General features: G+C 44.7%; 107 protein-coding genes and 2 pseudogenes. 15 read left to right on the forward strand and 94 right to left on the reverse strand.

Translation table 11 applies throughout. From position 1 onward, the window contains the following. Positions 1-148 precede the first annotated feature (148 nt). The 24 genes from ASG93_RS06280 to ASG93_RS06395 all read right to left on the reverse strand — a co-directional run bounded on the left by ASG93_RS06280 (position 149) and on the right by ASG93_RS06395 (position 40,300). Positions 149-1,927, reverse strand: coding sequence for a sensor histidine kinase (locus ASG93_RS06280; RefSeq protein ID WP_056829986.1), 1,779 nt, complete (start codon positions 1,925-1,927; stop codon positions 149-151). A 12-nt stretch (positions 1,928-1,939) separates the two neighbouring features. Further along, positions 1,940-3,553, reverse strand: coding sequence for a response regulator (locus ASG93_RS06285; protein ID WP_056829988.1), 1,614 nt, complete (start codon positions 3,551-3,553; stop codon positions 1,940-1,942). Positions 3,554-3,567: 14 nt separating this feature from the next. Further along, entirely contained in the window at positions 3,568-4,575 is a 1,008-nt protein-coding gene (locus tag ASG93_RS06290; RefSeq protein ID WP_056829990.1) for a substrate-binding domain-containing protein, read from the reverse strand. 118 nt (positions 4,576-4,693) lie between these two features. Next, the gene (locus ASG93_RS06295) at positions 4,694-6,211 is read right to left on the reverse strand and encodes a glycoside hydrolase family 32 protein (protein ID WP_056829992.1); all 1,518 of its coding nucleotides are present in this window, start codon (positions 6,209-6,211) and stop codon (positions 4,694-4,696) included. Further along, positions 6,198-7,166 carry a carbohydrate kinase family protein gene (locus tag ASG93_RS06300; RefSeq protein WP_056829993.1) on the reverse strand — a complete coding sequence of 323 codons (969 nt, stop codon included), beginning with the start codon at positions 7,164-7,166 and terminating at the stop codon, positions 6,198-6,200. Before ASG93_RS06300 ends, ASG93_RS06295 begins: the two co-directional genes overlap by 14 nt. Before the next feature lie 36 nt (positions 7,167-7,202). Then, complete coding sequence (locus ASG93_RS06305) at positions 7,203-9,446, reverse strand: GH32 C-terminal domain-containing protein (protein WP_056829995.1); 2,244 nt, start codon at positions 9,444-9,446, stop codon at positions 7,203-7,205. A gap of 29 nt (positions 9,447-9,475) precedes the next feature. After that, entirely contained in the window at positions 9,476-11,134 is a 1,659-nt protein-coding gene (locus ASG93_RS06310) for an extracellular solute-binding protein (protein ID WP_056829998.1), read from the reverse strand. A gap of 106 nt (positions 11,135-11,240) precedes the next feature. Next, on the reverse strand, positions 11,241-12,137 hold the full coding sequence (locus tag ASG93_RS06315) for a carbohydrate ABC transporter permease (RefSeq protein ID WP_056830000.1): 897 nt from the start codon (positions 12,135-12,137) through the stop codon (positions 11,241-11,243). A 24-nt stretch (positions 12,138-12,161) separates the two neighbouring features. After that, a complete protein-coding gene (locus ASG93_RS06320) occupies positions 12,162-13,118 on the reverse strand; it encodes an ABC transporter permease (RefSeq protein WP_056830001.1) in 957 nt (318 codons plus the stop codon). A 71-nt stretch (positions 13,119-13,189) separates the two neighbouring features. Beyond that, a complete protein-coding gene (locus tag ASG93_RS06325) occupies positions 13,190-14,194 on the reverse strand; it encodes a LacI family DNA-binding transcriptional regulator (protein WP_056830004.1) in 1,005 nt (334 codons plus the stop codon). 188 nt (positions 14,195-14,382) lie between these two features. Next, on the reverse strand, positions 14,383-14,622 hold the full coding sequence (locus ASG93_RS06330; RefSeq protein ID WP_056830006.1) for an HPr family phosphocarrier protein: 240 nt from the start codon (positions 14,620-14,622) through the stop codon (positions 14,383-14,385). Between the two features lie 30 nt (positions 14,623-14,652). Beyond that, positions 14,653-15,636 (reverse strand): galactofuranose ABC transporter, permease protein YjfF, encoded by a 984-nt coding sequence (yjfF, locus tag ASG93_RS06335; protein ID WP_056830008.1) that lies wholly within the window; start codon positions 15,634-15,636, stop codon positions 14,653-14,655. Further along, positions 15,633-16,652, reverse strand: a complete 1,020-nt coding sequence (locus tag ASG93_RS06340; RefSeq protein WP_056830010.1) for an ABC transporter permease — start codon at positions 16,650-16,652, stop codon at positions 15,633-15,635. Before ASG93_RS06340 ends, yjfF begins: the two co-directional genes overlap by 4 nt. Continuing rightward, complete coding sequence (locus ASG93_RS06345; protein WP_321166672.1) at positions 16,652-18,169, reverse strand: sugar ABC transporter ATP-binding protein; 1,518 nt, start codon at positions 18,167-18,169, stop codon at positions 16,652-16,654. Before ASG93_RS06345 ends, ASG93_RS06340 begins: the two co-directional genes overlap by 1 nt. 134 nt (positions 18,170-18,303) lie before the next feature. Beyond that, positions 18,304-19,344 (reverse strand): ABC transporter substrate-binding protein, encoded by a 1,041-nt coding sequence (locus ASG93_RS06350; RefSeq protein ID WP_056830012.1) that lies wholly within the window; start codon positions 19,342-19,344, stop codon positions 18,304-18,306. Between the two features lie 175 nt (positions 19,345-19,519). After that, positions 19,520-24,418 carry a LamG-like jellyroll fold domain-containing protein gene (locus tag ASG93_RS06355; RefSeq protein WP_056830013.1) on the reverse strand — a complete coding sequence of 1,633 codons (4,899 nt, stop codon included), beginning with the start codon at positions 24,416-24,418 and terminating at the stop codon, positions 19,520-19,522. A gap of 357 nt (positions 24,419-24,775) precedes the next feature. Next, positions 24,776-25,804, reverse strand: coding sequence for an ABC transporter substrate-binding protein (locus ASG93_RS06360; RefSeq protein WP_235550758.1), 1,029 nt, complete (start codon positions 25,802-25,804; stop codon positions 24,776-24,778). A 36-nt stretch (positions 25,805-25,840) separates the two neighbouring features. Further along, positions 25,841-26,827, reverse strand: coding sequence for a sugar ABC transporter substrate-binding protein (locus tag ASG93_RS06365; RefSeq protein WP_056830015.1), 987 nt, complete (start codon positions 26,825-26,827; stop codon positions 25,841-25,843). A 22-nt stretch (positions 26,828-26,849) separates the two neighbouring features. Continuing rightward, a complete protein-coding gene (locus ASG93_RS06370; protein WP_056830017.1) occupies positions 26,850-28,382 on the reverse strand; it encodes a response regulator in 1,533 nt (510 codons plus the stop codon). Further along, a complete protein-coding gene (locus ASG93_RS06375) occupies positions 28,357-30,174 on the reverse strand; it encodes a sensor histidine kinase (protein ID WP_056830019.1) in 1,818 nt (605 codons plus the stop codon). Before ASG93_RS06375 ends, ASG93_RS06370 begins: the two co-directional genes overlap by 26 nt. 201 nt (positions 30,175-30,375) lie before the next feature. Beyond that, positions 30,376-36,402, reverse strand: a complete 6,027-nt coding sequence (locus ASG93_RS06380; RefSeq protein ID WP_056830022.1) for a family 43 glycosylhydrolase — start codon at positions 36,400-36,402, stop codon at positions 30,376-30,378. 247 nt (positions 36,403-36,649) lie between these two features. Further along, positions 36,650-37,621, reverse strand: coding sequence for a formylglycine-generating enzyme family protein (locus ASG93_RS06385; protein ID WP_056830024.1), 972 nt, complete (start codon positions 37,619-37,621; stop codon positions 36,650-36,652). Positions 37,622-37,708: 87 nt separating this feature from the next. Beyond that, on the reverse strand, positions 37,709-38,833 hold the full coding sequence (locus tag ASG93_RS06390) for a M20 family metallopeptidase (protein WP_056830025.1): 1,125 nt from the start codon (positions 38,831-38,833) through the stop codon (positions 37,709-37,711). A gap of 27 nt (positions 38,834-38,860) precedes the next feature. Continuing rightward, positions 38,861-40,300 (reverse strand): Na+/H+ antiporter NhaC family protein, encoded by a 1,440-nt coding sequence (locus ASG93_RS06395; RefSeq protein WP_156410819.1) that lies wholly within the window; start codon positions 40,298-40,300, stop codon positions 38,861-38,863. A gap of 342 nt (positions 40,301-40,642) precedes the next feature. Between ASG93_RS06395 and ASG93_RS06400 the strand changes: the two genes are divergently transcribed. Then, positions 40,643-41,401 (forward strand): IclR family transcriptional regulator, encoded by a 759-nt coding sequence (locus ASG93_RS06400; protein WP_056830027.1) that lies wholly within the window; start codon positions 40,643-40,645, stop codon positions 41,399-41,401. A 341-nt stretch (positions 41,402-41,742) separates the two neighbouring features. Here the strand turns inward: ASG93_RS06400 and ASG93_RS34855 are convergent, their stop codons facing one another. From ASG93_RS34855 to ASG93_RS06465, 14 genes are all read right to left on the reverse strand, one after another. After that, positions 41,743-41,907, reverse strand: coding sequence for a hypothetical protein (locus tag ASG93_RS34855; protein WP_156410820.1), 165 nt, complete (start codon positions 41,905-41,907; stop codon positions 41,743-41,745). 119 nt (positions 41,908-42,026) lie between these two features. Next, complete coding sequence (locus ASG93_RS06405; protein ID WP_056830029.1) at positions 42,027-42,980, reverse strand: sugar phosphate isomerase/epimerase family protein; 954 nt, start codon at positions 42,978-42,980, stop codon at positions 42,027-42,029. 34 nt (positions 42,981-43,014) lie between these two features. Further along, complete coding sequence (locus ASG93_RS06410; protein ID WP_056830031.1) at positions 43,015-43,746, reverse strand: MgtC/SapB family protein; 732 nt, start codon at positions 43,744-43,746, stop codon at positions 43,015-43,017. A gap of 20 nt (positions 43,747-43,766) precedes the next feature. After that, positions 43,767-44,540, reverse strand: coding sequence for an HAD family hydrolase (locus ASG93_RS06415; protein WP_235550759.1), 774 nt, complete (start codon positions 44,538-44,540; stop codon positions 43,767-43,769). A 41-nt stretch (positions 44,541-44,581) separates the two neighbouring features. Then, positions 44,582-45,367: a DeoR/GlpR family DNA-binding transcription regulator gene (locus ASG93_RS06420; RefSeq protein WP_056830032.1), complete on the reverse strand. Its 786-nt coding sequence runs from the start codon at positions 45,365-45,367 to the stop codon at positions 44,582-44,584. A gap of 10 nt (positions 45,368-45,377) precedes the next feature. Further along, the gene (locus tag ASG93_RS06425) at positions 45,378-46,397 is read right to left on the reverse strand and encodes an ABC transporter ATP-binding protein (protein ID WP_056830034.1); all 1,020 of its coding nucleotides are present in this window, start codon (positions 46,395-46,397) and stop codon (positions 45,378-45,380) included. After that, positions 46,394-47,203 carry an ABC transporter permease gene (locus tag ASG93_RS06430; protein WP_056830036.1) on the reverse strand — a complete coding sequence of 270 codons (810 nt, stop codon included), beginning with the start codon at positions 47,201-47,203 and terminating at the stop codon, positions 46,394-46,396. Before ASG93_RS06430 ends, ASG93_RS06425 begins: the two co-directional genes overlap by 4 nt. Further along, entirely contained in the window at positions 47,200-48,048 is an 849-nt protein-coding gene (locus tag ASG93_RS06435) for an ABC transporter permease (RefSeq protein WP_056830038.1), read from the reverse strand. Before ASG93_RS06435 ends, ASG93_RS06430 begins: the two co-directional genes overlap by 4 nt. Before the next feature lie 96 nt (positions 48,049-48,144). Continuing rightward, on the reverse strand, positions 48,145-49,254 hold the full coding sequence (locus tag ASG93_RS06440) for an ABC transporter substrate-binding protein (protein ID WP_056830041.1): 1,110 nt from the start codon (positions 49,252-49,254) through the stop codon (positions 48,145-48,147). 897 nt (positions 49,255-50,151) lie between these two features. Beyond that, on the reverse strand, positions 50,152-50,304 hold the full coding sequence (locus ASG93_RS34860) for a hypothetical protein (protein ID WP_156410821.1): 153 nt from the start codon (positions 50,302-50,304) through the stop codon (positions 50,152-50,154). A gap of 54 nt (positions 50,305-50,358) precedes the next feature. Next, positions 50,359-51,636, reverse strand: a complete 1,278-nt coding sequence (locus tag ASG93_RS06445; protein WP_056830344.1) for a Gfo/Idh/MocA family protein — start codon at positions 51,634-51,636, stop codon at positions 50,359-50,361. 67 nt (positions 51,637-51,703) lie between these two features. Continuing rightward, positions 51,704-53,476 (reverse strand): glycoside hydrolase family 35 protein, encoded by a 1,773-nt coding sequence (locus tag ASG93_RS06450; protein ID WP_056830044.1) that lies wholly within the window; start codon positions 53,474-53,476, stop codon positions 51,704-51,706. Between the two features lie 537 nt (positions 53,477-54,013). Next, positions 54,014-60,115: an OmpL47-type beta-barrel domain-containing protein gene (locus tag ASG93_RS06455; protein WP_056830046.1), complete on the reverse strand. Its 6,102-nt coding sequence runs from the start codon at positions 60,113-60,115 to the stop codon at positions 54,014-54,016. A gap of 290 nt (positions 60,116-60,405) precedes the next feature. Beyond that, positions 60,406-61,989, reverse strand: coding sequence for an ABC transporter substrate-binding protein (locus tag ASG93_RS06465; protein ID WP_056830049.1), 1,584 nt, complete (start codon positions 61,987-61,989; stop codon positions 60,406-60,408). 413 nt (positions 61,990-62,402) lie between these two features. Here ASG93_RS06465 and ASG93_RS06470 point away from each other — a divergent pair, with 413 nt between their 5' ends. From ASG93_RS06470 to ASG93_RS06480, 3 genes are all read left to right on the forward strand, one after another. Then, positions 62,403-63,392, forward strand: a complete 990-nt coding sequence (locus tag ASG93_RS06470; RefSeq protein WP_082614741.1) for an ABC transporter permease — start codon at positions 62,403-62,405, stop codon at positions 63,390-63,392. Positions 63,393-63,424: 32 nt separating this feature from the next. Then, a complete protein-coding gene (locus ASG93_RS06475) occupies positions 63,425-64,318 on the forward strand; it encodes a carbohydrate ABC transporter permease (protein WP_056830349.1) in 894 nt (297 codons plus the stop codon). A gap of 1,216 nt (positions 64,319-65,534) precedes the next feature. After that, the gene (locus ASG93_RS06480) at positions 65,535-67,889 is read left to right on the forward strand and encodes a helix-turn-helix domain-containing protein (protein ID WP_056830051.1); all 2,355 of its coding nucleotides are present in this window, start codon (positions 65,535-65,537) and stop codon (positions 67,887-67,889) included. Positions 67,890-68,060: 171 nt separating this feature from the next. Here the strand turns inward: ASG93_RS06480 and ASG93_RS06485 are convergent, their stop codons facing one another. From ASG93_RS06485 to ASG93_RS06505, 5 genes are all read right to left on the reverse strand, one after another. Beyond that, on the reverse strand, positions 68,061-69,164 hold the full coding sequence (locus ASG93_RS06485; protein ID WP_056830052.1) for a low temperature requirement protein A: 1,104 nt from the start codon (positions 69,162-69,164) through the stop codon (positions 68,061-68,063). 25 nt (positions 69,165-69,189) lie between these two features. Continuing rightward, on the reverse strand, positions 69,190-70,188 hold the full coding sequence (locus tag ASG93_RS06490) for a type I glyceraldehyde-3-phosphate dehydrogenase (RefSeq protein WP_056830054.1): 999 nt from the start codon (positions 70,186-70,188) through the stop codon (positions 69,190-69,192). 70 nt (positions 70,189-70,258) lie between these two features. Then, positions 70,259-70,534 (reverse strand): GNAT family N-acetyltransferase, encoded by a 276-nt coding sequence (locus ASG93_RS35850; RefSeq protein WP_082614742.1) that lies wholly within the window; start codon positions 70,532-70,534, stop codon positions 70,259-70,261. A gap of 4 nt (positions 70,535-70,538) precedes the next feature. Further along, positions 70,539-70,766 (reverse strand): (4Fe-4S)-binding protein, encoded by a 228-nt coding sequence (locus ASG93_RS35855; protein WP_056830056.1) that lies wholly within the window; start codon positions 70,764-70,766, stop codon positions 70,539-70,541. Continuing rightward, on the reverse strand, positions 70,766-71,710 hold the full coding sequence (locus tag ASG93_RS06505) for a ring-cleaving dioxygenase (protein WP_056830058.1): 945 nt from the start codon (positions 71,708-71,710) through the stop codon (positions 70,766-70,768). The genes ASG93_RS35855 and ASG93_RS06505 overlap by 1 nt, the downstream gene beginning before the upstream one ends. Positions 71,711-71,977: 267 nt before the next feature. Between ASG93_RS06505 and ASG93_RS06510 the strand changes: the two genes are divergently transcribed. Continuing rightward, entirely contained in the window at positions 71,978-72,370 is a 393-nt protein-coding gene (locus ASG93_RS06510) for a hypothetical protein (RefSeq protein ID WP_056830060.1), read from the forward strand. 35 nt (positions 72,371-72,405) lie between these two features. Further along, entirely contained in the window at positions 72,406-73,611 is a 1,206-nt protein-coding gene (locus tag ASG93_RS06515) for an MFS transporter (protein ID WP_056830062.1), read from the forward strand. A gap of 297 nt (positions 73,612-73,908) precedes the next feature. Here ASG93_RS06515 and ASG93_RS33890 read toward each other — a convergent pair whose 3' ends face one another. Next, positions 73,909-74,082 carry a XapX domain-containing protein gene (locus tag ASG93_RS33890; protein ID WP_082614743.1) on the reverse strand — a complete coding sequence of 58 codons (174 nt, stop codon included), beginning with the start codon at positions 74,080-74,082 and terminating at the stop codon, positions 73,909-73,911. Positions 74,083-74,350: 268 nt separating this feature from the next. On the opposite strand from ASG93_RS33890, the gene ASG93_RS06520 reads away from it, so the two are divergent. Both ASG93_RS06520 and ASG93_RS06525 read left to right on the forward strand, forming a co-directional pair. Then, positions 74,351-74,989, forward strand: coding sequence for a hydrolase (locus ASG93_RS06520; protein WP_056830064.1), 639 nt, complete (start codon positions 74,351-74,353; stop codon positions 74,987-74,989). A gap of 103 nt (positions 74,990-75,092) precedes the next feature. Next, the gene (locus ASG93_RS06525; RefSeq protein ID WP_056830066.1) at positions 75,093-75,929 is read left to right on the forward strand and encodes an alpha/beta fold hydrolase; all 837 of its coding nucleotides are present in this window, start codon (positions 75,093-75,095) and stop codon (positions 75,927-75,929) included. A 202-nt stretch (positions 75,930-76,131) separates the two neighbouring features. On the opposite strand, the gene ASG93_RS06530 is transcribed toward ASG93_RS06525, so the two are convergent. The 21 genes from ASG93_RS06530 to ASG93_RS06630 form a co-directional block, all read right to left on the reverse strand. Then, positions 76,132-79,326 (reverse strand): hypothetical protein, encoded by a 3,195-nt coding sequence (locus ASG93_RS06530; RefSeq protein ID WP_056830068.1) that lies wholly within the window; start codon positions 79,324-79,326, stop codon positions 76,132-76,134. 70 nt (positions 79,327-79,396) lie between these two features. Beyond that, the gene (locus ASG93_RS06535) at positions 79,397-81,004 is read right to left on the reverse strand and encodes an extracellular solute-binding protein (protein WP_056830070.1); all 1,608 of its coding nucleotides are present in this window, start codon (positions 81,002-81,004) and stop codon (positions 79,397-79,399) included. A 32-nt stretch (positions 81,005-81,036) separates the two neighbouring features. Further along, complete coding sequence (locus tag ASG93_RS06540; protein WP_056830353.1) at positions 81,037-81,930, reverse strand: carbohydrate ABC transporter permease; 894 nt, start codon at positions 81,928-81,930, stop codon at positions 81,037-81,039. Positions 81,931-81,934: 4 nt separating this feature from the next. Further along, a complete protein-coding gene (locus tag ASG93_RS06545; RefSeq protein WP_056830071.1) occupies positions 81,935-82,876 on the reverse strand; it encodes an ABC transporter permease in 942 nt (313 codons plus the stop codon). 510 nt (positions 82,877-83,386) lie between these two features. Next, positions 83,387-84,982, reverse strand: a complete 1,596-nt coding sequence (locus ASG93_RS06550) for an extracellular solute-binding protein (protein WP_056830074.1) — start codon at positions 84,980-84,982, stop codon at positions 83,387-83,389. A 60-nt stretch (positions 84,983-85,042) separates the two neighbouring features. Continuing rightward, positions 85,043-87,379: a helix-turn-helix transcriptional regulator gene (locus ASG93_RS06555; RefSeq protein ID WP_056830076.1), complete on the reverse strand. Its 2,337-nt coding sequence runs from the start codon at positions 87,377-87,379 to the stop codon at positions 85,043-85,045. 291 nt (positions 87,380-87,670) lie between these two features. Beyond that, positions 87,671-88,597: a dihydrodipicolinate synthase family protein gene (locus tag ASG93_RS06560; protein ID WP_056830078.1), complete on the reverse strand. Its 927-nt coding sequence runs from the start codon at positions 88,595-88,597 to the stop codon at positions 87,671-87,673. Next, positions 88,587-91,115, reverse strand: coding sequence for an alpha-mannosidase (locus ASG93_RS06565; RefSeq protein ID WP_056830080.1), 2,529 nt, complete (start codon positions 91,113-91,115; stop codon positions 88,587-88,589). The genes ASG93_RS06560 and ASG93_RS06565 overlap by 11 nt, the downstream gene beginning before the upstream one ends. A gap of 44 nt (positions 91,116-91,159) precedes the next feature. Next, positions 91,160-92,035, reverse strand: a complete 876-nt coding sequence (locus ASG93_RS06570) for a carbohydrate ABC transporter permease (RefSeq protein ID WP_056830082.1) — start codon at positions 92,033-92,035, stop codon at positions 91,160-91,162. 14 nt (positions 92,036-92,049) lie between these two features. Then, on the reverse strand, positions 92,050-92,961 hold the full coding sequence (locus ASG93_RS06575; protein ID WP_056830084.1) for an ABC transporter permease: 912 nt from the start codon (positions 92,959-92,961) through the stop codon (positions 92,050-92,052). An 89-nt stretch (positions 92,962-93,050) separates the two neighbouring features. After that, positions 93,051-94,670 (reverse strand): extracellular solute-binding protein, encoded by a 1,620-nt coding sequence (locus ASG93_RS06580; protein ID WP_056830085.1) that lies wholly within the window; start codon positions 94,668-94,670, stop codon positions 93,051-93,053. Between the two features lie 355 nt (positions 94,671-95,025). Continuing rightward, a complete protein-coding gene (locus ASG93_RS06585; protein ID WP_056830087.1) occupies positions 95,026-97,218 on the reverse strand; it encodes an exo-alpha-sialidase in 2,193 nt (730 codons plus the stop codon). Between the two features lie 14 nt (positions 97,219-97,232). Next, entirely contained in the window at positions 97,233-99,089 is a 1,857-nt protein-coding gene (locus ASG93_RS06590; protein WP_235550770.1) for an exo-alpha-sialidase, read from the reverse strand. Positions 99,090-99,327: 238 nt separating this feature from the next. Continuing rightward, positions 99,328-100,479 (reverse strand): homogentisate 1,2-dioxygenase, encoded by a 1,152-nt coding sequence (locus ASG93_RS06595; RefSeq protein ID WP_056830091.1) that lies wholly within the window; start codon positions 100,477-100,479, stop codon positions 99,328-99,330. 48 nt (positions 100,480-100,527) lie between these two features. Further along, the gene (gene fahA / locus ASG93_RS06600) at positions 100,528-101,793 is read right to left on the reverse strand and encodes a fumarylacetoacetase (RefSeq protein ID WP_056830093.1); all 1,266 of its coding nucleotides are present in this window, start codon (positions 101,791-101,793) and stop codon (positions 100,528-100,530) included. 3 nt (positions 101,794-101,796) lie between these two features. After that, the gene (locus tag ASG93_RS06605; protein ID WP_056830095.1) at positions 101,797-102,750 is read right to left on the reverse strand and encodes a hypothetical protein; all 954 of its coding nucleotides are present in this window, start codon (positions 102,748-102,750) and stop codon (positions 101,797-101,799) included. A gap of 88 nt (positions 102,751-102,838) precedes the next feature. Next, positions 102,839-103,954 (reverse strand): 4-hydroxyphenylpyruvate dioxygenase, encoded by a 1,116-nt coding sequence (gene hppD, locus ASG93_RS06610; RefSeq protein WP_056830097.1) that lies wholly within the window; start codon positions 103,952-103,954, stop codon positions 102,839-102,841. A 469-nt stretch (positions 103,955-104,423) separates the two neighbouring features. Continuing rightward, positions 104,424-105,515 (reverse strand): GerAB/ArcD/ProY family transporter, encoded by a 1,092-nt coding sequence (locus ASG93_RS06615; RefSeq protein WP_056830098.1) that lies wholly within the window; start codon positions 105,513-105,515, stop codon positions 104,424-104,426. A gap of 13 nt (positions 105,516-105,528) precedes the next feature. Next, positions 105,529-106,674, reverse strand: a complete 1,146-nt coding sequence (locus tag ASG93_RS06620) for a Ger(x)C family spore germination protein (RefSeq protein ID WP_056830100.1) — start codon at positions 106,672-106,674, stop codon at positions 105,529-105,531. A 36-nt stretch (positions 106,675-106,710) separates the two neighbouring features. After that, positions 106,711-108,159 (reverse strand): spore germination protein, encoded by a 1,449-nt coding sequence (locus ASG93_RS06625; protein ID WP_056830102.1) that lies wholly within the window; start codon positions 108,157-108,159, stop codon positions 106,711-106,713. A 745-nt stretch (positions 108,160-108,904) separates the two neighbouring features. Next, complete coding sequence (locus ASG93_RS06630) at positions 108,905-109,783, reverse strand: LysR family transcriptional regulator (RefSeq protein WP_056830104.1); 879 nt, start codon at positions 109,781-109,783, stop codon at positions 108,905-108,907. A 117-nt stretch (positions 109,784-109,900) separates the two neighbouring features. On the opposite strand from ASG93_RS06630, the gene ASG93_RS06635 reads away from it, so the two are divergent. Next, on the forward strand, positions 109,901-110,692 hold the full coding sequence (locus ASG93_RS06635) for a transposase (protein WP_082614746.1): 792 nt from the start codon (positions 109,901-109,903) through the stop codon (positions 110,690-110,692). A gap of 302 nt (positions 110,693-110,994) precedes the next feature. Continuing rightward, positions 110,995-111,879: a LysR family transcriptional regulator gene (locus tag ASG93_RS06640; RefSeq protein WP_056830106.1), complete on the forward strand. Its 885-nt coding sequence runs from the start codon at positions 110,995-110,997 to the stop codon at positions 111,877-111,879. Positions 111,880-112,078: 199 nt separating this feature from the next. Here the strand turns inward: ASG93_RS06640 and ASG93_RS06645 are convergent, their stop codons facing one another. From ASG93_RS06645 to ASG93_RS33895, 3 genes are read right to left on the reverse strand one after another with little or no spacing between them, the layout of a single operon-like run. Further along, complete coding sequence (locus ASG93_RS06645) at positions 112,079-112,282, reverse strand: CDGSH iron-sulfur domain-containing protein (RefSeq protein WP_056830108.1); 204 nt, start codon at positions 112,280-112,282, stop codon at positions 112,079-112,081. 51 nt (positions 112,283-112,333) lie between these two features. Then, a complete protein-coding gene (locus ASG93_RS06650; protein WP_056830110.1) occupies positions 112,334-114,166 on the reverse strand; it encodes an amidohydrolase in 1,833 nt (610 codons plus the stop codon). A gap of 56 nt (positions 114,167-114,222) precedes the next feature. Then, the gene (locus tag ASG93_RS33895; protein ID WP_082614747.1) at positions 114,223-114,393 is read right to left on the reverse strand and encodes a DUF1427 family protein; all 171 of its coding nucleotides are present in this window, start codon (positions 114,391-114,393) and stop codon (positions 114,223-114,225) included. A gap of 264 nt (positions 114,394-114,657) precedes the next feature. Between ASG93_RS33895 and ASG93_RS06655 the strand changes: the two genes are divergently transcribed. From ASG93_RS06655 to ASG93_RS36190, 3 genes and pseudogenes are all read left to right on the forward strand, one after another. Beyond that, the gene (locus tag ASG93_RS06655; RefSeq protein ID WP_056830112.1) at positions 114,658-115,299 is read left to right on the forward strand and encodes a hydrolase; all 642 of its coding nucleotides are present in this window, start codon (positions 114,658-114,660) and stop codon (positions 115,297-115,299) included. A gap of 267 nt (positions 115,300-115,566) precedes the next feature. Then, the gene (locus ASG93_RS06660; protein ID WP_235550771.1) at positions 115,567-116,157 is read left to right on the forward strand and encodes a hydrolase; all 591 of its coding nucleotides are present in this window, start codon (positions 115,567-115,569) and stop codon (positions 116,155-116,157) included. 163 nt (positions 116,158-116,320) lie between these two features. Then, positions 116,321-116,422 (forward strand): annotated as a pseudogene (locus tag ASG93_RS36190) (ring-cleaving dioxygenase); the annotation flags it as partial. Between the two features lie 5 nt (positions 116,423-116,427). Here ASG93_RS36190 and ASG93_RS06665 read toward each other — a convergent pair. The 6 genes from ASG93_RS06665 to ASG93_RS06690 all read right to left on the reverse strand — a co-directional run bounded on the left by ASG93_RS06665 (position 116,428) and on the right by ASG93_RS06690 (position 130,085). After that, on the reverse strand, positions 116,428-117,351 hold the full coding sequence (locus ASG93_RS06665; protein WP_063891788.1) for a LysR family transcriptional regulator: 924 nt from the start codon (positions 117,349-117,351) through the stop codon (positions 116,428-116,430). A gap of 378 nt (positions 117,352-117,729) precedes the next feature. Further along, positions 117,730-125,811, reverse strand: a complete 8,082-nt coding sequence (locus tag ASG93_RS06670; RefSeq protein ID WP_056830114.1) for an OmpL47-type beta-barrel domain-containing protein — start codon at positions 125,809-125,811, stop codon at positions 117,730-117,732. 283 nt (positions 125,812-126,094) lie between these two features. Further along, positions 126,095-126,370: a hypothetical protein gene (locus tag ASG93_RS06675; RefSeq protein ID WP_056830117.1), complete on the reverse strand. Its 276-nt coding sequence runs from the start codon at positions 126,368-126,370 to the stop codon at positions 126,095-126,097. Between the two features lie 140 nt (positions 126,371-126,510). Next, positions 126,511-128,055: an extracellular solute-binding protein gene (locus tag ASG93_RS06680; protein ID WP_056830119.1), complete on the reverse strand. Its 1,545-nt coding sequence runs from the start codon at positions 128,053-128,055 to the stop codon at positions 126,511-126,513. A 74-nt stretch (positions 128,056-128,129) separates the two neighbouring features. Further along, positions 128,130-129,023, reverse strand: a complete 894-nt coding sequence (locus tag ASG93_RS06685; RefSeq protein ID WP_235550760.1) for a carbohydrate ABC transporter permease — start codon at positions 129,021-129,023, stop codon at positions 128,130-128,132. 150 nt (positions 129,024-129,173) lie between these two features. Then, positions 129,174-130,085: an ABC transporter permease gene (locus ASG93_RS06690; RefSeq protein ID WP_056830121.1), complete on the reverse strand. Its 912-nt coding sequence runs from the start codon at positions 130,083-130,085 to the stop codon at positions 129,174-129,176. Between the two features lie 227 nt (positions 130,086-130,312). Here ASG93_RS06690 and ASG93_RS06695 point away from each other — a divergent pair, with 227 nt between their 5' ends. After that, the gene (locus ASG93_RS06695) at positions 130,313-132,562 is read left to right on the forward strand and encodes a helix-turn-helix domain-containing protein (RefSeq protein WP_056830123.1); all 2,250 of its coding nucleotides are present in this window, start codon (positions 130,313-130,315) and stop codon (positions 132,560-132,562) included. A gap of 1,107 nt (positions 132,563-133,669) precedes the next feature. Here ASG93_RS06695 and ASG93_RS35860 read toward each other — a convergent pair. The 4 genes and pseudogenes from ASG93_RS35860 to ASG93_RS06715 all read right to left on the reverse strand — a co-directional run bounded on the left by ASG93_RS35860 (position 133,670) and on the right by ASG93_RS06715 (position 135,958). Next, a complete protein-coding gene (locus tag ASG93_RS35860) occupies positions 133,670-133,936 on the reverse strand; it encodes a hypothetical protein (RefSeq protein WP_056830127.1) in 267 nt (88 codons plus the stop codon). A gap of 42 nt (positions 133,937-133,978) precedes the next feature. After that, positions 133,979-134,032 (reverse strand): annotated as a pseudogene (locus ASG93_RS37075) (hypothetical protein); the annotation flags it as partial. After that, positions 134,008-134,541 (reverse strand): hypothetical protein, encoded by a 534-nt coding sequence (locus ASG93_RS35865; protein WP_056830129.1) that lies wholly within the window; start codon positions 134,539-134,541, stop codon positions 134,008-134,010. The pseudogene ASG93_RS37075 and the gene ASG93_RS35865, both read right to left, overlap by 25 nt. A gap of 262 nt (positions 134,542-134,803) precedes the next feature. Beyond that, entirely contained in the window at positions 134,804-135,958 is a 1,155-nt protein-coding gene (locus ASG93_RS06715; RefSeq protein WP_056830131.1) for a family 43 glycosylhydrolase, read from the reverse strand. Positions 135,959-136,136: 178 nt separating this feature from the next. Here ASG93_RS06715 and ASG93_RS06720 point away from each other — a divergent pair, with 178 nt between their 5' ends. After that, positions 136,137-136,937 (forward strand): AraC family transcriptional regulator, encoded by an 801-nt coding sequence (locus ASG93_RS06720; protein ID WP_056830134.1) that lies wholly within the window; start codon positions 136,137-136,139, stop codon positions 136,935-136,937. Between the two features lie 6 nt (positions 136,938-136,943). On the opposite strand, the gene ASG93_RS06725 is transcribed toward ASG93_RS06720, so the two are convergent. The 16 genes from ASG93_RS06725 to ASG93_RS06800 form a co-directional block, all read right to left on the reverse strand. Continuing rightward, the gene (locus ASG93_RS06725) at positions 136,944-137,888 is read right to left on the reverse strand and encodes a glycoside hydrolase family 43 protein (protein WP_056830137.1); all 945 of its coding nucleotides are present in this window, start codon (positions 137,886-137,888) and stop codon (positions 136,944-136,946) included. 261 nt (positions 137,889-138,149) lie between these two features. Next, complete coding sequence (locus ASG93_RS06730) at positions 138,150-144,059, reverse strand: LamG-like jellyroll fold domain-containing protein (RefSeq protein WP_056830139.1); 5,910 nt, start codon at positions 144,057-144,059, stop codon at positions 138,150-138,152. 365 nt (positions 144,060-144,424) lie between these two features. Continuing rightward, on the reverse strand, positions 144,425-145,342 hold the full coding sequence (locus ASG93_RS06735; RefSeq protein ID WP_056830141.1) for a glycosyl hydrolase: 918 nt from the start codon (positions 145,340-145,342) through the stop codon (positions 144,425-144,427). A gap of 39 nt (positions 145,343-145,381) precedes the next feature. Beyond that, on the reverse strand, positions 145,382-146,794 hold the full coding sequence (locus ASG93_RS06740) for a family 43 glycosylhydrolase (RefSeq protein WP_056830143.1): 1,413 nt from the start codon (positions 146,792-146,794) through the stop codon (positions 145,382-145,384). Positions 146,795-147,153: 359 nt separating this feature from the next. Beyond that, positions 147,154-148,788, reverse strand: coding sequence for an extracellular solute-binding protein (locus ASG93_RS06745; RefSeq protein ID WP_056830145.1), 1,635 nt, complete (start codon positions 148,786-148,788; stop codon positions 147,154-147,156). Positions 148,789-148,857: 69 nt separating this feature from the next. Continuing rightward, entirely contained in the window at positions 148,858-149,742 is an 885-nt protein-coding gene (locus ASG93_RS06750; RefSeq protein WP_056830147.1) for a carbohydrate ABC transporter permease, read from the reverse strand. A gap of 29 nt (positions 149,743-149,771) precedes the next feature. After that, entirely contained in the window at positions 149,772-150,740 is a 969-nt protein-coding gene (locus tag ASG93_RS06755; RefSeq protein ID WP_235550761.1) for an ABC transporter permease, read from the reverse strand. A gap of 266 nt (positions 150,741-151,006) precedes the next feature. Beyond that, complete coding sequence (locus ASG93_RS34870) at positions 151,007-151,183, reverse strand: hypothetical protein (protein ID WP_156410823.1); 177 nt, start codon at positions 151,181-151,183, stop codon at positions 151,007-151,009. Positions 151,184-151,581: 398 nt separating this feature from the next. Then, the gene (locus ASG93_RS06760) at positions 151,582-154,692 is read right to left on the reverse strand and encodes a glycoside hydrolase family 2 TIM barrel-domain containing protein (protein WP_056830149.1); all 3,111 of its coding nucleotides are present in this window, start codon (positions 154,690-154,692) and stop codon (positions 151,582-151,584) included. 442 nt (positions 154,693-155,134) lie between these two features. Next, positions 155,135-156,766 carry an ABC transporter substrate-binding protein gene (locus tag ASG93_RS06765; protein WP_056830151.1) on the reverse strand — a complete coding sequence of 544 codons (1,632 nt, stop codon included), beginning with the start codon at positions 156,764-156,766 and terminating at the stop codon, positions 155,135-155,137. Between the two features lie 51 nt (positions 156,767-156,817). After that, positions 156,818-159,157 (reverse strand): AraC family transcriptional regulator, encoded by a 2,340-nt coding sequence (locus tag ASG93_RS06770; RefSeq protein WP_056830153.1) that lies wholly within the window; start codon positions 159,155-159,157, stop codon positions 156,818-156,820. Between the two features lie 261 nt (positions 159,158-159,418). Next, positions 159,419-160,261: a LamG domain-containing protein gene (locus ASG93_RS06775; RefSeq protein WP_162262829.1), complete on the reverse strand. Its 843-nt coding sequence runs from the start codon at positions 160,259-160,261 to the stop codon at positions 159,419-159,421. Further along, on the reverse strand, positions 160,209-160,487 hold the full coding sequence (locus tag ASG93_RS35700; RefSeq protein ID WP_056830157.1) for a hypothetical protein: 279 nt from the start codon (positions 160,485-160,487) through the stop codon (positions 160,209-160,211). The genes ASG93_RS06775 and ASG93_RS35700 overlap by 53 nt, the downstream gene beginning before the upstream one ends. A 242-nt stretch (positions 160,488-160,729) precedes the next feature. Further along, the gene (locus ASG93_RS06785; protein WP_056830159.1) at positions 160,730-166,156 is read right to left on the reverse strand and encodes a LamG domain-containing protein; all 5,427 of its coding nucleotides are present in this window, start codon (positions 166,154-166,156) and stop codon (positions 160,730-160,732) included. Positions 166,157-166,517: 361 nt separating this feature from the next. Beyond that, positions 166,518-167,447 carry a glycoside hydrolase family 43 protein gene (locus tag ASG93_RS06795; protein WP_056830162.1) on the reverse strand — a complete coding sequence of 310 codons (930 nt, stop codon included), beginning with the start codon at positions 167,445-167,447 and terminating at the stop codon, positions 166,518-166,520. 11 nt (positions 167,448-167,458) lie between these two features. Beyond that, the gene (locus tag ASG93_RS06800; RefSeq protein ID WP_056830164.1) at positions 167,459-169,879 is read right to left on the reverse strand and encodes an alpha-L-arabinofuranosidase C-terminal domain-containing protein; all 2,421 of its coding nucleotides are present in this window, start codon (positions 169,877-169,879) and stop codon (positions 167,459-167,461) included. Positions 169,880-170,035 lie beyond the last annotated feature (156 nt).

A 170,035-nucleotide genomic window follows, 5' to 3' on the forward strand; every position in this document is an offset into this window, starting at 1 on the left:
GCCATTATCCAGTATTGGATGGAATTCGTCTTTGAAAACATCTTTTCATTTTCATACATGGCGGTGACCGGTTCGGTCATGATGGTTTTGTGCGCTAGATCAGTGGTTGGCGCTTAGAACGGGACCTTGCTAACTAGATTGTTTACTTCTATTCTATGACTGGCAGCCAAATATTAACGGTAGTTCCTTTCCCTAATTCACTCTCGAAATGCAGCCCAAACGGATCTCCAAAATGCAGCTTAATTCTTTGATTCACATTTTGCACACCAATACCACTCCCATGCTTAGATATGCGTGTTTTTCGGTATATGTCATCGATCTCCTCTGAAGACATTCCAATTCCATTATCAATGATCTGAAGAAGAATACGGTTCCCCTTACGTATCCCAGTTATTTGAACACTACCAACACCCGCATTATTTTTTATTCCGTGGTAAATCGCATTTTCTACTAGAGGCTGCAAAACAATTTTGATCACCTTGTAGGAAAGGATGCTCTTATCAACATTGATTTCAAAATCCAATTTAGTTTTATAGCGCATTTTTTGGATCGTTAAATAGCTTTTAATATGCTCGATTTCGTTGAAAATAGAAGTAAATTCTTGTCCTTTACTAATGCTTAAACGGAATAACTTGGCTAAGGAAGCTGTCATAAGGACGACTTCCTTCGACTTTTTAAGCTCTGCCATCCATATAATCGAATCCAAGGTATTGTATAGGAAATGCGGGTTTATCTGAGCTTGCAGAGCCTGCAACTCACTCTTTCTTTTTAATTCCTGTTCTTTCATATTTTGCAGCATCAGTTCTTTGATCTCTGTCGTCATTCGATTAAATCGATTACTTAAATGCCCGATTTCATTGGAGCTTTGAATATCAACCTGAATGTCGAAATTGCCCTTCTCTACCTCTTTCATCGAACTTTCAAGATGTTTAATGGGTCTTGAAATACGTAAGGATAGAATGAAAGAGAGTAACACTGCGATAATAAGAAATGCTATACCTCCAAAAAAAGTATACGTTTGCAGCTCATTCTTATTGGAGACTAACTCGTCCACATAAGTGACCCCGACAATTTTCCATCCGGTGCTTTGCGATGTTTTAATTGTGTACATCCGGCTATTTTTACCTTCTGAAGTCACAAAGTTACTGCCAGGAGTATGCATAACCTCAGAGATCAATTCAATTTTCTGATTGTTGTTAATCATTTGCTGCTCTGGGTGATAAACAATGTTTCCGTTTGCATCCACAATGAAAACATATCCCCGATTCCCAAGTTTAATCTTGTTGCAAATATCGCTGATGACACTATAGTTCAAGTCTACAAGCAGAACGCCAAGCTTTTCATCCCCGACATCACTTCTGAGCTCACGGCTTAAGGATATCACTGAATTATAGTCGTTAAGAATCATATTTTGTACATGTGAAGAAGAGATAACGACTTTCCCCTTTGCTTCAATGGCCTTCTTATACCAGCTTTGTTCCGCCAAATCCACTTGTGGATTTAGTTTAATCTTCTCATTGTAAGGAATAATTTTTCCGTTCGTACCAAATATAAGGACAGACGATATATCCTTTCTTGTATTCAACACGGTATTCAGCTGGAACGATATTTTCTGCTTCAAGTCTTCCTTACCGATTTCACCAAGGTACACCTGCTTTAAGAGGTACTCTTTGATATCGTAATTGGAAAGAACCATTTGAGATATATTTTCCATATAATTGATGTAGCTATCTATATTGGAGCTCACCTGTCCCATGAGCTGATAGGTATAGTCGCGTGAATTATTTTTTACTGCAACTGTTGAAAGATGATAAGACATCCATGCAATAACAGTAATCGTAACCACAATTAAGCATGAAAAAGCAACTGCAATGGTTGACTGAATACTTTTGAAATGAAAAAAGCGAATGAATCGTTGCCTTGCCATATTTACGCCCCTTTACATCATTCTGCGATATTCAGTCGGAGTCATACCCATCGCTTTTTTGAAAATTAAGTTAAAATAATGCGGGTCCGTATACCCTACACGATCTGCGATTTCGTAAGTCTTTAAATCCGTACATTTAAGTAGTTCCTTCGACTTTTCCACGCGAATCCGAGTAAGATAACTTATGAAGGTTTCTCCCGTGTGATTTTTAAAAATAAGGCTAAAATAACTTGTACTTAGAACAAGATATTTACAAACCGCATCCATGGATATTTTCGTATCCGCATAATTCTCTTTTATATATTCTTCCGCTTTCATAGCTTGCATCTTACAAAAGTTGTTTCTTGTTTCAAGGATGATATTCGTAGTACGTGAGCAATAACTTTTTAACCAAACTTCCACTTCATCAAGTGTTTTTAAGCCATAAATGACGGTCAGTGGGCTGAGAGCAGCGCTGTTATGTAGCGCTTCACGAATATCAAGCTCTTCCAAAGCATCCATAATCGAGACGATTATTTGCTGTATGTGAATATAACAGCGATCCATTGGCAGATAGGATTCCTTCAGATTTTTAATGATATTCTCGACGATCACTTCAATCTCATGCTGTGTTCCAGACTTCAAGCCAAGGACGAGCTTTCTTTCCCAGAGTTTATCGTAGGGAATGCTCTCATCCAATTCCCCTTCAATATCGCTGATATGAATGATCCGATTCTTTCCCAGAAAAAAACGATATTCAAGAGCAGTCGAAGCCCTTTTATGAGAAAGATGAATTTTATTTAGAGAAGTGCATATATCTCCTACACCAATGGACACCGTAAACCTCAGATACTCTTTTACCGATAAGTTGATCTCTTCTAGAATTCGCAATGCCTCTTCACGCAGCGTTTCCACATTCTCGCCATAGAGAATTACGATTGTTTTTTCACTATTGTTTTGGAACACGATTCCGTTCTTCTCTCTCGCAATAATTTCTAAACTGATATTACATACTGCAAAATAAAGCAGCTCACTCTCACTTTCAGGATAAAACCTTTGCAATTCTCCATGATCATCTACATCAATCACAGCCACAACATAGTGACTTCTCGATAACGATAAATCAATATCTAAATAAGCAAGCTTATCCTCAAGCTTGCCTCCGCGTATATTCCCTGTAACCAGCTGGTTCAAGAAGCGCTCTCTTACTAGAGGCAAACTTTCTCTAAGCTGTTGCTTTAGCTTACTTAAATCCTCCACTTTGCGATTCTCATCATCTAAATCTGCTTTTACTTTGGAGAGAATTTCATGTAATTCATCAGCTGTATTCGGCTTTAGGATATAATCGTGTACCTTCAACTTTAAAGCTTCCTGAGCGTATTCAAATTCATCATAACCCGTAAGAATAATTATTTTGGTGTGAGGATAATGTTCAAAAAGATAGCGTGATACTTCTAAACCATCCATAAAAGGCATGTTGATATCTGTTAAAACCACATCGGGTTGAAGCTGTTCCATGGCCTGGATCACCTCACGGCCATTTTCAAAGACGCCAACCACCCCAAATCCCAATTCATCCCAGTTGAGACTTTCCCGAATTCCCTCTCTTACGTTGTCTTCATCATCCGCAATTACAATCTTATACATAGAGTCCTCCACTATTACCAGCCTTTGTAGCTATCTACATTATCTTGAGTGATCAGGTCAACAGGAATTTTGATTAATGACTCTACCTTTTCACCTTTAAGAACTTTAAAACCTACATCCATTGCCAATTTAATCATTTCAAATGGATACTGCGCTGAGCTTGCGGCAAAGCTTTTCTTTTCTTTTAGCGCATTAACGGCATCTGGCGCTCCGTCTACACCAACGATAAACATTTCATTGTCGCGACCTGCTTGTTCTGAAGCAATTTTGGCACCAACGCCAGAAGGATCATTCGTTGCAAATACAGCATCAATTTTTCCTTTTCTATTAGCTTGAAGAATGGTCTCCATCGTTGTAATCGATGTTTCACGGTTGCCATACCCATTTTGTTTAGCAACTACTCTTATTCCCGGAGCAGCTTTAATTGCTTCTTCAAATCCAGCGATACGATCCGTTACAGCAGATACAGATGGACCATCAATGACAGCAACATTTCCTTTACCATTCAATCGCTTAACGATGTATTCCCCAGCTAATTTTCCGGCAATAAAATTATCTGATGTTATAACCGTGTTCACACCTCCATCTGCGCCTACGTCAACTGCAATGACGGGGATGCCCGCCATTTTAGCTTGACTAACAGCACCAGCTATACCTTTGGAATCTACAGCATTTAGAAGAATCACACTTACTTTTTTTATAATAAAATCCTCAATTTGCGCAGTTTGCTTAGCCAAATCACCTTCTGCACTTACTGTGATTACGTCAGCACCATGCAGCATAGCACCTGCAGTAGCGCCTTTGGACATCGCTACAAAGAATGGATTATTTAAATTTTGCAAAGTAAATCCTATCACTACTTCTTTCTCTTTTTTTGTCGGTTCAACTCTTTCTGTTGCCAAAGGCACAACCGTTAATTCAGATGTTTTTGAAGGCTCGGTTATTTTACTTGAAGAACATGCGGTAAGTGCAACCAAAGCAAATGCAGCAAATACAAATGATAATGCTTTTATGCTTTTCATTTAAACTATCCCCTAATACTTTATGATTGTTCCTCATTTTTACATGTATAGAAACAAGAATTAGCGGCCGTTATGATCCAAGATCTAATTAACAGCCGCTGATGCATTTCTATGATTTTTATGATTGGCTGATAGGTGCAAGTTTACTTGCATATATGGATTCCAGTGTATAAAAGGTTAATGATTTTACACTTATACTGCCTTCTTTAGCATAAAGCTTCAGTTCCTTACGGGATGAGCTCGGAAAAACCAGATCGGTCATGACGAGCTTGCCGTCGTACGAAAACACTTCAACAGAGGACCAATCGACAAAAATAGTTAGTTTGATCGTTCCGTCCATTGGCTTCAGCGGAGCGTTGTGCTTGCAGGCGAAGTCATCATGAAAATTCACAGTTCCTGACTTCGTACGATCGATAAACAGATTCTGTTCACTAGTCGCATAGCCGATTATCGTTTCTTCATTGTCGGCAGTACTAAGCCTTAATCCGAACTCGGTAGCATCCCCTATTTCAAGTTCAACTATAATTTCAAGCAACTCACCTTGAGGCATAGCGAAAATATTTTCCTCTTGTTCATATTCGGAGCTTACAATAAACGATTCCCATCTCTCTTCATCCCGTCTTTGAGAACTTAATTCCCGAACGGGACGCTGCATGACTCGGATGCCTTCCGTTTCAGTAGAAAGCGAGAGCTCTCTAGGCAACGTCATGGCTCCTCTCCATGCGGATGTTGGTATCTTATTCGCGTATTTCCAGTTATTCATCCAGCCTATCAAAACCCGTCTTCCATCCTCTTCCGGAAAATCCGACCAAGTAACTCCTGCGTAATTGTCTCTGCCATAGTCAAGCCAAAGTGTAGGTGCGGGAGACTCTTCAGGTATAAACGTATGGCCATCAAAATCGCCGATGAAATATTGCGTCCTCGACCCTTCCTTATTGTCGGGATGATCCCCAATACTCACAATCAGTACCCACTTCGTGGCGAACGCATCCCCATCAACAGGCAGGGCAAATAAATCAGGACACTCCCAAACACCTGCATGCGAGCCATGACCCGCGCCAAATTCGCTGACATACGTCCAGTCCTTCAAATTAGGGGACGTATAGATTCGGACATGATCACCTGCAGCGATGATCATCACCCACTTTTGCTGAGGAGCATGCCAAAATACTTTGGGATCCCGGAAATCCGTCAATCGTTCCTCAATCAACACGGGATTGTTCGCATATAGAGTCCAGGTTCTGCCTTTATCTTTGCTGAAAGCAATACTCTGCGTCTGTCTCGTAATATCTGTCTCAAGAGCTTTATCGTGCTGAGTGAAAATAGCCACAAGCCCTGATTCTCCTGCGAAGAAGCCGCTCGTATCCTGCTTATCCACTACAGCGCTTCCTGAAAAAATAGTGCCGTTCCCATCCGGCGCGAGTGCAATCGGAAGATGCTCCCAGTGAACCAGATCCTTACTAACAGCGTGTCCCCAATGCATAGGTCCCCATACCGTACTCTCGGGGTGGTATTGATAGAAAAGGTGATACTCTTCTTCATAAAATACCAGGCCGTTAGGGTCATTCAACCACATCTCCGCCGGCGTGAAATGAAGCTGCGGACGGAATTGTTCTTGGTAGTCAGCTGTTGTCATTATCCTTCGTCACCTTTCGTATCTCTTCTATGCTGGGCATGGCCGGAATGGCCCCTCTGCGGGTCGTTGCTAATGCCCCAGCTGCATTGGCGAACCTGATCATACTGCGGAGTTCATTTTCACCCAGTACGTCGAACGTCATCTTCATTTCTATCCAAGTATTCAGAAATCCGCCGAAAAAGGCATCCCCTGCGCCTGTCGAATCGATCGCATTCACTTCAAATCCCGCCACGATTCCAGTTGTATAACCGAATCGATAGAAGGCTCCTTTTTCCGCTAAGGTTATCAAAATCAGAGAAGGGCCGAAAGAATCGCAGATCATTCGAGAGCCTTCTTCGAGATCATTTACCCCTGTTAGAAACAGGAGTTCCTCTTCTGATAATTTGACAATATCAGCTCTTGCTAATCCATATTCAATCTGCTTTCTGGCGTACCCCAAATCTGTCCAGAGAGCGATTCTCAAATTAGGATCGAAGGAAATGATGCAGCCCTTATCTTTTGCGAAAAGGAGTGCCTTCTTTGTCGCGGAAGCTGCTGGTTCATTTGTCAACGATAAAGAACCAAAATGGAATAGCTTAGACTGTTCAATCAATTCGAGAAGTACTTCATTTTCGCCCAGCATGGTATCCGCGCCTGGATTACGGTAGAAGCTGAAAGAACGGTCTCCTCGGGAATCCAAATGAACAAAAGCCAAGGTGGTATTCGTATCTGTGGACGTTACAACTCCACGCGTATCGATGCCGCACTGCTGCAGCGTTTCAATTAAATATTGTCCATGTTGATCTAATCCGACTTTACTGATTAAAGCTGTCTGCTTCCCCCATTTGGCTAGGGCAGCCAGCACATTGGCCGGCGCCCCGCCCGGATTACGCTCGAATAACGCGTAATCAAGCTCCGATTTCCCAGCTGGTGTAAAGTCGATCAAGACTTCACCTAATGCAACTACATCATACATCGTTCTCTCCTACCTCCACTATGTGAAAAATTCTCTTTAATCTGAAACTATAAAAGCCGGTTTCATCTCCCAAATCTTGATGGATCTAATGCGTAATTCGCCATTTGCATGAAGATGCAAACCAAGTGCATCCATTCTTGAAGGATAGGTTCGAGTGGTTAAACTCTTCAAACCGTTAGCGTAAGCTTCAATTAACGATCTATCTACATAAACACGGAGCTGTAAGTCTTCCCCTTGAAGTTCAAGGCTTCCCTCTTGGATGCCTCTGATTCGTTCATCAGGATCCCTCGTCGACTTCTCTCGGTTTACACCGAGTTGCTCCCGGTCCTGATCGTAATAAAGCACGGTTTCTTCTTCTCCGTCCGGTGTTCGCCTCACAGAAAGACCGTACCGACTGGCAGCCCCCCTGCTGAAGGCAAGCTGGATTTCGAGTGCATCGCCTTGAATGTGATACAAGCGCTCGTTGACTTCTTCCAGATCTGCATCCTCTAAATCCAGAAGCTGTCTGCCTCGCAGCTGTTGAATCTCCTCAATAGGTTCAATGCCCAGTTGTCCATCTTCCCGCAAGCTTAAGGCGATTGGCATGCCTGCACCGTGTGACCATCCGCAATCATAATCGATTTGCGGCGTACGTTCGCCTTGGGCAATCGTAAATAGCAGTGATCTGCCCGTTACAGGATCGACCATCCCGCTTGGACCTGTAAAATGAAAATCTCCCACATCGATGAGCCGTGGCTCTTCATGATCGGGAATGAACCGAAAATTGGCTCTGTCCCAAGTCCCTATCCAATAATTGACTTCGACTTTAGCATCTTTGCCCCATGGGCTAATCAGCAATATATGCTTTCCCGTATCATCTCCGTTATGTTTCAACGGCAGTAAAACAGGCAGCTCCCAAACGACACCTAAAAACGGATATCGCTCATAATTGCTTATGATTAGAGGCCCTTTGCAGGTCCACTCCGTCATATTCGAAGAAACATACACCATTGCCGTACCGCCTTGACTGCTAACACCAGTACCCACCAGCATGATCCATACATCCCCCTCCTTCCACACGAAAGGATCGCGGAATTCTCCTAAATATAGGGTGTCAGGCTCCTGTACGACAATTGGATGGGGATGCTTCACCCATTGCTTCAAGTCGAGATCTCCATCCTGCGGATACGTAGTGCGGGCTAAACCAACCGATTGATTCGGAGTCAAGCTATGGTTTCCCGCTGTATAGAATAAAGCTGGAAATCCGGACTCATCGTACGCTGCGCTTCCCGACCAAATGCCATCTGGATCTATCCCTGGTTCAGGAGTTAGAGCAGCCGGCAAATCGCGCCAATGAACCAAGTCTTCGCTCACCCAATGTCCCCAATGAATATAATGCCAGAAAGGACCATTCGGATTGAATTGATAAAACAAATGATATTGACCGTTAAAATAAATCGGCGCATGCGGTTCATTCATCCAGTGCCCTGGAGAGGTTAGATGATACTGCGGACGATGACGGTCCCGGGCAAAATAAGCTCTTGGAATGGCCAAATCTTCATACGGAATGGTTGGGATATCACCGTCATGTGCCTCTAAGTAATGTCGATAGGAGCTCGCGATGTCTTCCTCAGACATTGCTGCATGATACACACACAGCTCATCCATTAACCCGTCAAACATATTCATCGTGAATGCTTCTGCTAAAATGACTCCCTTATTGTTGCGTCCTATCAGCAAATCTTCATTGCTGGGCGTAATGGAAATATGAATTTGCGAGTGCTCTCTTACAGCTACCTCGCTGCCGTTGAGATACAGTTTGAGCTGTCCCGACTTCGCTTCGTAGGTAGCAGCAACGAAGGACCACTCCCCTTTCGGAAGTGGATGCCCACTCGCCCAGACATCGACCCACTGATCGCCCAGCGCGAGCTGGAGCGACCAGGAACCGTGGCGGGATAAGCCTAAAATGTAACCTTCGCAGCGTTCTCTGTCATGCTGATTGACGATCGCAGCAAGGCGCTCTTCATCACCGAAATCATAGCTGCGAGGCGCTATCCATGCTGTAATCGTTAATTCCTCGGATAAACTGGGGCTTAAGGAAGCGGATCTTTCTAACCAAGTTGAATAACCATCGAATAAGAGCGCACTGCCAGAGACGCCTTTGCGCCATATCGGATCTTGCGACTGCTGGTAACGGCCTTTCAGCAGCGCAAACCGAATCTGATCGCAAGAGCCCGAGGCCAGATCTTTGGCTATTCTGCCCTGCCCTTCGTCAAAGGGCCAATAGGCAATAGGTTCCATCTTTTGATTCCTCCTGTTGTTCTAACTTCTTATTTTTTTGCAGCTTTGTTATAACGATCGAGACCGTCCTGGTAGATTTTCATCAGGTCGTCAAGTCCCATTTTCTTCAAAGTGGACAGGTAAGCATCCCAATCTTTTTCTACTCCACCGTCCATCAACCATTTCGTACGTTTTTGATCTACGAATTTTTGCAGATCCGGTTTGATTTTAGCGATTTTATCAAGCTCTTCCGGAGTGAAGAAGATGAGCGGATAATTCTCTTTTTCCATTTGCGGAACAAAGAATTTTTTAATGCGATCCATTCTTTCTTGAGCCCGAGGCTCAGGAGCTACAATGGTTTTGAAGTCCTCTGCCGTAACTACACCAGATTGGTTCGGTGCTACTTTTTGGCGGAATTCACCAGCAGATTCACCCTGAGGCAATTCTTTTTGAACCAGTTTACCGTCTTTTTCTTCAAAGGCCACACCAATTGGACCCCAATGCATTTGTGCTGTGATTTTAGGTTCAAACTGATAGTCCAGCCATCTTGCGATGATTTCAGGATTTTTAGCCGCTTTGGTGATCACTTCAGAAGCACGAGCCCATTGAGATCCGTTATTATATTTAACCACCATATTTTTGAATGGAGGTATGAGCACATAATCTTTAACGCGGTCTTTGCCTACAATTTCAGTTTCTTCCCACCAGAGATAAGAGCCCAACGTTACGTCTTTCGTTTTGCCTTTTGCGAAATAAGGAGTCGGGTTGTTATTGTAAGTAAAGGATTCTTTGTCGATAAGTCCCTCTTCAACCCATTTATGGAAATAAGCTACAGCTTCTTTATATTTCGGGTCAACGGCCGAGAAGCTCACCTTGCCATTTTTTACATTCAAATGTTCGGCGTAAGTATTATCGGCTGGCTGGTATGTTTTATCAGGCACACCAAATGCTCCAAATAAATAACCGATATCCCCGGTCCAGAACGTGTTCATGAAGGACATAGGAACTTCATCGGCTTTGCCGTTTCCGTTCGGATCCTTTGTTTTAAACGCTGCTAACACATCATGTAGTTCATCAATCGTTGTAGGAATTTGCATGTTCAATTTATCCAACCATGCTTTGTTAAGGAACATGAAATCAGGGTTGGATCCGATGCCTTCTTGTCCGAAACCTAATTCTTCACCGGATGGCAATGCATAGATATGTCCATCAGGAGATGTGACGAACGCTTTCAATGCCGGGTTTTTCTCGAACAATTTTTTCAAATTCGGCATATATTTATTAATCAGATCATCGAGCGGAATAATGGTGCCATCCTTGCTGTAGTTCACAATATCCGTATCTGTGAAATCTGCCCCATAGAACAGCTCAGGCAAATTACCGGTCGACATAAGAAGGTTTTTCTTCTGCTGGTAATCAGCTTTTGGGATGTTTGACCACTCAACTTTGACGTTAGTCGTTTGTTCAAGACGTTTGAAGATTTCCATTTCTCCATAAGCAGGAGCCAGTTCCGCACTTTGAGCGACAGCTTTGATCGTTACTTTGTCTTTAACAATCGGTAAACCGCTCTCATTCAGGTTGCTGTTTGCAGGCGCACTGCTAGCACCGGCGGAAGGAGATGGACTTGCTTCGTTTTTAGCGGTACATCCACCGAGCACCAGGGACAAGCTTAGTACCGAAGTTGTAATCATGAATAAATTTCTTTTCATTTGTTAACCTCCCTTTTATTTGCAATGATTGAAAAGTATAAAACATGGAATCATACCCGGACTTAGAAGAAGCACCACCTCCTTCAATGCGATCATTGCTAATCGATTAACCTTTGACGGAACCAACCATGACACCCTTGACAAAATAACGCTGCAAAAACGGATACAGGATGAGGAGGGGAGCAGCGGCAATGATAATGACACCGTATTTGATCAATTCGGCAATTCTTTCTTTCGCGACCAGTGTATCAATGTTCGATACCAAGTCACCGGTCGGTTGGCTTTGGATGAGAATATTCCGCAAAACAAGCTGTAATGGGAATAAATTTTTGTTATCCAAATAAATTAATGCATCAAAGAATCCATTCCATTGCCGTACCACTGCAAAAAGCAAGAGAACTGCAAGGATCGGTTTCGAAAGAGGGAGCACAATGCTCCAAAAGAATCTCATATTCGTACATCCGTCAATGGAAGCAGCCTCCCTCAACTCATCAGGGATCGTAGCTTCAAAGAACGTTCTCGCGATAAGAATACCGAAAGCATCGACAGCAGAAGGGAGGATAACCGACCAAACCGTATTGACCATGCCCAATTGCTTCACCATCAAGTATGTAGGGATAAGTCCTCCCGAAAAGAACAAAGTGAAGACAAAAAACAGCATCAACATTTTTTTTCCATAGAAATCTTTCCTAGATAAAGGGTAGGCTGCAGCGACTGTAATCGAGACACTGATGATGGCGCCCAACCCGGCATACATAATGGAATTGCGATATCCAAGCCAAATTTGAACGTCTCCTAATATCCGTATATATCCTTCAAACGTAATTCCTTGTGGGATAAACCAGACGTCTCCTGCATATATCCTGTTAGGATCGCTAAAAGACGCAATAAGCACGAAATAAAGTGGATACAAGATAAGAATTGCGAATCCAGTCAAGATCGTTAGATTTAATAGATCGAACCAAATATCTGCATTGCTTTTGCCGGATTTAAGTTTAATCATCGAATTCCCCTCCTTTCTTATCTACTAAAATAAGCCGTTGCCTTTTAATTTTTTAACAATTTGGTTTACAGTAATAAGCAAAGTAAAATTAATGACAGCATTAAATAAACCGATTGCTGCAGAATAGCTATATTCAGCCCTTAGCAAACCTACTCTATAAACGTAGGTAGCAATAATCTCAGACGAATCCAAATTCAGATCGTTCTGCATCAGGAAGGCCTTTTCGAAACCGACGTTCATCAGGTTGCCTATGGCTAATGTAAACAAGACCAAAATCGTCGGCGCAATCCCAGGAATATCAATATGCCGGATCCTCTGCCATTTATTCGCTCCATCCATAACCGCCGCTTCATGCAGATGGGGGTCGATACCGGCTAAAGCTGCCAAGTAAATAACAGATGCGAACCCTGTTTCCTGCCAAACTCCAGATAATACATACAGCGTTTTAAACCACCCTGCTTGGGATATAAAAAAGATGGGCTCGCCGCCAAAAAGTTGAATAATATGATTGACAATGCCGCTTGTAGGAGATAAGAAAACGTTGAGCATGCCGACCAGAACTATGGTTGAAATAAAGTAAGGAGCATAAATGACCGTTTGGATGAACCGTTTAAAACGCTCATTGGCCAATTGGTTTAGCAATAGAGCGATGAAAATGGCAACCGGGAATCCAACGACTAAAGAATACAGGCTTAAACCGACAGTATTTTTTACAATGGTCCAGAAATTATAAGAATGGAAGAATCGTTCGAAGTGTTCAAATCCAACCCAAGGGCTACCCCAAAACCCCTTAGCTGCTACATACTTCTTAAATGCGATCTGAACCCCGTACATCGGCCAGTACTTAAAGATGCTAAAATAAATGACAGCGGGCAATATTAATAAATAAAGTTCATAATTCCTTCTGATTTGCTTTAGAAAATTTGTCTTTTGTCTCACCTGCAAATATGCTGCCTCTTTTCGTATCGAGGTATTCACCATGCTTCCCCCTTAACGTATTCGTTTACGTAAACGTTTTTCTGAGTTTCAAAAAAATGGTTCGTACTTCACTGCTAGCACGAACCCCTCATGACAAGTGTGGTAGGTAAACGATATTCTTTGTAATTTGTGTCAGTCTTTTCTATCCTATTGATCATAATTTCAGCTGCTTTTTCTCCGATCTCAAAGGATGGCTGTCTGATTACTGTTAATGGCGGCGTAGTTAATTGCGTCCAATCGTAGTCATCAAACCCAATGACGGCAAGCTCATCCGGTATTTTCATTTGCCGCTCTTGCAAATATCTCATTACCCCCATTGTCAATACATTATTGGCAACAAACAAGGCTGAGATTGAATGCTCTGAAAGCAACGATTTGGCACTTTCGTATCCGCTTTCAAAGTTGGATTCAGATACTTTTATTAACGAAGAATCGAACGGAATCCCATTATCCTGCAAAGCTTTTTTGTAACCTTCTAAACGCTCATTGCTTGTCGAAATGCCAAGCCCTCCTGTTATTAGACCTATTCTTCGGTGACCTTTTTCAATAAAAGTATGAACAGCTTCATACGAGCCGCCATATCCGTCAGCAAGTACATAATCTCCGCTAAAACCACTAGGTTTTCGATCAATAAAAACGATAGGATAATCAGACGCTACGATGTCATTCAGATAACTAACATCTTCAGCAATGGAAGCAATAATCAGACCATCAATCAATTTTGAATTAAATAATTTGATCTGCTCTTTCTCGTCTTCAATTTCTTCCGTCGTATTGTTGCTTAATAGCAAATGGTACCCATGTCGTTTCAACGTGCTTTGGATTCCCTGAGCCACCATCATAAAGAAGAAATTGGAGGTGTCAGAAGGAAGAACGGGAACAATCAGTCCAATGGTATTAGATTTTTGACTGCGTAAACTCCGTGCTGCTGAATTCGGACGATAATCAAGCTCCTTCATAACATGAAAAACTTTGATCTTCGTTTCTTCTGAAACAAAGCGGGTATTATTAATAACATGAGAAACCGTAGCTATAGAGACACCCGCTTTTTCAGCTACTTGTTTGATTCCCGATCGCATATTGTCGATCCTCTCTTCTCAAGTAAAACGTTTACGTAACCGTTTTCTTGAATTATACGATCACACATAATATTCTGTCAATTATTTTCTTACTGTTATTTTGGAAAAAAAAAAAAAGCAAACCGCTTCAACAGTCTGCTCCATTTTAATTCTCTCGACATTGATCGTTTCATCGGTCAACCGCCTGATTATTTTATGACATAAGACAAATCATAACGCGCGAACAAATCCGACATCGCTCTTTTTGCTTCCTCAGCGTCCGGCCCGATCACATAGAGCTCATACTGTTGCTGGTCGGCCAAGGTGACGAACACGCTAAGAATGCTTTTGGCATCCACCGCGACAGTGCCGAACTTTAATACACATGAGGATTTGAACTGATTCGCCGTTTTCGATATCTCCCAGCCGATTTGCGTCGTTCTTTGCAATTGGGTTCCCTCCTCAAGCACCTGTCAAATTTATACGGTCAGTTCACCGGCTTTTTTTCTTGCCCCCAGCAGTTTTTGCAGAAGAATAAACAGGAACAGCAGCATGCCAATCGCAATTTTCGTCCACCATGAGCTTAACGTGCCCTCGAACATAATCAGCGTCTGAATGATGCCCTGGATCAGCACGCCCACCAAGGTGCCGGCTACATACCCGGTACCTCCCGTCAATAGCGTGCCTCCGATCACAACGGCAGCAATCGTATCCAATTCCGTTCCTAATGCGTGCAAGCCGTATCCGGAGAGCATGTAGAACGTAAACACCACACCGGCTAAGGAGGAACAAAAACCGCTTAAGGTATATACGAGAATTTTGGTCCGCTTGACCGGCAGTCCCATTAGGATGGAAGATTGCTCATTCCCGCCCAAGGCATAAATATTGCGACCAAGCTTCGTATAATGCGCCAAGAAAATTCCTGCCGCAACCACACATAATGCGATGATCACGCTGATCGATATATAGGATTTGCCAAATACGTATACTTTGGTTTGAGAAACCGCTTTGTACCATTCATTATCGATCGTTATGCTTTCGATGCTGATGACATAGCACAAGCCCCTCGCTAAGAACATCCCTGCTAGCGTTACGATAAAGGGCTGCAGGTTGAAATGATGAATCAGACTGCCCATGCCCCAACCTATCAAGCTGCCGAGCGCTAGCACGAGAGGGATGACGAGGAGCGGCGCCCAATGATGATTTTGAACCAGACTCGCCGAAATCATTGTTGTCAAGGCAATCACGGAGCCGACGGACAGGTCAATGCCTCCCGATAGAATGACGAAGGTCATTCCGATCGCCGCGATCAGCAAGAAAGAATTGTCAATCAGCAAGTTAAAAAAGACTTGCAGTGAAAAAAATCCGGTATATTCGACAGACCCTGCGGCGAACATGAACATAAATAATCCGATCGTGACAAGAAGCGGCAGGTATCGTTTATCCACACTGCGGAGTCTCATAGGGCAACCTCCTCTTGCTTTACTGCTTTATGATTTTTTTTCCGTTTGGATGCCAGCGTTTTGCGGAAATTGTCCGATTGAATCAGGCATACGACCAGAACGACGATTGCTTTCACGACAAGTGTGATTTCCGGAGGCACCCCGATCGAATAAATCGATGTGGTCAATGTCTGGATAATAAGCGCGCCCAGGATCGTGCCTGTCAAATAAAATCTCCCGCCGTTCAGCGAATTGCCGCCGATAACGACAGCCAGTATCGCATCCAGCTCATACCATAGTCCCGCGTTATTACCGTCCGCACTGGATACATTGGAGCTTAATAGGATGCCGGCAAGTCCGCTTAAGAATGCACAGAGCACGTAAACGATAAAAATAATTCGGCCCGAGTTAATCCCTGCCAGCCTGCTGGCCACCCTATTAGAGCCGACGGATTCGATAAACAAGCCGATCGCCGTCTTCCGGGTTAACACGGAAGCGATCATGAATATCAGGGCAATAATGAAGATCGAGAACGGCAGACCAAGTAAGTAGCCTCCGCCGATAAACGAATAATGCGGCGAGGATATCGTGATGATCTGACCGCTCGTGATCAATTGAGCCACGCCTCTCCCGGCAACCATCAGAATGAGCGTCGCCACGATAGGCTGGATGCCGAGCGTACTGACCAGCAGACCGTTCCAGGCGCCTGCTGCCAGCGAAAGCAGCAGTGCTAAGCCAACAGCGATGAAAAGCGTGCCCATGCTGCTGCCATCCTGCTTGCTGATCAGCAAGCAGGACATCGCTCCCGCGATGGAAACGATCGATCCGACCGAGAGATCGATGCCTTTGGTCGCGATCACGAACGTCATCCCGATCGAGATCAGCACGAGCGGCGCAGCGCGGTTAAGAATATCGATCAGGCTGCCGAACAAGTGCCCGTCCTTCATCGTAATTGCGAAAAAATCTTGATTGTGTATCACGTTGACAATTAACAAGAAAGCCAGCGTTATCAACGGCCAAAGCAATCGATTGTTCATCAGGCTTCCCCTCCTGCGATGGCTTGCATAATATCCTGCTGGCTAACTCCGTCATTGTCGATCTCGGCAATCTTGCGCCGATCGCGGAGAACGGCGATTCTCGTACTCGATCTGACAACCTCCTCCAGCTCGGAAGAAATGAACAGAATCGACATCCCTTTTTCGCAGAGCAGCGCCATCTGCTTCTGAATCTCGCTCTTCGCTCCAACATCAATCCCTCTTGTCGGCTCATCGAGTATGAGCAGCTTCGGATTGGTCAAGAGAGAGCGCCCCAGAATCACCTTCTGCTGATTGCCGCCGCTCAAGTTTTTGATCAAGGTCTCCGGACTCGGTGTCTTGATATTCAAAAGCTTGATATACGTATCCGCAAGCTCGGTCTGCTTCTTTCTCGGCAAATAACGGAACGTTCCGATCGTCGCCTGCATCGCGAGAATGATATTTTCTCTGACGGTCAAATCTTCGATAATCGCCTCCGTCTTCCTATTTTCCGGACAGTAGGCAATTCCCGCATCAATCGCTTGACGCGGAGAATAAAGATTGACAACTTTCCCGTTAATTTTCAATTCTCCTTGATCCGCACGGTCAACGCCACAAAGAATGCGGGCCATTTCTGTCCGCCCCGAACCTAATAAACCCGCTAGACTTAGAATTTCCCCGGGATAGAGATTTAAATCGAATGGCTCGACAGAACCTTTACGCCCCACCTGATGAGCCTGCAAAAAGGCTTCCCTCGGCTGACTGCCTTTATGTGTTGCCCTGACAACCGGCAGTTGTTCCAATTCGCTTATTTCCTTGCCAATCATCCGCGATACCAGATCCATTCGTGTTAGCCGATCGGTCAAATACTCGCCTTCGAACTGGCCGTTGCGTAAAATAGTGATGCGATCTGACATTTCAAACACTTGATCGAGAAAATGCGTGACGAATAATATCGCCAGTCCTTCGGACTTCAGCTTGCGCATCACTTTAAACAGCTCTTGGACTTCATTCGTATCCAGGCTTGACGTCGGTTCATCCAGAATCAACACTTTAGCGGATACGTTTAGCGCTCTGGCAATCGCAACCATTTGTTGAATGGCTACCGAGTAAGAGCCGAGAAGCCTGGATGGGTCAATCTCTATATTCAGCCGTTTCAGCAATTCATGCGAACGGCGGTTCATTTCCTTCCAATCGATAAACCCTCTGCGCATCGGCTCTCGTCCGATGAAAATATTTTCCGATACGGTCAGGTTCGTACAAAGGTTCACTTCTTGATAGACAGTGCTGATGCCAAGCTCCTGCGCCTCCAGCGGACTTTCGGCACGTATCTCCTTATCGTCAAGCCAAATCCGTCCTTCGTCAATGGCATGCACGCCGGTCAACACCTTGATTAAAGTTGACTTGCCCGCGCCATTTTGTCCCATTAACGCGTGAATTTCGCCTTGAAACAGGCGAAAACTGACATCGCTCAGCGCTTTAACGCCGGGAAAATGCTTATGGATATGCTCCATGAGTAATCGAGGTTTTTTCTCTGTCACCTTCTTCGGCCTCCTATCCTGTGTAACAATAAAAACCAGGCAAATTATCAGCAAGCTGCGCATGAACGGAGTTAAAGCTCAGATGTACAGCTTGCGGGAGTTTGCCTGGCAGTTAGCGCTTTCTTTTTACCAAATTAGTATTGACGGTTAGGCAATTCTTTCTCCGCGGTTTCTTGAGGGAATACGCCTTCTTTGGTCAAGATGCGCTTCGGAACTTCTTTCCCCGCAACTACGTCCTTCACGATTTGCATGACTTGGGGTCCCATGAGCGGATTGCATTCAACGATGACGTTGATTTTGCCGTCTTTCATCGCTGTGAACGCATCCTTCGTGCCGTCCAAGGAAATGACAAGAATATCTTTACCCGGTTTGATGCCGGCTTCTTCAAGAGCCTGAATGGCGCCGAGGGCCATATCGTCGTTATGCGCGTAAAGTACGTCCATTTTGGTGTTCTCAGCTTTCGCGGATTTGATGAACGCCTCCATTACCTCTTTGCCTTTGGCGCGCGTAAAGTCACCTGTTTGCGATTTCACAATTTTCAGGTTCGGGTTTGATTTGATCACTTCCTCGAAACCTTTTTTACGGTCGATCGCCGGCGCCGAACCTGTTGTTCCTTGCAGCTCGACAATGTTGATCGGCCCTTTTTGGTCTTTCACTTTTTCCACCAGCCACTTGCCTGCGTTACGTCCTTCTTCGACAAAGTCGGAGCCGAGGAACGTCTTGTACAGCGAAGTATCTTTGGAATCGACCGCACGATCTGTTAGTACAACCGGTATGCCAGCGTCCTTAGCCTCCTTCAAGACCGTATCCCAACCGGATTCTACGACCGGCGAGAAGGCGATTGCATCCACTTTTTGCGCAATATAGCTGCGGATCGCTTTAATTTGGTTTTCCTGCTTTTGTTGAGCATCCGAAAATTTCAAGTCGATGCCGGCTTCTTTAGCCGAATCCTGAATCGATTTGGTATTGGCTGTTCGCCAGCCGCTCTCCGCGCCGACCTGTGCGAAGCCCAATACGATTTTTTTATCCGCAGGCTTGGCCGCCTCTGCCGCTTTGGTCGCTGCCGGGGATGCTGACCCGGAGGTAGATGCCGGGCTGCTGCTGCCGCACGCGCTTGTCAAAAACATCGTTGCCGCAACCAGCAGGAATGCGCTGGATTTCCATACTTTTTTCATTGAGTTAACCCTCCCTTTTGTTCACCGCTTCACGGGTGTAATTTTATTTTAAAGCGCTTCCTTAGACTGATGAATAGAATCCATTACGAATAAATTGGACTATTTTTCGATCATTTTTCGGGTCATAGGGCAAAAATGTTGTTTTTTTATGCTGCAATTTCAATTTTTTCTTCACCTAATTTGGCAATAAAGACCTTGCATCGCGCAATAGATACTTCGCAGCCTCGCTTGATATATGTTTCCCGCTTTGCGCCTGTACTTCATTAAGAAAACTTCCCATGTTCCCTTGTGTCAATTTCGCTTGAAGGCTATTGGCAATTCCTGCATTGTCAATCCAATTATTTTGGGTAAACCGCGTGACCAATGACTTTAGGGAATCTAAACTTGCTTCCGTCTTGATTGTCACCGCTTCGCTTCCCTGATTTCCTGCAAGGTCGCTTGACGTTACGATGAATGTATGCGAACCAAGCGATAGCGTGTAGAGCGGAATGGCGATCCCTGATTTAAAGCTATAAGTATCCAGCGTCACTGTAGTCTTGCTGATGTCAACTCCTGATAAGTCATCAGTTACCACAAACTGCGGCGTTAAGTCATCGGAGTCACTATAACTGCTGCCTGCGGCTAATCCGGATACTGCAATAGCCGGTGCAGTTGCGTCTAGATTAAAGCTGATCGATTTCGCTGCCTCTGTATTTCCCACATTGTCCGTCGAACGATAACTGAAGGCATACTTGGAATCTTTATTAAATGTCACCGGCGCCGTATACAACTGCCAAGCAGCTCCTTCATCAAGACTGTATTCCGTTTTTGCCGCGCCGGACAAATGATCCGAGGCGCTTAAGGTCACCGTTGCCGGATGTGCATACCAGCCGTTAAGACCATCCGGAAGAGAAGGGTTCACTGCAGCTGTCGTGACAGGAGGCGTACCGTCAACCATGATCGCTGCCGCAGCGGATTCCACTGTTTTCCCGTTTAGCGATACGAGCGCCTTCACTTCGGCAGTTCCGTCCTTTATAGCTGAGAGGTTTCCTTTTAGGTCCACGGAAACCACCGAACCATTGCTCGTGCTGTATGTGACGGAAGCTTTACTCATATCGGCCGGTGTTCCGTCGCTTAAGGTTCCGCTAAGGTGGAGCGCTACGTTTTCGCCCGGTTTTAACTGCGATTTGTCAGCCTTGAGCGTAACCTGACTCAAGGTCGGAGTTGCCCCGGTATCCTTGCCAAAACGGAATACCGTCAGCGAGTTCGCTGCAAACGTATACGTAAGCGAAGTTCCTTGTACCGATAGATTTGACGTAACCGGCGCGACTGTCATCGGTGAAGCAATACTGTTCGTATCAGTGCCGTTTGCGGATGTCAGCACGGTTGCCGTTCCATCCGGCAGCGAAGCAATTCCGCTAAAGTTTACGGTAGTCTTCCTGGCTCCGTTTGACGGATTAACCACTTTCACATACATGGTTCCAGATTTGCTATCCTTGCTGGAGACGACATACAAGCCTCCATTGCCGTTCGCAGCGTCAACCGTCGTCGGCATGACGACATCACCGTGATTTTCGCCGAAAAGCTTCTGCACGTAATAAGATGGCGCGCCGTAACTGGTAACCGCATCGTATCCGATCGCGTCCGGTTTCCAATTCACAGCGTTGACGTTCATGAGCAGCGGCGCATACGACGCCAATACAACGAGATCGGAATTCCGTTCCAGCCCCGTCATAAATGCAGCCTCGCCGATGGCCGCATCCAAATTTGGCGGTGCAGTGGCAAGCGCTCCTTGTTGAGCGGCATACTCGCCGATGAATACCTTTGTCCCTGTTCCGTGCCGGGAATCGTTATCGTATCTCGTTGCATTAGATACAAACCATGACTTCGACTCGTAATAGTGCTCGTCAATGACATCCATCGTACGGCTTTTCACTGGGGTAGTGGCGATCAATTGAATACTTGGGTACTTAGCCTTAATTGCATCATAGAATGCTGCGTAACGCTGCTCATAGCTGCCAGATCTATCAAACCAATCCTCATTACCGATCTCCACATAAGGCAGTGCGAAAGGCTCCGGATGTCCATCGGCAGCGCGCCGAGCGCCCCACACCGTATCTTGAGCACCGGTCACATATTCGATTTCATCGAGAGCGTCCTGTACGTAGGGTCCGAGCTGTTCGGCCGGTACGTAAGAACCATTCAATGAATAACCCGCATAGACGCCAAGAACGGGGACCACATTCAAATCTTTACACCACTCCAAATACTCCAGCAATCCTAATCCGTCGGTCGACCGATATCCCCATGCACTGTTCTGGTGTCCAGGGCGAAGGTCGGGATTGCCGATCGTATTTTTCCATTGGAAGCGATCCGGAATCGTATTCCCCTCCAGATAGTTGCCTCCGGGAAAGCGCAAGAAGCTGGGCTTCATATCCTGAAGTTTCTGCATCAAATCAACTCTCATCCCGTTAGAACGGTTGTTCCAGGTCGGAGGAAACAGGGAAACCATATCCAACCAGATCGTTCCTGTATTCGAAGCAGAAATGACAAAGCGGTTCGTAGATGAAGGTGTAATGCCGCTGCCGGTCGTTAAATCGACAGTGAACTTTGTCCAATTATTCGAAACTCCCGTCACTGTCGCTTGTGCAAAGACGGTAGAGCCGTCATTGCTCTCGATACCCACAGTCAATGGTCCGTTGTAGCTTCCGTCGGTTTTCGCATAGAAGGATGCTTTGTACGTCGTGTCCGGTTTTACCGGAATGCCCCAGAACCCGCTGTTCGTAGTACCCACCCGCTGGCCGCCCGCAACTTGAGTAACATTCAGTTTCAAGCTGGTCGGTTGAGCTGCATTCAAGGGCATGGATGGATCAAGCGCGATCGAGCCATTCGAGCTGCCTCCACTTACAAGAGACCAATTCACCGGAGACGTGGCGCTGTCCAAGAAGCTGCGGTTGCGGATTAACTCGGCATATAGTCCCCCGTCTCCGGAATGATTGATATCCTCGAACATTAAACCATAAAGCGTTGGGCTTATATGCACTCCTGTCTGATCGGCATGGATCGTGATGGCAGCTGAATCGGCCAATTGTTGAATAACGCTAGCACTTATTGCCGTATGGAAAACATGCATTTCGTCCAGGCTGCCTTTGGTAAATTCATTGTTGCCGTTATACGAGCCTGCCGTGAAAGGATCGGATGAGCTGGCATCGGCATTCCTGCAGCCCGAAATATCGACAACGGTTCCAGTCACGACGCCGCAGGTGCCTGCCATAACACTAACGTTCTGAGCCGTTCCATCAATATATAATTGCGCCGTCCCTGTCTTTCGATCAAAGACAGCTGCCGCATGATGCCAATTTCCGTCATTAAAGGCTTGATTGGAGTAAAATAAAATACTGTCCTTCTGACTGCCGTTCGCCCCAATTCCGGCGCCAACGTGACCATCCGCTACCCCAACGCTGTTCTGCAGCAGGTAACCGTTCGTAAAGCCGAAATTCCCCTTACTCAGCATACGCTGCCAGCCGGTGCCTGCCGATTTGAACCAGCCTGCCAGAGTAAAGTTGTCTTTGCCGAAGTTAAGAGCGCCGGCAGTTCCCATTCCAACGGAATTGGCGCTGCCATTAAAGCTCAAACCGTTATTGAATCTGCCTACACTCCATGAAGCGCCGCTCACATTGCCGATCGCCGCATTCGGCGATTGATCCTCAGCGATCGTGCCGGTGCTTTCGTCAAAGCTCCAGGATCCCGCACTGGACAAGGCGATAATTCGCGCAGGATCCAACGCAAATGGGAAGATCTGTACATCGTCAATCGCGCCGGACCAATAGTCGACGGAAGCAGCTCCATATTTCCCTCGCCCTATTGCCGTATTTCCTGCCGCCTTCCATGCCAGTGTATAGGGAACTGTCTGCTGAAGAGCGCCGTTCATGTACAGGGACAACGTTTTGGCAGCAGCGTCGTAAACGCCTGTCAGGTGGTACCAGGTGTTGGCTGCAGGAACGCTGTCTGCTGAAGCGAACGTGCCTGCAGCTTGAGCCTGGTCGGCATTAAGGCCAGTAAATGCAAACTTCCCGGTATCGCCTCGGAGCTGCAAATAAAATGCGCTGCCTTGCGTACCGTCTATGCTTACTGCCGTTCGGTAATTGGCAATATTGTCCGGCTTCACCCATGCAGACACGGAGTAGCTCTGGGTCGTGTCAACAACCGGACCAGAAATATTCACACTCTGGTTGGAACCGTTCAGTTGAACGGCTGAAGCTCCGATTTGCCCCGCCGTCCATGCAGCGCCATTCAGCAGAGTACCGTCATGGCCGAAGCCGGTCGCGTCATTGGTAACGGAACCGCTTCCCTCATCCAATTTCCAATAAGCCGATTTGGCCGCCGATTGAACCGTAGAAACGTCAATGACTCCGTTATAAAGACGCACGTCATCAATTTGACCCCCGAAATAATCGACCAGTCCGGCGTTAAACTTAGCGCGCCCGATCTCGGTATTACCGGCTGCCTTCCAGGCGGTTGTATAGGATGTTACCTCCTGCAGCGTCCCGTTTACATATAGCGATACCGTTTTGGCCGCAGCGTCATAAACGCCGGCAAGATGATACCAAGTGCCTGCAGTCGGAGCTGTGACCGATGAAGCAAATGTTCCCGGCGCCCCATTCGAATCGGAATTAAGTCCCGTGAAAGCGAATTTGCCGGTATCCCCCCTTAATTGAAGGTAGAATGCGCTCCCTATGCTGCCGTCCATACTGACTGCGGTTTGAAATCCGCTTACTTTGTTCAATTTTACCCAAGCTGTTACCGAATAACTTTGGGTTGTATCGACAACAGACGCCGCAATATCGACATATTGATTCGTTCCGTTCAAGCCGATCCCGTGGCTGCCCACCACTCCCGATGACCAACCTGCGCTATTTTTCAGCGTTCCTGCATGACCCTGCCCCGATAAATCGCCCGCTGCCGCACCGTTGCCTTCATCCAAATTCCAGTATCCGGCCAATGCACTTGCCGCATGCACCGAAATGGGTACCGGTATTGCACCCATGCACAGCATGAACGCAATTAATAGAACCGAAAGCGTCTTTTTTCTCATGTTTACTTTCTCCTTCCATGTTTTAAAGTACCTTTCAAACATTTTTTATTGGAACGCGGATGCTTCCAGCTGCATTCACCTCCTACTAAGCCAATTATAGAACGCTTACATTTTAGGAAAAATGGAATTTCTTTCGAATTAATCATTATTATTTGGGATTTTTTAACATGAATCTACCAAGGATAAACGACTTCGTCGTCCTTAAGGGACGAACGCGTTTGTCAAGGTAGATGCGAAGCAAAAGTATAAAACTTATACTTTCTTAGCTACGAAAAAAACAGAGGCCTTGGTTTAATACCAAGTACCTCTGTGATTGAAGTCAACACCGGACTAAGCCCCAAGCTTTTATCCGGTCTCTTAATATTTCCGCTTGCCAATCTCTCGGGCGGCAACCCCCTGGGTAAACACGCCTTCTCTTACGACGATCCGTTTGGGTAAATTCCTGCCGGATACCAGTTCCTTTACGGCCTGCATCAGCATAGGACCGAGCAGCGGATTGCATTCAACGGTACAATTCAGCTTGCCGTCCAACATCGCTTGAAAGGCCTCCTTGCCTCCATCTACAGAGACAATGATGATGTCCTTTCCGGGCTTAAGGCCAACCTCTTCCATCGCTTCCATGGCGCCAAAGGCCATATCATCGTTATGTGCGAATAACACCTGTATATCGTAACCATGCTGCTTGAATATACGCTGCATCACCATCTTTCCTTCTTCACGGGTGAAATTGCCGGATTCCGATGCGACAATTTTTATATTGGCGTTCTCCTTGATCATCTCTTCGAAGCCTTTTTTCCGATCCAATGCAGGAGCTGAATTCGTCGTTCCCTGCAATTCCGCTACATGAATCGGTCCTTTTACGTTCTTCATTTTGTCAAGCACGTACTTCGCCGCTTTCCGCCCCTCTTCAACGAAATTGGAACCCAAGAGCGTCACGTACAGGGATGTATCCGATACATCAACGGAACGGTCTGTAACGATAACGGGAATGCCAGCTTCCTTCGCTTCCAGCAGCACACGATCCCAGCCTGACTCTACAACAGGAGAGAAAGCAATCACATCCACCTTGTCCGCGATAAAATCTCGTATGGCCTGAATCTGGTTTTCTTGCTTCTGCTGCGCATCCGAGAATAGAAGCTCAATCCCTGCTTGCCTGGCGGCATTCTGAATGGAACTCGTATTGGCTTCTCTCCACTGGCTTTCAGACCCTAATTGTGAGAACCCCAAGCGAATCGTCCGCTCTTTCCCGTCTGGTACAGGGACGAACCGGGTATCGGGACGTTGACTCCCTTCCGGCGCTTGAGCCGTTTCCACGCTGGAAGCGGACTTGCATCCGCTGAGTATGGTGAGACAAATGAGCAGCATCACTAACCGTTTGGCAAACAACAAGATCCCCCCGATCTATCGTGTAAAGCGAGCAGCCTATTGCTTCACTTGGTAGCTGCCCAAGTTCTCTTTCGTAATCATTATCGGTTCTATGAGACTGGGCTGTTGAGCCTCTTTGCCTTCATAAGCGTCATTGAGCGTGTTAATGATACGGTCCCCCCATACCCCCTCCTGCAGCGACAAGATCGCGGTAAGCTGTTCATTCTTGACGCCATCGAGCATTTCAGGCAAGTCATTCGTCGTTAATGCGATCTGGCTGAGCCCCTTCGCCTTCCATACAAGAATCGCAGATGAACCCGCCAGCGTATCCATCCCGACAAAGGCGTCAAAATGAGGATGGGCGTCGATCATCGTCTCCAGATTATGGATCGCCCGATCTAAATTGTCCCCGTTCGTTTGGATATCCAGCAGCTGAATCTCCGGCATTCTGGATAAATAATCCTTGAATCCGGCCACACGCTGCTGAATGCTGGAGAACCCGTACTGTCCCGTCTCGGCAATCACCATCCCCTGCCCGCCCAAATCGTTCGCCAATTTCTCGGCCAGCCTGCTTCCGGCTTCATAATTGTCGATCCCGACATAGGCTAACCTCTTACTCTTAGGGGCGTCATTGTCAAAGCATACGACTCGGATTCCCGATTGAACCGCCTTATTAATATATGGCGTCAAAGCGTCAGCATCCACCGGACTGATCGCAATGCCGTCAACATGCTGTTTCACCAGATTCTCCATCATCCGGATTTGCTGCTCGGCGTTCGCTTCATCCGGCGCCTTGACGATCAATTGCACCCCTAACCTTTGGGATACTTTCTCCGCCTTTTTCGTAACTTCTTTATATAAAATATCAGATGTGGCATACACAATAGCAAACATACGTTTTGGTTTAATGACGCTTTCACTAACTTGCTCCTTCTCGAAAACCGAAGGCTCCGGACTCGCCTGTTCGATATTGCAGCCTGCGGTTAGTCCGGCTAGACAGCAGCAGATCAAGAGAAGAGGAAAGATTCGATTCATAGACCTCATGCCGCCTGCACCTCCTTCCCTACTAACCTTGTTGACGGAAGACTTTCGTCGTGACACCTGTAACTTTCTTAAATACGGCGTTAAAATAATGCGGATCGTTATAGCCTACCATTGCGGCGATTTCATAAGACCTGGCACTGGTCATTTTCAAAAGTTCTTTCGCCTTGTTAATCCTTGTCTTAATCAAATAATCAATAAAGGTTTGCCCCGCAGCCTGGGAGAAAATGCCGCTAAAATGGTTTGGACTCACGTTCACATAGGCTGCAACTACGTTTAATGAGATCTCCGCATTATCGTAATTCCGGTCGATATAATCCTTAGCTTTAATAAGCAGCTCCCCATATTTGTCTGTAATTTGCTCGCGGTATTTAAAGCCAAACGATAATATGGCAATGGCATAGGCCCGCAGCTCCTCCAGGCTGTTGCTAATCAGCACGGCCTCCTCCACCGATTCCAATTGCAGCAGAAAGGACTTTACATCTCCGCCAGACTCATGGATAAACTGGGTCACAGCTGCGATCATATCCAAAATCAGGTAGTGCCAATAATATTGCTGCGTACCGTCTAGCTCCCCGCCGTCTTGGATATATTCCCGCGCGAATCGTTCAATCTGCGAGCTATCCCCAACCTTTAGGAAGTTCGTCACCTTATTGCGATCATGGCCGCCTACTCCTGGTGTGTCCCTATAAATAGCCGGACGGTTTTTCAGAAAATGATGATAGCTTTTATTTTGTTCCGCTTCGGCGAAAGATACGGCTATTTCCTGTATGCGATCACGAACGCTTCCTATTCCCGCATATAGGGGGCAGGATAATTTGTCCTCCATGTGCTTAAAATTACGGGCAAGTTGCAAAGCTCTCTTTTCCAGAACACCGGCCTGATCGCCTTTCAAGATCCAGACATGCTCCTTCTTGTTGCGTTTGACACGCAGATGATCCCCTAGTTCACCTGTGAGATCGAGGAATAAGGGATGGTTCTCATCTTGGGGCGCAAGCTCCAGCACAATAACCATGTAATGATTGGCGATAATCGGAAACCCCAGGCCTTCTGCCGCCTGAATCGCTTCCGATGTCGAAATGGAACCGAAGATGAGATCAGTCACAAGCTGATCTTTGAGCACATCCAAATTCGCTTTTGCTTGCAGTCGAAGCAATTCATTCTCCTTGATACCATGCCGGTCCAGATCGATTTTGTCAGAAACCTTTTTCAGAATGTCCAGCAATTCCGTGGCATTGATCGGCTTCAGACAGTATTCTTCCACACCGATCCGCAAAGCTTCTCTGGCATAGCTGAATTCATCGTGCCCGCTGAGAATTACGATTCTAACCCCCGGCATCTTCTCCTTCACAATACGGCTTAATTGCAGTCCATCCATAAAAGGCATTTTAATATCTGTAATCAAAATATCGGGGGACAGCCGTTCGATAAGAGGCAAAGCCATTTCACCGTCAGGAGCATCCCCGCAATAATGAAATCCTTCTTTTTCCCACTGAATTCGGTCGCGTATTCCTTCTCTGACAAGTACTTCATCATCCACCAACAACACTTTTTTCATCGTACTCTCTCCTCACCGGTATGCTTACGATGACCGTGGTGCCGACACCCTGATCGCTTTCCAGCTTAAGTCCATAGGGCTCCCCATAATAAAGCCTAATCCGCTCATGCACATTCATAATGCCAAAACCGCCTGACTGCGGCTGCGCCTGATGGCTGTCCTGCTGAAGCATCGCAATGAGCTGCTCCTGTTTGTCCTTCGGTATTCCCGCTCCATTATCCGTAACGTGGAACTCGATATTCCCGCTCTTCCCATATCCGCCGTCAATCCTGATACGGCCCTTGCCCCGCTTATTCTTGATGCCGTGGTACAGCGCATTTTCAACCAAAGGCTGCAGCGTCATTTTCAATATATCACAGGCTAGTATCTCTTCTTGAATGTGAATCTCGTAATCCAATATATCCCGATATCGCATTTGCTGGATCGTCAAATAGTTTGAAATATGATCGATTTCTTCCCTAATCGTGATACAATCCTTCCCTTTGCTTAAGCTAATCCGGAAAAAGGTTGCGAGCGCATTCACAATGCCAATAACCTCTTCGCTTTTTTTGCTTTCCGCCAGCCATATGATTGAATCGAGCGTATTGTATAAAAAATGCGGATTAATTTGAGCCTGCAGCGTCCTAAGCTCTGCCATCTTGATTTGCTCCTGCTCTTTAATACTGTTCTCAATTAAAATTTTAATTTTATCGAGCATCGTATTAAAGCTGATGCCCAAATCCGCGATCTCGTCGTGACCCACGTTGCCGACTTTAGCTTCCAGGTATCCGGATGCAGCCTGACGCATTTTATTTTTGAGGAACCGGATCGGGCGAATCAGTCTCGAAGAAATAAAAGCATAAAGCGTAATCGTAAAAACGATCGTAAATACCACACTTACAAAAATCAGGGTCTCAATCTGCTTCGCATCTTTAACAACTTCGGATAGCGGAACCTCCCCCACGATCTTCCAGCCAGTCAAATCGGAGGTCGCATATACAACCAGTTGATCCCGGTTGTTGAAATGGCGAATGTCGTTGCCTGAAGGCGCAAAGAGCTGCTGCTTCGTCAGCCCTGCGGCACGGCCCGCCGATTTCAGCTTGTCCGGTACAATAATCGGCTGCCCGTAAGAATCCGTTACATAAAAGAAACCGTTATCCCCCATTTTCGTATTGTTGCAGAAATTCTCAATCACCGTGGCATCCAGATTGATCACCATGAAGCCGATGACTTCATCTGTAATTTCTTGTTTCACAGTCGCAACAATCGAGATGATAAAAGGGCTGTCCTGCACCGCGTGATCCAAGTTGTTGAATCCATCCGTTTCGGAGGGGGGCAGGATTAGAATTTCATCCGGATAATTTAACAGGTTTTTGAAGGTACCGTACTGGAAGGGATCCCCATCCATTTGAAATACCCCTTTTTTCTCGCTGATGCCTTTGCCGTATTGATTAAACAGCATAATGTTCGTGATCCCATTGCTGAACCTGTACGTATCCCTATATAAACTGAACGTTTTTAAAATATCTTTGGCTTCTTCATACGTCTCGTTCTGAATAAGCAGAAACCGCAGCACACTTGAATTTTTGCTGATATCCAGAAATTTACGGTTGTCAGAAAACAGCACATCCATTTCATTTTTCAGATGTTCAGCCACAAGTTCCGTCGTTGCGATGCTATGCTGGGAAACCGTATTATAAGATTTGGTATAGCTGATAATGCCGACGGCAATTAACGGGATGGCCGTCAGCATGACAAACATGATCAGCATTTTCGTCCGCAGGCTTGAGGTCACCCAACGGTTAAGCTTCATGTCGGATCCCTCGTTTCTTTACCAGTACGTTAAAGCGTTTACATAATTATATATTTTAATTCCTATTCGTTCTACAAAAAATAGAAAAGCTTCCGAAAAAATGTTGTTTTTTTCTGCACGGTATCCACGAACGATCGTGCAAGAATAATGACTGCCGAAGCGATTCGATCCCGCCCCGGCAGTCATTAAGTTACATAGTGATTATTTTACAGAAAGCGCTTGTGCATCCCGCAGCAGAATAGTTGCCGCCTCTTGCGAGATATGTTTGCCTTTCTGAGCTTGAACCTCGCCAATGAGGCTCTGGAGATTGTTTCCGCCAAGCTTCGCCTTCAAACTTTCGACGATGCCTTTGTTGTCAATGGCGTTGTCACCGGCAAATCTCGCGATCAGCGTTTGCAGAGCGTCAATGCTTGTCGCCGTTTGGAAGACGGCGCTCGTACTGACAGTGTTCCCTGCCATATCGCTCGCCGTTACCGTAATCGTATGGGCGCCCAAAGGCAGTTTGTAAAGCGCAATCGCCTGATCTTTCTGCACGATTTGACCGTCAAGCAAAATGACTGTCTTGGCGATGTCCACACCAGAAACATCATCGGAGACGTCCACTTGTGGTGTCCATGACGCGGAGTCACTGTAGCTTGGAGCTGTCAGCAACGAAATCAAAGGTGCCATCTGATCCATGCTGACAACAAGCGTATGTGATGCTTCTTCATTCCCCGTCATATCGAAAGATTTATAATTGATCGTGTTCTTCCCGTCGTTTTGGATTTGGATCATTCCGGTATACGTCATCCAGACGACTCCTCCATCCAGGCTGTACACGGTCTGCACGACCCCGGTCAAGGCATCCGCCGCCTGCAGACTGACGGTTGCATCGTGAACAAACCAACCGTTTGCTCCGTCCGGTGCGGTCGGATTTACGACTGCCGCAGTTACCGGAGGCGTGCCGTCGACCGTAATTATTACCGCATTTGACTCCACGGTTTTACCGTTCCAAGAAACGGCCGCCTTCACTTGTACGGTGCCCTCCTTTACAGCCGTGACGACGCCGTGTCCGTCTATAACTGCCACAGTTTCGTCAGAACTGATGTAGGTGACCGCAGTATTGCTCAGATCGGCCTGATGTCCGTCGCTTAAGTCTGCAGTCAGCCCAGTGGTTGCTGTATAGCCGGGCTTCAACATGTTCGTGTCGGCAGCTAACGATACCTGGCTCAAGTCGCTTGACAGATAAACCGGCACCGATATTCCTTCTAAAGTTGGTACGACAGGCTTGATCGACCCGTCCGTATTGAACTCCAGCTTGTCGATGTTTACCTCACGATGGTTGCCGTCACCGTTAGGAATTGCTAATCTGTGATACACCATGTAGTATTCATCCTTGCCCGGTATCTGGATAACAGAATTATGTCCGGTCCCTTTGATGCCAAGTGACAAATCCTTTTGGAGTATAATCCCTCTGCTTATAAATGGCCCGGTTGGCGAGGTGCTGGTTGCATATACGACCTGGTAATCCTCGCTGCCGGTATCATTTTTAGACCACATTAAATAATAAATACCGTTGCGCTTGAACACATATCCGCCCTCGTGGTAAGTGTCACCGCTTATCGTTAGTGGCTTAGCCGGACCTGCCAAGGAAATCATGTCGTCGTTTAGCTTAGCCACATAGCCAGGATACTGTCCGAAGTAAATATAGTATTGTCCATCATCATCTTTAAACACCGCAGGGTCAATCATTTGTCCGCTGTAGCTGCCTTTCGCGATCAAGGCTTTGCCTAATGCATCCTTGAATGGCCCCGCCGGCGAATTGGAAGTGGCAACACCAATATTCGAGCTCGCACAATAATAGAAATAATAGGTGCCGTTCTTTTCGGCAATCGCAGGCGCCCATGCGTATTGGTTAACGCCATCCCAGTTTTCGTCCTTCTGCAGATCGAAAATGATGCCTTCGTCCTTCCAATGGATGAGGTCTTCGGAGGAGAAGGCTTTAAAATAAGTGCTGGACCAGCCGGGATACCCGTCAGTAGTCGGGTAAATATAGTATTTGTTACCGAAAACAGCCGCTTCCGGGTCAGCATACAGTCCTGGAAGTACTGGATTATTGGCAATTACAGCCTTTATCGTCCACTGCTGCGTGCTTCCGTCCAGGCCGGTTACCGTATAAGTAACTGGATTCGTGAAATCCTGCGACGTACCCGATGCCGGGCTTATGGTCGTACCGCTTGGCAAATCGAAGACCGGAGCTATACTCATTATGTTGCTTCCAGGTTTTAACGCCAATGTAATCTTTGAATTCGCGTTGTCTATAGAGGCATTATATTTGAGTTCGGGCAGCGTTACTTTAAGAATACTGGTTGTAATCATTAACGGACCCGCCAGATCGGCCACTTCAGCACCGCTCAGTGCCCTATTGTATATGCGGAAGTCATCCACTTCTCCTGAGAAATAAGGGTCCCCCGGATAGAACGACTTTCCGATGTAACCGGAATAATCCTTGCTTGCGTCATATAAATCGGATGGTTTGACGGTCACATCTGTATTCGTAGCGACTGGAAGTCCATCTACATATACCGTTCCCGTATGATTATCCGAATCAATGACGAGCGCAACATGCTTCCACGTTCCTGGCAACGACGCTGTTCCCGGGAACTTTTGCTCGGTTGTATAACCGGAGTTCGAATTCGTTCCGGTATAATTGGTAATCGCGGCATATAGCGAGTTGGAACCGTTACGAGGTGTCATAAATATATATTTGTTTGAATTGATCCCAAGCGCGTAAAGCCATTGCCATGGATTGCTGTTTGCTGTATTGTCCCATTTTACAAAGGTAGAGATCGTAATACTATTCATACCATTCAAAAGACCACCAGGAATCTTGACATCAGGCGAAGAAACCCCTCCGCTCATTTTAAAAGAGCCGTTGCCCAAGCCCGTACCCCACGCCGGTGTATTTTCGTAAGTACCGTTATAGCCGTTTCCTGAAGAGTCGACTGCCGCTGTCCCGCTTGTTTCATCAAACTTATACCACAGTTTCAAACCATCTGTATGGGGACCGCTCACATAAACCGTGCAAACCGCCGTTTGGGCACCGTCTGCTGTCGTCGCTTTTATGATGGCACTTCCTTCGGAAGCTCCCGTTATTGTAACACTAGTCGTCCCTTTCTGCGGATCGTACATGCTGCTAGAAACAACGACGGAACCGTTGCTAGAAGTAAAAGTAACTCCTTTATTAGCAGCGCTGCCTGGCGTTATCATCGCGATCAGCGTGTCGGTTTGCCCGACCTCCAAATGAGCTAGCGACTTGTTCAATGATACTGCCGTTACGGAACTTCCGTTATCCCCAATTTCAGCCGGGGTAAGCGCCCGATTATAGACTTTTACATTGTCGAAATATCCTTTAAAATAAGCATCTCCCGAATAAAAGGATTTTCCCAAGTAGGCGAGTAAATCTTTGCCTAAATAGGACATCGGAACATGGACATTGTTGTTTTGTGCAAACAGCTTGTTATCTTTATAAATTGTCATTGTCGTAGGCGTAAGTACAAGTTTGATATTTATCCACTTGTTTGCTATTGAGCTTGTTGCCTGTTTAGCCTCTTCCTCACTCCAATAGGATCCCATGGTAATGGCATTACGAATTTGGGTATCCATCGTTTTCAAGAACATGTATTTCGTCGTGCTCTTGCCAATTCCGAAAGTAAAGAAATTGCCGGAAGCGTTCACCGGCTTCACGTCCATCGAGATGGACACCGTATCTCTGCCGTCAAAGAACCCTTTCGGCAAGGCTGCGAACGTGCCATTTGTTCCGTCCAAATACAACACTTGCGAATTCTTCTCTGAGTCAGTCACATATTTCGCATTACCGTTTAAAGTACCCGTATAATTGTTACCCGAAATATCTTTTATCGTACCGTTCGTGCTGGTTTCATCAAAGTTGTATGCCAGAATAGGATTTTGCTGCAGCTGTTCATTAGGCTTATTCGGCACATCTCCCCATTTTGCCATCACAGCATCGTATTCATCTTGGGTGACACTCATTACTTCGCCGTGTCTCTTCAAATTAACGCCAAACCAGTATTGAGAAGAATCCGGTATATGATACGTCGACGGGGCGGATAGATCATTCGTTAGTACGGGAAGATAACCTTTTCCTGTCGCATACTGGTCCGCAATGATGGCATATTCATTCCTGTCATTGAACTTAATGATTTGAGGCGCTTCCACATCGCTATTGGTCTTTCCTACAGATTGAAGCGTTCCAATTACATCCCACGTACTATGAAGTAATTGATTGCTTCCTTCAATCAAGATCTGACCATCTGAAACTGAAACGCGGTGATAGTTATATGTGCTATCTGTTTTAAGAATATCTGCATCTATTATTCCCTTGGTTCCCGTCCGATGAATATATAAGGTCGGTTGTGAGAAAGTTTGGAAATCCCTTGTCTTCACATAATAAACATTCGGCGTATCAAAAGTTCCACTTGCATTCATCGGGTTTGAAGCCCAATACAGCACATATTCACCAGTCTTATCGTCATAAATCGCCTCAGGGGCCCATGTAAATCCGGAATTAGGAAGTCCAATATTGATCAGTCTTGGACTGGACCAGTTGACTAAATCCGTTGATTCCCAAATAACGAGGTTCTTGCTCCCTGCCGTTGAGGCTGCACCCCAACCTGCTCCACTCGCAATTCTTAAATCTGTTGCTAGCATGTAGAATTTATCACCTTCAGCCGAACGGAAAATGTATTGGTCACGAACTCCCTTTGTCCCTACGTCTGAAGTCAATACAGGGTTTAAATCATTCAAGTCTTGCCAGTTCAAGCCGTCTTTGCTGGTTGCAAAATAAGTTTGTTCGCCTGTGGAACTTTCACCAGTAAAATAAGCGAACATATAGGCTTTCATATCCGAAGCAGTTAATGTCTTCGGTTTTGCTTTTACGGTAACAGGTATAGTCTTCTGATAAGTTTGGCCATTATAAGAGAGGGTTGCTGTTAAATTTACCGGTGTATCGGTAGTTTGTCTTGTTACAACACCCGGAGGTGTATTGTCATAATTAACATTGGTGATTTCATTTGTATTGATTACATCAGGTCTGTCACTTGTCCATGCAATTGTCACCCCGCTACTACTCGTCGTTGGTAAAGTAATATTACCGCGAACAGCCTTTGCATCAGGTATGGCTATTTTGGCTGCCTCATCTACTAGCAATTGGTTAGCAGCAGTTATATTGTTTTTCACGAGGACATTGAAGGTTTTAGTATCCGAAGCTGCTCCTTTCGTGATGGTTGCTGTAAGTATGGCCGTTTTGTCTACAGAGCCAGGAGTGATCACACCTGTATTCGTGATTACGCTAACGTCACTAGAACTCCATGTAAGGGTACTTCCATATGTGCCGGTTGAGGGCAATGTCAGATTACTGATTAGCCCACTAGTATCACCTAATGACAAAGCTGCCTTATCCTGGGCAACACTGCCCATGTCACTGCCGCTGGCCAAACCTTGGACTTCGGAGGCACTTAAAGCGCGGTTGTAGAGCCGAAAATCCGATATTTTCCCTTTGAAATATTTATCAAGTGTATAGGCCGGTTTGCCAATATAGTTTGCGATCGTGGACTCCATCTGAGCTGGCGTATAAGCTACATTGGAATTTTGAGCTACCTGAACCCCATCTACGTACAGAGTTCCTATTGTACCGGTTTGAGTATAGGCAACGTGCTTCCATGCCCCTTTAGGGAATGGCGCCGATACGCTTGTACTTTGTTCATTTACCCAATGAGTTGTTGTAAGCATCGTTCTGTAATTAGCTGAACCCAACAAGAAACCAAGATAGTGGGCATTCGCATCGCTGCCAGGATTTGTCGAAGAGCCGAAAGTGAAGATCCAAGATGGGTTGGCGTTCACATTGTCAACGTATACATTAGTTGCCACTGTAATACTTGTTAGCCCACTCAGAATTGAATTTGGCATTTGCACGAAGCCGCTGCTTCCATCCAAAGAAATTGCACCGGATCCATCCGGTCCGTTTGTCCAATTGTAGGTTCCGTTCAAAGTACCGCCGTGGCCGTTGCCCGATGAATCAGCTACTACTGAACCGCTTCCCTCACTAAATTTGTACCATAACAACAAACTTGCATCTATAGCAGCAGATGCCTTGGACACAAACATTCCATTCAACATCCCAGCTAACATGGCGACCAGCAGAACCCGAGAAAGAATCCGATTTCCCAATTTGTTATTCCTCCTTCTTAAGATGCTTGCAAACATTGGTGTCCATACAATAAATTATTGATATCAGGCACCGCTTCCGCTTAATTACAGTCCACTCTCCCTTGTAGAATTATCAGCAACACCAATAATTATAGCGCTTACATCCAGAAAAAAAATAGAATTTCATTTGCATTTATTATAGTTTTTTGGGTTGTTTGCAAGAAAAAAAAAGTATAACAAATACCCAATAAATTGTAATTTAACTATGCTAAGCATCAGCAGCACAACGAAAACCTATATTTCCCGCAGAACTGTCAGGTGTATTCTTACTCCGTGCCGCCACACGATATCGATTGCAATAGGAGGCATGGCACAAGTACGAACCTCCCCTTAGAACCCTGTTGTCTCCAGCTGGAGGGCCAGTGGGGTTATCCTTTGCGCCATTGATATGATAGGTAGGGCTAAACCAATCCGAGCACCATTCCCATACATTACCAGCTACATTGTAAAGACCGTATCCGTTTCGTTCAAAGGATCTGGCAGGCGCGGTGCCCGCATACCCATCACTAGCATGATTTTTCTCTGGGAACTTTCCTTGCCAAATATTACACATATGCCGTCCGCCTGGCTTCAATATATCACCCCAAGGGTATCTCTTCTGCACCAGTCCGCCGCGAGCAGCAAACTCCCATTCAGCCTCTGTTAATAGTCTTTTCCCAGCCCATCGGCAATACGCAAATGCATCATTCCAGGATACATGGATGACCGGATGGTCCATCCGATCTTGGATCCCTGAATCAGGACCTTCGGGATGAAGCCAGTCAGCACCATGAACCACCCACCACCATGGTGTTTGTTGTGCCGATTTTTTTACTTGCACTGCAGTTATTTCAGAAACAAAAAGATGAAAAACATAGGACCAACCAAAGGTTTCAGCTTCTGTTTGAAAGCCTGTATCATCAACAAATCTCTTGAATTCTTCATTCGTTATCGTCGTAACATCAATGTAAAAAGGGTTAACAGAAATTTCTCTGACAGGCCCCTCACCATCAGATGGGAATCCTTCTTGATCATCAGTCCCCATTAAAAACTTCCCACCTGGTATATAAATCATATTTTCATTTTGGCAATTTGACGTTGCTTGTGCCTGTGAAAGATCCACTAAACGCTTTGGACTTGCGTCAGTTTGATGAATAGCGCTACGACTTGCTGAGCAGCATGATGGTTTATTGGTATCTATTGGAGATCGCCCCTTTACTTTTATGTAAAATTAACTAACCCAAAAACAATGCAAGCACCCCACGGCACTTGCATTGTTATTGTATAATCATAGTTTGCGAAGAAGACCCGCCATCAGTGCAGCCCTAACAGGAAGTTGGTCGATTTCAACATGTTCGTTTTCAGCATGGATGCCTTCACCCACAGCGCCCAACCCGTCCAATGTCGGAATGCCTAAAGCGGTTGTGAAATTCCCATCACTCCCCCCACCCGCGGCTTCCTCTGTCAAGGAAAACCCTAATTCAGATGAGCATGCAGCGGCTAAACGGAACAACTTTTCATTCCCCACTGATCTTTCCATCGGCGGGCGGTTGACTCCCCCGGAAACGTGCAGGGTAATTCCTTCTGAATGCGGCTTCAACCCATAAATGATTTTCGAAATCCGTTCTCCCTCGCTAATTTGGCTTATTCGCAGATCCACACCCAGTTCCGCCTGTTCAGCTACCACATTTTCTGTGCTTCCTCCTCGTACCACGCCTACATTTAGTGTTGTCCCCAACTCATAGTCGGTGAGCGAATGCAGGAATAAAATGAGATGAGCCATTTCCTGTACCGCGCTGATTCCATCCTGATGATGATTCCCCGCATGCGCTGCCTTTCCCATGATCTTGATTCCAAATCGGCCAACCCCCTTGCGGGACGTTTTCAGTGCACCTGTCCGCGCCGCTGCCGGTTCCGGAACGAGCACAACCCGGCTCTGTGCAGCTTCCCGCTCGATCAGTTCCCGGGACGAACTGCTTCCTACCTCTTCATCACTGGTGCATAATAAAACAATTCTCTTATTTAAGGAAATCTCTAGCTCACGGCAAGCTTTAACCGCCCACAGAGCTTGGATGATTCCCGCCTTCATATCCAAGATGCCCGGTCCATACGCTCTGTTTCCTTCCACCCGGTAAGACAGTCTTCCCAGATCCCAAACCGTGTCAAAATGCCCTAGGATTAAGATTTGCTCATCGCCCGTTCCATAATGAAATCGCAGATGGTTCCCCGCATGCTCTTGAGGAATCACTTCCGAATCAAGGTGAAGGTGCTTCTTAAAAAGATTTTGAATTTCTACTCCACATTGATCTACGCGTTCTTTCGAACGAGTGGGAGATTCGGCCAGCACAAGCGTTTTTAGATCCTCCAGCATCTCTTCCTGGTGTTGTTTTAAATATTCTAATACTTTATCCATCTAGTAAAGTCCCCTTGTTGTGAGTAATTAGAAAGGTCCCCAGTTCATCATCACACCGACAATGATGAAAATAATTCCGAGAATAAACCAAACAGCCGTTAATGGAAGCATGAATTTCAGCCATTTTCCATAGGAGATGCCGCTCGTCGCGAGTACACCCATCATTACACCGGATGTCGGGTTGATCGTATTGACGAATCCTTCCCCAAACATGACAGCCTGGACAGCTACTTGGCGCGTAATATGCAACAAATCGGCCAAAGGAACAAGAATAGGCATTAATACTGTAGATTCCCCTGAACCGGAAGAGATCAAAAAGTGAAGAGCAGCACTTCCGAAAAACATTCCAATCGAAGCCGTCATAGGGGACAACGGAGCTAACACTGCCGCGAGCGCATTAATGATGGTATCCAAAATTTTGGCATCATCCAGGATGATGCCCACTGCTCTGGCCATGCCCACAATTAGAGCTCCATAGACCATTTGCTTACAGCCATGAATGAACGTGGTGGCGATTTCATTTGCACGCATTCTTGCGATCATACCGCAGCCGATGGCAATAAAAATAAAGAGACCGGCCATTTCGTTTTCTGTCCATTTAAATTTTTGGGAGAAAATCATAAAACCCAGAAGGGATAATCCCGCAAACGATAATATGAATTTTTGCTGTAGGGTAACGGTTGTTTTACTGTCTAATCCAGCATCATTGCCTTTGACCGTATCACTGAGCCAGTCTGTGCCCAGGATACTTTTCGTTGGATCTTTTCGAATTTTGCGCGCATACCAGTAAATATAGAGAAGCGTAACAACTAGAATCGTTACATATATCACTATCCGATAACCGATACCAGAGAAAAGCGGAAGTTCCGCTATACGCTGGGACAGCCCAAGCGTTTGAGGGGCAAACACTGGTACATTCCATCCGGCATAGGTTCCTAGATAGATAAGTGCAGCACCGAAAACGGGATCCAGCTTTAATCCTCGTGCAATGACTAATCCTAAAGGAATAAAGGCAATGACAGAATTGACAACAATCCCGGTCGTTCCTAAAACAGAAAATACCAAACCTACAGGGATGATTAAAAGCAGCAACCGATTACTGAATCGAGTAATCGTCGACTTCAGAAACGCATCGATCGCGCCTGATTTCTCAATTACAGCTAAAGCACCGCTGGTAAAAAGAATAAGGAAAATAAGTGGTGCGCCTTTAACCATTCCAGTTTGGATCGCGGTAAAGAAGTCTACGAAACTAGTATGATTTGCAGCAACGGCATGATAGCTTCCCGGAACCGTTACGGTGATATCTCCTTTTTTTACCGTCTTGAAGACTCCCGCTGGTAAAATGTAGGTAGCAATAGCGCAGATCAATGCAACAAAAAATAGTAGAACGTAAGCGTCAGGCTGAGCAAATCTCCTTTTTTTCGCTTTTTTCTCTTGAGTCGTCTCTTTCATAGTTGATTGTTCCATTACGTTGTGTCCTCCCGTACCTTGATTTTTTTCATTTATCCGTGTTGGAAGCGCATCCAGAAATCAACGCCCAGATAGTGCTGTGATGGAAATAAGTACGCCTAAATTCTTCATACGAATAAACCCTCCTCGTTAATCTTACATTGTTCTCTATATGTGAACACTGATTCCTATATGTGAACCTAAAAAAATACTAACATGATACTGCATTTACTTGCAACCATTTTTTTACCTATTTCTTCTCATTTTCATTCATCACACTGCGCTACAACTAGGAAAAAATAAAGGTTTATGGTAAACTATGCACCACAAACGTATGTCCAATAAGGAGCGATGAATGCGATGGACAATCACCTTTCTTCCGTTAAGAACAGCTGCAGGCTGCTTAAAACGTTTCTCGATTCGGAAAAAGAGCTGGGCGTCAGTGAATTAAGCCGGCAGCTCAAGCTTTCAAAGGGTGCTGTTCACAAGTTGCTCATGACGCTGGAAAGCGAAGGATTCATTAAGAGGAATCCTGTCAATAAACAATACTCGCTTGGCTACACGCTGCTTGAGCTTGGTAATAAAGTGCTTCGCAATCATAATATAACGGATTTCGCCAAGCCGTATCTGCACAACCTTGCGTCAACGACGCAAGAGCTTGTCAGTCTCTGCGTTCGAGAAGATCACGATGCAATTTATGTATATAAAATAGACTCGCCTCATCCGATCAGATTCAACGTCGAAACGTTCCAACGTTTCCCCCTTTACGCTTCATCGGCCTCCAGGGTCATTTTGGCTTTTCAAGATAATTCCCTGATCAAAAGCGTTCTTGGTGGTCATATCCAGATGTATACACCATATTCGATGAATAGCCCTTCGGAAATTGAAGAGCGTCTAGAAGCAATTCGTAAGAATGGTTATGAAACAAGTTCGAATCTCAAAAACGAAGGGGTTACCGGAGTTGCGGCGCCGATTTATGAATCGAACGGAGCCGTGAATGCGTCGATCAGTATCGTCGGTCCATCGGACCGGGTTCTCCCTATGCGCGACAAATTTATTGAAAATGTATTATCGACAACAAGAGATTTATCAGCTCAACTAGGCTATCGTGGACATTAAGTGATCATCATCAAAAAGGCATTCCGATTTTTTCGGAGCGCGCTTTTTTTTGTTTGTATATAAATTGATAGCTGCCTATTTGGAGCGATGATTCCGAGCTTACGGACTTCAGCGCCGTTATTTCAACAGCTGTATGTTGATTGGTCAGTCGTAGTTTTTTTTCTCTCGCGCATACTCATCCAAGTTTTATCCTCCAGACTGTTGTGAGGCGCACGCTAAAAAAGCCCGCGATTTACGCGGACTTGATTATAACAATGTTCGTTTCATCCGACATCCACCAACTAAACCCCGGTAGCTTTTTGGCTTTTTTATGCGGACTTCAGGGAATTCACCGAATTCTCTTATTCCTTTTCTTGCTCTTGCTCAGAAATAGTCGTAGAACCAGTAGTTTGAGCTTGTGTTGCTTCATTTTTAGCTGAGGTGGCTGCTTGATTGCTAGCTGGTTGAGACTGTGATACTGCATTACTAGCTTGATTGTTTGCTTGATTCGATTGTTGTGTAGTCATTTGGGACTCCTTTTTCAATATTTATTTGTACTGGAAAACAGCACATATTTAATATTCACAACAAGCTACTTTTTTAATATAATTCCTTTTTGAGGTAAACCTTTGCCCGCGGTTCAGAATTAATATCGGCAATATTTATCTCTTAATGCCAGTGTATACTTAACGGATTGTTCCACACCTTTTTCTTGATCTTCAATCATTTTATCCATAAGATGTGCCGGAGGATAATAATAATCCAGCGGTTTAATGATATCTAATTCATAAGGTGGCCTTTCAACTTTAAATGCTCCTTCGCCGACTTGAAATACGCCGCCAGTTCCCGGTTCTCTTTTGAAAAATATGGCGTAAGGAAAGCACATTTCCACATTGATTCGGGTTAAGGTTGATTCCTCGACAAGAATCTTGAAGCATTGTTCCAAATCGATATTCCCTGTTCCTGCCGGAACTCCGCATACTCTGTAATCTTCACCGTCATGAACGACGATATGATCTTTAAAATGAGTGGTGTTTGCGTAAGGTGCCAATTTGCGGACAGCCTCCACCGGATCTTCCCATGCCATCATCCCGTTTCCGATATCGCAATGCGCACCTACCCAAGGACTGCCCACTTCTTTAATGATTTGAATAATCTCATCCGTTATCTCTTCCTCATGGTTTTCTACGGCCAGCCTGATTCGATATTTTTTCAATAAAGGGACAAGCCGTTTAATATCTTCAGGCGCTCTTCTCAATCTTTCGGCGTCATATTTGCCAAAACAACAATAAGTCCGAATGACATCCGCCCCTATTTGATGAGCAGCTTCGATGACTTGAGTTAAATGCCCCGGGTCTGTCCCGTTCGTATCGATTTCGGCAAAAAATCCGTATTTCCGAATTTCATCTCTTACTCTCATTAAATATTCCGGTTCGAAAGATTCGAGAGTCCCCCACCCGGGTAATCCCGGCCACCGAACAATATTGATCATGACTCCGTCTAATCCCAATTCGGCTGTTTTGCGGATAAATTGAAAGATATCCATCCGACCGGAAATAAACTGCAAGTGAAAGCTTTCGGTTTCCAATCCGATTTTCATGACTTCTCCTCCAATGGCAGCATACCTGCCGCTTTCATAATGAATCTCCGCCGGTCTCAACGCCCAGAACACCATCAATCGTTGAGAGGGCGATCAACGCTTCTTCAAACCGTCCTGGTTTTCTTACAACCACCCTCATCCGCATAAAGAGATAACTGCAATTGTTGGGCGATTGCAGACCATCATTATTCTCGATCGTTAGCTTATGGATTTGGATGCTATATTTGTTTAATTTGGTAACGATATGATTTAAGTTGGACGAATCTTCCTGAATTTTGAGTAGAATGTGCCTATGGAGTTTAGCCTTGACAAATGTTTTTTCTAATTTATTCAGGAATAACAGGCTGATGAGCACAAGTACGGTCGTGAGTATCGCCCCGTAATAAAATCCGGCGCCGATCGCCAGGCCGATCGATGCAACGACCCAAAGCGATGCAGCCGTCGTCAAACCCGATATGCCCAAGCCAGTTCTCATAATGGTGCCTGCACCAAGAAATCCAATGCCGCTTATGACTTGAGCCGCCAAACGGGATGGGTCCATTCTTACGTTAGGCTCCTGGGCAAATTGGGAAAATCCATACATCGACAACAAAACGATAACCGCGGCCCCCAAGCAAACAAGGATATGCGTTCGAAGCCCTGCCGGGTGCCCACCAAACTCTCGCTCTAATCCAATCAATCCCCCCAGAATTAGGGCTAGAATCAACCGAATCGTTAATTCTAAGTAATCGATCTGCCAAACTTTCGGATCAAATGCAAGAGGCATAGTCCATCATTCCTTTGATTTCAATGTTTGTCGTCACGTTCCCAGACCAAACGACCGTTCTCCATAACGATGTCACCAACGGATGGCAACAAAATAGTAGACAACTCTTTCAGCTCGGATGATCCGCTTACGCCAGAGAGAACGCCGATTGCCAAGCCTGCAGAACCGTTTTTGGCAAATTGCAGATCCACGACGGTATCCCCTACAACGGCTACCTCTTCGACAAGGATACCACCCACCTCGCAAAATGCCTGAAGCATGCTTGGGCTCGGTTTTTTCTCATAGAAATCCGATGTGCCGATGAAATCAAAATAAGGGGCTATACCCATTTTTTTCAGAAAAAACAACGTCGACTCCTGATCGTCAGCCGTTGCCACGCCTATTTTTAAGCCGTGCCCGCGAAGCTGTTTCAGTAAACGGGGTAAATCCGCGGCAGGCTTTATATGCTCTCTATTGGACTTGGTCAACATATAAAGTTCCTCGACCATCCAATCTTTTAAACCTGCCAGCTTCTCCGGATCTGCTTGTTTGTCCTGCAGTACATGAACAAATGCATCAGACATGTCTTGGGTGGTACCGCTCGCAAGAATCCCCCTCGGGTCAACCGCGTTTCCGTGCAAACCGATAGCGTCTAGCAAGCTTTCCCGCGCTGCCGAATCTTCGCTTAAACCCAAGTCAACCAGAAGACGACCGATCATTTGTGTAGCTACCTGTACCCAACTGGAATGGAAGTCGACCAACGTTCCGTCCTTATCAAATAAAATGCCTTTGATCTGTTTCAGTGCTCTCACCATCCTAATTTCTCTTTGTTGCCAATAATGAATAACCGTATGGATTATTCCTCGCTTGCTGTGATCCAATCTATATTTTGCAGATTAGGTTTCCAAGACTGCGGAGCATTCTGATCACAAACGATAGCGTTAATTTGATCCATACCCGAAACTTTGCATAAAGTTTCCACGCCGATCTTGGAATGATCCACGAGAATGATCGTTTCTTTAGCTACCTGAATCATCTTCGCGGAAATCGAGGAATCATCCAGGGTATATTCCATAATACCTGAAAGCGAGATCCCCCCTGGTGAAATGAACGCTTTGCTCACGCGAAATGAATCTATCATTTTTTCGCATACGGTCCCGCTTGTCGAATAGTTTTCCGCATTCATTTCGCCCCCAAGCAAGATCACTTTGCCTTGGAACAAACCTTGGTTTAAGGAATCCATTAATGTATGGGCCGTCGGCACCGAATTCGTCAAAATGGTTACTTTATTTACGTTGCGAAGGGAACTCGCCATTTCAAGGATCGTGGTTCCTCCGCCCATGATGATTGTATCTCCGTCATTGACCAATTGGGAGGCTCTTTTAGCCACTCTCTTCTTTTCTTCAAGGTATACATTTCTTCGCTGGTAAAAAGGAAGTTCTTCCATCTGGGTTTGGATTTTAACGGCTCCGCCATGCAAACGCTTCAACAATCCATCCTTTTCCAGCATGTCAAAATCACGACGGATCGTTTCCATGGATACATCAAAAAGTTGGGCCAGATCGGCTGCATTCACCCTTCCGTGTGTCTGTAACCGCTCTAAAATAGCATTTTTACGTTCTTCCGCCAATATAGACGACAACTCTTTCACCTCACTTTAATAAAATACATTCTGTTTCCGGAATCCAAACGCGGATGAACTGTCCCTCGGCCAATACGGGTTTGTGAGGAACATTCAATTCATCAACGGTTAAGGTTATATCCTGCGCCTGAATCAAGTAACGGCGTACATTCCCGCGAATGGTCATACTCTGGACGGCACCTCCTGCAAGCCATAGTCCCGGTTCTTGCTTCTCGGCATCGTTCAAGTGCAGCTCGATAACTTCCGGACGGACTGCATAAGTTCCGGACTTTAACCAATGTCCCGATAATTTAACAATATCCTGATCCGTAAATACGTTATAGCTGCCGATAAACCGCGCAACAAAGTCATTTTCAGGCGAGGCATAAATCTCCTCTGGTTTACCTTGTTGAACAATCTTTCCGCCGTTCATAATAAAAATGCGATCTGAAATCGTCATAGCTTCTTCCTGGTCATGAGTGACGAAAATCATCGTCATCTTGAGCTGCCGCTGAATATTGCGTAATTCGGTTTGCAAGCTTTTCCTAATTTTCGCATCGAGCGCGCTAAGCGGTTCATCCAAGAGCAAAATATCAGGTTCCGTAACCAGCGCTCGGGCAAGAGCCACACGCTGCTGCTGGCCTCCGGAAAGTTGATGCGGATATGAGGCTGCTTTATCAGACATATGAACCAACCCGATCACATGATTCACCTTATCGGTAATCTCTTTACGCCCCATTTTTCGCATTTTCAGTCCGAATGCAACGTTTTCGAATACGGTCATATTGGGAAACAAAGCATAGGATTGAAAAACCATGCCCACATTTCTGCGCTGCGGCGACAACAAGGAAATGTTATTCCCGTTTACAAGGATCGTCCCCGCATCCAGCACTTCCAAGCCGGCTATGCTTCGCAAAAGCGTGCTTTTGCCGCAGCCGCTCGGGCCCAGCAAGGTAACCAGCTCTCCTTTTTCAATGGTGAGAGATACTTCCTGTAATACAGTAGAACCCGCATATTGCTTAAATGCTTGATCGATTTGAACATAGCTCATGTCACATTCTCCTTGATCTCTTCTTTCTTTTGGAACCGTCTTCCTAATTTCAGCGTCATCCAAGAAATCAACAACACCATCAGGAAGTACGATATGACAATGCTACTAGCCAGATGCCCGTTCTCATTCAAGCGTCGCAACAAATAAATTTGAATCGTTTCATAATATCCACCAATAAGAAAATTAGCCATAACGAACTCGCCGATTAAGATCGAGAACGATAATAGAGCGGAAACAAGAAGTCCGTTTACCATGTTGGGCAGTACGACAAACGCGAATCCCTTGATTTTACTCGCTCCAAGCACTTCAGCGGCTTCCATGAGCTTTCTGGCGTCAATCGTCCGCAAATTGTTTCGGATACCTTGGTACATATAGGGAAGAACCAGAACGTAATACGCTCCAATCAGGATCCAGATTGTCCCGGACAAAACAAGCGGACCGCTAGAGTATACTTTGATCAATCCTACGGCTGCGACAACACCCGGAACCGCGAAGGGAATCATCACAAGAGCTTGCAGCAAACGTTCCATTTTGGGCACATACATGAACACGACAAACACGGCGATCGATACGGTAACCACGCTTAACAGGATAGCAACTGAAGATACCAGGAGTGTTCGGCCGACTGCTTGTAAAAATCGGAAATCCGTAAACAGATCCACGTACCAATTCATCGTATAAGAAACCGGAATGATTGTATGGTGCCATTCTTTGGCGATTGAGTACAAAAACGTTGCCGCCAAGGGCAAGAAGAGATACAGAATAGTTGCAGAAATAATCAGTATATGAATCCACTTTTTCTTCATTGTAAATCTCTCCTAAACCGCCGCATCATGCGTTCATTGAGCCACATCGCCGCGATCATCATCAATCCTAGAATCACAGCCAAAGCGCTCCCCAATTGCGGTCGTGTGGCTACATCCCCTGCGACGAGGGACCCGATTCGAATCGGAAGCAAATTATAGCTGCCTCCTACTAAAGCATATGCCGTTGCATATGCACCCATGGCATTCGCTAACAGGATGCTGAATGTTCCAACTATGCTGGGAGTGATAACGGGTAATCCGATACGCAGCCAAAATTGCAGGGATGACGCCCCAAGCAAGGCGGAAGATTCACGCCAATTCTTATGAATACCGGAGTAAGCAGGATAAAGCAGCAGGATTGCTAAAGGGACTTGGAAATAAACATATACGGCCACTAACCCGCTCCAACTGTACAGTTCGAACGACTTCGCGAGGTCCCATCCCCAATCTTTAAATAGGAGTGTAAAAAGTCCGCTGTTACCGAGCAATATAATAAATGCGAACGCAAGCGGCACACCCGAAAAATTGGACGTTAAATTGGAGAACGTAATCAATCCGGACTGGATTTTCTTGGGCATTCGCGTGATGGAATACGAAGCGCAGAGCGCGATGACCATACCAATAAGACTGGAATATACAGAAATGATCAAGCTATTGCTCATTCCTCGCGTATAATAAGGATTGGTTAAAGCAAGTTTATACTGCATGAACGTAAACGTGATACCATCGTCAGCAAGAAAGCTGTCACGTACCATGGCTAACAATGGCAGCAACTCGAAACCAATAATCAGCAGCGCAAACGGCAGCAGCGCAGTGATGGCAAATAGCGTTATTCTAGACTTCATTCGGACAACCCTCACTTTTGCATGCAGCTTCGGAAATTCTTACCGAATCATCGACCTGGACCGGATGATCCAGCGCCAGGTCGCCATATTAGGTTTTTACTTGATATGAACCAGTACTTGTTCTTGCCACAATTGCGGAATTTTTTTGGATGTTTCATCCCATAATTTATAATCCGTGATCGGCTTCGCATTTCTATACTGTTCTTTTGGAATCATCTTCTTGGCGATTTCTTCCGGCAATTTGACGTTATCGCGAATTGGACGGGCAAAGCCTTTGGCCAGGTTGATCTGCCCTTCGTCACTCAAAATAAATTCGCGAGCAAGCTTTGCGGCATTCGGATGAGGCGCATACTTGTTAATTATAGTGGTATAACCGCCAATGACGCTTCCTTCTTGCATAATGTTCACTTCAAAGCGATTGGGATCGATCTGGTCTTTAAAGCCCAAAGCCACAAAATCCCAAAGTATCGCAATAGGTATCTCACCCTTTTCCAGAGCGGCTTTGGTCGGATCTTTGGCAACTAATCTGTTCTGCTTGGCCAATTTCGAAAAAAAGCTCAAACCTGGTTCAATGTTGCCCTCATTTCCTCCATGCGCAATGGCAGACGCCAATACACCCATCTGAGCTTGCGATGATTTGGTTACATCTGAGATCTGTACTTTATAATCTCCTTTTTCAATATCCTCCCATGTTTTAGGCGGATTTTTCACCTGTGATTTATCAATAAGCACCGCGATCGTACCTTGATAATCAACCAAATAGTGCCCGTCCTTATCCTTCGCCCATTCCGGAATATCATTCCAGTAGGAGGTTTTATACGGCATGGTCACTCCTTTTTCCTTTGCAATCTTTCCGAATGCTATGCCAACATCTCCGATATCCGCCGTAGGATTATTCTTTTCAGCGTCAAATTTGGCGATTTCCTCCGAACTAGTTAAATCGGTATCGGTATGGGATAAACCGTATTTGGTTTTAATATCGCCCCAAGTTTCTATCCAATTGGCCCAATCATCGGGCATCCCGACGCTGACGACCTTACCTTCTTGTTTGGCCAGATTTACTATCTCTTCCAGCGTCTGTTCTTTTGCCGGATCTGGACTATTCGTTGCGATAGGAGCGGAGCCTTGCCCGGAGCCGCATGCGGTAATCCCCAGAGCAATCGTGCTGATTAATAGAACTGCTTTCCATGAAAGATGTTTTTTCACGTTGAATTTCCCCCTAATTTGGTTATTCTGTGATCTTGAATCTGATCCTTGTATCAGCTATCGAATGCTCGCTTTTAAGCGCTTACATTTTTATCATCCTCTTTCTTTCTATATTTGAACATTTAGGGATCGATACCCATATCTCGGTACGGGTATCTCATCCAAGCGCTAGAGAAAACCTAATAATTTTGCGTTTTTGTTGTTTTATGTGTCTTTATGTGGGTATATACACACAATAAATTATTCCTTTAGAAATGTCAATACTACCTATTGCCAAAAATGCCGTCCCAAGGTCTGTGAAGAACTTAAACATTCTTATTGTTTAAAAAAACCGTCAGGAAGATTCCTGACGGTCCTTTTTCGTATAAACCCATACGTTTTGAGCATGGGGAGGGATGTGGGGCTCACCGCTGTTCTAAGAGGGGAGCGCTATTTTGGTGTTTTCACAGCTTTTACAGCACGAATGCAGGAAATAGCGGCCCCTAGTTCCGCGAAAACTGGAAATAAGCGGTTTTGAGCAAAATAGGGTCTCTACGTTCCGCGAGCATAGTGTAGTGCCGGGTAGAACAGATAATTACAATTGATACACCGAAATACTTCCCCCTCGCGACTATAACGATGAAAAATATCTTTGCAGCTTATACACTGGCTGTAGGTTATTGCACACTTAATATACACCATCGGCCCACTCTCTACATGCGCATGAACAATATCCTGTCTTCGTTGACTTTGATAAAAATAGTAAACGAATTTGGGCAGACGGAACGTATCGAAGGTCGCACACTCTGCCAACCGAGGATAACAACCGCGGTCATGGTCAATGCCGACCCATGAGGCATCTCCGCGCGACCACCTGATGCCATGGTTCCGATTCAGTGACCATTGATAGTTCCAGGCTTACAGCAGCAGCTTCTGTTCTCCCGCGTAGCGCGATACCCGGCTTGTACTCTTATGACCGCCGAACTCGTAATCCCCGTACTCTCTATCGAATCCTCCTTTGCCCGGTAGAACCTCCTCCAGCGGACGGGACAACGTTTCATCGCGTTTCATATCTAATTCCTCTATTCTTGTGTATACGACTGAATAGCCTCTTCCTCAGCTAAACTATTCCTTAAGCGGTTTTAATGATTCATAGAATTCATCCATTTGGACAACAGAATTCTCCAAACGGGACTTCTCAGCTGCAAAGGCCATAAGGTGGCTTTGGACAGACACATGAGCTGAAGTGAGTCCCGCCTCATTACCGTCTTGACGTAACAACCTTACGAAATCTTCCATAATGCCTTCGTCTCCCCCGCCATGCCCCTCTTGCGGAGACTCAAGGCGAATAAGCTCTTTTTCCCCTGTCAAAAATCTCGTGATTTCGATTTCGTTCCGTTCCATATCCGCTCTGATTTGTCCGTTAGATCCCATCAGCTTCAACGATCTCCCGCCTTCAAATGTAAATGCGCTCATCGTAAAAGCAACCGTTACCCCGTTATCAAATTCCATATTGACCACCTGATGGTCAACGACATCATTGTCGCAATGGTACACACATCTGCCGTACGGCCCCTCCTTCAAAGCATGGAGCACGCCTTCGTCGCTTGTATTGTTACTAACGACTGTGCGGAAAACTTTGTTAGTCCAATCATCCCGCTCCATGTAAATTTTAGGCGCATAATAGGGGCATTCACCTTGAACGGGACATCCGTCCAGACACATTTTAGGTGCACCCTTAGGGGCATTCTCTTTCTGAAAGTGTGTTAAAGAGCCGAAAGAAGCTATTTTTGTACAATTCGCATCGGCTAACCACAATATAATATCCATATCGTGGCAGCTTTTAGCTAAGATCATCGGGCTGGATTCCTTGGATTTTCTCCAGTTGCCTCTTACAAAGCTATGAGCGTAATGGGCATATTCAACATTCTCCGTATGCTGGATCGTAACTAATCTGCCGATGCGGTCTTGTTGTAACAGCTTTTTAATCGTCTTGAAAAAATCTGTAAATCTTAACACATGGCAGATCGAAAATATCCGCTGGTGCGACTCCGCGATTTCCCCTAAAATGATGCATTCTATTGGGTCGTTTGACATCGGTTTCTCAAGCAAAACGTGATAACCTTTTTGCAGTGCCTTGAATGCCGGTATAAAGTGCATCTGATCCTGAGTGCAAACAAGCATGGCATCAGCCAACTTAGGCTTGGCTAATAACTGTTCCCAACTTTCAAAGCCGCGTTCAGCGGGAATATTGTGTTCAAGCATAAATTGCTTTCTTCGTACTGGATCAATCTCCGCAACAGCGACAAATTGAATTTGATCCGGATATTTGAGCGCATAAGATGCGTATGCGCCAGCGCCTCTTTGGCCGGCACCTACAAGGACTGCGGTAATTTTTCTCAAGATAATCCCCCCAATAATGTTATAGGCGCTTCCGCTTGCGTTAGTCGCCGAAACAATTTCGAACAAACTAACCTAACTCAGCAAAGTCTTGAAGAATGGCAATCGGATCGTTGGTGCCATGCAGTTCGAACAGGATTAACTCATTTTCCCCCTCGCGCAGAAGCGGTCCTGGGATATATAACGTTTTCTGCGGACCAATGTCCCAATAACGTCCGAGATTATAGCCGTTAATGTAAGCCACCCCCTTCGTCCAACCTTCCAGTTTCAAGAACGTGTCCCCGACCTCGTCAACATGAAACTTGCCTTTATAAAAAGTAGGCGTAAATGAGACATTTTCTTGCATGTCCCCGAACGCGAGTTTCGATATATTGTTAAGAGGAAGCGAGTAAATTTTCCAATCGTGCAAAAACCCTCGCTCAAAACGAACCCCTTCTGTAATCCCTTTTGGATCTTTCAAACTATAACCGTAATTAATCCGACCCATATTTTCCACTAAAATACTTAATGTCGCGCCTTCGGGAGGTATTTCTACCAGAATATCATTCTCTTTGATTTCCACTGTCTGATCGTGTGTATTTCTTTCAACCGTCCCCTGATAAATCCCATCCAGGAAAATGAGCGCCCTGTCACGCACTTGTTGAAGGACGAGCTTATTCTTTGCCCTTGGACCCGATATCTGTGTCATATACAAAATAAAACCGTAATCCTGATCCAGTTGTTCCATCGTTATTGGACATTTACTTGCCACCCTAGAAGACAACTGATCAAACGAATCAAATAACCTCGTTTGTTCTGTAAGGCGGACAATGCCGTAATGTTTCTTTGGAATGGAAGAGGGAATTTCAAAATCCGCCAAATCCACATACTTGGAAAGCAATTCTCGAACTGCGATGTATTTGTCCGTAATATCTCCGGATTCATTCAACATCGCGTGATAATCATAACTGGTTGCGATCGGTTCATATTTACCTAAAAAACCGGCTCCATTATAAAAACCAAAATTCGTACCGCCGTGGAACATATAGAAATTAACGGAAGCGCCCAATTTCAACATCCGGTCCAGTACGTCCACCACATCGTCATTACCTCTCTGATGATGTTCATCTCCCCAATAATCGAACCAGCCATTCCAATATTCCATACATACGAGCGGATTGTCCGGCTGATATTCCTGCAATTTGGCAAATGCTTCTTCAGGCTGCGATCCGAAATTGACTGTTGCGAACACGTCCGGAATTAACGTACCTCCTTGAAGATTGGAATCGTCATAACCATCCGAAGTGAACAGAAGCACATCCATTCCACGGTTGATCATGGCTTGCCTTATATACGCCAGATATTCTTTATCTGTGCCATAACTTCCGTATTCATTTTCAATTTGCATGGCGATAATCGGTCCGCCATTCGTACATAGAAGGGGTTTAAGCCTTGCCAATAATTCGTCGTAATAGGCGTCTATTTTATCCAAATAAGGCTTATAGCAACACCGTAATTGCATGGAAGGGTCCTTAAGGAGCCAATAGGGCAACCCGCCAAATTCCCATTCCGCGCAAATATACGGACTCGGCCGAATAATGACGTGCAATCCCAATTCTCCGGCTAATTGAACAAAACGCTCAACATCAGCGATGCCTTGAAAGTTAAACTGCCTTTCTTGCGGTTCGTGGACATTCCAGGCTGCATAGGTTTCGACCGTGTTAAAACCGCAAGCTTTTAATTTCAACAACCTGTCTTTCCAATATTCAGGCACAATTCTGAAATAATGCATTGCTCCTGACAGGATTCGAATTGGTTCGCCGTTATAAATAAACTGTTTGCCTTCCATTGTGAACGAAGCCATTTTAACATCTCCTTAATTATCATTTCTCTGCGCAGTATTCAAGAGCAGTGTTTTTGCAGTAAGGTTAAATCTTTCATTAGGCATTCTCCCTCACAGTTGTTGTTCGCTGATCATACTATTCGAACCCTTACTTAAGAAACAACAAAAATCAAAGATTCCTTCAATTTCTTTAAAGGCACTTATTAAAAATAGTGATTTTTCAAAAAAATAGCTAAAAAAGCCTTCAAATCCAACAACTTAGTGGAATTTTTGACTTTTTTTCAAATTTTTCCAATCGCAACCTCCTTCAGAGGCGAGTCCGCGAAAAGTCTTGCTGATCGGATTTCTGCCTTCAAAGGATAGCTGTCAAACAGCATCAGCAGAGCAAAGAGATCGCACAGATTTTAAACATTCCGGAGGGGCGGTACTCACTATGGATACCGGCAAAGGAATTTAAAGCAGGGCTTACTCCACTTTCGCGGAGTAAACCCTACTTATATCGTTATTTACTGCTACTCTCCATGCATCCAGTTGTTTTGGAGTTTTCCGATTTCAAACTTATTTCTGAACACTGGATGTGTTGGTTAACAAAGCTTGTGCATCCCTGAGCAGATATTTCGCTGCTTCGGCATCAATGTGCTTCCCGCTTTGGGCGTTCACTTCATTCACAAAGCTGTTCAAGTTGTTTTTTTCCAATTTAGCCTGCAGGCTGTTGGCAATTCCGGCATTATCAATCCCATTATTGTTGGTAAACTGTGTTGCCAATGCCTTGAGGGAATTGATGCTGGCTACCGTCTGGAAATGAACAGTTATGCTCACCTGATTGCCGGCCAAGTCGCTGGAGGAGGCAACAAGGGTGTGTGTACCTAGCGACAAAGTATATAGCGGGATCGTCTTTCCTAACTGGAAAGAATACGTATCGAGCGTCACCGTCGTCTTGCTGCCGTCGATTCCCGACAAGTTGTCGGTCAAAGCAATCTGAGGCGTTAAATCCCCGGAATCCTCGTAAATTTCACCGTCCCCAGGCACGGTCACCGCGATTGCCGGAGCAGTCGAATCGTGGTTGAAGCTGATACTCTTTACAACTTCAACATTTCCTGCTTTGTCCGTCGAACGATAGCTGATGGCAACCGTCCCGTCTTGATCAAACGATAGCGGTGATGTGTAAGGCTGCCACGTGGTCCCGCCATCCAGACTATACATCGTACCGGCAACACCGGACAACTGGTCATAAACATTCAAAGTAACGGTTACCGGATGCACATACCATCCAGCGGAGCCATCCGAGACAGACGGCGTTAACGCTGCTTTAGTCTCTGGAGCCGTCTTGTCAATGCTAGTGGGTACCGTATGCGCTTGTTCCACATTGCCTGCCTTGTCTACACTCCAATAAACAAGCTTATGAAGTCCCTCTGTCGACAATACGGCAGAGGTTCCCGTTTGCTCAGCGCCATCGTCTACAATGTAATGGGTATCGGCAACTCCCGAGCCGATGTCGCTTGCGCTTAAGATAACCGTAATATCTTGATTGGCCCAGCCGCTTGGCGCATTGTCCGTAGTCAATGGCGGTTGTTTATCCGCTACTCTGTAGACGGCTTTTGCTTTTATTGCCGTTCCTTCGACTGTGCCGTTAACGGTAAAAACTCCCACATTCGCTACCATATCTACAGCAATAGGGGCCCATGCAACGTCAACTAATCCAGTTGTTCCATCGTTGTATACAGCCTCGATCTGTGCAGGCAGTGATGGTATTTCACCTATGCTCGTATCCATAGTAACCGACTTGTAATCCACGATTTCCTTTACAAATTCTTTCACTTCGAAGACATTAATCTCCGCAGCCGATGCATAACCGCCGACGCCCGCTGTTGCTTCGAGCTTGACATAGGATGCATTCGCAGGTGTAAAAGTTGCGAATTTCTCCGAACTGTCGTTTGCCCAAGTTCCGCTTGCAACCTTGGCAAAGTTCACTCCATTCGTACTTACATAAACGTTATAGCCCGTAATAATTCCGTTGCTGCCTCCTGATTGCCTTGGCAAATAGGCGATTTTATTGATATTGTAGGTTCCTCCAAGGTTTAAGGTAATCGATTGGGGGAGAACGTCGGATTTATTCCACTTTGTATGCCAGATCGTTCCTGGATTTCCGTCAATCGCCATTGAGGCTGCGTTGTTGTCGCCAGCCGTTTCCTGACTTGTCGCCGTTGCCGTCATTTGTGACTGAGGAACAGTATTAACAACTACATTTAATGTCATAGGACGGCTTATAACGGTCACTCCGTCTAAAGTAACCTTTGCAGCAACAGTTGCATTAAACCCAGTACCAAGTTCGCCTTTAGCAATAATCGTATTGCTGCCTTCAACAACAGATAACCTTGCATCGCTAAATTGATATTCTACAGCAGCCCTTGATAAATCAGCGCTTTCTCCTGTACTTAATAAGCCATTTATTGTGGCAACGATTGGATTGTTGAGTTTAATTGTATTTTTGTTCAGAGTTAAGTCAATTTTACTTAAATAGGGAGACGCAACTAATTTTCCTGACTGATCAACAAAAAGATAAGTAACCTCTTCAATAGAACGTCCGCCTATTGTTACTCTTATGTGGATCTTTGCCATACCTTTTGAAACAGCGGTCAGCAGGTTTGAATCGCCCACCGTAATCACGCCCTGGTTTTCACTTGTTACCGTGATCACCGCATCTTTCATATCAATCGGTGCACCCGCACCCGTAAAAGCCTTAACGTCATATTTACCTGTAGCAGCATCAACCGGCTTAAACTCATATTCGAAGCGATCAAATAAATTGGACGTATCCAATCCGTTTATTGCCACTTCAAGCAAATCCATCGTTGACCCGTTTGAACCGCCATCAAATAATAATTTAACGTATTGAGCTTCCGTGTTTAATGCGTATTGGTCATAGAATCCAAAATTAGCAGTACCCGTCGGCCCGTTAACGGTTTTGACATCAGTCCATGCCACGCCATCAGCGCTAGTTTGAATTTTTATTGTTTTAGGCGTATTGATATATTTTTGATCGAAAGAATTGAAGTTAAGATTGATATTGGCAATCTGAGTCTTTGTCGGCAGCTTAAACTGAATCCATGCCTTTTCATTTGCAGGTACCGACCATTTGGATTGATCAAAATGAATGCCGTCAATTGTTTTTCCATCAACTAAACGACTTACTGCTTCTTGATTATGACTAGTTGTAATTTCAGAGGTTCCTGCAAGATTTTGGTATGGCAACAGGTCCATGAATATTTTATTTGTTGTAAATGTTTTGCCGTCTAACGTTACGTCAGCCCAAACGACTCCCCTTGTAGGTTGTTCTACGAAAGGCGCTATAATTTCATTTTTGTTGAAAGTAAATCCATTTGTTTCTCTGATCGATACAGGCTTATAATTGTCACCCGCTTTTAAATCAACAACACCGCCGTGCCATTGAATTTGTGCCGCATCAAGCCCTATTGCTCCGCCTTTCGATGATCTGCCTTCGATTTGATAGCTGAGTTTTTCTAGTGTACCAACCTCGCCGTAAGCTTCTTTTCCATCCACGAGTAAAGTTGCGCCAATCATGTTTTCCCCAACATAAATTTTGCCGTCTCTAGCTGTTACTTTTAATGTATCCTGTTTCGTTACACCTTCATAAGTTCCGCTAACTGTGATCGATGTTGTTCCGTTTGATACCGAAGTTACGATTCCATTCGCATTAACTGCCGCTATTTCAGGATTCTCACTATTGTAGGTTAAATCTGAAAGCTTGGCTTTAAGCGCCGGAAATGTCATATATCCCTCAGTGTTTATTTGGAGTGATGAAGGTGTCAACTGCTCACCCGTTACTTTGACATTAGTAAGCTTATATTTGCGTTCAGAATTGTCCGTTACAATCTTGATGATTGTGTCAATCTGATCCTCCTGGACATTAGCAAGATTGACGGTCAGACTATCTCCATTTTGTACAAAAGAAGTGACAGGAATATCCTCGTTCAACCAGGTTACGGATGTCACCTTATCTTTAATCGGACGAATGGTTAAAGACTTTCCAGGAATAGAATCAAACCCTTTTTTGCTGTCAGGCCCTTTCATAATATGAAGATAAACATTGTTGTCTCTATACGTTGCGTATCCCCATTGCGGACCTGTAGTACTGTTAGCTAAAGCAAATTTCTCATAATTGCCTTTTCCATCATCTTCGTAGCCATAGCCTGAGAGGAAATATGGCATTGTACCCGTTGTAGACTCATGTCTTTCCGGTTTTCCTGCAGGTGCAAACCATTTCACAAAACTTTCTCTCACATCAATGTATTCCTGCTCTGCTTTAGGATATCTTGTCGCAATTTCCTCAGGGGAGTTCCAATTGGGCCCGCGACTATCTACAGGCGTCTGATCATTATTATCCACATAGCCTCTGCCGGCATTCATAATCATTTCTTTGGCAACTTGCCTGTAGTCATCTCGTTTACCGTAATATGGAGATAAGGCATTTTTGGTGTGTATCATTTTCCATGGTTCCATAATCGTACGTTTTAAAAGATGATTTGCAGTGCCATTAGCGTAAATTCCAGATGCTTCTTCGGTTCTTAAATCAGGGTCTCCATACTCTGCCCCCCATGCATTGGAGTTTACGATAATTTCATCGCTAAAATTGCGTATAACGCTGTATATAACATCAAAATTTTGATTTGGTATACCTTGCGGCCCATCAAAATAAATATACGCAGGCGCATACCGTTCAATCAAATCAGACACATTCTGCACAAAGAGGTCGGTTGTGTAAACTTGTACCCCGCCGCCATAATATAGCCCAAACTTCATTCCATGACGCTTTACTGCCAGTTCAAACTGTTTCAACCCATCTACTACCTTACCGTTAGCATCCTTCGGAAGATAGATATGCCTTTCATTTTTTGGATCCGCGAATTTAGACGGCCAGAAATAAGCTTGTTGTACCGATTCAATCGATACCAATGAATGCCCTTGAGCTTTTGCTCTTTCAGCCCATAAATCAGCAGAGAAATTCGGGTCTACAAAGTAACTGTAAATGGGGATCGCATGACTTAAAGCGCCCACTCGCCCTTCTTCAAACCATTTATTGGGACGTTCTTTTACTGTAATTGTCATATTCTTTCTAGCCGTATTCCCATTATTGTCAGTTACTTGCACAGTAAAGTTATAGTCTCCTGGTACGGCGTTAATACTGATTATACCTTTGCTGCTATTTAAATCGACATTTCCATTCACTAATCCGTCTGCGATTGTGCCATCAGCATTTAATGCCAAGCCATCAGGCAATTTGCCCTCTGCGATACTCCAAGTATAACCAGGTGCTCCCCCACTCGCCATAAATTGAAATGCCGATGCCGCAACACCGTATTTATTGCTGGCCTTCGATTTATTCCATACATACGGCCATTCCTTGTAGCCAACCGGCATATTTTGGGTTGGAAGCGGAGTTGTAATGGCATCCTCGGTTGATAGTCCTTGTGTTACAATTTCTAGAGCCGCAGCCTCGCCTTTAACCGAAGGAACAAGTCCACTTATTTTATTGCCATTTTGATCTGCGACTCTTCCATAGAAACCAAGGTAAGCAACATTTTGATCTAATGGTGTCGGGACATTGTTTGAATTAACATCTTCTGTAAACGTATGCTTGATTTGAATCATCAGTTTATTCCAGCCCTGTTTTAACAGAATCGCTTGTTTTGTCAAATCCTTTTGCACCTCAACAGGTGTGGACGGTGTCGTTACAGCCTTATCGTTAACATAAAGTCGATATGAACCGCTTGCGCCTACATTAAAATACGCTTGCTGTTCTACTGGGCTGTATATGTATGTGTGAGCGTATACATATTTGTTTTTAGTATCGATGCCTTTTTTCACAGCATAATAACCATATAGATCTTGATAATCATCGTAGTTTCTGTTATAAATGCGATCATCGAAATATTCCCATTTATGACTTTCGTTATTCAAGCTTAACGGATCGCCGATTGCGGGAGCGATCGTAGCAGCGCCAGAACTAGATCCGGTTGCCGGCTTGTTATTTACCTCTATTTCTGAGATTCCGGTGATGTTTGGATAAGGTGTTCGTCCTTTATCGATTTCAACCTTCACTTCAACTACATTCTTCAACTCGGATTGCATAGCATACACGGTTGGTGCGGATGGGCTGGAAGATGTACTATCAACCTTTCCGGATTCTATTTTGCTGCCGTCTACAAGAGTGAAAGTAAGATGGTACCAATTGTTTATGTGACGCGAATCGCCCCATTGCGCTATTTTGACTTCATTAATAGCAATAGGCTCCCTCCATTTCAGATTCACCCATGGTGCAAAATCATTTTCTGTCACCCACTGACTACTTGTGCTTCCATTAATTAAATTTGAAACAGGGTTTACTGCAAGAGTTGACGATGATGCTGTTATTTCTGATGCCAACGGCGCGTATTTTACGGTTTCCCCCACTTCAGTTCCATAAATTTTGTCCACTACCGGCGAATCAAATGGACCCGATACCAACCATGAGTTAATAAACGGGGCATTACCCGCCACTTGCTGCGCTGCTACTTTATTATTGGGAAAAGCAAACATCGATGTGACGATCATTGCTGTTGCTAAAGCCACTGAAGTTATTTTTTTGAATTTATTTACCATTCTTTTCTTTCCTCCTTTTATAAATTCCCAATCGATTCTCAATTCCTCTTTTCAACGTTTTACCATCAAAATGGCGGATCGCCAGCGATCCTCTAAAAAAAAGTAAGATCATAACACCGATGCCGAGTTTTTGGATGGATACGCTTTCAATTGGTTCCAGAATCGGAAACTTCACCATTACGCAAAGCAGAAGGGAAAGCGAGGATCATTCACATAACTGCTCTGAACCTGCTTTCCCTCCCTTAATAAATCCCGCTAAAAGCTAGCGCTTGTCATTCTTTGCTTTATGCTTACTTGCCATTCAGCTTTTTCCATTCGTTGATCTGTTTCTGCTTCTCGGCGATAATATCGTCGGCTCCGGCATTCTTCAATTTTTTTATGAAATCATCATAATATTTGTCAGGATCTGCCGTGCCCGAATCGAGCGCATATAGAAGTTCTTTCAAAGTCGCGTCAACGTTGGCCATTTGGGTTTTAACCGGCTCCGTGTTAAATACAAATCCCATCACAGGCGATACCATTGCTGTCTTATCAGCTTTATAAATGATGCCGAGAGACTTTTCACGCGATTCGACATCGGTGTTCTGATCCCACAGCATCCTGCCGTAAGACTGTCCGATTTCCCATTCAGACCAGTTAAAATTGTATTGGTCCTTAATCATGTCAATTTTCTTTTCGCCAATCTTTTTGTAATCTTTCCCATCTTGACCGAAAGCCAGGAGATGGAATAGCTCGTCATTCGTATTCAGCAATTCGATTAGTTGAACCGCCTTTTCTGGATGCTTCGAGTTGGCGCCTACAGCAACTAATGCAGTTGAAGGCGTATTGGCAGAGATAAACGGCTCAGTAAACCTCTTGTTGTAACTGTAAACCTTGTCATCCGGCGGCGCCATAGACATGAAAGTAGAGGAGCCAAGCTCTGGCATGTCAACTTGGTCAGGATACGGGTTGGCATATAACGCGGCAACTCGTTTGGCTTTTCTGTCCGGTACATAATCCTTCATTGTCGCGGCATCTTTCTTAATGTAGCCTTTTTGATACCAGCTTCTGAACAATTTAAGATAATCCTTATACTCCTGAGTTTCGTATTGATTAATTACCTTGATATCTTTATCGTTATACCGAACCCAGCCGGGAATTTTATTATCTCCCACAGAATCCATGCCATAAACGACGGACATATCCGCAAAATTGTCTTGCTGATTGCTGTATTCCCAAGGGATCATTTCAGGTTCGCCTTTTTTCACAGATTCCAGAAATGGCGTCAGATCCTCCCATTTCTTTGCCGATTTCCAATCGAACTGGTACTTATCGACCAAATCTTTTCGAAGCTGCACCCCTCTGGCTCCGGCCATCCCCCATACCTGGTAATTAATGGAGCCATATATTTTACCATTCACTTTAACGCCTTGCCAAATATTCTCGGGCACTCTCGACTTGGTCGTTGGCGCATACTTATCCAGAAGAGCGGTGATATCCTTGAAAGCTCCTTTAGAAGCATTCTGGAAATAGTTCAATTCTCCAAAACTTCCTGTAAAGGCGAGGTCAAACGGTTCACCCGAGGTAATCATCAGATTAACTTTTTGCGGATACGTGCTCCAGTCGGTAATAACAAGCTTTAAAGTTGCGTTAATTTTTTCTTTAATGATCTTATTTGCCGCTTCCATAATTCGATCCATGTCTTTAACAGGTGAATTAGCAATATAAAATGTCAACTCCACCGGCTGTTCATTCTGTTGTCCTTTAACCTGGGCTGTCTGGCTCGGTGACACTTCCGGTTTTTTACCCGTATCTGTTCCGCATCCGGCGAGCGCAAGGGGCACTATAAGGGATAAAGCTATTGTTGATGCAATTTTCTTTTTCTGTTTAAGCATGTTTGTCCTCCTTTTTTTCTGGTCCGCGAATTTGACTTTCTAACACAATCCATACAAAACAATTCGAGAAGTTAACGTTAGGCGCCTCATCTCCCCCTATATAGAAACGCACAGAACTATTGACTGCAATTTCACAATAATAGATTACGATGATCTTTAATACAGAAAAAAATATAGTTTCCTTTGATAATTTACAATTGTAATCCTCAAAAAAATATACATTTCATTAAAATGTAATTTTATTCGTTCTACCTTAAATCAAAATAGAAATTAAAGAAAACATTAATTTTTATAGAGTCTAATAGCGAATTATTAAAGGAAAATATGCTTTTTTCTGTTTTATGATTTTCTTTGATCGGCTATTGTGGAATTGTGTCCAAATATACAAGTTTTTAGTAAGGAGGAGTGGGTAAATGAATAATAATGTGCCAGCCGCAACTGCGGTAAAGAATGGTTTCAAAAAGGTCGGCACCGTGCATCGGCAAGGTTTTTTAAAGGAAATTTTCAGACGTTGGCCGTTTTACGTCATGGCGCTGCCAGGATTGCTTTATTTCATCATATTTAGCTACTTGCCAATGTTCGGGGCGGTGATCGCTTTCAAGGACTATAATCCGGTAAAGGGAGTATGGGGCAGCAAATGGATCGGGTTTAAAAATTTCGAGTTTTTTTTCAAGTCCGATGCGGTATGGAGGGTTACGTTTAATACAATTTTTTACAACTTGATTATCATGCTGATGGTAACCATGATATCCGTTGTTTTCGCCATTTTGTTGCAGGAAACCGGAAGCCGGTTACGGACAGCGCTTTATAAAAGCGTGATGTTGCTTCCGTTTTTCCTATCTTGGGTAGTAGGGGAGTATATTGTGTACGCCTTGCTTAGCCCTGATCAGGGGGTAATGAACGGGATTCGAAGAACACTAGGATTAGAAGAGATACAATGGTATGGTGAACCGCTATACTGGCGTTTTATAATGCCGTTGGCATTTATTTTAAAGTCAGTAGGCTATACTTCGGTTGTTTATGTTGCGGCTTTACTGGGAATATCGTCGGATTATTATGAAGCCGCTGAAATCGACGGGGCGAACAAGTGGCAGAAGGCAAGGTACATTACGATTCCATTATTATTACCCGTTGTAATAATCCTTTTACTCCTCTCGCTTGGGAAGATTTTCAATGGCGGGCTTGGCGATTGGGGCGCATTTTACAATCTGCCCCGGGAATCGGGAATTTTGTTTTCGACGACCGATGTTATCGATACTTACGTTTTCAGATCATTGCGCACTGTAAACGATATCGGTATGTCAGCTGCAGTTGGACTGTATCAAGCAGTTGTTGGATTTGTGTTGGTGCTATTTACTAACTTTCTGGTCAAAAAATATGATTCGGATAGCTCGCTATTCTAGCGTACTAATTTGAGGAGCGTGTAAAAGTGAAAATGATATCCTTCACAGGATGGAATGTAGTACCGAAGATTCTGATCAATTTAATGTTTGCCGTATATAGTGCTATGTGCCTTATACCTATTTTACTGGTGCTGTCCACTTCCTTTTCAGAAGAAAAATCACTCGTGACCGACGGATTTCACCTGATACCGAAACTATTCAGTCTTATAGGTTACCAGTATGTATTCTCCGGCACTTCAACCATTTTGAATGCTTACAAGGTTACAATCCTCGTCACAGTCGTTGGCACATGTCTTCATTTATTTGTGACCTCGCTGATGTCCTATGCTATTTCCAGGAATGAAGTCAAATACAGGAATCAGATAGCGTTCCTTGTGTTCTTTACAATTCTGTTCAACGGTGGATTGGCTCCATACTACATTCTGATAACCAGATATCTCCACTTGAAGGATACATTTTTTGTTCTAATCGTCGTGATGCTTGTATCTCCGGTACATGTGATGATCATGCGCAACTTTTTCAAAACGCTGCCTGACGCAATCATTGAATCGGCGAGGATTGACGGCTCGGGGGAATTCATGACTTATTTCCGGATTGTACTCCCTCTGTCTACGCCTGTTCTTGCGACTATCGGGTTGTTTATTTCTGTCGCTTATTGGAACGACTGGTTCACCTGCTCGTTGTTTATAGAGAACAATAAACTTTATAATCTTCAATATTTGCTTCAGTCCTTAATGACGAACATTCAAATGCTGCTAAGCAACCAAAACGCTTCTAGATCCATTGAACAATCGATTGGTATGCTTCCGGGAGAAAGTGCAAGAATGGCTACCTGTGTACTATCTATTGGACCGATCATATTAGCGTACCCCCTTTTGCAAAAATATTTTGTTAAAGGACTGACTCTTGGAGCGGTAAAATCATAGAAGGAAGTATCGTTATCTAAATAAAAAAAAACCGTCAGGGACGATTGAAAGTGCACCCTTTTATAATGGACATTGGAAACCCCCCTGGGTAAACCGATCACCCTGACGGTCCTTTTGCGTGTAAACCCATACTTTTGTGCACGGGGAGGGATGGATGCGGGGTCCACCGCAAAGCGCCTTTCCACCCCCCCCTCCTCTGTTCTACAAGATGGCTCCATTATTATTCGCCGGGGGTCATCTTTTTTAATGTCCATTGATAACGATTGCTACTTCGATAAAATGAGTTCAAAGTGCCCAAAGTAAGCTTTAACCACAGTTAACTTGGCAACTTCGATTTCGATGAGCTATCGTGATCACCAATGTTGTAGATTCTGCAACAATTCACATGCCAAAAGGCTATTTTGCTAGTAAAAGTTGTAGTTTGTACAACAATTCGAACCCATTTGTCGCAAAATCTCCTGTTTGGGGCTAAATTGTTGTACATTATGCAACATCGAAGGGATATGAGGTGGATTCTACAAAAAATACAGCAATTCTAACCAAAAGTAGCTCTACCTCCTCTAAAAAGGGGGAATTACTGCAAAATAAGGTATCTATGTTCGCGAGTATAGTGGATATAAGCTGCTAATCTAGGTTGACGAGGAACTAGGAGCCTCTATTTCTGTGATTATGCCGTTACAGGGCCGGTAAGCGGAACGTGAGTGCGCTATTTTGACGTTTTACCAGTTTTTACTTCAAAATGCGGGAAATAGAGGATCCTCGTTCCGCCAAAACGTGAAATACGAGTTTTTGAGCAATATAAGGCATGTACGTTCCGCGAGCATAGTGTAGTGCCGGGTAGAACAGATAACTACAATCGATACACCGAAATAAAGCCAGCAGCTACGTTTCCAAAAAAATAGAAAGGGTGTACCTCTAGCTCTACCTCGAAACTAATACTTTCTACGAACAAAGTCACCCTACGAGTGAATAAACATTTCTAGCCGACGGTTCATCCAACCCTCGGCTTTTCCTTTCTTACCATTGTTCCATTATCACGGTAACTCTTCTTTCTTCGCCGCCTGTAATTTACATTATTCAGTCCATCAAAAAATGCATTTTTCTACAAATTGTATAGTTATTTATATATCTTAAAAACTCTGTGAAGGATAAAACCAAGGTCTTGGAGAAGTGAGAAGTACAATAAACTATTATCTTTAAGGAGGTTAACTTCACCATGGCATTCCCTCTCAAATCTCCTCGCAAGACCTTATTTGCAAAAATGTTGTTAACTCTTACAGTAACGGTTACTTTATTGATTATAGGACTATCGTCGCTTCTCTATCGAAATTTCTTCACGGCTTCTTTGGATAATATCAACCGAATGAATACTTCTATCCTGTCTCAAACCAGCTTCAGCATGAAGTACATGGATACTTTGGTTAGCAAATTTACAAGTACCGTTATCATGAGTCCTTATACATCCGTTCTACTGCATGATCCGGATAACGATATGGTTAAGCTCGGAGCAGCTTTCCGCAACCTTAATAGCCTTTCAGTTCCGCACGATTATGTGCACTCCGTATATACGATCAATCTCGCTTTGAACCGTATCGTTTCCACAGAGACGGGCAATTTTTATACAAAAGAAGATTTCTACGATCAAGACATTATATCATTGTTGCAAACGGTGAACAAAGACTCACTTGCCGAAATGCCTATTGCCAGAAAAATTCCAAAACCCCAATCCGCAACAGTTTCGGAATTAGCTAATGTGTACACCTATATCGTGCTCGACAGTCTGGAAACGAATCCATCCTCTCGCAATGCGACGGTCATTAATATCAAAGCAAGTGTACTTCGGGATTTGATTGCTTCATTGAATGCCAAAATGTCAAGCTCCGGCAACGAAATTATCGTGATTGATTCCAAAGGAACGATTGTAAACCATACATCAGAAAGCATGTTTCTGCATAGCGCGAAACAAGAATCGTATATCCAGACTTTACTTGCAGCTGATCAAGAATCGGGGAGCTTTAAGACGAACCTGAACGGTCAAGATTATCAAGTTACCTTTGTTTCATCCGATAAACCAAAATGGAAATTTATTAGTTTGACTTCATACACAACATTTATTGGCGCAGTTGATTCAATCAAAACCTCTACGCTTTGGATATGCCTAACGATCCTAGGTCTCGGTTTATTTTTCTCGTTCATCATGTCAAGATCGCTTTATATTCCTGTCGGCAGACTTGTAGAGACTGTTAAAGAACATCTCACAAGCGCTCATCATAAGGATCATCCGACAAATGACATCTTTTTTCTGCAAAACGTTTTCAAAGAAATGATTACGAAAAATAATGAATGGGAAAACAAACAAAGAGAACATCTGGCTCCCTTAAAAAACAAGTGGCTGCAAGATATACTGTTTGGTATCCGGTACGTTGATCAAGAAGCGTTGCAGGTTTCTCAAAAAGAGCTTGGCATACATTTGAATCTAAATGGCCCACTCAGGTTGTTACTACTTCGCCTGGACAACTATCGCGATTTCCTCGACCTATATAATGAAAAAGACCGTTGGCTCTTAAAGTTCGGCATTGCTAACATCGTTAATGAAATCGTGTCAGAGGAATATAAACTAGAGACCATTTTTCTGGAAAACGATCAGCTTCTGTTGCTGTTGGAAATCAGCCCCTCAGAGAATGTTGAATCTACAGAATGTGCCTTAAAGGGGCTTATCGAATTAGCACAAAAAGCTGTAAACCAGTACCTGAAACTCTCGTTTTCCACAACTCTAAGCATCCCTGTCTATTCCTACTTGCAACTCAATGAGTCTTATTCCGATACATTGGCACTATCTTCGTATCGGATCATCGCAGGTCACGGCAGCTTCCTGATTCCAACTTTTCGAAGTTCGATCAAGGATACACTAATTTCCTTTCCTGAGAGTAAGGCCAAATTGCTGCTTGACTCCTTGAAATTGGGCCATTTGGATAAGGCCAAGGAAGCGTATTCCGACTTTATTAGCCAACTTTCCGGAACGACTTATGAAAACTTGCTTTCATCCATTATGCAGCTCAGCTTCATGTTGAGAACAACCTTTAACATCATTTTGGAAAGTCATGAATTTCGAAAATCAGAACTATTTCAGATTGTTTTCAGAAATATTGAGCAGTTTGAAACCATTGAAGAAATTCATGAAACCTTTTCATCCCTATTTTCCGAAATCATTCGCGTCATGGAACAAAATAAACATAATAAACACAATTCGATTATTTCAAGAATCATAAAGGTGATCGAGGAACAATACCGTGATAATAACTTAAATCTACGTATTATCTCCGACGAGTTTCAAATGTCAAACGTTTATTTAGGAAAATTATTCAAAGATGCGACAGGTAAGTCCGTTTCAGAGTATATTACCGACGTGCGAATGAATCATGTCAAACAACTGCTGGACAACAGCAATCTTTCAACCAAGCAAATTTTAGATCAATGCGGTTTGGAAGAGACAAACTATTTTTATACCATTTTCAAAAAACGTTTCGGCGTATCGTTGTCTCAATATAAGATTGATAAAAACAAACCGTGAGCTGGCCTACTCCAGAAGACAATATCCTAAACAACAAAAAGGTATACTCTCCTCGAAACAAGAGGAGGAATACCTTTTTTAAAGTCTGCTATACCGCAATCTGGACTTCATTAGTTTCGGGGTCCCCGCAAAGTAATCGGAACGAAGGCATACGTCATTTTGTGGGGTAAACTATAGATTCCCGCGGCAAGTCGTTAATTTTGCGTACACGATAAAAAACACCATCATCTCTCCGATGATTGCATAATTAGGTACATGAAAAACCAAGTCCAACGCCATAAAACATCCAATTATTCCTAATAATATCCCCAAATGATAGTGTTTCAGGCGTAGGTGTTTGTGTCTATATCGGTGAAAAACCAATGATGTAGAAACAAAATAAAGCAGTACGGATCCAAAAATAAAACCCAACATGAATGGATAATTAAGTTGTTCCTTAAATAACAATTGGATCGAGGCAGCTATCGTACTCATGGATAAATAAATGAAAAGATGGCCATAAATAATCGTTTGGCCGGCAGTTTGTATGTCTTTGCTCACTTTCCTTTCAATATTATCGAAATATTGCCACCACATGGCAATAACTAATATACATGTAAATGAGGCAAACAAAATGGATGGCAAGGTCCAATCACTTGACTGCAAAACAGCAAGTATACTGATCACGGATTCACCAAGAAGAATAAGTGTAAACAATGCGAAGCGTTCCAATAAATGAAGGGTGTGTATGGGGGTTTTCACCAGGTACCGCCGCCCGATTAGCGGCAGCAAAATATCTACAGCAATTCCCGCATACAGAATCGCGTAACGGATCCATGAATCAAAGAATAGTGAGCAAGTAGATATCAATATTCCAATCCAAAAGCGAGTCCCCAAGTATAGAGCAGTCTTTTGTTGATTTGTGCCTGTTGCTTTGTGTACCGTAAGATATTGAATAGCTGTCAGTGCTCTCGAACCAATATAGCCAACAAAGAAGTGAATATAGAAGTGATCAAAATTAACGGATAGGCTTGCAGTCATAATTAAAACAAAGAATAGTTGTAGGAACATGAAGATCCTATGAGTTACGATATCTTGGCCAAAACGATTATTAAAGAGAGTTTGTCCCACCCACGCCCACCAGATTGGAATAAAAATTAAAACAAATTTGGTTAAGTATTCAATGGAAATGGTCCCATGATCAGCATACAGTAAGACGTGGTTCGCTTTTGATACGGCTGCTACAAAAAGCAGATCGTAAAAAAGCTCCAACCAGGTTACCTTTTTCTCAACCATAACTTCAAAACTCCCTTTAGCAATTTCACTTATTTACTAGATAAGCCGCAACTTCAGCTAACCGTGAAGCATAACCCCATTCGTTATCGTACCATGTTGCAACGGATAGGAGTTCTCCCTGTACTTGTGTCAATGGAAGGTCAATAATGGAGGAATGGGAATCGCCGACGATACGAGAAGAGGCCCATTCGCCTTCTAAAACATTCAAGACTCCCTTCAACTGACCGTCTGTTGCGGCAAGGCGAAAAATATCGTTTACCTGTTGTACCGTACACGGCTTTTCCGTAACAAGGTTTAATTCAGCAATACTTCCCGTACGAGTTGGAATTCGGTATGCCTTACCTGTAATCTGTAGATCGTTCCATATGAATTTAAGGGCTCTTGCAGCCCCAGATGAAGAAGGAATGATATTTTCCGCAGCGGCCCATGAATCCCTTCGATCCTTCATAGGCTGATCCGTTAGCGATTGCGTGTTTGTATAGGAATGGACGGTCGAGAATAGACCATACTTGATCCCGAAGTTTTCTTTTACGATTTTGACAACTGGAGCCAATGCATTGGTCGTACAGCTCGCCATACTAATGATCTTGTGCTTTTCCGGATCGAAACTATCCAGATTTATCCCTTTAAGCAAAACAGCATCGCAATCTTCAAGGCTCTTGCTGGGTCCACTAACCAGTACTCTATTTGCACCGCGATCCAAATGGACTTGTGCAATAGCACGGGTAACAGCTCGGCCAGTACAGTCGATGACCAGTTCCACATCCAAGGCCTTCCAATCCGGAACTTCTTTGGACGAATTGATAAACTGAATTTCCCGTCCGCCGATTACCATAAGGCCATCCCGTCCTGAGACATCTTCGGACCAGCGTTTATAGTTGGTATCCACTTCGAAAAGAGCGGCAAGCGTCGCTTCATCCTTAATATCTGAAATTGAAACCGGAACGAAAAGTTGATCCTGCAAAGCGACTCTTAATAATTGCCTTCCAATGCGCCCAAATCCATATATCGCTATTCTGCCCATCTTTTACCTCCATTGAAAATGAATTATACTTTTCTCAGTCATCCATGCTCTATATGCCAAATTCAATATCTTATTTCAATAACACGTCATCATACTCTTTATGTTGGTCAAATTGACTTTTGGCGAAAGGACATAGCGGCATAATCTTTAACCTTTCCTTCCGGGCAAATTCGACTACTCGCCTAACTAATTCTTGTCCTACTCCTTGACCTCGTAAATGATCGGAAACAAACGTGTGATCTACGATGATGATTTCATTGCCGGATGGAACATAATGTAATTCTGCATCTCTTTTATCCTGTTCTCCTACATAAAAACTGTTCGCAGCTTTATTAATTTCAATCATATTGTTACTCCATATCTTTTCTTATATATTGCAAAGCACCGCTTGGGCATTTATCAATAAGATCTGCAATTTTGTCAGCCGTTTCTTCATCTGCATGAATCCATGGTTTCTTATTAACGTTGAACACTCCTGGTAACCCTCTCACACAATTTGCCGAATGGGCGCATCTTCCAGAGTGAAAAATAACATCAATATCTTTCCCTTTATAGATTTTGAATTCTTCACTTTTCATTACTCTGACTCCATCACACGTATTTGGATTGGTGATAAACCTTTTTCGATTTCTGCACGGTTAGCCTCAAACCATTCCGGAAGCATCAGTTTTTCACCTAATACATCGGATTGCTCATCCACTGCAAAACCTGGTGGATCCGTGGCGATTTCAAACAGTATGCCGCCTTCTTCACGAAAGTAAATCGCATTGAAATATTGTCGATCGATAATGTCTGTGATTTGAAGGCCATGTTGCTCTACATGAGTTCTCCATGAAGCATGATCTTCATCATCCTTTGCGCGCCATGCAATATGATGAACTGTACCGGCTCCACTTATGCCCCACTCCATCGCCGCAATGTTAACATCAATAATATTACCAATACTCCCCTTGGATTTATAGCGAATAAAGTCTCCTTCTTGTTCAACCTTTTGAAGACCTAAGACCTGCTCTAGGACATTCATCGTTTTTTCGGGAGCGGTACTATACAAGACAGCCCCACCAAAACCTTTGATAGCTTTATTTGTTGAAACACCACCGAACGACCACTGACTCAAATCTCCTTCCTCGCGCTCTACAATCTCTAGCTGTAAACCATCATGATCTGAAAATGTTAAGTAATTCTCCTCAAACCTCGTCTTTATAGAATAAGGAACCTTAAGGCTTTCTAGGCGCTCTTTCCAAAAATCGAGTGCACCTAAAGGAACGACATATGTTGTTATACCGACTTGTCCTCCACCAATACGGCCTTTACGACCCAATTCATATGGAAAGAACGTGATTATGGTGCCTGGATTACCTGCTTCATTACCGAAATACAAATGGTAAACTTCCGGAGCGTCAAAATTGATTGTTTTTTTTACAAGTCTTAGACCCAGGACCCCTGCATAAAAGTCCACATTTTTTTGCGCATTATTTACAAAAGCCGTTATATGGTGAATTCCTTCTGTTTGTTTTTCCACTTTGCATACACTCCTCGCATGATCTTTAACTGCTTATGTCCTATCATATTGGAATTATTGTTTATGAACAATTCTATTATTTCTATATCATGTATAGCCTTAAACTATATCTTCAGGGGCTGAACTCATATAAGCAATATCTATACGATATATAGACAGATTCATATTGATAGTTGCCTATCACAGCTTATAAGATGAATGATAAGTAATAGGATAATTCCCGGCCGGATGAATTGTTCTTTCTAACATTAATAAGGGGGAAATTCTATGGGAGTACGTTTTTTAAAAATGGCAGTCGTTTATATTTTGGTTGGTATTAGCATCGGTATTTACATGGGTACAACACTTAACTTTGCATTAACAAGCGTACACGCTCATGCAAATCTTTTCGGGTGGGCAACATTGGCTCTTTGCGGATTTACGTATCTTCGTTTTCCCAAAGCAGCAGAATCTCCTCTAGCTAAGTGGCACTTCTGGTTGCAAGGCATCGGCCTACCCATCATGCTTATTACCCTCACCTTAATGGCCAATGGCTACGCTCCGGATTGGATTACAACGTTAAAACGTATTGGAGAATCAGTAGCTGGAATAGGTATCTTGATTTTTGCGATCAATGTTTTTACTAACGTGAAAACAAATGACCTAGCAGAACATAAATAATCCCATGAAAAATCTAAAAAAAAGGGGGAAGTATTTTGATTAACGAACCATTGTCCAAATCGTCAAACTACTCACTCATGACTGGTATCCTTTTCTGGTGTTCATTAGTTGTAGTATCGTGTGTGTATTTAACGATTCCATTAATTACAATTATTGCAGACGCCTTCAAGGTATCTTCTTCTCAAGCTGCTTGGGCCGGCAGTGCCTTTTCGTTTGCTTTTGCAGGTGGAGGTCTGTTCTTTGGAGTTTTATCTGATCGTTTTGGACGAAAAAAAATGATGTTGTCAGGGTTGCTATTGCTCACTGTAATAACTCCCCTAATTGGGAGTGTCAGCAGCTTTTCTTGGCTTGTTGCCCTCAGGGCCATCCAAGGTTTAGCAGCGTCCATGTTCCCTCCGTCTGTCTTGGCCTACGCAATGGAAATGTTTCCGATTAAAAAAAGAGTAACCATAATTGGGTTCATCAGTACCGCGTTTTTAATGGCCACTATCGTTGGACAAATATATAGCAGCTTTATTGTTTTGAACTTTAGTTTCTCTTATGTTTTCTATCTTCTTTTTGCAGTTTATTTAATATCCTTTATCTTAATTACCTTTTTTATTCCAAACGACAAATCAAAACCGGATGGCAGCTTCTTTTCTCCCTTTTTGCGAATAGGCGATATTTTTAAACGGAAGGGCTTGCCTCTTTGCTACATCATTTCTGCTACACTTTTTGTTGCGCTTGTCGGATTTTTTACTACTCTTGGAAGTTATTTAAGCAGTTCGCTCTTTGGATTAAGTCATCAAGATATTCTATGGGTCCGTGCGGTTGGTATTATCGGAATGCTAGTAGCACCGTTTGATGGAAGATTGGTTGCGAAATTTGGAGTCAAAAACGTTTTATGGTGTGGATTGATCTTTGCTGGAATCGGCTTGGGCTTGTTAGTATCGATGAGCGTTGTGTTTATTACGGGAATTGCTATGGCTCTTCCCGCATTGATCTCACTAATTGGTCACATTGCGGGGGAGATCCGGGCGATCGCGGTTTCGTTCCACATGTTTATGGTGTTCATAGGTGCATCACTTGGGCCGATTCTATCAATTTATCTGATAAATCACGGAGGCTATTTACTCTCTTTTGAAGTATTAGCTGGATTGTTGTGTTTGAGCTTGATTGTCCCCTTTTTTATTCGTTTAGAAGAACCACGCAGTTATTCGGCATCATCCCAAAACGAGATCAACGCGAACTCAGAGAATTGATTTGGGTTCGTATGGCGGGATGTATACGATCCGTCAAAAAGAGCAGTTCCTCACAGCAAATGATAGCTGGGGAACTGCTCTTTTTTTGCTATTGACTCTTGGGCAACAAGCGCCGCTTCATCTTGCACAGGCCAGTTACATTTTTGACTCTCTCTCACATTTTAAGGAAAAGACCTGCAAGAAAAGCAGCTTTTTAAGGCCGCTCTCTTCAGGTCTTCCAGCTTAATGACTAGGCTTGCTTCAACAATCGTCGTTTTCTCAGACATGATTTTGTTCTCCTTTGAAATTTATTGGGTGTTATTTGCGGCTTAACCAAAGTTGTATCCAAGGTATCAACCGTTGTCCTAAAAACATACCAAAGAGACCCAGCAATCCCAAAAAAGGCGGCGCCGGAGAAGGGATCTTAAGCGATTGAAAAACAACGCCAATGGCAATACCAGCAGCTAAAGCGAGAAATATTGAACCCCACATACTTATTTTCCTCCTTCAATCATTCGCCTTCTATATCAGTCTATAATGTCAGGATTCTTTCGATCAATAAGGCTTTCTCTATAACAGCCATAGGAATCACTTATACATTATTGCAATAATATTTTTAAAGTATATAGTTTTTGTCTATGGGTAATATAGAAAAATGAAGATTGTTCGTCTGTTAGCATTTCAATAGACTTATTACATGCAGCAGGTTTTCAAATTTGTGGATCTGTTGTAATCATCTATAGAAAGTAGGGATTTTGGTATGTTTAACGGCAAGACTGATTTACTTACAGCTGACAACTCCGCTATTATTCTAGTAGACCATCAGCCTCAAATGCTTTTTGGCGTACAAAGCGCCGATCGCCAAACGATCATTAACAATACGGTTGGACTTGCTAAAGCAGCTAAAGTTTTCAATGCACCTATTATTCTTACAACGGTTGCTGCAGAATCGTTTTCTGGTCCTATTCATCCGCATATTCAAGCTGTATTCCCTGATCAAAAACCAATTGACCGAACAACAATGAACTCCTGGGAAGACGAAAACTTCGTGGAAGCTGTGAAGAAAACAGGTCGCAAGAAGCTGATTATGGCAGCTCTGTGGACAGAAGTTTGTCTTGCTTTCCCGGTAGTTTCAGCCATCAAAGATGGATATGAAGTATACATCGTAACGGATGCTTCAGGCGGGACAACGACGGAAGCGCATAACATGTCCGTTCAACGCATGATTCAAGCAGGAGCCATTCCTGTGACTTGGCTGGCTGTTCTTCTTGAGTATCAGCGCGATTGGGCACGTCAAGAAACGTATGATGCCGTTCTGGAGATTGCTTTGCAACACAGTGGCGCCTACGGTGCGGGTATTGTTTATGCTCAAACGATGTTTGGCGGTCATGGAGGGTAATCTATTCATCCCAAATAAGGCAGTCAATTAATTTTGACTGTCTTAGCTTGCGGAATATGCCTAATGTGAGTCTACAAAACCAATTCGAAAGGAAATATGCAACATGGCTAAATTAACAGTCGGAACAGAAAACGGGCAACCCATTGAATTATATTTTGAGGATCTTGGCGCAGGCAAACCTGTCGTTTTGATCCATGGCTGGCCGCTGAGCGGGCGCTCGTGGGAGAGTCAGGTTCCAGCGCTCATCGATGCAGGTTACCGTGTGATTACGTATGACCGCCGCGGATTCGGACAATCCTCCCAACCGTGGACCGGTTACGACTATGATACGTTTGCGACGGATCTCCATAAGCTGATCGAATATCTGGATCTTAAGGACGTGACACTGGTCGGATTTTCGATGGGTGGCGGAGAGGTTGCCCGTTACGTTGGCACATACGGAACAAGCCGTGTCAACAAAGCCGTGTTGGCTGCTGCAGTTCCGCCGTTCTTCTACAAATCCGCTGAGCATCCGGAAGGTGGTCTGGATGAAGGCACCATTCAGGGCTTCCAAGACGGTCTGAAAAAAGACCGCATCGCCTTCCTTGACGGCTTCACTCACAATTTCTTTAAAGCAGGGGATAGAACCGACCTTGTCAGCGAGTCCTTTCGTGTTTACAACCTTGATATTGCTACTTACGCTTCGCCAAAGGGGACACTGGATTGCGTTGATGCCTTCGGCCGGACGGATTTCCGCGGCGATTTGGCGAAATTTGATATTCCATTGCTTGTTATCCATGGCGATTCCGATGCGATTGTGCCGCTTGAGATAAGCGGTCAACTCTCCAATGAAGCTGTTCTAGGCAGTCAACTCGTCGTCATTGAAGGTGGGCCGCATGGTTTGAACGCGACTCACCCTGAACAATTCAATGCCGCTTTGATTAACTTCCTTAAAAGCTAAATGAATGAACAGACGCCGGGCATCACAAGAGTGTAGACTCTTGTGATGCCCGGCGTCTTTTTTGGTGTTCCGGAGCACGTTCTCCAAATGCCCCGCAAAACCCAGAACACTAAGGGTTTATCTCACTTTTACACGTGGATAAATGCATTTTCATGAGTCAGACTTTTTCAGTGGCCTCCCTGTGGTGGGGGTTACATGACGTTCACGTTTTTAGTTTCATTTCATAAAAGCCATCAATCTGAATTGTTTTTTCTTGTTTGTCTTTTGTCAGCACCTCTAAGGATGTAGTTCCATACCCTTGCAGGCGAATGGCAGCTTCACCCATGGATTCTTGGATGGAAATCACCTCTGTATCAAAATCCCGTGATAGGATACCAACTGATTCGGATAACGTTATGATATTGATCTTTTCACGCTCAACATTGATTTCAAATGTTTTGTTGTTCCATTTCAATGCAGCCTTGGCCATTTCTTTGTCACTCCACCAATCGATGTTTAGTAAGTAGATTACTCTTAGCCCATCTTCACGGTCAAACACGGTAAAGTTAACGGTATCATCACCAATAATATACCCTTTCTCGTACTCATCTTTGCAAGCTTCCTCTGCGGTTTGTTTTAAAACAAATTCGTATTCTTCTCGAATGGCTAGGTTGGCAGGATAGTGCAGTGAATTGATAAAGATAACTTTCCCTTTGCCTACAGCGTTTTGAATGATTAATGGTTTGCCTTGGTGTAATTTGACTACCGTTGCTGTATCTTGCAATGTAAGTTCCATGATTTTTTTAGGATTCTCAACATTTTCAGGAAAAGCATAATCTTTTATCCCCAATACCTTTTCCATTAAGCCCTTCTCGATGAAGCCGCTTGTTCCATTCAAAGCTTCTTCTCGATCTTTTGTGGTGAATAGATGAGCCCAAGTCAGAATGGCCGTGCCACCATTGTTGCAAAATTCAAGGAGCTTATGAAACTGTTGATCTGTAGCGGTATTAAAACCTAAGAATGCAAGCACTTTATATGTTTGAAAAACTTCTGGCTGAGCCTCTATGGGTAAAATATCAACCGTGCCATAGGGGGTTCTGGAATAAAATCCTTGTGGTTTGTTTTCGCATGGGTATCGATAAATAGCACCCAAAACAGAGTCCGGAAAGAAGACTTTTAGCAAATCCCAGCTTTCCTCCGCGTGGTTAAACTTCCATTCATCACCAATCGATCCCCATGCATTGGGTCTTGTAAAACATACCCAAGCATCATTATTGCCATGTAAAAAACCAAATGGGACAACCATTTTCGCGGGTCTTGTATGGGTGTTTGCAAAATGGGCAAAGTTTTTTTGCACTTGTAGATGCCCAAGGCAAGCCGGGGAAAATCGATCAAAAAATGCCAACTCACTTTCGATATGCCAAAGTCCTTCTTCTGTGTTGATGTGATTGATGTTATGTGTATAGCAAACAAATAAAGAAAGTTGATACCTTCTAAAACGTTCTTTTGTGTCATGAGGCAGTGTTGACCATTGAACGGCCAAATGCGCCAACAAATCTTTTTTGTTGTATGCAATTGCCGCTCCCCTCTGGGCAGCGATTATGATTTCGTGAGGGCCATACATCAATTCACTGCCTGCACTTTCTAAGCCGCCCTCGTAGAAATACTTGAATAGCGTGCTTGGACCCGAATGCCTTTTCACGCCGTTTAACGTATAACGAATGTTTTCAACCAATTGTTTGGCCCCCTCCTCCATGTCCGTTGGCTTCACAGGATTATAACCTGCAAAAACTCTATTTTGTGCATAAACAGGAGGTGTTACATATTTTCCATCTTCAATTTTATCTACAAACCGCTCAAAGAGCTCGTTAAAAAAAGCAAATTTTGCGCCCCGTCCTGTATTCCAATAATAGAAAGCACCGTCTCTTTCGTGTCCTTGATTTCCAATAAAATAGGGTCCTTTCAGCATTTCTTTCGTTGGGTTTGCATTCATACCTGGAAGCTCACGCCCATCAATTATGTGGCAATAATGATAGCGGTACTCCGTAAAGATTTTGACAAGGTACGCCCAAAAATCTTTGTTTAATTCCCTAGTTCCTGACCATCGATAAACGGGTCGTAAGGTTATAAAATTTCCCAAACGGTTGTTGATGTACCAACAAAAATACTCATCAAACTCTTCTATATTTTGACTAACATAAACGGCGTCTGAGGTTCCTATTAATACATTGTCGTCTTTTTTTTCTAATGTTCGTGTGATGGAAATGGTTTCTTCTTCCAATCCACAAGTTAATTTAATCTTGAAATTAGTTTGGTGGGCTGCAGCCATAAAATTGATTACGTTAAAACCCTTTTCACAAGAATGTTTCTTTTCAAAAATCAGGTTTTCATCGGCGCTAACGGTAACGGTAGATCGGTTTTTTAGGTAAACCAAAATCGGTATTTGTGTATGCAGCGGGATGCAATCATCGCAACCAACGATGGTTAAGTTTTTTGCCTCTTGATATAGCAAATATAAAGATTTAACACTGTAAGGGTGGGGCATAAAATAATCTGCTTGATTGGTAATGCTGATGGTGTTTTCACCTATTTTCAATAAATCCTTATCAATTTTAAATTCTTTTTCGGTAAACCGTAAACACCGTTGAAAAAATTCGCCGTCAAAGCAAATCTCATTGTTGATTCTAATTTTTAGGTTTGCCCATTCTTTTTGGGATAGATTCTCCCCAAACCAGTTCATTTCTTCATGATAGGGATCAGACATGGTAAATGGAGGCAAATAATTATAGTTGGGCTCACAGTAGAAATTGCCTTTAAAGCATGGGTCTTCTAGGTAAAGATCCCCAAGGCATCCTTTTACTTGGATATAAACCAAAATGGAGGCCACATTATCCTCTAAAACAAAATCTCTTTCAATCTTTTGCCAAGGGTAAGTTCCTTCTTCGATAGGAATGATAATCACTTCATCGGGGTCTAAACTGATGGAAGTCCTGTCTACCCCTTCCTTTATCAACCGCTTTTCAAAAACAATTTCCAAATCAGCTGTGTTACTCTTGTTTAAATGCTCTGCCTTTGCATAGATAGAGAAGGTAAATTGATTTCCAGCGTGTTCAGGTTTTACGATTTTATAGTAGGCACGCTTTCGATAGGTTTCACCTTTTCCTTTTAAATGCAAACAAAACTGACTATGATGGGTCTCATTTGGACTCAGACAGTCATCAACCATTCGATATAAATAGGGGTACCCTCCCTCTGTCATCCAAGAGGGGTGCATAGCATATTCACCTTTTAACATGATTTTGAAATCATTCTTGGCGATAAAATCCAAATCATCAAGTATAAAATCACAATGCAAGGAATCTCCAGGTTTAATATTGGGTGATTCCGGATAGTCTTGAATGGCCAGTTTGCTAAACATACTTTCCTCCCTATTCAATTTAAGGAGCGTGAAAACATCACGCTCCCTTGTTTAACTCAAGTTATATCCATTATTTCTTAAAAGTCTCGCTGTAGGCTTTATTGATTAGCTCCAGAGCTCGGTCAGAGCCAAGTTTTTTAACCTGTGGGATAACTTTTGAATCCCAGGTATCAATGCTTTGCTTACCGATAATTACATTTACCGAAGCTTCCTCTACATAGGTATCAATAGCAGTTTTGAGGTCGGTATATTCTTTTTTCTCATTAGCATTGCTAAATTTTGCATCAAAGGTTGCCTTGCCAAAGGCATGGTTTTCTTGCAAAAATGATACCGATTTTTTCATGGCAGCACCATTTAATTCAAAAGTATTAAGACCGGTTTGACTTGCAACACTGAAAATGTTTTGGTCGTTTAGCCCCGCATTCTTGATGGTACCATTTGGTGTAGCAGCAGTTTGAAAATCCTTTAAAAATTTCACAACACCATCGGAAGTCTTTTGATAAGATTCGCCTTCGAAACCAAATTGCAAGGCATTGATACCTTGTGGGCTGTACGTCCAGTTCAAAAAATTAACCAATTCATCTTTGTATTTAGATTGGTTTGAAATCACTTTATAACTTCCGTAATAGCCACTTAAAACAGTCGTACCAACTCTATTTTTGTTGTAAGCAGGTTGAAGCATAGCCGTAAATTCAAAGCCCGGTTGAATTTTGCTTCCCATTTTATTAATAATCTCGTCGCCAGCTTGTGGGTAGTCAATGGTCACAAGACCTTTGTTTGTAGCTAAGAGTTCATCCCATTCAGCATCTGTAATCGTAGCGAAGTTTGGATTTAATAAGCCTTCGGAATACAATTTATTCAAGTAAACCAACGTATCCTTGTAGGCTTGACTTTCTGGACCGTATATATATTTTTGTTGAGCTGGGTCAAGAAAGAAAGAGGTATTAGTTCCTCTAAAGTAAGCTTGGTTAGCAATTAAGTGAGACGCGCCCCATCTTACAAAAAATGGGTACGAATCTGGGTAAAGTTTCTTCAGTTGAACTAAGGTCTTGTATAGATCGTCGAAAGTTTCGAACTTCGTCGATAGGTTGTTTTTTGCGAAAATATCAGTTCTGCCCAACAAAACTTCGTCGACACGATATGGCACATCATAAATTCTTGGGGCCGCATAATATTTGCCGTTTGGCGAACGAGTTAGATCCATAGCAGGCGGATATTTTTCCAACAGTGCTTTGTAAGCATTAAGCTTTCCTGCATTCATATAAGACGTTAAATCTAAGAATGCTCCTTGTGGTCCATAAAGGTCCGCATATTTTTGTCCGCTTGTTAACGTCATCAAATCCGGTAGTGATCCAGATGCTAACATGGTATTCAATTTTTCTGTATAGTCTGCACGGGCTACGCTAATGGGTTTGATTTTAATATTTGTGTACTTTTGAATGGTCTTAAAAATTTCTTCGTCGCCAGTGTATGTGCCGATTAAATACCAAGAAACTTCAATTGGTTTTGCGCTAATTTTTTCTGGTGCGATGGCATTTGGGTCTGATGTCTGATCTTTAGTAGAATCTTTAGAGGTTGCTGATGGTTCTGTGGTTTTGGCAGGTTCGCTTGGATTGCTACTGCACCCTGAAACAAATAACATAATGGCAGCTACAAATAAGATCAAAAATCTTTTCATGATAAATCTCTCCTTTTAATTAATTTTATTGATCATCCTTTTATTGAGCCAACCATAAGACCCTTGACAAAGTACTTTTGTATAAAAGGATAAATACACATAATAGGAAGAGTAGTGATGACAATGGATGCCATTTTTAAAGATTCCGTTGCCGAGTGAGTTAATTCAGCATAAGCCCCTTTTTCGCTTGGATTGACGGTTGCAGCTACCAAAATACTTCTTAAAATCATCTGCAAAGGATATTTTTCGGTGTCATTTAAGTAAAGCAACGCAGAGAAATATCCATTCCAAATGCCAACAGCTGTAAATAAGCCGATAGTTGCCATTATTGGCTTGGAAAGTGGCAAAATGATTTTTACTAAAATTTGAGGATCAGTGGCCCCATCCATGTAAGCAGATTCACTTAGGCTTTCCGGTATAGTCCTAAAGAAAGATCTCATGAGAATAATGTTCCATGCGGACAACGCCCCCGGAAGAACCATAACCCAAATGGTGTTTATCAAATGTAGAGACTTATAAGCCAGATAGGTTGGAATTATACCGCCACCAAAAAACATGGTTATAATGTACACCTTGGAAATAAATGAACGCATTTGAAACTTATCTTTGGAAAGTGGATATGCTGTTATGGCTGTGAAAAACAAGGTAAAAAACGTTCCAAGCGCAGTATACACAATCGTGTTTTTATATGCCGCGAAAAAAACAGGTTGGTCTATCATGGTCTTGAATGCACCTAGGTCAAAACCTTTTGGGAAAATAGTAACTTTCCCCGCAAGTACTTCTGCGGGATCGCTAATAGACACAGACATAACGTAAGCAAAGGGATAAAGCATAACCAGTACAACAATAGCCAAAATGATGTACACAACGGAAAGAAGGACCTGATCTTCTATTGAATCTTTAATTTTGTTAGGATTCTTTTTCATGACATCACCATAAACTTTCATCTAGGTGTTTTCTGGAAAAATAGTTTGCTCCTAATAAAAAAACAACGGAAACCAAACTGTTAAACAACCCAATAGCACTTGAAAATCCATAATCTTGGTCGAAAATACCCTTACGGTAAACATAAGTAGAGATAACATCGGCAACGTCATATGTAGCAGGGCTATACATTAATAGAATTTTATCGAATCCAACGCTGATAATATGGCCAACTGCTAAAATTAACAAGGTAATGATGGTTGGGCGGATGCCGGGCAGGGTAATATGAAAAATCTGTTTAAACCTAGAACAGCCATCCATCTTAGCCGCATCATACATTTCTGTGTCAATCCCTGTAATAGCCGCCAAGTAGAGTATGCTGGAATAACCAACTCCCTGCCAAATACCTGAGCCAATATACAAGCTTCTAAAGAAATCGGATTCGTTAAAAAATTGGATAGGGGCAACACCGACTTGTGCTAACAATTCATTTACAATACCCCTACCACTAAACACGGATTTCATAATGCCCACAATGACAACAACAGAAATAAAATAAGGTAAATACGTAGCGGTTTGAACAAACCTCTTAACTTTTGGATGTACCATTTCGTTAATCAACAAAGCCAGAACAATGGGTGCGGGAAAAGACCACAGCAAGTTATAAAGACCTAGAACAAACGTGTTTTTTATAGTTCTAAAAAAGTTTGGATCATTAAAAAACCGCATAAAGTTGTCAAAGCCAATCCATTCAGAGCCTCTAATCCCTAAAAACAAACTGTAGTCTTGAAAAGCAGTTACGACACCAACCATGGGATAATAAGCAAACAAGGCAATCATGATTAACCCTGGAAGCGACATAAGCAAAATAAAGCGGTTACATTTCCAATCATACTTAAACTTTGAAATAAATGACACATTAGTTACTTTTTCAGTGGTCGTTGACATAAGCCCACCTCATTTCATTATTTGACTTCTTCGGAATTTATAATTCCGCATCGGCCTCGTACGACCGGGTGCGGGACCTTCTACGACTTTTTCTCGCGGCTTTGCGGGCATCCACTCCGCACCCCATTGCACGCCCACCATAAACTGATAAGGCATTGACATCATCCTCTCGTGTATTCCTATTCGGAATCTAAGTTAATTGTATTAAGAGAGGGGGCGTAGCGGTAGTCATCAAACCAACGAAAAGTGTACTATATCAACGATCTTTACAGGTTAGCTTCACCTCATAATCAATCACCACGCTTAATTACTCAACACCAATCACATAGCGCTTCACCCTGATTTCGTAATCATTACACACCATCTCCTAAACTTTATGTGCCTGATTTTGTAATATTAATACAACAAAATGCTGCCTTTCACCCCCTTAGTGATCCTAGAATAGCACCTAGTATAAAGTACTTTTTCACAAAGGGATAAATGGTTTATTCTGATAGAATAGCAACAGTCCTATTTATTTACTCTTGCGAGTGCCGTATTATAAATCGTTTCAATTTCAGTTGCGCCCTTTTCTTTGCATTGTTTAATAAAACTATCCCAATCATTCAATGCCCCATCATTGATAATGAATCTATCCATATTCAGAGTTAAATGCGCATCTAATTGTGTGCGGAGCTGTTTTAGCTTTTCACGTTCTTCTTTATTAAATGGAGGATCGTTGACTTCTCTGAAATTAATACCATCAGCAAGATCCTTGGTTGCCTTTTCAGACCACTTAATTAGTTCTGGTGCCGAAGTAGGAATAAGAGGATGGTCGTCAGAATTAAGTGCTAAGCCAAGGTAGCCGGTTCCAAGTGCAGATTGCATCGCCCGGAAAGGATCTTGTTTATCCTTAAACTTCGCTTTCGTCGCTTCAGAAATCTTATATTCGCCATCAGCAAGTGTATAATCAACGTTCTCTATACCAAAGCTTGTCAGATTTGTCCCCTCGTCTCCATACATCCAGTCAATAATCTTGATAACTTCTTCAGGATTCTTCACCTTGGAGCTGATTGCGTACATTTCACCAAGATGATCAAGTTGATATACGTTGTTGCGTTTAACCCCCTTAACACTAGCCATTACAGGTAACAATTCGAACTTGGCATCTGGCTCTTTAGCCTGAAGTGCTTTATTAAAGTTTACACCGAAACCATTGTTATCTTGATAAAAGAAAGATTTTCCAGTACTTAATTTTTCCACCCATGTTTGTGAGGTTGCTACGGAATAATCCGGATCAAGAAGTTTTTCTTTATAAAGCTTATGAAGATAGGTAATAGCATCTTTAAATTCAGGTGAATAAGGACCAAATTTATATTGCTTTGTAGCTTGCTCAAAATAAATCTTAGTACCTGTAATATTGGTATATCCACTGCCAAAACCGAAAGCAATTGGATTGATCAAATTTTCTGTTCCCGTTTTACCATTCGCTGCACGGCTAGTAAAAGGGTAAGAGGCTGGATAAGCATCTTTAAGCTTTTTGAGTACCTGATAGAGTTCATCATAGGTTGTTGGGGTTTTTAAGTTAAGCTTTGTCAACAGATCTGTACGAATCATCGGAAGCTGACCAGACTGCATGCTCCATTTGGTTACGAGAGGAAAGCCATATAACTTGCCATCGACTTTTGTCTTATTGATTTCAGGCTTCTGCCCAATAAGTTTTTGGAAATTCGGCATTTTATCCAGATAGGGTGTGAGGTCTAGGAAAATACTCGAATCAGCGTAGTTCGAAAGATCATTTTGATTAACCATAATCACATCGGGTATAGAGTTTGTAGCAATTAGGGTTTTCTTCTTATCCTCGTAATTACTTTGTGGAACACTCCGTAATTCAAGCTTCACATTTTTTCTTTTTTGAATTTCTTGAACAATTATCGAATTTACATCTAACGCTTGCGAAGAATGCTCATATCTCATCCATGAAAGCGTTATCCGTTTGGCAGGAACTGATGATACTTTTGGCGTCGAAATATTTGGCTTGACTAGGCTACTACAACCTGCCAATAAACTTCCCAATAAGGCCATTGAACAGCAGACGGTTAACATTCCTTTTTTTTTAATAACCATGTTGTTCCTCCTTAATAATCTGGATTTGTTTCTGGCAATTTTATTTTATAGGCAACAAGCCTATTTCTGCTTGATTCCATGGCTACTACGATATTCATTCGGCGAAATGCCTTCATACTTTTTGAACAGACGTAGAAAGGTTGTACGGCTGAATATGCCAATCTGATCTGCGATTTCACTAATTTTCAAATCTGTATGCGCTAACAATTCTCTCGCTTTGGCAATCCGAATTAGACTGATATAGTCCGAAATATTCGTCCCTGTCGATTCTTTAAACATTCTTGACACATACTTGGCCGACAGTCCTATTTCGTTTGCAATCACCTCGAGATATAAGTCCTTTTCATAATGATTCTCAATATAATCGGTTATGAATGATACAACCGCGCCCGATTTGCTTTCAGGCTTATATAATGTCTTTGTGATAATTTTATCGTAAAATTCAAAGATCAGTTTCAATCTTCCATCAAATTCACTCGGTAAGAGCTCCTTTTGACTCAAAAAAGCATGTTCATTTACATCAAGAAAATCATAAATACTAAGTCGCTTTTCCGTAATATAGCGATTACCCGTATTGTAGAACTCCACAAGCAAAGCCCCGAGATAGTGATAAGAAACACCCCTTGCTTTATTCAAGCCAATGATTCCTTCCAGCTCTACCTTCAACCCACCCATGTCACCTGATTTCAAAGCATTTACTATTTTGTTCTCATCGAGAAATGAATAATAATAATTCTGATCGATAACAAAATGAGCCGCATCTAAAATGACCATCTTGGATGAGTCCGTCCGTTTATCTATGACTGTAATAGCATCACTATAAGATTTCGAATAATCATCGATTTTATCGTATTTCTTCCCTAAACCAATAATTAATTCGCAATAAATCATGTCATAGGCAAAGGTCAGTTTAATCATCTCTAAAGCCTGGTCTAATTGCCCACGGTCTTCCTCACTCTTCAAATTGACCATGCAAACATATAAGTAGGGCTCATATTCCGTCAAATAACAATTCACATACTTTTTCATAATTCCCCAGAGCACATTCTTCATCTTTTCCAAAATCAATAAACGGTCTGCTTCCAAAATCTCACGATAAAATCTATCCCTAAACTGAATCATGAAGCAGCAGCATAAATAACCCCCTGTGTGAAAATCAATTTCATTTAAGATTTGGTTAACGGAATAAGGCTGTGGCCCTCGATATCCTTTAATTAAATTCGTGAAAAATTGCTCGAGAATTTCATCAGAAAATGTATTGATTTTAATATTGTCATCCTTATGCTGTTGTATCAATTGATTGACGCTATTTCCGATCCTTTGAAGTTCACTGCTGTGTTGTGTATCATTGTTCCATTCATCCACCTTTTCAGTTTTTTGTAAAATATCTCTGATATTTTTGATCGGATTATATAAGCGAACACTAAATATGAAGGAAAAAGCTACACCAATAATGAGTAAGCTAATGCATATCCAGATAATCAAACTAAAAATACTTGAAGACTCCTGGTTAAATGAGTTCACAGGGGTAATAGAAAAATATTTCCACCCATAATCGGAAGTGGTTTGAACTAGCCAGTTCTGCTCTTGGCCAATCTGAATCGCCCCGTTACTTCGCTCCTCCGAAGAAAATCCAGCTACGATTTCCTGTTTCGCTTTCTCATCTAACTCGCTGCTTTGTAAAATGATCTGATTATTTTTATCCAGTACAATATATTGGGTAGCCGAGAAAATCGAGTTATTTTGCAACGTAGCCACGATCGTAGGAATGGATATGGTTGTCACCATCGTTGCCAAATGCCCATTCACATATTGTGTCGTAATACTCGGGATAACCTCTCGGGAAGAATTCATATCAGAGTTGACCACTTTTGTAGGCTTCAGTAATTCGAATAAGCTGCTTTGGTGTAAGCGTTGACGCCAGAAATCTTTATTGTACTCATCAAATTTATAAAATTTGTCAAAAAAAATGTCAAAATTAACAATACCGTCACTTAAATAAACGCGTTGATCATCAACAAAAATAAAGATATTATCTACAAAATGGCTGATTGGATTGCGATTACCCGCAATTGATCTCACAATCGATGGCATTTTGATTTTCTCATCATCTGTAAGTAATGAATCTGGTCGTAAATATTGCTGTATCGTCTCACTGAGAAGCAAGCTGTTATTGGTTGCCTGAGCCATGCTTAAATAAATATCAATTGTTTTGGAAGATGCAATCAAATTATCAGTAAGCTTTTCAGAGGCATCCGTCTTAATTAATTGATCTGCGTTAAAATAGGAGATGATTCCAATAATGACAATTGGAATTAACAAAGAGATGAAATAAAGTAGAATCTTAAAAAATAGCCTGTTTTTATTCAAAGATTGCTTCAGATGCTTCCAATTCAAGTTTAATCCCCCCCACTTCCTCCTGTTTCCACAAATCCCAATTCATGTATTGGCTGAGGAACTTTTTCATAGTTATCTTCTATAATATTCGAATCATATTATATTAAATCCTCCTACTATAAAATTTCAATTTATATGGATACCCCATATGATCACATCTTGAATCTGCACCGTGCTTCTGTTGTCGTTGTTAAAGTCCTACTACACAGAATCAGGTAACAGGCTCAGCATGAACTAAGGCCACATCAAGTCGCCTACTTCGTAGAGCGACATATATGTGGCCTTAGTTTTTTAGACAACTGAGAATTGCTTAGATAACTCCTTGGAAAGACGGTATAGCTGATCGACTTCCATTTTATTCGTGGCTGTAAACTCATCATAATTTCTCGCACGCGAGCGATAATTCGAACTGATTCCTTCCTTCATCTGATAATATTTAGCGTTTATCGGATACAACTGCCGCTCAATAAATGAAGCTACACTTAGTAAATCACTTAACCGCTGCGCTTCTTCAGGCTGCTTTTCCCAATTATGCAAAAGCCAAGCATACAGGTCTGGATGAAAGTTAGCCATGACTCCACTGTAACCGTCAACTCCCAGCTTCAAGGTTTCCAAAATGGTAGCTGTATTGGCATTGTAAAGCTTTAAAGGGGATCCTTTAATCGCTTCCAGTTTTTCTTTGATCATCTCCACATCGCAAGAGGTATCCTTCAAGAAGAAAAATCTTCCTGTACCCGCACACCATTTCAATACTGATGGTGTTAATAGACGCTTATATGGAAATGGACATTCATAGATACCAAACGCAATATGGTCCGGCAGCTGTTCCATTAGTTTTTGAGCATTAGCCTTCCATATGTCATCGGACTCATCCGCTCCTGCCAATCGGTTCGAAATCAGGATTACGGCCTCTACTCCAGTTTCTGACATCGCTGTCAATTCTCTAGCCTGGTCTTCAAGCGAGTCGGAAATATGTCCCGAGGCGATGACGGGAACCCTTCCCGCTGCCTTCTCCACGACAAAAGCGGCAAGCTTCACACGCTCTTCCAAACTCAAAAAGAACATTTCGCTAGACTGGCATACAGCAAATAATCCGTCAACCTTGTTTTGAATAAACCATTCAACCATACGTCCCATCGCATCAAAATCAATTTCTCCAGACTCCTTGTATAAGGTAATCATGGTTGGCCATACGCCGTTAGGGTTATTAATCTTCATTTGACATCTCTCTCTCATTGATATTTTTCATTTCCAAAAAATTCACTTTCTTGATGGGCTCATGCTGTATTGCAGGTATAAAAAAAGTTTTTATTTCACATTTGCCAAAGGTACTTCGCCAACTTCGTTTCAAGGATGGAATGAATAGATCTGTCTCTACTTCTCTTCCGTTAGTTTCATTACAGCGTAGAATCCACCCATTCCCGTCTTCAGCCGGTTTAAAGGCCACAGCTACAACATTTTCGGCAGAAATCACAATTCCCTCGGAAACTTGCGGTAAATTGCCTTCGTGGTACGTTTCCCATACCTGCTGCAGCGGAGTATGTAATTCGTATGCCTTACGTACAACGCCGCTATCCTGCCACGAGCCGGCATGAGGCGAGAGTATGTATATAAACTCCTGTACGCCCTGATCCATATATTCCGATTGTTCATCTCGTTCGCCAAAATGATCAGCATAAATCGGACTTCTTACTACGGTCATCCTTAATTCATTGTTTAGAACATCATAAGCGTATTTTGTATCGTTGATCAGAGAAAGTCCGAATATTACTGACGGTTCAATTCCCGCAGCTGTACCAGGTTCATTACCCGATACATTCACCCACATTTGTCCAGGCACCTCGTTTCCATTGCCCGGACGTTCAATGAAGCCGTACGGAATTTCAAACATTGCACGAGGCTGCTCGACATTTACAGGAAAGGCAAGCTTAAGCATCCTATGCTGTTCTCTCCAATCAAGCCTTACCTTGACATGCAAGTCGGAACTGTCATGTAATAAGCTTATATCCTGACGAAGGACAGAATTTCCGAAATGACTAATTACCCTAATCGACGCCCGTAGAGGCCCCGTTTCAAGCACTTTCAACTCTGCGTTACAAAAACATCCCCATTCATCGCGATACTGTGTCAGACCGTGTCCCCATGTATCGCTGTGGCTCTCATCCAAGACGATTGGCACCGCTCCGTCTCCAGCCAATACTTCTCTAAAACCGTTAAGCTTGTCAATGACATGTCTGATATATCCAGTATCTGGATCGAGCTCAACGAATAGCTTATTATTCTCTAAGAAGCAACCCTCAGCCCGAGCGGAACCTTTCGGCTCCATCGGATCGCAAGCTTTATCGCGGTATACCCAATACACCTGATAGCCAAAAGCCGGAATTCGACCCGTGATTAAAGTATCCCATTTATCATTGGTATTTGTCCGGGATCCCCTGATGGTTTGAATAGGCAGGGGCCTCCCTGCTGCATCGGTCACTCCTGCAAGCTTCTTGTTAATTCCAATAGGTGCCTCCACTTCCCACGATAATGGGTTAAAAACCACAAGAGGTGAACCAAGATCATCTTGCTCCCAAAGCTGCCAGTCCTTCTCCTTGCTTAAGGATTTCACACCCGGTATCATCGTATTAATCGACCAAGAAATCTTTTGAGTAGCAGCGTTTATCGCTTTTGCTCCAATGCTTAACGCTTCACCATAAAATTCCTGAACATCGTCGTAAGCTTCCTTTATACTGCAGCCGCCCATAATATCATGAAAATGATTGAACATGACATTTTCCCAAGCCCGATTAAGTGCTTCTGACGGATACGGTAAACCAAGCGTCAAATTGGCAAGTGTAGCAAATTTCTCGGCTGTCAGCATCCGGTGCTCCACTCGGCGGTTAGTGGCCTTTGATTCCGAGTGTGTTGAGTAACAACCGACGGCATGCATCTGCATTTCATCCTTAATCACAGGGATATCCGGATCCATCTTCCTCATTTCTGAAAAATAATGATTAGGAGAGCTTAGCTGAATGTCGCCTAATCCAGGTCTCTTTTGGATCTCATGGATGAGCTTAAGGTTCTCAATTGTCGGCCCCCCGCCGTGATTACCAACGCCATAGAAAGACATGAAGGCATGACCGCTTGCTACTGCCATATTTCTGTGGCTCATTAGCTTATCTTCCATTCCATTGCTCGCCCAATTGCCGTAGCTGTCGGCGAGCCTAAATGTCATAATACGGCTGCCATCTTCCGATTCCCACCAAAACAAATCGTGCGGCAATGTCTTCTCATGTGCCCCAGGGCGCATGAAAACGTAGTAGTCCATTCCGCCTTGCTTCAACAACTGTGGCATCATGCCGTGGTGACCGAAAGAATCTACATTGTAGCCGACCTTCGCCATTACACCGAATTTCTCCATAAAATACCGTTGTCCATATAAGCTATGCCTAGCAAATGATTCGCCCGATGGCAAATTGCAGTCCGGTTGTATCCACCAACCGCCTGTAATGACCCAGCGTCCTTCGGCAACTCGCTGCTTAATTTCGGCAAACATCTCGGGAGCATTCTCTTCAACCCATTTGTAATAAGACGCGCAAGCACATGTAAATACAAAATCAGGGAACTCATTCAATCGATCCAAAGCAGAACGAAAAGTCGCTTTGATCTCCGCATACCCCTCCTGCCAGCGCCATAACCAAACCGGATCCAAATGAGCATTTCCGATTAAATGAAGCTTCGTTTCAATAGTCATGTTATCCCCCATCACGCATTATGATAATTTGAAACCTCTAACCTTTAACCTTTAACAGATCCCAGCATGGCTCCTTGCACAAAATATTTTTGCACAAACGGGTAAATGACAAGCACGGGCAAGATAGCAACGAAGACACAAGCATATTTAATATTTTCCGTCATGACGGCCAGCCCCGCTTCTGCTGCGCCAAGCTGCGCGGATTGTGTAGCCATATCTCCCGAAATGACGATATTGCGCAAAATGATTTGCATCGGGTATAGATTCTTCTCATTTAAGTAAATGAGTGCAGGAAAGAAGCTGTTCCAGTGAGCCACCGCGTAAAAAAGAAACATTGTGGCCATGACAGGCAAAGAAAGTGGCAGCACAATTTTTGTGAAAACTCGAAATTCTCCAGCGCCGTCCATGATCGCAGACTCATGCAGTGCTTCTGGAATATCCTCAAAAAATGTTCTCATCAAGATCATATTGAAAACATTGATCGCAGTCGGAATTAATATGGCCCAAATCGTATTGACCATTCCTAACGCATGAACCACCATATAGCGCGGGATGAGACCACCATCGAAGAACATGGTGAATACAACAAACAAAGCAAGAAATGAGCGCCCATACATATGCTTACGCGACAAAGGATATGCGCAAAGAGCCGTCATCGCCAAATTAATAAGCACACCAGCGGCCGTATAAAAAATGGTGTTTCCGTAGGAGCGCACAATGGCGGGATCATTAAAAATAACACTATATGCTTTAAAATTAATATCTATAGGTCGCCAAAACACTTCGCCGCTGCTAACCGATGACCCGGAGCTAATCGATATGATTCCCATATAATAAAGCGGATACAGGGTAACAAAGATCATAGCCAGCATAAAAATTATGTTAATCGTATCGAAATAAGAAAAGTTACGACTTCGCATCTCAATCCCCTCCGCTAGAACAATCTTGATCCATTTATTTTTTTGGCAATTTGATTCGCAGATATGACGAGCGCAAAGGCCAGTAAAGATTGGAAAATACCCACAGCCGCAGCGAAGCTAAAGTCGCTGTCAATCAACCCTCGACGATAAACAAATGTTTGGATAACATCTGCGGTTTCATAAGTGGGACCACTGTACAATAATAAAATTTTCTCAAATCCGACCGAAAGCATTTTACCCACAGTCAAAAGCAGCATGATCGTAACAACGGTTGAAATCCCAGGCAGTGTAATATGAAGCAATTTGCGCCATCGATTTGCCCCGTCCATCGTCGCCGCCTCATACAGTTGTGGATCGATAGAGGTCAATGCCGCCAAATAAATAATAGAGTTCCAACCAATACCTTGCCAAATTTCAGAGCCGACATAAATAGTTCGGAACCACTGCGGCATGGACATGAATGTCTTCGCTTCCCCGCCAAAAAGCTTAATCACTTCATTAATGAGACCATCGATGGAGAGAAAGTTAACCAGCATACCTACGACTACAACGGTAGACAGAAAGTGCGGAACATACGTGATGCTTTGAATAAATTTTTTGAAAATTTTTAATTGCAGCTCGTTTAACAATAAAGCGAACACGAGAGAAGATGGGAAATAAAAAATGAGTGAATACAGGTTGATGAGCACTGTATTGCGAACCACTTGCCAAAAATTCGGATCCGTCAGAAATTGGCGAAAATACTTCGTCCCTGCCCACGGGCTATGAAAGAAACCCTTGACGATCGAATAATCTTCAAATGCCATCAGATTCCCAACCATAGGTGCATAGTGAAAAATAACAAAATAGGCAAACGGCAATAAAAACATGAGATACAGTGGCATGCTCTTGCGGATATTCTTTTTAATCTCAACAGCTGGTGTCAAATATCTCCACTCCTTCCGGGAAAATAAAGGGACAAGCTGCCCGGTATGTCTAAGCAACCTGCCCCCTCTACTTGCATGAACTTCGACCTTTACTTCACGCGGGCTAAGGCATCGTTGTAGATTTTGATGATATCATCTGCACCTTTTGCTTTGAGTTGTTTTACGAAGTTATCCCAATCACCCAGTGCACCGTCTGTCACAATAAATTTATCCATGTTTTGAGTCAGGTAAGCGTCAAGCTGTGTACGGATTTGTTTCAGCTTCTCACGCTCTTCTTTTGTAAATGGAGGGTCGTTAACGAATTGAACATTTTCGCCTGCAGCCAAAGCTTTAGATGCTTTAGCGTTCCATTCTACCCATTCCTTGGAGTTAAAAGGCAATCCAGCATGATCGTCATTATCCACAGCAAGTCCCAGGTAGCCCGTACCATACTCAGATTGCAGCGCATAAATCGCGCTTGGCTGTCTGTCCTTATACTTATTGACAACTGTGTCAGTCAATTTGTAATCGCCATTTTCGCCAGTGAAATCTTCGCCTTTAATACCGAAGTTTGTAACCTCAATTCCCTCTTGGGAGTAGAACCAGTCCATGAATTGAACAACTTGTTCAGGATTCTTTACTTTCGCATTAATGACGTACGATTCCGACAAGTGGCCAAGTGCATAGATAAGGTTACGCTTTGCACCGCTCGGCGATGTCATTGTATCCAACATATCAAACTTAGCATTCGGATCCTTCTTCTGCAGGTTAATATTAAATGTGCTAGCGAAACCATTATTATCTTGGAAATAGAAGGATTTACCTGAGTTTAGCTTTTCTTGCCAAATTTGCGATGTAGCCGTAGCATAATCCGGATCAAGAAGCTTTTCTTTGTAGAGCTTATTCAACCATGTGATCGCATTTTTAAACTCTGGCATAGCCGGACCGAATTTGTATTGTTTATCTTTCGGCTCGTAGTATACTTTCGTTCCGTTGAAGGTTGTGTATCCGCTTCCAAATGCGAATGAAATTGGATTGATTAGATTTTCTGTTCCTGTAAGTCCATTTGCAGCACGAGCAGTAAAAGGATATGAGTCCGGATTCGCTTCTTTCATTTTCTTCATCACTTGATACAATTCATCATAAGTAGTCGGCTTTTTCAAACCTAGCTTATCAAGCACATCCATGCGAATCATCGAAAGCTGGCCGCCAACACCCTGCCAATTTGCTACAAGAGGGAATCCATAAAGCTTACCGTCAATTTTGTTTTTGTTGATCTCTGGCTGCTGGGAAATGACTTTCTTCAAATTTGGCATTTTGTCCAAATAGGGAGTCAAATCAAGGAATGCTCCCGTGTCCGCAAAGTTCTGAATATCATCCTGTTTGACAAGCATCACATCAGGCAGGGTATTCGTTGCGATCAACGTTTTCTTTTTATCATCGTAGTTGCTTTGAGGGACACTTTGAAGATTTAATTTTACATTTTTACGCTTTAAAATTTCCTGGACGGCTTTCGAATTGGCCACGATAGCTTGCGAAGCGTGTTCGTATCTCATCCAAGTCAGCGATAGAGGTTGGGCCGATATCGGTGTGCTTGCCGCACCAGCAGAAGTTGCCGGAGTCGCCGAATTATTCGTTGAAGTCGTTGAACTGCTTCCACAACCGCTAAGCACACTTGATAGCACTAGTAATGAACCAGTTACTGCCATAAACCCCTTTTTTGATTTCATCGAATAAATCCTCCCATATAATTGGATTGCCTTACACGAGGATCATAGCACACCATTTTTGTGCATTTGAATATCCAAATTGGCGTTTAAAGTACCGTTTTTCCGCTATTGGAGCCTTGATTCATTTCTCCGCTTTGATGCAAAAAGCCATAATGCACGATAAAAAATCACGGTAAGACGATTCACTTTCCCTCCATGCACCAAGGCAGGAGCACTTCTTCGCGTCAGTCACCAAGAATATCAGCCTGCAAGCTCGGAGTAGCCTTCGTGACACAAGAAGACCGCACCCAGCTAGGGAAGCGGTCTTCTTATCGAATATTATTTATATAACGGAGTTTACCACCTTCATGTTCGGCTACTTGCTGCTAGCATTACCTGGCACAACAACGACTCCCGTTGTTGCAACAAAGCCGCCGTCCAACGTTGTCGCAGTAATTTCCGCTTTCCCTTTACTTACACCTGTAACCAGACCTGTTAACTCATCTACCATGGCAATACTGGAATCACTGGAACCCCACAAAATTGTTTTATTGCTTGCATTGGCAGGAAATACGGTTGCAACAAGTCGTTCAGAGTTGCCTATGCCTATTGCAATATTTTTCTTTTCAAGCTCCACCGTTTGCGCAGCAATCGCTGCCGGATCAACGTAGAGATATACTCTCAATGGTGCTTTGAAGAAAGGCAGCATATCGCTTGTTACACCCTGCGGAAGCTTTGTCTCATCAACAGTGCCGGTAAGATTGCTAATTAAAGAATTAAGTTTATAATTCGCTTTAATAGCTGCAACATCCCAATTCACCGACAAATCAACTGAAGGAATCACACCGTTCGCTGCCCCCGGTTTATAGGAGGTATATGCTTTAATTGTAGATGGGAACAGGGCTTTAATCGCACTATCGGATGCAGTATTGATATTGAAAGATGCAGGAACCGCAATTTCACGATCGAAGCTTTCATATTCTCTGATAATGTTTACGGTATCACCCTGTTTAATCCAGTCCTCGGTAATTCTGGAGAAGGTAATATTTTTATAGCCGCTTAAGGATTGATTAGCAGAGTCCTTATCAAGCGACGAGAAGAACCGGCTGAAGCTGATCAGGATATCCCCATTATCTCCTTGAGTTATGGCAGGGTAATGGTAGCTTCCCATACTGCTTCTTGTATCCAAGGCAAGATGCCTTCTGTATTTCCACGTTCTTCCTTCATCGTCTGATAGGGCGACAGCCAACGTGTTCCGGTTCGATTCCGTATCTACGTGAACAAATGCCCAATTGCCGCTCTTAAGCTGCAGAAGGTCGTGACCTACACCAGGATCCTGCAGTTCAGTGACGTCCTTGACCGCCCCCCATGTCAATCCCTTGTCTTTAGACTCGGAAGCCACCACACGATAAGGTCTTGGGCCGTTGTCACGCATATAAGCTACAATCGTTCCGTCTTGTCTTTGAGCCATCGTGGCCTGAATGTTGGCGACACCAACAATAGGCTCACTCATCTCCCAACGAACCGAGTTATCCTCAAGAGGTTGGGAAGGATCATACTCTGTAAATGCCATAATGCTCATTTCTAGGACATCCGAATACAGGGGCAGAAGCAAACGAACTTTGCCGTTGCCAAGATCTACTGCAAACGGCTTATCTTTGGTTTGCCAGCCGATTCGGCGGGCGTACGGATAACCTGAACGAGGCTCAGTCATTGTGTCCGCTACTGTCGGAGCGTATAGATATTTAGTTGGATCGCCGCCAATCAACTGCATAGTCTGCGTGACTAGACCATCAAATTCAGCTTCATTTACTTTACGACTCATACCTGCTCCGCCATCTGCAACTGGTTTGAACAAATACTCTTTTTGCTCAGCAAGCTTGGCTTTTACCGTATTCACGAAACCTTTTGCCAACTCTGGGCGCGCAATAACAGGTGGTGTGGCCCAAGAAGGTCTTGATGTTGCTCCAGGTCTATCATCGAGCGACAGACTTATGTTATCGTCTGTGCTGTTCGGATTGACTACACCGCCAATATTTTTACCGAGTTTAATCCCAACATTTTCAGAAAATGTCCAATTAGGTACTTTGTTGCCAACCTCTTCAAGCTCATAGCTGCCTTTTTCGGCATAAGCATATCTAGGTTGGGAAGTTTGCCACCTGCCCGCCAATACGGGATACCAGAAAAACCAGAGACGGTCACCGGAATCAACGTATACGACAGGATTAATATCAGCAATATCTTGGGCATCGGTCATTACAAACGGTGTCAACCATGTTTTTCCGCCATCCGTTGATCGAGCTCCCATAATCCGTGTCGTAGTCGCATCTCGTTCGCCATTTCCCTGAAACCATACACATAACAACTGTCCGCTTGGCAATTCTACAATGCTGGAGCCGTGTATGTGGTCACCTATATCACCATTATCCTTGATAGGATTGAAAATATTTACAGCTTTATCGGAAATGTTGAATGTTCCCGTAGGAGAAGCCAAAGCAGGAACTATACTTGTAGCTGAGATCGCCATACAAACAGTCAGTGCAGTTAGGAACTTGAATTTCCTTTTCATCTACATTACTCCTTTCATTGGGTAACTTTAATGATGCATTTATAAATTGTTCCGTAATTGTTGCTTACAGCAGTTATCATTGCAGTTCCTGTTTTAATTGCAGTCACGACCCCGGTCGTGGTATTCGTTGCAGCTACATCAGGCAAATCTGAAGTCAAAGTAAGTGTATCGATTGTTGCATTAGACGATTGTCCGCCTATCGTTAGATTGTAGGTCAGTTGTGTAGCTTGTCCTACTTGCAGTTCAATTGTCGGTAACATTGTAACACTGTCAATAAACGGTGAACTTCCAGCACCGTAAGTTGCTGTCATAACAGAATCAAACAACGTCCCCATCTCACTGCTTGCGATTTTAGAGAAGCCAATCGTTCTGTCTTCACCACTACCTGTAGGAATTTTGTAAGTATAGTTCATCAAAGCGTTCCCGGCACTGTCAACGACAACCGCTGGATATTCATAGGTCTCTTTATTATTCATGCCATCCTTAATCATGATCGGCTTCCAAGTCAATCCTTCATCGGAAGAAAGCAATAAACTGAAAGAATTTCTATTTCCGTCTTGTTTAGGCTTGACTGCGCTGCGTGCGGTTTCTTGATTTGTAGCTATCAACCAGTCGCCATTTGGAAGCCTGGAAAGTTCAAAGCCGCCATCGTTTTTCAAATAAGGATCGACTTTCGGAACACTCCAAGTTACTCCGTAATCGGTTGACTCAGAGTATGTAGTGTGCCATGCCATGCGTCCGTTTCTGCCATCTAACTTACCGCTTCTAAAATAACCGCGAATCGTTCCATCTTTCTTTTGAATCAGCGAGCCTTGGATCGTACCTGATCCTACAATTGGGTCACTAAATTTCCAGGTGATGCCGTGATCATCAGTATACGCGCAAACTGAATTTGACAATGAATCTGAATATAACGGCAAAATTAATCTTTTGGTTACGCCATCTGCAAGTGTTACTTCAATCGGTTTATTTTTTGTTTGCCATCCAAGTCTGCGGTAAATGGGTCCCCATGTATTTACGTCATTGTCTGCACCAGAAGCACGCTCAATTGAATTTTTAATAATTGACGGCTCTTTTACGGAGACTCCTGTGGTAAGCATAGTGATAATTTCATCTGTTCTACCCGCATATACATCGTCGTAAGGCTTCGCGGAATTCAAATATGAAACGTACTGATCATATTTATTTCTCATCTGGACAACAAAGCTGTCTGTAATATAACGAGTACCGCCGCCAAACTTTGTAGTTACTGCTACATACTGTGACGGGTCCAGAGGACTTGTGGGAGTCACTTTACTTGGATTTACAAACTTAATATCAGCACCCTTGATGCGATAGTTCCATTTTCCATTTGAGTATGTGCCTTCGCCAAACATGCCATCCCCAACATTGGTGTAAATCGGCTGTGGATAGTGCCACTTCGCATTTTCGCCATTGCGAGCGGCATACTCATAGTTGCCCTTATCGGCATACATAAATTTAGTTTGAGTAGAGACCCATTGGCCATTGTAAATAACGCCGTAGAACAACCATAGTCTTTGTTGGCTATCTACAAAAAGAACCGGGTTATTATCTGGGAAATCCCATGTATCATAAACAACAAATGGTTCTGTCCAAGTTTTCCCGCCATCCTTCGAGCGAGAACCGATCAGTTTGGTTAAATTCCCATCTCTTTCTCCATTTCCGTTAAACCATACAGAGAAAAGCGTGCCATCTGGCAGTTCTACCATAGTGGAACCGTGATTGGCAATGTTGTCGACGGGCATCATTCTAGAATGACTAATGCCCAACGGAGCTGCTGCATCCGCAACTACAGAACTAAACATACTGAAAACTAACATTAGAGACAACAGGAGGCTTAAACGTTTCATCTTCTTCAAACTGGGTCACGTCCTTTCATAATGTTAATAAAAACTACCCACTTACACAACGGATCATAGCACACCATTTTTGAGCATTTGAATATCCAAATTGGCGTTTAAAGCACCGTTTTTCCACTATTCAGGCCTTGTTTCATTTCTCCGCTATGTTGCAAAAAGTCATATTGCATCCGTGTCAAACAAGAAGACCGCACCCAGCTAGGGAAGCGGTCTTCTTGTCGGATATTATTTATACCCAGCTGTATGGATAATTCGGATCCTCTAGCTGTGCAGCCCCTTTCACCACACTTAAGGGACGGAAAGTATCAATCATAACCGCTAACTCTAAAGTCTCTTTTTTTCCGATGCTGGCTTCAATTTTACCTGGATGCGGTCCATGAGGAATCCCTGACGGATGCAAGGTAATGGAGCCTTGCTTAACACCTTTGCGGCTCATAAAATTGCCTTCGACGTAGTAGAGCACTTCATCACTGTCCACATTGTTATGATAATACGGAGACGGAATGGAGTCCGGATGGTAATCAAACAATCTCGGAACAAACGAGCAAACGACAAAGTTATTCCCTGCGAAAGTTTCGTGAATGGGCGGCGGCATATGAATTCGACCTGTTATCGGTTCAAAATCTCCAATGTTGAAAATATAAGGGTACAAATAGCCATCCCAACCAACGACGTTCAATGGATGATAATTATAGATATGGGAGTGCAAATACCCTCTGGTTTTGGTTCTAACCTCATATTCGCCGAAATCCGTATGGCATTCCAATGTTTCAGGCAGCCGAATATCTCTTTCACAGAAAGGGCTATGCTCTAGAAGCTGTCCATGCTCATTCCGATAGCGCTTTGGCGTGCTAATCCAACTATTCGTTTCTACGTTCAAAAATTTAGAATCACCTGGCTCCGGAACGATCCGATAAATCGTGCCCACCGGAATCACGATGTAATCCCCTGGACGGTAGCTGAGTGTGCCAAAGATAGTCTCAACTTTTCCCGTCCCTCGATGAACAAACAACAATTCATCCCCGTCCCCGTTGCGATAATAATAATCCATGGTTTGGGTCGGATTGGAAACGGATATTAATATATCTTCATTCCCAAGCATGTAGTGCCTGCCGTTTACCGCATCTCCCGTATCTACGTACTGTCCAGCCAGGAAGTGCCTGTATGTCAAAGCTCCTTGTTCTTCAAACTCTATCTTAAAGGGTGCATAGATATCGGCCTTAACGATGTCCGTCGGAGCGGAATGATGATAAAGAATAGACTGTATGCCCGAAAAACCCTTTGTCCCCATGACTTGTTCCCGGTACAAAGAACCGTCTTGTTTCCTGAACTGCGTATGTCTTTTTTTGGGAATCTCGCCCATATGGTGATAAAAAGGCATATTAACTCCCTCCTAAGAGTTCTACTAACAAAACTTACTTCGTAAGCATCAGCTTAGAATTGCCGGCAGCACACGACCGGTTACCTCCCCGAAGCCGACTCTGAAGCCGTCTCCCTGACACCAGCCGGTGATCGTTAAACAGTCGCCATCCTCCAGCCAAACACGTTCATCGCCATTGTCCAAATGCAGCGGCTCAGTTCCACGCCATGTCAATTCCAACATGCTGCCTCGGGACTCCTTTACAGGGCCGCTAATTGTTCCGGAAGCCAACAAATCCCCGGGGCGCAAATTACAGCCGCTTATCGTATGATGAGCGATCTGTTGTGCCATCGTCCAATACAAATAGCGGTAGTTACTGACCGAAATACGGTTCGGTCGCTTCATGGCTTCACTCTGCAAATAAACCTCTAATTGGATATTAAAAGAACCCGTGCTGTTCTGCCGCAAATAGGGAAGTGGTTCCGGATCCTGCTTCGGAGCAGGAACGCGGAATGGCTCCAATGCTTCAAAAGGCACGACCCATGGCGATATGGAGGTTGCAAAATTTTTAGCCAGGAAGGGGCCAAGCGGCTGATATTCCCATGATTGGATATCCCGCGCGCTCCAATCGTTTACGAGTACAAGCCCAAAGATATAATCTTCCGCTTCTTCAACCGAGACAGGCACACCTTGTTTATTCCCTGTTCCTATCAGACAGCCCATTTCCAGTTCGAAGTCCAGCTGACGGCTTGAGCCGAAGATAGGTGCAGCCGAGTCTGGCGGCTTCATCTGACCTTGCGGGCGGCGAACATCCGATCCGCTGATAACTACAGAGCTGGCTCTCCCGTGATAACCCACAGGCAGATGCAGCCAATTCGGCATAAGCGCATTTTCCTTGCCGCGGAACATAATGCCAACATTAGTTGCATGGTCTTTTGAAGCATAGAAGTCCGTATAATCACCAATCTCTGCAGGCAGCAGCATCTCTACCTCGCATTGAACATAAAAGGCGGCGGCTCGCAGTTCTTCATTATCGCGTAAAGTCGGTTCTTCGGCATCTAACAGTCGCCCAATGGTTGCACGAAGCTCCTTCCAAACTGGACGGCTAAGAGACATTAGGGCATTCAATGACGGTTGATTAAATATGTTTTTACCGGACACTGCCGTCCGGTCAAAACAGCCGGCAGTGTCTAAAACGGCAAGGTCCAGCACATACTTTCCGATCGCAACGCCGATTCGCGGTAATCCGCCTTTCAAGGGGCGAAATACACCATATGGCAGGTTTTGTATAGGAAAATGCGAATCCGGCTCCACCTGAATAAAAGAACGGCCCATGGTTTAACTCCTCTGCTCCAGTAGTTGAAATTCTCGCATCTCGTCACGCGGTTCGTCGAAGCTGCAGCTCCCATAGGAGCATACTCCCTCATTACGATAAGCCTGGATGTCAGAAGAAGTCATAGAGAGATGCCTCCACTGCAAGCCGTCACTTGAAAATTTGAAGCTATCTGGAATTTCGTCTTCGATGATTTCCGCTATCTGTTGAATCTCCAGCTTGTGCGAATTCGCCAGTAATCCCGCAAAAAACACATTTAGAAATCCATGCATCTTCGTCTTAACTTCATTGCGGTACATGCGAAAAGGATGATGCAGCCCTGCTGTAAATTTCAAGGAGAGACCTCTGTCTTTGCACCCTGCCAATACAAGGGAGATCTGATTGGACGTAGGGAATGCTTCGGCTGTCATGCCTCCGGTTCTTAGTTTAATGCCTAAACGCAATCCACTTGTTTCATTATATGCAGCAACTTCATCCAAATTAGCAAGCATTCTTGATTCCCATTCCGCATTTAATGCATAGGTCAATTCGCAAAATGTCCGTAACCCAAGCTTAGATGTCCCTTTCCCGATCGCATCCAGAAGATGAGCCTGTAACCGAATCGGCGGCAGCGGCAAATCTAGCACATCAATCTGGACTTCATCTTGATATTGATCCCTAAACGCTTGAATCCTCTCGAGATTCTCCGCCAAAAGCTGCATACATGCATCAGCCTCGCTGCTTCGATCTCCAATGACTGACAGCATAAGTGGATGATCTCTCGAAAACAATTGCATATAAGGGACTAGTTCTTGCAACCGTGAGACAGGGATAATAAATTTGCCTATCATCCAGCTATCCTGATCGTGACTATAGGCTTGGTAATTCCGGATTGCTGCTTCAATCGGCAGCCCTGCCGGAGGAAAAAGTCCCGCATAATCAATTAGCTTCTCCATGAAAAGCCGAACACTCGGATACATCTCCGCGCCTCCTAGATTAAATAGTTTCGGTGTCCCCGCAAATTAATCGGAATAGACTCCGAAGGCATACGTCACTTTGTGGAGTAAATTAGAGATTCCCGCGGCGGGCCTGTTCTCTTTCAATCGATTCAAACAATGCTTTGAAATTGCCTTCTCCAAAACCTCTCGATCCTTTGCGCTGGATGATCTCAAAGAATAAAGTAGGACGGTCTACGATAGGCTTTGTAAAAATTTGCAATAAATATCCTTCATCATCACGATCAACCAGAATCTTATTTTCGTGAAGCTTTTGAATGTCTTCATCGATCGTACCTACCCGAGCGGAAAGCATTTCATAGTAGGCATCCGGAGTGTCGAGAAATTCTACGCCATTAGCGCGAAGCTGATGAACGGTATGCACGATATCGTTTGTCAAGATCGCTACATGCTGAACGCCCGCGCCATTATAAAATTCAAGAAACTCTTCAATCTGCGATTTGCGCTTTCCGGTTGCCGGTTCGTTCAGAGGGAATTTAATTCGTCCTCCGTTATGCATGACTTTCGACATGAGCGCCGAGTACTCCGTACTGATATCCTTATCATCAAAGTGAATCATTTGTGTAAATCCCATAACGTTCTCGTAATAGGAAACCCACTCTCCCATCTGTTCCACATTTCCAACAACATGATCGACACCAATCAGGCCTGCTTCCTCATAAGGAATCATGTGATCAATCTGATAATAACCAGGCATAAAAATCCCCTTGTAATTCTTTCTATCAACAAGCGTATGCACCGTATCGCCGTAAGTTCCTATAGTTGCTTTTATGACTGTTCCGTTTTCATCCGTAAAAACTTGCGGCTCCTGAATTGGGATAGCCCCCCTGGAGATAGCCTCCATGTAAGCCCTTTCGACGTCTTCTACACGAAGTGCAATGTCTTTTACTCCTTCGCCATGCTTTTTCACAAAATCGCTGATCGGATGATCATCTGAGAGCGAACCGGACACGATAAACCGAGTTTTATTCTGTTCCAACACATAAGAAACTCTATCTCGATGTCCTGTTTCCAACCCGGCATAAGCAACAGTCTTGAATCCGAAAGCTTTGCTCAAAAAGTAGCTTGTTTGCTTGGCATTCCCAACATAATATTCGACATAATCAAAGTCATGAATCGGGAAGAAGTCCTGCTGTTTATCGTTATTGCTCAAAACTTCCTTTTTCATAATTTTTCACAGCCTCCTAGGGAATAATATCCTTTTTCTTCATATTGAGTATAGTGCGCTTCAAGAAATCCTGCAAAAACGTACGATAGAGTATACACGTGTCGACGCACATCCGCTTTAACCTGTTAAAATGCTTGTAGCGTGCATCAAAATTCACACTTTAATTTCTCCATCATTTTTTCGTCCTCCTAAAGCATATGATTGTGCCGTTCAAGATGACAAACTTCTATGTTATTGGATCTTTAACAAAAAAAAGAAAAGCTGCCCCGAAAGTGAGCAATCTCACTTGTGAGTCAGCCTTTTTTATTGAGTCTGCTTATTCCCCAGAACGGATTTTGTATATATGAATGTAGTCCCCATTTTTTTGAAATAGTGTGCTCAAATAATTGGGAGTCACCTGTAACTCGTCCGCCAGTTGCAAAATGCTGATCTCATTCATATAGTTATTTTCGATAAAACTTTAAATTAGTTATTCACAACGAGTTTGAACGCGGCGAAAATGCCCAACAATCAACATGATAATAGGAAGCGCAATTATATTGATTGGAAATACATACTTAATCCACACACGATCTGCATATTCCATGACCGAAACTGCATTTGACGGGATAAGCGATATGATGAAAAGAAAAGCTGCCACAAACAAGACCAAGCTCTTTGAGTTTTTTACGTTTAGGAGCTGTGCCGTTCCATAGCTATTAATAAAGAGATATAAGGATAATTTCACAAACACACTGAAAATCCATATAAAAATAATCCAAACATCCATATTTTGTACAAAATCAAGAAACGAAATAAACCGAACCATCGTAAAATACGGGTAAAAAAGCTGTCCTCCCATCTTTGTACCGAATGTGGTTATAACCATTATTGTCGAAACGGTTACAAGAAGAGACGGAAACAGAATCGCCACCAATGCAGGTTTTAATGAACGTTCCGGCTTCAATAAAAAAGGAGTAATCATCATGATTATGATGGATTCACCGAGAAATGAGGCATTTCTCAAGGAACCCTTTAATATCGGCAGCAAACCGGTATCTGCATAAACAGGCAAAAGCAGCTTAAGCTTTAAATTGGTTATGTTCAATAGGAGGGTAAGTACAATTCCCAAAATGAACAATGGACCTGCAATTTCACTAAATCTGGCTATGCCCTCAATACCACCTTTGTAATTGATGTAGATCATGGCTGTAATCATAATAATGGAAATGACCCAAGACGGCGTATTGTGAAAAAGCATTTGTTGGAGAAATTCTGACATGACGCGCAAAATGACAGCCGCGACTGTATACCAACCGGCAAGGTAAAGGAGACAGACTGTTCTGCCAACCCATTTACCCAAAATACGTTGACTGAACTGTACAATCGTTAGAGATGGGAAAAGTGAGCTTAGTTTTGTAACTGAATAAGTGATCGCCATACCGACGATTCCGGCCATAATAAGAGAAATCCAAGCATCCTGGCTGGCTATATGAATGGTTGAAGAAATGGTCAACCAAATCGTCATACTAATTTCTACGGTTGCCATCAGCCAAAACAATTGCCAGTTGGATATCTTCATTTCGGTTCTCCTTTTATTCAATCAATTGTTTCCCTAGATTTCCGACCCGCATAATTCGAATATCTAAATGAACGGTTACTGGCATATTAGGAAAAATCTGATCCCAGTTGTCCTTTAATGATTTCCACTGATACGGGTGCTGTCTATGCAGCGCTTCCCCAAAACCGAAGATGTCTTGTCCGTACTTTTCCTGCACAATTTTTATCGTTTTCTCGATTTTTACTTTCTCTTTTTTATTCAACTTCCGGTTGATATCCATTAAAATTTCGGGTTTGGAAAGATCCGCATTCGATTGGCTCTCCAATATCCTCCCCTTGCCGGATAATTGGACTTCAGCAGTAATTTTATCTTGGTTAATGTGAGTGATGATTGTACTTTTCAAGTTAGATACATAGAGTGAATACCTTCCATTGTCTATCGAATGCGTTAAATACTCATCTTTCAATATCCCTTTAACCCATAACGATTGCATTGTTTCTTCGCGCTCCAAAAATCCAGCCATTTTTAAGTCTTTGTTGAATATGGCCAAGGAAGCGATAAGAAATATTTTTCCCATGTCTTGCTTTTGCGGTGATAGCTTAATGACCGGCATAATCGGTCTTATCCCTTGACTGGTAGCATCTAAGAAAAAGTCCCGAAGAGCAACATCCCCAATACGGCAAAACCTATCCTGGTCAACTGCCGCAATAGCTGAAAAATGGCTAAAAGGGCTGTTGATTTCCAACGCGTCTTTACCCTCAGCGTCCTGTACGACAAAAATATCAGTCCTTAACCGCGTATCAGAATTTCTTGAGAATTGATCTACAATATTCTTAATTCCTCGACGTGCAAGCTTCTCCCCGAAGAAAATGGCTCTGCGGTGTCCTATAAAAATCCTGCGCGGCAATTTCTCTTGTAAATTATTGATAAGGTCAACTAAACTTTTTCCAGTTGCCGATACGACAATATTGCTTCTGCCACTAGCACCACCTCCCCCTTTTTGTTTAATAAATTGGGATGGAATTGCAATTTGAGCGCTGGTTTGAATTTCTCCGTCTTTAGTCAGATCAAGTGCGCTTCCTATCCAGAATGCATAATCGTTAATCTCATTCCGATCCCAGCAGCCCGATAAAATGACGATTAAGAGGAATGCCGGAACGATCCGTTTGGTTGTTCGCATAAATATGATTCTCCGTGTTCTTAATAGATGGCATAGCTAACCTGGATTCTTCTTTACAAGCCGTTCATGCATCCGGACAAGTGTATCCTTGAATATATTTCCTGTAGCTGGTGCTACAGGCTTTAAATAAGGGACCCCGAACGATTTTAAGGTAACCAGGTGTATCAAAATCATGACAACCCCCATCGCAACGCCATAAAATCCAAACACTCCTCCCGCTACTAAAAGTGGAAAGCGTATAAGCCTGAACGGGAGCGCCAGGCTGTATCTTGGGAAAGAGAACGAAGCGATGCCTGTACCTGCCACAATCATTACAATCGGGGCGGATATAAATCCGGCTTGAACGGCAGCCTCACCGATGACCAGGGCGCCGACGATGCTAACTGCCGACCCGACGGCCTTGGGCATGCGGAGTCCTGCTTCGCGTAATCCCTCAAACATCAGCTCCATAAGAAACGTTTCCACTACTGTAGGGAAAGGAATCCCTTCTCTGGAAGCTGCAATACTCATCATCAGATTAAGAGGAATCATCTGCGGATGAAACGTTGTGAGCGCTACATATAAGGAAGGCAGCAACATGGCTATAATGACTAGCATCATGCGGACAATTCGGACAGCCATTACGTACAGGAAGCGTTCATAATGATCTTCCGCCGATTGAAAACCTGACCAGAAGGTCATAGGAACAACAAGCGCATTTGGAGAACCGTCCACGAGAATGGCCACTTTCCCTTCCATCAAGCTTGCAGCAACGGCATCAGGCCGCTCTGTATTTAGAACTTGCGGAAATATGGACAGGGGATAATCTTCGATATACTCTTCGATATAACTGGCATCAAATATGCGGTCTGTCTTGATGCGGCCGATCCGATTTTTAACCTCTTCAAGCACTTCGGTTCTTACGTTACCTTCAACATAAGCTAAGACGAGCTGTGTATTTGTCGTAGTACCTACCCGATACGGTTCAAACTTTAGACGTGGGCTTTTAATTTTCCTGCGAATCATACTGGTATTCGTTCGCAATACTTCCGTGAAGCCTTCCCGGGGCCCGCGGATCGAAGCCTCATTAGAAGGCTCGTCTATAGACCGCTGCTTATATTCATTTATATCTGCCAGCAGCGCATGTTCCCAGCCATTAACAAGAATGACCGTCTTCCCCTCCAGGATCGCTTCCGAAGCCTCGTTCAAACAGAATATTTGTTTAAAGCTCGATAACTCAGCCTGATTCGGAGAAATATATACAGATTCTTCCATATTTCCATACAAGCCAGCGGTTAGAGCAGCTAATGAGGGAACAATAGCTTGTTCCATAATGCTAGCATTGGTAAATCCATCCAAATATATGAGGAGATATTGAACACTTCCATTCACATGAAAAGGGCGGAATAAGATGTCGGAGCAATTATGGAACACAGCTTTGAGCGCTGTTTCGTTATCAGCAAGGCTTTTATGAACAGGAATGATTGGAGCTTCTGGTTTTATCATCGAATTATCACTCCATTTGTAATAATTCGCTTAGTATGAACCAGTTAGTAGAAAAGAATACCAATCATATGCATTTTCCTGTCTGAAACCCGACACGAAGCTAGTATAAGCCATATCTATACTACATATAGATAGATTCATATTGATAGATACTTATCATAGCTTATAAAATAAAGTTGGATAAACTTCCATTTGAAAGAAGTTTAAGTAATTAGAATAATTCCGGCCGGATGAATTGTTCTTTCTAACATTAACAACTGGGAAATTCTATGGGAGTTAAAGCAATGAAGGTAAAATATCTAGCTGTTATGATTTTCACCATATCTATGTTTATAGTATCTGCTTGCTCAAAACAAGAAACCCCTACTTCAAAAACCAAATTATTAATGGTCGCGGTGGTATGCCAGCCGGAATCCTTAAAGACGATGATGCTCAAAAAGTAGCGGTTTGGTTAGCAGAACATAAATAATCCAATGAGAAAATCTGAAAAAAAGGGGGAAGTATTTGGGTTAACGAACCGTTGTCCAAATCGTCAAAGTAGCACCGTTTGATGGAAGATTGGTTGCGAAATTTGGAGTCAAAAACGTTTTATGGTGTGGATTGATCTTTGCTGGAATCGGCTTGGGCTTGTTAGTTATTACGGGAACTTGGGCCGATCCTCTCAATTTATCTTATCAATCACGGAGGCCATTTACTCTCTAATATTGTTCAATAAACTCGCAGCAAAATCAGCAGGTTACGCTAATTATAAATCTTTGGTGAATTCTGGGAAATGATTAGTAAAGGTTCGGACTCTATGAGACATCAATTTATCTTTATGCATGTAAAGCTTAACCTCACGAATAGGTTTAGGATCAATTAATCGGATAATTTTTATATTTGGACAATTGTAGCTTTCAACAAGACGGAGGGACATAATTGTTACCCCGACTCCAAGATGTACCATATTAAGCAAGGTTGATGTTGACGTTGTTTCTACATTTAAGAAAAGAGAAATACCTGTTTTATTTATATAATCATCAAGTTTTTTCCGGAGTTTGGTATCTTTAACAAACATTACATTTGGTAACTTTTCGAGCTCTCGAAATGGAATCTCTACTTTTTCTGCCCAAGGATGGTCTTTAGAAACGACTAACGCTAGCTCCTCGTTGAATAAGTGGATGCAATCGATTTGTTTGTTCGGTTCCAAATCGGCAGATATTCCGATATTAATTTTATTTTGCTGTATCTGTCCCGATGTATCTTCCATATCTACAAATTTTATTGAAATATCTGGGTACTGTTCATTGAATTGAACAAATCTTGGCATTAAATAGGTCAAATCACTAGGAAAGATACCAATGATCATCTCGTTTTTCTGAGTATTTATTAATTCCGATGTTTCTTCTCGGGAATCTTCAATAAGCCTCATGACTGCAATCCCCTTCTCAAAAAGGATTTTTCCAGCATCATTAATCTCTATTCCTCTTCCAACTCGGTCAAATAAAGGAGTGCCAAAATCTTGCTCCAACAATCGAATTTGTTGACTTAATGTAGGTTGAGAAACCATCAACACTTCCGCAGCTTTAGTGAAGCTTCCTTCTTTGCAGATCTGAATAAAATATTCTAGTTGTCGAAATTCCATTTACTCACCCTATTCCATGAATATTTGATATATACAAACTACGAATGACCAATTAACTAACAAGTGTTTCCAGAGTCTCTGTCGAAGTATTCGATAGAACGTTGACGGAGGTTTTTTATGCCCTTACCTAAAAATCGAATCGTGCCTGATAAGAAAATATACTTCCGTACGGAACTGCAAAATTGTCCTCATTGCGGAGCAACCTTAAAGCGAAGTCATACCGCTTGGAAGAAAAATATCTCAACCTTAACCGGGGTTATTCAAGCCTGGAATATGGCCTATAAATGTACAAATCCACAATGTAATTATCCTAAAACGTACTACAAATCCGCCGAAGCAGACCTGCTCTGCATGAAGCATACCTCTTATGGATTTGACGTTCTTGCTTTGGTTGGACAATTACGATTTAAGCATCATATGACGATTGCTGAGATTACAGAGGAGCTAAATAGCCGCGGAATCACAACCTCGGAGCGAAATTCACAAAGGCTTTATGAACGTTATCTAATGTTACTCAAGTCTAGTGTTACGGAACATGTGAAAAACGTCCTTAATCAAACCTTTAATGATCACGGCGGAATCATAATCTCCATGGATGGTGTCCAACCGGAGAAGGGAAATGAAACCCTCTATGTCATCCGGGAGATTTTTAGTGGCACCATTCTTGTCGCGGAAAATTTGAAAAGCAGCTCCGCGGAAGAATTAAAGAAGCTGATTCAACCTGTCATTGATCTCGGTTTTCCGATCATCGGAATCGTAAGCGATGGCCAACAATCGATCCGAAATGCAATGCGATCCCTTTTACCCGAGATTCCCTACCAGTACTGCCAATACCACTATCTGAAGGACATCGCCAAGCCGGAAGCCGAAGTGGCCAAGGATTATATTGCGGAAGTCCGATCTTTATAGTTGAAAAACGTATTGTGAGTTAATTGGTCAGTCGTAGTATATAAATGATATAATATGACTTAAAGTTAATAAAATGAAAGTTAATCATAAGGGGCATACCAATTTAGGTATGTCAATGGACCATAAAAAAGATGACTCCCGACGAATTTAGGAGCCACCTTCTTGCAGTATAGCACTCGGTGTTAGTTGTTGAAATCCCACTTACTCACCCAGTTCCATGAATATTTGAGTATATAAATGATATAATATGACCTAATGTTTATAAAATGAAAGTTAATCATAAGGGGCGTACCCATTTAGTCATGACTAATTGCCAAATACAATTATTTGTAAGAATTGCTGAAACTGGCAGTTTCACAAAAGCCGGACAGGAGCTTAATATGACCCAACCTGCTGTTAGCCGCGCAGTATCTGCTCTTGAAGCAGAGTTGGATGTAACGCTTTTTATCCGTGATCGAAAAAAAGGGCTGGTGCTCACCGATATAGGAAAGCGAATCCTTATTTTGTTTCGGAACATATTGAAAGAATTCGAGAATGTTCAACAAGAGGTGGCCGCCGAGAAAGGGCTCGAAGTCGGAATTATCCGAATCGGAATATTTCCTACTGCTTCAGCCGTCATTTTGCCAAAAATTATTCGTGTAATTCAGGAAAGATATCCTAATTTGAAATTTATCCTTCATGAAGGAACAATCATCCAAATTAAAGAATGGTTGGTATCACGTATTATTGATCTCGGACTGATTATACCTCCGAACGATGGGCTGGATATAATCCCCTTATACAAAGAAGAAATGTTTGTAGTCTTTCGAGATGACCACCCTTTACATAGCCGTTCTACAATTCAGCTTCAAGACCTGGATAATGAACCGATGATTTTTTGCAAAGGAGGTTATGACACATTTATTTTTGAACTTTTTGAGAAAGCCAATATCACTCTTAATGTAAAATATGCGTTCCAAAACGTTGACATCGTACTTTACATGATACATGAAGGACTGGGTTTGGCTATCTTACCAAAGCTTTCATTATCAACGTTGCCGCCTAATGTTATAACTCGCAGCCTAGACCCTCTACTGTTTAGAGAAATTAACCTAGCAGCTTCTTCATTAAATGAATCTTCGATTGCGGTAAATTTGTTTATCAAAACCATAACAGATCTTTTTCCGCATACTAGAGAAATTCAGTAACATGCAGAAGGCGAGAAAGAATCAAGGATAAACGACTCCGTCGTCCTTCAGGGACGAGCGCGTTTGTCAAGGTAGATGCGAAGCAAAAGTATAAAATTTATACTTTCTTATCTACAAATAAAGCTTAGTCCGGTTAGAGTCAACCGGACTAAGCTTATTCTTTATTGAACATGATTAGCGGCTATCGGTTGACATTTCATTACGATTCCTTAGCACGAGGTGCACTTTCAAACTTGCCTTTATGCGTCAAATCGCAGAAAGGCTTTTGGCCTGATAATCCACAACGACAAAGAATGAAAGATTCTGTTGTCTCAAAGCGATTCCCTTCTGTATCAACCATTTCTACCTTACCCATTATTCGTAACGGACCGTTATCAATTACTTTAATCGTTACATCGGACATATATCCCAAACCCTTTCTATTTCGAATCTTTTTTTCTCTCCTACAGTTCCATCAAAAGACGAAGCAATCCAAGTCGCAGAAACCGGCTCCATGATGATGGTGATTGCAGCTATGATTATGATGTCCTTGTTGTGGCACATGTAGTCCAGTACCACCGCCTCCATGATTGTAGGCATTATAGTAACCGCCATAGTAATTGTGCGGCGCCCAGTCCGGACTGGCTTTAGGAGCTGGGGGCGATAGTTTTTGGAATTCAAGAGATCCATAGACAATCTTTCCGCCCACGACCGTAAGCACCGATTCGATGCGTTTGATTTCTTCATCCGAGACACGGAAGAAATCATCAGACAGGATCGATAAGTCCGCATATTGCCCTTCCTTAATCTGGCCCTTTACATCCTCTTCCTTTGAAAACCAAGCATTTCCAGTCGTATACATACGAAGCGCTTGGTGGCGATCAATCCGATTAGAAGCAGGGTACAAGCTTAGCCCGCCAAGCGTTTTTCCAGTCACTAGCCAATATAGAGCAACCCATGGGTTATAGCTGGCTACCCTTGTAGCGTCTGTACCCACGCCTACACGCAATCCGGCCGTAAGCATCTTTGTGATAGGTGGTGTGTTTTCGGCTGCTTCGGCTCCGTACCTGTCGACGAAATATTCCCCTTGAAAAGCCATACGGCTTTGGACTGCAATGGCACCGCCTAATGCGACAACACGTTCCAGATCCTTCTCTCGGATCGTTTCAGCATGGTCTAAAATCCAGCGCAAATCTTTGAATGGAACTTCCTTATTTACACGTTCAAATACATCGAGGAAGCGCGAGATGGACTCACCATACGTTGCGTGGAGCCGGAATGGCCAACGACTTTGTACCAAATGCCGGGTAACCCCAAATAAATCATTTTCCAATACAGCAGGTAATTCCGGACGGGGTTCGACAAAGTCTTCAAAATCAGCCGCGCTGTACACAAGCATTTCACCGGCGCCGTTGTGGCGATAGTAAGGGCTTCCTGTATATGGCTGCGACGTGGACGTCCATGATTTAAAATCGTCCAGTTCGTGATTGGGATGTTGGGTAAACAGATTGTACGCCGTGCGGACGGTAATCTCCCCACGTTTATCCAGTTCCTCATAAACTTGATAATCATCGGGGTAATTCTGGAAACCACCACCTGCATCAATTGCGCTCGTGAGTCCAAATCGATTCAATTCCCGCATGAATAGCCGCGTGGAGTTCAGCTGATCTTCATATGAAAGCTTTGGGCCTTTTGCTAAAGTAGCATACAATATCGTTGCATTTGGCCGCGCTATAAGCATCCCTGTTGGATTGCCATTGCTATCCCGCTGAATTTCTCCACCTGGCGGATTCGGAGTATCCTTCGTATACCCCACCACACGCAAAGCTGCTTTATTTAAAAAAGCTTGGCGGTATAAATTAAGTATGAATACAGGAGTATCTGGAGCTATTCGATTAATTTCATCCAATGTTGGCATCCGGCGTTCCTTAAATTGAAACTCTGTCCATCCGCCTACAACCCGAATCCAATGTGGTGCAGGCGTACGGTCCACTTGTTGTTTTAACATACGCAAGGCGTCAACCACCGATGGCACTCCATCCCAACGAAGCTCCAAGTTATAGTTCAATCCGCCACGTATAAGATGAATATGGGAATCATTCAATCCTGGAATCAACAGGCGCTTGTTCCCATCCACAACTCGAGTAGTTGGTCCTTTATAACGCATAACGTCTGAATCGTTACCTACGGCTACGAAACGGCCTCCTCTAATGGCAACTGCTGTTGCAACGGGATTCGATTCGTCCATCGTCACAATGTTTGCATTGCGAATCAATAAATCAGCCTCTACAATAGTCTCTTCCTGCATATTTTATCCTCCTTTAATGGTGATGGTATTAAGATTAATGATGATTAAACTATGATTTAACTATGATTTAACAGTAATTTAACCCACGGGATCAGCCGTTGTCCTAAAAACATACCGAATAGACCTATCAACCCCAGCATTGGTGGTGCGGGAGACGGTATGCGGAGGGTCTGAAAAACAATCCCGATAACGAGTCCAGCACCTAAAGCCAATAATACAGGCCACATAAATATGCCTCCTTTCTTGTAAGACCTTGGATTAATTCTATTAGCAAAACAAAGTATCTATCAATATGGTTTTCTCTATGTAACATATAGGGAGTACTTATGTTATGTAGACGAACGATACTATAACTTCAAGCTATAGAACGTATAGAAAAAATAGAATTGATTGATTTATCTCATTTCAATACTATAAATGCATGCAACGGACTTCATAACTAGTTATTTCGATACCGTCGTAAAAATAATAAAAGAAAGTTGGGATTCTATTTGTTTAATGACAAAACCGATTTACTGACTGCAGATAACTCTGCCATCATCCTTATCGACCATCAACCACAAATGCTATTCGGCGTGCAAAGTGCCGATAGACAGACCGTCATCAATAATACGGTGGGACTTGCTAAAACGGCAAAAGCGTTCAATGCACCCATCATATTAACTACCGTTGCGGCTAATTCATTCTCGGGTCCACTCCATCCGCAGATTCAAGAAGTATTTCCCGATCAAAAACCGATCGACCGGACAAATATGAATTCATGGGAAGACGAAAACTTTTTAGCTGCAGTCAAAAAGACTGGCCGCAAGAAGCTTGTCATTGCTGCATTGTGGACAGAAGTATGCCTTGCTTTCCCCACATTGTCGGCAATTAAAGACGGCTATGAAGTTTACATTGTAACAGACGCTTCAGCCGGAACCACTGTAGAGGCGCATAATATGTCCGTTCAACGTATGATTCAAGCTGGTGCGATTCCGGTTACTTGGGAATCTGTTCTTCTCGAATATCAACGCGACTGGGCCCGTTCAGAGACTTACAATGCCGTTATGGAAATTGCTATTCAACATGGCGGCGCTTACGGCGCGGGCGTAATTTATGCCCATACGATGTTTGGCGGGCACGAAGGGGCATAATGTTTGCCAAAATATAGACAAATTGATAAAGTATCTGCTATTTCCATATAAAAGGAGCTAAAAACAACCATGAAAAAATTACTTACAAGCCGCACAGTAACAACACTTGCACTTTTAACTGCTGTCGTATCGACAAGCGCATTCGGATCTATGCTCGTTGCTAAGGCGGAAACAGCCGATGCTGCTGCCGCTAGCAAAGACAAAGCCCTTCATGCAAAGGCGGTTCCGTCTCCAAGATTGCTGACGCCAACGAACCATACTTTGCTTATGATCGACCACCAGCCGCAAATGGCATTTGGCACATCGTCGATTAACATCCAGGAATTGCGTAATAACGTAACTGGTCTTGCCAAAGCAGCTAAAGCTTTCAACGTGCCAACCGTTCTAACTACTGTTGCTGCAAAGTCATTCAGCGGACCGATTTTCCCGGAAATCCAAGCGGTTTTCCCTGATCAGCAGCCAATCGACCGTACAACGATGGATGCTTGGGAAGATCAACGAGTTGTTGATAAAGTGAACAGCTATGGTAATAAAAAGCTCGTCGTTTCTGGTCTATGGACAGAGGTTTGCGACTTATCAGCTGTGCTGTCCGCGATCGATCAAGGATATGAAGTATACATCGTTACCGATACTTCAGGCGGTGTATCAAAAGAAGCGCACGACATGGCCATTCAGCGCATGATTCAAGCCGGTGCGACACCAATTACTTGGGAACAGTACCTGCTAGAATTACAACGTGATTGGGCACGTTCCGAAACTTACAAAGCGACAACAGATATTGCTAAAGAACACGGCGGCGCATATGGATTAGGTATTTTTTACTCACAAGAAATGTTCGGCGGTAAAGAGGGACATTAATCGATTAGCAAGCGAAAATTCACGAAGCAAGATGTTGCTTCGTGAATTTTTTCATCAATAAAATTGATAAGTTCAAAGGAGAGTTAAATTCAAGATACTAGGAGATTACTAACAATATGAAAAAGAGCCTATCACTGCTACTTTCTTCAATAGTGGCACTTTCGATGGCGAGTATGCGCGTTTTCAGGCAACCGGAGAGATCGGCAACATCATTGACGTTCCTCTAGCCAGCATGGATTGGGGAGTAGGCGGAGTTGGGACGGTTCAACGTCACTCTATTTTGGGGCTAGTATCGCCTCGGAAAAATTGAATTATCAAATTGAGTCTTGCTTGCATTAGCATTATTTCAATAAAAGTTCGAACCGTAAGTTTTTGAAATGTATTTTTACGATAGCTAAGCTTTATTTCTCTTGTAGGTGTAGGATCAGTTAATCGAATAATTTTTACTTTGGAATGGTCATAGCTTTCAACGAGGGGTAAGGATAATAATGCTGCTCCATACCCATGATGCACCATAGAAAGAAGGGATGACGATGAAACTGTTACAATCGTTGAGTTTAAGGTCATACCTAATTTCATAGCATAAGAATCAATAATTTCCCGGCACATGGTAGATTGAAAAAACAATACGGTATCTAAATTTTGCAGCTCTCGAAATGGAATTATCGCTCTTTCTGCCCAAGGATGGTTTTCTGAAACAATAAGTACCTGCTCTTCTTTGGTTAAGTGAATACTATCTATATGCTTGTTTTGTTCCGAACCCGTAGTTAATCCGATATCGATTTTATTTTGCAATAACTGTTCCGAAAAGTCTTCAGTTTCTACAAATTTCAGAGAAATATCTGGATACTGTTCACGAAATTGAGCAAAGTGTGGCATAAGATAGAAAAGATCACCTGGTAATACGCCGATTGTAATCTCGCCTCGCTGAATATTTTTTAACTCATAGATTTCTATTCGAGATTCTTCAATAAGTTGCTTCACTGAAAGTCCCTTATCAAGCAGAATTTGCCCTGCCTTTGTAATCTGAATCCCTCTTCCGACTCTATCAAATAAAGGAGTGCAATATTCATCCTCTAACACACGAATTTGTTGACTTAAAGTAGGTTGAGAAACCAACAATACTTCAGCAGCTTTAGTGAAGCTTCCTTCTTTACATATTTGTATAAAATAATCTAGTTGTCTTAATTCCATGTGATACCCCATTTATATGATTATGAAATTACCTGTTAATTGAAATGAAAGCATGCAAAAAGAACTTAACATTGGAATGCGTGAACCATTCCCTTAAACTTCAGTCCACATCATTCTATAAGTTAGCCTACTATCAATCAATATCAGTTTACCTATGTGACGTATAGGCATTGCTTATGTTTTCTATCTGTCTTTACACGGCTTGCCTTCGTCATGATCAGGAACTCCCCTTCCCTTAGGGAGAAGCAATCCGTGCCGCATGCACGGTAACCGGGCCATAATCCATTGTCCATATAAAAAATCCCTCTTGCGCGGTTAGCAAAGCGTATTTCTACGCTATCCGCTCAAGAGGGATTTTAAGACTACGTTCTTCTAAGACTATCGAATAGATAATAAGTATTGGGCATCCCGGAGCAAGTAATTAGCGGCTTCCGCAGAAATATGCTTTCCGCTTTGCGCCTTCACTTCGTTCACAAAGGCAACCAAATTGTTCTCATCCAGTTTGCTTTGCAAGCTGTTTACGATCCCCGTATTATCAATCCAATGCGAATTTGTAAAGCGTGCTACTAATCCCTTTAAGAAATCGACGCTTGTCGTCGTTTGGAACGATACGATTTTGCTGCCCACGTTCCCTGCCAGATCGCTTGACGTTACGATCAAAGTATGCGAACCGATCGGCAACATATACAGGGGAATGGTTATCCCTTGCTGAACCCCATTGGTATCCAGCGTTACCGTAGTTTTGCTGCTGTCAACCCCAGACAAGCTATCGCTCAGCGTAACGATCGGCGTCACATCCCCAGCATCGCTGAACGTACCGTACACCAATCCGGAAACGGTGATTGTTGGCGCTACCGCATCTAGATTGAAGCCGATGGTTTTTGTCGCTTCTACGTTCCCGGCATTGTCCGTCGATCGGTAGATCACCGTATATTTGCCGTCTTGATTAAACGTTACCGGTGCCGTATAGGTTTGCCAATTGCTGCCGCCGTCCAGACTATATTCCGTCATGGATACGCCGGATACAGTGTCTGCGGCGCCCAGGTTTATCGTTACTGGATGTACGTACCATCCACTCATTCCATCCGGCTGTGACGGTGCTATAATAGCCGTCGTTGCCGGTGCTGTTTTATCGAACTTAACCTCTAGAGACTTCGCCTCTTCCACATTCCCCTTCAAATCTGAGGAACGGTAAAGCAGCTGGTAATGGCCTTCCGTAACCAGTTCAACCGGACCTGTGTAGACGATCCAATTGTTCCCGCCATCCAGACTGTATTCCACCTGTTTTACGACGCCCGAACCACTGCCTGTAGCTGTCAAGGTCAGCGCCGGTGCTGCGGTAAACCAACCGTCGTTTACGCTTTGTCCTTGCAGGTCCGCGACGGTAACAGGCGGAGAAATCTTAAGCTCTAACGCATCGATGGCTTGTTGTAAAGCAGTAACCTCAGCATCAAGCGCAGCATAGGAAGTAATCGTACCAAGCGCCGCTTGAGCTTTCTCGAGCGCTTGCTGCAAGGCAGTAAAGGAGCTTGCCGTGTAGGATCCATCGGCATTGCTAATGGCTTTTGCAGCTGCGATTAAACTTTCCAACTCGCTTTTATTCACTTCGCTGCTGGCTTTTACTTTAAAAACAATGGTCATTGGCTTAGCCTCAGCTTCACCGTCACTCGCTGCAAATGTAACTTGATACGTACCCGCCCGTGGATTGCTCCAGGTAAACTTCCCGTCTTGCAGTCCATACTTGGCTCCAGAAGGCAAAGTCGTGTTCGAGATCATTACCGCAACCGGATCTTTATCCAAGTCAACGGTTTTGACCGGGAAGGAGACCGGAACGCCCTCCGTTACAGGCAAAGGATAATTCGGCAGCGAGAAGTTGTCAAACTGTGCCGACCAATTATTTTTTACCGGGCTTACCCCAGACACCTTGAGTCCCATCATAGCGACACCCGCGTATACCGCCGTATCGTTCTGGATGCCGTTAAAAGATATTGTGCGAAGCGGAGTGGCGTCGCCTTTTCCATTGCCCCACGAGCCGTCAGCGTTCTGAACGTATCCTTTGATTTGATCTCCGGTGCGTACAATCCGCGCCCAATAAGGCGGTGTTTTTCCTTTCAAGTAAGCCGCGTCTCCTGATCCGTCAAAGATCCCTTTGCTGGAGCTGGCGCCTTTCACGCTGCGGAACGGAGCTGCCACTTTATAAGTGCCCCAATCTGCATTAGCAGCGTCCGTCGTAAGGCCAGTCATCAAAAACCGTGGCGCGTCATCATAAACATCCTCCGTAACCGCCACACCTGCATATCGGGCATTGTCCGCACTTAGAATCCGCGAGATCATTTCGCCGCCGTCATATAAAGGGACGTAGTAGAAGAATGGATGCTGTTCATGCACCAGCGAAGCGCCGGAAAGATCCATGTTTAAGGTAATCGTTCCGGTTGCGTTGTCCAGATTCCCTTGCGATGCGATCGTTCCGCTTGCGCTGCTTCCCGACACGGTATACTGGATTTGTTTAAAATCCACGATCGGCAGGAAGAACGGCGACTTGTTCTGATAGGCTACATAAATATAAAGCGATTTGGTGACAGTGAACAACCCATTGCTCGCCGTCAGATCGATTCGATACGTATCGTTCGGAGTTCGGCTCATCTGACTTTTGGCCGGCGTCCATGTAAGTAGGCCGGTGCTGGCATCAAACGATGCGCCGTCCGGAAGATTGCCGATCGAATAGAGCAGATTAAGGCCGGCGGGATCGACAACATTGAATCGGTAAGTTGACCGGTCATTTGTTGTAAAGGTAATCGGTTGATCGGGAACGGTGATCATCGGCTTGCCTAAAACGCTAATTTTGATCGCTTGCGTATCCGCAGCGTTGTCGGTTTGCGCTTTGAAAGTAACCGTGTAAGTCCCGCCGCTATCAGCTGACGGCGTCCAGTTGAATACCCCGTTCTTCGCTAGGCTCATGCCAAGATCTGCCGCGCTCCATGCTGTGCCGTCCTTCACGATGCTATCGATGCTGTAGCTGATATTAGCCGTTCCGGTCGATGCGGCTCCAGTCGATATGCTCGCTACATTTTCCAGGTTTGCTCGGAGCCCGAAGGAAAGCGTGTTGCCGCCAACGACGGATTTGTTGCCGATCGGCTCGAGAATCGGAACATTCGTCGCATCGTTATACACCTTGACGTTGATGCCCAGGCTTCCCATAAAGCTGTTCGTGCCCGCTGCATCCTTCGTCGTAAATACAAGTGAATTGTTGCCGATATGGTCCGCGGTCGGCGAGAATACGACATTGCCCGTAACAGCGTCAAATGTCGCTCCTGCTTGCGCCCCAATCGCTTGAATACTGCTGCCGCCGAATGCGTCCGTCGCGGAAACATGGAAGCGTAAAGTATCCCCTACTGAAACGGTAAGATCAGTTTTGCCTGTCAAGGTTGCAGGTGTCCCCCCGTTTCTCGGCGCAATGGTGATGTCCGGTACCGCGAATATCGGTGACGTATACAAATAGTTGATGCTGTTATAGACGGTTCTATTGCCTAGTACGAGGCCAGCATAAATTTTGCTGCGTGTTTGTGTGGCTCCGTTTGCATCTTTGTAAGTAAGATCTAGAGCCTTGGTCGTACCGATTTGCGTCCAGTTCGTCGGATAGGCCGTTTCCTTTACTTTGGCCTCGCCTAACGATTCATTCGTGCTGGCAGTCGCTAATGAATAATAAGCGGAATAGTTGCCGCCGTTCAATACGATTTTCAACCAGACGTCTCCCGTCGCAATTTTCCCTGTCGTAGTTGTATCGAAGGAGAGACCGGTATCCGACTTGTTTAAGGTGCTCTGTATCCATGTGTCGCCGCTCGAAACCGCATTGATCGCATACTTCGAGTAATTATCCAGCGTGTTGCGAAGCATCAATCCGACTCGTGATCCGACTTTGAGCGAGCTGTTGTAGATGCTGGTCGGAACTTTGGAAATAAAGGTGTAATTCATCTTCGGATCGATTTCTTGATAAGTGAAATGGTATTTATTATATTCATCCGTCGGACCAATCAATATACCGTTGCCAAGCGACGATAACGTGACTTTGTTACCGTTAACGGTCGTCGCGCCGTATTGGAACTCGTTCCAGCCCGCTTCTTTCCATGGAGCAGCAATCGGGATAGCGCCGGATGTGTCTACCGGCGGAACGCCAACGCCGCCGCTGACTGTGACAGGATCGGAAAATTCACCGGTTACCCCGTTGCTATCGAAAGCGACCACTTTATAGTAAATGGTTTTGCTGGTTGAAAGGCCGCTATCCGAATATTTATTACCGGTCATATTTTGACCGATAAGGCTCCATTTCGAATCCGCTCCCGGGTTAGTAGCCGGGTCCGTCTTGCTGGCCGTCTCGTCAAACGTTCGGTAAACGTTGAATTTTACGGCCCCTCGAGGGAGTAACCAGGAAAGGTTGACAGTGCCGTTGGCAGCTGCATAGGACGGATAAACCTTGCCCGGTCCAACGAGTGCGCCTGCAGCCGTCAGCTGAATATCACTGAATTGTGCAGCCTTTGCTGAGGCGACCCCAACGTAAAGTGAATCCGCCGTCGGCACCCATGCTGCTTTCAGCTTTTCCCAAGTCAAACCGTCTGCCGAAATGGAAGGGTATACATATTGTCCATGGCGCTCGATTTTCAGGTAATAACTGCCGTCAGCACTTTTCGCCGAAGCGGCTCCGCGAATCGTCGGCGGCATGTAGCTGTCGTAAACGTTGTAGCCGTCAGCTAGGAAATCGTAAATCGGAATCACATTCGGATATTGTCTGAAGGTGATGTAATAATTCCCGTTATGATCGACCGTGAAGATCAAGCCGCGCGAATCGGTAACAGGCCGCCCATTCGATGCTTCCTTTACCATAATGCCCGTATTACCAAGCGCATTGCCGGAAGAAACTTTAGCCGATAACGCAAAGTCGCCGGTTACCCCGTCTGAGTCTTGCACGAAATTCGTTCGATATGCGAACGCGTAGTCCGGCAACGCCTCCAGGACGCTTTTGCTTGCGTCTTTTTTGTCGTAGGCGATTTGATCGACCATGTTAATGGTTTTGTTCGTGCCGTCTCCGGTCATTGTAATCGAACCGTCCACGCCGGCCGAAACGCCGATTCCTGTATCGACGCCGTCCATATTGGCAGCCGACCAGGTTCCATTAATGGCTCCGGATGCAACCTGAACCTTGGTATAGACGGAATCGTAACCGGTTATGCCCGAGTTGGACACACCGCGTACTTTATAATAGTATGTTTTCCCGTTCTCTACAGCCGGGTCCAAATAATGGTTCGTGTTCTTGTTCACCTCCGCGATTTTGGCGTAGGTTGCGCCGCTGTCGTCCGAACGAAGAACATCGTAATGTCCCGTTGTTCCGGCGGCGTGCAACCAGCTAAGCGCCGCCTTGCCGTTTGAGGCCGTTGCCGTAACGAATCTTGACGAGTCCGGCACATCGTTCACGACCTGCGAATTCAATCGCAGAACGACCGCAGTCCCCGGCCCAACCGCAACCTTGTTTCCGGGTTTTACGGGCAAAGATTGCCGGGATATCACATCATAAACGGTGCCAGGCGTATACGATGAAGGCAGGATCACATCGTAAACCTTCGCATCCTCAAACTGATCCGCCGTATGGTTCAAAGCGATCATGTAGTTCCCGTACTGCACGGAATAAAATTGTGCGAAGGCGGAATAGCCGCTTCCGGTACGGTCCGGATTAATGTTATACTTCAGATCCTTTTCGAATGCCTGCTGCGGAATCGGCACAATAGCGCCGGCAACGGCCAGCCTCGCTCCGTCGATCGGAGGGGTATTTTGGTCGTAAGCCGTATCGAATTGAGCCCAGTCCGGCTTCGTATTCCAATATCCCGACGGTTCATATTGGACGTTCGGGGCCAGGGATAGCATGACATCGTTGTCCGGCGTCACGACATGCATTCTGGCCAGACCGTTTAGTCCCGGATTTGAACGCCGGGTAAAGCTGACGAACATGACATTGTTGCCGTCTCTTGCCGCAACGAGGCCGTTCTCGTTGTCAACAAAGCCATGTTGCTGAATACTGTCGATATAGCTCTGCGAATACGTTCCTTGCAGCTTGCCGGTCCCTCTCTCGCCGGGCAGCAGCCAATCGGCGTTGCTCATCGGCAGCAAGACGCCTTTCCAGTTTACGGGATCGGATGCATACAAATAATCCAGCAGAACACTTTGGTCCCTTACGTTCGTGCTGCTCGCGGACGGATCATTGAGAAAGAAATGATCCAAGAACATCTGCTGTGCGTAGCCTACGGCATTGGTGGCATATTGCTTGTATTTGCTCCATTCCGTACCTCCATATCGGTCAGCATGCGCATTTAAATACCTATCAAATCCGACGTAAATCAGCTGCTTCTCTTCATCCAGGACACTTTGATAAGCAAGGCCGCCCGGATAGTCGGGACCCCTGGACTCGATGACCCCTTCGACTCTCATTGCCCGGGTCTTATTATCGTCCAGACCTTGGTATCTCATGTTAGCGCGGGCATTTGAGATTTCCAAAGCCTTTTTCAGCAACTTATCGTCGTATGTTTCGCGCCATTCCTCTTGAACAAGGTCCGTATGCTCGCCATAATGAGCGGCATACTGGGGTTCTCTCGACAAACCAGCTTCCGAAATATTCAAATAACGGTCACCCCATTGCATGGCCTTCTGGCCGATATAATTCCGGTTGCCGTCATATTGGGTTGCATCGTTGAACGCAGACAAATTATTCACAACAAGGTCTGATCCGGAATTGTTGTTGCTTGTTTCCACTAAGCCGTTCACGATATCATGGCCAAGCCATGGCGTAATGCCGGCGCCTTCATAAAGGAAACGCAGCGAGGAATTATAGTCCTCTGCCACTTTCGAGCCCAAGGATATTAAGCCTAGATTCGATTTGAACATGCCGTACTTTTGAAATTCGTTCTGATTCGTTAAATAGTTCCCTAAGGAACTGTGCGTTCTGGCGTAGCTTAGGTTCATGAAGAAAAGCTCCTGCCAACCGACAAAACGCGTCGACTTTTTCGTATGGGTAAGTACGTTCATATCCGAATTGACGCCTGTTTGTGCGAATTGAGCCGTATAGAAGACGGGGTCCGTATTCGTGAATGTGAAAGCACCGTTCTTTGCCGTTCCGCCTGCGTTTACGTTGCCGATTTTCACAGTTGTCCAATCCACTTCCGTATTGCCCTGGAGCCATTTTTGAAAGCTGGAGGTCATTCCGTTTGCCCTATCCGCATCGGTCAGCCGATATTTCGGTACGTAGCCCGTTGCGTCGCCAGCCAAATACGCGGGGCCGAACAGTCCTTGCCCGCCAACGCTATCCTCAGACAAGAAGAGGTTGTATACGGTCCAAAGTGCTTCGCCGCCGTATTTATAAAACCCGCCCCATTCCGCCTGATGAGGCTTTCTGATGGAAGCCGGATCATTCAAGTAGTAGGTAACATATTGGTCGATCCCTAGACGAACGCGGTCAAGCATCTTGTCTCGTACTTCGTTAGAGGTTTGCGGCGTGAAGCCGTAGCTAGAGTAAGCTCTGTATTCGTCTTTCAAATAATTAGAAAATGTTCGGATCTGCATCGTCTGCAAATCGTTGCCTGAAACATTGGAAAAAAATTTGGTATTATCATTCAAGTAACCGTTTACAAAGCTTTGTGAGGAAGCTATAAAATTGTTGGCAAAAGCAACCGCTTCGGATGATCGGCTATCCAAGTCGCTCCCTGCTCGAGGTGCGATTGAGGCCGTATCCAAGGTACCCTTCTCCAGCAAGCCATCAGGAAGACTGCTTGTTACGGTTGTATAACCCGCGTAGAAAGCTTTCGATTTTTTCCCTGCGAACGTCTGATTGTAGAAAGAGTTGAAACTTCCCATTCCGTACGTATAAAACTCCGCTGTCGTTCTGATGGTAAGATTGAGCTCCGTTTTCTCTTTCGTCAGTTCTAACGGAAGGTTGATCGTGGAGTAGCTGAAACGATCGGGAATAATCGGATGCAGGCCAAAGGCAGGGCTGTTCATCGTTTTGTAAAGCGGCTGCCAGTCACCTTCGTGCTGAATAGCCAGCCTTTCCCCGTTCACATACAGCATGGTGACGCCGTAGCCTAAATCGGACCCCCACGTTTTTAAGGTAAAATAGTTCTGCATGTCGGGATCTACCTTCATGTTAAAGGTCAAATCACCGCCTAAATAGGGATTATCCAGTGATGGCATGGCTACCCTTGCCGATTCGCCTTTAGCGCCGGTTATCTCCGATGTATATGTACCGGTAAATCCATGAGCTTGCTCCGAAGTTCCATCGCCGAATGCAATCGTATCGACGATTGGACTTGATCCCGCCTGGACAGTGCCCGCACTGTCTGCAAATGAAACCGCTGTCAAATTACTGAAAGAAAGTATGAATGTCAAGACTAGTGCCAGGCTCTTCTTCCATTTCAAACGCATAAACCCATTCCTCCTTGTTTAGATGATAATCAATTCATAATTAACTTATTATTGTTGCTGGATACGGTAAAGTCCGCAATTTAATTATCCGGTACCCAATTTGATTACTTCTGATTCCAATCAGAATGGATACTAAAAAGTTATATTGAGTACTCGAGATAATTCGAATCTACCTGTTTTTGGGATGTCCTTGATGTTTAGTTAAATGAAAAAAAGAGACGTCTGCAAATATCCATACGTCTCTTTCAACTGTAATGTTTTTTACCTGGATTTTACATCGCTTTTAAATAAAAAACGTAAATGGAAAAACCCCAGCTAGACTTGCAAAGGGGAACGCGAAGGGTCTGAAAGCAAACCCTGGAAAGAACCCTCCAAAAGCAAAAGGATTTATAAAGGCCCGATTTTCCGGCACCTCCCTGCCTTCCGGAATAGCCAAAATCACGTTATCAGAATCTACGTGGGCAATTACTCCTTCGTAAATTCTTCCATCGGTTGTCTGTATTTTTACGTAACGATGTAAATACTGCATGCACACATGATATGGATATTGATGAATCATAGGATGGCCTCCATGTCTTGATGTTCTTAAAGTCAACATTAGTCTATGGAGATTTGCCTAGAACGAACACGGCTAACGCCTAGTCGAGAAATTAGAGAAGAACTGTCGAAAGGGCATCCCTTACGACAGTTCTCTCGTTGTTACTTCTTCGAAGTCAGGAATGCGTCGATTTGTTTTTGCATCTCAGTTTGAATTTTCTTCACGGCGGAAGCCGCTTCAGATTTATACTTATCCCAGTAAGATTGGGGATCTGTAATACCGATATAGATTGGATCCATATATTTATCACGAATCGTATTCAGTTGAGCGACTTCATTGGAAACAGGTGCCGGATCAAACGTAAATCCGGCTAATTTGCTCGGTGTGAAGTTGTCGCCATTCGCTGTAAACTTGTTCAGCGCAATTGTATCTGCTCCAAGTCCTTGATCGTAACGATCTTGCGTCGGATTCCAGATCCACGCATAAGGGAACCAGGCGTAATCGTTATTCAGCTTTTTATATTGATCTTCGCCCACGGGCTCCCAATTCTTCCCTTTAATTCCGTAAGCAAGCAGGTCGTAGTTGTCCTTTTGCTGCGTCCAGTTCAAGAATTGGATGGCGCGTTCTTTGTTTTTGCTGACATGCGTCAAAGCAAGGAAGTTCCAGGCCTGGAAGTCGGAGATGTTCGCACCCTTTTCCTCTTTGAAGAACGTTACCGCTTCTACATCTCCGTTCACGCTTTTCTTCACTGCAGCGGCATCGTCTGCGACCACACCGAAGTCATTGGCATTTAAAATAGCTGCTTTACCGGCTTTGAATTCCGCTTTGTAATCCTTGACGGACAGCACATCTTGATACATCAGCTTATCCTGATAGAGCTTTCTTGCATCTGTAATCCAGCTCCAGACGGTCGGATCCATTTGATCGAACATGTTGTATACCTTGCCGTCATTGTTTTTCAAGAAAAGAACGCCGTTGGTTCCGATTTGCGTATCGCTGATGTGGGTATCGTAGTCGAATACTTTTCGGAAGTTCCCCCAATCCATTGCTCCTTTGTTCGTGATAATAGGGGCAATATTTGGTTCTTTCTCCTTAATCACTTTTGCAAAAGCAATCATATCATCGTACGTCTTGATCGGAGCGACGCCGTACTTCTCTCTCAAATCTTTACGGATGTAAAATACACGGCCTTGATAATAAGAATTGCTAAGCGGTATGGCCATAATTTTGCCGTTGTACTTATTGGCGTTCCACATTTGGTCCGATCTTGTTTTCAAGATGTCCGATCCGTATTGCTTGAGCAGATCATCCAATGGCTCGTAGTAATTCGCGGCAATCATTTGATTCAGGTGAACCCACGGCGCGTCGAAGACCAGATCCACATCCTCGCCTGATGCCAACGTCACCTGCGTTTTCTGTCCAATATCGGAGAAAGGAATGAACACGACATTTAATTTCACGTTCATTGTATCCGCCATCCGCTTCTCCGCTTCTGCAATCACGGCATCAAAGTCTTTCGGACGATCGCCTGGAATCATAATTTTGAGGGTTACCGGATCATTTTTCTTCGCAGCCGGAGTTTGCTGGGCGCCTGTCGATTGGGGCGAACTTGTCAGTGACTGAGCCGCTTTATCTCCAGTGCCGCAGCCAGCCAAAAGCGACATTACCGTAACCGCTGTAATTCCCATACTGTACCATTTTTTCATGTTATTATTTCCTCCCTCTTTTTGGTCATCCATAACTATATGCTCATCCGGCATTCGAATCCGGGGGAACAACTTTAGCCTTTAATAGCTCCAACTGTCAGGCCGCTGACAAAATATTTTTGTACAAAAGGGTACACAAGTACGATCGGTCCAATCGTCAAACAGACTGTCGCCAATTGCACGATATTGGTAGGAGCTGACACATTGTAGGATGTACTGCTTCCCGATACGTAAGAAGATACATTTAAGTTGGAGATCAGTTGACGGATCATCATTTGCAGCGGGTGCAGTTTGTAATTGTCGATGAAGAGTAATGACAACCACCAATCATTCCAATATTGCAGTGCGTAAAACAGCGTAATCGTAGCAATTGCCGGCGCAGTGACGGGTAAGATAATTTTGAAAAATATCCGAATTTCTCTTGCTCCATCAATCGTTGCGGATTCATTCATTTCATACGGTAATGTCCGGTAAAATGAAACAAGTATAAACGCATAAAACGGATTTAACAAATAGGGTAGTATGAGTGCCCAAACCGAATCCTTCAAATGCAGCCAATTCGCGATCAGCATATAGAATCCGACCAGACCGGCACCAAAGACCATCGTAAAGTACGTAAGGAATGAAAGGACATTGCGGTATTTGACTTTACGGTTCGCAAGCACATAAGCAAACATCGCGGTGACCATAACGGAAAGCGCGGTTCCTAGGGCAGTGACCAAAATCGAGATTCGGTAGCTGCGGAAAATTTGGTCTCCTTCTAATATGAATCGATATGCGTCTAAGGTAAGCGTGCTTGGCCACAACTGATATCCATGTGCCAGAAAGCTGGACTCCGAGGCAAAGGAATCAATGAATACCAACCAAAATGGAACCAGACAAAACAAAGTGAATAGTAAAATAATGACGTTCATGCTGAGTCCGAACATTTTTTCGTTAAGTGATCGGGTTTTCAGTAAAGTCTTCAAACGGGTCTACCTCCTAAAATAAACGGCTACACCGGCCTTTGGGACGAGTGCGTTTATCCAAAAATATAGCCCAAGTAAATTGTGAAACATATACTTTCTACTATTTCAAGGATAAACGACTTCGTCGTCCTTAAAGGACGATCGCGTTTGTCAAAACAAACTTGAATCTTTGTCAATTTTTCGAACCAACCCGTTAAATAGCAGAATACAAATCAGTCCCATGACAGATTGATAAAAGACGACTGCGGCAGACATGCTAAAGTTACCCAGTTGGCGGAGTGCGCGGAACGAATACGTATCAATAACATCCGTCGTCGGGAAGAGTACACCGTTGTCTCCGATAATACCGTAAATCATGCCGAAATCACCATAAAAAATTCTCCCTACCCCAAGCAGGGCAAGCATAATAATAACAGGCTGGAGCAGCGGGATTGTGATATAGATGATTTGCTGCTGTCGTGAAGCTCCATCGATTTCAGCAGCTTCATAATAATCGGATGAGATCCCGGTAATGGAAGCTAGGAAAATGACCGAATAGTAACCAGCGAATTTCCATACATAGATGATCGTTAAGATCGCCGGCCATACTTCGGACTTTTGGAACCATGGAATTTGCATAAGCCCTATGGATTCCAGGAACTTGTTAAGCAAGCCGTTATCCGTATTCAAAATAGCAAACACCATTAGACTGACAACCAGCCATGAGATAAAATACGGCAGAAAAATAATCGATTGTGCCAGTTTCTTGAACAGCTTGGTCCGAATCTCATTGAGAAGGATTGCGAGTCCAGCTGATATAATCAGACTGAATACGATGAACAATCCATTTAAAAAGAGTGTGTTGAATGTTACCAGAATCCAATCATGACCTTGAAAGAAGAATTTAAAATTATCAAATCCAACCCAAGGGCTTCCCCAAATTCCATTTGTTAATTGATACTTCTTAAAAGCAAGCAGATGACCTGACATCGGGATATAAGCGAAGATAATAAGAAATAAAAGTCCGGGTAAAGCCAATAAATAGAGATCTGCATTTTTCCTGATTTCTCGAAAGAAACCCATGTTTCATTTTCACCTCAAATCTTTCTGACTGTGTATTTACTTTGGTAGATGCGCTCATCATAAATCGATTTACTAGGGCCGGTAAAGTCAAAGTATTGACGATTCGGTCCTTCAAACGGCTATAATCCGCCAAAAAGCCGTAATGAATACTCTTTGGCAGAATAAGTACTTCCATGAGACAACTACCTTTTCTATAATAGAAAATAGATCATAGAGGGGGTTCACTTATGAAAATTTTGACTCAAAAAAAATTACCTCTGCTGTTCCCTATGTTCAGCCTTCTATTTATGATTTTGTTTGCGTTTACACTCTTCATGTCCTATGAATACTCCAAACAAGCTACTGCTGACGTCAATACGTTTACTTTGGCTAAAATGCGCCATTCCTACCAAAATACGATGTTCACATTTGATAATATCCGCTCTTTCGGAGTCAGCACCTATCAGGACCCTGCCATTAATTATTGGCTTATTACAGACCAACGCGATCCTATTGGTGATGCAGATGCTTTCAAAGCCGCCAGCCGTTTTGCTTCTTTACAGCCCTTCATCCATTCGATTTATTTAATCAATACGAAAACACGTAAAATTATTGATACTTCGAGAAGCCTGCAAGATTTTAGCGAGTTTCAAGACCAAGGTATTATCCGCAAAATTTTGGAAGAACATCCTTCGTACATCTCTTACTTCAACCATAATGTCGGGGCTGAGTCTTTCATGGCCATGATGATCCCGAGTACACAATCGACAACGATAAATGCCGGATACTTGGTCGTCCTTCTGGATAAAGCGGAACTGCAAAAGTTTTTACTGCAAAACGAAGACACAATCGGTCTGCAAATCAACATCACGAACAATCAAAAGCAACTGATCCTAGGAGAAAGCTTTTCTGATAATGAACTAAACGACCGTTATTATGCTGTGCCAAAAATTCCTTTCGAGACAATCGAATATGCATGGGGGAAGGAAAAAAAGAAAATTTCGTCAGCCGAACTGCCTAATGTGCAGTGGGTCATGCATTTTATCGTAGACGAAGCTTATTTGACACAAAATATTAGGCAATTTAAACAAAAAATGACGCTATGGTGTGTGATTCTCATGATCGCCATGTTCCTGCTCTTTATTTGGAGTTCACGCCGGGCCTTGAGTCCGTTCCGCAAAATTTCCAAGGAGCTTCAAAGTAAGTTAGGCACAAAAACGATGCAGGAAGCAAATGGAGTTGCCGATATCATTCGAAACGGATTTACGTATTTGATGGATTCACTTCAGAACATGAATCACTCGCTAAAGGATTATCGCAATATTGCAAAAGAAGAGTTATTGCGGCAATGGTTGTTACAGGGAACGATTCAGGAGTCGAAAGATAACAGTGAGGTTTCTCTCCTGCTCTCATCCGACTACTTACACTTAGCGATCATACGTATCGAAACTTATAAATATTTCGTAGATACGTATAATTACAATTCACGCAAGCTGCTTAAATATGCCATGGGGAATATTGCTCGGGAAATATTTCATGAAGCTGGTTACATTTCTGACAGTGTCGATATGGGGAGTGATCACATCGTTCTGCTGATTGGAGCAGGCCCCTATACAGACGCAACTTCCGATGTCTTCGCCTTGCTTGAAGATGTCGGAACGCAAATTGATAAATGGCTGAAGCTCCGCACCTCCATCGCCTCAAGTGCCAAGGTGCCCACTCAGGATAATTTGCGCCAGCTCAATAATGATGTGTACGAATTAACACTTCTCAAGTTTTTTAACGGCGAAACCAAGGTTTACAGCGATAAGGATTTGGAAGATAGCTTTCAAAGTGAACAAGTGTATCCCGATCAAAGCGTGTTGAACGAGCTCATTCAAGCCATTAAACAAAGTGATAAGAAGCGCTCAACTGAGCTTTTGGATCGCCTGCTGGGTCAACTAAAGGGCGTTTCCTATACGGAATGCTTATTCCAATTACAAATGATCGTCTATCAAATCTATAAATCATTCAACAAAGTAACGACGATGAAAGAGTCGGTTTTAGAGGAATTCCGCTCCGACCGTTTCTCCTCCTTAGTCGATGCACGTTCGTGGATTGAAGAGGAAATAAACCGTATTATGGAAAGCCTTAGCCATAATCAGGTTGGGGGGCGTAAGGGCGAGCTTGTTCAAGAAATTCTGGATTACGTGCATGACCATCTGCAGGATCCGATGCTTTCAGTGGATACAATTGCCGATCATCTTGGCTTCTCTTCCAGCTATTTAAGGCATCTTTTCAAAGAGTCAACACAGGCGACACTAACCGATTTTATTTTGATGCAGCGCATTGAACAAGTGAAATATTGGCTTACTGAGACCGACGAAACGATTACGATCATCGCATCCAAAACAGGTTTCCAAACAAAAAGCCACTTCTTCAGCGCCTTCAAGAAAGCAACTGGTTTCACGCCAAGTCAATACAGAAACCATGCAGGTGATTTTGATTCAATTTGTTGATGAATTCAATGAAAAAGACCGTCAAGGAAGATCAATCCTCTTGACGGTCCTATGACGAACCCCTTTATAACACTGACCAGCTTCGACCTGCAAAAAGTACATCTTATTTTAAAGGATTTGCCGTTTCAAGGTGCTTACCTGTAAAACCTGCATCTCATTTGCTCGAAAAGCGCCAACAGTGAGTAATGTGTTCGATTTAGATGTATCATTTGCAAGTCATCCTCAATAATTCTACTTTTTGTATGTTTTATCATGTATGAAATGCAGGTTGTTCATCCGCAAGGTAGTTACCTTACGGACAACTGTGGCTTCTTCTTTTTGTTTTTTCCTTTTTGGCTTCCCGGCGGCGTGTTAAAATATTTTGCAAACATTGTTTGTTTTTATTAAAATCTAAAGGCTAAAAAATAGCCGCTTGCTCCGGAAATGTGGCGACCGATCTGACGACCTTGCGCACAATTTTTGTGCGCTCGCACCCGGTTGCAACGGGTCTGACGACCTTGCGCACAATTTTTGTGCGCTCGCGCCCGGTGGCGACCGGTCTGACGACCTTGCGCACAATTTTTATGCGCTAGCGTCCGGTCGCGACCGATCTGACGACCTTGCGCACAATTTTTGTGCGCTAGCGCCCGGTCGCGACGAATCTGACGACCTTGCGCACAATTTTTGTGCGCTAGCGTCCGGTCGCGNATCTGACGACCTTGCGCACAATTTTTGTGCGCTAGCGCCCGGTCGCGACGAATCTGACGACCTTGCGCACAATTTTTGTGCGCTAGCGTCCGGTCGCGACCGATCTGACGACCTTGCGCACAATTTTTGTGCGCTAGTATTCCTTCTCTCCATACTACCAAATTTACCAAAAAAATTAGAAAGGGAGTATCCTCATGCTCTGCCTCGAAACTTATACTTTCTATAATGTTGAAAAAGCACCCCTTCTTGGGCAATGTCATTAAGTTAAGCTCAAAGACAAGACCGGGAATAAAAATGGAATCCGAAACGGCATGGAAAATAGCCCTGTGCCGTTTGTTTTTTGGCGTAAGCAAGGGAAAAAGCGTACAGCAAACAAAGCGGATGGACTATCCGCTTAAAAAAATGTTCATGTGAAACGAATTATGCTACTCTGTAGACGAAGCTAACAGCTGATTTCCAGCGGATTTTGCGCGTATTCTGCTGCCCTGGGCGAATGGGTCGAATCGGCAAAATGTTTTTGCGAATCAGCGCTTCAACATCGGGCAGTGGTCCATCGCCGCGTGAGCGCAGGAAATGTCTACAAACGTAAACGGCAACCGTGAAGTTGACTTGGTAGTGGTGCTGTTTATCCATTTGGGAAATGACGACGTGCGAGGTCATCATTTCAGCGAAATTGTACATGATCATTCTTGCGAAAATCTCTTGGGTGATGGACTCTTGTTTCTTTGCGTGAAAATTCGTCAGACCGACGGTGTATTTTAATGCCCTGAACGAGGTTTCAATACCCCATCGCATGTTATAAATGGACCAATGGCATCCACGTATAGTCTGTTGTATAAGTCATAGGCAGTGTTCAAATGCAGAAGGTTATAGCCTTTCGTGTTCGGTTGACTTTGAAAATAGGTGTCTGTGTCCTCAGGGTCAGTTGCAATATGCAAATCCGAACCGTCAACGGCAAGTAATCGATACCCTCGGTATTGCTTGATATTCGTATATGATTGCGTAAATTCGTGAAACAAGAATTCCACAGCAGAGGGCAAGATTTTATTCCTCTGCCCAACAAAAGCAGACGTGGTTGCGGTGTTTACGTCATAGCCCTGGGATTCCAGGAGTTCCTTATATAGGCTGTTGCCACCCATTGAGATCAGGAATTGCATAACCGTTTCAAAGGGCAGCTTTTTCTTTCGGATAAAATCTTTTTTAGGGTTTTTGACAAAAGGTGCTGGTGCTGCTGACATTTCTCGTATGAGGGATGTCAGCGTTTCTTTTAGCGAATTTGCGTATTCATTCATAGGCGTAACCTCCTCGTTTTTCAAGGGGCTTCGCCACATATTTCCAACTGCTTGTCAAGTCCTATTTCTCATTTTTGCGCAAAAAAAGAGCGGGTTATCTTTCGATAACCTGCTCTTTTTCTTAATTTTTAGCCCTGCGCCTTAACTTAATGACATTGCCTTCTTGGGGTGCTTTTTTTAAAAACGAATTATCCTTTAACCAAACCAAGCAAAACGCCTTTAACGAAAAACCGCTGTGCAAAGAGCCTCTTATATGTCTCTCCTACTGTATAGTCACCTTGACTCTTACTGTGCGCCCGGTTAAATCCAGCCTCATTCCCGGCTTGCCGAAGAACGGCATGCCGTCCGGCTTCCAGAACAATCGCTGCACGCGAGCATGGCGATTGGGATCGTAAAGAGGATCGCCGATGATCTCTTTATAGGGACGAGCATGATATACGAAAAGATCGGCGGAGCCATCCTCGGACACCGTGAAGCTATTATGCCCTGGACCGTACTCGGAAGCGGCCTCGTTGCTGACAAATACCGGCTCCTTCGATTTGGTCCATGAAGCAGGATCGAGCAAATCGCTCGTGTCGGCCGCCACTAACAAGCCCATACAATAACGGTCATCTGTACCGCTGGCGGAATAGGCCATATACAAGCGTCCGTTTCTCTTCAGCATGGCCGGGCCTTCATTAACGCGATGCCGCTGGATTTCCCAGTCGTATTCTGGGAACGAGAGCTTCACGGGTTGACCTGAAATCGACCATGGCTTGTCCATAAGAGCGATGTAGAGACAGGATTCCTCGAAAATCTGTGCCCATACCAAATACCTTCGTTCCTCATGCTCAAAGGTTGTCGCATCCAGAGAGAAGCTCTCGACCGGGAGCTCGATTTTACCCTTCTCCACCCAAGTTCCTGTAAGGGGATTCTCATCTGCACATTCAAGCACGTACGGACGGATGTCCCATTTGTTTTCCGCACTGCCGGCCGCGAAGTAGATGTACCATTTTCCGTCGATCCTGTGAAGCTCCGGCGCCCAGATATGGTTGCCCATCTCTCCCGCTTCGTGCTTGGTCCAGATGACAGTCTCCTCAGCAGTCGAAAGACCGTCGACGGTTCGGGACCTCCGCAGCACTAGCCGGTCATACTCCGGTACCGACCCGGTAAAATAATAATATCCGTCCGTATGCTTCAGCACATAGGGATCGGCACGGTTCGGAACCAGCGGGTTCGGATAATCGTCCCCCTCCAAGGTCCCCTCTACGATAAAGCTTCCCGGCTTCTCGAGAAGCGATGGGTCGACGAGTTCCCAGCTGACCGGAAATCTTTCGACCATTCCGCCCTCCAGTTCGACCTCGACTTGTCTCGGCAGGCTCAGAGATTCGCCGGCCGCCATGCTGATATTCGTTTCCTTTACGCCTACTATCTTCATGCCTTGATCTCGCCTTCTTTTCTCTAATGGAATTGTAACGGATTGCTTCGGAAATTCATAAGCGAAGCTGCTTGTCCATCTAATAGCTGGATGAAAAAAGTATAGATGGTTGTTCCTTCGCATTCAATGAACTATAATAGTCAAAAACTGACCTATCGTGCTTGTTGGGAGTGTTCGTATGCTTGAGTTGATTACTTGCGGGTATCATTTAGTTCACAACGACGGTATCATGATTAACCGACCGAATGGCTCGGGAGATTATGCCTTTGTATTCTTTAAAAGCAGTGCCGAGGTGAATCTGCACGGCACCTCTTTTACCGTCGATAAAAACTCGTTCATCTTGTTTCAGCCCGTGTCGTCCTATTATTACCGTGAACATGAAAACCCGTTTATCAATGACTGGTTTCATTGCAAGGGAGATGACATACAAGAATTTCTATTACAATTGAATCTCCCCTTGGACACACTGATTAAAGCTCCTGATCCGCTGCTGATCTCCAAATACATTATGGACCTGCAGAGTACCTTTCGTCTAGGCGGATCACTGCGCGACAGGATAATCGACTGCGATCTGCGATCCTTTTTTATGAAGCTGAGCGATCTGCGGGAACGAACCACCCATCCCGACAAACTGAACCGATATTACATCCAGTTCTCCGAGTTGCGCAACGAGTTGTACAGTTCTCCCAATAAGAACGTATCTGTGCCTGATCTGGCTTCCAACCTAAATATGAGCAAATCGTATTTCCAGCATATCTATAAGGACTTATTCGGATGCTCTGTGATTACTGACATCATTAATGCCAGACTTGATTACGCGAAGTACCTTTTGGATCATAGTGGATTAACGGTTACCGACATTTCCAAAATGTGCGGCTATGAGAACGACACCCATTTCATGCGTCAGTTCAAAAAATTCGTCGGCGTCTCGCCTAGACAATATAAATTCAGAAATCAAGCTAGAAATGATAACGACTGAACTCGATCAGCCGCCGGTATTTAAGAATCTCTTGATTCTATCAAATTCTTCCATTGTTATCGGCAGCACAGTCCCATGCTTGAAACCATAAGGGAAACTAAAGCTTTCATCCGAGCGAATGAATCGCCCGCTTTCCAGCGTATCGGAGATGAACGGCACATAGCCCTGCCCTTCACCTTCGACGCCGTAGAAGTCGAGCATCAGGCACCATTTGCCGTTGCTCAGTCTAAAAGCGGTCGGCGCTTCATAGACGCCCTGCTGCAGTTTGGCCATCTCCTCATCGAAAGCCGCAACTCTGGTGTAATCGTCTCCGGTGAGCGTACTCCCTTTTTCCAGAATAATGGTTGCGGGGTTAGCCTCACTCTTGAGGAAGCGGTAGAAGACACCGTTCTCCTCATAAATGGCGGAATCGATGATTCCGCTGTCTTTCTTCCGGCAAAGTAGTTTTGGCGTAGTAAAGTTCTCGAAATCCCGCGTCCGCGAATAGTAAATCCCCTTGGGACCGTAGTTGTTCGATATGTGGGAGGAGGACCAATGAAGCACGTAGTCATCATGATGAGGATCGTAAATCACATCCGGGGCCCACAGGCAGCCGAAATCTTCATCACCGAGCTTGATCAGCCGCTGCTTCGACCAGTTTACCAAATCCTCCGACTCCCACAGCGATAAATGCTTACTGCCGTCGGTCGAAATATTTTGCCAGCTGCCTTTGTATTTAGTGTGAAAGCAGTTCGCCAAACTGAGATCGGTAGCTAGAATATAGAATTTGCTGTTCTTGGCTCTTACGATGGTATGGTCGCGAACTCCTTTCTCCCCAAGATGGCTTTCAAGAACAGGGTTCCCGTTATTCACCTGCTCCCAATTGAACCCATCGGTGCTCAGGGCAAAATAGACCTGCTCGCCGTCAGGCGTCTTTTTTTCTTTAAAATGAACGAATACATAGGCTTCCAAACGAAACAGCCTCCTTCTTTCTTCTCTTCTTCATCCTTCATATCTAAACGGATCGTCATGTGAATATTCATTTTATTTTGACTACCATATTAAGTATAGTACTTTATCTATTCCGCGCAATAATCCAAGCTGGCGAAAAACTGACCTATTATGCACAATGGCTTTGCTTTCCGTTCCTCATATCCCCCCTCTCATTTATTAAAGGAGGAAGGCACCCAAGCCTTCCCCCCTGTAACTGAATTCTACTTACTTATTCATATTTCAAGATTGATCGTGAGGCACGGTGACAGTTGCAGTTACAACTGTTTTGTTGCCCGCTTTATCGGTTGCTGTATACGTGATGGTATAGATTCGATCTTTTTCCGCACGCAAGCTGAATGAAGTGTCGGCTGTTCCGAAATCGGCGTTCTGAATGTCGCCTTGACCGCTATCCGGTTTATTGCTCGTGATAGACGTTAACACCACAGATTCAATACCCGATGTAGCATCACTCGGATTCAGCGTGGCATTGATCGTCACCATTTTATGTTCCGCCGGCCAAATCGTCGTCTTATCCAACTGGACGGATAACGTTGGAGCCGTTTTGTCTACCTTAAACTCGACGGTTTTGAGATGTTCGACATTGCCTGCTTGATCCGTACTGCGGTAACCGAGCTTAAATGTTCCTTCACCGAAGGCAGGAATGGAACCGTTGTAAACAATCCACGAACCGTCATTCACCTGGTATTCCGTTGTTACGGCGCCTCCGTATACACTGGCGTATACGGACAAGCTTACGGTAACATCCATCGTGTACCAGCTGTTCTTGCCGTTAGGCGCAGCCGGATTCAACATTGCGGTGGTGACAGGGGCAATCTTATAGATGTTGTTTACGGTCATGCTGGTTACGTTCGATACGTTTCCTACAGCATCCGTTCCCCTTGCATACACGGTATCATTGCCTGCAACAACGACAGGGGCGGTGTATGCTGTCCATGCGCCGCTTTCGCCTACTTTGTATTCCTTCGCTGCAGCGTCGTCCGGATAGCTGATCGTTACGGTGACGCCTTGGTTGGTTGGTGTTGTGGTATCAACAGCCAATGTTGCATCGGCAGGCGCAATATGGTCGATATTGCTGACCACGTAGCTCGTTACATTTGAGACGTTGCCCGCTGTATCCGTTGCTCTTGCGTAAACCGTGCCGTTGTCGGAAACAACCACAGGAGCGCCATACGCTGTCCATGTACCGTTATCTCCTACTTTGTACTCCTTAACTGCAGCGTCATCCGGATAGTTGATCGTTACAGTGACATCACTGTTGGTTGGCGCTGTAATATCTGCCGACAACGCTGCGTCCGCCGGCGGCGTCTTGTCGAATTCTAACGCATCAAGCGCACTTAGCAGCTGTGCGGCCGAAGCGTCGATGGCAGCTTGATTGGCATTCGATGCCAATGCTTTTGCGTTCCGGGCGGCTGCCGCAACTGCTTGCCAGCTCGTTTCGGTGTAAAGCTTGGCGTCAAGCGCTGCAGCTTTATCCAGCAAGTACGCCAGTAAGGAATTGTCCCCCAGTGGCGCCGTATTGTTTGCTAACTGAAGGATCTCATCAGCGCTTAATACATGATCGTAAATACGGAATTCGTCCAGCATGCCGCTGAGCAGCGGGTCGGAGAACTGGCTTTTCCCGATATAATTTAGTGTCGGTTTGAAGTCGCTCGGCTTGATCGTGACGTTAGCGGATGCCTTTTCCACGCCGTTCACATACAGCTTCTCCGTACCGTTCCCGAGCGTCAACGCCACATGAACCCACTGACCCACTGCGAGCTGCGAGGTTTGTACGATTTGCTCGGCGCCGCCGTTCTTGATTGCAAACCGCATAAAATTACCCGTTTTCGGCGTCAGGAACATGTATTGGGTAGTGCCGTTACCGAAATCGAAGATTCGCTGCCAATCTTTGCCGCCATTCCAGTACACCCAAGTTGACACGGTCATCTGATTGTAACTGGACAGAGGATGCGTGGAGGGCAGCGTGACATAGCTATTGGTGCCGTTCAATTCGATCGCTTTCCCGACGTTCCCATCTTTGTACGCAGGGGTGCCGGAAACCGTTCCGTTGGCAGACCCGAATGCATTATTGGCGTTTCCTTCAAACGAATAGAGGGATAACGGGCTGCCGGCAAGCAAGCTCTTCGCATCGTAAAGCTCCTTGGCGATTTTCATAACAGAATAACCCGGAGTCATTTCCGCTTTGATGCGTTCAACTTCTTGGTTGAATAGATAATAGCTCAGTCTTGAATAATTTCCCGCTTCAAGCTTTGCCGCATTATCGAGTGCAATCTGCAGCGGGTCAATGACCGTTACCGACGAACTGTCCGTGGTACCTGTCACGACAGGTCCATTATCGTACAGAATCACAAATGAAATTTTGCCCGTTTGATAAGCAGTTCCAACCGTATACCGGGCTTTCCAATGAAGCTTGTCGTCGGAAGCGGTCTCCATCAATTTATCGTCGAAATAAACCTTGACATTCTCAAGAGCTTTACCGGCAGCAAAATCCAAGGTGACCGTATTCCCCGTCAAGGCTAAGGAAGAATCCTCCGGATTATCCGACTTCAGCGAAACCGTGTCCAGAAGGACCGGGCTTCCCGTATGGATGACGGTACCATAGAACTTGACTTCGGCAAGATTGCCGAACCATTGGGCCCCATTGTAAATCCGGATATAACGGTAGGCTTTCGGATTCTGGACCGTTAACGTTTGCCAATTCATCGTATTTACTGCTGGGGCAGTCAACGTCACCCACGGCTCATAATCGATGTGGTTGGTTCCCTGGATGACAGCACCTGCTAGCCGGGCGGCATTTATTGCAAGTAATTTTACTTGGGTTAATTGCACTTTATCCTGATCGCCGAGGTCAAATGCAACCCAAGAGCCCCAGCCTCCGCTAGTGGAGCGAAAATCGGAGCCGGTGGCTGCATTCCCGTCGAATAGAGAGGACACGATCTGTTTTGTCGTATCCATGCTTCGACCCGGTGTAGAATCAATCAAAGAAAGATTCTTGAATACATCGTTGATGAGCCCATCTTCATTAACGATAGTCACCGATGTGCCGCCCGTCGTACTTCTGACTGATTTCCCGAAATTCGCACCTTGATTGTAGTCGATGCGGAACTGGACTTTGCCAGGCGTATAGCTTTCTCCAAGCTTTTGCGTCACGGTAAAATGACGGGCATCTGTGGAAACGGTATCCATCTTCGTACTGCCGAAATAAACGGCAACACTGTCGATCGGTTCGCTAGCAGTAAACGATAAGGTCACGGTATCTCCCAGCGTTGCGATGGAAGGATTGCCCGGATGATCGGACACGATAGATACAGCTTGCAGCAGATCGACAAACGGGAGATCGGCATTGTCAAAACTGAAGTAATCAACTTCCACACTGCCATCGGCAGTTCCGCCGGTTGCTTGCAGCCTGAGATAAATCCCGCCTTCTCGCGCAGCAAAACCCGATTTCGCCAAATCATATGCGATCGTTACGAACTCGCCGTTCGTATTCGGAACAGCAAATTCAGCTACGGTATTGGTGGCTGCATTTCCATTGCCAAGATCGATGGCTTTCATGACAACAGGCTCGCTGCTCTTCACCCGCAAAACCATAAAGCGCCGGTCATCACCTTTGGATCCCATATTGGCATTACGATATGCGACTGCGGAGCTGTCTCCTTTTAATACGACATTATCCCCAACTTTCTCGGCGTTGCCGTACAGATCGGAAAGATAGCTTCCACCTTGCGTTTTTGACGACTGAACCGTTCCGGAAGAGGATGGCGTTACGTATTTAAAACTGTTAAAGGTCAGAGAGCCGGTCCCTCTGTAGACAAAATAAAGATCGTTGTTGCCTCCGTTATTGCCGTAAATAATCTCATCATTTTGATGGTCGAACGCGGCGGTCACCATGCTGCCTGCCGTATCCGCAATCGGATACGTCTTGACGAGCCGGCCCTGCGGGCCTCCAAGCCTCATTTCAAGCATGCCGCTACCTGCGGCTGTGTGATTCAACTGCATCTGAACGGTTCCGTTGTCAAAATTCATATTGCGATACCCGATATAACCGCCGTCTGTCAAGGTAACGTTATTCGCCGCCTCGTTTTTCACATAACCTGATCTGCTCGTATAAGGGGCTTCAATCGCCTTGTTATCGGTTTTGGCAAATCCGCCCGAAAATTGAAACCAGTGCGATTCGGCGGCAAGATTATAAACGTTGCTGGAACCCGTAATTTTGAAATACAGATTTTTCTTGCCTTTCAGTGTATCGCCGATGTTATCGAATTTTTGAACATAGGTGTTCTGTATGGTCCACCAGCCTGAATTGGGGACCTGGAAGATGGCCGTCGGCGTTGTTTGGGCCATGGTCTCGTCGGTCAGCTTCACGTCAGGATCGGTAACGTACATGCTGATGGTCGACCCGGCCGGCGAGCTCAAGGTATAGTTGTACGCCAACGTATCTGCGGGAACCGAACCGAAATCAAAGTTTTCGTAGCCGATCCAGTTGCCGTTCATCGTCCCTTCGGCTTTGTATTGGACAAAACCGTTTTCGTCCAGATAACTGGCGATTCCGGGTTTTACAAAGCCGTTCTTAAACCAAACTGCGTTGTTGGACGAAAAAGGTACAGCCGGGTACCGGTTATACAGACCATATAAATTTCCATTTTCCTGCAAAGGCTGAGGCGGGCCCTTCGGCTCCGTGGCCAAGGCACCGTTCAGAGGGGTAAAGAGCAGCTGACCAAAACCCGGCATATCGATGGACTGGCCTTCAGGATGGTCCATCATGAGCTCGGGATATTTGTACAATTCGTCGTAAATACCACCGGAATATCCTTTCTCATATTTATAATGATTATAGATGGAAACGATATCCGTTCCGCTTCCCCGTCCCCCCGGACTGACGGCGGACCATTCGGTCTTTTGCCCCAAGCCGTTGACATTGGGAATATAGTCCACATCGTACCCTGCATTGTATTTCGTATAATAAGTTAAGGCCTTTAGCAGCTTTTGATTCTGGAACTCGTAGGGGTCTACCCCGCCCTCGGCAACCGGAACCCCGGTTACAGGATCAAGCTTCGTCCCCTGCACATGGATGGTTCGGGCCGCTGCTCCGAGCGCCGCCACGTCACCGCCCGAATGAGGCTGGTCGCGTCCCATTTCGACGACCTCTCCATTATCCAATACCATCGCGGCAATCGAGAAATTGGTGCTGTTTGCTCCGGTTGTATTTGCGTCGTCTACCGCTTTTTTATTGTAGGCAAACCGCTCCACCGCTTCGTTATAACCGTTGATATCGTCCAGGAAGATGGAAATGGACATATACCCCATGTTCCCTACGGCCGCTTGATTAAAAAATCCGTACCACTTGTTCGATTCTTGCCAGATGAGTCTTAAGAAATTATCGAAGACCTTCTTTGTTTCATAATCGATATTGCCTTGGGCGTCCCGGCACCACCCGGAGCTTGGCGTATAGAGAAGAATTTCTGCAGCGGCAGCCATCTTCTGACCTCCTACACCGGAGCTGAGAACGCTGGATGCCCCCCACACCGATGCGATAGTGTCCCAATTGGCCGGCTCCGTCGTATTGAAAAATTGCTTGAGACCATTGCCCCACGCGTCCAATACCTTTTTGGCGTTGTTCAGGTAATCCTGATCCCCCGTGATGTACCACATGAGCGCTTGTTGATAAGCTGTCGTGGCATCTTGGCGCAATTGCTTGTCCCCATTGCTGTCGGAGATTTGGGAATAGACGAATTCCTTTTGCGTTCCTCCGTTCCCATAGATCACAACATTTTTCGAGGATTCAGGAGTCCTTCTGAATGAATCGAATGCAGATGCCCAAGGCTCTTTCCCCTGCCAAACCATATCCCTCATGGTGTTCAGATCCGTTCGTGATTGCAGAATACCCGGGTGGACGAGTCCTGTCGGACCTTTGACCACATACTTGTCATAGCTTCGGTCATAGTTCGGATTGATGATTGCGCTATTTTGCGGCGTCGGCACAGCGGAATCATAAGAGGTATAGGGTGCAATGGCTGAAGCTTCGGCAGCCTGTACGGTTACATGGCTAACCGGTGTGGCGCCGCCTAAAATTAGCAGAGATAATACGATAGTAAGAGAGCGTTTACATTTTGGCAGAAACCCCTTCATTTAAAGACCTCCTTTCATGATTGAGCCCATTGCGGGCAAAACGACCTGTTCGAATTTCGTTTTCATTTCTTCCCTCCTAATTTAGTCGTAAATCTATACTAAACCGCCGAAGCGAGTTCAGCCTATCTGGGGATCAGTCTTTCACTGCGCCGATCAACGCAGCTGCTGTCCTTCCTTACTACCAATATGCCTATCCACACGAAAATTGAAAAGCTTAACTAAAGGCACATTGAATAAAAATGTAGAAAACTATGTATTTAAAAAGCGGCAAATTGAATAAAGTTCGGCAATAAACATCCTAAACGATGAAAAGACCGCCAATTCCTAAAAGGGAACTAGCGGTCTTCAGTCATTCAGCGATTTGATTAGCTTTCATCATCCGGTGACAACTTAAGCTCAAAGCTCTCGTTCCGGTCACATGTCAGCAAGCCATCCAACACATCCAATCTGGCAACCTGAATCGAAGTACGGCGACATTGATAGGACCCGTCATCGAACCCGTCCACTCTGCCGGGATGAGTAAAATAAAAGATATAGGCTTGATCTCCTTGGACGACTACGTCTGCGTGATTGGCGATCGTTCCGTCTTCCTCTCGCAAACCTGGTTTTTCAAGAATTCGGCCTTGCCGCTCCCACTTCTCCAAATCATCGGAACGGTAAACGCCTTGTCCTTTCCATTCATCTATGATCATCCAATAATAGCCTTTAAAGTGAAACACATTCGGTCCTTCATGTAATTCATCGGTAATCACTGGTCCAATTGGCTGCCAATTATACAGATCTTTGCTATCCGCAGCGTAGGTATGATTCCACTGTTTAAACCACATCCGAAACATGCCGTTCGGCAGTTGATACACACAGGCATCGATCACGTTCTCCTCACTTATTCCAAGTGTAGACTGGAACTCCCAACGAATAAGGTCGGGGCTTGTATAATGCCTGATACGAGCCTTGCCCGACCAACTTATCGGTACGCCATGGACATAAGTGACATACATATGATATAGCCCATCATGCCAAATGATTTCGGGCGCCCAGAACGTGTTTCTGCCCCATTCTGTTTCAAGACCTTCCAGTGTTCCCCGGTATAACCAGGTTGATCCGCCATCCGAAGAAGAAGCGACACCGAGATTGGTGCCATGCACCCATCCGAATTTCGGACCTTCCTGTGTTGCCCGGCGATTCGTATAAATCATCCACCATTCCTTTGCCTCTCTGTTCCAAATTACAACTGGATCGGCAGCCCCGTCATACATTGGATCCCTAAATAAGGGTGCATTCATATTTATTCCTCCTTGTCATTTCCGAACTCTTTATTATCTTCAAAGAGATCTGTAGGTGAAATTACTGAACTTAACTCGGCCTTCGCCTGTTGCATGCAACGCGATTCGCAGACTTAGAAAGCCTCCCAATACATTGTGGTGGTAGCCGGACGTTTCGAAACCGTGATCCAGTTTGGTCCACTGTCCTTGCAAGTCACGGAAGTATAAGCTTACCTCATGATGATCATTGACGATTCGAAGCGTTACGGATTCTCCGGACACTGCATTGCGTTCATTCGTATTTAGATTTCGGAATACGAACGACCCCTTGCCATCAAAGCCGATACCAAAGTGGAAGCCTGGTTTATAGAACAAGCCCAGCGTGCCTTCTGCATCACCTTCCACCTCAACGGAAACCTCGGCCGTATAAGTATGGTGCACCGGAATGCATAAAAGCGGTTCTGAACGATTCTTGGGAACTGCCTTCAATACGAATTGGTTATCTTCGATTTGATAATCGTCAAGACGTTCTCCCCCGAAGAAATGCCAATGCAGTCCCAATCGTCCGGAATCCGCAAGCCGATATGCTTCAACCGAAGGCAATGCGGCTGCTGAAGCCTCATGAGCTGCTCCATCCTCGGCATTCACTGCGGTGAACCAGCCATCGGCTGTCCACCCAATCGGTTCGATCAGCGTCTGCCTGCCTAGGGTATAAAAGTCTTTTTCATAGGCATGATACACGACAAACCAATTCCCTTCGGGCGTATCAACCAACGTCCCGTGACCCTTGGACCACCAAGTTTCGCTGCGATGCTTCGTACGCACAATCGGATTGAACGGAGAATTCTCCCACGGACCCTCCAAGGAACTGGAACGTGCAGAGACGATCATGTGGCTGGTCGCAGGCCCGGCAGTCCCCCCTTGCGCGCTGGTCTTAAAGTAATATCCGTCCTTAAACGTAAGCTTTGGAGACTCCAGATAAAAGCCTTCCGTCAACCATTCCTTAGGATATCTCCAACCGTCGTATACCTTCGTTAAGTCTCCTAAGGTAGATAGGCCATCCTTGGATAGCTTGATCCTGTATCCTTCGGACAAGAACAGGTAACGATTCCCCTCTTGATCTGCTGCATGTCCCGGGTCGATATAACCGACCATCAAATCGATAGGTTTACTCCAAGGCCCTGCAGGGTTTTCTGCAGTAACGACCCAGTTAGTTCCGCCAGCCGGAAAATAGATATAAAAGAGTCCTTCATAGTAAATCAAATCCGGCGCCATAATCGATCCGCCGACATGCTCATGAATCGCGTGACCGACAGGCTCCCAATCGACTAAATTCCGGGAATGCCATATGAGAAGTCCCGGTGTATAGTGAAAGGAAGAGTGCGTCATATAGTAATCCTCGCTGACTCTAACAATAGATGGATCCGGATAGTCGCCTGCCAAAATAGTGGTAATACCTTGAATTTTAGACATTGTAGGCCCCCCAATGATTTGATAATAGTAGTTCTATATCATCCATTTCATTTATCCTCCTCGATCTTATGGAAGCTGACTCCCCTAGCATATTCATTCATGACAAACTTCCCTTGCTCCGGTCGTAAGATTAACTCTCCGTTAATACGACTCGATATAGTGCATACCCGGCGCAAAATATAACACCATCAATCCCAACTGCAACCTTGGGAGCATCATACAGAACTAAACGGCTCATTTTCTCATTCTCCTAGCGGTAAGGATCATCCTATTTGTCTTTTTTATAAAAAGATGCCCCCACGCCTCAGATGGGGAATGGGGGCATCTACATACAACTTTAATGAGTCTAGATTCTCTTATTACTTGCCGCCGCCATCAAGGTAAGCTTGGACTTGCTTGATAACTTCTGCGCGAACAGTTTCAAGACCCATATCGCGCCATTCCTTATTACTTTTCTGTGCGAGTTCTTTCCATTTCGGTTCCATGCCCGTCATCAAGAGATCCGCAGTTTGTTGCAATTTCGGTTTAATTTTTCCAAGTTCTGTAGCAACCGGCTTGGCATCAAAGATGAATCCGGAGAGTGCGACTTGATAGTAGCTGTTTTTATCCATTGCATATTTGATATATTTGAGGACTTCTGGATCCTGGTTGGTATTAATCCGGGACAAATTCGGATTCCAAGTCAACTCATAACCCTGGAACGAATAGTTGGCGGCTTTGTCAGTAGGTTTGAAACCGTTCTCTCCGTCCTTGGTCCAGTGTTCTCCTTCGATCCCTAATTCGAACAGGTCATGGTTGTCCTTGCTGCTGTACAACCAATCCAGGAACTTCATGGTACGGTCAGCATTCTTCGAGGTTGTAGGAATAACAACGCTGTTGTTTGCACGGAAATCTGTTCTAAGAGCAGCAGGCTTCATATTTTGAACATCCGGGCTGGTATAGAAGAAAGGTTCAAACGTAGCATTTGGAACTGCTTTCTTAGCAACAGCATTACCCGCAGTAAACCCTAAGAGGTTACCCTCCCCTGAAGCATTTTTAGCCGGATCAAGAGCCTGGTTAGCTGAGGCTGATAATGGATCTTTATTATTGTACTTTCTATATTCCACTCTCGTTCCAAAGTGGCCATAAATCGAATCATGCGTGTTAAAAGGTGCAGGGAATTTAGCGAATTCAGATTCCGGGTCACCGATAGTTGCGGCGCCGAGAACCTTCTTACCATCCGCCGACAAGGCGACACTGAACGGAATACCGCCTGTGAACGAATCTTGTACGACAGCAGCTAGGCGAATGTCTTTACGCCCGTTCTCTTGCGGGATACCCAAGCGATAAATACCGCGGCCTCCAATAGCTGCTGCTACATAGTCAGGATGCTTCGCTTGTACAGCATCCAGGTATTTCTTGTAATCATCCAAGGATTTTACTGGCGCTGCGCCCACTTCTTCTCGGATGTCTTTGCGGATACTAATAATGAAAGGATCGGTATACGACGTTAGAAACGGAATCGAATAGATATGGCCGTTAATTTTATTTGATTCAAGCATCTCCGGCGGGAACGCTTTCTTGAGTCCTGGGTATTGATCATTATTGAAGTACTTGTCTAACTGCTGATAGTACCCCAGACTGACGTTGTTATAAAGGAACATCCATGGCGCGTCAAACATCAGATCAACTGCTTCGCCAGTAGACATTTTCAACTGCATCTTTTGCTTGTGATCAGCAGAAGGGTTGTACTCAATATCAAGCTTAGTATTCAGTGTATCTTTGCTGACTTCCTCGAATTTGGCCAATACTTCCCCCAAATCAGCAGGCTTCTCACCGAAAAGCATGAATTTCAGTGTCGCTGGAGAAGGAGCTGTAGCCGTTGTTGCAGTTCCATTCGGAGATGCGCTGCTCGCGCTGTCGGAGCCTTTGTTCGAACAAGCTGACAAGATGGTGCCTAAACTAATTGTTACAACCAGTGCAGGTATTGCAGCCTTTTTGAAATAACGTTTCATTTTTTTATTTCCTCCCTTGTATAATTAAATATCTATTCTAAACCGCTTTAAGCGTGTTCAGCCCTGGTATCAACCTTTTACTGCACCAACAAGCAGACCTTTAACGAAATACTTCTGAAGGAACGGGTACAAGAAGATGATGGGACCTATCGTTACAATTGTTGTAGCCATCCGGGTTGTAAGTGTAGGGGCCACATAGCCTGGTACTGAGACTCCCGCGGCGAGCTGCTTGCTAAAATCGGCATTCTCCAAAATCCGTTTAATTAAATATTGCAACGGGAATAAATCTTCCTTCGAAATATATAGCAACGCCTCAAACCATTTGTTCCAAAAGCCCAAAGCATAAAATAGGCTGACTGTCGCCATGGCGGGCAATGATATGGGAATCATGATGCGGAACATGATATAGATCTCGTTAGCACCGTCCATCTTCGCTGATTCCGCCAGCGATTCATCGATGGACTGGAAGAAGTTACGCATTAAGAACATATTAAACGGATTTAATAATGACGGAATGATAAGTACCCAGATCGAGTCCTTCAAACCTAAATACTTCGTAATTAGAATGTAGCTGGTAACAAGTCCTCCATGAAACAGCAGCGTAAAGAATACATAGAACGCGATATGATTACGGTACTTTAGAGAACGGAGAGACAACGGATAAGCAAGGGCGCATGTTACCAGCATGGCCAGAACGGTTCCAACAACTGTGATAAAAATCGTAACACCGTATGACTTATAGATCGTACTATTTTTAAACAAGAGCTGGTAAGCCTCGAAAGACACCTCTTTAGGGAACAGACTGAAACCATTTCTCAATAGTGACCCTTCTGTTGATATCGATGAGCTGATCACGCTTACGAAGGGAAGCAAACACATGATTGCAAAAACCGCAATCGCCGCATACATAAGGGAAAGAAGAGCGCGGTCCCCTATGCTTTCTTTAATGTTCATAGCATTTTCACCTCAATCCAATTTTTAATTTAATACAAGGCCGAGTCATTTGATAATTTGCGTGTGATCTGATTAGCAGCAACAACCAACACGAACCCGACTACGGATTGGAAGAAGCCAACAGCTGCAGACATCGAAATATCGCCCAAATCTGTCAGAGCACGATATACGTAGGTGTCAATGACATCTGTAGTCGGATACAGGAGCGCATTCTTGCCAACAATGGCATAAATCATGCCAATATCACCGTAGAAGATGCCTCCAACAGCCAGTAACAACAACAGGATAACCGTAGGCTTGAGAAGAGGCAGAGTGATATGCCATATCTTGTCCCATCTGCTCGCTCCATCCATCCCAGCGGATTCATAGATTTCGGGGTTGATACCTGAGATTGCCGCCAAATACACAATCGATCCAAAGCCAGCCCCATGCCAAATCTTGATGCATACCAGGAAGAATGGCCAATATGCAGCTTCATTAAAGAAAGCAACGGACTCGAATCCGAACGTATTCAAGATCTTATTAAGAATCCCGCCTTGATACGTAAAAAATACGGAGATGATCATGGCAACTACAGTCCAGGACAAGAAATTAGGTAATGTCACCATGGTTTGTGTGATAACCTTAAATTTTTTGGACTTGAGCTCTGAAAACATAACTGCGATCGAAACGGAAACAATCGTTCCGCACATGATAAATAACAGATTTAGAAATACAGTGTTAAATAATACTTTGAAAATTTCATTGGATTCAAGAAAGAAACGAAAATTTTTAAAGCCTACAAAATCGCTTCCGAATATCCCTTTTATAGGATTATAGTCTTGGAAGGCAATGACAATCCCGAATATCGGCAAGTAGGCAAACACAAAAATTAACAGGATGGCTGGCAGGGTCAAAAGGTACAATAAGTGATTTTTTCGTATTTCTTGGATAAAGGACGATTTCTTTTTAATTGTCATACTTTTCGACAGATTCTTGATTGGAATAGTTTTCTCCACGGGATCCTCCTTGTTGTTTGTATTTGTTTGATCTGTACTCCCAATATGCCAGTGCCCCAAGGATTTGAATAGCGTAACTATCCGTAATTTGATCGAAAATGTGGAATATCACTAGTTTAAAAACCGTGAATTTGAATAAAAAGAGCGAATTGAGCGCCGGAAGATAGAAAAAATCGTCAGTTTCTCCTAGGAAACAGACGATTCTCGTTAATTATTTGACATGGATACCAGCTTATTTTCCCTTCGGAAATGATCGGGGATCATCCCTACATGTTTCTTAAATGATACAAAGAAGTAACTCGTGTTGTCGAATCTGACCCTTTCTCCGTTTTTTTGGCTGGATGATCGGTATTTAGCAAAAGCTCCTGCGCTTTATGGAATCGAAGCTCCGCCATAAACTCGGCGACAGATTTCCCCATCTCTTCTTTGAACAACTTTCGCACATGAATCTCCAGTTCAGCATCCTCCCGGTCATTTGGGGTTATCTTAACTGATAGATTTAAGTACGTACTATGGCCTCTGCAGGTATGTGCCCGTACCATTTAAATTGGAATGTCCGTGTAGTGTATTGGATTTTCCCTGTCATGCGAGCTCATCCCATTCCTTTCGCCTGATGATGTTTGTGTTCCTCGGGCCGGAAGTTTTCCTCCATCTTCCATCGCCATGCGTGGTGCACAAAAAACCCAAACCATCAAGGTTCGGGCTTACGAAATGCGTCTTCAAACTCAACGATATAGTATCTTCAGATCAGCAACATTTTTAATTACACCCACATTTAGGCGAAGGTTAAAAAATAAAGGCTCTTTTCGTAAAGATTGTTGTTATTCTCTGTTCGGTGCGATCAGCGTACTCCGCTCATCGTGTATCGGTACGAGTAGATACGGTTCGCATAAAGCGTAAATTCCGGATGCGTCTTGGCCGACCAGCTTTCGTCCCCGCCTACGCCCATCTGCTTGTGCAGAATGCGCACCACCGTCTTGTCAGCCGGCGGCAACTTGTAGGCATGGTCGCTCTCTTCCAGTTCCGTCGGCGTATAAGGCAGCACGCTGGCTTCCATCTCGTTCTCCGCCGTAAATAGCATGCCTTGGCCCGCCTCGTTATGCACCTTGATCCAGCGAACGCCTGTTTTGTTCCCACATTCCTGCGGCTTCAGGTAGGGCATGAATTCCTCCATCGCCCGTCCGGTGAATACCCCCAGCTTGGCGCCGACGGCACGGTCCCAATGGTTCTCATGGGGGCCGCGGCCGTACCATTCGATCCGGTCATATCCGGCGTCCATCACGAGCATCATGCCTATGGCCGGCAGTTCGGGCAGGTTTTCCCCCGGAGCTAGCGTCTCTTCCACGGCGACCATGCCATCTTCGAACACGGTATACCGCACCGTGCAGAAGGATATGGCCGTCGTTTCCAGTGTGAATTCGGCGGTGATCTCCCATGCGCCAGCTGAAGGACGCCTCGTCAACCGGCGGAGGGTAAGCTCTTGACCGGCTTCTCGCCATACCTCGGACCTATTCGGCAGATTGCTGCCCCGGTCATTATCCGTCATGGCCCGCCAGAAGGTAGGCTCCGGACCCATCTGCAGAAGCTCCGCTCCATCGAAACGGTAGGAGACAATAGTCCCGGTGGCAGTATCGAAGGCAGCTTCGAAGGCGCTGCCACGGACTAGCCACTGACCGGACGATTCCGTCAGCTCCGGCATTCCTGCCCCAGTTGCAGGGGTTGGCTTCCGGCCGGCGGGAATCATGTGCACGGGCAACTGTGCCCATGCCACCTCGTGGCCCGCTTCTGCCCAGAGCTCCGTCTTCTTTAGCCGCAGGCTGACCTCAAGCAAGAGCTCGGCATCCTCCGGTTCCGACGGGAATTCCGGCAAGCGGAGCACGATATCCGAGGTGGTCAGAGGTTCCACAGCAAAGCTGCCCCGCATGGCCTCCCCGACTGGACGGCCGCCTAGAAGCAACTGCCAGACCCATTCGAACTCGTCCAAGCGTGTGAACAGGAACTTGTTCGTCACCGTCAAGCCCCCGGTAACCGGGTTCCAGCCGCTGAATCCCACGTTCTGGTAGCAGGCCTTGACCTCCTCCAGCTTCGGAGACACCTTCCTGTCCGCGAACAACAGTCCGTTACCGCAGCCGTTGCCGTCATGAGGGGATTCTCCGAAATCACCGCCATAAGCCAAATATTCCGTACCATCCGGTGTCCGTGTGCGGATCGCTTGGTCTACCCAGTCCCAGATGAAGCCGCCTTGGAGCACCGGATACTTGTCGAACAGCTGGGTGTATTTGAACAGGTTGCCATTGGAGTTGCCCATGGCGTGGCTGTATTCACAAAGAATGAACGGCTTTTTCGGTTGTTTCAGCGCATATCTCTCCACATCGACAGGGAAGGTGTACATTTGGCTCTCCACATCCGATACGTCCTCGAATTGACGGTTTAAGAAGACGCCCTCGTATTGTACGAGACGGGTAGGATCATTCTCCTTCAAGAACCTGTACATATGCCGGAAGTTCTCTCCGCAGGAGGCTTCATTGCCCAAGGACCACATCAGGATAGAAGGATGGTTCTTATCCCTTTCCATCATAGAGCGAGCGCGGTCCACCACGTTATCCTTCCACTCGGGCTTGCTGGCCGGAACGATATCCTCCTCATTGTAGAATCGCCAGGTGCCGTGGCTCTCCAGATTGGTCTCGTCGATAACGTACAGACCGAATTCATCGCACAGATCGTACCAGGCTGGATGGTTCGGATAATGGGAGGTTCGCACGGCATTAATATTGTAAGCCTTCATCAAACGGACATCCTTGACCATATCCTCAAGGCTAAGCGCACGGCCCGTTTCGCAGGAGAATTCGTGGCGGTTGGTGCCCTTGAATACGATGCGCTTGCCGTTCAACAGCATGACATTGTCCTGGATTTCGAACTTGCGGAAGCCGACCTTGCAGCTGACAGCTTGAAGCAGCGTGCCGTCTTTCCCGCGCAGGGATAACACCAGCGTGTACAGGTTCGGGTGCTCGGCGCTCCACTTGTGCGGGTTGGCCACCGACGCCCGCAGCTGGGTTGTGGCGAACGAGCCGTCCTCCACCCGGACGGATGAGCGGAAGGCGGAGCCTGTCACCGGCTGACCGCATGCATCGAGCAGTACGCCATCCACTTGAAGCTCTCCGCCGCCCAAGCCGGCATACCGGAGCAGCTTCACCTGCACCTCCAGCTCCGCATCGTCATAAGACTCGTCCAATTCCGTGCGGACTCGGAAATCATAGATGTGCTCCGGCGGCGGAGAGATCAGAAGCACCTCCCGGAAAATGCCGGACAGACGCCAGAAGTCCTGGTCCTCCAACCAGCTGGCGTCGCACCAGCGGTAGACCTCGACGGCCAGCTTGTTCTCTCCGGGCTGCAGATAGGGGGTCAGATCGAACTCCGCAGGAGTGAAGGTGTCCTCGCTGTAGCCGACCAGATCCCCGTTCAGCCATACGTAGAATGCGGATTCCACACCGCGGAAGTGCAGATACACGGGGCTTCCCGCCCAATCCTCCGGAACCGAGAAGGTGCGCACGTAAGAACCGACTGGATTGTACTTTGTCGGTGCGAACGGGGGTTTGAGATCCTCCTGGTTGCTCCAGGGGTAATGGACGTTGGTGTATTGGGGGTAGTCATAGCCGTGGAACTGCCATTGGGAGGGGACGGGGATCTCATCCCACCCGGATACGTCATACCCTTCCCTTTCAAAATCCGTCGGCCTCCCCTCCGGATTCCCGGCCCAGTGGAACTTCCACATGCCGTTCAAGGATAGAATCCGGCGGGAAGCAGAGGGATCGTTCCTTACCGCTTCCTCGAAGGTGTCGTACGGAGTGAAGGTCGCACGGGCATCCATCCGGTTCAGCATGAAGATGTCCGGATTGTTGTTCCATTCCGGATAACCATTGGCGGGTGGTTGGTAATCTAATTTTTTAAACATTAGTGCAGCACCTTCCTTTGTCACTTTGGACTGATTCAGATAAAAATTGCAATATTATGGTAAATACAATCAACTGACATTCTTGATCTTATCCTTAATGCTGGTCGCCGTGAATGCTGGTCGCCGTGGGTTCCATATCGATATACAATCATCTGTTTCTGTACTCCCAAATATGCCAGCGCCCCAAGGATTTGAACAGCGTAACTATCCGTAATTTGTTTGAAAATGTGGAAAACGACTAGTTTAAAAACCGTGAATTTGAATAAAAAGAGCGAATTGAGCGCCCCACGATAAAAAACCGCCAGTTTCTCCTAGGAAACTGACGATTCTCATTAATAATTCGACACGGATACTAGCTTATTTTCCCTTCGGAAATGATCGGGGGTCATCCCCAAGCACCGAATGGGGAATGGGGGCATAAAATAAATTCAGGTTCTGATAATTACTTGCCGCCAGCATCAAGGTAAGCCTGGACTTGCTTGATCACTTCCGCACGCACGGTTTCTAGTCCCATATCACGCCATTCTTTATTGGATTTCTGGGCGTATTCTTTCCATTTCGGTTCCAAGCCCGTCATTAAGATATCCGCCGTTTGTTGCAATTTCGGTTTAATTTTGCCGATTTCAGTTGCTACCGGCTTGGTATCAAAGATAAATCCGGACAGCCCCACCTGATAGTAGCTCTTCTCATCCTTAATATAATTAATATATTTCAGAATTTCCGGATCCTGGTTGGTATCAATCCGGGACATGGTCGGATTCCAGGTCAACTCGTAGCCTTGCAACACATAGTCGGAGGCTTTGTCCGTAGGCTTGAAGCCGTTATCTCCATCCTTGGTCCAATGCACACCTTCGATCCCCAATTCAAACAGGTCATGATTGTCCTTGCTGCTGAACAACCAATCCAGGAACTTCATGGTACGGTCTGCATTCTTCGAACTTATAGGAATAACAACGCTGTTGTTTGCACGGAAATCTGTCCGGAGAGCGCCTGGCTTCATGCTTTGTACATCGGGGCTGGTATAGAAGAACGGCTCCCACGAAGCGTTTGGAAGGACTTTCTTAAGGTTGGTCGTTGCACCGGTAATCCCCAAGAGGGTAGCTCCCTCAGTAGAAGCTTGTTTGGCCGGATCGAGAGCCGCGTCAGCTTGGGCGGATAGCGGATCTTTATTATTGTACTTTCTATATTCCACTCTTGTTCCGAAGTGGCCGTAGATCGAATCATGGCTATTGAAAGGAGCAGGGAACTTCACGAATTCGGATTCCGGGTCGCCGATGGTTGCGGCGCCCAGCACTTTCTTGCCATCCGCCGACAAGGCGACACTGAACGGAATTCCACCTGTGAACGAATCTTGCACGGTAGGAGCTAGGCGAATGTCTTTACGCCCGTTCTCTTGCGGAACACCCAGGCGATAAACTCCGCGTCCTCCGACTGAAAGTGGAACATAGTCAGGATGCTTCGTCTGAACGGTATCCAAATATTTCTTGAATTCATCCATCGATTTAATCGGCTGCATGCCAAACTCTTCCCGAATGTCCTTACGGATACTAATCACGGAAGGATCGACATAAGAAGTAAGAAACGGAATCGTGTAGATATGTCCGTTAATTTTATTGGCTTCGAGCAGCTCCGGCGGGAACGCTTTCTTCAATCCCGGATATTGATCATTATTGAAGTACTTGTCCAGCTGCTGATAGTACCCCAGACTGACGTTGTTATAAAGGCTCATCCATGGCGCATCAAACATCAGATCAACTGGCTCGGCAGTCGACATTTTCAACTGCATTTTTTGCCTGTGATCGGAAGGAGGATTGTACTCAAATTCAAGCTTTGTATTCAGTGTATCTTTGCTGACTTCCTCAAACTTGGCCAATATTTTATCCAAATCAATAGACTTCGCGCCGAACAGCATGAACTTCAGTGTCACTGGAGAAAGAGCTGCTGCAGGTGTTGAAGTCCCTTTCGGAGATACGCTGCTCCCGCTTTCTTTACTCGTACATGCTGACAAGATGCCGCTTAAACTGAGTGTAACAACCATTGCAGGTATAGCTGCATTTTTGAAATAACGTTTCACTTCTGCTTGCCTCCCTTATATAAGTTTCTCACAGTAAAACGACGATTCTCATTAATCATTCGACATGGATACCAGCTTATTTTCCCTTCGGAAATGATCGGGGGTCATCCCCACATGTTTCTTAAATGATACATAGAAGTAACTCGTGTTGTCGAAGCCGACCATTTCTCCGACTTTTTTGGCTGGATGATCGGTCTTTAGCAAAAGCTCCTGCGCTTTATGGAATCGAAGCTCCGCCATATACTCTGCGACAGATTTCCCCATCTCGTCTTTGAACAACTTTCGCACATAACTGGCTGTAAGCCCGATCAAATTGGATAACATATCCACGGAAAGATTAGGGTCCGTGTAGTGCTCATTGATGTATTCCACCACTTTTTCTATGGTCTTGCTGTTTTTGGACCGGGATTCCTTATCTCTTATGGCAATGATCCTCTCGCATAACGAGAAGTACCAACTCTCAATTTGTTCCAGGGTATCCCATCTTGTTAGTTCCTGCTGGCAAGTATGAATCTCCAGATCAGCGTCCTCCCGGTCAAAGCTGGACATGCCCTTGGCCGTTCGTATGGTCATAACCAGCAGTTGGAGCAAAGAAAGAATGATTTCATCATATTTAAAGGGATGTATAGCCGCGATAAACTCTGATGACAGCTCCTGAAGACGCTCTACCTCACCTGCTTTCAAGCTAATCATGATTTGTTTCTCCAATTGGGCGGGATATTGATAGTCTTTCGTCTCAGCTGAAAGAATGTCGTCATAGGAGATCAGGCTGTTCGTCCCATAAACCAACCGGAAATGAACGGCTTGGTAAGCGCCCAATCTGGATATCTTCATATCCTCCAATTTCTCCGCAACAGGACCGATGGAAGCCGTAACGGTCATTTTGAGAAACTTCTCAACGTTAAGCTGTATCTCCGCCAATATATCTTCGATTCCGAGATCATTCTGTTCATCTTGGGGTCCAATATTAAAGATCAGATCCAAAGAATCATGGCCGTCCTCCAATATTTCCAACTTATATCGCCTGGACACGATCTCACGACTGATATTTTCAATCGCAAACTTCAACAATGAAATATCAACCATATCATATTTCTCGGACATTTTATAAAAGTTATCGATCTTTAGCACACATACCACATAACGGTCGGATTCTGTGCCTAGCTCATGTTTTTTCATTGCTTTATAAGTTTCCGTTTTATTGCCAATTGTTCCATGAAGAATGGAGCGAAGAAGGCTTTGTTTGCTCGCAGAGACCGATTGTTTGATATCGGTTTGAAGCGTATTGACCTTATTCTCCAGCAAAGAAAACGATTTGTTTAACAGATCGTATTCGTTCAGAATCGGCTTATCTTTCGTCTCGGCAGCTGTTATGGTTTTTTTGATCAATTGATAAATAGGTATATAAATGATCTTGGTGAAAAATGCTGAAGTAATCGCCATCGCTGCCAGACCTAGCAACGTTATTCCCAAGATGAAGCTTTGCATGGCTTTTACTTTGTCAAGCAATTCTTCATAATTGGATAATATAATGAAATTCCAGCCCAGCCGATCCGCCTTTACGTAAGAAACCATATAAGTCGTACCGCCAAGTGTTGATAACATGTGCCCCCGTTTGTCATTGGAATCTATAATCGTTTTCATGAAAATTCTATAAGAATCGTCTTCTTTCAAATTGATGCCGTCCGGACGTGAAATAATGAGCCCTTGATCATTAATGATCATCATTTTATGAGAGCCATCGCCGCTTCCTTTCATGATAAGTTCTTGCAGAACGGCTTGATCCAGATTAAGAACCATACTATCCAGCCGACCATCAGCACGCATATTGGAATAAATAACGGAGATTACATTTTGAGTTTCTATACTGCTGCTATTTGGGAACGCAAGTTTTGCAACACGTGGAATAAAAATACCCTGCTCATTCAAATTTTTCCGTCGAAGCATTTCTGTCATATCCTTATCAACAAAATCCTCGATGGTACTAAACGTCAAAGCTGACGAAAAAACAATTCCCGCGTTATGGTTATAAACATAAATCGAAGAAACAAGCGGATTTGTTTGTTTAAAATTGCTTAACTGAGTATTAATTGAATATATCTCGCCGGAACTGAAATCTTTTCCGTTCAAAGCGCTGGATATGAATTCATTCTTGAGGAACAGCTGCGAATAATAATTAAAAGTGGAAGTAAGCAAAATATCAGCCGTATTGTAGGATTGGTCGATCATCCTTGTAGACGTTTCATTAATCTCAGACTTCAAATTGCTTGAAACCCTTTGCAAAATCGCATATGAAAAAACCGTCATAAACAAAAAACCGATGAGTGCATAGGAAAGTATGATTTTAAAAAGCATATTCTTTTTTCGGATAAATGACATAATCGTTTTCATTGTGCACGCCACCTGTGTCTTAAATTTTGATGAAATACGATTTTATTATACACATAAAGACAGATTTCTTAATATAGCCTTTTCATTTCCAAAATACATTAAAAATAAGCAAACTAATTAAAAATGACGAATCCACTCACAATAAGTGTTATATATTCAATATCATGGGAGTTGGTCATAACATAAAAAGAGGCCGCCCTATGCTAACTGTATAGCTACATAAGGGACAGCCTCCACAATATGATTCTTCTTATTGGTTATCTATTGAGCAAGGGTAGCGATCTCGCTGGCCGTAAGAGCTCCGGTATAAATACGGAAGTCATCCACGCGTCCATTGAGATACGGATCGGCGAATTGGGAGCGGCCGATCCAATTTTGCGTCGTGGAGCCTATGTCGGACGGTTTCAGGGTCATGGCGGTATTTTGCCCTACTTGAATACCGTCAACGTAGAGGATACCCGTTGCGCCATTTAATGTGACTGCTACATGATGCCAGCCTCCCGTTGCCAGGGCCGATTGCCCGTCAATGATTTGTTCATTCGAGCCATTGTTCTTGATTGCAAAACGGATTTTTCCATTGGCTGCATTTTTCGGTGTGAGGAACATATAGGTAGCAGTTCCGGAACCAAAATCAAAAATACGCATCCAGTTGCTCACGGCATCCAGATTCACCCAAGCTGCGATGGTACTGGTGGTGCTACTTGTGACAACACCGGCAGGAAGAGAAACATAGTCGTTGGTTCCGTCAAGATCCACAGCGTTGCCGCTTTTGCCGACAACCCATAATGGGCCATTGACAAGTGTACCGTTCCAACCGCTTCCCGTGGCATCGGCTGCTGTTGTTCCGCTTGTCTCGTTAAATTTAAGCTGCGCCAAAGGCAATGTTGCGCTGGCTTCCGTAGAATTATTACTCTCATTGCCGGGGTTAACGGCGCTTACGACGTAATAATAGGCGGTACCGGCAGTTAAGCCTGTATCTGTATAGCTGGTTTCCATTACGCCTGTGGCAATGGTGGTATATGGGCCTCCGCTGGCAGCAGCGCGTTTGATGTTATAACCGGTCGCATTCGAGGCAGCCGTCCAAATCCGCCATGGACATGGCAATACCCGGATGGTGAATGGTTGCCGATATCGTGTTCCCATTAGAATCCGTGTAGGAAGCATTGACATCGGCATTTACGACCTGAGGTTTGTACGAAGTAATGAGCGGTGAAATAGCCGCTTCCGCTGTCTGGCTGCCAAAACCGATAAAGCTCGTCATGGCCAACATGAAACAAAGAATACTGGAAATAATATTTTGAAATCGCTTTCTATTCTTTGATAGATTCATTTCATTTTCCTCCTTTTTTTATTGAATACTCTTTGCCTGTTTTTCATCGCTGCTGATTTACCGGCGTTTAGATAATCCATCCCCCCTTGCAAAATATCACCTTAGTACGGCGATTCTATAAAAAATCCCCTCTCATGCATTAAGAATATTTCCATACTCTCTTCACAAGAGGGGGCTTAACAACAAAGACCTTAATCTAAGCTGCTCGATACGTCAGTTTACGGAAGAGGGTAAATCCCCTCTTACTGTTTGGACAACAAAAACTGAGCATCCCGAAGCAAGTAGCCTGCAGCTTGCGCAGAAATATGCTTGCCGCTCTGCGCCTGTACTTCGCCTACGAAATCGGCCAGATCGTTCGCAGCCAATTTGCTTTGCAAGCTGTTTGCGATGCCAGCGTTATCGATCCATTCGGCATTCTTAAAACGTGAGGTCAAGGCCTGCAGCGATTGGATACTGGCTGTAGTCTGGAACAATATGGTTTGACTGCCCATATTCCCAGCCATATCGCTTGCCGTTACAATCAGCGTGTGCCTCCCAAGCGGCAGCGTATACAGCGGAATAGCCGCTCCTTGCTGCACGGTTTGCTCTACGCCATACGTACTTACCGTGACCGTCATCTTGCTGCTGTCGACTCCGGACAAGTTATCGCCGAGCGTAAGGATCGGCGTAATATCTAAGGAATCGCTGTGCGTGCCGTACACCAGACCGGATACCGTTATCGTTGGTGCAGTTGTATCCAGATTGAAGCTAATGGTTTTTACAGCTTCCACATTGTCGGCGTTGTCAGCCGAACGGTAGCTGACGGTATATTTGCCGTCTTGGCCCAACGTGATCGCCGACACGTAAGTCTGCCATGTAGCCCCGTCGTCCAGGCTGTACTCGGTCTTCGCTACGCCCGAAAGTTCGTCGTACGTGTTTAAGGTGACTGACACCGGATGTGCGTACCAGCCGTTTGGTCCATCAGGCTCAGCAGGAGAAGCTGTAGCCGTCGTGACCGGAGCGGTCCAGTCTATTTTTTTGAAGACAGCCTTCAGATTCCAGTCTCTAACGACATTGTATGTCTTGGCTCCCCCCAAATAACCGCCTGCATAGGTTGTCAGGTTGAACACGGGGTATGCCGTCCATAAATAATCTGCCGTTATATCATAGCTTGTTGTTGGCTCTACCCATTTTACAAATTCATATCCTGGTGCCGGCTTTGCCACAACCACAACAGCCGTTTGATCACCTTGTACCGTGAGAGAGCTTCCCTCATTCCCTGTCGGCTCCGGAGCAGGCGGAAGGCCGGTCGGATTGACATAAACCAAGGTTGTTCCTGCTGCAGGATCACTCGCCGTTGTCGTGATCGTAAACGTAGGGTTGTAGCGCTTCAGATCCTCGCCAACTTTCCCGAACATACGCAGCTCCGATATATTCCCATACCAGTTTCCTCCATAAATACGGAAATATCGGAAGGCGTAATCCTTAAATTGATCCTTCACTTTAATCGGCTGCCAGATATCATAGTTATAGCCCTTCGATGTTTCGGAAATTACTTTCCAGTTCACTCCATCATCAGAAGCACTTAAACTCACAGCTCCAGCCCTGCCAGGTAAGCCGCTGCGGTCCAAAATCTCCATTCGGTCAAGCTGCATCAGCTTGTTGCTGTTGCTCGCTCCGAAATCGAGGTTGTAGTATCCATATCCGCCGCCACCAGATCTTACATCGGGAACGGTTGATATCTTGCCGTCGAACAAATAGGTGGTTTCAGTCGCGTCCAATGTATTGTCTGAGCCGCTTAATTGCGATTCAGCCGTCACATTGATCTCATTGGACGTATTGGAAACCAATACTTTCTGCGACACTTGTACTTTATTCGCATTGGTAATGAATGTCTCCGGATAGGTGTACACGGTATAGGCCGGTGTGCCGTCCGCAAAGTTGTAGTCAATGGAAATCTCAGCATAGCCTGACTTCGATCCGGCATGAACAACATACTCAGCGGTATAGGAACCGTCATTGTTATCTGTAACTCCCACAGTCTCACCTTGAATGGTGGCGCGAACATTGCTGATTGGTTGATCCGCTTTAAATGTGAGAATCACCTTATCCCCTATGGCAGCTCTAGGCGGAATATCAATAATATCCTGAACAGGCAAAGCGTTTTGCACTTTCAAGTTGATATCCTTCACCACATTACCCGTTTCAAAACGTTCGCCAAAAATGTGGAGATCAGCGATAGTGAACGGTTGGTCCTCCGTATAGTCATCCTTGTTTAATACACCGGAGGTAAGATCCTTCATACGGAAATAACGGAATCCGGTATTCTTGTACTCGTCATTTACCGTATACGTGGACCAATCTGTGCTAAATCCCGGTATTTCGTCGGAGATTCGTACCCAGTTCGTATAGTCATTGGATGCCAGGATGATGGCCCCCTCCGATCGTGCAGGGAAACCGCTGTCGGGCATCATCCGGAACTCGCTAGGCTTTACTTTGAAGCCTTCGCCGAAATCCATCGTAAATTGCTTTTGGTCAACAATCCATCTAATAGGAATACCAGAGGCATTGAGATCTACTAACGAACCCATATTAATGCCGCTGCTGTCCGGTGCCCCCACTGCGATCCCCGTTAAATCAAGGGCTCCATCCGAGATCAACGGATTTAACAGGCGCAACCCGCTCACAGCTGCCTTCAGATCAAGCAATGCCTGATTTTGGGCAACAGCGTCGCCGGATTCGGCAAGAGCCAGCGCAGCTTCATACTTCGTCCGGAATACGGTGTAGCTGGCTGTTTCATACTTTTTAGCAGGATCATAGGTTCGGATTACATTCTCGATAGCATCTCTATAGCTGCCTGTGACTGAGATGGTGACCGCCAGCAAATTTATGGCTGTACCATTAGTTGCCGTCACAAAGAATGAATAATCACCGCTTGGGGTGGATGCCGGAATGTTCCCCGATAGTACGCCGTTGCTATCTACGATCATATTTGCATTGCTAACAAATCCGGCGCTGTCTTCGACGATGCTATACGTTATGCTTTGTCCTGCATTGCTTGCGGAATTGGACAAATCAACCTGCAGCTGCGCCGACGTATAAGAGTCCAGATGCAACTCGTTCACGGCTCCATTGAAGAGAGGAGCTTTCACCGTTATGCTGTTGACCAACAGATGGTCAAACTCGACATATTCCCCCGTCTTGCCGGATACATTGAAATAGATCATGGAGTCTGCTTGGAAATCGGTGCCAGGCACACGTGCCAAGTTGACGATCACATACTTCCATTCCCCTCCGGTATCGGGCAGATGAACCGTGGCGAACGGCTCTTTGCCAATGTCACGTTGGAACTTCAACGTCGTAATCGCATTGCTCTTGATTCGAATCGCCAAGTCGCCATTACGCCAGATGCCCACACTAGGAACAGCAAATAGTGAGCCGGATTCTGCGGCCTCGATGCGGATCGAATCGTTTGTCCTCGTAATGCCGCTGTCTAACGCGGTAACATGTGTTTCAAATTGGTACGGAACAGTGCTCCCATTCTCTTGGGCAATAACAGCAGGTACGTGTGTGCCTAAAGCGCCATCAGGAATATAAAGCCACATATCACTGGTTCTCAAACCATAAATTTCCCAATACTTATTCATCGCTTCGGCTACATACTTAAAGTCGGGATTGTTATCCGTATAGCCCTTGCCATACTTATAGATGTAATAAAAGTCCTCTTGGGCGCCGAGGCGTCCTCGTCTGTCCGGGCTAACCGGATTATTCAAGCCGTCATTGAATGGCACATCATATCCCAGGTTGTATTTATAATAGGTATTGACTCCTTTGATAAGCCGGTCGTTCAAGAAGGAATAGACGTCCACACCGTTGCCGGCTGTAGTAGCTATTCCGCCCACCGGGTCGAGCAAAGTGCCTTGTGCCGAAATGATATCAGCCAGATGTGCCAAGCCCTCAATATTGTCAAAGGAATGCGGTTGATCCCTCACCATTTCCTTGACGGCCACAACAGGTTTATCCAGAACATTCCCATTGCTGTCCACGGAGAATTCAAACATGGCGTTGGCTATCGCACCGTTTTGGTATGCGAATTGAGGTGGAGTGCTGGCGTTTACTGTCGCCCACTCTAATACACGCTCATAATCCGCCTTGCTATCCATGAAAACATAGGAGGATAATGTTGCCATGACAGAAGTTTGATGTTGATTTAACCAATTTGTATTATTTTCCATCCAGAGACTGAGCGCCGGTTTTTGAAAGTTATCACTATATTTTTGGGAATACGCATCCTTCCATTTCAGATCTTCATGACCGGTACTCGTATAACGCAGCAATTCTGCGGCCGCATTCATGTAGTACATAGGCGGCCCCTGGTGAATATGCGCATCCGTCACATACTTCGCTTTGGACGGATCCAGGCTCCCCCACAGCAGGACGATTCGCATCGCTTTCGTCCGATAGGCGGGGTCCCCTGTCATAAAATACATGATCGCCTGATAGTACGCTGCGGTAGCATCCTGCGTCATCGGTCCGTTAAAGAGGCTGGTGCTATAGCTGTCGTAGCTGTAATTCGGTACAAGATGATCGAAGTCTGCAGACGGGTTATTATCATTTCGAATCGTATACGATTTGGAAGCAAAACCGTTGGCTGCAAAGTTTGTATAGTAGCCGTACCAAGGCTGATCTTTATTCAAGATATGCTGCCGCACGCGCAGCAACTCCTGGGGTGAGCTGCTAATCGCGGGATGGACAAGCTGCATACCCGTGTTATTGATGAACGTTGGCAAGGGCTCGGCAAGGCCTTGAATGGCAGCAAGCAGTTCTGCCGCCATTGCATCAATTGCCGCTTGAGTAGCTGAAGGATCCGCCCTCAATGCCTGCGCACGTCCATAGACTTCCAGCAGTTTATTCCATGTTTCGTCTGAATAGTATTGCTGTCCTTTGTCAATAATTTTTTGGGCTTGATTTAAAATGGAATCGAAACTGGATTTATTGTACACGGCTTTAATCTCGTCCGCACTTAAGGCGCGGTTGTAGATGCGGAATTCGTCGATCAAACCATTAAACAACGGATCGGAGAACTGGCTTTTGCCGATATAGTTTTTGCTCGGTTTAAAATCACTTGGCTTGATCGTAACGTTAGCGGTTGCCTTCAGCTCACCGTTCATGTACAGGTTCGCCTTACCGCTCCCGAGCGTCAAAGCTACATGAACCCACTGACCGATTGCAAGCGGCGTGGTTTGGACGATTTGCTCGGTTCCGCCGTTCTTGATTGCAAACCGCATATAATTACCCGTTTTCGGCGTCAGGAACATGTATTGGGTTGTGCCGGTACCGAAGTCGAAGATCCGTTGCCAATCCTTTCCCCCCTTCCAATTCACCCAGGTTGATAACGTAATTGAATCGTAAGTAGATAACGTATGATTGGACGGGAGTGTGACAAAGTTAGTGCTGCCATCCAGACTGATTGCTTGCCCGACTGTGCCGTCCTTGTAGACGGGGGTGCCAGACACAGTACCATTGGCTGAGCCGTCTGTGCTATCGGCATTCCCATCGAACGGGTAAACGGTCTCGAGTGTCGTATCTGTGCTGGCCGCTGCTTGGATAGGAAATGCCAGTGTTATCAACAAGACCAAGGAGATCACCAGCGCTACCAATCTGCGCATCTTATCATTTGGGACTCTCATATTTTCCTCCTAATATAGGGATCTTTGTACGGAGCGCAAAGTCTCTCCGCTTTCATTTTAAAAACATACTTTGACTTTCAACAAGAAAACGCTTCCAGATGATTGCTAAACGCCTTCTTAATCATGAAACTCTCCTCCCAACCGACAATTGTACATAAACTTGAGAATGGTTGCAGCAATTCGTCGACGAGCAGCGATGTGAAGCCGCGTGGTAAGCGGAGGATCCTTTTTGAACACTTGTGTCGGATCCTCCGCTTCAGCGCCACGCGTCAATGATAATGGCTCGTGTTTCGTAAAAGAGTATTTTGGGAAATCTTTTGTCATCGCTCAGAGATATCAATATTGATAAGATGGATACTTCTTAGGAAAAGTGGCGTTGAATGCGGTTGTACTCCTCCGTCGTAATAGCAAGCACCGTACCATGCTTAAAGCCGTAAGGAAAGCTGAACTGCTCATCCGAACGGGTAAAGCGACCGCTCTTCAAGTCGTCTGCGACAAACGGGACATACCCCTGTCCTTCACCTTGCACACCGTAATAGTCCAGCATCAGAACCCATCGCCCATCCTGGAGCTTGAATGCAGTGGGGCCCTCATACTGACCATACCCGAGTTTGACCATCTCTTCTTTGAAAGCTTGGTTTTCCTTATATTCGCCGGTTATCGACTCCCCCTGCTCAAGAATAATGTGAATGGGGTTCTCATACTTCACAAAGCGATAGTACGTACCATTCTCTTCATATATAGCCGAGTCTATAATGCCGCTTCCGTCTTTCCTACATAAGAGTTGCGGTTTATCGAAGTGTATAAAGTCCTTGGTTCGCGTATAAAATATCGCCTTATGTCCGTAGTTGTTCGAAGCATGGGACGATGACCAATGAATGACATAGTCGTCTCGGTCGCGATCATACAGTACGTCCGGTGCCCACAACATGCCGTAATCTTCATCGCCAAGTTCGATCATTCGCTGCTCCGACCAATTCACGAGATCGTCCGACTCCCAGAGTGTCAGACACTTGCTTCCGTGCCGCGCAATATTTGCCCAGGTACCTTCATACTTGGTATCGAAGCAGTTCGCCAGGCCAAGATCCGTAGACAAAATGTAAAATTTTCCGAACTTCGTACGGACGATGGTATGATCGCGTACTCCCTTGTCACCTTTATTGCTCCATAACACCGGCTCACCGCCATTGACCTGCTCCCAATTGAAGCCGTCCTTGCTCAAGCCAAAGTATACCTGCTCGCCGTCCGGTGTTTTTTTCTCTCGGAAATGAACGAATAAATAAGAACTCATCGAATTTCCCCCTATTCGGTTACTTTTACGTCTGTATCGTTAAGAGATCTTTTCACCCGCATGACAGTAAGTGAATGCCTCGGAATCTCGTATTCGAACGCACTGCCTTGCAGATGAAGCGTCTGGTTCGCTGGGACAATCCGTTCCGGTTGTTCGAAGCTGTTCTCGTCTTCAAGCGAATATCCGGACAATTTCGAAATTTCGATCATTACCGTTTCCTTCTCGCCCTGTCCCTCCAGCACAATCCCGGTACGGATCTGCGCATCCTGCACATTGACCACTTTCAGGATGATGTCGCCGGTCGCCTCTTCGATGCTCGAGGAATAGTAGAGCGGCTCGATGACAGGGATCAGATCCTCCGTATCGGCTACAAGGACCCCATTGATATAAGCCCGTATTTTTCTGCCGCAAACCTCCAGCAACAGATGATAGCCCACATCGTCTTCTACATCGAACAGGCAATGGGTAAGAACGCAGCTTGTCCCGTTTATTTGAGAGCTGATTATTGAATCATTATTATGCCATCCTCCGATTCTCCACAGGAGCTCGTTGCGATCGTCGACCTTCCCGAAGTGAATCATGAAGCCTCTGCCCCAGGCTTTCCTTCTTGCCGTCATCGATAGCGTATAATGCTCGCAATCAATCGCTTCAAGCTCTGCTATTCGCCGCGCATGTCCATTTGCCCGGTCCTCCTCCGTATCGGTAACGAGGATCTTCTCGTCTGTAAGTTCTTTTATTTCCCCGGTTACATGGTTGATGAGCTTAATCTGAGAATATTCGACCGTTCCGCCTTCGGTTCCGACGGCTAGCATTCCCGCAATCGGCTTGCTTTCGCTCTGAACAGGCTGTTCGAAGCCTTCCGCTTGAACCTGAAGCGCATAATCACCCTGATGATGCATAAAGAGCTTCTGGACATAATAGTTGGCCGTTCCGAACACCTCATGATTGTTGAACCAGATCATATCCGGCTTCCAGTTCACATAATCGACATTACAGAGCAAAGGCGCATAGCAGGCAAGACCGACCACGTGGGCATTGCGTTCAAGCCCGGTCATATAAGCTGCTTCTGCAAGCGCGTTGTAATAGGTATTGCCCAAGGAAGCATATTCGCCAAGGAATACTTTGGGATCGTCGGCTTTGTACGAATCGTAACGGCGATGATTGGCCAGCAGCCATTCCGGCGACTGGTAATAATGTTCGTCCACGAAGTCGGAGCCGTTCTCGCGGGCCGATCTCCAGCCGCGCTCGTACTCTTCTCCGGATGCGAATGGACCGCTGTTATTAATGATTTTTATCGCCGGATGCTTGGCCTTGATCGCCCGATGGAAATACGCATACCGCTCGAAGAACCCTTCGCCGACTTCCTCGTTCCCGACGCCAATATACGCCAGTCCGAATGGCTCCGGGTGTCCCAGCTTGGCGCGAATTGCCCCCCATGGGGTCGAGGCATCCCCATTCGCAAACTCGATTAGATCGAGCGCCTCATCAATCCATGGCTGCAGCTCGTTAAGCGGCACGTTTCTCTTGTGATGCGGATCGGAGCCCCCTGGTACGACAGGAATCGGTTTGGCGCCAATGTCCTCGCAAAACAGAAAATATTCGTAATACCCAAGGCCCAACGTCTGATTGTACCGCCAATTGTTTCGCCGGGCAGGCCGCTCGGCGACATCGCCGAGCGTGTTCTTCCATCGGTACATGGAGTCACGGTCATCTGCATTCAGCGACCCGTCGTGGATGAGACAACCTCCCGGAAACCTCATGAACTTAGGTCTAAGCTCGGCAAGCAATGTGGCGATGTCCTCGCGGAGGCCATTGAGACGATTGCGGAACGTTCGTGCCGGGAATAATGAAACCATCTCGAGATAGAGAAATCCGGATCCCTTCGTGGTGAGGACGAGCCGTCCGCTGTAATCGGTAGCGGAAGCCGTTAGCCGCGCTTCGTATTTCGTCCATTGGTCCGATGCGACAACGATATTCGCTTCCGAATAAATGCTTCCTTCGAGTCCCTCCAATGTGATGATGACTGGCACGTCGAAGCTGCTATTCCTGCGTGCATACATCGAGAAGAAATAGGTATCTCCTTCTCTGACTGGAATGCCGGTATTAAATCCCTGGTTCATGAGTCCAACGCCGTCGCCTGCCGCCCGAATGTCGATTACCGCATAATTATTATTTCGGTTGTTCAGGGGCAATTCGCTTTGGACTCGAACCTCGCACTCGCCGCCTCCCCGCTCCACCTTCTCCCATGCCGTCAGCGCATGGTAATCCGGGTGATCGATCGGATCAAATTCGAACGAACGGTTTTGTACGAGTTCGGCGTACAGCCCGCCGTCTGCCGCATGATTCAAATCTTCAAAAAAGATGCCGAACAGGTCACCCATCGCTGCTCCACGGTCTTTCGTATTTATGGTCAAAGTCCCTTGCAAGCTCATCAGCTCTCATTACCTCCGCTAGTTTTTAGATTTTGTTCGAATAGTGCTGCCTCCATACCCACCCGGCGCAACACTTCAAGCCGGAAGGCTGTCGGCCACGCCACCAGCCATTCCGAAACGTCGAACGGCTCCGCCCAGCGGGTGTGAAAGAAGCCT

The organism is Paenibacillus sp. Soil787, assembly GCF_001429545.1.
In the GTDB taxonomy this organism is placed as follows: Bacteria; Bacillota; Bacilli; order Paenibacillales; family NBRC-103111; genus Paenibacillus_E.

Bases quoted from the DNA above. Each gene is read 5' to 3' on its own strand.
- ASG93_RS06280 (WP_056829986.1), bottom strand. From the start codon at position 1,927: ATGGCAAGGCAACGATTCATTCGCTTTTTTCATTTCAAAAGTATTCAG.
- ASG93_RS06285 (WP_056829988.1), bottom strand. From the start codon at position 3,553: ATGTATAAGATTGTAATTGCGGATGATGAAGACAACGTAAGAGAGGGA.
- ASG93_RS06290 (WP_056829990.1), bottom strand. From the start codon at position 4,575: ATGAAAAGCATAAAAGCATTATCATTTGTATTTGCTGCATTTGCTTTG.
- ASG93_RS06295 (WP_056829992.1), bottom strand. From the start codon at position 6,211: ATGACAACAGCTGACTACCAAGAACAATTCCGTCCGCAGCTTCATTTC.
- ASG93_RS06300 (WP_056829993.1), bottom strand. From the start codon at position 7,166: ATGTATGATGTAGTTGCATTAGGTGAAGTCTTGATCGACTTTACACCA.
- ASG93_RS06305 (WP_056829995.1), bottom strand. From the start codon at position 9,446: ATGGAACCTATTGCCTATTGGCCCTTTGACGAAGGGCAGGGCAGAATA.
- ASG93_RS06310 (WP_056829998.1), bottom strand. From the start codon at position 11,134: ATGAAAAGAAATTTATTCATGATTACAACTTCGGTACTAAGCTTGTCC.
- ASG93_RS06315 (WP_056830000.1), bottom strand. From the start codon at position 12,137: ATGATTAAACTTAAATCCGGCAAAAGCAATGCAGATATTTGGTTCGAT.
- ASG93_RS06320 (WP_056830001.1), bottom strand. From the start codon at position 13,118: ATGGTGAATACCTCGATACGAAAAGAGGCAGCATATTTGCAGGTGAGA.
- ASG93_RS06325 (WP_056830004.1), bottom strand. From the start codon at position 14,194: ATGCGATCGGGAATCAAACAAGTAGCTGAAAAAGCGGGTGTCTCTATA.
- yjfF (WP_056830008.1), bottom strand. From the start codon at position 15,636: ATGAGACTCCGCAGTGTGGATAAACGATACCTGCCGCTTCTTGTCACG.
- ASG93_RS06340 (WP_056830010.1), bottom strand. From the start codon at position 16,652: ATGAACAATCGATTGCTTTGGCCGTTGATAACGCTGGCTTTCTTGTTA.
- ASG93_RS06350 (WP_056830012.1), bottom strand. From the start codon at position 19,344: ATGAAAAAAGTATGGAAATCCAGCGCATTCCTGCTGGTTGCGGCAACG.
- ASG93_RS06355 (WP_056830013.1), bottom strand. From the start codon at position 24,418: ATGAGAAAAAAGACGCTTTCGGTTCTATTAATTGCGTTCATGCTGTGC.
- ASG93_RS06365 (WP_056830015.1), bottom strand. From the start codon at position 26,827: ATGAGGTCTATGAATCGAATCTTTCCTCTTCTCTTGATCTGCTGCTGT.
- ASG93_RS06370 (WP_056830017.1), bottom strand. From the start codon at position 28,382: ATGAAAAAAGTGTTGTTGGTGGATGATGAAGTACTTGTCAGAGAAGGA.
- ASG93_RS06375 (WP_056830019.1), bottom strand. From the start codon at position 30,174: ATGAAGCTTAACCGTTGGGTGACCTCAAGCCTGCGGACGAAAATGCTG.
- ASG93_RS06390 (WP_056830025.1), bottom strand. From the start codon at position 38,833: ATGGATAAAGTATTAGAATATTTAAAACAACACCAGGAAGAGATGCTG.
- ASG93_RS06395 (WP_156410819.1), bottom strand. From the start codon at position 40,300: ATGGAACAATCAACTATGAAAGAGACGACTCAAGAGAAAAAAGCGAAA.
- ASG93_RS06400 (WP_056830027.1), top strand. From the start codon at position 40,643: ATGGACAATCACCTTTCTTCCGTTAAGAACAGCTGCAGGCTGCTTAAA.
- ASG93_RS34855 (WP_156410820.1), bottom strand. From the start codon at position 41,907: ATGACTACACAACAATCGAATCAAGCAAACAATCAAGCTAGTAATGCA.
- ASG93_RS06405 (WP_056830029.1), bottom strand. From the start codon at position 42,980: ATGAAAATCGGATTGGAAACCGAAAGCTTTCACTTGCAGTTTATTTCC.
- ASG93_RS06410 (WP_056830031.1), bottom strand. From the start codon at position 43,746: ATGCCTCTTGCATTTGATCCGAAAGTTTGGCAGATCGATTACTTAGAA.
- ASG93_RS06415 (WP_235550759.1), bottom strand. From the start codon at position 44,540: ATGGTGAGAGCACTGAAACAGATCAAAGGCATTTTATTTGATAAGGAC.
- ASG93_RS06425 (WP_056830034.1), bottom strand. From the start codon at position 46,397: ATGAGCTATGTTCAAATCGATCAAGCATTTAAGCAATATGCGGGTTCT.
- ASG93_RS06430 (WP_056830036.1), bottom strand. From the start codon at position 47,203: ATGAAGAAAAAGTGGATTCATATACTGATTATTTCTGCAACTATTCTG.
- ASG93_RS06435 (WP_056830038.1), bottom strand. From the start codon at position 48,048: ATGAAGTCTAGAATAACGCTATTTGCCATCACTGCGCTGCTGCCGTTT.
- ASG93_RS34860 (WP_156410821.1), bottom strand. From the start codon at position 50,304: ATGAAACGCGATGAAACGTTGTCCCGTCCGCTGGAGGAGGTTCTACCG.
- ASG93_RS06450 (WP_056830044.1), bottom strand. From the start codon at position 53,476: ATGGCTTCGTTCACAATGGAAGGCAAACAGTTTATTTATAACGGCGAA.
- ASG93_RS06455 (WP_056830046.1), bottom strand. From the start codon at position 60,115: ATGGTAAATAAATTCAAAAAAATAACTTCAGTGGCTTTAGCAACAGCA.
- ASG93_RS06465 (WP_056830049.1), bottom strand. From the start codon at position 61,989: ATGCTTAAACAGAAAAAGAAAATTGCATCAACAATAGCTTTATCCCTT.
- ASG93_RS06470 (WP_082614741.1), top strand. From the start codon at position 62,403: ATGAATAATAATGTGCCAGCCGCAACTGCGGTAAAGAATGGTTTCAAA.
- ASG93_RS06475 (WP_056830349.1), top strand. From the start codon at position 63,425: ATGATATCCTTCACAGGATGGAATGTAGTACCGAAGATTCTGATCAAT.
- ASG93_RS06480 (WP_056830051.1), top strand. From the start codon at position 65,535: ATGGCATTCCCTCTCAAATCTCCTCGCAAGACCTTATTTGCAAAAATG.
- ASG93_RS06485 (WP_056830052.1), bottom strand. From the start codon at position 69,164: ATGGTTGAGAAAAAGGTAACCTGGTTGGAGCTTTTTTACGATCTGCTT.
- ASG93_RS06490 (WP_056830054.1), bottom strand. From the start codon at position 70,188: ATGGGCAGAATAGCGATATATGGATTTGGGCGCATTGGAAGGCAATTA.
- ASG93_RS35850 (WP_082614742.1), bottom strand. From the start codon at position 70,534: ATGATTGAAATTAATAAAGCTGCGAACAGTTTTTATGTAGGAGAACAG.
- ASG93_RS35855 (WP_056830056.1), bottom strand. From the start codon at position 70,766: ATGAAAAGTGAAGAATTCAAAATCTATAAAGGGAAAGATATTGATGTT.
- ASG93_RS06510 (WP_056830060.1), top strand. From the start codon at position 71,978: ATGGGAGTACGTTTTTTAAAAATGGCAGTCGTTTATATTTTGGTTGGT.
- ASG93_RS33890 (WP_082614743.1), bottom strand. From the start codon at position 74,082: ATGTGGGGTTCAATATTTCTCGCTTTAGCTGCTGGTATTGCCATTGGC.
- ASG93_RS06520 (WP_056830064.1), top strand. From the start codon at position 74,351: ATGTTTAACGGCAAGACTGATTTACTTACAGCTGACAACTCCGCTATT.
- ASG93_RS06525 (WP_056830066.1), top strand. From the start codon at position 75,093: ATGGCTAAATTAACAGTCGGAACAGAAAACGGGCAACCCATTGAATTA.
- ASG93_RS06530 (WP_056830068.1), bottom strand. From the start codon at position 79,326: ATGTTTAGCAAACTGGCCATTCAAGACTATCCGGAATCACCCAATATT.
- ASG93_RS06535 (WP_056830070.1), bottom strand. From the start codon at position 81,004: ATGAAAAGATTTTTGATCTTATTTGTAGCTGCCATTATGTTATTTGTT.
- ASG93_RS06540 (WP_056830353.1), bottom strand. From the start codon at position 81,930: ATGAAAAAGAATCCTAACAAAATTAAAGATTCAATAGAAGATCAGGTC.
- ASG93_RS06545 (WP_056830071.1), bottom strand. From the start codon at position 82,876: ATGTCAACGACCACTGAAAAAGTAACTAATGTGTCATTTATTTCAAAG.
- ASG93_RS06550 (WP_056830074.1), bottom strand. From the start codon at position 84,982: ATGGTTATTAAAAAAAAAGGAATGTTAACCGTCTGCTGTTCAATGGCC.
- ASG93_RS06560 (WP_056830078.1), bottom strand. From the start codon at position 88,597: ATGAAGATTAATAACCCTAACGGCGTATGGCCAACCATGATTACCTTA.
- ASG93_RS06565 (WP_056830080.1), bottom strand. From the start codon at position 91,115: ATGACTATTGAAACGAAGCTTCATTTAATCGGAAATGCTCATTTGGAT.
- ASG93_RS06570 (WP_056830082.1), bottom strand. From the start codon at position 92,035: ATGCGAAGTCGTAACTTTTCTTATTTCGATACGATTAACATAATTTTT.
- ASG93_RS06580 (WP_056830085.1), bottom strand. From the start codon at position 94,670: ATGAAATCAAAAAAGGGGTTTATGGCAGTAACTGGTTCATTACTAGTG.
- ASG93_RS06585 (WP_056830087.1), bottom strand. From the start codon at position 97,218: ATGAAAAGGAAATTCAAGTTCCTAACTGCACTGACTGTTTGTATGGCG.
- ASG93_RS06590 (WP_235550770.1), bottom strand. From the start codon at position 99,089: ATGAAACGTTTAAGCCTCCTGTTGTCTCTAATGTTAGTTTTCAGTATG.
- ASG93_RS06595 (WP_056830091.1), bottom strand. From the start codon at position 100,479: ATGCCTTTTTATCACCATATGGGCGAGATTCCCAAAAAAAGACATACG.
- fahA (WP_056830093.1), bottom strand. From the start codon at position 101,793: ATGGGCCGTTCTTTTATTCAGGTGGAGCCGGATTCGCATTTTCCTATA.
- ASG93_RS06605 (WP_056830095.1), bottom strand. From the start codon at position 102,750: ATGTATCCGAGTGTTCGGCTTTTCATGGAGAAGCTAATTGATTATGCG.
- hppD (WP_056830097.1), bottom strand. From the start codon at position 103,954: ATGAAAAAGGAAGTTTTGAGCAATAACGATAAACAGCAGGACTTCTTC.
- ASG93_RS06615 (WP_056830098.1), bottom strand. From the start codon at position 105,515: ATGAAGATATCCAACTGGCAATTGTTTTGGCTGATGGCAACCGTAGAA.
- ASG93_RS06620 (WP_056830100.1), bottom strand. From the start codon at position 106,674: ATGCGAACAACCAAACGGATCGTTCCGGCATTCCTCTTAATCGTCATT.
- ASG93_RS06625 (WP_056830102.1), bottom strand. From the start codon at position 108,159: ATGATAAAACCAGAAGCTCCAATCATTCCTGTTCATAAAAGCCTTGCT.
- ASG93_RS06630 (WP_056830104.1), bottom strand. From the start codon at position 109,783: ATGGAATTTCGACAACTAGAATATTTTATTCAGATCTGCAAAGAAGGA.
- ASG93_RS06635 (WP_082614746.1), top strand. From the start codon at position 109,901: ATGCCCTTACCTAAAAATCGAATCGTGCCTGATAAGAAAATATACTTC.
- ASG93_RS06640 (WP_056830106.1), top strand. From the start codon at position 110,995: ATGACTAATTGCCAAATACAATTATTTGTAAGAATTGCTGAAACTGGC.
- ASG93_RS06645 (WP_056830108.1), bottom strand. From the start codon at position 112,282: ATGTCCGATGTAACGATTAAAGTAATTGATAACGGTCCGTTACGAATA.
- ASG93_RS06650 (WP_056830110.1), bottom strand. From the start codon at position 114,166: ATGCAGGAAGAGACTATTGTAGAGGCTGATTTATTGATTCGCAATGCA.
- ASG93_RS33895 (WP_082614747.1), bottom strand. From the start codon at position 114,393: ATGTGGCCTGTATTATTGGCTTTAGGTGCTGGACTCGTTATCGGGATT.
- ASG93_RS06660 (WP_235550771.1), top strand. From the start codon at position 115,567: ATGATCGACCACCAGCCGCAAATGGCATTTGGCACATCGTCGATTAAC.
- ASG93_RS06665 (WP_063891788.1), bottom strand. From the start codon at position 117,351: ATGGAATTAAGACAACTAGATTATTTTATACAAATATGTAAAGAAGGA.
- ASG93_RS06670 (WP_056830114.1), bottom strand. From the start codon at position 125,811: ATGCGTTTGAAATGGAAGAAGAGCCTGGCACTAGTCTTGACATTCATA.
- ASG93_RS06675 (WP_056830117.1), bottom strand. From the start codon at position 126,370: ATGATTCATCAATATCCATATCATGTGTGCATGCAGTATTTACATCGT.
- ASG93_RS06680 (WP_056830119.1), bottom strand. From the start codon at position 128,055: ATGAAAAAATGGTACAGTATGGGAATTACAGCGGTTACGGTAATGTCG.
- ASG93_RS06690 (WP_056830121.1), bottom strand. From the start codon at position 130,085: ATGGGTTTCTTTCGAGAAATCAGGAAAAATGCAGATCTCTATTTATTG.
- ASG93_RS06695 (WP_056830123.1), top strand. From the start codon at position 130,313: ATGAAAATTTTGACTCAAAAAAAATTACCTCTGCTGTTCCCTATGTTC.
- ASG93_RS35860 (WP_056830127.1), bottom strand. From the start codon at position 133,936: ATGATCATGTACAATTTCGCTGAAATGATGACCTCGCACGTCGTCATT.
- ASG93_RS35865 (WP_056830129.1), bottom strand. From the start codon at position 134,541: ATGAATGAATACGCAAATTCGCTAAAAGAAACGCTGACATCCCTCATA.
- ASG93_RS06715 (WP_056830131.1), bottom strand. From the start codon at position 135,958: ATGAAGATAGTAGGCGTAAAGGAAACGAATATCAGCATGGCGGCCGGC.
- ASG93_RS06720 (WP_056830134.1), top strand. From the start codon at position 136,137: ATGCTTGAGTTGATTACTTGCGGGTATCATTTAGTTCACAACGACGGT.
- ASG93_RS06730 (WP_056830139.1), bottom strand. From the start codon at position 144,059: ATGAAGGGGTTTCTGCCAAAATGTAAACGCTCTCTTACTATCGTATTA.
- ASG93_RS06735 (WP_056830141.1), bottom strand. From the start codon at position 145,342: ATGAATGCACCCTTATTTAGGGATCCAATGTATGACGGGGCTGCCGAT.
- ASG93_RS06740 (WP_056830143.1), bottom strand. From the start codon at position 146,794: ATGTCTAAAATTCAAGGTATTACCACTATTTTGGCAGGCGACTATCCG.
- ASG93_RS06745 (WP_056830145.1), bottom strand. From the start codon at position 148,788: ATGAAACGTTATTTCAAAAAGGCTGCAATACCTGCACTGGTTGTAACA.
- ASG93_RS06750 (WP_056830147.1), bottom strand. From the start codon at position 149,742: ATGAACATTAAAGAAAGCATAGGGGACCGCGCTCTTCTTTCCCTTATG.
- ASG93_RS06760 (WP_056830149.1), bottom strand. From the start codon at position 154,692: ATGTTTAAAAAATTAGATTACCAACCACCCGCCAATGGTTATCCGGAA.
- ASG93_RS06770 (WP_056830153.1), bottom strand. From the start codon at position 159,157: ATGAAAACGATTATGTCATTTATCCGAAAAAAGAATATGCTTTTTAAA.
- ASG93_RS35700 (WP_056830157.1), bottom strand. From the start codon at position 160,487: ATGAATCTATCAAAGAATAGAAAGCGATTTCAAAATATTATTTCCAGT.
- ASG93_RS06785 (WP_056830159.1), bottom strand. From the start codon at position 166,156: ATGAGAGTCCCAAATGATAAGATGCGCAGATTGGTAGCGCTGGTGATC.
- ASG93_RS06795 (WP_056830162.1), bottom strand. From the start codon at position 167,447: ATGAGTTCTTATTTATTCGTTCATTTCCGAGAGAAAAAAACACCGGAC.
- ASG93_RS06800 (WP_056830164.1), bottom strand. From the start codon at position 169,879: ATGAGCTTGCAAGGGACTTTGACCATAAATACGAAAGACCGTGGAGCA.